Annotated in this window: 188 protein-coding genes and 1 pseudogene; 88 read left to right on the top strand and 101 right to left on the bottom strand. The window is 70.3% G+C overall.

The genetic code is table 11. From position 1 onward, the window contains the following. Nucleotides 1–24: 24 nt before the first annotated feature. The 6 genes from M4D53_RS03440 to M4D53_RS03410 all read right to left on the bottom strand — a co-directional run bounded on the left by M4D53_RS03440 (nt 25) and on the right by M4D53_RS03410 (nt 6,481). Nucleotides 25–1,050 carry an iron-siderophore ABC transporter substrate-binding protein gene (locus tag M4D53_RS03440; protein ID WP_259951930.1) on the bottom strand — a complete coding sequence of 342 codons (1,026 nt, stop codon included), beginning with the start codon at nt 1,048–1,050 and terminating at the stop codon, nt 25–27. Nucleotides 1,051–1,284: 234 nt separating this feature from the next. Next, the gene (locus M4D53_RS03435; RefSeq protein ID WP_025104028.1) at nt 1,285–1,488 is read right to left on the bottom strand and encodes a cold-shock protein; all 204 of its coding nucleotides are present in this window, start codon (nt 1,486–1,488) and stop codon (nt 1,285–1,287) included. A gap of 73 nt (nt 1,489–1,561) precedes the next feature. After that, nucleotides 1,562–4,426, bottom strand: coding sequence for a helix-turn-helix transcriptional regulator (locus M4D53_RS17490; protein WP_311198655.1), 2,865 nt, complete (start codon nt 4,424–4,426; stop codon nt 1,562–1,564). A 65-nt stretch (nt 4,427–4,491) separates the two neighbouring features. Then, nucleotides 4,492–4,710, bottom strand: coding sequence for a hypothetical protein (locus M4D53_RS03420; protein ID WP_187663032.1), 219 nt, complete (start codon nt 4,708–4,710; stop codon nt 4,492–4,494). 132 nt (nt 4,711–4,842) lie between these two features. Next, nucleotides 4,843–5,931 carry a hypothetical protein gene (locus tag M4D53_RS03415; protein WP_259951920.1) on the bottom strand — a complete coding sequence of 363 codons (1,089 nt, stop codon included), beginning with the start codon at nt 5,929–5,931 and terminating at the stop codon, nt 4,843–4,845. A 94-nt stretch (nt 5,932–6,025) separates the two neighbouring features. Further along, nucleotides 6,026–6,481, bottom strand: a complete 456-nt coding sequence (locus M4D53_RS03410; RefSeq protein WP_187663031.1) for an SRPBCC family protein — start codon at nt 6,479–6,481, stop codon at nt 6,026–6,028. 101 nt (nt 6,482–6,582) lie between these two features. Here M4D53_RS03410 and M4D53_RS03405 point away from each other — a divergent pair, with 101 nt between their 5' ends. The 7 genes from M4D53_RS03405 (at nt 6,583) to M4D53_RS03375 (ending at nt 13,422) form a co-directional block, all read left to right on the top strand. Further along, nucleotides 6,583–7,620: an FUSC family protein gene (locus M4D53_RS03405; protein ID WP_259951919.1), complete on the top strand. Its 1,038-nt coding sequence runs from the start codon at nt 6,583–6,585 to the stop codon at nt 7,618–7,620. A 101-nt stretch (nt 7,621–7,721) separates the two neighbouring features. After that, on the top strand, nt 7,722–8,381 hold the full coding sequence (locus tag M4D53_RS03400; protein WP_259951917.1) for a DNA alkylation repair protein: 660 nt from the start codon (nt 7,722–7,724) through the stop codon (nt 8,379–8,381). A 13-nt stretch (nt 8,382–8,394) separates the two neighbouring features. Then, nucleotides 8,395–9,108, top strand: a complete 714-nt coding sequence (gene deoD / locus M4D53_RS03395) for a purine-nucleoside phosphorylase (protein WP_187663028.1) — start codon at nt 8,395–8,397, stop codon at nt 9,106–9,108. 110 nt (nt 9,109–9,218) lie between these two features. After that, on the top strand, nt 9,219–9,590 hold the full coding sequence (locus tag M4D53_RS03390; RefSeq protein WP_187663027.1) for a roadblock/LC7 domain-containing protein: 372 nt from the start codon (nt 9,219–9,221) through the stop codon (nt 9,588–9,590). 68 nt (nt 9,591–9,658) lie between these two features. Then, nucleotides 9,659–10,222 (top strand): GTP-binding protein, encoded by a 564-nt coding sequence (locus M4D53_RS03385; protein WP_187663026.1) that lies wholly within the window; start codon nt 9,659–9,661, stop codon nt 10,220–10,222. Then, entirely contained in the window at nt 10,219–10,719 is a 501-nt protein-coding gene (locus tag M4D53_RS03380; RefSeq protein ID WP_187663025.1) for a roadblock/LC7 domain-containing protein, read from the top strand. The genes M4D53_RS03385 and M4D53_RS03380 overlap by 4 nt, the downstream gene beginning before the upstream one ends. 24 nt (nt 10,720–10,743) lie before the next feature. After that, nucleotides 10,744–13,422 carry a DEAD/DEAH box helicase gene (locus M4D53_RS03375; RefSeq protein WP_259951914.1) on the top strand — a complete coding sequence of 893 codons (2,679 nt, stop codon included), beginning with the start codon at nt 10,744–10,746 and terminating at the stop codon, nt 13,420–13,422. Here M4D53_RS03375 and M4D53_RS03370 read toward each other — a convergent pair. Genes M4D53_RS03370 through M4D53_RS03355 form a run of 4 tightly spaced genes read right to left on the bottom strand, consistent with a single transcriptional unit; the run spans nt 13,409 to nt 16,589 of the window. Beyond that, nucleotides 13,409–13,798, bottom strand: coding sequence for a VOC family protein (locus M4D53_RS03370; protein WP_101847682.1), 390 nt, complete (start codon nt 13,796–13,798; stop codon nt 13,409–13,411). The genes M4D53_RS03375 and M4D53_RS03370 overlap by 14 nt on opposite strands. 42 nt (nt 13,799–13,840) lie before the next feature. Continuing rightward, nucleotides 13,841–14,791, bottom strand: coding sequence for a D-alanine--D-alanine ligase family protein (locus M4D53_RS03365; RefSeq protein WP_259951911.1), 951 nt, complete (start codon nt 14,789–14,791; stop codon nt 13,841–13,843). Next, a complete protein-coding gene (gene alr / locus M4D53_RS03360; RefSeq protein ID WP_259951909.1) occupies nt 14,788–15,909 on the bottom strand; it encodes an alanine racemase in 1,122 nt (373 codons plus the stop codon). Before alr ends, M4D53_RS03365 begins: the two co-directional genes overlap by 4 nt. Beyond that, the gene (locus M4D53_RS03355; protein ID WP_259951900.1) at nt 15,906–16,589 is read right to left on the bottom strand and encodes a M15 family metallopeptidase; all 684 of its coding nucleotides are present in this window, start codon (nt 16,587–16,589) and stop codon (nt 15,906–15,908) included. The genes alr and M4D53_RS03355 overlap by 4 nt, the downstream gene beginning before the upstream one ends. Before the next feature lie 87 nt (nt 16,590–16,676). On the opposite strand from M4D53_RS03355, the gene M4D53_RS03350 reads away from it, so the two are divergent. Next, nucleotides 16,677–17,348, top strand: a complete 672-nt coding sequence (locus tag M4D53_RS03350) for a response regulator transcription factor (RefSeq protein ID WP_259951898.1) — start codon at nt 16,677–16,679, stop codon at nt 17,346–17,348. A gap of 10 nt (nt 17,349–17,358) precedes the next feature. Next, complete coding sequence (locus M4D53_RS03345) at nt 17,359–18,432, top strand: sensor histidine kinase (protein ID WP_311198654.1); 1,074 nt, start codon at nt 17,359–17,361, stop codon at nt 18,430–18,432. Between the two features lie 82 nt (nt 18,433–18,514). On the opposite strand, the gene M4D53_RS03340 is transcribed toward M4D53_RS03345, so the two are convergent. Beyond that, nucleotides 18,515–20,032 (bottom strand): SDR family NAD(P)-dependent oxidoreductase, encoded by a 1,518-nt coding sequence (locus M4D53_RS03340; protein WP_187663018.1) that lies wholly within the window; start codon nt 20,030–20,032, stop codon nt 18,515–18,517. A gap of 93 nt (nt 20,033–20,125) precedes the next feature. Here M4D53_RS03340 and M4D53_RS03335 point away from each other — a divergent pair, with 93 nt between their 5' ends. From M4D53_RS03335 to M4D53_RS03305, 7 genes are all read left to right on the top strand, one after another. Beyond that, a complete protein-coding gene (locus M4D53_RS03335) occupies nt 20,126–20,341 on the top strand; it encodes a hypothetical protein (protein WP_259951893.1) in 216 nt (71 codons plus the stop codon). Between the two features lie 94 nt (nt 20,342–20,435). Further along, nucleotides 20,436–21,506: a M4 family metallopeptidase gene (locus tag M4D53_RS03330; RefSeq protein ID WP_259951891.1), complete on the top strand. Its 1,071-nt coding sequence runs from the start codon at nt 20,436–20,438 to the stop codon at nt 21,504–21,506. Then, nucleotides 21,481–21,792 (top strand): protealysin inhibitor emfourin, encoded by a 312-nt coding sequence (locus M4D53_RS03325; RefSeq protein WP_187663015.1) that lies wholly within the window; start codon nt 21,481–21,483, stop codon nt 21,790–21,792. The genes M4D53_RS03330 and M4D53_RS03325 overlap by 26 nt, the downstream gene beginning before the upstream one ends. A gap of 104 nt (nt 21,793–21,896) precedes the next feature. Continuing rightward, complete coding sequence (locus tag M4D53_RS03320; RefSeq protein ID WP_259951888.1) at nt 21,897–22,118, top strand: hypothetical protein; 222 nt, start codon at nt 21,897–21,899, stop codon at nt 22,116–22,118. 102 nt (nt 22,119–22,220) lie between these two features. Beyond that, the gene (locus M4D53_RS03315; RefSeq protein ID WP_259951886.1) at nt 22,221–22,973 is read left to right on the top strand and encodes a ribonuclease H family protein; all 753 of its coding nucleotides are present in this window, start codon (nt 22,221–22,223) and stop codon (nt 22,971–22,973) included. 28 nt (nt 22,974–23,001) lie between these two features. Beyond that, the gene (locus tag M4D53_RS03310; protein ID WP_259951884.1) at nt 23,002–23,388 is read left to right on the top strand and encodes a DoxX family protein; all 387 of its coding nucleotides are present in this window, start codon (nt 23,002–23,004) and stop codon (nt 23,386–23,388) included. A 139-nt stretch (nt 23,389–23,527) separates the two neighbouring features. Further along, nucleotides 23,528–24,226 carry a Pr6Pr family membrane protein gene (locus tag M4D53_RS03305; protein WP_259951882.1) on the top strand — a complete coding sequence of 233 codons (699 nt, stop codon included), beginning with the start codon at nt 23,528–23,530 and terminating at the stop codon, nt 24,224–24,226. Here M4D53_RS03305 and M4D53_RS03300 read toward each other — a convergent pair. From M4D53_RS03300 to M4D53_RS17535, 5 genes and pseudogenes are all read right to left on the bottom strand, one after another. Then, nucleotides 24,217–25,569 carry a flavin monoamine oxidase family protein gene (locus M4D53_RS03300; RefSeq protein ID WP_259951881.1) on the bottom strand — a complete coding sequence of 451 codons (1,353 nt, stop codon included), beginning with the start codon at nt 25,567–25,569 and terminating at the stop codon, nt 24,217–24,219. The genes M4D53_RS03305 and M4D53_RS03300 overlap by 10 nt on opposite strands. Before the next feature lie 95 nt (nt 25,570–25,664). Then, nucleotides 25,665–26,642 carry an SRPBCC family protein gene (locus M4D53_RS03295; RefSeq protein WP_259951878.1) on the bottom strand — a complete coding sequence of 326 codons (978 nt, stop codon included), beginning with the start codon at nt 26,640–26,642 and terminating at the stop codon, nt 25,665–25,667. 1 nt (nt 26,643) lies between these two features. Further along, on the bottom strand, nt 26,644–27,048 hold the full coding sequence (locus M4D53_RS03290) for an ArsR/SmtB family transcription factor (protein ID WP_259951877.1): 405 nt from the start codon (nt 27,046–27,048) through the stop codon (nt 26,644–26,646). A gap of 53 nt (nt 27,049–27,101) precedes the next feature. Beyond that, on the bottom strand, nt 27,102–27,659 hold the full coding sequence (locus M4D53_RS03285; RefSeq protein WP_259951875.1) for a GrpB family protein: 558 nt from the start codon (nt 27,657–27,659) through the stop codon (nt 27,102–27,104). Then, nucleotides 27,547–28,122: pseudogene (locus M4D53_RS17535) on the bottom strand (GrpB family protein); the annotation flags it as partial. The gene M4D53_RS03285 and the pseudogene M4D53_RS17535, both read right to left, overlap by 113 nt. Nucleotides 28,123–28,230: 108 nt before the next feature. Here M4D53_RS17535 and M4D53_RS03280 point away from each other — a divergent pair. Further along, entirely contained in the window at nt 28,231–28,983 is a 753-nt protein-coding gene (locus M4D53_RS03280) for an SDR family NAD(P)-dependent oxidoreductase (RefSeq protein ID WP_187663008.1), read from the top strand. Between the two features lie 169 nt (nt 28,984–29,152). Here the strand turns inward: M4D53_RS03280 and M4D53_RS03275 are convergent, their stop codons facing one another. Both M4D53_RS03275 and M4D53_RS03270 read right to left on the bottom strand, forming a co-directional pair. Further along, nucleotides 29,153–29,479 carry a DUF7882 family protein gene (locus M4D53_RS03275; RefSeq protein WP_187663007.1) on the bottom strand — a complete coding sequence of 109 codons (327 nt, stop codon included), beginning with the start codon at nt 29,477–29,479 and terminating at the stop codon, nt 29,153–29,155. Nucleotides 29,480–29,548: 69 nt separating this feature from the next. Next, on the bottom strand, nt 29,549–29,995 hold the full coding sequence (locus tag M4D53_RS03270; RefSeq protein WP_187663006.1) for a MarR family winged helix-turn-helix transcriptional regulator: 447 nt from the start codon (nt 29,993–29,995) through the stop codon (nt 29,549–29,551). Between the two features lie 128 nt (nt 29,996–30,123). On the opposite strand from M4D53_RS03270, the gene M4D53_RS03265 reads away from it, so the two are divergent. Continuing rightward, nucleotides 30,124–30,360, top strand: coding sequence for a hypothetical protein (locus M4D53_RS03265; protein ID WP_187663005.1), 237 nt, complete (start codon nt 30,124–30,126; stop codon nt 30,358–30,360). Beyond that, nucleotides 30,357–30,902 carry a MarR family winged helix-turn-helix transcriptional regulator gene (locus tag M4D53_RS03260; RefSeq protein WP_232089158.1) on the top strand — a complete coding sequence of 182 codons (546 nt, stop codon included), beginning with the start codon at nt 30,357–30,359 and terminating at the stop codon, nt 30,900–30,902. The genes M4D53_RS03265 and M4D53_RS03260 overlap by 4 nt, the downstream gene beginning before the upstream one ends. Here M4D53_RS03260 and M4D53_RS03255 read toward each other — a convergent pair. Further along, nucleotides 30,899–32,122: an MFS transporter gene (locus M4D53_RS03255; protein WP_232089260.1), complete on the bottom strand. Its 1,224-nt coding sequence runs from the start codon at nt 32,120–32,122 to the stop codon at nt 30,899–30,901. The two genes, M4D53_RS03260 and M4D53_RS03255, sit on opposite strands and share 4 nt — an antisense overlap. 118 nt (nt 32,123–32,240) lie before the next feature. Between M4D53_RS03255 and M4D53_RS03250 the strand changes: the two genes are divergently transcribed. Next, nucleotides 32,241–33,824 carry an SDR family oxidoreductase gene (locus tag M4D53_RS03250; protein WP_259951871.1) on the top strand — a complete coding sequence of 528 codons (1,584 nt, stop codon included), beginning with the start codon at nt 32,241–32,243 and terminating at the stop codon, nt 33,822–33,824. An 18-nt stretch (nt 33,825–33,842) separates the two neighbouring features. On the opposite strand, the gene M4D53_RS03245 is transcribed toward M4D53_RS03250, so the two are convergent. The 8 genes from M4D53_RS03245 to M4D53_RS03210 form a co-directional block, all read right to left on the bottom strand. Continuing rightward, nucleotides 33,843–35,801 carry a BCCT family transporter gene (locus tag M4D53_RS03245; protein WP_259951870.1) on the bottom strand — a complete coding sequence of 653 codons (1,959 nt, stop codon included), beginning with the start codon at nt 35,799–35,801 and terminating at the stop codon, nt 33,843–33,845. A 136-nt stretch (nt 35,802–35,937) separates the two neighbouring features. Beyond that, nucleotides 35,938–37,707 (bottom strand): ABC1 kinase family protein, encoded by a 1,770-nt coding sequence (locus M4D53_RS03240; protein WP_259951869.1) that lies wholly within the window; start codon nt 37,705–37,707, stop codon nt 35,938–35,940. Nucleotides 37,708–37,752: 45 nt separating this feature from the next. Then, nucleotides 37,753–38,376 (bottom strand): PadR family transcriptional regulator, encoded by a 624-nt coding sequence (locus M4D53_RS03235; RefSeq protein ID WP_259951868.1) that lies wholly within the window; start codon nt 38,374–38,376, stop codon nt 37,753–37,755. A 71-nt stretch (nt 38,377–38,447) separates the two neighbouring features. Continuing rightward, nucleotides 38,448–39,359 carry an ROK family protein gene (locus tag M4D53_RS03230; protein ID WP_259951866.1) on the bottom strand — a complete coding sequence of 304 codons (912 nt, stop codon included), beginning with the start codon at nt 39,357–39,359 and terminating at the stop codon, nt 38,448–38,450. Further along, nucleotides 39,356–40,039 (bottom strand): N-acetylmannosamine-6-phosphate 2-epimerase, encoded by a 684-nt coding sequence (locus tag M4D53_RS03225; protein ID WP_259951864.1) that lies wholly within the window; start codon nt 40,037–40,039, stop codon nt 39,356–39,358. Before M4D53_RS03225 ends, M4D53_RS03230 begins: the two co-directional genes overlap by 4 nt. Next, the gene (locus tag M4D53_RS03220; protein ID WP_085604539.1) at nt 40,036–40,902 is read right to left on the bottom strand and encodes a carbohydrate ABC transporter permease; all 867 of its coding nucleotides are present in this window, start codon (nt 40,900–40,902) and stop codon (nt 40,036–40,038) included. Before M4D53_RS03220 ends, M4D53_RS03225 begins: the two co-directional genes overlap by 4 nt. Further along, on the bottom strand, nt 40,889–41,857 hold the full coding sequence (locus M4D53_RS03215) for a carbohydrate ABC transporter permease (protein ID WP_259951860.1): 969 nt from the start codon (nt 41,855–41,857) through the stop codon (nt 40,889–40,891). Before M4D53_RS03215 ends, M4D53_RS03220 begins: the two co-directional genes overlap by 14 nt. A 10-nt stretch (nt 41,858–41,867) precedes the next feature. Beyond that, complete coding sequence (locus tag M4D53_RS03210; protein WP_259951858.1) at nt 41,868–43,157, bottom strand: ABC transporter substrate-binding protein; 1,290 nt, start codon at nt 43,155–43,157, stop codon at nt 41,868–41,870. A 127-nt stretch (nt 43,158–43,284) separates the two neighbouring features. Here M4D53_RS03210 and M4D53_RS03205 point away from each other — a divergent pair, with 127 nt between their 5' ends. The 3 genes from M4D53_RS03205 (at nt 43,285) to M4D53_RS03195 (ending at nt 47,285) form a co-directional block, all read left to right on the top strand. Then, entirely contained in the window at nt 43,285–44,001 is a 717-nt protein-coding gene (locus M4D53_RS03205) for a GntR family transcriptional regulator (protein ID WP_259951856.1), read from the top strand. Nucleotides 44,002–44,051: 50 nt separating this feature from the next. Next, nucleotides 44,052–45,554, top strand: a complete 1,503-nt coding sequence (locus tag M4D53_RS03200) for a DUF4127 family protein (RefSeq protein WP_259951854.1) — start codon at nt 44,052–44,054, stop codon at nt 45,552–45,554. Nucleotides 45,555–45,683: 129 nt separating this feature from the next. Then, complete coding sequence (locus M4D53_RS03195; protein ID WP_259951851.1) at nt 45,684–47,285, top strand: glycosyltransferase family 2 protein; 1,602 nt, start codon at nt 45,684–45,686, stop codon at nt 47,283–47,285. Between the two features lie 67 nt (nt 47,286–47,352). On the opposite strand, the gene M4D53_RS03190 is transcribed toward M4D53_RS03195, so the two are convergent. Further along, on the bottom strand, nt 47,353–48,696 hold the full coding sequence (locus tag M4D53_RS03190) for an HNH endonuclease signature motif containing protein (protein WP_259951849.1): 1,344 nt from the start codon (nt 48,694–48,696) through the stop codon (nt 47,353–47,355). 287 nt (nt 48,697–48,983) lie between these two features. Then, nucleotides 48,984–49,637, bottom strand: coding sequence for a hypothetical protein (locus M4D53_RS03185; protein WP_259951848.1), 654 nt, complete (start codon nt 49,635–49,637; stop codon nt 48,984–48,986). A gap of 216 nt (nt 49,638–49,853) precedes the next feature. Between M4D53_RS03185 and M4D53_RS03180 the strand changes: the two genes are divergently transcribed. The 11 genes from M4D53_RS03180 to M4D53_RS03130 all read left to right on the top strand — a co-directional run bounded on the left by M4D53_RS03180 (nt 49,854) and on the right by M4D53_RS03130 (nt 64,952). Further along, complete coding sequence (locus M4D53_RS03180) at nt 49,854–50,936, top strand: extracellular solute-binding protein (RefSeq protein ID WP_259951846.1); 1,083 nt, start codon at nt 49,854–49,856, stop codon at nt 50,934–50,936. Between the two features lie 38 nt (nt 50,937–50,974). After that, nucleotides 50,975–51,994, top strand: a complete 1,020-nt coding sequence (locus tag M4D53_RS03175; protein ID WP_259951844.1) for an ABC transporter ATP-binding protein — start codon at nt 50,975–50,977, stop codon at nt 51,992–51,994. A gap of 151 nt (nt 51,995–52,145) precedes the next feature. Then, a complete protein-coding gene (locus tag M4D53_RS03170) occupies nt 52,146–53,855 on the top strand; it encodes an ABC transporter permease (RefSeq protein WP_187664073.1) in 1,710 nt (569 codons plus the stop codon). Beyond that, entirely contained in the window at nt 53,852–54,874 is a 1,023-nt protein-coding gene (locus M4D53_RS03165; RefSeq protein ID WP_187662990.1) for a LacI family DNA-binding transcriptional regulator, read from the top strand. Before M4D53_RS03170 ends, M4D53_RS03165 begins: the two co-directional genes overlap by 4 nt. A gap of 42 nt (nt 54,875–54,916) precedes the next feature. Beyond that, nucleotides 54,917–55,795 (top strand): metallophosphoesterase, encoded by an 879-nt coding sequence (locus M4D53_RS03160; RefSeq protein WP_259951838.1) that lies wholly within the window; start codon nt 54,917–54,919, stop codon nt 55,793–55,795. 353 nt (nt 55,796–56,148) lie between these two features. Next, the gene (locus tag M4D53_RS03155; protein ID WP_259951831.1) at nt 56,149–57,651 is read left to right on the top strand and encodes a SulP family inorganic anion transporter; all 1,503 of its coding nucleotides are present in this window, start codon (nt 56,149–56,151) and stop codon (nt 57,649–57,651) included. Nucleotides 57,652–57,766: 115 nt separating this feature from the next. After that, nucleotides 57,767–59,134, top strand: a complete 1,368-nt coding sequence (locus M4D53_RS03150) for a DNA cytosine methyltransferase (protein ID WP_259951830.1) — start codon at nt 57,767–57,769, stop codon at nt 59,132–59,134. A gap of 49 nt (nt 59,135–59,183) precedes the next feature. After that, nucleotides 59,184–60,200 (top strand): DUF262 domain-containing protein, encoded by a 1,017-nt coding sequence (locus M4D53_RS03145; protein ID WP_259951828.1) that lies wholly within the window; start codon nt 59,184–59,186, stop codon nt 60,198–60,200. A gap of 17 nt (nt 60,201–60,217) precedes the next feature. After that, entirely contained in the window at nt 60,218–61,084 is an 867-nt protein-coding gene (locus M4D53_RS03140; protein WP_259951826.1) for a hypothetical protein, read from the top strand. Nucleotides 61,085–61,091: 7 nt separating this feature from the next. Continuing rightward, nucleotides 61,092–63,896 (top strand): Z1 domain-containing protein, encoded by a 2,805-nt coding sequence (locus tag M4D53_RS03135; RefSeq protein WP_259951824.1) that lies wholly within the window; start codon nt 61,092–61,094, stop codon nt 63,894–63,896. Nucleotides 63,897–63,911: 15 nt separating this feature from the next. Then, nucleotides 63,912–64,952 carry a PD-(D/E)XK motif protein gene (locus tag M4D53_RS03130; protein WP_259951821.1) on the top strand — a complete coding sequence of 347 codons (1,041 nt, stop codon included), beginning with the start codon at nt 63,912–63,914 and terminating at the stop codon, nt 64,950–64,952. 1,234 nt (nt 64,953–66,186) lie between these two features. Here M4D53_RS03130 and M4D53_RS03125 read toward each other — a convergent pair. Both M4D53_RS03125 and M4D53_RS03120 read right to left on the bottom strand, forming a co-directional pair. Beyond that, on the bottom strand, nt 66,187–67,248 hold the full coding sequence (locus M4D53_RS03125; protein ID WP_259951819.1) for a ParB/RepB/Spo0J family partition protein: 1,062 nt from the start codon (nt 67,246–67,248) through the stop codon (nt 66,187–66,189). Between the two features lie 135 nt (nt 67,249–67,383). After that, on the bottom strand, nt 67,384–67,989 hold the full coding sequence (locus M4D53_RS03120) for a MerR family transcriptional regulator (protein ID WP_259951818.1): 606 nt from the start codon (nt 67,987–67,989) through the stop codon (nt 67,384–67,386). Between the two features lie 70 nt (nt 67,990–68,059). Here M4D53_RS03120 and M4D53_RS03115 point away from each other — a divergent pair, with 70 nt between their 5' ends. Continuing rightward, entirely contained in the window at nt 68,060–68,578 is a 519-nt protein-coding gene (locus M4D53_RS03115; protein WP_259951813.1) for a DUF4188 domain-containing protein, read from the top strand. A gap of 12 nt (nt 68,579–68,590) precedes the next feature. Here M4D53_RS03115 and M4D53_RS03110 read toward each other — a convergent pair whose 3' ends face one another. Continuing rightward, nucleotides 68,591–68,764: a hypothetical protein gene (locus M4D53_RS03110; protein ID WP_259951812.1), complete on the bottom strand. Its 174-nt coding sequence runs from the start codon at nt 68,762–68,764 to the stop codon at nt 68,591–68,593. 116 nt (nt 68,765–68,880) lie between these two features. Between M4D53_RS03110 and M4D53_RS03105 the strand changes: the two genes are divergently transcribed. From M4D53_RS03105 to M4D53_RS03075, 8 genes are all read left to right on the top strand, one after another. Beyond that, the gene (locus M4D53_RS03105; protein WP_259951810.1) at nt 68,881–69,879 is read left to right on the top strand and encodes a hypothetical protein; all 999 of its coding nucleotides are present in this window, start codon (nt 68,881–68,883) and stop codon (nt 69,877–69,879) included. A 10-nt stretch (nt 69,880–69,889) separates the two neighbouring features. Then, nucleotides 69,890–70,120 (top strand): hypothetical protein, encoded by a 231-nt coding sequence (locus M4D53_RS03100; protein WP_060921304.1) that lies wholly within the window; start codon nt 69,890–69,892, stop codon nt 70,118–70,120. Between the two features lie 154 nt (nt 70,121–70,274). Then, nucleotides 70,275–70,442 (top strand): hypothetical protein, encoded by a 168-nt coding sequence (locus tag M4D53_RS03095; protein WP_259951809.1) that lies wholly within the window; start codon nt 70,275–70,277, stop codon nt 70,440–70,442. Beyond that, the gene (locus M4D53_RS03090; protein ID WP_259951808.1) at nt 70,420–71,253 is read left to right on the top strand and encodes a hypothetical protein; all 834 of its coding nucleotides are present in this window, start codon (nt 70,420–70,422) and stop codon (nt 71,251–71,253) included. The genes M4D53_RS03095 and M4D53_RS03090 overlap by 23 nt, the downstream gene beginning before the upstream one ends. Before the next feature lie 156 nt (nt 71,254–71,409). Then, the gene (locus tag M4D53_RS03085; protein ID WP_259951807.1) at nt 71,410–71,751 is read left to right on the top strand and encodes a YciI family protein; all 342 of its coding nucleotides are present in this window, start codon (nt 71,410–71,412) and stop codon (nt 71,749–71,751) included. Beyond that, nucleotides 71,748–73,049, top strand: a complete 1,302-nt coding sequence (locus tag M4D53_RS03080) for an RNA polymerase sigma factor (RefSeq protein ID WP_259951806.1) — start codon at nt 71,748–71,750, stop codon at nt 73,047–73,049. The genes M4D53_RS03085 and M4D53_RS03080 overlap by 4 nt, the downstream gene beginning before the upstream one ends. Further along, on the top strand, nt 73,046–73,201 hold the full coding sequence (locus M4D53_RS17530; RefSeq protein ID WP_366237258.1) for a DUF2599 domain-containing protein: 156 nt from the start codon (nt 73,046–73,048) through the stop codon (nt 73,199–73,201). The genes M4D53_RS03080 and M4D53_RS17530 overlap by 4 nt, the downstream gene beginning before the upstream one ends. A gap of 32 nt (nt 73,202–73,233) precedes the next feature. Continuing rightward, nucleotides 73,234–73,419: a hypothetical protein gene (locus M4D53_RS03075; RefSeq protein WP_259951805.1), complete on the top strand. Its 186-nt coding sequence runs from the start codon at nt 73,234–73,236 to the stop codon at nt 73,417–73,419. A 20-nt stretch (nt 73,420–73,439) separates the two neighbouring features. On the opposite strand, the gene M4D53_RS03070 is transcribed toward M4D53_RS03075, so the two are convergent. The 3 genes from M4D53_RS03070 to M4D53_RS03060 form a co-directional block, all read right to left on the bottom strand. Beyond that, on the bottom strand, nt 73,440–73,727 hold the full coding sequence (locus M4D53_RS03070) for a hypothetical protein (RefSeq protein WP_259951804.1): 288 nt from the start codon (nt 73,725–73,727) through the stop codon (nt 73,440–73,442). Continuing rightward, nucleotides 73,709–74,575: a hypothetical protein gene (locus M4D53_RS03065; protein WP_259951803.1), complete on the bottom strand. Its 867-nt coding sequence runs from the start codon at nt 74,573–74,575 to the stop codon at nt 73,709–73,711. The genes M4D53_RS03070 and M4D53_RS03065 overlap by 19 nt, the downstream gene beginning before the upstream one ends. A gap of 116 nt (nt 74,576–74,691) precedes the next feature. After that, complete coding sequence (locus M4D53_RS03060) at nt 74,692–75,264, bottom strand: TetR/AcrR family transcriptional regulator (protein WP_259951802.1); 573 nt, start codon at nt 75,262–75,264, stop codon at nt 74,692–74,694. Between the two features lie 75 nt (nt 75,265–75,339). Here M4D53_RS03060 and M4D53_RS03055 point away from each other — a divergent pair, with 75 nt between their 5' ends. Beyond that, nucleotides 75,340–76,341, top strand: a complete 1,002-nt coding sequence (locus M4D53_RS03055) for an SDR family NAD(P)-dependent oxidoreductase (RefSeq protein ID WP_259951801.1) — start codon at nt 75,340–75,342, stop codon at nt 76,339–76,341. Nucleotides 76,342–76,403: 62 nt separating this feature from the next. Here M4D53_RS03055 and M4D53_RS03050 read toward each other — a convergent pair whose 3' ends face one another. After that, a complete protein-coding gene (locus M4D53_RS03050) occupies nt 76,404–76,736 on the bottom strand; it encodes a hypothetical protein (protein WP_259951800.1) in 333 nt (110 codons plus the stop codon). A gap of 43 nt (nt 76,737–76,779) precedes the next feature. Further along, on the bottom strand, nt 76,780–77,649 hold the full coding sequence (locus tag M4D53_RS03045) for an NmrA family NAD(P)-binding protein (RefSeq protein ID WP_259951798.1): 870 nt from the start codon (nt 77,647–77,649) through the stop codon (nt 76,780–76,782). Between the two features lie 82 nt (nt 77,650–77,731). Between M4D53_RS03045 and M4D53_RS03040 the strand changes: the two genes are divergently transcribed. Continuing rightward, a complete protein-coding gene (locus M4D53_RS03040; RefSeq protein ID WP_259951797.1) occupies nt 77,732–78,436 on the top strand; it encodes a helix-turn-helix transcriptional regulator in 705 nt (234 codons plus the stop codon). Between the two features lie 58 nt (nt 78,437–78,494). Further along, a complete protein-coding gene (locus M4D53_RS03035; protein ID WP_259951796.1) occupies nt 78,495–78,872 on the top strand; it encodes a VOC family protein in 378 nt (125 codons plus the stop codon). A 324-nt stretch (nt 78,873–79,196) separates the two neighbouring features. On the opposite strand, the gene M4D53_RS03030 is transcribed toward M4D53_RS03035, so the two are convergent. From M4D53_RS03030 to M4D53_RS03015, 4 genes are all read right to left on the bottom strand, one after another. Continuing rightward, a complete protein-coding gene (locus M4D53_RS03030; protein ID WP_187662967.1) occupies nt 79,197–79,361 on the bottom strand; it encodes a hypothetical protein in 165 nt (54 codons plus the stop codon). A 148-nt stretch (nt 79,362–79,509) separates the two neighbouring features. Next, nucleotides 79,510–80,232 carry a 3-keto-5-aminohexanoate cleavage protein gene (locus tag M4D53_RS03025; RefSeq protein WP_259951795.1) on the bottom strand — a complete coding sequence of 241 codons (723 nt, stop codon included), beginning with the start codon at nt 80,230–80,232 and terminating at the stop codon, nt 79,510–79,512. A gap of 7 nt (nt 80,233–80,239) precedes the next feature. Further along, entirely contained in the window at nt 80,240–80,467 is a 228-nt protein-coding gene (locus tag M4D53_RS03020) for a hypothetical protein (protein WP_187662965.1), read from the bottom strand. Nucleotides 80,468–80,737: 270 nt separating this feature from the next. Next, nucleotides 80,738–81,178 carry a VOC family protein gene (locus tag M4D53_RS03015; protein ID WP_187662964.1) on the bottom strand — a complete coding sequence of 147 codons (441 nt, stop codon included), beginning with the start codon at nt 81,176–81,178 and terminating at the stop codon, nt 80,738–80,740. Between the two features lie 99 nt (nt 81,179–81,277). Here M4D53_RS03015 and M4D53_RS03010 point away from each other — a divergent pair, with 99 nt between their 5' ends. The 5 genes from M4D53_RS03010 to M4D53_RS02990 all read left to right on the top strand — a co-directional run bounded on the left by M4D53_RS03010 (nt 81,278) and on the right by M4D53_RS02990 (nt 85,587). Next, entirely contained in the window at nt 81,278–82,228 is a 951-nt protein-coding gene (locus M4D53_RS03010; protein ID WP_259951793.1) for a helix-turn-helix transcriptional regulator, read from the top strand. Between the two features lie 138 nt (nt 82,229–82,366). Continuing rightward, nucleotides 82,367–82,630 carry a type II toxin-antitoxin system Phd/YefM family antitoxin gene (locus tag M4D53_RS03005; protein WP_259951792.1) on the top strand — a complete coding sequence of 88 codons (264 nt, stop codon included), beginning with the start codon at nt 82,367–82,369 and terminating at the stop codon, nt 82,628–82,630. Next, nucleotides 82,627–83,007 carry a PIN domain-containing protein gene (locus M4D53_RS03000; RefSeq protein ID WP_259951791.1) on the top strand — a complete coding sequence of 127 codons (381 nt, stop codon included), beginning with the start codon at nt 82,627–82,629 and terminating at the stop codon, nt 83,005–83,007. Before M4D53_RS03005 ends, M4D53_RS03000 begins: the two co-directional genes overlap by 4 nt. A 109-nt stretch (nt 83,008–83,116) precedes the next feature. Beyond that, nucleotides 83,117–85,444, top strand: a complete 2,328-nt coding sequence (gene purL / locus M4D53_RS02995; protein ID WP_259951790.1) for a phosphoribosylformylglycinamidine synthase subunit PurL — start codon at nt 83,117–83,119, stop codon at nt 85,442–85,444. After that, nucleotides 85,444–85,587 carry a hypothetical protein gene (locus M4D53_RS02990; protein ID WP_187662960.1) on the top strand — a complete coding sequence of 48 codons (144 nt, stop codon included), beginning with the start codon at nt 85,444–85,446 and terminating at the stop codon, nt 85,585–85,587. Before purL ends, M4D53_RS02990 begins: the two co-directional genes overlap by 1 nt. Before the next feature lie 79 nt (nt 85,588–85,666). Here M4D53_RS02990 and M4D53_RS02985 read toward each other — a convergent pair whose 3' ends face one another. Next, on the bottom strand, nt 85,667–86,239 hold the full coding sequence (locus tag M4D53_RS02985) for a TetR/AcrR family transcriptional regulator (RefSeq protein ID WP_025104106.1): 573 nt from the start codon (nt 86,237–86,239) through the stop codon (nt 85,667–85,669). Nucleotides 86,240–86,307: 68 nt separating this feature from the next. Here M4D53_RS02985 and M4D53_RS02980 point away from each other — a divergent pair, with 68 nt between their 5' ends. From M4D53_RS02980 to M4D53_RS02970, 3 genes are all read left to right on the top strand, one after another. After that, on the top strand, nt 86,308–88,842 hold the full coding sequence (locus tag M4D53_RS02980; RefSeq protein ID WP_259951789.1) for an MMPL family transporter: 2,535 nt from the start codon (nt 86,308–86,310) through the stop codon (nt 88,840–88,842). Between the two features lie 228 nt (nt 88,843–89,070). Further along, nucleotides 89,071–89,415: a TraR/DksA family transcriptional regulator gene (locus M4D53_RS02975; protein WP_259951788.1), complete on the top strand. Its 345-nt coding sequence runs from the start codon at nt 89,071–89,073 to the stop codon at nt 89,413–89,415. Between the two features lie 21 nt (nt 89,416–89,436). Further along, on the top strand, nt 89,437–89,874 hold the full coding sequence (locus tag M4D53_RS02970; RefSeq protein ID WP_187662957.1) for a VOC family protein: 438 nt from the start codon (nt 89,437–89,439) through the stop codon (nt 89,872–89,874). Nucleotides 89,875–89,997: 123 nt separating this feature from the next. Here M4D53_RS02970 and M4D53_RS02965 read toward each other — a convergent pair whose 3' ends face one another. The 6 genes from M4D53_RS02965 to M4D53_RS02940 form a co-directional block, all read right to left on the bottom strand. After that, on the bottom strand, nt 89,998–90,618 hold the full coding sequence (locus tag M4D53_RS02965) for a TetR/AcrR family transcriptional regulator (protein ID WP_259951787.1): 621 nt from the start codon (nt 90,616–90,618) through the stop codon (nt 89,998–90,000). Further along, nucleotides 90,615–91,382 (bottom strand): tyrosine-protein phosphatase, encoded by a 768-nt coding sequence (locus tag M4D53_RS02960; protein ID WP_259951786.1) that lies wholly within the window; start codon nt 91,380–91,382, stop codon nt 90,615–90,617. The genes M4D53_RS02965 and M4D53_RS02960 overlap by 4 nt, the downstream gene beginning before the upstream one ends. After that, entirely contained in the window at nt 91,379–92,218 is an 840-nt protein-coding gene (gene phnE / locus M4D53_RS02955) for a phosphonate ABC transporter, permease protein PhnE (RefSeq protein WP_187662954.1), read from the bottom strand. Before phnE ends, M4D53_RS02960 begins: the two co-directional genes overlap by 4 nt. Next, the gene (locus M4D53_RS02950) at nt 92,202–93,032 is read right to left on the bottom strand and encodes a phosphonate ABC transporter ATP-binding protein (RefSeq protein WP_259951785.1); all 831 of its coding nucleotides are present in this window, start codon (nt 93,030–93,032) and stop codon (nt 92,202–92,204) included. Before M4D53_RS02950 ends, phnE begins: the two co-directional genes overlap by 17 nt. A 5-nt stretch (nt 93,033–93,037) precedes the next feature. Next, nucleotides 93,038–93,982, bottom strand: a complete 945-nt coding sequence (locus M4D53_RS02945) for a phosphate/phosphite/phosphonate ABC transporter substrate-binding protein (protein ID WP_232089150.1) — start codon at nt 93,980–93,982, stop codon at nt 93,038–93,040. Nucleotides 93,983–94,073: 91 nt separating this feature from the next. Beyond that, nucleotides 94,074–94,922, bottom strand: coding sequence for a Gfo/Idh/MocA family oxidoreductase (locus M4D53_RS02940; RefSeq protein ID WP_259951784.1), 849 nt, complete (start codon nt 94,920–94,922; stop codon nt 94,074–94,076). A gap of 65 nt (nt 94,923–94,987) precedes the next feature. Between M4D53_RS02940 and M4D53_RS02935 the strand changes: the two genes are divergently transcribed. Together M4D53_RS02935 and M4D53_RS02930 are read left to right on the top strand one after the other, a co-directional pair. Then, nucleotides 94,988–95,809, top strand: coding sequence for a hypothetical protein (locus M4D53_RS02935; RefSeq protein WP_187662951.1), 822 nt, complete (start codon nt 94,988–94,990; stop codon nt 95,807–95,809). After that, nucleotides 95,806–96,654 (top strand): SMP-30/gluconolactonase/LRE family protein, encoded by an 849-nt coding sequence (locus tag M4D53_RS02930; RefSeq protein ID WP_259951783.1) that lies wholly within the window; start codon nt 95,806–95,808, stop codon nt 96,652–96,654. The genes M4D53_RS02935 and M4D53_RS02930 overlap by 4 nt, the downstream gene beginning before the upstream one ends. Before the next feature lie 261 nt (nt 96,655–96,915). On the opposite strand, the gene M4D53_RS02925 is transcribed toward M4D53_RS02930, so the two are convergent. Next, entirely contained in the window at nt 96,916–97,773 is an 858-nt protein-coding gene (locus M4D53_RS02925; protein WP_259951782.1) for a fumarylacetoacetate hydrolase family protein, read from the bottom strand. Nucleotides 97,774–97,783: 10 nt separating this feature from the next. After that, the gene (locus M4D53_RS02920; RefSeq protein ID WP_259951781.1) at nt 97,784–98,758 is read right to left on the bottom strand and encodes a C-terminal binding protein; all 975 of its coding nucleotides are present in this window, start codon (nt 98,756–98,758) and stop codon (nt 97,784–97,786) included. Nucleotides 98,759–98,835: 77 nt separating this feature from the next. Here M4D53_RS02920 and M4D53_RS02915 point away from each other — a divergent pair, with 77 nt between their 5' ends. Both M4D53_RS02915 and M4D53_RS02910 read left to right on the top strand, forming a co-directional pair. Further along, entirely contained in the window at nt 98,836–99,585 is a 750-nt protein-coding gene (locus tag M4D53_RS02915) for an SDR family NAD(P)-dependent oxidoreductase (RefSeq protein WP_259951780.1), read from the top strand. Next, entirely contained in the window at nt 99,578–99,928 is a 351-nt protein-coding gene (locus M4D53_RS02910; RefSeq protein WP_187662946.1) for a nuclear transport factor 2 family protein, read from the top strand. The genes M4D53_RS02915 and M4D53_RS02910 overlap by 8 nt, the downstream gene beginning before the upstream one ends. Before the next feature lie 69 nt (nt 99,929–99,997). Here M4D53_RS02910 and dinB read toward each other — a convergent pair whose 3' ends face one another. The 11 genes from dinB to M4D53_RS02855 all read right to left on the bottom strand — a co-directional run bounded on the left by dinB (nt 99,998) and on the right by M4D53_RS02855 (nt 114,230). Continuing rightward, nucleotides 99,998–101,194 (bottom strand): DNA polymerase IV, encoded by a 1,197-nt coding sequence (gene dinB, locus M4D53_RS02905; RefSeq protein ID WP_259951779.1) that lies wholly within the window; start codon nt 101,192–101,194, stop codon nt 99,998–100,000. 60 nt (nt 101,195–101,254) lie between these two features. Then, entirely contained in the window at nt 101,255–102,058 is an 804-nt protein-coding gene (locus tag M4D53_RS02900) for an SDR family NAD(P)-dependent oxidoreductase (RefSeq protein WP_259951778.1), read from the bottom strand. A gap of 1 nt (nt 102,059) precedes the next feature. Continuing rightward, nucleotides 102,060–103,136: an enolase C-terminal domain-like protein gene (locus M4D53_RS02895; protein ID WP_187662943.1), complete on the bottom strand. Its 1,077-nt coding sequence runs from the start codon at nt 103,134–103,136 to the stop codon at nt 102,060–102,062. Continuing rightward, on the bottom strand, nt 103,133–103,891 hold the full coding sequence (locus M4D53_RS02890; protein ID WP_259951777.1) for an SDR family NAD(P)-dependent oxidoreductase: 759 nt from the start codon (nt 103,889–103,891) through the stop codon (nt 103,133–103,135). The genes M4D53_RS02895 and M4D53_RS02890 overlap by 4 nt, the downstream gene beginning before the upstream one ends. A gap of 108 nt (nt 103,892–103,999) precedes the next feature. Further along, nucleotides 104,000–105,388 (bottom strand): hypothetical protein, encoded by a 1,389-nt coding sequence (locus tag M4D53_RS02885; RefSeq protein WP_259951776.1) that lies wholly within the window; start codon nt 105,386–105,388, stop codon nt 104,000–104,002. A gap of 34 nt (nt 105,389–105,422) precedes the next feature. Continuing rightward, nucleotides 105,423–107,639 carry a hydrogenase maturation protease gene (locus M4D53_RS02880; RefSeq protein WP_259951775.1) on the bottom strand — a complete coding sequence of 739 codons (2,217 nt, stop codon included), beginning with the start codon at nt 107,637–107,639 and terminating at the stop codon, nt 105,423–105,425. Continuing rightward, nucleotides 107,636–109,399: a dipeptide ABC transporter ATP-binding protein gene (locus M4D53_RS02875; RefSeq protein ID WP_259951774.1), complete on the bottom strand. Its 1,764-nt coding sequence runs from the start codon at nt 109,397–109,399 to the stop codon at nt 107,636–107,638. Before M4D53_RS02875 ends, M4D53_RS02880 begins: the two co-directional genes overlap by 4 nt. After that, the gene (locus M4D53_RS02870; RefSeq protein WP_216353864.1) at nt 109,396–110,244 is read right to left on the bottom strand and encodes an ABC transporter permease; all 849 of its coding nucleotides are present in this window, start codon (nt 110,242–110,244) and stop codon (nt 109,396–109,398) included. The genes M4D53_RS02875 and M4D53_RS02870 overlap by 4 nt, the downstream gene beginning before the upstream one ends. After that, the gene (locus M4D53_RS02865; protein ID WP_259951773.1) at nt 110,237–111,199 is read right to left on the bottom strand and encodes an ABC transporter permease; all 963 of its coding nucleotides are present in this window, start codon (nt 111,197–111,199) and stop codon (nt 110,237–110,239) included. Before M4D53_RS02865 ends, M4D53_RS02870 begins: the two co-directional genes overlap by 8 nt. A 1-nt stretch (nt 111,200) precedes the next feature. Then, nucleotides 111,201–112,736, bottom strand: coding sequence for an ABC transporter substrate-binding protein (locus M4D53_RS02860; protein WP_187662938.1), 1,536 nt, complete (start codon nt 112,734–112,736; stop codon nt 111,201–111,203). 132 nt (nt 112,737–112,868) lie between these two features. After that, nucleotides 112,869–114,230 (bottom strand): MFS transporter, encoded by a 1,362-nt coding sequence (locus tag M4D53_RS02855; protein ID WP_259951772.1) that lies wholly within the window; start codon nt 114,228–114,230, stop codon nt 112,869–112,871. A 151-nt stretch (nt 114,231–114,381) separates the two neighbouring features. On the opposite strand from M4D53_RS02855, the gene M4D53_RS02850 reads away from it, so the two are divergent. After that, entirely contained in the window at nt 114,382–115,032 is a 651-nt protein-coding gene (locus M4D53_RS02850) for a GntR family transcriptional regulator (protein ID WP_060922906.1), read from the top strand. An 8-nt stretch (nt 115,033–115,040) separates the two neighbouring features. Continuing rightward, the gene (locus M4D53_RS02845; protein ID WP_259951771.1) at nt 115,041–115,883 is read left to right on the top strand and encodes an SDR family NAD(P)-dependent oxidoreductase; all 843 of its coding nucleotides are present in this window, start codon (nt 115,041–115,043) and stop codon (nt 115,881–115,883) included. Nucleotides 115,884–116,017: 134 nt separating this feature from the next. On the opposite strand, the gene M4D53_RS02840 is transcribed toward M4D53_RS02845, so the two are convergent. The 8 genes from M4D53_RS02840 to M4D53_RS02805 all read right to left on the bottom strand — a co-directional run bounded on the left by M4D53_RS02840 (nt 116,018) and on the right by M4D53_RS02805 (nt 125,466). Beyond that, entirely contained in the window at nt 116,018–118,171 is a 2,154-nt protein-coding gene (locus tag M4D53_RS02840) for a peptidase C14 (RefSeq protein ID WP_259951770.1), read from the bottom strand. Between the two features lie 104 nt (nt 118,172–118,275). Continuing rightward, nucleotides 118,276–119,202: a GNAT family N-acetyltransferase gene (locus M4D53_RS02835; protein WP_259951769.1), complete on the bottom strand. Its 927-nt coding sequence runs from the start codon at nt 119,200–119,202 to the stop codon at nt 118,276–118,278. Further along, nucleotides 119,199–120,212 carry a hydroxyacid dehydrogenase gene (locus M4D53_RS02830; RefSeq protein ID WP_259951768.1) on the bottom strand — a complete coding sequence of 338 codons (1,014 nt, stop codon included), beginning with the start codon at nt 120,210–120,212 and terminating at the stop codon, nt 119,199–119,201. The genes M4D53_RS02835 and M4D53_RS02830 overlap by 4 nt, the downstream gene beginning before the upstream one ends. After that, nucleotides 120,209–121,294: a dihydrodipicolinate synthase family protein gene (locus M4D53_RS02825; RefSeq protein ID WP_187662932.1), complete on the bottom strand. Its 1,086-nt coding sequence runs from the start codon at nt 121,292–121,294 to the stop codon at nt 120,209–120,211. Before M4D53_RS02825 ends, M4D53_RS02830 begins: the two co-directional genes overlap by 4 nt. Continuing rightward, on the bottom strand, nt 121,294–122,328 hold the full coding sequence (locus tag M4D53_RS02820) for an NAD-dependent epimerase/dehydratase family protein (protein WP_259951767.1): 1,035 nt from the start codon (nt 122,326–122,328) through the stop codon (nt 121,294–121,296). Before M4D53_RS02820 ends, M4D53_RS02825 begins: the two co-directional genes overlap by 1 nt. Nucleotides 122,329–122,349: 21 nt before the next feature. Beyond that, nucleotides 122,350–123,255 carry a carbohydrate ABC transporter permease gene (locus M4D53_RS02815; protein ID WP_187662930.1) on the bottom strand — a complete coding sequence of 302 codons (906 nt, stop codon included), beginning with the start codon at nt 123,253–123,255 and terminating at the stop codon, nt 122,350–122,352. After that, the gene (locus M4D53_RS02810; RefSeq protein ID WP_187662929.1) at nt 123,252–124,157 is read right to left on the bottom strand and encodes a carbohydrate ABC transporter permease; all 906 of its coding nucleotides are present in this window, start codon (nt 124,155–124,157) and stop codon (nt 123,252–123,254) included. Before M4D53_RS02810 ends, M4D53_RS02815 begins: the two co-directional genes overlap by 4 nt. Before the next feature lie 67 nt (nt 124,158–124,224). Then, on the bottom strand, nt 124,225–125,466 hold the full coding sequence (locus M4D53_RS02805; protein WP_259951766.1) for an ABC transporter substrate-binding protein: 1,242 nt from the start codon (nt 125,464–125,466) through the stop codon (nt 124,225–124,227). Between the two features lie 186 nt (nt 125,467–125,652). Here M4D53_RS02805 and M4D53_RS02800 point away from each other — a divergent pair, with 186 nt between their 5' ends. The 5 genes from M4D53_RS02800 (at nt 125,653) to corA (ending at nt 131,252) form a co-directional block, all read left to right on the top strand. Then, entirely contained in the window at nt 125,653–126,822 is a 1,170-nt protein-coding gene (locus M4D53_RS02800; RefSeq protein ID WP_259951765.1) for an ROK family transcriptional regulator, read from the top strand. Next, entirely contained in the window at nt 126,819–127,838 is a 1,020-nt protein-coding gene (locus tag M4D53_RS02795; RefSeq protein ID WP_259951764.1) for a Gfo/Idh/MocA family protein, read from the top strand. The genes M4D53_RS02800 and M4D53_RS02795 overlap by 4 nt, the downstream gene beginning before the upstream one ends. Further along, a complete protein-coding gene (locus M4D53_RS02790) occupies nt 127,835–128,857 on the top strand; it encodes a Gfo/Idh/MocA family protein (RefSeq protein WP_187662925.1) in 1,023 nt (340 codons plus the stop codon). The genes M4D53_RS02795 and M4D53_RS02790 overlap by 4 nt, the downstream gene beginning before the upstream one ends. A 307-nt stretch (nt 128,858–129,164) precedes the next feature. Beyond that, nucleotides 129,165–129,959: an SDR family NAD(P)-dependent oxidoreductase gene (locus M4D53_RS02785; protein WP_259951763.1), complete on the top strand. Its 795-nt coding sequence runs from the start codon at nt 129,165–129,167 to the stop codon at nt 129,957–129,959. Between the two features lie 291 nt (nt 129,960–130,250). Next, nucleotides 130,251–131,252 (top strand): magnesium/cobalt transporter CorA, encoded by a 1,002-nt coding sequence (gene corA / locus M4D53_RS02780; RefSeq protein ID WP_187662923.1) that lies wholly within the window; start codon nt 130,251–130,253, stop codon nt 131,250–131,252. 69 nt (nt 131,253–131,321) lie between these two features. Here corA and M4D53_RS02775 read toward each other — a convergent pair whose 3' ends face one another. Beyond that, nucleotides 131,322–133,502 carry a S8 family serine peptidase gene (locus tag M4D53_RS02775; RefSeq protein WP_259951762.1) on the bottom strand — a complete coding sequence of 727 codons (2,181 nt, stop codon included), beginning with the start codon at nt 133,500–133,502 and terminating at the stop codon, nt 131,322–131,324. 153 nt (nt 133,503–133,655) lie between these two features. Here M4D53_RS02775 and M4D53_RS02770 point away from each other — a divergent pair, with 153 nt between their 5' ends. After that, nucleotides 133,656–134,183 carry a cytochrome C5 gene (locus M4D53_RS02770; protein ID WP_259951761.1) on the top strand — a complete coding sequence of 176 codons (528 nt, stop codon included), beginning with the start codon at nt 133,656–133,658 and terminating at the stop codon, nt 134,181–134,183. A gap of 89 nt (nt 134,184–134,272) precedes the next feature. Here the strand turns inward: M4D53_RS02770 and M4D53_RS02765 are convergent, their stop codons facing one another. The 9 genes from M4D53_RS02765 to M4D53_RS02725 form a co-directional block, all read right to left on the bottom strand. Next, the gene (locus tag M4D53_RS02765; RefSeq protein WP_259951760.1) at nt 134,273–136,015 is read right to left on the bottom strand and encodes a DUF7927 domain-containing protein; all 1,743 of its coding nucleotides are present in this window, start codon (nt 136,013–136,015) and stop codon (nt 134,273–134,275) included. A gap of 34 nt (nt 136,016–136,049) precedes the next feature. Then, nucleotides 136,050–136,721: a hypothetical protein gene (locus M4D53_RS02760; protein ID WP_187662919.1), complete on the bottom strand. Its 672-nt coding sequence runs from the start codon at nt 136,719–136,721 to the stop codon at nt 136,050–136,052. Between the two features lie 76 nt (nt 136,722–136,797). Continuing rightward, nucleotides 136,798–137,391 (bottom strand): exosortase/archaeosortase family protein, encoded by a 594-nt coding sequence (locus M4D53_RS02755; protein WP_259951758.1) that lies wholly within the window; start codon nt 137,389–137,391, stop codon nt 136,798–136,800. Further along, nucleotides 137,391–138,749, bottom strand: a complete 1,359-nt coding sequence (locus tag M4D53_RS02750; RefSeq protein ID WP_259951757.1) for an XrtP-associated glycosyltransferase — start codon at nt 138,747–138,749, stop codon at nt 137,391–137,393. Before M4D53_RS02750 ends, M4D53_RS02755 begins: the two co-directional genes overlap by 1 nt. Then, nucleotides 138,749–138,973, bottom strand: a complete 225-nt coding sequence (locus tag M4D53_RS02745; RefSeq protein WP_187662916.1) for an LPXTG cell wall anchor domain-containing protein — start codon at nt 138,971–138,973, stop codon at nt 138,749–138,751. Before M4D53_RS02745 ends, M4D53_RS02750 begins: the two co-directional genes overlap by 1 nt. After that, on the bottom strand, nt 138,973–140,070 hold the full coding sequence (gene wecB / locus M4D53_RS02740; RefSeq protein WP_232089148.1) for a non-hydrolyzing UDP-N-acetylglucosamine 2-epimerase: 1,098 nt from the start codon (nt 140,068–140,070) through the stop codon (nt 138,973–138,975). Before wecB ends, M4D53_RS02745 begins: the two co-directional genes overlap by 1 nt. 110 nt (nt 140,071–140,180) lie before the next feature. Beyond that, the gene (locus M4D53_RS02735) at nt 140,181–142,277 is read right to left on the bottom strand and encodes a DUF11 domain-containing protein (protein ID WP_259951756.1); all 2,097 of its coding nucleotides are present in this window, start codon (nt 142,275–142,277) and stop codon (nt 140,181–140,183) included. Nucleotides 142,278–142,380: 103 nt separating this feature from the next. Further along, nucleotides 142,381–143,802 (bottom strand): sigma-70 family RNA polymerase sigma factor, encoded by a 1,422-nt coding sequence (locus tag M4D53_RS02730; protein WP_187662913.1) that lies wholly within the window; start codon nt 143,800–143,802, stop codon nt 142,381–142,383. Nucleotides 143,803–143,921: 119 nt separating this feature from the next. Beyond that, on the bottom strand, nt 143,922–145,493 hold the full coding sequence (locus M4D53_RS02725) for a DUF5979 domain-containing protein (RefSeq protein ID WP_187662912.1): 1,572 nt from the start codon (nt 145,491–145,493) through the stop codon (nt 143,922–143,924). Between the two features lie 498 nt (nt 145,494–145,991). On the opposite strand from M4D53_RS02725, the gene M4D53_RS02720 reads away from it, so the two are divergent. The 4 genes from M4D53_RS02720 to M4D53_RS02705 all read left to right on the top strand — a co-directional run bounded on the left by M4D53_RS02720 (nt 145,992) and on the right by M4D53_RS02705 (nt 150,255). Further along, the gene (locus M4D53_RS02720) at nt 145,992–146,729 is read left to right on the top strand and encodes an SGNH/GDSL hydrolase family protein (protein ID WP_187662911.1); all 738 of its coding nucleotides are present in this window, start codon (nt 145,992–145,994) and stop codon (nt 146,727–146,729) included. Nucleotides 146,730–146,826: 97 nt separating this feature from the next. Beyond that, nucleotides 146,827–147,567, top strand: coding sequence for a Type 1 glutamine amidotransferase-like domain-containing protein (locus M4D53_RS02715; protein ID WP_187662910.1), 741 nt, complete (start codon nt 146,827–146,829; stop codon nt 147,565–147,567). Continuing rightward, nucleotides 147,564–148,919 (top strand): anaerobic C4-dicarboxylate transporter family protein, encoded by a 1,356-nt coding sequence (locus tag M4D53_RS02710; RefSeq protein WP_187662909.1) that lies wholly within the window; start codon nt 147,564–147,566, stop codon nt 148,917–148,919. The genes M4D53_RS02715 and M4D53_RS02710 overlap by 4 nt, the downstream gene beginning before the upstream one ends. Nucleotide 148,920: 1 nt before the next feature. Next, nucleotides 148,921–150,255, top strand: coding sequence for a threonine/serine exporter family protein (locus M4D53_RS02705; RefSeq protein ID WP_259951755.1), 1,335 nt, complete (start codon nt 148,921–148,923; stop codon nt 150,253–150,255). On the opposite strand, the gene M4D53_RS02700 is transcribed toward M4D53_RS02705, so the two are convergent. From M4D53_RS02700 to M4D53_RS02685, 4 genes are all read right to left on the bottom strand, one after another. Beyond that, on the bottom strand, nt 150,252–150,431 hold the full coding sequence (locus tag M4D53_RS02700) for a type II toxin-antitoxin system RelE family toxin (RefSeq protein ID WP_311198664.1): 180 nt from the start codon (nt 150,429–150,431) through the stop codon (nt 150,252–150,254). The two genes, M4D53_RS02705 and M4D53_RS02700, sit on opposite strands and share 4 nt — an antisense overlap. Nucleotides 150,432–150,451: 20 nt before the next feature. Continuing rightward, nucleotides 150,452–151,045 carry a DUF305 domain-containing protein gene (locus M4D53_RS02695; protein WP_259951754.1) on the bottom strand — a complete coding sequence of 198 codons (594 nt, stop codon included), beginning with the start codon at nt 151,043–151,045 and terminating at the stop codon, nt 150,452–150,454. A 68-nt stretch (nt 151,046–151,113) separates the two neighbouring features. After that, the gene (locus M4D53_RS02690) at nt 151,114–151,509 is read right to left on the bottom strand and encodes a DUF6153 family protein (protein ID WP_259951753.1); all 396 of its coding nucleotides are present in this window, start codon (nt 151,507–151,509) and stop codon (nt 151,114–151,116) included. Nucleotides 151,510–151,547: 38 nt separating this feature from the next. Further along, on the bottom strand, nt 151,548–152,078 hold the full coding sequence (locus M4D53_RS02685; protein ID WP_259951752.1) for an ECF transporter S component: 531 nt from the start codon (nt 152,076–152,078) through the stop codon (nt 151,548–151,550). Between the two features lie 101 nt (nt 152,079–152,179). Between M4D53_RS02685 and M4D53_RS02680 the strand changes: the two genes are divergently transcribed. Further along, nucleotides 152,180–154,741 (top strand): LuxR C-terminal-related transcriptional regulator, encoded by a 2,562-nt coding sequence (locus M4D53_RS02680; protein WP_259951751.1) that lies wholly within the window; start codon nt 152,180–152,182, stop codon nt 154,739–154,741. A 50-nt stretch (nt 154,742–154,791) separates the two neighbouring features. Here M4D53_RS02680 and M4D53_RS02675 read toward each other — a convergent pair whose 3' ends face one another. From M4D53_RS02675 to M4D53_RS02665, 3 genes are all read right to left on the bottom strand, one after another. Then, entirely contained in the window at nt 154,792–159,990 is a 5,199-nt protein-coding gene (locus tag M4D53_RS02675; RefSeq protein WP_259951750.1) for a beta strand repeat-containing protein, read from the bottom strand. Nucleotides 159,991–160,229: 239 nt separating this feature from the next. Next, entirely contained in the window at nt 160,230–162,734 is a 2,505-nt protein-coding gene (locus tag M4D53_RS02670) for an FtsX-like permease family protein (RefSeq protein WP_259951749.1), read from the bottom strand. Then, on the bottom strand, nt 162,734–163,501 hold the full coding sequence (locus M4D53_RS02665; protein WP_187662901.1) for an ABC transporter ATP-binding protein: 768 nt from the start codon (nt 163,499–163,501) through the stop codon (nt 162,734–162,736). Before M4D53_RS02665 ends, M4D53_RS02670 begins: the two co-directional genes overlap by 1 nt. A gap of 108 nt (nt 163,502–163,609) precedes the next feature. Between M4D53_RS02665 and M4D53_RS02660 the strand changes: the two genes are divergently transcribed. The 7 genes from M4D53_RS02660 to M4D53_RS02630 all read left to right on the top strand — a co-directional run bounded on the left by M4D53_RS02660 (nt 163,610) and on the right by M4D53_RS02630 (nt 168,842). After that, a complete protein-coding gene (locus tag M4D53_RS02660) occupies nt 163,610–164,854 on the top strand; it encodes a sensor histidine kinase (protein WP_259951748.1) in 1,245 nt (414 codons plus the stop codon). Then, on the top strand, nt 164,842–165,480 hold the full coding sequence (locus M4D53_RS02655) for a response regulator transcription factor (RefSeq protein WP_259951747.1): 639 nt from the start codon (nt 164,842–164,844) through the stop codon (nt 165,478–165,480). Before M4D53_RS02660 ends, M4D53_RS02655 begins: the two co-directional genes overlap by 13 nt. Nucleotides 165,481–165,527: 47 nt before the next feature. Beyond that, nucleotides 165,528–166,298 (top strand): LysM peptidoglycan-binding domain-containing protein, encoded by a 771-nt coding sequence (locus tag M4D53_RS02650; RefSeq protein WP_259951746.1) that lies wholly within the window; start codon nt 165,528–165,530, stop codon nt 166,296–166,298. 249 nt (nt 166,299–166,547) lie between these two features. After that, nucleotides 166,548–166,892, top strand: coding sequence for a PadR family transcriptional regulator (locus tag M4D53_RS02645; RefSeq protein ID WP_187662898.1), 345 nt, complete (start codon nt 166,548–166,550; stop codon nt 166,890–166,892). A gap of 2 nt (nt 166,893–166,894) precedes the next feature. Then, the gene (locus M4D53_RS02640; RefSeq protein WP_187662897.1) at nt 166,895–167,266 is read left to right on the top strand and encodes a DUF1048 domain-containing protein; all 372 of its coding nucleotides are present in this window, start codon (nt 166,895–166,897) and stop codon (nt 167,264–167,266) included. Then, nucleotides 167,263–168,078, top strand: a complete 816-nt coding sequence (locus M4D53_RS02635; RefSeq protein ID WP_259951745.1) for an ABC transporter ATP-binding protein — start codon at nt 167,263–167,265, stop codon at nt 168,076–168,078. The genes M4D53_RS02640 and M4D53_RS02635 overlap by 4 nt, the downstream gene beginning before the upstream one ends. Continuing rightward, complete coding sequence (locus M4D53_RS02630; RefSeq protein ID WP_101847789.1) at nt 168,075–168,842, top strand: ABC transporter permease; 768 nt, start codon at nt 168,075–168,077, stop codon at nt 168,840–168,842. The genes M4D53_RS02635 and M4D53_RS02630 overlap by 4 nt, the downstream gene beginning before the upstream one ends. Before the next feature lie 180 nt (nt 168,843–169,022). Here the strand turns inward: M4D53_RS02630 and M4D53_RS02625 are convergent, their stop codons facing one another. From M4D53_RS02625 to M4D53_RS02590, 8 genes are all read right to left on the bottom strand, one after another. Further along, nucleotides 169,023–170,525 carry a lipase maturation factor family protein gene (locus M4D53_RS02625; RefSeq protein ID WP_259951744.1) on the bottom strand — a complete coding sequence of 501 codons (1,503 nt, stop codon included), beginning with the start codon at nt 170,523–170,525 and terminating at the stop codon, nt 169,023–169,025. Between the two features lie 56 nt (nt 170,526–170,581). Continuing rightward, nucleotides 170,582–171,559 (bottom strand): choloylglycine hydrolase, encoded by a 978-nt coding sequence (gene bsh / locus M4D53_RS02620; RefSeq protein WP_259951741.1) that lies wholly within the window; start codon nt 171,557–171,559, stop codon nt 170,582–170,584. A 147-nt stretch (nt 171,560–171,706) separates the two neighbouring features. Then, nucleotides 171,707–171,985, bottom strand: coding sequence for a hypothetical protein (locus M4D53_RS02615; RefSeq protein ID WP_259951740.1), 279 nt, complete (start codon nt 171,983–171,985; stop codon nt 171,707–171,709). Nucleotides 171,986–172,167: 182 nt separating this feature from the next. Beyond that, the gene (locus M4D53_RS02610; RefSeq protein ID WP_259951738.1) at nt 172,168–172,863 is read right to left on the bottom strand and encodes a hypothetical protein; all 696 of its coding nucleotides are present in this window, start codon (nt 172,861–172,863) and stop codon (nt 172,168–172,170) included. A gap of 221 nt (nt 172,864–173,084) precedes the next feature. Then, entirely contained in the window at nt 173,085–173,993 is a 909-nt protein-coding gene (locus M4D53_RS02605) for a glycine betaine ABC transporter substrate-binding protein (protein ID WP_259951737.1), read from the bottom strand. A 170-nt stretch (nt 173,994–174,163) separates the two neighbouring features. Then, nucleotides 174,164–175,123 carry an ABC transporter permease gene (locus M4D53_RS02600; protein WP_259951736.1) on the bottom strand — a complete coding sequence of 320 codons (960 nt, stop codon included), beginning with the start codon at nt 175,121–175,123 and terminating at the stop codon, nt 174,164–174,166. After that, the gene (locus M4D53_RS02595) at nt 175,123–176,466 is read right to left on the bottom strand and encodes a quaternary amine ABC transporter ATP-binding protein (protein ID WP_232089145.1); all 1,344 of its coding nucleotides are present in this window, start codon (nt 176,464–176,466) and stop codon (nt 175,123–175,125) included. The genes M4D53_RS02600 and M4D53_RS02595 overlap by 1 nt, the downstream gene beginning before the upstream one ends. 331 nt (nt 176,467–176,797) lie before the next feature. Next, the gene (locus tag M4D53_RS02590; RefSeq protein WP_259951735.1) at nt 176,798–177,991 is read right to left on the bottom strand and encodes a class I SAM-dependent methyltransferase; all 1,194 of its coding nucleotides are present in this window, start codon (nt 177,989–177,991) and stop codon (nt 176,798–176,800) included. 203 nt (nt 177,992–178,194) lie between these two features. Between M4D53_RS02590 and M4D53_RS02585 the strand changes: the two genes are divergently transcribed. The 4 genes from M4D53_RS02585 (at nt 178,195) to M4D53_RS02570 (ending at nt 181,476) form a co-directional block, all read left to right on the top strand. Beyond that, entirely contained in the window at nt 178,195–178,584 is a 390-nt protein-coding gene (locus M4D53_RS02585; RefSeq protein ID WP_025104181.1) for a GntR family transcriptional regulator, read from the top strand. Beyond that, nucleotides 178,581–179,498 carry an ABC transporter ATP-binding protein gene (locus tag M4D53_RS02580; protein ID WP_259951731.1) on the top strand — a complete coding sequence of 306 codons (918 nt, stop codon included), beginning with the start codon at nt 178,581–178,583 and terminating at the stop codon, nt 179,496–179,498. Before M4D53_RS02585 ends, M4D53_RS02580 begins: the two co-directional genes overlap by 4 nt. After that, entirely contained in the window at nt 179,498–180,184 is a 687-nt protein-coding gene (locus M4D53_RS02575) for a hypothetical protein (RefSeq protein WP_187662887.1), read from the top strand. The genes M4D53_RS02580 and M4D53_RS02575 overlap by 1 nt, the downstream gene beginning before the upstream one ends. Nucleotides 180,185–180,357: 173 nt before the next feature. Further along, nucleotides 180,358–181,476, top strand: coding sequence for an FUSC family protein (locus M4D53_RS02570; RefSeq protein WP_259951730.1), 1,119 nt, complete (start codon nt 180,358–180,360; stop codon nt 181,474–181,476). Nucleotide 181,477: 1 nt separating this feature from the next. On the opposite strand, the gene M4D53_RS02565 is transcribed toward M4D53_RS02570, so the two are convergent. Continuing rightward, nucleotides 181,478–182,068 (bottom strand): ArsR/SmtB family transcription factor, encoded by a 591-nt coding sequence (locus tag M4D53_RS02565; protein WP_187662885.1) that lies wholly within the window; start codon nt 182,066–182,068, stop codon nt 181,478–181,480. 70 nt (nt 182,069–182,138) lie between these two features. Between M4D53_RS02565 and M4D53_RS02560 the strand changes: the two genes are divergently transcribed. After that, nucleotides 182,139–183,437, top strand: coding sequence for an MFS transporter (locus M4D53_RS02560; protein WP_259951728.1), 1,299 nt, complete (start codon nt 182,139–182,141; stop codon nt 183,435–183,437). Between the two features lie 9 nt (nt 183,438–183,446). On the opposite strand, the gene M4D53_RS02555 is transcribed toward M4D53_RS02560, so the two are convergent. Further along, entirely contained in the window at nt 183,447–183,665 is a 219-nt protein-coding gene (locus tag M4D53_RS02555) for an SCO4848 family membrane protein (RefSeq protein WP_259951727.1), read from the bottom strand. A gap of 119 nt (nt 183,666–183,784) precedes the next feature. Here M4D53_RS02555 and M4D53_RS02550 point away from each other — a divergent pair, with 119 nt between their 5' ends. The 4 genes from M4D53_RS02550 to M4D53_RS02535 are packed head-to-tail and all read left to right on the top strand — an operon-like array spanning nt 183,785 to nt 188,975. Then, complete coding sequence (locus M4D53_RS02550) at nt 183,785–184,408, top strand: RNA polymerase sigma factor (RefSeq protein WP_232089144.1); 624 nt, start codon at nt 183,785–183,787, stop codon at nt 184,406–184,408. Then, nucleotides 184,405–184,860: a hypothetical protein gene (locus tag M4D53_RS02545; RefSeq protein ID WP_259951726.1), complete on the top strand. Its 456-nt coding sequence runs from the start codon at nt 184,405–184,407 to the stop codon at nt 184,858–184,860. Before M4D53_RS02550 ends, M4D53_RS02545 begins: the two co-directional genes overlap by 4 nt. A gap of 50 nt (nt 184,861–184,910) precedes the next feature. Then, nucleotides 184,911–186,482, top strand: coding sequence for a S8 family peptidase (locus M4D53_RS02540; RefSeq protein WP_259951725.1), 1,572 nt, complete (start codon nt 184,911–184,913; stop codon nt 186,480–186,482). A gap of 48 nt (nt 186,483–186,530) precedes the next feature. Further along, complete coding sequence (locus tag M4D53_RS02535; RefSeq protein WP_259951724.1) at nt 186,531–188,975, top strand: CHAT domain-containing protein; 2,445 nt, start codon at nt 186,531–186,533, stop codon at nt 188,973–188,975. Between the two features lie 256 nt (nt 188,976–189,231). Here M4D53_RS02535 and M4D53_RS02530 read toward each other — a convergent pair whose 3' ends face one another. Genes M4D53_RS02530 through M4D53_RS02510 form a run of 5 tightly spaced genes read right to left on the bottom strand, consistent with a single transcriptional unit; the run spans nt 189,232 to nt 193,792 of the window. Continuing rightward, nucleotides 189,232–190,008: a DeoR/GlpR family DNA-binding transcription regulator gene (locus M4D53_RS02530; protein WP_259951723.1), complete on the bottom strand. Its 777-nt coding sequence runs from the start codon at nt 190,006–190,008 to the stop codon at nt 189,232–189,234. Then, on the bottom strand, nt 190,005–190,937 hold the full coding sequence (locus M4D53_RS02525) for a class II fructose-bisphosphate aldolase (RefSeq protein ID WP_259951722.1): 933 nt from the start codon (nt 190,935–190,937) through the stop codon (nt 190,005–190,007). The genes M4D53_RS02530 and M4D53_RS02525 overlap by 4 nt, the downstream gene beginning before the upstream one ends. Continuing rightward, nucleotides 190,934–191,878 (bottom strand): 1-phosphofructokinase family hexose kinase, encoded by a 945-nt coding sequence (locus tag M4D53_RS02520; protein WP_259951721.1) that lies wholly within the window; start codon nt 191,876–191,878, stop codon nt 190,934–190,936. The genes M4D53_RS02525 and M4D53_RS02520 overlap by 4 nt, the downstream gene beginning before the upstream one ends. Next, entirely contained in the window at nt 191,875–192,867 is a 993-nt protein-coding gene (locus M4D53_RS02515; RefSeq protein ID WP_259951720.1) for an ROK family protein, read from the bottom strand. The genes M4D53_RS02520 and M4D53_RS02515 overlap by 4 nt, the downstream gene beginning before the upstream one ends. A 25-nt stretch (nt 192,868–192,892) precedes the next feature. Beyond that, the gene (locus M4D53_RS02510; RefSeq protein ID WP_259951719.1) at nt 192,893–193,792 is read right to left on the bottom strand and encodes an SIS domain-containing protein; all 900 of its coding nucleotides are present in this window, start codon (nt 193,790–193,792) and stop codon (nt 192,893–192,895) included. Between the two features lie 276 nt (nt 193,793–194,068). On the opposite strand from M4D53_RS02510, the gene M4D53_RS02505 reads away from it, so the two are divergent. Then, nucleotides 194,069–195,319 (top strand): extracellular solute-binding protein, encoded by a 1,251-nt coding sequence (locus tag M4D53_RS02505; protein ID WP_259951718.1) that lies wholly within the window; start codon nt 194,069–194,071, stop codon nt 195,317–195,319. The last annotated feature ends 137 nt before the right edge of the window (nt 195,320–195,456 follow it).

Here is a 195,456-nt window from a genome sequence, read left to right as displayed (position 1 = left end):
TCCGCTGGGGGGCGGACGCGGAGCTTACTTCGCGAGCGGCGCGGCGAGGATGGCCAGGTAGTCCTCGAGACCCCACGGGATCGACAGCGCCGACGGGTTCGCCGATGCGGCGATGGGGGTGGCGTCCGGGAGGATCGCGACGCGGCCCTCCGCGATGGCCGGGATCTTCGACAGCAGCGGGTCGGCCTGCAGCGTGGCGAGGGTGGAGTCGTCGCCGTAGGTCACGAGCACGTCGACGTCGTCGAACTTCTGCGCCTCCTCGGCGCTCACCTGCAGGTAGAACTGGTCGCTGTCCTCGTTCTCCTCCACGATCGCGGGGAGCGGCAGGCCGAGGTCGTGCAGGTAGCCGGGGCGCGTGTCGGCCGCGGTGTAGTAGCCGATCTGGCTCAGGTCGCTCGGGTCGAAGTAGGCGAACAGCACCTTCTTGCCCTCGAGCGCGCTGTTGGCCGCGAGGGCCGCGTCGGCGTCGGCGTGCAGGTCCTCGATCAGGGCCTCGCCCTCAGCCTCGAGCCCCAGGGCCTTGGAGTTCATCTCGACCATGTCGTCGACGGACGTGCCCCACGCGACGTCGGGGTAGGCGACGACCGGGGCGATCTTGGAGAGCGTGTCGTACTCCTCCTGCGTGAGGCCGGAGTAGGCGGCGAGGATGACGTCGGGCTCGGTGTCGGCCACGGCCTCGTAGTCGATGCCGTCGGTCTCGTCGAAGAGCACCGGGGTCTCGCCACCGAGCTCGTCGAGCTTCTCCTCGACCCAGGGGAGGATGCCGTTGTCGTCGTCGTCGCCCCAGGTGGCCTTGCTCATGCCGACCGGGACGATGCCGAGGGCCAGCGGCACCTCGTGGTTCGCCCACGCGATGGTGGCCACGCGCTCGGGCTTCTCGTCGATGGTCGTCTCGCCGTAGACGTGCTCGATGGTGACGGGGAACGCGTCGTCAGAGGCCGGGTTGCTCCCGGCGGACGCGGTCGACTCCGGCGCGGAGGACGAGCAGGCGGAGAGCGCCACGGCGAGCGCGGCGGCCGCGCCGAGGGCGAGAAGTCGAGAGGTGCGCACAGGCGTTCCCTTCGGGATGGGAGATGGGGTGTCGACGCGAGAGCGTCCGGCCTTTGGTAAGCCTCGCCTAATCTAACACGGAGGTTAGGACTGCCTCACTCCCGTTTCGAATCGCTCACCTTGTCCCATCCGGCGCCCGGATGCCGCAAAGTGGGCGATTCGAAGGTGTCGGGGCAACGAAAAAGCCGGCCGGACCCGTACGGATCCGGCCGGCTTCAGGAAGTCAGCGCACGCTCAGAGAGCGCGGATGTTCGCCGCCTGCATGCCCTTGGGGCCACGCTCAGCGTCGAATTCGACCTTCTGGTTCTCGCGGAGCTCCTTGAAACCGGAGCCGGCGATAGCCGAGTAGTGGGCGAAGAGGTCTTCGGTGCCGTCATCGGGAGCGATGAAGCCGAAGCCCTTCTCTGCGTTGAACCATTTCACAGTGCCAGTGGCCATGTGTTTTCTACTTTCTGTTGACCGGCCGCTCGCGCGGCCTGCATCATGCCGATGATCCGACATGCATGCTCGGTCACGCTACCACGGCCGACTGACCGGATGCCGCCTCTTCGGCCGTGCGATGGGCGAGTGCCGCCTCGGTGCGCGTGCTGACACCGAGTTTGCGCAGCACCGCCGAGACGTGCACGCTGACGGTCTTCACACTGATGAACAGGCGCTCCCCGATCTGGCGGTTGCTCAGGCCCTCAGCGATCAGGGCGAGTACCTGCCGCTCCCTGGCCGTCAGCTGCTCCGCGTCAGCCTCGCGGGGTGCGGTCGGACGCACCCCGGACGCATCGCCGAACCGTGTCAGTGCCTTCTGCAGCGGCACGTGGCCGAGTCGCTCGGCGATCGCCGTCGCCGTGGCCAGCACGGCAGCCGCCTCGGCGCGCTCCCCGGCGGCGACGTGCAGCCGGGCCCGCTCGAGCCGGAGCACCACCCGGAACGTCACCGGAACGTCGTCCCCGTCCGCACACACCAGCGCCTCGTCGACCACCGCCGGCTCCGGTTCGAGAAGGGCGTGCAGCACCGTCGACCACGCGTCGTCCTGGAGTTCCGGCGGCTGCGCCTCCCAGGCCGTCCGCACCGCCGCGACCGCCGCATCGACGTCCGCCCCGCCCGCACGCAGCGCCGTCACGAGGGCCCCCGCCTCCAGGAGCAGCCGCCGCTGATGCAGCAACGCCGGACGCTCGTCCTCCAGCATCGCCAAGATCACGTCGAGCGCTCCGCGGAGGTCGCCCTGACTCTCGGCGACGGCGACCTGCATCGTGATCCGGTCGTACCAGATCTGCCGCTCCGAGACCCCCGTCTCCTCGAACGCCGGCAGCCACTCCCGCAGGGTCTCCGCGGCTTCCGCGGCCCGGCCCCGCCAGGCGAGCACCCGCACCCGGGTCATGCTCACGTACATCCGGAACACCCGCAGCGTGCCCTGCAGGAAATCGCGGGCCAGCATGTCCTCGACCTGGTCGATCTCCCCGAGCTCGAGCAACGGCACGATCATGTTCTGCGCCATGATCGAGCCCGAGGTGCGCTCGACGCGGAGCTCACGGGCTCGCCGCAGACCCTCCTCGGCGACGGCGACGGCCTCCCGGTAGCGGCCCAGCAGCGTCAGCAGGTCGGAGTAGTTGACGCGGTAACGCATCTCGGCCGTCGATCCGGCGGCGAGGTCGCGTGCCCGTCGGTACTCGCGCACCCCCTCCGCGACCCGTCCGAGGTGCGCCAGCGACCCGCCACGGACGTTCGCGGCGATCGAGAGCTGGTCCGTCGTCGGGGCGCCCGCCGCCCGGCGCTCCGCCTCGTCGGCGAGGCGGATGGCCTCCTCCCGGTCACCCGCGATCATGCGACGACTCGCGAGCTGATTCAGCAGTTCCGCACGGAACACGTCGTCGTCGACCCGCTCGGCGAGCGCCAGCGCCTCCTGAAGCAACGGGACGGCTCCGAGACGCCCGAGGTTGACGAGGTACAGCGCCTTGTTGCGCAGCAGCCGGGCGTGCAGTCGCGGGTCGACCGTCGCCGCGTCGACCTCGCTCAGCGCGACGTTGGCGACCGCGAGCGCGCGCTCCCCGTCGCCGGCGTTGCGCAGGACCGACCCGAGCACGTGGAGGAGGTCGAGACGCGCGAAGCCCGTCGCCTCCGCCGCGTCAGGCACGAGCGGCCAGAGCTCGAGGACGAGCTCCCCGAACCGCGCCGCGCTGGCGAAGGCGTACTGGGCCTTCGCCTGCCGCATGGCGTCGGCGGCGGCCGCGATCGCACGACGATCGTCCTGCGCGAGCTGCCAGTGGTAGGCCGACGCCGCCGCGTCGTCGCCCCTGCCCTCCTCCAACGCCTCGGCGTAGGCCCGGTGCAGCCGCGCCCTCTCGCCGGGGAGCAGGTCGCCGTGCACGGCCTCCCGCAGCAGAGCGTGGCGGAACCGGTAGTCGTCCTCGCCGACGACGATGATGCCGCTGCGCACGGCCTCACGGACGGCGTCTTCGACACGATCCTCCGGAAGGTCGACGAGGCGCAGCAGCAGCGGATCCGTGAGCGGCCGCTCGGCGCCGGACATCACCTGCACCACCCGGCGCGCGTCGTCGCCGAGGCGGTCGAAGCGGGCGAGCAGCAGGTCGCGCAGGCTCTCCGGCAGGGGGCCCTGGGCGCACCCGGCGATCTCCTCGACGAAGAAGGGGACGCCCTCCGCGCGCACCTGCAGCCGCTCCAGCGCCGTCGCGGTCGGCGCGCGTCCCGTGATCTGTGCGACCAGCTCGCCGACCGCATGGTCGTCGAGGCGCGGCACGGTCATCCGTTCGAGCAGTCGCGCCCTCGTGGCCTCGCCGATGAACCGGCTCACCGCGTCGCCTCGGCGCACATCGTCGGTGCGGCAGGTGATGAGCAGCAGGAGGCGGCCGCGGTCGAGCGTGCGCAGCAGGAAGGAGAGGATCGCGAGGGTCGAGTCGTCGGCCCAGTGCAGGTCTTCGACGACGATGACCTGCGGCGCCAGCTCCGTGGCGGCCTCGATGAGGGAGGCGATCGCGTCGCGCAGGCGTTCGGGGCTGGTGCGGTCGCGAGCGGCGGGGGCGTCGACGAGCTCGGGCAGCAGCATGCCGAGCGCCTCGACGCCCACGCCGACCGCCTCGCGCACACGCTCCGCGCCCAGCCGCTCCACGAGCGAGCGGAGGATGCCGGCGAGCGGGCCGAACGGGGCGCGCGAGGTGCCGAGGTCGAGACACCAGCCCCCGTGCACGTCGGCCGCGGTCGCGATCTCGGCGCTGAACTCCCGCACCAGCCGGGACTTGCCGATACCCGCCTCGCCCTCCACGAGCAGCGCGGCGGGCACACCCTGGCGCACGCCGTCGAACAGGCGGCGCATCCCGGCGAGCTCGGCATCACGCCCGACCATCGCGGCGGTGGGGGCTGGGGCCATGGACCCATCGTGCCACTGCCCGCGGACATCCGGAGGGCCGGGGAAGGACAGGACGACGCCGTCCGTCATCGGGCGACGGCCGGATCGCACGCCGCTGTGCGCGGAGCCTGCGGCGCCGACGCTCGCCCGCGTCCGAGGCGCAGCAGCCGGCGCAGCGGACCCGCAGGACGCGGCACGATCTGGTCCGCGTGCTCGATGAGCATCCGGCGCCGGGCGACCGCGCGCTCGATCTGCTCCTGCTCGAAGACGGTGACCTGATGGATGAGGGAGGGGTGCTCGAACATGATGTCTCCTCGACGGTTCGGTGTATCCCTACACTCCGCTCTGAGGTGCCCCCTCGACATCGGACGGATGCCCTATCTTCCGCGCCCTCTCCCCGCCGACCTCCCTACGCCGACGCAGGCTCCCGCGCCGCATCAGGCTCCTGGTCCACCCACCCGCCTGAGCCCGCGCGAACGCCCGCCCTCCCAGAGCGAGGGCCGCGCGGACGGACGGGTCCCCTCCGGCACGACGATCGCGAGCACCCGCACGAGCGTCGTCATCCACAGCAGTCCGAGCCCGACGACGACCGCCTCCACCGCGGTCACCGGGAAGAAGCCGAGCGGCCACCACAGCAGCACGGCCCCGACCACGAGCACCCCGACGGCGACGGAGGTCACCACGAGGGCCAGGGGCCGACCGGGGACGATCAAAGTCGTCGCCGCGGCAGCCCCGAGGAAGAGGAGCAGCGCCGCGACGGCTGCGATGTCGTGCGGCACGGGGGCTCGATACAGCGGCAGGAGCCCGACCGCGGCGAGAGCGAGTCCGGCCGCCGCCCACAGCACGACCACGGTCGCGATCCGGGACAGCGCGTGGTCCCCGAGCAGCCGATGCAGATCGCGACCGATGTACGAGCCGACGGTGGCGACCAGCAGCCCGGCGACGACGAGGGTGCCGTTGAACGCCCACCCCACCCCGAGCTGCGAGAAGTTCTCCTCCCACCACCGGGGGTCGACGGCGGTCACCATCGCGAACAGCGTGCCGATCACGAGGAACCCGAACAGGAGCCCGGCGAGGTCCGCGGTCCGGAGCCCGATTCCCGCACCGAAGGCGAGTCGTCCGCCGACCGCGGACGCGACCCCCGTGAGCAGCCCGCCGCCGATGGCTCCCAGCGCGAGGCCGCGCAGGCCCGCCGCGAGCACCTCGGCCGTGAGCAGCACACCCATCGCCGTCACCGCCCCGAACGCGACGGTGAGGGCGGCGGCCGAGAGGCGCGACACGACCCGTTGCCAGCGCGGCATCGCGGCTGCCTCATCGCGACGATGCAGGAGAGTGCTGACGACGAAGGCCAGGGCCGCGACACCGCCGGCGACCCCCGCAGCGGGCAGCGCCAGTCCTCCCTCACCCGTCAGCGGCCGCGGCGGGCCGGCGAGGAGCAGCGCCCCAGCGAGAGCTCCCCCGACGAAGCAGACCACGGTCGCGAGCACGGCACGCCCCTCGCCGCGCAGACGCTCCCTCGTGTCCATGCGCCCATGCAAGCACGCCCCTCCGACGCCCGCAGCCCTCACACGCGACGAGGCCCGGGCCGCGCGCAGCGATCCGGGCCTCGAAGAGGATGCGTCAGGCGTCCACGTCACCGCGCCAGGCGCCGGTCTCGACGCCACGGCCCTCGATGAACTCCTTGAAGTTCTTCAGGTCCTTCTTCACCGCGTGGGATCCGGCGCCGACCAGGGCACCGACCTTCTCCAGGAGTCCCTCCGGCGCCCAGTCGAGCTGGACGGTCACACGCGTGGTGTTCTCGTCGATCTTGTGGAACGTCACGACGCCCGCGTGCTCGGTCTCGCCGCCGACGCTGTTCCACGCGACGCGCTCATCCGGGTGCTGCTCGGTGATCTCGGCGTCGAACTCACGCTCCGCGCCCCCCACGTTCACCTTCCAGTGCGTGTGGGTCGCGTCGATCTGCGTGATGGAGACGACCTCGTCGAGGAACTTCGGGAAGCTCTCGAACTGCGTCCACTGGTTGTACGCCGTGCGGACGGGAACGTCGACGTCGATGGTCTCGATGATCTGCACCATGGGGATGCTCCTCACTTGTTCGTCGTTCGTGTGCTTCCATTCAGCCCGCTGCGGGCGAGATCGGCGATGGGGTTGACATCGGCGCGACTACCGTGGAGGTCATGCGCATCCCCGCCGCGATCCGCGCCTCCCAGCGCTCCCCCCTGCTGCAGGTGGTGAAGTCGGCCGCGGCGACCATCGCCGCGTGGCTGATCGCGGGCTTGGTCTTCCCCGGGCAGCTGCCGGTGTTCGCCGCGATCGCCGCGCTGCTGGTCGTGCAGCCCAGCGTCAACCAGTCGCTGTCGAAGGCGCTGGAGCGCAGCATCGGCGTGATCGTCGGCGTGGTGATCGCTGTCGGCCTCGGCCTGCTCCTCGGCTCGCCGAGCTGGATCGTGCTGCTCGCGATCGTCGTCGCGATGCTCGTGGCATGGATCTTCCGGGCGTCCCCCGGCACCGGCAACCAGGTCGCGATCTCGGCGATGCTCGTGCTGGCGCTCGGGTCGTCGAGTCCGGAGTACGCGATCGCCCGGATCGGGGAGACCCTCATCGGGGTGGTGATCGGCATCGTCGTGAATGCGCTGATCGTGCCACCGGTGCTCGTCGAGCCGGCGCGGCGGGATGTGGGGCTGCTCGGACGGGAGCTCGCCGCGAGCCTCGACCGCCTCGCGGACGCCCTGCCCGCCCCGCAGACTCCGGCGCGGCTGCAGGAGCTCATGCTCGAGGTGCGGCTGCTGCGACCCATGAAGGACGCCGCCGAAGCCGCGATCGCCGCCGGGGAGGAGTCGCTCACGCTGAACCCCCGGCGCTCGACCCACCGCGCCGACCTGCAGGAGCTGAGGGCGCTGCTCGACCGGCTCTCGCCCATCGTCACGCAGACCATCGGCATGACGCGGGCCTACTTCGACCACTACGACGACCGGCTCGGCGAAGAGCCCGCGGTGGCCGCGATCGCCGAGCAGCTCCGCCGGGCCGGGCACGACGTGCGTCTCGCGGTGCAGACCACGGCTCCCGCCGCAGAGCCCGAACCGCTGACCTCCGCCATCCCCGCGCTGACCGCTCCGCTCGTGATCCGTCCGCCGTCCTCGCAGCACTGGATCCTCATCGGCTCCCTCATGGAAGACCTCCGTCGCATCCGCGGCGAGCTCCTTGACGAAGACTGAGTACCGACCCACCCCCTTTCGCACCTCCCGGCCCCCTCTGTGCGTTCGCAACGGGCCGGGGCGCACCGAAAGGGGTGGGTCGGCGGGGTTACCCTGGCGGGATGACAGTCGAGGAGGCGCTGGCGGAGCTCGCGGCGCTGGAGGACCCGAAGCAGCGCGCGGCGAACGAGAAGCGCGGCGACGACCACGGCATCAACCTGAGCCGCATGCGCGCCCTCGCGAAGCGCATCAAGACGGACCAGGCCCTGGCGCGGGAGCTGTGGGCGACCAGCGAGACGTCCGCCCGGCTCCTGGCCCTGCTCGTGTGCCGTCCGGCCGACTTCACCGCCGACGAGCTCGACACGATGCTGCGCGAGACGCGGCCGCCCAAGGTGAACGACTGGTTCGTGAACTACGTGCTCAAGAAGTCGCCCCTCGCCGAGGAGCTGCGCCGGCGCTGGTTCGACGACGCGGATCCCACCGTCGCGGCCGCCGCGTGGTCGCTGACGACGGTCCGGGTGACGAAGGACGCCGACGGTCTCGACCTGCCGCACCTGCTCGACCTGATCGACCGCGACCTGCAGCAGGCCCCGCCGCGCCTGCAGTGGGCCATGAACGAGACCCTCGCGAACATCGGCATCTTCCATCCGGACCTGCGGGGACGGGCGGTGGAGATCGGAGAACGGCTCCAGGTGCTGGCCGACTACCCCACCGCCCCCGGCTGCACCTCGCCCTTCGCGCCCCTCTGGATCGGGGAGATCGTCCGGCGTCGCGAGGGCTGAGTACGCTGAGCGGATGAGCACCCACATCGCCGCGGAACCCGGTCAGATCGCCCCCGTCGTGCTGTTCCCCGGCGATCCGCTGCGGGCGAAGTGGATCGCCGAGACCTTCCTCGACGACGCCGAGCTGTACTCGGAGACGCGCGGCATGCTGGGCTTCACCGGCACCTGGGAGGGGCATCGGGTCTCCGTCCAGGGCTCGGGGATGGGGCAGCCGTCGATGGCGATCTACGCGACGGAACTGTTCACGGAGTACGACGTGCAGACGATCGTCCGGGTCGGATCCTGCGGCGCGCTGACCGAGAAGCTCGCGGTCCGCGACATCATCATCGCCAACGGCGCGAGCACCGACTCCGGGATCAACCGCGTGCGCTTCCACGGCCTCGACTACGCCCCGCTCGCCGACTTCGCCCTGCTGCGCGCGGCGGTGGAGGCGAGCGAGTCGGAGCCGGTGTCGTCCACGGTGCACGTGGGGCCGCTGTTCTCGAGCGACCAGTTCTACAGCACCCGGCCGGAGCTCACGGAGCCCTTCGTGCGGCACGGCATCCTCGGCGTCGAGATGGAGGCGGCAGGGCTCTACACGCTCGCCGCGTTCCACGGGCGCCGCGCCCTCGCGATCTGCACGGTCAGCGACCACATCGTCACCGGCGAGGAGACCACGGCCCAGGAGCGCGAGCAGACGTTCGGCGACATGGTCCGCATCGCCCTCCGCGCAGCGACCTCGGTCTGAGACTGGCCCCCTCGTCGAGTAACGTTATACACTTCACAGGTCGCGCGGCGCCGGGGACGACCGCACAGGGCGGTCGCTGCTGCGCGCGATGAAGACGACTGGGGAGAACCATGGCCACGCAAGATCAGCTCAACACGCTTCTGGCGGACATCGAGCGCGACATCAACGGATTCATCGGGGCGTCGATCGTCGACCTCGAATCAGGACTGCCGCTCGCCTCGAGCTCCGTCCGTCCGGACTTCGACCTCGAGGTCGCGAGCGCGTTCAACAGCGAGATCGTGAAGAACAAGAAGCGCACGATCGATGCCCTCGGCATCGATGGCGAGCTCGAGGACATGCTGCTGACGCTGAACACGCAGCTGCACCTGCTCAAGATGCTCGACGACGATCTGTTCATCTACCTGGCCGCCGATCGGCAGGCCACGAACCTCGCCCTGCTGCGCTCCTCGGTGAACCGCCGGGTCGCCGCCCTCGGCGCGTGATCCATGAGGCCGTGGGGAGCGGCCTCGGGAGAGGGCGACAGCGAAAGACCGGTCCCGGGGAGCGGACGATGAGGCGCCCCCGGCGCCGACGGACCGACCTGCCTCAGCGGTACCGGGTGATCTTCGCCGGTCCGGTGGGCGCGGGCAAGACGACCGCGGTCCGCGCTCTGAGCGACGTCGCGCCGGTGGACACCGACGTGCCGATGTCGTTCGCGAGCGGTGACGGCAAGACCACCACGACGGTCGGGCTCGACTACGGGACCTGGCGGCCGACGCCCGAGGTCTCCATCGCGCTCATCGGCATCCCGGGGCAGCAGCGCTTCGCGTCGGCACGGCAGCGCGTCTCGATCCCGGGCACCCGGGTGCTGCTCTGGCTGCGCGGCGACCGCGACACCCTCGTCGCCGACGCCGACGAGTGGCTGGACGTTCTCGCGGGCGAGGAGCATCGCGTCGTGATCGCCGTCAGCCACACCGCCGGACGAGCGATCGGCGATATCCGGCGCGCGCTCGCCGCCCCCCTCGCGCGACACGGCATCCCCGCCTCGCGCGTCCTCGCGGCCGACGCGCGCGACCGCGACAGCGTGATGCGTGTCGCCGGCGCCGCTCTCGATCTTCCGGAGGAGAAGCCATGACCGGACCCGCCCGGCGGCACGACGCCGCCGCGACGCCCGATCCGTCCCGCATGCACCCCGACGTCGCCGGCAACTGGGCCCTGTGGTCGCGCATCGTCGGCCCGTCGGCGCAGACCCGTCTGCAGCAGTTGGAGGAGCGCTTCCCGGAGCTGACGACCGCGGTCCTCGGCACGGCCGACGGCCTCCACATCGCCTCGCTCGGCGTCGACCAGGACGGCGGCGAGCAGCTCGCGGCGATGAACGGCTCCCTGTTCGGGGTCGCGCGAGCCGAAGCCGAGATCATCGCCGGCGGGACGGAGCCGACCCTGTCGGCCATCGTGTCGCTGTCCATCGGAGAGAACCAGATGGCCCTGCTGAGCTTCATCCTCGCGCCGTATGGCCAGCTCCTGCTCTCGGTGTCGGCCTCGTCGTCGCAGCTCGGGACCGTGATCGTGCACGCGCGCTCCACGGCGTACGAGCTGCTCACCGCGCTCGGGGTCACGGGATCGGCGACATGACGCAGATGGGATGATCGAAGCACCATGAATCCCACGCCGCGGCTCGAACCCTCTCTCGTTCCCGACGCGGCGGACCCCGACGCGGTCTACCTGACGTTCGTGGAATGGGCGGAGTCGACCGGCATCCGCCTCTACCCCGCGCAGGACGAGGCGCTCATCGAGATCGTCTCCGGCGCGAACGTCGTCCTGTCCACGCCGACGGGCACCGGAAAGTCGCTCGTCGCGGTCGGAGCCCACTTCGCGGCGATGGTCGGCGGCCGCCGCAGCTACTACACGGCGCCGATCAAGGCCCTCGTCAGCGAGAAGTTCTTCGCGCTGGCAGAGGTGTTCGGCGCCGAGAACGTGGGGATGGTGACGGGAGACTCCGCCGTGAACGCGGACGCCCCCATCATCTGCTGCACCGCCGAGATCCTCGCGAACCTGGCCCTGCGGCAGGGTGATGCCGCCGACGTGGGCCTCGTCGTCATGGACGAGTTCCACTTCTACGGCGACCCGGACCGCGGGTGGGCCTGGCAGGTGCCGCTCCTCGAGCTCCCACAGGCCCAGTTCGTGCTGATGTCCGCCACCCTCGGCGACGTCACCACCCTCGCCGCCGACCTGACGCGTCGCACAGGACGGGAGACCGCCTCGGTCACCGGAGTGGAGCGCCCGGTCCCGCTGCACTTCTTCTACGAGACGACGCCCATCCACGAGACCATCGACGACCTGCTGAACACGGGACAGGCCCCGGTCTACATCGTGCACTTCTCGCAGGCGGCCGCCATGGAGCGGGCCCAGGCCCTGTCGAGCACGAAGGTCGCGACGCGTGAGCAGCGGGACGAGATCGCCGCCCTCATCGGCGGCTTCCGCTTCACGACGGCGTTCGGCAAGACGCTCTCCCGCTTCCTCCGGGCCGGCATCGGCGTGCACCACGCCGGCATGCTGCCGAAGTACCGCCGGCTCGTCGAACAGCTGGCCCAGCGCGGTCTCCTGCGGGTGATCTGCGGCACCGACACGCTCGGCGTGGGCATCAACGTCCCCATCCGGACCGTACTGCTCACCGCGCTGACGAAGTTCGACGGCACCCGGATGCGCCAGCTCAACGCCCGGGAGTTCCATCAGATCGCGGGGCGGGCCGGACGCGCCGGCTACGACACCGCGGGCACCGTCGTCGCCCAGGCGCCCGAGCACGAGACGGAGAACCTCGCCGCGATCCGCAAGGCCGGCGCCGACCCGAAGAAGAAGCGGAAGATCATCCGCAAGAAGGCCCCGGACGGGTTCGTGTCGTGGGGAGAGCCGTCGTTCCGGAAGCTCATCGATGCGACGCCCGAGACCCTGACCTCGCACATGCAGATCACCAGCGCGATGCTGCTCAACGTCATCGCCCGGGGCGGCGATGTGTTCGGGAACGTCCGCCGGCTCGTCTTCGACAACCATGAGCCGCGCGCCCGGCAGCGTGCGCTCGCCCTCCGCGCCCTCGCGATCTTCCGGACGCTCCGGGAATCGGGCGTCGTGGAGACGTTCGACACGGGCGTGCCCGGAGCACCGAAGGGGGTCAGGCTCACGGTCGACCTGCAGCCCAACTTCGCGCTCAACCAGCCGCTGTCCCCCTTCGCCCTCGCGGCGTTCGATCTGCTGGACCCTTCGACAGGCTCAGGGACCCAGGAAGGCTCAGGGACCCACCCTTCGACGGGCTCAGGGACCCAGGAAGGCTCAGGGACCCACCCCTCGACAGGCTCAGGGGCCCAGGAAGGCTCAGGGACCCAGGTGGGGACGGGGTCGTACGCCCTGGACATGATCTCGATCGTCGAGGCGACGCTGGACGATCCGCGCGCCGTACTCAGCCAGCAGGAGTTCCTCGCGCGGGGCGAGGCGGTCGCCGCGATGAAGCGCGAGGGCATCGAGTACGACGAGCGCATGGAGCTCCTCGAAGGGATCACGTACCCGAAGCCCCTGGAGGAGCTCCTCGACGCCGCCTTCGAGACGTTCAGCGCTGCGCAACCGTGGATCCGGGACTTCGCCCTGCACCCGAAGTCCGTCGTCCGTGACATGTACGAGCGGGCCATGTCGTTCGGCGAGTACGTCGCGTTCTACAAGATCGCCCGCTCCGAGGGCGTCGTCCTGCGGTACCTGTCGGACGCGTACCGCGCCGCCTCCCAGACGATTCCCGAGGAGCGGAAGGACGAGGACCTCCACGACCTCATCGCCTGGCTCGGCGAACTCGTGCGCCAGATCGACTCCAGCCTGCTCGACGAGTGGAGCGAGCTGACCGCCGGGACCGCCGCCCGCGGCGAGACCGACGAGCCGATCGTCCCGCCCGCACCGAAGCGCCTCACGAGCAACACCCGCGCCTTCCGCACGCTCGTCCGCAACGAACTCTTCCGGCGCGTGCAGCTCGCCGCGCGTGAGGACGTGGATGCGCTGGCCGAGCTCGACCCGTCGTTCGGCGCCGCCGCCTGGTCGGATGCGCTGGATGCGTACTTCGCCGAGCACGACGACATCGGCACCGGACCGGACGCCCGCAGCTCCCGCATGCTGCTGCTCACCGAGGGTCCGACCGCCTGGACGGTGCGGCAGATCATCGACGACCCGGTCGGCGACCACGACTGGGGCATCAGCGCCACCGTCGACCTCGCCCGCGTCGGACGAAGCGGGCGAGGCGGTCGTCACAGTGACGGCGGTCGACCGGCTGTGAGCGATGCGGGCCCCGTCAGGCCTGCATGACAGCGAGCACGTTCCCCGCCGGGTCGCGGAACCACGCGATGTCCGGCCCCTGCCCGTTCCCGCGGACGATGCCGCGGGAGTCCGACGGGAACTCGTCGTCGCCGTAGATCTTCGTCTGCACGCCGCGCTCGTTGAGCTCCTCGACCGCGGCGTCGACGTCCGCCACCGGGAAGTTCAGGATCGTGAAGCTCGCCGGGGTGTGGTTCGGTTTCGCGTAGACGAGGATCGACCCGCCGCGGGGCAGGCGCAGATCGAGGAACCCCATCGCGTTGACCTCGACGTCGAGCCCGAGGGTCGTGCCGTAGAACTCTTTCGCCGCGTCGATGTCGTCGACGCTGAAACCGCTGAACGCGTTCTCCGCTGTGAAGGCTGCCATGCCCCCAGCATCCGCCTCCGCACGCGCCGTGTCGAGCCCCTCTCACACGGCCGCTCGGACGAGCCTGCCCACGAGGTCGACGTAGTCCACCCCGGCCGCCGCGAACATCCGCGGCACCTGGGAGGCGGCGGTCAGCCCCGGCATCGTGTTCACCTCGTTGAGCACAGGGCCCTCGTCCGTGAGGAAGAAGTCCATCCGGGCGACGCCGTCGCACCCCAGGGCATCGAACATCGCGATCGCCGCACGCTTGAGCGCCGACGTGGCGGCCGCATCGAGCTGCGCGGGAACCGTGAAGCGGGCCGTGCCGTCGTACTTCGTCGCGGTGTCGAAGAGCCCGGGCGCGTGGATCTCCAGGGGCGGGGCGGCCCACCGCACCCCGCCCTTCTCCCGCAGCACGGCGACGTCGATCTCCCGTGCATGCACGACCTCCTCGACCAGGATCCGCCGGTCGAACCGCGCTGCCCCCCGCAGCGCCGTGAGCAGGTCGCCCTCCTCCGTCACCAGGCTCACGCCGTGGCTCGAGCCGGCCGTGACCGGCTTGACCACCACCGCGCCGTCGAACTCCACATCGCCGATGTCCTCCGCGGCGACCAGTCGCCCCCTGGCGGTCCGCAGCCCCACGGCCTGGGCCACCAGCTTCGTGGCCCATTTGTCCATGCCGATCGCCCCCGCCCCCAGCGCGGATCCGACCACGGGGACCCCGGCGAGCGCGCACAGCGCCGCGAGGGCGCCGTCCTCCCCGAGCGCCCCGTGCACGGCCGGGAACACGACGTCGCTCGCCGCGAGCAGCGGCAGGGCCTGCTGCAACGATGCCGCCGGACTCACGCCGGGCGGGATGCCGTCCGCGCGCCACACGCCGTCGCGGTCGATCGTCACGGTCGTGACGGCGTGTCCCCCCAACCGCAGCGCCGCGGCGACCGCCGCCGCCGACGCGAGCGATACCTCGTGCTCCGGGTTCTGTCCCCCTCCGATGACCAGGACCTTCATCGTCATGCCACGCTCCTTCTCACTCGCGGGCCGATGCCCGTGACGATGGTGTGCGGGATCGTGCCCGCCCACCGCGCCCACTCCTGCACCGACGGCACTGCGCCGCCGTCCGGCCCGAACACCGTCGCGACCGCTCCCCGCGGGAACGCCCTCCCCCCGGTGTCGACGACGATCTGATCCATCGACACCCTCCCGACGATCAGGTGCCGTTCCCCTCCGATCTCCACCCCCGCACCCGGCCCGACCTCCCGCGGGATGCCGTCCGCGTACCCGACGCCCACGACGCTCAGGTGCGTGGCCGTCGCCGTCGTGTGCGTGCCCCCGTAGCCCACGACGGTTCCGGCCGGCACGGCGGCGCTGTGCACCACGGGCGCGGTGAACCGGGAGGCCCCGACCAACGACACCGTCTCGGACGGGTCGATCCCCACGAGGGCGGCCCCCACCCGCACCATGTCGAAGTGCGTGGCGGGGTCCGTGAGAGCCCCCGACGTCGCCGCGAGGTGCACGAGCAGCGGTCCGAACCCGGCGCGCAGGACCGCGTCCCTCCCCTGGCGCATCCGCAGCACCGCGGCCGCGTTCGCCCGCGGATCCGCGGCGTCCGCGCAGGGGAGGTGCCCCATCACCCCGACGACGTCGATCCGTCCACGGGCCGCCCTCGCCGTGCGCAGCAGAGTGTCCCAGTCCTCCACGGGGCACCCTCCGCGCGCCATCCCGGTGTCGAGGTGCAGGTGCACCCGCACGGAAGCTGTGGCATCGGCCGCGAGCTGGCGCAGCTCCGCGACGGAGCCCACGGCCACGTCGACCCCCGCAGCGGCCGCGAGCGGCGCGTCGATGCCCGCCGGATGCAGCCAGGCGAGGATCGGCACGCGCAGGCCGGCCTCGCGCAGCGCGACCCCCTCGGCGACGTCGGTGACCCCGAGCCACTCGGCTCCCGCGGCCACGGCGGCGGTCGCCACCGCCACCATGCCGTGACCGTAGGCGTCGGCCTTGACCACGGCCATGACGGGAACCGCAGCGGCGGCCCGCACGCGGCGGAGGTTCTCGGCGACGGCACCCGGAAGGGTGGACAGGGTCGGTGCGTGCAGGCGGGACAGGGTCGCCCCCTCCGGGAGCACCGCGGTCATCGCTGCATCCTCGGGTCTTCGGTGGCATCGGCGTACTGTGCGGGGCAGCCGTCCTCGACAGCCTCCGGTCGCAGCTCGTAGTGCCAGGACTCGTTGGCGTAGGTCTGGCAGAGCCCGTAGCGCCAGCCGCGCTGGGCGAGCCAGTCGAGGGTGGGGAGCGGACCGAGGTCGACCGCGTCGCCGGAGACGTGCGCCGAGGTCTCGGCGGTCGCCACCCAACGGCGCGCCTCCTCCTCCGAGCCGTAGTCGTCGATGGCGTCGCGGAGCAGCTGCTCCTGCAGCGTGGCCGACCGCCATCCGCTGTTCACGACGAAGGTGACCCCGTCGGCCTCGGCATCGGAGGCGGCACGCTGGAGGGCGTCGAGCAGCGCGGGGTCGAGGTTGCCGACGGCGATCCTGTCGACGTCGAAGACCGTCGGCTGATCGCCGTCGCGGATCACGCCGTCCGCCTCGCTCGGGGCGAGCACCGATCCGGTGGTCGGCGGATGCGGATCGGTGTCGGAGCCGGAGGAGCCGGTGGTGGCGGGCGTGACGATCGGGGCGGTCTCGGCGAACGCGGCCGAGAGCGACTGCTGCACGGCGACGGCGGCGACCACGGCGAGTGCCAGCACGGAGGCCGTGGTGGCGATCCGCCGACGGCGCCGTGCCCGGACGGCTCGGGGGGTGTGGAGGTCGTTCATGCTTCCAGTGAAGAGAGGACGCGGTTGCCAGGGCGTATGGCGTTTTCCATACACCGCCGATATGCCGCACTGCGTAGGATCGCTGCCATGCGTGTGCTGATCGTCGAGGACGAGCCCTACCTCGCCGAGGCGGTCCGCGACGGGCTGCGGCTCGAGGCGATCGCGGCCGACATCGCCGGCGACGGCGACACCGCGCTCGAGCTCCTGAGCATCAACGCGTACGACATCGCGATCCTCGACCGCGACGTGCCGGGGCCGTCCGGCGATGACATCGCGCGCTGGATCGTCGCCTCGGGCAGCGGCATCCCCATCCTCATGCTCACGGCCGCCGACCGGCTGGACGACAAGGCCTCCGGGTTCGAGCTCGGCGCCGACGACTACCTCACCAAGCCGTTCGAGCTGCGGGAGCTGGTGCTGCGGCTGCGCGCCCTCGATCGCCGCCGCCAGCGCGCGCGACCGCCGGTGCTGGAGATCGCCGGTCTTCGTCTCGACCCGTTCCGCCGCGAGGTCTACCGCGACGGCCGGTACGTCGCCCTCACCCGCAAGCAGTTCGCCGTGCTGGAGGTGCTCGTCGACGCCGAGGGCGGTGTGGTCAGCGCCGAGGAGCTGCTGGAACGGGCGTGGGACGAGAACGCCGACCCGTTCACGAACGCCGTCCGCATCACCGTCTCCTCGCTGCGCAAGCGCCTCGGCGAGCCGTGGCTGATCCTCACGGTGCCCGGCGTCGGCTACCGGATCGGGGCCGACCCGGATGCGTAGGCGGCGCGGGATGAGCGTCCGCCTCAAGCTGACGCTGAGTTACGCGGGCATCGTCGTCGTCTCCGGCCTCCTGCTGCTCGGCGCCGTGGCGCTCTACCTCCTGCGGTACGTCCCGGATGTGCAGATCCCCGTCGTCGAGTTCTTCGTCCCCAACCGCTCGGACCTGATCCGGGCGTTCGTACCCGTCGCCGCGATGGTGATGGTCGCCCTGCTCGCGATCGGTCTCGGCGGCGGGTGGCTGCTCGCCGGCCGGATGCTGGCCCCGCTCGACCGCATCGGCGACGCGGCCCGGCTCGCGGCCCAGGGCTCGCTGTCGCACCGGATCCGCATGGAGGGCCCGAGCGACGAGTTCCGCGACCTCGCCGACGTCTTCGACACCATGCTGGAGCAGCTGGAGGCGCACGTCTCCGAGCAGCAGCGCTTCGCCGCGAACGCCTCGCACGAGCTGCGGACCCCCTTGGCCATCTCGCAGACGCTCCTCGACGTGGCCCGCACCGATCCCGACCGGGACGTCGACGCCCTCATCGACCGGCTCCGCGAGGTGAACACGCGGGCGATCGACCTCACCGAGGCGCTGCTGCTGCTGAGCAGGGCGGATCAGCGCACCTTCTCGCGGACGCTCGTCGACCTGTCGCTCCTGGCCGAGGAGTCCGTCGAGGCCCTCCTCCCGCTCGCCGACCGCCGCGGGGTCGAGGTTGAGGTCTCCGGCGTCCCGGCGACCGTGCTCGGCTCCTCCGCCCTGCTGCCGCAACTCGTCATGAACCTCGTCGCCAACGCGATCGTCCACAACCGGGGCGACGGCGGCGGCTCCGTCGCGGTGCGCACGCACTCCCTCCCGGACGCGGTGGCCCTCGTCGTGGAGAACACCGGTGCGGAGCTCCCCGCCTCCCAGGTCGCCACGCTCGTCGAACCCTTCCAGCGCGGCACCGAGCGCACGCGGGGAGCGGAGCACGCCGGGGTGGGCCTCGGCCTCGCGATCGTCCAGCGCATCACCCAGACACACGGCGGCACCCTCGTGCTGACCCCCCGCACCGGCGGCGGCCTCATCGTGACCGTCTGGTTCCCGCACCCCTATCCCGGCTGACCCGGCTTTCGAATCGCGCGATTCGCCCTGTTTCGGCTCCGGATAGAACCATTCAGGCGATTCGAACGGAGTCGAACGGGCGTCACCAGGGGCTGGGCTCGTAGTCCTTGAGGAAGACGCCGTGGATGTCCTCGCCGGCCTCGCCGCGCACGATCGGGTCGTACACGCGGGCGGCGCCGTCGACCAGGTCGAGCGGGGCGTGGAAGCCCTCCTCCGCGAGCCGGACCTTCGTGTAGTGCGGGCGCTCGTCGGTGATCCAGCCGGTGTCGACGGCGGTCATGAGGATGCCGTCCGTCTCCAGCATCTCCCCCGCGCTCGTACGGGTCAGCATGTTCAGCGCGGCCTTCGCCATGTTCGTGTGCGGGTGGCCTGGACCCTTGTAACGCCGGGAGAACTGCCCCTCCATCGCGGAGACGTTCACGACGTACTTCCGGCGCGACGGCGACGCGGCCATCGACGCCCGCAGCCGGCTGATGAGCAGGAACGGCGCGGTCGTGTTGGCGAGCTGCACCTCGAGCATCTCCAGCGGATCGACCTGATCCACGGACTGCACCCAGCTGTTGACGCGGTTCACGTCCGGCACGAGTCCGCCCGCGTCGATCGCCGTGCCGTCCGCGTGCTTCTCCAGCGAGGACGAGCCCGGTGCCATCGCGAGCCGTGCGAGGTCTTCCGCGGTGAGCGCCTGTCCCCCCTGCTCTGCGACCGTGCCCCCGAGCGCGGCCACCGACAGCAGCGGGTGCGAATCGACCGAGGCCTGCAGCGCCTGCGGGTGCGGGTCGACGGTGTGCCCGAAGGTCTCCATCTCCGGCAGCGGCCCGTCCGGCAGCGGCTGGAGCTCCGCGTCGGCGAGCAGCGAATAGGCTCCCGGCGAGCGGCGGACCGTCTGGGCGGCGTTGTTGATGAGGATGTCGAGGGGCCCCTGCGCGGCGACCGAGTCGGCGAGCCCGATCACCTGGGCCGGGTCGCGGAGGTCGATGCCGACCACGCGCAGCCGGTGCAGCCAGTCGCCCGCATCCGGCAGGGCCGAGAACCGGCGCACCGCGTCGCGCGGGAACCGGGTGGTGATCGTGGTGTGCGCGCCGTCGCGGAGGAGGCGCAGCGCGATGTGCATGCCGATCTTCGCGCGGCCGCCGGTGAGCAGAGCGCGCTTGCCGGTGAGGTCCGTGCGGGCGGTGCGCTTGCCGTGACTGAAGCGCGCGCAGTCAGGGCAGAGCTGGTGGTAGAACGCGTCGACGAGCGTGTACGGCTGCTTGCAGATGTAGCAGTTGCGGGGTTTGAGGAGCTCGCCGGCGATGGGCGCGTCCACCACGCTCGTGGCGAGATCGTTGCCGCGCGTCTCGTCGTCGATGCGGTCGGGAGCGCCGGTGGCGGTGCGAGCGACGACGGCCTTGTCCGCCTCGGCGATCGCGTCCCGGATCTCCTTGCGCCGCACGCGCTTGACCGCCTTGAACATCGCCGCGGTCGCGTGGCGCACGGCCACGAAGTCGGGGTGCTCGTTGTCGATCGTGTGCAGCTCGGCGAGGACGCGCAGCGTGGTGGCGAGGTCGTCGGGGTCGATGCCGGGGCCCAGGTCGGGAGTGGCGTCGGGCGCGTCGGTCATTAGGCCGATTTTACGCGACAGTCCTGGGGGTCTCCTGCCGTGTGGGGTGCCGGGCGCCGCGCGGCTACGCTGGGTCCGGACGGAAGGGATGAGATGAGGAAGGCCGGCACGCTGAGGATCGTCGCTTTCGTGTGCCTCGCTCTCGCCGTCATCGGGACGGTCGCATCCTTCTCGGTCGTCCGGGCGGGCGGCGCCGACGGCGCCGTGTACCTCGGCGTGAACATCCTGCTGGCGGTGCTGGGAATCGTGCTACTCCTCATCGGGGCACGTCGAGGACCCGGTGCGCCTCGTGGGGAATCCGGCGACTAGCACTCGCGCGACCACCGCTGCCATGGCTCCCGCCGTCCTCGCGGAACGGCAGCGGGTCTCCTGCTCTGTCCGATCCCCGGCGTAGGGTCGACGCATGAGCAGCGCAGAATCCTTCCCGCACCCCGGCGTCGTCCCCTCCTACCTGCTCGCGCGCCTGGCCGAGTCGGGTCGTTTCCCCAAGGCCGCCGCCGCCGCCCGGCAGACGCTCACCGCCGGGCGCCCGCCCTTCCGCGCCCGCATCGACCTCTCCATCGACGAGAACGGCGACCTCGTCGCGCAGCTCTCCGATGCGCCGAACCGCACGATCAGCGACGCCGGCAACACGCAGCAGCTCCCGGGGGCCGTGGTCCGCACGGAAGACGATGAGCCCGTCGTCGACACCGCGGTCAACGAGGCCTTCGACGGCCTGGGCGCGACGTTCGAGATGCTGCTCTCCGCGTTCGGCCGCAACTCGCTCGACGACGCCGGCGCTCCTCTCGACGCGACCGTCCACTACGGCGTCGACTACGACAACGCCTTCTGGGACGGCGAGCGCATGGTGTTCGGCGACGGCGACGGCGAGGTGTTCCAGCACTTCACGGGCTCGCTCACCGTGATCGGACATGAGCTCGCCCACGGTGTCGTGCAGCACACGGCGAACCTGGAGTATCAGGGGCAGCCGGGCGCACTCAACGAGTCCGTGGCCGACGTGTTCGGCGCCCTCACCGAGCAATACGCCCTGGGGCAGTCCGCCGACCAGGCGAGCTGGCTCATCGGAGCGGAGATCTTCACCGATGCGGTGGAAGGGTCAGCCCTGCGCTCCATGATCGCGCCGGGCACGGCCTACGACGACGATGAACTCGGGAAAGACCCGCAGCCCGACCACATGAGCGGATTCGTGCGCACCACCGAGGACAACGGGGGCGTGCACATCAACTCCGGCATCCCGAACCGCGCCTTCGCCCTCTTCGCCCTCGACCTCGGCGGCAACGCCTGGGAGCGCGCCGGGACAGTCTGGTACCGGGCACTCACCGGCGGGCTGTCGAGCACCGCGAACTTCACCGAGTTCGCCGACGCCACGGTCGCCGCAGCGGCCACGGTCGATCAGGAGACGGTCGCCGCCGCTCGACGCGCGTGGACGACCGTGGGAGTCTATGAGGATGACCGAGGACCCGACTCCGCCTGACGCCCCCGTCGTCATCGCCGTCGTGCGCTCGGGAGGTCTCGCCGGCATCCGTCGCCAGTGGCGTGTGGAGGCCGAGCCGCCGGACGCCGAGGAATGGATCGGCCTCATCGACAGCTGCCCCTGGGATGACGACGTCGACACGGAACCCGGGGCGGACCGCTTCGTGTGGAGCATCCGCGCCCGCACCCCGTCCGAGCGCCGGGAGCGGGAGCTGCCCGACTCCGCCGTGGACGGTCCGTGGCGCGCCCTCGTCGATGCCGTGCGGGAGGCCGCTCGCGACGCGTGAGCCCGCGGTCGCAGATTCGCACTCCCGTCGCAGGAGCCCGCCGGATCCCTGCGACCTCGGTGGGAAACGGCGACCTCGGGCCGACCGGGGGTCACAATGGACGCATGGGACTCTTCCAGCAGCGACCTGAGGAAGAAGAGAAGCAGTGGGGACTCCCCTCTGAGCCTCTCGAGACCTCGGCCGCAGACACGCTCGACACCGCGCCGGCGCTCGACCCGCTGACCCTCGGCCTCGACACCCCCTCCTCGGTGAGCTCCATCGTGTTCCCCGTCGCCCCACCCGCTCCCGAGGCCGAGAGCACCGAGAACGCCGACCCCGAGGACTGACCCCGCACGGCGTCGCACTCTCCCACTCCCGTCGCAGGTTCCCGGAGGTTCCGTGCGACCTCGGCGCGAAAGTCCGTCCGCGGCCAGCGATACGGTGGACGGATGACCATCACCGCCGCCGCAGACGGCTCCGCCCTGGGCAACCCCGGCCCGAACGGCTGGGCCTGGTACATCGACGACGCGAACTGGGCCGCCGGCGGCTCCCCGCACGGCACGAACAACCAGGGCGAGCTCCGTGCTGTCCTCGAGCTGCTCCAGGCGACGGCCGGCACCGACGAGAAGCTGCTCATCGAGTGCGACAGCCGCTACGTGATCGACTCCGTGACGAAGTGGATGCCCGGCTGGAAGCGTCGCGGCTGGCGGAAGTCCGATGGCGGGCCCGTGCTGAACCGCGACCTCCTCGAGGGGATCGACGAGGCCATGCGCGGTCGCGACGTCGAGTTCTCCTGGGTCAAGGGCCACGCCGGTCACCCCCTGAACGAGGCCGCCGACGAGCGCGCGAACGCCGCCGCCAAGGCCTATCAGCAGAAGCAGGAGCCGCGGCGAGGCCCCGGGTTCACCCGCGCGACCGACGCCGGAGCCGCCGTCGCGGCCTCCGCCCCGGTCGCCGCTGCAGCCGCTGCACCGTCGCCCACTTCCGCGGCCCCGTCCCGCACCTCGGCGCCCGTCGCGGAGGCGGACTTCGCCCAGCCGCTGTGGGCCGAGACCTCCGACCTCCTCGACGGACTCGACCTCGCGCAGGACGACCCCATCGTGCTCCAGCTACCGCTGTCCCCCGACGAGCACGCGCGCCTCCGGGACCGCGCCGAAGCGCAGGGCATCACCCTCGAAGAAGCACTTCGCCGCCTGATCTGACGGAGACCCCGAGGCGTACACTCGCACCATGTCGACTCCCCGCACCATCGGCCGGATCTTCCTCGGCGCCTCGCTCGTGTTCGCCGGCGTCTCCCACCTCACGTTCGCCCGCGAGGAATTCCAGGCGCAGGTGCCGGAATCGCTGCCGCTCGATCCCGACACCACGGTGCTCGCGTCCGGCGTCGCCGAGGTCGCACTCGGCTCCGCTCTCCTTCTCGCCCGTCGCCGCCGTCGCTCGGTCGGCACCGTCGCCGCTCTCTTCTTCGCCGCGGTGTTCCCCGGCAACGTGGCCCAGTGGATGCATCATCGCGACGGCTTCGGCCTCGACACCGATATGAAGCGCTTCGTGCGTCTGTTCTTCCAGCCGGCCCTCATCGCGCTGACTCTGTGGTCCACGCGCGCCCCGCGGCGCTGACCGACCCCGCGAGAACAGGCATTCCCGCGAGAACAGGCCCCCACGCCCGCCCGCGCCTGAACCCGCGCGACGGCCTGATGCGGCGTCACCCCGGGTCGGCTCCGTAGACTCGGCGGATGGCGGAAAGGACGAGGCGACGGTGAACAAGCGCACCGTCTTCGGCCTGCTCCGGCTCACCGCCGCCGCCGTCTGCCTCATCGCGCTGATCCACCGCCTCGCGTGGGGACTCGCGTCGAACACCATCGCGAGCCAGAACTTCTTCGCGTATCTGACCAATCAGTCGAACATCGCCTTCGTCGTCCTCCTGACCATCGCCGGAGTCCTCGCGCTGCGGAGAGCCCGCGATCCGCGGTGGCTCACCGTGGCGCTCGCGCTCGTGCTCACCTGGACCATCACCGCCGGACTCGTGTTCGCGATCCTGGTCTGGCAGGCCGGAGTCCGGGGGATCCGCATCGACGTGCCGTGGTCGGATCAGGTGCTGCACTTCTGGCTGCCCGCGGTGACCGTCGCGGCCTGGGCCCTGGCCCCCGGGCATCGGGCGGTGCCGTGGCGGGTGATCCCGGTGACCCTGGCGTACCCGGTGCTGTGGGGCGTCGCGACACTCATCCGCGGACCGCTGATCGGCTGGTATCCGTACTACTTCCTCGACCCGCGGCAGGTCAGCGGTCCGGTCGAGTTCACGCTCTCCTGCGCGATCGCGCTGGCCGTCTTCGCCACGGTGGCGACCGCGCTCGTGCTCATCAGCCGCCTGCCGGACCCGTGGGACCGCGCTCGTACGGAGCCGCCGCCCGAGGACAGCGCCCCGGCCGAGGCCGCACGTGAGACGGTTCAGGCGTAGAGCGCCAGCGACCCGAGCGCCGCCTCGACGGCCTCGGCCTCCCCGAGCTCCGCGAACTCCCGCGCCGCCGCGCCTCCAACGATCCCGACGAGCACGTTCTCGCCGGTCGAGGGGCGGAGGTTGATCCACGTGGGGATCGCGATGTCCTCGCCGACCGCGTGCCAGATCGCCTCGTCGCCGTCCCAGAACGGCTCGTCCCACCGCAGCCACACCGTCTCGATCGCGCCCATGCCGAGCGCGGACACGGCGCCGCGGTTGTCGAACGGCAGCGGCGGATCGAACTCGATGCCCTGCTCCTGCAGCACCCCGAGCGGCACCGTCAGCAGCACCCGGTCGAAGGAGAGGGCCTCGCCGGTGCCGAGGCGCACGCTCACGCCGGTGTCGTCCCACGCGAGACGGGTGACCGGGGAGCTCAGCCCGACCTTCACCCCGTCCAAGGTGCTCTCGATGAACGGGGTCAGATCGTCGCCGACGCCCTGCAGCGCTGCGTCGGGGAGCGGCGGGGCGAACCAGCTCGACAGGTCGGCGGCGTCGGCGCCCGTGCGTGCGGCGAGGAGCGCGAGGAGGGCGGCGGTCGCGGGATCCTCCGGGTCGATGCCGGCCGCCACCAGGGCGTCCGCCACCGAGGAGTCCTGCGGGGCGGCCTGTGCCGTGGTCACCGCGGTCTCCACCGGCTGCGGATCCACGGGGTCGACATCGCCCTCGGCCGAGCGCCACCGCGCCCCGTCGAGGTCGACGAGGTCCATGTCCCCCTCGTCGATCGCATCGAGAAGCTCCGCGTCGGCGTCGCCGAACAGCCACGCGCCGAGCTGCACCGGAACCGGCCAGTCGTCGCCCGTGCGGGAGAGGATCCGGCCGCCGACGCGGTCGCGCGCTTCGAACACCGTCACCTGCAGGCCGTCCTCCGCGAGCTGCGCGGCGGCGGTCGCCCCGGCGATCCCGGCGCCGATCACGGCCACCCGCTCGCCGTCCTCCGCAGCGACGGTGAGCTCCCGAGCGGCACGGCGGCCCGACCGCAGGGCGCCGCGGACGGTACCCGGCGCCTCGTCGTCGGTCGCCTCGCCCGCGAAGAAGAGCCGGTCGTCGACGGGCTGCGCGAGCGCCGTGCGGGTCGCGACGAGCACCCCCACGGGAGTGAAGCTCGCGGCACCCCGGGCGAAGGGGTCGGTGGTCCAGGTGCTGCGGATACTGCCGCTCGGGGCGGGGACACCGGGCGGCGGCTCCGGTTCGCGCGTGCGAGTGGGGGTCGGCGTCGGTTCCGGCTCCGGGGTGCAGGAGGCGAGAAGCACCGAGACGGCACCGGCTCCGGCGCCGAGGAGCAGGGTACGGCGCGTGATCCTCATCGTGCCGCCACTTTATCCCGCTTTCGCACAGGCAGAAGCGCCGGAACAGGCGGCTCTCCATGAGAACCGCCTGTTCCGGCGCGAGTGCCGGGGCGTCAGACGGACAGCAGCTCCCGCTCCAGCCGCGCGAACGAGGCCTCCATGCCGTCGGCCATGCCGGTGGCGAGGATCATGTCCCGCGTCTCCTTGTCGGGGTACTCGATGAGCACCGTCACGAGGGTCGCGCCGTCCTCCTCGTAGAGGTTGAGGTCGTTGAGCGTCTCGGTCGGCATGCCCTGCATCCGCTCGGTGGTGACGGCGCGCTTCGGGGCGTCGATCAGCAGCGCCTCCCCCTCGAATCCGAACGGCTCACCCTCCGTGTCGCCCACGGGCGCCCAGGAGTTCCGGTACGACTGGCCGACCTCGGTCGCCGACACGCACTCGGTCATCTCCCACCCGTCCGGGCCGAGCATCCACTGCCGGATGAGCTCGGGCTCGAAGTGGGCGCGCCACACCAGCTCGCGCGGACCCTCGACGAGGCGGGTGATGCGCACGTGCGTGTCGTCCAGCAGCTCCACCCGCGTGCCCTTGCCCTGGGCGTAGTCGCGGAGGTCCTGCAACACGGCGTCGAGCTGGGCCATGGCCATCCGGGTGCCCTCCACGGCGCCCATCGCGACGACCTGCTCGAGCGCCTCGGCGGACGTGAAGTGGCTCGTGTTGACCATGCGCGTGCCCTCGGCCGTCGGCTCGAACGTGAACGTCATGCGCATGGAGGGGAGGTTCGCGTCCGGCGTGCCGTCCTCGTCGGCGAACGAGTCGAGCACCGTGAAGCTGCGCGGCGCGTCGATCTCCAGGAACTCCCACGTGCCGGAGGCCTTCTCCCCGCGGGGACCGTTCATCGTGTAGACGGCTCGGCCTCCGACGGTGTGGTCCCACCGGGTGAAGGTGGCCGGCCAGCCGGGAGGACCCCAGAACCGCTCGAGCTGCTGCGGGTCGGTGTAGGCGGCCCAGACGCGCTCGACGGGCGCGGCGAGGTCGGCGACGACGGTCATGGTGAGGTTCTCGGCATCCGTGATGATGTCCGTGACAGGCATGTCAGTCTCCTTGCGATTCGGTGCGTTGACTGCTGGTGGGGTCGTTGGGGGCCGGCTTCCCCGCGGGCGGGGACGGCTCGGCCAGGAGATCGTCGAGCCGGGCGATGCGCGACCGCCACAGCTCTTCGTATCGGGCGAGGAGCGCCCTGGCGCGGGCGATCATCTCGGGGTTCGCGCGGACGAGCCGCTCGCGTCCCTCGGCGCGCTTGACGATGAGGTTCGCCGCCTCGAGCACGGCCACATGCTTCTGGACCGCGGCGAACGACATCTCGTACTCGGAGGCGAGGGTCGAGACGGACTGCTCCCGCTCGATCGTCCGGCGCAGGATGTCCCGCCGGGTCGACGTCGCCAGTGCGTGGAACACACGGTCGACCTCCGCTTCGCTCAACTCCGTTTGTGCAACCATTTGGTTGTACGTTAGACCCGCGTCGCGAGCGTGTCAAGAGTGCTTCGCGGCACTCACGCCCCACGGCCGCCCGGCACCCACCCGGTCACCCGCGCCCAGGCCTCCATCTCCCCCTGCGCCCGGTCGAACCAGTGGTCCTTCGCCCGCGCGTAGCCGTCGAAGTCACAGTCGCCCCGGTGCGCGGAGGCCAGAGCGGTCTTGAGCGCCGCGTACTCGTCGCGCGCCTCCGGGTCCGCCCGCAGCCAGTCTCGGAACAGGAGGGCGTATCGCCAGTTCGACGCCCCGACGCGTCGCACGTGCACGATCGCCCGGGCCCTGGCGTCCACGCTCGCGAACAGGCGTTTCGACCACTCGTCCGGATCGCCGCCCGTCCGCGCGTTGTCCCGGGAGACGCCCGGCGCGTCCGGCACGATGCGCTGCACGTTCACGAAGCCGGCGTCCCCGAGGCGCTGCTCCGCGGCATCCGCGTCCGCGAGGTCGCGCCCCCCCCACCTGGAGGTCGATGATCGGCTTGGCGCGCAGCCCGGGCACGGCCGTCGAGCCGATGTGATCGACGCGCACCAGGACACCGTCGAATGCCGCGGCGATCCGAGCGCCGAGGCGGGCCGCATCCGCCGCCCAGCGCGGCGACCAGGACTCGAGGATCGGCGGCGTGTCCGGAGGGAGTCGCCGAGCCCTCCGGCGCTCCTCGACCTCCGCCGCTCGGGCGAAGAAGCGGGACAGGCCGTCCTCGTCGCCCTCCGCGATAACCGCGTCGCACCACGCGCCGGCGGACACTTCGCCGATGCCGAGCACGAGATGCGCCGTCGCGGAGGCGTGCGCCACGGTGGCCGCATCGACGGGCCCGAGACCCGTCACGACCGCATCCGGCCGCGCCGCACGCAGACGGCGCACGACCACGCCGTCATCCTCCCCGACGACGACCAGGGCGAGGGGCGAGAACGCGTCCGCCCGCGGAGAGCCTTCGGACTCATCTGCGAGCGGATCCACTGGTCGCCTCCTCCGGATTCGTCCCGCCGGAGTCGGCACTCCCGCGGCAGACGGTCCCCACAGCGTAGCCAGGCGGCCGAGCATTTCCATTCACATGAATCCACACCGGTATTCCGGGCGTAGGCTGGAGGGAAGGACGGACCGTCCGAGAAGATCTCCCGGCACCGCGCCCGCCCGGGAAGGAGCCCGAAAGTGGCTCAGTACGACGTCTCGAACCGCTCGGCGATCGTGACAGGAGCGGGCAGCGGCATCGGCCGCTCGGTCGCCCTGCTGCTGGCGCAGAACGGCGCGGCGGTGGTCGTGAACGATCTGAACGCGGAGAACGCGAACGCGGTCGTCGAGGAGATCCGCGCCGCCGGAGGCACCGCGGAGGCGTCGGTCGGCGACGCGACGGACCCGGCCTGGATCGCCTCGTCGGTCGAGCTCGCCAACTCGCTCGCCCCGCTCCGCATCGGCGTCAACAACGCCGGCATCGGCGGCGCCACCGCGCCCACCGCGGACTATGAGGAAGACGCGTGGGACAAGGTGATCGCCATCAACCTCAACGCGGTCTTCCGCAACATGAAGGCGCAGATCCCGTCGATCCTCGCCAACGGCGGCGGCTCGGTCGTGAACATCGCCTCGATCCTCGGCAGCGTCGGCTTCGCAGGCTCCCCCGCCTACGTCACCGCCAAGCACGGCGTCGTCGGAATGACGAAGACCGCCGCTCTGGAGTACTCGGCGCAGGGCGTCCGCGTGAACTCGGTCGGCCCCGGCTTCATCGACACCCCGCTCCTGGCGAACATGGGCGACGAGGCGAAGGACTTCCTCGTGTCGAAGCACCCGATCGGTCGCCTCGGCCAGGCGGACGAGGTGGCGAACCTCGTGGTGTTCCTCGCGAGCGACGCGGCCAGCTTCATCACCGGCAGCTACCACCTGGTCGACGGCGGCTACACCGCCCTCTGACGAAGAAACGGCATCCGGCTGCCGGGAACCCGAATCCCGGCGGCCGGATGCCGCGGTCGGCGATCCAGAGCCCCCGCTCCGTTCTCGCCGTAGCCGTCACCGTCCGGGAATCCGAGAGCCCTTGAAGAGGATCCCGAGGCGATGAGGCAGGTTGTGCACCCCTCCGTTATCAGGCGGACATCGCGTGCAGTTCGCGCGACATCGCATCGAGCGAGAGCTCGGGGTCGGTGAGGTCGAGTCCGCCGGTCGAGCCCGCGGCCTGCATGAGGCGGGCCAACAGCGGCCGCTGGAGCGTGACCGACGTCTCGACGACGAAGCGGATCGGAATGGACGCGTGGATCCACAGCGTCTCGGTGCGGTCGGCGCCGGTCTGCACCGTGAGCGCGAACGGCTCGTTGCGCCGCAGCTTGGTCACGGTGGCGGCGCGAAGGTGGGCGAGCAGCTCGTCGTCGATCTCGATCGGGTCGGCGAGGTTCGCGTAGGTGAGGGTTCCCATGTTCTTCTCCTCGTGGCAGAAAACCTGGACGAGGATAGTTTACTAGTTTAACTAGTTAAATCAAATCCATCAGGGAAGGTCGCCGAGCTCGTCGGTGAGTCGACGCAGGAAGCGGGAGATCACCGCGGCCTCCTCCGGGGAGAACTCCTCCTCCAGGGCGGCGACCCGCTGGGTGAGCTCATCCCCGTGACCGTGCAGATCACGGAGCGAAGGACGGAGAACTTTGGACCGGGCATCCAGGGGGTGCGGGGCGACGACGATCTGCCCCCGCTCGGACATCCGTCGCACGACACTCGTGACGGCGGCGGTGCTGATGCCGAGGTACGTGGCGAGATCGCGGGGAGTGACCGGCTTCTCGACGGGCGCCGTGCTGATGAAGTGCATCGCCGCGCGGTCGGTATCGTTGGGCTCGCGGCGGGCGGCGAGACGGCGGTTCAACTGCGCGTCGGCGCGACGGAAATCGTCGACATCGCGCGCGAGCGCCGAGGTCGTGACGTCGGTACTGATGTTCCCCATGCAGAGATCCTCCTTCCCCGCTTCCCATGGTACCTCGACTGACTGACAGTAAGGCTGACTAGCGATATTCGGGGGCGACCAGGACTTCCGGAGATGCGAAGATGGAAGTCTGCCCCCGAAAGGATGCCATGCCGGAGCGACTGAGTCTCGAGGAGGCGTCGTACATCCGCTACGCCGATCTGCTCGCCCGTCTGGAGGAACTCTTCCCCTCCGTCTCGCGACGCCGGATCGAGCAGATCATCAGCGCCGAGACCGACGCGATCACGGGCGGGCTCCTGCGCATCGTCCCCGCAGAGGTCGAGACCGGCGCGATGGAGATGCTCGAGCGGGAGGCCGGTTCCAGCGACGAAGGAGAGGTCGCGTGACCGACAGCACCGGCGAGTTCCACGCCTCCGGGTACTGGTACCCCGACAGCGAGCGCGCCACCACGGTCGATGTGCTCAACATGCTGCGGCGCTACCGCAGCGCCGAGACGGCGATGCGCGCCCGCACGCGCGCGTCCATGGGGATGAACGAGACCGACCTCGTCGCCCTCCGGTTCCTGCTGCGCGAGCAGAAGGCGGGACGCATCGTGCGCCCGATCGACCTGGCCCGCACGCTGGACATCTCCACGGCGTCGACGACCACACTCATCGACCGGCTGGAGAAGGGCGGGCACGCGCGCCGCGAACCCCACCCCACCGACCGTCGCGCCGGCATCGTCGTGCCGACCGTGAGCAGCGACGACGAGGTGCGGGCGACGCTCGGGGCGATGCACCGCCGGATGCTCTCCCTCGTGGACGACCTCTCCGACGACGAGCGCGTGGTCGTGATGCGGTTCCTCGTCGGGATGACCGCCGCGATCCAGGAGGCCGCCGAGGCGGACGCCGTGCACAGCGGCGCCGACCTCGTGGACGAGCCGGCCTAGTCCGACGCGTTCCGCGGGCGCCGCTTGTCCAGGAAGCCTGCGAGCAGCACCGCCACGAGCGCCGCGACCGGCGCCACCACGAGCCCTGCGCGAAGGCTCTGCGTCTCCGCCAGCCATCCGACGAACGGCGGCGACAGCAGGAAGCCGAGCCGGAGCAGCCAGGACACCACGGTGAGCCCGACACCGGGCCGCAGCCCCGGGAGCTCATCGGCGGCATGCATCGCGGCGGGGATGAGGGTGGCGATGCCGAAGCCGACAGCCGCGAACCCGAGGATCGTGCCGGGCACGCTCGGGAACAGCAGAGCGAGGGTCATCCCGAGGGCGGCGATGAGGCCGCCGACCCGCGCCACCCAGCGCTGTCCGAAGCGGTCGGTCATCGGATCGCCGAGCAGACGCCCGACGAACTGCGCGCCGACGAGAGCGATGAACCCGAGCGGCGCGACCGCGGCTGCCGCCCCCAGGGAGTCGCCGAGGTAGAGCGTGGCCCACGAGTTGCCGGCGTCTTCGGCGATGGCGCCGGCCATCGCGATGAGGGTCAGGGCGATCACGGCCACCACCGTCCGCGCCGGGATGCCGCGACGGACAGCGCCGGAGATCTCCACCGGTTCCGCCACGGCGTCCTCCTCCGTCTCGTCGTCGCGGCCCGGAAGGCAGAAGCGGAGGGCGACGAGGGCGACCGTGGCGAACACCGCGGTCGAGATCCCCAGGTGGACGGCGAGCGGGAGCTGCAGCGCGATCGCGCCCGCCGCCATCACTCCGCCGAGCACCGCGCCGATGGACCAGATGGCGTGGAAGGAGTTGATGATGGAGCGCCCGTACCGCCGTTGCACGCGCAGGCCGTGGGCGTTCTGCGCGACATCGGTGATGGCGTCGGAGGCTCCGCCGACGAAGAGCGCGATCGCGAAGAGGACGCCGGTCGGAGACAGCGCCGCCGACAGCAGACCGAGGCTCGTGAGGACGGTGCCGATGACCGCGATGCGCGCCGACCCGAAGCGACGGATCAGCGTGGCCGCCAGAAGTCCGGCCGCGATCGCGCCGGCGGGGAAGGCGGCGAGCGCGAGACCGTAGCCGAGGTTGTCGAGGCCGAGGGCGGCCTTGATCTCGGGGTACCGCGGCAGGATGTTCGCGAACAGGGCGCCGTTCGTGAGGAACAGCGCCGAGACGGCGATGCGCGCCCGACGGGTGGCGACGTCCGCGGGTGCTCGTCGAATCGATTCGATTGAAGTCACGGATACGACCGTACCGTGTCTCCGGGGTGCTCGCGAGCATGTCGTGACGGCGCGATGCTGGGGGCGCAAGCCCGTTCCGCGTGTCGGCCCCGGGATCTACGCTCGGAGCATGAGCGAGCTCACCCAGCCCACCGGTCGCGAGGACGCCCTGCGGGCGATCCCGCGCGGCGACGGCTCCGCGCCGCGCGCGCTCGTGCTCGGCGCCACCGGCTACATCGGCGGCCGCCTGACACCGCGCCTGCTGAACGCCGGCTACCGGGTCCGGGTCCTCGCGCGAGATGCCGCTCGTGCGGCCTCCTTCGGCTGGGGCGAGGAGTGCGAGATCTTCGAGGGGTCCGCCGACGACGAGCACGCCGTGGCCTCCGCGATGGACGACGTCGACGTCGTGTACTACCTCATCCACTCCATGTCGGCCGGCACGGGCTTCGAGGAGAGCGACGAGCGCGCGGCGACCACCGTCGCCACGGCGGCTGCCCGAGCCGGGGTCCGGCGGATCGTCTACCTCGGCGGCCTGCACCCGGACGACGTGAAGCTCTCCCCGCACCTCCGCTCCCGGGTCCACGTCGGGGAGATCTTCCTGGAGTCCGGGGTGCCCACCCTCGTCCTGCAGGCGGGCGTGGTGATCGGCTCCGGCTCGGCGTCCTTCGAGATGATCCGGCACCTCACCGACGTGCTGCCGTACATGCCGGCGCCGAAGTGGGTGCGCAACCGGATCCAGCCGATCGCCGTCCGCGACGTGCTGCACTATCTGCTCGGCGCGGCGCGGGTCGACGCGGGTGTCAATCGCGCCGTCGACATCGGCGGACCGGATGTGCTGCGCTACGGCCAGATGATGAACGGGTACGCGGTGGAGGCCGGACTGCGGCAGCGCGCCATCGCGGCCCTTCCTGTGCTGACGCCGGAGCTCGCGTCGCACTGGGTGAACCTCGTCACGCCGGTGCCGCGCTCCATCGCCCGGCCCCTGGTGGCCTCGCTGCAGAACGAGTGCATCATGAAGGATCATGCCGTCGACGCACTCATCCCGCGGCCCGAGGGCGGCCTCACGCCGTATCGCCGGTCTGTGGCGCTGGCCCTCGGTCGGGTGGACGCGGACGCCGTGGAGACGAGCTGGCAGGACGCCGAGGTGTCCGGAGCGCCGAGCGACCCGCTGCCGAGCGACCCCGACTGGGCGGGACGGACCGTCTTCACGGATAAGCGGTCGGTCGCGACGCGCGCATCCGTCGCGGAGCTGTGGCGCGTCATCCTCGGGATCGGCGGGGAGAACGGTTGGTACTCGTCGCCACTGCTCTGGGCGGTGCGGGGGCTCATGGACCGCGTGGTCGGCGGCGTGGGCCTCAGCCGCGGACGCCGCAGCCGTACCGCCGCCCGGGTCGGGGATGCGATCGACTTCTGGCGCGTGGAGGCGGTGGAGCAGACCGAGGAAGGCCATCTGCTGCGGCTCCGCGCGGAGATGAAGGTGCCGGGCGAGGCCTGGCTCGAACTGCGCGCGGTGCCCGACGGCGAGGGCGCCCGCTACGAACAGCGCGCCGTGTTCTTCCCCCGCGGCCTCCTCGGCCGGCTGTACTGGCTCGCCGTGCTGCCCTTCCACGGACTCATCTTCTCCGGCATGGCCGCACGGATCACCGCGGCCGCCGAGTCAGGCGATCACGCCGGTTCAGGCGCCTTCCGCGCGGAAGTGCCTGACCCGGCGTGAGCGCCTGAGCTCTCGCGCTCAGTCCTTGTCGGCGGGGGCGTCCATCGCGGCCTCGACGGCGGCGTCCACCTCGGCCGGCGGGATGATGTCGATCGCCTCGGTCGCCGCTTCGTAGACCTCGGCGAGCGTGTCGTCGACGGTGTCCTCGTCGATCCAGGCGAGGTCGTCCTCCGAGTGGTCGTACTCGACGGGCACGAGGGCGAAGTCGTCGCCGTACTCCTCGAGCCCGGCCATGACGCTGTGCCGGACGGCGGCGCGAGCATACCGGTCGCGCAGGATCAGCGGATCGCGCCGGAGATCCTTCATGAACGCGATCATCATGAACGCCATGATGATCGCGAACGGCAGCGCCGCGATGATCGTCGCGTTCTGCAGCGACTGCAGTCCGCTGCCCTCGGCCCCGCTGACGAGCAGCACCGCCGCGATGACGCCCACGAGCACACCCCAGACGACGGCGACCCAGCGCGACGGCTCCGGGCGGCCCTGCTGCGACAGCGTGCCCATGACGAGCGAGGCGGAGTCGGCGCCGGTGATGAAGAAGATCGCGATGAGGATGATCAGGACGATGCTGGTCACGAGCGGGAACGGGAGGTTCTCCAGTACCCCGAACAGCACTTCCTCCGGCGGGTCGACCACGAGGCCCGCGCCGTCCATCTGCTGCTGGATGGCCGTGGTGCCGAAGATCGCGAACCACACGAGCGAGATCGCGGAGGGCACCACGATGACGACCGACACGAACTGACGGAGCGTGCGGCCGCGCGAGATCTTCGCGATGAACATCCCGACGAAGGGCGACCACGAGATCCACCACGCCCAGTAGAAGATCGTCCAGCTCGACAGGAAGGCCTGCGCGGCCTCACCCTGCGAGGCGGAGCGGCCGATCATGGTCGGCAGGTCACCGAGGAACTGGACCGCGACCGACGGGATGACATTGAGGATCAGCAGCGTCGGACCGACGAAGAAGACGAAGAACGCCAGCAGGATGGCGACGACGGCGTTGATGTTCGACAGCGCGCGGATGCCCTTGGAGACGCCCGACACGGCGGAGGCGATGAAGCACGCCGTGAGCACGGCGATGACCGCGATGAGGATGCCGTTGCCGAGGGGTCCGGCTCCGCTGATGATCTCGACGCCGTGGCCGATCTGCAGCGCCCCGAGGCCGAGCGAGGCGGCCGTGCCGAACAGCGTCACGATGATGGAGAAGATGTCGATCGTGCGGCCGACCGGACCCGTCGTGCGGTTCTCGCCCAGCAGCGGGGCGAAGATCGACGAGATCAGCGGCGTACGACCGCGGCGGTAGGCGCCGTAGGCGATGGCTCCACCGACGAGCGCGTAGAACGCCCAGGCCTGCGGGCCCCAGTGGTACAGCACCTGGGTCTGCGCGGTGTGCATGGCCTCGAGGGTGTTCGCCTCGACGGTGCCGGGCGGCGGGTTCTCGAAGAACGTCAGCGGCTCGGCGGCGCCCCAGAACACCAGGCCGATGCCCATGCCCGCCGCGAAGAGCATCGAGATCCACGAGAACATCGAGAACTCGGGCTCCTCGTCGTCGCGGCCGAGGGGGATGCGCCCGTACTTGCTGAACCCGACGAACAGCATGAAGACGAGGATGATCGTGGCGATCGTCGTGAAGAAGAAGCCGAAGTACTCGACCACCCAGGCCAGCACCGTGCTGGTCGTGCCGGCGAGGTTGTCCCCCGCGAACACGCCCCAGGCGATGAAGGCGAGGGCGAACGCGGCGGCGACGCCGAAGACCAGCGGGTCCGTGCGGTAGGTGCGCCCCGTCTCCTCGACCGAGACCCCGGGGACGAGCGCCGGGTGCACGCTGCGCGGCGGGACCGTCGTGATGTCGCGGACGATCTTGCGCGCGGTCTCGGAGGCCTTCGCGGCCTGGCGGTGCGTCCCGGTCACGACGGCGTCGGTGCGCGGACGGGTCGATCCTGCGGAGCGTTCGGCGGGCTTCTCGTCAGGCATGTCCATGAGAGACCATCTTTCCACCTGCGCGGGCTCAGGCGAACGCGGGAGATCAGGCGCTCCCGCACGAGAGCGCCTGATCCCGCGCGAGCGCCTGTTCTCGCGGGGCCGTCGGGCGGGTCAGCGCGGGGTCAGCGCGGGGTCAGCGGGGGCGGCGGCGACCCAGGAAGAGGGCGCCGAGCAGCGGCAGCACCGACACCCACAGCAGCGTGATGCCCAACGGTGGGAGCGGATCGACGAGCAGCGCCCCGCCCACGAGCATCGCCGCGAACAGGACCCCGGAGGCGATCCGTCGCGCGATGCCCTCCAGCCGGTCGAGCCGCCGCTCCAGGCGGGAGGTGTCGAAGGACACATTGCCGTCGTCGACGCGGGTGATGATGTCGTCGATGCGCTTCGGGAGCCGCCAGGTCGTGGCCGCGTTCGCCATCGCCTGTTCCGCCATGTCCTGCATGAGGGTGCCGGACTCGTCCCGGAGCAGCCGCGCGGCATACGGCTCGGCCGCGTCCCACACGTTGAACGCCGGGTTCAGGGCGCTGCACATGCCGGAGGTGAGGGACACGGCCCGGATGAGGAGCAGCATGTCCTCGGGGAGCTGCAGCGGGAGCCGGCGCACCATGTCGCCGAACTCCTCGGCGAAGTCGGTGAACTCCCGCGGGTCCACGCGGCTCAGTTCCGCGAAGCCCATCCCCCCGAAGCGCGCGAAGAGGGCCGTCAGCGCCCGCTCCAGCTCGCCGGTGTCGGCGGTCGGCAGGAGCACGCCGATCTCCTTCGCGGCGCGGACCAGGCCCCGGCTGTCCCGCGCGGTCACCGCGATGAGCAGCGTCCGCAGTCCCTGCCGGAGGTTGTCGGAGACCTCGGCCATCATGCCGAAGTCGATGAACGTGAGCCGGAAGCCCCCCTGAGCTCCTGAGCCGCCCTGGGCCCCTGAGCCGCCCTGGGCTCCTGAGCCGCTCTGGGCTCCTGAGCCGCCCTGGGTCCCTGAGCTCGTCGAAGGGACCGGCGTGACGAAGATGTTGCCGGGGTGCGGGTCGGCATGCACGAACCGGTGCGTGAAGACCTGGTCGAACATGACCTCGGCGAAGGCATCCGCGACCGCGGAGGGGTCGATGCCTGCCGCTCGGAGAGCCGCGGTGTCGTTGATCTTGATCGCGGTCACGTCGGACAGCGTGAGCACCCGGCGGGTCGTACGCTCCCAGACGATCTCGGGGGCGGCCACACGCGGGTCGTCGGCGAAGTTCTCGCGGAACCGCTCGGCGCTGCGGGCCTCGTGGAGGTAGTCGATCTCCTCGAGGCTCGTCACGGCGAACTCCTCGACGAGGGCGGGGGTGTCCACCCGGTCGGCGACGATCCGGACCCGGGTCAACCACCGCGCGACCCGGCGGAGGGCGGCGAGGTCGACGGCGACGATCTCGTCGATGCCAGGGCGCTGCACCTTGACCACGACCTCGTCGAGCCCGGTGTCCTCGGCATCGAGCGACGAGAGGCGGGCGCGGTGCACCTGGCCGAGGGATGCGGCCGCAACCGGGGTGTCGTCGAACCAGGTGTACACACGCTCGAGCGGCATGCCCAGCTCGGCCTCCGCGAGCGCCCGGATCTGCGGCGTGGGCACGGCCGGGACCTCGTCCTGCAGCCCCTCCAGCTCCGCCGTGATCTCGGGCGGCAGCACGTCGAGGCGCGAGGACATGAACTGCCCGACCTTGATCATGAGGCCGCCGAGATCGACGGCGAGCGCATGGAACCGCCGCGCGAACCGCTGCATGCGGCGGGCGCGGGTACGCTCGGCGACACCACGCAGCCCGAACCGCGGAAGGACGAGCTCGAACCACCAGATCGCCACGAACTCACGGCTCGCGAAGGACAGGATGCGGCGGTACCGGGCTCGGTGAGGACCCTGTGCCGCCGCTGCCGTCATCGCGTCATCCTTCCGCCGTTCCGCGCCGGACGCCGCACGACGCGGTCAGTCCTGGGCGAGGATCGTGTACAGCCTACGGCGGGCCTCGTCGAGCACCTCGATGGCCTGCTGCACCTGCTCCGGCGAGCCGCTGCGCCCGACCTGCGCGGCCGCGGCGGCGAGGTCGACCCCGGCCTTGGGCAGGGCGCTGTAGCGGGCGTCGCGGCTGCGGTCCTTGTCGGAGGACGGCACCCACGGCGGGGTCTCGGTGCTCTCCGCGGCGACGGCACGGCCGGCCTCGGTGAGAGCGTAGGTCTTGCGGCCGTTCTGCTCCTCGGCCTCGATCAGGCCCTCGTCGGCGAGGAGCTGGAGCGTCGGGTAGACGGAACCGGCGCTCGGCTTCCAGGTGCCGTCGCTGCGCTCGGCGATCTCGTTGATGATCTGGTAGCCGTGCATCGGTCGCTCGACGAGAAGCGAGAGGACGGCGGCGCGCACGTCACCGCGGGCCATGCGGGATCCGCCGGAGGGGCGCGACTCGAACGACTTGCGCAGCTGGTCCATCGCCTCGAACAGCGCTCCGGCCGGACCCTGCGAGCCGCCGAAGAGATTGCCGAGGCCGCCGACGAAATGGCCGCTGTTGCTGCCGTTGCTGTTCCCGCCGAACGGGGTGGAGGGGAATGCGTTGTTCATGATGACCTCCCAGTCGTGAACGATACTCAACGATATATCGTTAACGCTGAGCGCGGGGTGGGAATCCGGACTCAGACCGGCGCGAGCAGCGCAGCCCCGGTGACGGTCGCATCGATCCCGAGCTCCGCGGGTCGCACGCGGGCTGCCGTCGGCCCCGGCATCGCCGCCGCCCGGTACGCGCGGGCGACCTCGGCGAGATAGCGCTCCCCGATGGCCGCCACACCGCCGCCGACCGCGATCACCTCGACGTCGAGAAGCGCCTGCGCCCCGGCCAGCGCGCGACCGAGGAACCGCGCCCCCTCCGCGATCACCTCCTCGGCGACCGCGTCACCGGCGCGAGCGGCCGCGTCCACCTCCCGCAGCGTGAGCGCCGTGCCCGTGCGCTCCCGGTACGTCTGCTCCAGCCCGGGGCCGGAGGCGACGGCTTCGACGTGTCCGACTCCTCCGCAGCCGCAGCGACGCCCGGCCAGCTCCGGAGGGAGGACCAGTTCGGTGTGCCCGACCGACCCCGCCGTGCCGGTCACGCCCGCGCGGAGACCGTCCGGGAGCACGACGGCTCCGCCGATGCCGGTGCCGACGGTGACCATCAACAGCCCGCACGCTCCCCGACCCGCCCCTGCCGCGGCCTCCGCGACCGCCGCCGCGTGCACGTCGTTCACGACCGCCACCGGCACATCGAGGGCGTGGATGAGCGCCGCGCGCAGCGGGAAGCCCGCCCAGCCGCTGATCGCATCGGTCGCCGAGGTGATGCCGCCGTCCTGATCGACGACCCCGGCGGTGCCCACACCGACCGCCGCGACCCGCTCCGCACCGCGGACCATGTCGATCGCATCGACGACCGCCCGCACGATGGCCTCGCCGCCCTCCCTGGCCGGAGTGGACAGGGTGCGCACGGCGGTGACGCGACGGCGCCCGCCGTCCGGCTCCTGCCGGAACCCGGCGACGGCGATCTTCGTGCCGCCGATGTCGACCCCGACGATCACGCCCGCTCCGTGGCGGCCGGCGTCGCGGCGACGAAGCGGCGGGTGAGGGCGATGGGATCGGTGATCGCCCCACCCACGACGACGGCGAAGGCTCCGGCATCGAAGGCCGCTCGTACCTGCGCAGGGGTCTGGTAGCGCCCCTCGGCGATGGCCGGGATCCCCGCGGCGGCGAGCGCGGCCACGAGGTCGAGGTCCGGTTCGTCCTGGCGCGGCGAGTGCGGGGTGTAGCCGGACAGGGTCGTGCCGACGACCGCTGCCCCCGCCGCCCATGCGCGCTCGCCCTCCGCGACCGTCGACACGTCGGCCATCACCGGTCGCCCCGTCGCCGCGGCGATCTCCCCGATGAGCCGGAAGTCCGTGCCGAGCTGCTCCGTCGTGGCGTCCACCGCGATGATGTCGGCTCCAGCTTCTGCGAGTCCCGTGGCGAGCGCGAGCTCCGGGGTGATGACGTTGCGGACGCCGTTCCAGATCTTGTGGAGTCCGATGATCGGCACGTCGGTGACCGGACGCACCCGGCGGATGTCGTCCGGCCCGTTGAGCCGCAGACCGCTCGCGCCGCCGAGGAGCGCAGACTCGGCGAGCGCACCGATGACGTGGGTGTCCCTGGCGGGGGCGCCCGTGGACGCCTGGACCGAGGCTACGAGCCGGCCGCGGAGGAGATCGAGGGAATCGTGGGTCACTTGAGGGCTCCTGCACTGGCGCCGCCGATGAAGAACTTCTGACCGAGGAGGAAGATCGCCACGGCCGGGAGCGTGAACATCACGCACGCGGCCATGAGCGGCCCCCAGGCCACGTCGTTCTCCCCGAAGAAGGCGTACAGACCGATCGACAGCGTGTACGTCGACTGGTCGTTGAGGTAGATGAGGGGATTGAGGAAGTCGGTCCACGCCCAGACGAACTGGAAGATCGCGGCGGTCACGATGGCCGGACGCGCCAGGGGAAGGACGATCGTCGCGTAGGTGCGGAACTCCGAGGCGCCGTCGAGACGGGCGGCCTCGATGAGCTCGTCCGGTACCGCGAGGAGGAACTGCCGGATCATGAAGATGAAGAACGGCGTGCCCAGGAACGCGGGGACGATGAGCGGGAGGTAAGTGTTCGTCGCCTCCAGCCCGTTCCACACGAGGAACAGCGGGATCAGCGTGACCTGCGGCGGCAGCATCATCGTGGCGAGCACGAGGATCAGGAGCGGCCGGGCACCGCGCCACTTCACCTTCGCGAGGGCGTAGGCGACGAGCGGACACGAGATGACCGTGCCGAGGATGCTCATGCCCGAGACGAAGAGCGTGTTGGCGAGGTAGCGCCACACCGGGATCTGCGCGAACGCCTCGGCGAAGTTGGCCGTGGTCCACTCGGCGGGCAGCAGGGTGGGCGGCGAGGAGAACACGTCGCCTGGTGTCTTGAACGCGGTCGACAGCATCACCAGCAACGGGAACAGGAACAGCAGCGCGAGCAGCGTTACCGCGATCTGCTGCCGGACGCGGCGGAGCGTGCGGCGGGTGCGACGGGGGCGGCGCACCGGAGCGGAGATGTCAGCGTGCGCCATCGTGGACCCACTTCCTCGAGGTCGCGAGCACGATGAGGCTCACGACGAGCGTGACGATGAACAGCGTCCACGCCATGGCGGAGGCGTAGCCCATCTTCAGGAACACGAAGGCGTTCTGGTACAGGTACATCGCGTACGAGAGCATCGACTGCCCCGGGCCCGACCCCGCCTGATTCAGGCGCTCCTGCGACAGGATGTAGGGCTGCGTGAAGATCTGCAGGAACCCGATGATGCTCACGATCACCTGGAACAGGGTGACCGGGGAGACCGTGGGCCAGGTGACGTTGGTGAAGCGGCGCCAGGCGCCTGCGCCGTCGAGCTCGGCCGCCTCGTACAGCTCCTTCGGCACCTCCTGCAGGGCGGCGAGGTAGATGATCATGGTCCCGCCCACGGTCCACAGCGACATGAGGATGATGGCGGGCTTCGTCCACTCCGGCTGCTGCAGCCAGGCCGGTCCCTCGATGCCGAACCACGAGAGGAAGTGGTTGATGAAGCCGTACTGGGCGTTCAGGAGCCAGCGCCACAGGTAGCCGCCGACGACGACCGGCACGATCGACGGGAGATACACGAGCGCGCGATACAGCGGCTGGCCCCGCACCGGGGTGTTCAGCAGGTGCGCACCGGCCAGGGCGGTGCCGATCGCGAGCGGTACGCCGAACGCCGTGAGCACGGCCGTGTTGGCGAGGGACTTCCAGAACACCCCGTCGGCGAACATCTGGGTGTAGTTGTCCAGCCCCACCCACTCGGGCGCCTGGAACAGGTTGAAGTCGGTGAAGCTGTAGTACGCCGACGCCGCGATCGGATAGGCGAACAGGAACAGGAAGCCGACGATGAACGGCGACGCGAAAGCCAGGCCGATCAGCGTGGTCCGGCGGCTGCGGCGCCGCCGGACGGGAGCGCCGGGTCCGGCAGGAGCGTTCTCCTGCCGGACCCGGGGTGCTGTTGCCGTGGTCACGAGGACCGGCTCACTTCGAGGTGTAGGAGGCCATGCGCTCCTCGACGGTCGCGATCGCCTCCTCCGGGGTGGCGGTCAGCCGCACGACCTCGTCGAACGCGGTCGCGAGGTCCGTCGCGTACTCGGCGCTGTACGGACGGCTGGCCAGGGACTTCGCGTTCGGGGAGGACGCGGCCTCCGCCCAGACACCGAAGTCCTGCAGCTCGTCGAACGCGGCGCTGCCGGCGAGGGAGGAGCGGCCCGGGAGGTTGCCGAGGGCGACGGCGAACTTCTCCATGGGCTCGTCGCTCACGAGGTAGGCGAGGAAGGTGGCCGCCTCCTCCTTGTGCTTCGAGTTCGCGGGGATGAACAGGGTGCTCGCGGTGACCTGCGTGCTGTTCTCCAGGTCCGGCGAGGCGGCGGGGATCGCGGTCACGCCCCACTCGAAGTCGGGGGCGATCTTGGCGGCGCTGGCCGACCGCCACTCGCCGTCGATGATCATGGCGACCTGGCCGCTGAAGAACGGGTCCTGTGCGGAGAGGTACTCGCCCTGTCCGGACACGAAGGTGGCCATGGCATCGGCGCCGACCGGCTCGATCACGTTGTCCTGGTACCACTGCAGGGCCTCGAGGTTGCCGTCTTCCGCGGGGGTCGGGCCGTCCTCGCCGTCCCAGCTGCCGCCGAACGCGTAGCCGAGGGTCGTGAGGGTGGTGCTGTCGTTCGCCGAGCCGAGACCGAGCTGCGTGATCTTGCCCGAGGCGTCCTTCTTGGTGAGCTTCGGGATGGCGGCGGCGAGCTCGTCCATCGTCGTCGGCGGGGTGACCCCGGCCTCCTCCAGCAGCTGCGGGTTGTAGAGGAGCTGGAAGCTGTGGATCGCGATCGGCAGCGAGTAGATCGTGCCGTCGTAGGTCATCTGCTCCATGGCGCTCGGGACGAAGTCGTCGACGTCGATGTCCTCGGCGGCGATCGCGTCGTCGAGCGGCGCGAGGATGCCCTTCGAGGCCCAGGCCCCGACGGTGTTGCCGAAGTTGTCGGAGATGTCGAAGGAGCCGTTCGACGACGACATCGACGTGAGCTGCTTCTGGGTGTCGGGGCTGGAGACGCCCTTGACGACGATGTCGTCCTGGCTGGCGTTGAAGTCGGCGATGATCGCCTCCAGCGCCTTCGCCTCCTCCCCGCCCCACAGGTACGAGAACGTGATCTCGGTGGGGCCGTCCGCGTCGCCGCCGCCGCCGGCGCAGCCGCTCAGGGCGACGATCGTCGCCGTGCCCAGCGCCCCGGCGACCAGGACGCGTCGGCGCATGTTGTGCTTCACGTGCATGGGGATTCTCCGCTCATCGTTGACCGTGCAAAGGATTGGAATAGACCAATTAAGAACCGCTGAGAGGAGACATTGACACAAACCGGGGTGATCGTCAAGATTGGGTTAGTCCAAACGAGGGGGAATCATGTCGGCGATCGAGGGCGTCACGAAGCACGAACGCGTGCGGCGGCATCTGGAGCAGGTCATCGATCAGGGCCTCGCACCCCACGAGAAGCTGCCCACGGAGCGCGAGCTCGCGGAGTCGCTCGAGGTGAACCGGCAGACCGTGCGTCGCGCCCTCGACGAGCTCGAACGGGACGGACTGGTGTATCGGCTGCAGGGGGCGGGCACGTTCGTGAGCGCCTCGCGGATCAGCAAGGCCTTCGAGCTGACCTCGTTCTCGGAGGACATGCTCGCCCGGAACATGCGACCGGGCTCCCTCTCCGTCGACGTCGGCACCGCGGCGGCCGGGCAGACCGCAGGGTACGCCCTGAACCTCAGCCCGCAGTCCCCCGTCGTGCGGATCCGCCGCGTCCGGACCGCCGACGACATCCCGATCTGCCTGGAGGTGTGCTCGATCGCAGCCGACGCCGTGCCGGGCCTGGAGGACGGCATCGTGGGCGACTCGCTCTACGACGACCTGCGCACCCGGTTCGGCATCACCGCCGTGCGCGCCGACCAGGAGATCCACGCGGTCGTGCTCGACGAGGAGCAGGCCGCCGCGCTGCAGACGCCGCCGTTCTCCCCCGCCTTCCTCGTGAAGCGCACGACCTATGACGCCCGCAGCCGCCCGATCGAGTATGCCGAGTCGGTGTACCGCGGCGACCGCTACTCGTACCTCGTCTCCATCGCCCGCCCCTGATCCCCGACGACTCCCGACCTGCGATCCCCTTCACCGACGAAAGGCTCCTCGTGTCCGACCCGACCCTCCGCCCGCGCATCGCGTTGCTCCCCCTCGACGATCGGCCGGTGAACGTCAAGCTCCCGGGCGACGTCGCGGCCGTCGCCGGAGTGATCCTCGACGTCCCGCCCGCCGAGATCCTCCCCTCGTACCGGACCGCGGGCGACGCCGACGGGCTGGGGGCCTGGCTGCGCGAGCGTGCCGCGGACCCGGCCACGGTGCACCTCGTGGTGTCGGTGGACATGCTGCTCTACGGGGGCCTCATCTCGAGCCGCACGAGTCACGACACCACCCGCGACGTGCTGGCGCGTCTGGACGTGCTGCGCGAGGTGCGGCGGATGCGGCCCGACCTGCCGATCTCGGCGGTGTCGCTCGTGACCAGGGCGAGCAACTCCTACTCCGCGGCCGAGGAGCCGACCTACTGGACGGAGCACGGCAAGGAGATCCACGCGCTCGGCGGCGACGCGCACCGACTGCTCGGCGAGACCGAGGTGCTGCCGCTGGACGACCTGACTCCGGTGCCCGCCGAGGTCGTCTCCGACTACTCGTCTCGACGGCTGCGCAACCATATCGTGAACCTCTCCACGCTGGGACTCATGGAGGACGAGACCCTCGACTTCCTGGCGATCACCGCCGACGACACCGCCCCCTTCGCGGCGGGCAGCGCAGAGCAGGTGTGGCTCCGGCACTGGATGCGGATGCTGCCGTCGGGCCGTCGCGTGCTGATGTACCCCGGTGCCGACGAGGTGGGCGCCGCGCTCGTCGCCCGGGCCCTGGCGGCGAACGCCGGGGTGACCGCCTCGTTCTCGGTGACGTGCGCGGACGCCGACGGCATGGAGCGCGTCCCGCCGTACGAGAACATGTCGCTCGCGGCGTCGGCGAGCCGGCAGATCCGCGCGGCCGGCGCCGAGGAGGTCGCCGCCGGAGGCGACGTCACCCTCGTGCTGCACGCCCCCGACCCCGACCGGCACGACATGTTCCGCGGGCGGCCCGAGGTCGTCGATGCGGACGCCGTCGCAGGGACGGTCGCTCTCGTGCGGGAGCGTCTGGACGCCGGGGAGCACGTCGCCCTGGCGGATGTGCGGTACCCGAACGGCGCGGACGAGGCGCTCGTACGCGCGCTCGCCGAAGCCGGACTGCTCGGCCGCCTGGAGGCTTTCGGCGGGTGGAACACCGCCGGGAACACGCTCGGCAGCGTCGTCGCGGTGGCCGCCGCCGGCGTCGTCGGTCGGGCCTCGGGCTCCTTCGACGACCGCGCCGCGCGGATCGCCCTGCTGACCCGCCTGCTCGACGACTTCGCCTACCAGGCCGTGGTGCGCACGGATGCGGGGCCGTCCCTCTTCCCCGACATCTATCCGATGGCCGACGACGCGCAGGTCGCGACGGCGGAGCGCGTCATCCGCGCCGAGCTGACGGGCTTGCTGGAGTCGATGCTGCCCGCCGACGACGTGCGGATCGAGGAGCTGACCCTCCCTTGGCGGCGGTCCTTCGAGATCGGTCTCACCCTGCGCTGACTCCTCCGCGGCACCGGCATACACCCGCGACCGCCGCGAGCCTGGCGCGCTCCACAGGAAGGGATGGTTGGCTGGAACCTCCGGCGGGGGAGATTCGAGCCGGGTACGACCACAGGGGGGACGGCGTCCATGAGCAGTACGACCGGGCACGAGGCGGCGGGCAGCCGAGTGCGGGTGAGTGTGGTGGTGCCGGTGTTCCGGCCGAAGGCGTCGTTCGACGACCTCATCGCCTCGCTCGACGCCCAGACGCTGGACCGGGAGGCCTTCGAGGTCCTGCTCTGCGACGACGGCTCCGGGGAGGAGACGGCCGCGCGGCTGGAGAGCATCGCGAAGGATCGCCCTCATGTACGCGTGCTGTCGCTGCCGCACTCCGGCTGGCCCGGTACTCCGCGCAACCGCGGCGTCGAGGAGGCCAGAGGGACGTACGTGCAGTTCGTGGACCAGGACGACTGGCTGTACCCGCGCGCACTCGAGCGGCTGTGCGACTACGCCGATGAGCACGGGTCGGACGTCGTGGTCGGCAAGGAGGTGGGCATCGGACGGAAGCTGCCCGCCAAGATCTTCCAGCGCGGCATCCCGCACGCGGTGCTCGGCGAGGACCCGATCCTGGAGATGCTGACGCCGCACAAGATGTTCCGGACGGCGTTCCTCCGCGAGCACGGCATCCGCTTCCCTGATGGCAAGGTGCGACTCGAGGACCACCTGTTCGTGATGCAGGCGTACTTCGCCGCCGACACGATCTCGGTGCTCGCCAGCGAGCCCTGCTACGCGTGGGTGAAGGAGCCCGGGAGTGCGAGCTCGTCGCGCATCGACCCCGAGTCGTACTTCCCGCACCTGGAGACCGTGCTCGATGTCGTCGAGGCGAACACGGAGCCCGGGAAGGTGCGCGACCGGCTGCTGCGGCACTGGTTCCGCGGCAAGATCCTCAACCGGATCGCCGGACGACGGATGGTGAAGTACCCGACGGAGTACCGCGACCGCCTGCTGGACGTGGTGGTGCCGCTCGCGCAGCGTCGATTCGGCCCCGGCGTGGATGCGGGGCTGTCGTTCCCGCAGCGCATCCGGGCGGCTCTGCTGCGCGCCGACCGCCGGGATGACCTGCTCGCCTTCGCCGCGTTCGAGGCGGACACGACCTGCACGGCCACCGTGACCGCGGCGCGCTGGTCGCGCGGCGGGTTGCAGCTCACCGTGCGCGTCCGTCTGCTCCGGGACGGCGAGGAGGCGTTCGTGTTCGAGACCGTCGGTTCCGCCGACCGGCTGGTCTCCCTGCCCCCGTCGGCGACCGAAGACCTCCCCTCCGGGCTGCTCAACGCTCGCAAGGAGCGTCGCGCTGACCGCGTCGACCTCGTCGCGCGGGATACGCCGACCCCCGGACAGGCGCCGGAGTCGACGGCAGGCTCGGAGCGCAAGATCGGCGGCCGACGCCCGAAGCGCCTCGACGCGGTGCCCATCGCCCTGGACCCGATGAAGGCGTTCCGCGAGGACGGCGCTCGCGACGCCGACCTCACCGTCGCCGTCCGCTACGCCGGGTGGATGTTCACCGCCCCGCTGACAGCGGCGCCGGACGTGACGGCACACCTCGGCAGGTCGCCGCTTCTCGCGGGCCGTCGGGTCGAGCTCGTACGGAACGAGGACGGCAGCCTGCGGCTGCGCCGCGAGTGGCCGGGCGGCGCCTGGCGCGACGCCCTCGCACGAGCCGCCCGCCGCGTCCGCTCCCGACTTCGCCGCTGATCCCCCACCGACAGATCCGTCCACGCAGCAGATCCCTCCACACGCGCTGACGCCCGCGCGATCCCAGTCACGCTGCGACATCGAAGCGCGCTCGTCCGCCCAGCCGTGGAGTGCGCTGCGGGTCGACCCACCGCGGCGGAAGGAACCACGGTCGGCCGGTCACGCCGGAACCCTCGATCACGATCTCCCACCCGTTGTCGTGGATGCGGTGGTGGCAGGTCTCGCAGAGCAGGATCCCGTTCGAGAGATCGGTCGGACCTCGATCTCGCTGCCACCAGCGGAGGTGGTGAGCCTTCGTCATCCCGGGCGGGAGCCCGCACATGGCGCACCCGCCATCCCGCTCGGCGAGGGCCAGTCGTTGGGCTCGGGTGAAGAGGCGCTTCTCGCGGCCCCAGTCCAGAACCTCGCTCGCACCGCCGAGGACGCAGGGGATGACGCCCCCGCTGGCCGCCATCCGCCGCGCGGCACCGATGTCGATCACCTGGTCGAGCCCGTCGACCGTCGCCGACCCGGTTCCCGCCTGCAGATCGTCCAGCGATACCCGAACGATCACCGTCGCCCCGGCGAGCGGCACCCGATCGCCCTCGCACCCGAGCACGTGCGCGCAGAAGAGGGACAGCGCATCGGCCTGGATCATCGCGACGGAGCGCCGATCCGCGTCGGGCGACTCCGCATCGGGGGCTTCGAGGCGGGAGGCGAACACGGCAGACACGTGCCCGCGGATCGCGGTGACGACCGGCGCAGCGGACTCGGCATCGAGCTGCGCGTGCAGATGCACCATGCCGTCACGTTCGAAGATGCGCAGTCCGCGCCGACCGCGCTGTTCCTCCGCCCGCGGCGCTACGCCGTCGGGGTCGAGCCACGCTTCGGCGCGGAGGACGAGCTTGCGCACTGCATCGAGCTCGAGCCCTTCGGCTGCGGCGGTCAGCACGCTTTCCGCCTCGGCGATGCGCTCCACACCGGCGGCCACGCGGCAGCGATCGAGGAGAGCGACGAGGAGACCGATCGCCGGCGCTCCGAGCACACCCGACGCGAGTGCTTCCCGGAGGAGCGGATACCGCGCGGGCAGCGGCGCGCCGAGCAGATCGCTCCGCGGCGCGGTCGCCTCTCCGACCTTCACCAGGCGCTGCGCCTCCGCCGTCGAGATGCCCGTCGTCGCGGCGACGAGCTTCGCCGCCGTGCGGTACCCGCGTTGCTTCGCCAAGCTGTCGGCTCCGAGCTCCGCGCGCGACTCCCGAGCGATGCCGGCGGCCACGTCGACGTGGATCGCATCGAGCCGGCGCTGCAGAAGTCCGATCGCGTCGGCCACCTCGACGAGCTGCACGCGGGAGAGTTCGGCGACATCGCCCGCGGCGCCCCACGCCTCGTCGAGGCAATCCATCGCCTCGCGCAGTCCGGACGTTTTCGACATGCTTCATTCTATCTCGGCAGGCCTCAACTTTCGAAGTTATGTTCGAATGCATGCCGGCATTCTGCCGCGGTCTGCCGCTCCTCCTGCCCGCCCCTACACGTCGAAGAGCGGGGCCGGGCGGCAGTCGCGGCGGTAAAGATTGCCTGGGCCGTGTCGATCGGTGCGACGATCGCGCGTGGGCATCAGCACGCGACGAGCACCACACGTCCCGAGCAGGACAGCGGCGGCGGGATCGAATCACAGCAACCCGCCCTGTCTGGAGGGTGAGACGCCCGGGTGGAACGAGTCTAGAACGGCAGGTCGCGAGACCCCGGTGGGGCGATGAGGATGCCCGTGATCTTGCCGAAGCCGTTGTAGGCAACGCGGCCGATCCACTCTCCGGCCTCGTGGCGCAGGGTCACCTGCACGATCGCTCCGTTACTCAGGTGCCGGTTGGCGAGCGTGCTCAGCGGCGTGCTGCCGTCCGCCGTCTGTACCGTCGAATCGACGCAGGCTTCGAGGCGGCCGGTGTCACTCCGGATCTGGTCCCACACGCTCATCAGTTTGCGCTTGGTCAGCGCGCGACCGCAGGCGTACGTCATGTGTGCTCGCACAGCCTCGTAGTCGCCGGCATCCAGGTGTGCGAATACCGCGCTCGTGCGATCCGAAAGGTCTGTCACCGGCGCTGCCAGCATCCCTGCCTCACCCTTGGTGCCGAATCGCTTGAACGCTGCTTGTCGGCTTACGCCGAGCGTGGCGCCGATCTCTTGCCACGAGACGCCATGCGAGCGCGCGGTGGAGACCGACTCCTGCAATCGCTCACGCGAACGCCGGACCAACTCGTCGGCCTGACGGATCATCAGGACCTCATCGCCCGAGCGAGACGGCGCTTCTCCTCCGCCAGCGTCGACGAGGGAGGCGAGGGCGGCAAGCGACAAGCCGCTGGTCGATGATCCGTCCATGAAGCGAGCCTATGGACCTGACTCGCGAGCGTCAACTAAAGGATGACATTCACGAGTCCCACTCGTTCACCTCGTCGCATCCTCGCGTTCACGCCGCGCGCCTATCTTGAGTGCGGACGCGCGACCGCGCTCACGAAACCAGACAATCTTTGTGCCTTCACCACAAGAACCGGTAGTGTCGCATCGACACACCTCGAAGGCGAGAAAGGGACGAACATGGCCGACAGGCAGCAGAGGCGCTGGGCGCTCATCGGATTGACGGCCGCGGCGGCGATCGCGCTCACCGGATGCACGGCGGGCGGCGACGGAGACGCGGGCGACGGCGGCGGCAGCGACGGCGGCTCCGGCGACACCCTCATCGTCTACACGAACTCGAACAGCGACGGCCGCGGTGAGTGGATCATCGAGAAGGCGGCGGACGCGGGCATCGACATCGAGATCGTGGGCCTCGGCGGCGCCGACCTGACGAACCGCATCATCGCGGAGAAGAACAACCCGGTCGGCGACGTGGTCTTCGGCCTGAACAACATGTTCTTCGAGCAGCTCAAGACGGAAGAGGCCATCACGGCCTACGAACCGAGCTGGAGCGACGAGGTCCCCGCGGACGCCGGCGACCCGAAGGACGGCGCGTTCTGGCCGCTCGTGGAGCAGGCGATCGTCACGGTCTACGACGAGAACCGCATCAGCGACGCTCCGGCGGACCCGGACGACCTGTACACCGATGAGGAGTACGCCGGCCGCTACGAGGTCAACCCCGCGCTCGGCCAGGCCACCCCGCAGCTCGTGCTCGCCAGCATGCTCTCCCGTCACCTCGACGAGGACGGCGACCTCGGCGTGAGCGACGAGGGCTGGGACCTGGTGAAGTCGTACTACGCCAACGGCTCGCCCGCTGTGGAGGGCACCGACCTCTACGCCCGCATTACGCGCGACGAGGTCGACTACGGCGTGCTGCCGTCCAGTGGCATCGCGTCCCGCGACGAGGAGTACAGCACCGCCACCGGAATGATCGTTCCCGAGTACGGCGTCCCCTACGTGACCGAGCAGATCGCGCAGATCAACGGCACGGACAACGAGGAGAAGGCCCAGGAATTTATCGACTGGTTCGGCAGCGCCGAGGTGCAGGGCGAGTTCGCCGCGGAGTTCAATGCCATGCCGGTGAACGAGGGCGCGGTCGAGAAGGCCAACCCCGAGGTCGTCGAGCTCATGGGCACGCTCGACCGTCAGGACATCGACTTCGGCTTCGTGAGCGAGAACCTCGGCGCCTGGGTCGAGAAGGTCACGCTCGAGTACATCGGCTGAGCCGAGCCGTCCCGCCGCTCCGGCAGAGAGAGAAGACGATGATCCGTTTCGACGACGTCGAGGTCGTGTTCGGCGACCACCGTGCGGTCTCGCACCTCGATCTGGAGATCCAGGAGGGTGAGTTCTTCACCCTCCTGGGTCCGTCCGGATGCGGCAAGACCACCGCCCTGCGCACGCTCGCGGGGTTCATCGAGCCCACCGGCGGCCGCATCCACATCGCCGGTCGCGACGTGACCCGGGTGCCGAGCGAGAAGCGCGGCGTGGGCATGGTGTTCCAGAACTACGCCCTGTTCCCGAGCATGAACGTGCGGGAGAACATCGCGTTCGGCCTCTCGGTGCAGAAGGTGTCGAAAGCCGAGCAGCGACGGCGCGTGGACGAGGTCGCCGACCGCACCGGGCTCGCCGCGTCGCAGCTCGAGAAGAACGTGGCGGAGCTGTCCGGCGGCCAGCAGCAGCGCGTCGCCATCGCCCGGGCGCTCGCGCTCACCCCCAGCATCCTGCTCCTGGACGAGCCGCTGTCGAACCTCGACGCCAAGCTCCGCGTGCAGCTGCGCGAACAGCTCAAGGAGCTGCAGCACGAGGTCGGCGTGACCACCGTGTACGTCACGCATGATCAGGAGGAGGCGCTCACTCTCAGCGACCGGATCGCCGTGCTCGACGCCGGGACGCTGCAGCAGGTGGGCACGCCGGAGGAGATCTACGACCGCAGCGCGACGCCGTTCGTCTGCCGGTTCATCGGCGAGAACAACCGCCTCACGCCCGCGCAGCTCATCGCGATCGGCGCCGGCCTCGATGCCACGGCCGAGAGCTACGTGCGGCCGGAGAAGCTGCACCTGGCGTCGCCGTCCGAGGCCACCGCCGGCGGCACGGCGTCGCTCGACGGCACCGTCGCCGAGCGCACGTACCACGGCAGCCACAGCGTCTACACGGTCTCCGCTGCCGACGCGTCGCTCCGGGTGAGCGTGCCGGCCGCGGCGAGCGCGCACCGCTGGGACGTCGGCGACGCCGTGCGCATCGACGTCGCCCCGCGGTGGATCCTGCAGTACCCGGCGGCGTGACATGAGCGACCCGCAGAACGACTCCCGTCCGGTGCCGCCGCCGTCCGCGGCGATGACCGACACCCCCGGCGCGCTGACGACCGAGGCGGCCGAGGCGGGCACCGCGACGAAGCCCCGCCTCCGCCGCGGACGGCCGGGCAGCGTGCGCGCGATGCTCCGCTCGCCGCTCGCCTGGGTGACCGGCATCGTCGTGATCTGGTTCGCCGCCGCCTTCCTCGTGCTGCCGAACGCCGAGCTGCTCGCCGCGACGTTCTTCCCGGACGGGCAGTTCAGCATCCGTGCCGTCGAGAAGCTGCTCGGCAGCGAGCGCGCGCTGAAGACGCTCGGCAACAGCTTCCTCCTCGCGATCACGCTGTCGGTCACGGTGAACGTCGTCGGGGTGTTCATCGTGCTGGTGACGCAGTACTTCCAGGTGCGCGGCGCGAAACTCCTCTGGCTCGGCTACGCCACCACCCTGATCTACGGCGGCATCGTGCTCGCGGCCGGCTACAACTTCATCTACGGCAAGTTCGGCTTCATCACGAATCTGATGGTGAACATCTGGCCGGACATGAACCGGGACTGGTTCTCCGGCTACTTCGCGGTCGTGTTCGTGATGACGTTCGCGACGACGACGAACCACATGCTGTTCCTGTCCTCGTCGCTCGGCAAGGTGGACTACGCGTCGATCGAGGCCGCGAAGCTCATGGGCGCCTCGACCTGGACGATCCTGCGCCGCATCGTGCTGCCGGTCATGAAGCCGATGCTCTTCGCGGTCACGGTGCTGACGTTCCTCATCGGTCTCGGGGCCCTGACCGCGCCGCTCGTGCTCGGCGGTCCGGACTTCCAGACCGTCGCACCCCTCATCATCGACCTGTCGCGCAGCCCGATCACCCGTGACATCGCGGCGCTGCTGGCGATCGTGCTCGGTGTCGCGACGATCATCCTGCTCGCGATCATGAACCGCGCCGAGAAGTCGGGGGTGTACTTCTCGGTGGCGAAGGTGGCGACGCCGATCCAGAAGCAGCGGATCCGCAACCCGTTCGCGAACGCCGTCGTGCACGTGGTCGCCTACCTGCTCTGGGTGATCTACCTCATCCCGGTCGTGCTCATCGTGATCTTCTCGTTCGTCGACGCGCGGAGCATCCTCGCCGGGTCGATCACCCTCGACAGCTTCACGCTCGACAACTACATCACCGTGTTCTCCAGCGCGGCGGCCCTCCGGCCGTTCATCGTCAGCGTCGTGTACAGCGCCCTCGCCGCGGTCATCGTCGTGGGCGGGCTGCTGTTCGTGGCGCGGATGATGCAGAAGCACCGCAATCTGCTGACCACAGCCATCGAGTACGTCCTGCACATCCCGTGGATCCTGCCGATCGTGCTGATCGCGCTGGCCTTCGTGATGGCGTTCGACGCGCCGCAGCCTCTCGTCGGGAACATCGTGCTCACGGGGACGCCGGTGCTGCTGCTCGTCGCGTACATCTGCGTGAAGATCCCGTTCACGCTGCGGCTGCTCAAGGCGGGCTTCGCGTCCGTGCCGGACTCCCTGGAAGACGCCTCGCGCATCCTCGGAGCGCGCTCGCTGACCACGTTCCGGCGCGTGCTCATCCCGCTCGTGCTGCCGACCGCTGCCGCGATCACGGCGCTGAACTTCAACAGCCTGCTCGACGACTACGACGCCGCGATCTTCCTCTACCACCCGCTGTACAAGCCGCTCGGCGTCGCGATCCAGGAGAGCACGCGCGGGGAGAACAACCTCGACGCGATGCCCATCACGTTCGTCTACACCGTGCTGCTCATGATCATCATGGGTGTCACCATGTATCTCGTGTATGGACGAGGTTCACGCGCCGGAGCGCCCCGCCGACGGAAGCGGCGCGCATGAGCGGGGCGGATGCCGGGACGCCCGCCCTGCGGGTCACGATCAGCGACGTCGCCGCGGCGGCCGGGGTGTCCCGCGCGACGGCGACCAGGGCGCTGAAGGGCGAGGGCCGTTTCGCACCGGAGACGCAGGAGCGCATCCTGGAAGCCGCCGAGCGGCTCGGGTACGTGCGCAACACCATGGCCGCGGAGCTCGCCGCCGGACGCACCGGCACCGTCGGCCTCATGCTGCGCGACGCCAGCAACCCCGCATACGGCCTCCTCTTCTCCCGGTTGCAGGAGGAGGCGCATCAGCGCGGCCTCGACCTCGTGACCGTCACGATCGGCGCCGACGAGCAGGGCGCCAAGCAGGTGAATGCGCTGCACCGGCTGCTCGGCATGCGGGTCGCGGGACTCATCGTCGCCACCGGCGGCATCTCCGCAGCGCAGCTCGAGCCGTTCGCCGACCAGGTGCCGATCCTCCGTGCCGGGCGCGTGGAGTCAGCGGGCCGCATCCACACCGCCCACTACGACGACGAGGGCCACGGACGTCTGCTCGCGGAGCACATCGTCGCGCTCGGGCATCGGAGCGTCGTCGTGCTCGCCGGAAGCCCCGACGCGTCGTACCCCGAGCACCTGCGCGCGCTCGCGATGCAGGAGGTCCTGACCACGGCGGGCGTCGCCGTGACGATGATCTCCGCCGGCGCGCGTCCCGACGACGGCGTCGATGAAGCTCTCGCCGCCGTGCGCGCCGGGGCGACCGCCGTCATGTGCGCCTCGGACTACCGGCAGCTCGCCGTCATGCGCGGCGCCCGCGCGGCAGCCCTCCGCGTGCCGGAGGACGTGAGCGTGACCGGGTGCGACGGCATCCTGCCCGGCGCCGACCTGCTCGGGCTCACGACGCTGCGGATCCCCGTGGAGGCGGTGGCCGCGGCATCCGTCGAGACCATGCAGCAGCTGCTCACCGCGGACGAGCCGGAGACGCTCGTGCGCCGCTCGTTCACGGGAACGCTCGTCCCCGGATCCACGGCCGCCGCCGTCTGACATCTGCCCCGACCTGCCTCCGTCCGCCGACCAGGAAGAGACATGATCCTCACCGAACACCCCCGCCCGTCGCACACCTTCGTGCACATCTCCGACACGCACCTGCCGGGTGAACGGTCGCCGCTGTACGGCAGCGGGGCCGACGCCGACGCGAACCTGGCGGAGATGCTCGACCGGCTCGTGGCCTCGGGGCTCCGTCCCGACGCGCTGCTGTTCACCGGAGACCTGACGGACCGGGGCGATGCCGCCGCCTACAAGCGACTGCGCGAGCTCGTGGCGCCCGCTGCCGCGGCGCTCGGGTGCGAGGTCGTGTGGGCGGCCGGCAACCATGACGACCGCCGTGCCATGCGATCGGAGCTCGGACTCGCGGGGGCGGGTGACGAGCCGATCGTCGAGGTGCGGTGGTTCGGGGGGATGCGCGTCATCGTCGTCGATTCGACGGTGCCCGGCGCGCATTGGGGGGAGGTGCCGTCGTCGCAGCTGGTTCGGCTGGAGGGAGAGCTGTCGACGGCGGCACCGCAGGGCACGCTGCTGCTCATCCACCATCCGCCCCTGCCGACGGTGCTCGACCTCGCCGTGACGGTCGAGCTGCGGGATCAGGACGCGCTGGCCGCGGTGCTGCGGGGGTCGGACGTGCGGGGCATCCTGTCGGGACACGTGCACCATCCGTCGTTCGGCACCTTCGCCGGAATCCCGGTCGCCGTCGCCTCGTCGAGCGCGTACGGACAGGACCTCGCGCAACCCGTCGGCGCCACGCGCGGCCAGGACGCCGCGCAGGGCTACAACCTCGTGCACGTCTACGCCGACACCATCGTGCACTCCGCCGTCTCGCTCGAGCGCGGGGCGGACGTCGGGGAGCCAGTCGCCGCCGATGAGGCCGGGCGACGGATCGCCGGCGTGGGGATCGACTGGCGGGACTAGGCCGTCACGAGGTCGTCATCGGCGTCACGTCGACGTCGATCGAGCCGAACGGGAACGGGCTGACGACGCTCCAGGAGTCGCCGGTGAACTGCTCGATCGGGATCCTTTCGGGGCGGTCGTGTTCATCCTGGCGGATGCGAGGTCGGGCGGGAGGGGCGCCAGGTGACGACGTCTACGCCGTGAGCACTGTCGTCTTAGAGGTACTTGCGCTCGGAATCGATCTCGACCACCGCACAATCCGCAAGTCGAGCGGATCGACTACTCAAGACGAGCCTTGCGGAGGCGGCATGCTTCACGTCAGTCATAGGCTGGACCGTCTGCCTCCTCTCGGAGGCGCCTTCCCCTGGAGCTCCATGTCTGCAACGACGGTCGACGACCGCGCCCGCTATCGCGCCCACCCCTCGGTGCTCGATGCGCTGAAGAACCCGCGACTGCTGACGCGGGAGGTGCTGGCCGGGCTCGTCGTCGGGCTCGCGCTCATCCCGGAGGCCATCGCGTTCTCGGTGATCGCGGGGGTGGACCCGAAGGTGGGGCTGTTCTCGTCGTTCATCATGGCGGTGTCGATCGCGTTCCTCGGCGGGCGGCCGGCGATGGTGACGGCGGCGACCGGAGCCGTGGCGCTCGTGATCGCTCCCGTCGCGCCGACGTACGGGCTCGACTACTTCATCGCGACGGTCATCCTCGCCGGGGTTTTCCAGGTGGTGCTCGGAGTACTCGGCGTCGCGAAGCTCATGCGCTTCATCCCCCGCAGCGTCATGGTCGGCTTCGTGAACGCGCTCGCGATCTTCGTGTTCAGCTCGCAGTTCCCGCAGCTCATCGACGTGCCGTGGCTGGTGTATCCGCTGGTGGCGCTGGGCATCGTCGTGATGCTCGTGATGCCGAAGATCACCAAGGTCGTGCCGGCGCCGCTGGTGTCGGTGATCATCGTGACCGGCCTCGTGCTCACGTTCGGGATCACTGTGCCGACGGTCGGCGATCAGGGTGAGCTGCCGCGGAGTCTGCCGTCGCTGTTCATCCCGAACGTTCCGCTGACGTGGGAGACGTTCACGATCATCGCGCCGTTCGCGCTCGGGGTCGCGCTCGTCGGGCTCATGGAGTCGCTGCTCACCGCGAAGCTCGTCGACGAGATCACCGACACCCACTCGAACAAGACCCGCGAGTCGTGGGGGCAGGGCGTCGCGAACGTCTTGTCCGGGATGTTCGGCGGTATGGGCGGGTGCGCGGTGATCGGTCAGACCATGATCAACGTGAAGGCATCGGGCGCGCGGACCCGCATCTCGACGTTCTGCGCCGGTCTGTTTTTGTTCGTGTTGGTCGTGGTGTTCGGTGACTTCGTCGGGACGATCCCGATGGCGGCGCTCGTGGCCGTGATGATCATGGTCGCGATCGGGGCGTTCGACTGGCACAGTGTGCGGCCGTCGACGCTGAAGCGGATGCCGAAGAGCGAGACGTTCGTGATGGTGTCTACCGTTTTGTTGGTCTTGGTGACGCACAACCTGGCGGTCGGGGTTGTCGGTGGGGTGCTCGTTGCATCGGTGCTGTTCGTGCGGCGGGTGGCGCACTTCGTTTCGGTTCGTCGGGTTCTGGGTGAGGCGGGGGACGTGGTGACGTACGTCGTGGAGGGGGAGCTGTTCTTCGCGTCGAGCAATGACCTGACGACGTTGTTCTCTTATACGGAGGATCCCGGTCGCGTTGTCGTCGATCTGTCGGGGTCGCATGTGTGGGATGCGTCGACTGTTGCCGCGTTGGATGCGATCGAGATGAAGTACGCGGGCCTGGGGAAGACGGTGGAGATCGTCGGGATGAATGAGAGTAGTTCGCGGATGCGCGGGCGGTTGACGGGCGGGTTCGAGTAGCAGCTCCGGCAACATGGAGACGGCCAGCATGTGCGGACGCCTCGTGTCGGTTGTGAGCGGTACCTTTGACTCTGGGAGCGGCGGGTGCCGTCGCTGACGCCGATCAGGAGATCAGATGACCGACCCGAAGCCCCAGTTTCGCTTCATCGATCTTTTCGCCGGTTTGGGTGGCTTCCATGTGGCACTCGACGAACTCGGTGGCAAAGGGGTCTTCGCAGCGGAGTGGGAGCCCGGGCTGAATGCTCTCTACGAGCACAACTTCGGCGTCTTACCGTGGTTCGATGTTGCCGAACTCACCGATGAGTTGATTCTGGAGAGCGTGCCCGAACACGACGTCCTCACGGCAGGCTTCCCCTGCCAACCCTTCTCGAAATCCGGCAAGCAGCAAGGCTTCGAACACACTGAGCAAGGACGACTGTTCTTCAAGGTCCACGACATCCTGCGAATGAAGCGACCCCGCAGATTCATCTTGGAAAACGTCCCAAACATCCTCAGCCATGACGGCGGCAAGACCGCGCAGACGATTCGCACGAAGCTCGAGGACCTCGGGTACGCAGTCGATGTCCATCGACTCTCGCCGCATCAGTTCGGCATCCCGCAAGTCCGAGAGCGAGCGTATTTCGTCGGATCGCTCGACGGCTTGGAGGAGTTCCAGTGGCCGACTGCTCTCGGAGCAACCACAACGATCGAGTCGGCGCTTCACCCACACTCCGGCGACGGTCGCGCGATCCCGACCCAGACCGGTCGTGCGATCGACATGTGGAGCGACTTCCTGCGTCGCTCCCCGGAAGGAGTCAAGTTGCCCTCCTTCCCCATTTGGGCGATGGAGTTCCGGGCAACCTATCCGTACGAGACCACAACGCCACCTGACGCTTGGGCTCGCAATCGTCCACGAGACCTCGACGGTTACGACGGATCCTTCGGCTTTCCGCTCGCCGGATTGACTAGTAGCGAGCAACAAGCCCTCATCCCCAGCCATTCTCGGCGGGATGGAGACTTCGAGTTTCCCGCCTGGAAGCGAACGTTCATCCGCCAGAATCGCGAGTTCTACCGAGCGAATCGCGTGTGGATTGAGCCGTGGATCAACGAATGGCAACCATGGGAGTTCCACTCAAGCTTCCAGAAGTTCGAGTGGAACGCGCAGGGCGGAAACCGTGACATCGACGACTACATCCTTCAGGTGCGCGCCTCAGGGATCCGTGTCAAGCGACCCACTACGGCGCCAAGCCTGATCGCGATGACGCAGACCCAGGTCCCTATCCTTGGCGCCAAGATCTCAGGCACAAACTCGCGACGGTACATGACCCCGCGGGAATGCGCTGAACTCCAAAGCCTTGGTGGCATCACCCTTCCTTCGAGCGACTTGGCGGCGTACAAGGCCCTTGGGAACGCGGTGAACGCTCGCGTCGTGCACGCAATCGCCGGAGCTTTGCTCGCCGACTTGACTACCAATCTGCAACAAACTCAGGACACAGCCGCATAGCCCTGCAGGCCTTCTTTCACGCTTAGAAAACCGAGAGACGAGGATTACGATGACGGATCGGAACCCGGTAGAGCAGGTGGGGACTGACGTGGAAACGGCAAGCGAAGACTCGCGCGGCCAGTTGCAGGACCGAATCGCAGAATTGCTGGCCGAGCTCTCTGAGGCTGCTGACCTTCCTGAGAGCGTCCCCGCTACTTCGCAGTTCACTGCCGGCGATGTCAGCTTCACCTCCGACGCGTGGATTTCTCGCCTCGCGGACGTTCAGGGGTGGCTTCGATTCAGTGATGATCTCTCAGCCAAAGACCCTGCTGCTTTTCACTCAAGCCTGGCGAGCGCCCTCGGATTCGAGACAGAGGCAGAAGGGGTCGAAGTCGTCGATGGCTCGCCTCGGTTGACTGAGGTTGCACTGGAACGGCTAAGTGAGCGGGCTGAACTAGGCGCTCGGCTGCAACAAGCCTTCCTCGCTGACCTCGACGCCGATGGCGGCACCCGGTCATCAGCGACGACACGTTGGGCCGAGGCGTGGGAGGCGGAGGAAGACGTTGCCGAAGCAGTGACCCCCGAACCCGTGACTGCGAGAGCCGACGTGTGGCCAATTTCGCAGTTGACCGGACGGAAGCTGAATCTCGTGCCTTCCTATCAGCGTGGCGACGTCTGGCGCACCGGTGACCGGCAAGCTCTCATTGAGTCCATCCTCCGGGGCATTCCGCTTCCATCGGTGATTCTGCTCCGTACCGGCGCGGCCACTCCACATGAGGTCGTCGATGGGAAGCAGCGCCTAACCGCGATCCTCCGGTTCGTCGGCAAGCACCCAATCGCGCTCGCCAAGGTTGCCGAAGCCGACGGGTTGCACCCGGGTTTGGAACTCGCAACGCTTTTTACGAGCGACTATCCGAAGTTTCGAACAGCATGGCGCAACGCAATGGGATACCCGTTGTCAGCGAAGCTAGAAGACGAGTACTACTTTCCGTTTAAGCTGCGGAACGATGCCAAGGGCGGACTGGTTGGCCCTGACCTGGAGCCGCTCCGAGCAAGTATTTTACCCAGATCAGAGACAAGATCATAAATGTTGCCGACGAGAGCGTGACTATAAAGGATCTTTTCGAAGCCGTCGTAGCGTATAAAGTTCCAGTACTTGAGTACACCAAGGCGACTCAGCGTCAGATCCATGAGGTCTTTAAGCTATACAACAAGCAGGGGATGCACCTCAACGCTGAAGAGATCCGCAATGCGGTGTACCACGACGTAGAGCTCACCCGCGCGATCCTCGTTGCTGCTGGAGACGCTAGCTCCCGCAGCAACGTTGAAGACGTCGCCCCATCGCTCGTCGGCGTGCCTGGCGTTGATGCCCTGGGTCAGACCCTCGCGGAGTACGGGTTCGGCGAAGCACGTTACCGCCGGACAAAGGTGCTCGGCTGGATATTGTCAGCGCTGCTCAACGACACGCGCGGTAAGTTGCTGCCCTCGACAGCACGTCACACGGACTTGTTGCTCGGCCAGGTGCAGGAGCAGGAGCACCATCCGTTGCGCGAGCCCGGTCGCATCGCGGACCTGTTTGAGTGGGTTGCGCGGGCGGGGGATCTGCACGCGGGGCACGAGGAACTGTGGCCAGACAACTTCCGTGGCGACGGCAAGACCTCCAAATGGCAGGACCTGCAGTTGGTCGGTTCTTTCGTTGGCATCGCGATCGCGGTAGCGGGATCCCCAGAGGATATCGAGGACCGTATCGAATCTCACGCCGACGAAATCCGCAAGGCAGCTCTGCAGCAATGGTCAAGGCCCAAGAAGACCCAGACCCGGACTCAGTGGGATTACATTGCCCGGATCGCGCGGGGAATCGTAGAAACCTTGGAGGTGGACATCACGGCCGCGTCTGACGCAATTCGTGCTCGATTCGGCTCCTCGGGTGTCGACTCCCTGATCGGCTCGATTCTTCCGAAGGCTGAGTGACGGTGGCATGATCAACGACGCAACGGAGCGCGTCTACCTTGAGGCGCCGTCACCTGGAGGCGACTCCTGGTGGAACCAGTACTTGGCGGAACTCAGTGGGTTGACGGAAACTGCTCGCTCAGCGCTTGAGGCGGATTCGGGCTACATCCTAAAGCGAGGGATCCTCGGCGCGGGACGCCCGGATGCGGGCTTCTGGCCCGGACAGGTGCGCACAGGGCTGGTCATGGGTGCCGTTCAGTCTGGCAAGACCGCATCCATGTTTGGCGTGACCGCCATGGCTCTCGACCAAGGAGTGGACATCGTCGTGGTACTTGCCGGAACGCGACTGTCACTGTGGCGCCAGACCTATGACCGGCTGATCACGCAATTAGACGCAGGAGAAGATGGCGCTGCCAAAGCGAACAAGCGCCTGCTCTGCCCGCCCCCGGTCGTAGCACTTTCGGAATCCACCAATGCGCTCACCGATACCTACCGAATACCATCCGCGCAAGTCAGGAGGAAACTCGGTCGGGGCAAACCAATCATTGTCGTCGCGATGAAGCAGACCGATCACCTGTACGCGCTTGGCAATAGCATGCGAACCAGCGTCTACCCTGCGGTGCGGGACTTGGGTCGACCGGTGCACATGCTCGTACTTGACGACGAGGCGGATGACGGCTCAATCCTTGATGCCGCAGTGGAGGCTGGCCACGACCACGCATGGTCAGGGTTCAAGCAGATTCCTCGCGCCATCGCGGACCTTTGGGATCCCCGCTCGGAGGATGCCCCCTCAAATCTCTTCACGACATACGTCGGTTACACCGCAACACCGCAAGCCAATTTACTTCAAGAGGATCACAACCCCCTCGCGCCGCGCGACTTCGTCGTCTCTCTACGGACACCGCTCGACATCGGGCACCCCGTCGACCTTGCAACCGAAGACCCCCCGCGGTCATCGAACTACCCAGAACCGAGCGGACTCGACCATTACTACACGGGAGGAGAAGTCTTCTACAATCGCGCAAGGTCCGCCGGCCTCTGCGTAGGCCTGACCGGACAAGCCGAAGAGGATCTCGGAGAATCCATCAGGGCGTTCCTCGTGGCTGGGGCGATCAGACTGGCATGGAGCACCGGGAAGGCTGGACCGCATTCACTCCGTGACGAGCGGTTTGATAGTGAGATGGCTGCCAAGGCTGCCTCGCCTGCTCCTCACTCAATGTTGCTCCACCCGGCAGCGGACATCGAAGAACATTTCAGGGGTGCCGAGGACGTGCTGATGTGGGCGGGTCTGGATGATCGCGATGCTGCGCGTCGACTCCTCGACTCGGGCTTAGGGTTCCTACCCTTGACTCTCCTTGAAAGGATGCGAGGCGAGGAACAACTTTGGGAGGCCTGGATCGAACGCTACCGGTCCTCGTCCGCCACGCTCGCTGCCGAGTTCAATGTGCTCTCCCCGCGTCTGGTGCCCGACTGGCCTGTGGTCAAGCAACTGTTGGAGACTGAGATCATCCCGGGCACAAGAGTCTCCGTGGTTAACAGCGATCCGCGTGCGGATGATCGTCCCGCGTATCGTCCGTCTTACGACGAAGAGACAGAGAATTGGCGCGCGGCACGAGACCTATCCACCATCTTCGTTTCTGGGAACGTCATGGCCCGTGGGTTGACGCTTGAGGGAATGTCGACCGCATTATTCTTGCGTGGCGCAAGCATGCCTTTCGCCGACACTCAAATGCAAATGCAACGCTGGTTCGGTTACCGAGGTAGTCACATCGAACTGTGTCGACTATTCGCAAACCAGCAACAACTTGATCTATTCCGCAGCTACCACGACATAGATGAAGCCATCAGGGTGGCAATCTCGAACTCGATGCAAGGGGATGCACCCTCACCGATCATGCTACATGGCCTTCAGTTCCTTGCCACCGGCAAGATCGCCAACCTCGGACGCACGCCTTTGTGCCCAAGTTCGAAGCCATTTGTGACCATAGCTAATAGCGGCCATGCTCCTGATCCGAATGTTCAGGTCGTAGCGGACCTCTTCGCTTCCGGGGCATCGGCAGATGTGACCGCTGGGGGACGGAAGCGAGGGCGAGCGCTCAACAGAATGCTGTCACTCGCGGAGACGGCTGAGCTACTTCAGCGCCTCACATACGACGCGTATAAACCAGGAAATCTAAGCGGACTCGCCCAACTCTGGTCTCAGGTGAGTTCACGCGTTTCTGCTGTGCAGCCGCTCGCGGATGATGCAATGCTCTATCGGGCACCAGAACCACTCCCGGGAGACGAACCGGCCGCCGCAAGATCCGAGTGCCCGTACGCGATCGCGGCGTATCTGCGCCTCTGGGACGCCTGCCTGACGAGGCCCGTCCGTGGTCTCTTTGTCACGGGGGCACCCTCTGACCTTTGGTCGATGTCGGACCTGCGCGAAAAACAGGCGCATCAGCCCACCTTCTCTGTGGGGATCCGCTTCGGCGGCGGCTCGCCGATCGCTAGCGGGCCACTGCGTGGCCTCGGGTTCGATATTCCCGCAACAGCTAAGCGGGTCGGGCCGGGCGGCGAACTCGAGACTGAGTGGGGATCGAATGACCCGACGGCGGGACCTCTGGACTATAGAGGGGACGAGTTCTTTGACTTCTACCACCGCCGAGAGCGAGCACCGGTGTTGACCAACAGTAGCCCCTGGCGCCCAGCCGGCTCCCACGGGCAGGTGCTGTTCTACGTCAACCAGCTCCCGGAGCAACCGCATCCTGTCATCGCCGTAGGGATCTGCATCCCCGGCGGAGGCCCCGAGCAATTCGCCGCCACCCGCGCTTCGAATCTCGTAGCCGGGTGAGACTGGAGTTATCCCTTGGCAAGCTATGAAGATGCGTTGCAGGTAATCGCAGGCACACCCCGCGCGTTAATCTCAGATGTCCGCGATGTGAACTGGTTGACGGACGAGAATGTGGTCGGCGTGGCGCGCGACACCAACGGCCGCGTCGAGATGTTCCTCAGGGGTCCGCGACTGCAGCCCTCAACCAGCGTGGTCCGGGATGCACTTGAGTTTCGGGTTGTGCATCGTGACAACCATTCATCCTTCGACGCGAACCGCTTGCTCCTGCCGGCGTTTGGGCACTTCGACCAAGTAGCAGCGTTCATTTGTACTGAACTTCTCCGGAACGGTGCTGACGCATCGCTCGCGCTCGCATTCAGGCTCACAGAGCCCCTCATCGAACTCGCCATCGAGCGGCTTCGTCTATCGAGGCAGGCGATTGTTGGGCTAGCGGGTGAACTCCTACTGATCGATGCCCTTTGTCGCCGCGCTAGTGGCGCGCACGTGTCCGACGTCATCGCGGGGTGGAACGGCTGGAGGCGATCATCCCGTGATCTCACGTTTGGGTCAACAGGCATTGAGGTGAAGACGACGACTGGACCTGCCTCCTCCCACCTCGTCGAAGGCGTTCACCAGGTGGAGACAGACACCAGCTTCGGCGCTGAGGACCGCCTTATCCTCGTCAGCATCGGCCTCCAACCGAGCCCTGATAACGGCAACGCTTTCACCATCCCGCAGTTGGTTGACCGCACGCTGGCGCACATGGAGGCTGCTGGACTCTCGGAGCGTGCGATACAAGAGTTCCTGCATCATCTTTCAGAATATGGCGAAGGTCCGGGGTATGACCATCTCTCTCAGGAATCAGACCCGGCGTACTCGACTGGCTTCCTCATCTCCTTCTTCCGCGGCTACGACATGACCGATGATCTCGTCCAGGTGCTTCGACGGCATGATGTAGCCGAGCGCGTCCACGTCGACGTTGGGTCAGTGAACTATCGGGTGGACCTTCCTGCGACCTTGAGCGCAAGCAATCCCGTGGCCGGCGCGAATCAGGTCGCCGACTGGATCTTCCGGTGAGGCACTTTAAAGAACACTAGACTTAGGACTGCGTCGGGGTGCGCAGGCCAATGGCGGCTGTTGAAAAACACCGACCTGCTTTGGCGCATGTCGCGCCGAAATGACCTCTTGCCGGCGGGAACCAAGATCGTGCAACTTGAGTTCTGAACGAAGCGAACAATTCCGCGCAGTTATGCTTCACTGTTCTTTCGCGAAGGGCGCCTCGTTCCGAACAGCAAACCCGCGGTCTCTCGACAATATCGCTAATAGCACGTCATTCACAGTGATTAGTCACCATCACCGTTCTCAGGCTACGCGTTAGCCTGTTCATATAAGGCCGAGCGCGAAGGCTTGCGTGGGCGAACAATCGTGGCTTCTAACTGCAATGCGAGATCACGCGCAGATTCCTCAGCGACGAATTCGGTGAAATCAGACCACGTAGGCCACGATTTCGGTTGCTCGTCCTGCAACTGGGACATTAGTCGACCTCGATCCATCATTGTGTCGACATCCGTGCTGGCGTGCTCCCACCATGGGTCGTCTTTGGGCAAGGCGAAAGGCACCGCGAAACCAATCCGCGGATTGGCACTGATCTCAAGCCAACCTCGCCATTGAGAGGGCAGGACGTCCCGTGGCTTCTGCCGAAAATCGAACTGGACTGTATTCTGCACAAGCGTTAGGGGAAAGGCACTTCGTCCGTCGTCAAATGACTTCCACGAGATTATGTCGACACCGGCATCCCTATAAATATCCGGGATTCTTACGTTCTTAACGTCGACCCCGATACTCTCGGCCACCCATGCTACAGCCAAAGAAAAGACGCTTGGCCTCGCCCCGCGAGGCGGCCATCCGAATACAACGGATTCCGCACCTTGTCCCGCGTGGTTCCGGAACGCGACTCGTACGATCTCATCAAAAACAACGTCTGACCGCTCGTATTGACCCGAAGCGCGCAATGGCGTACCTCGGAGAGAAAGAAGAAGCAGACACTCGTAAAGCGCGCTCTCTTCTTTCCGATTTATGCGAATTCCTCGGTCGTGCACGTCGAATGGATAAAGCGCACCAAAGTCGCGAGAACGCCTCTCGATCTCCATCAGAGTCTCCTCAAGTTGCAGATCTGTCGGCTTGCTCCCACTGACGAAGAGGCCCCTTAGTTCGGCAACACTGAGAAAGTCATCGTCGCACCCAAACAAGAACGCCTCAGCAAACTCGCTCAATGAGTGACTATCGAAGTCTTCCGGGGGCTCGACTCTCCTCACGATCGCGGCGCTCCCTTCGCTTCAAGAGTTGTAAGTAGGTCGCGGACTCCGTTGATAAAGCCGGCGACATCGTGCGTCGAGACCTCGAACGTGGAAACGCTCATTTTCTGAAGTTCGCGCAGCACGCGTGTCGCTGAGCGCTGGAACTGTTCTTCAGGATCAGCCAATGCTTCATGAGCCTCGACCAGATTCCCTGATTCTCTCAGAACACGAGTGGCCTCCGGGTTTTGGAGTACCCGAGCGAGTTCACCCAGTTGTCGGCTGTCATTGATGACCCTACCGTCGCCGCGCGCGCCGCCAAATATCCAATTGAGGAGTTCACGTAGTTGAGGCTCTTTGTCGGTCGGAATCGGCCATTCTTCAGTCTTGACGAAACGTGGCTGCGGCGCAGATATGTACGACTGAACTCCGCGGCGGGCCATCGCGTTGGCAAAAACACCGAATGCCGCCCGAGCACGCGTCACATCTACCTTAAACATGGACTCAGCCTGCGCGAGAATCTCGTGGTCCCGGTACATCGCTCGAACCTCTGAGACGTCCCGACCCACCAGTTCTGCAACGCGCCCTATGCCCTCGACCTCTTCGACGAGCTTCGCGATGTACCGCGCCTGCGCATACGGCTCCCACGGCTCAATCCCTGATATGTGGCGGTAGCCGAGAAGTGGAGCCACCGATCTTTCATCCTCGACAATCAGTACGGGTACGGATGCGGGGTATGAGGGGGGCAGGTTTTTCCAACCCTTGTTTTCCTTGCTGAAGAGATTTCGAAGGCCCTCATCGGCGAGCCCCCTGAGCGCTGTTAGCCTGCGGTTTCCCTCAATGACCCGAAAGTGCTCGCCGTCCCGAACTGCGATCAACGGCTCGCTCTGGAAGAATTCATGTGTGGCGATGCTTTCGGCGATCCGCAGCGGGTCGTAGTGCTTGTTTATGTATGCCGCCAGGTCCCTCTGGGAAATTTCTGGAGTTTGCATCGACGGCGGGAGACGGGGGTTCCCCCAGTCCAAGCGCAGGCTGTCGAGAGGTAGTTGCTGGAGTTGACCAGTGACTGTTTCGCTCACGTGTTCAGGCTAGTGGCATGCCTTGCCTCGCCCAGCAAGATCACCTCAGACCGAGAGGTTTCTTCGGTGACGTGCTTTTCGGCTCAAGAGCATCCCTGCGCGCGAGGCTCAACTGCGTGCAACACTTCTGACGCCTCACCCATCAAACCTCTCCCCCGAGCTCACCTGCTGCGCCACCCGGCGCAGCGCCAACAACAACGGCTCCACCAACACCGACCCCAACACCACGTACCGCACGGCAGCCTCCGCAGACTCCCCCGGCACCCCCGCGATCTCCGCATCCGCTATCCGCCGCGCACTCGCGAGGTACTCCGCCATCACCGCCTCCGGCACCGTGAAGCCGACGCGCTCCAGCCCCTGTAACGCTCGCGCGACCGCATGCAGCACCGCGGGGTCGCACATCCCGGGCTTCCACCCGAGCCGGGCAGCGAGCGCCTCGGCGCCGGCGAGGTCCAACGCGTCATCGGCCGGCGGGGTGATCGCGGCATGCGCGGTCCCCAGCAGCTCGTGCGGGTTCGCGGGCGGATCATCCAGCGCCGCGACCACCCGTCGCGTCTCGGCGATGCTCACGCCCGCATCGAGCAGCGCCCGGATGACGCGCAGCCGCTCGACGTGCTTCTCGCCGTACGCGGCCTGCGTCGCGGAGGTGCGCTCGCCCTCGGGCAGCAGCCCCTCGCGCAGGTAGTACTTGATCGTCGGCACGGTCACGCCGGTCTGCGCTGACAGTTCGGAAATCCTCATGGCCACCTCTTGACTTCGATAGTAGCGCTATCCATTATGGATAGCATCGCTATCCAGTTGAGGAGTCGCCATGTCAAAAGTCATCACGGGCCGCATGACCCATCGCCACGAGGGCGAGCTCGTCGTGTTCCACATCGGGATGCAGATCAACCGGTGGTGGCGCCCCGACCTGTGGCTCCCCGCGTTCGTCGCCATGCCACGCATGCTCCGCGAGCTCAGCGCCGAGCCCGACTCCGGGCTGCTCGGCTACCAGCTCCTCCTCGGATCGGGCGGGCCCTACGTCGTGCAGTTCTGGTCGTCCGTCGACAAGCTCTACGCCTATGCCTCGAACCCGGACCAGCAGCACCGTCCGGCGTGGACCGCCTTCAACCGCGCCGCCCGCAAGGCTCCGGGAGCGGTCGGCGTGTGGCACGAGACGCTCCTCGTCGACACCGCCGAGAGCGTGTACGTCTCGACGAAGCGCATGGGCCTCGCAGCCGCGACAGAGCACGCGCCCGTACCGCGACGCCATGACCGCGCGCAGGCGCGCTTCACGGACGGAAAGACAGTGGCCCCCACGGCAGCGCCCGCGAACGAACCAACGGCGTGAGGCAGGTCGCGCTCAGCTCCCGGATGGGTGTCGAGGTGCGGATGGCACGCGCCCCCGGGCACGGCTCCGGCGTCGCGCGATCACTCGCGATACCGCGCGCACGAGCAGGAACGCGAGCACGAGGATCACGACCGCGACCGCTGCGGTGATGGCGAAGCCGGTCCAGCTGAAGAGCGACGCATCCATGCCTGGATCCTAGCGCTCTGCATGCTCCCGAGCGGGTCCCTCGAATATATTGCATACGCCGTCGTATGAGGTCTTCAATTGGTCACAGGCGGGCAATTGATCTGATCGGAGAGAACGTGCGCAAACACCTCATGCTCGCCAGCCTGCTCACCACTGCGATCGTCGGCTCATCATCCCTCGCAGCCGTCCCGGCGGCCTCCGCGGATACCGGTGCGGACGCAACTGACCTCACGACCGAGGAGATCGTCGCGCTGGTCACGGAGGTCGCGCCCGTGCCCATCGCCGCTGCCCAAACGACCGAGAGTTCCGGGCAAATCGTGGCCACCCTCGACGGCGGCGGAAAGGCCACGATTGCCGCGGTACCGGACGACGGGATCTCCGTCCGCTCGTCCGACGGCGAGGAAACGATGTCCGTGTCGCTTCCCGGCGCTGTCCACCTTGACGACGCGACCGTCGGAAAGGACGGGTCAGTGACCTATCTCGGCGACGCGAACACGCCATCGATCAACGTCATCGCCAGCGAGGAGAAGATTCGCGCGAGCGCGATCATCAGCGATGCCTCGCAGACCGAGCGCTTCGAGTACGACTTCGGCGGAGGGGTGACGGTCGAGATCCGGCAGGACGGGAGTGCGATCGCGTATACGGCGGAAGAGAGCACCGACCCGGACACGGGCGTGACCGCCCCGGTCGAGGAGATCGTCGCCGACGTCGCGCCGCCCTGGGCACGGGATGCGGACGGTATCGACGTGCCGACACGGTACAAGGCCTCCGGATCGACGCTGGTTCAGGTCGTCGAGCACCGCAGCGGCAACTATACGTATCCGATCGTCGCGGACCCGACGTTCGACCGCCCCAACTTCTTCCAATACCGCATGCGATTCAACCGAGCGGAGACGGCCATCCTCTATGACAAAGGCCTTGGCGCACTCGGAGGGCTCGCGTGCGGGACCATGGCACCCGTCTGCCTCCTCGCCGCGGGATCACTGGTGTGGAACGCCGGCATCGCTGAGAAGTCCCGACCGAAGAAGTGTGTGCAGGTGACGGCGACCCAGCCCTATGTCGTCCCCGGTCTCGTCTGGTGGGTCGATACCTACCGCGGCGGACCTTGCCGGTGAGGAACAGACGATGAAGCCCACGTGGTTCTCAACGATCACACGCCCTCGAAGCCATCTCATCGCGACCCTGTGCGTATGGGGCTGGTTCCTTGCGGTGCTCGTGGGAGCGAACTCCGTGCCCCAGCTCGCTCCCGCGCTCGAAGCGACTGCGGCGACGGGCGCCGCGGTGTGGTTCGGCGCGATGATGAAGCGATACCACGACGCGCGCCAGGATGGCACGCCGCCCGGCCCCGCGCCGTGAGCCACGGCCGGGCTGCTGTACGAGAGCGCGACGCTGCCGCCGCACCGCCAACTTGGCCTGGGCAGCCACAAAGGGATCTACCGGGATCCGCGTAAGTGGCACATCCGTCTCCACCTATCGAGCGCCGCCAGCGCTGCGGCACGAAGGAACCCCAATGTTCGGAAACGTCTTCGCGGTCACCGTCATCCTTCTCTGGTTCGTCGTCGTCGGCGGCGTGGGGTACGCCATGTACTTCATGGGAAGAGCGGCCTACCGCCAACTTCGGCACAACTCTCGTCACGATGTCGAGCAGGAGCGACGTGGGCGCCCGGATCTTCGTTGATGAGCCGCTCGGAGTCGACCGCTTGAGGTTCTCGGCGGTCTCGCAACGCCGTCAGAACCTCGTCGCCACGCTCAGCCTGTGGAGCATCTTCACACTGAGCCTCGTCGCGATCCTGACATCCTGCTCTCCCGAGGAAACGCCACGTTCGACCGCCTCGTTCGCACGGACATCCGCGACGATCGTCCAGCCGACCAACGCGACCTATCCGATCAACCTGATCTTCGTCGCCAAGCCCGACGACGCGATCTGGACCGACCTCACCGGCATCGTGCTCTCGGACGAGTTGTCGATCGCGCCGGGCGGCTTCACCGTCATCCGCGGAGACGGTGCCAACGGGGACACACTCGGGAACGTCACCTTCACTGTCGACGTTCCCGCCGCCGGGCTGTCGTTCCGTACGGTCGGCCTCGTCTTCGCGGGCTCGTCGACGATCACTCAGGTTCCCGTTGGCAGCTGGGCGCTGAGGGGCGCGCCGCCCGACGATTTCGCTTCCGAAGATGCCGGTGCGGACGTGGTCGGGATGCCGAGGTGCACCGCGGCCGACTTCCCCGTTCCTGATGCGGTGGCGTCGGTCCAGCGCTTCGACCCGGGCTCACCAGACGTCCACACAGACGAGGTCGCATTGGACACCCGGTCACGCACCGTCACAGCGGAACTTGCGTGTGAAGGGGACTTCGACTTCCGCGTCATGAGCCCGTCCATCGACTACACGGACGACAGTGGCAAGGCACGCACCACTCGCCTCGCGCCCGTGTCGATCGGCTTTCAGGATGTCACCGATGCGGACCTGCAGCGCATTCGGAGTCGTTGACGCATCACGAGGAGGGAACCAGGCTGTTCAGCCCCGCCCCGGAGCCGGACTTCAGTGCCTTGGGCGCGATCCGCCATTTTCCGGACCGGTGTCCTGCGGGCTGGTGGTCATCCGTCGTCTGGGTAAGTAGATGTAGAAAGACCTTGAGGAGAACACATGCGCTATGTACTTTTCATCTGCACAGACCCGACCGCTGAGCCCTATGTCGAGGCCGAGGACAACGCCGGGGAGTGGGTGGCGTCGCTGCAGGACAGCGGCTCCTACGTCTTGGGCGACCGTCTGCGGCCTGTCGAAGACGCCACGTCCGTGCGCGTGCGAGCCGGCGAGCGGATCGTGGCCGACGGACCGTTCACCGAGAGCCGCGAATGGATCGCCGGGTTCGACGTGATCGACGCCGACGACCTCGACGCCGCGATCGAGATCGCCGCCGCACACCCGATGGCCCGGTTCGGCCTGGTGGAAGTGCGTCCCGTCTGGCCGCTCGGGTCGACGATGTGACCACACCGGAGGAGCCGCCGGGCGCGCTTCCGGATGCCATGGCCGCCGTGCGGCACGTGGCATCGATCGAGTACGGCCGCGTGGTCGCGAGCGTGATCGGCACCGTCCACGACTGGACTCTCGCCGAAGACGCCGTGCAGGACGCTCTGGCTCGAGCGGTCGAGCGGTGGCCAGGCGACGGGGTTCCGGCGAACCCCGCCGCCTGGGTCACGACCGTCGCGCGCCGACGCGCGATCGACCTCGTCCGGCACGCGGACGCCGAGCTCCGGGCGGTGGCTCGACTGGAGCACGAGCCGCACGGTGGCGTCGACAACACCCCGGAAACCGACGACCACGAGGACGCGTTCCCGCACGGGGACGAGCGGCTGAAGCTGATCTTCACCGCCTGCCACCCCGCGTTGACCTTGGAAGCCCGCGCGGCGCTGACACTCCGCACTGTCCTGAACGTGTCGATCGAACAGCTCGCCGGGATCTTCGCGGTCGCACCCGCGACGATGGAGAAGAGACTCGTGCGGGCGCGGGCCAAGATCGCGCACGCGAACATCCCGTACCGCGTTCCGGATGCCGCGCAGCTCGACAGTCGAAGCGCGAGCGTCTGCGAGGTCCTGTCCGCCCTGTTCACCATCGGCTACTCCGATCCGACGCTCCAGACTGATCCGAGCGCCGAGGCCATCCGCCTTGCTCGGCTCTGCCGGCAGCTGCTCCCCGCGGACTCCCCGGCTCGACTCGAGTTCACGGGGCTTCTCGCCCTCCTTCTTCTTCAGCACTCCCGCCGCGCAGCACGCACGACGCCCGACGGCCTGTCCGTGCCGTTCGACGAACAGGATCGCGAACTGTGGGATGTCTCCGAGATCGAGGAGGGGCTGCGGCTTCTCGATGACGCCGTCGAGGAGGCAGCACGGGCGGGCATCCACGGCGGACGGCACCTCATCCGCGCCACCGTCGCGGCCGAGTACGTCCGCCCCGACCCGGGCATGGAGATCGACCACGCCCGCATCGCCGACATGTACGGGGTGCTGGAGCAGGTGGATGCATCACCGTTCGTCCGCCTGAACCGTGCGGTCGCCGTCGCGAACGCGGGACGACCGGCCGAAGCCCTCGCGCTGACGGAGGCGCTCGAGAGCTCGCTGGGAGGACACCACCTCTACTCAGCGGTTCGGGGAGACCTCCTGCAACGCCTCAAGCGCGTCGAAGAAGCGAGCTCCGCGTTTCGCGCTGCCGCGCGTGCCGCTCCGACGGAACGCGAGCGACGGTCTTACTCCCAGCACGCGGACGACATCGCCTCGGCGTCGACGTGACCCGCGCCCCTTCCTGGTACGAGGGCAACGAGTTCCATACCCAGCTTCGGTCCCACGTCGGCATCGCCCCGTTCAAGTCGCCATGGAACCTCGACGCGTGGCGGCCTGACGTAAGGTACAGCGACGTCTTGGCCGCAGGATGCAACCCGTAGGAGCGATTGTGAAGCAACGAACGAGACGAGCAATGGTCAGCGTTGGATGCGTCGGTGCCGGCGTCATCGCCCTCGCCATCGTCATGGCGATTGCTGAGGGCTACATCTCAGACGCGGAGCACACGACCGGCAACCTCGCACCTGCTGCTCTGACCGGCCTGCTCGGCGCATGCCCCATGCTCCTCGGCTTCGGAAGCACCCTCCTCCGAAAAGAGTGACCAAGGGTCTACAGCTCTGCTCACTCGGCCCCGCTACCGGACACGGAGCGATCGGTGAGGTTGACGCCGACCGTAAAGGCAAGGAGCCCGATCACGAGGTACACCGGTAGCGCATCTCCGGCCGGGCTGTCGAGGTTGCCCGACGAGCCGAACCACGCAAGGACCCCGAACCACACCAGAACGGGAACGATGGCGAGAAGAGTGCCGAGCTTCCTGCCGACCCGCCCCACCAACGTCCCCCAGAGGAGAAGAGCTACGCCCACCGCGACAAAAAGCATGATGTCCACCTCTAGCAGTTCCTCACCCACGGCCACCACACACCCGCCGGCCCACCGACACCGACGACGTAGTGGATCGAGATGCATCGATTGCCCACCAGCTGCGACGCCCCGATCGCGGCGACTGTCGTACAGGAGACCTGGAGGAGCTTTGCGAACGGCACAGGAGACTTGCTCAACACTCCGGCACACGCTGCGTAGCCGCCGATCGCTGTGCGACTCTCAGCTTTGTTCAGGTGGACCTGAATGTACGGTCCGAAGAACTGCACCGTCGGATCCGCGACGACGGGGAAGCTCGCTCCAGTGGTGTCGACGATCTGCATGAGGGTTGAACCTGAGATCTCATAGTGCGTAGGTAGCGACCGACCCGCTGCATCGATGGCCCAAGGAGCTTCGATACCGCCCAAGAAGCCATCAGCATCCGAAACCGACACCGATCCGTCGTCGAGGAGCAGCAGCTGAGTGCCACTCTCGAAGGTCCACTCCGGAGACTTCGCCGGCGGAGCAGACAGGATTGCGGAGAATCTCGTTGCCCCTTCCTCAGGGAAGCTGACTGCGTAGGTGACGGAGTCGCCTTCGGCGATGGCGTATTGGTCCGCTACGGATATCTCTGCCCGCTCAGAGCCACCCAAAGTGACTTCCGAGTCGATTCCATTCAGAATGACCGATGCTTCAGCGCCATCCGCCTGCAGCATCGGCAACTCGACGTCCGACGGCGTCGGAGTTCCTACCGCAGCCGTCTCAGCGTCCTCGAGAACATCCGCCACGTCGCTCGACTCACCCGGGACGGCCGCCTGCGCAGTCGCCGGAAGAAGAGCGAGAAGAAGACTGAGTCCAGCCGCGAGGAGAATGCCACTGGATCGGATTTGCTGTGTCATGCGACACATGAAAGCATACATATGAGGTCACAACTGATATTCTCGACTTAGGGCATCCGACGAGTGCAGCATCGAGAACCGCGACCGTCGCGCCGCACAACAATCCAGCGAGAGACTCAGCTCGCCGCGATCCCCCGCAGCAACCGCACCACCGTCTCCTCCACCCGCTCCGCACTCAACGGCTGCCCGATCAGGGCGGAGTACGAGGCGATCGCGATGAACTCGTCCGCGACCGCGGCGGCATCCACGTCGGCCCGCACGTCGCCGTCCGCGCGCCCGCGAGAGACCCGCTCCGAGACCCATTCCCGAATCGGCGCCGCCAGCCGCTCGTTCAAGACGAGACCCAGCTCCGGGTCGGCCGCCGTCACCTCGATGAGCGCCCGCGCCAGCGACACACCCTCAGGCCGGGCGAGCCCCGCGGACACCGCCGTGAACCACGCGCGCAGGTCCGCACCGAGGTCATCCGTCATCGGCACGACCGCGTCGGACCCGGGAACCGAGCCTTCGAGCAGCGCCTCGCCGAGGATCGCGGCCTTCGACGGCCACCAGCGGTAGATGGTCTGCTTCGACACCTCCGCCTCAGCCGCGAGACCCTCGATCGTCACGGCCTCGTACCCGTCTGCGGCGAGCGCACGACGCATCGCCTCCAGCACGGACTGGCGGGCCTTCTCACTGCGAGGACGGGGCACCATTCGAGCCTAGTCAGGCGTACACTGGAACATAAGTAGACGCACCGTTGCGAAACCCGAGCAAGGAGAAAGAGCATGGCCCTCACCGCACACTCCACCATCGGCGACTGGATGAACGACCCCACCGGCGGCCCGCTCATCCGGGGCCTCTTCGAGCAGACGGGCGCCGACCCCGAGCTCCTCACCCCCGTGCTCGGACTCCCCCTGCAGCAGCTCGTCGCCATGAGCCAGGGCCAGCTCCCGCAGTCGGTCGTCGACGACCTCGTGCGCGCCGCGAACAACGGCGAGATCCCGGAGGACGACGCCTCCGAGGGCTGGACCGAGAAGGTCACCTCCGGCCGCTTCGCCGGCAAGACCGTCATCGTCACCGGCGCCGCGTCCGGCATCGGCAAGGCCACCGCTTCCCGCATCGCCCGGGAAGGCGGTCGCGTGATCGCCAGCGACATCGCCGCCGAGAAGCTCGACGCCCTCAAGGCCGAGCTGCCGGACGCCGACATCGTCACGGTCGCGGGCGACCTCACCAAGCAGGACGCGATCGACGCCGTCCTCGCCGCGGCGGGCGACCGCATCCACGGGCTCGCGAACGTCGCCGGTATCAACGACGACTTCTCCCCTGCGGGCGAGACCCCGGATGCCGTGTGGGACCGCGTCATCGCGATCAACCTCACCGCGCCGTTCAAGCTCATGCGCGCGGTCATCCCCGTCATGGAGAAGGCCGGTCGCGGCGCGATCCTCAACGTGTCGAGCGAGGCGGGTCTGCGCGGCAACGCCTCGGGCAACGCCTACACGGCCAGCAAGCACGGCATCATCGGGGTCACCAAGTCCGCCGCCTTCATGTACGGGCCGAAGGGTATCCGCGTGAACTCCGTCGCCCCCGGCGGCGTCGCCACCGGCATCCCGATGCCGCCGAACATGTCCGAGTACGGCTCCGGCCGCCTCGCCCCGTTCCAGCAGGCCATCCCGACCGTCGCGACCGCCGAGCACCTGGCCGCGTCGATCACCTTCCTGCTCTCGGATGACGCCGTGAACATCAACGGCGCCATCCTCGCCTCCGACGGAGGCTGGTCCGTGCAGTAAGGCGACTCCATGGAACCGACGCCCCCGCCGACCCGAACGGCGGGGGCGTTCTCCGTCCGGGGTCAGCGCCTCTGCGTGAGGACCGTGGTGGCGAGGGCGGTGGCGATGATGCCGAGCGCGCCCACGCCGAGGAGCACGAGACCCGCGGGCCAGACCTCTCGCGTGAAGACGTCGTAGCTGTCGTCGTACTCGACGATGTGCTCGACCGTCCCGACTCCCGTGAGACTGATGCCGACGATCAGGGCCACGACCGACACACCCCACGCGGCGATCCATCCGAAGCTGTTCACGGCCAGCCGTCGCCGCTCCGCGAGGTCGACCTCATCGGTCTCGGGCGCGGTCCCCGACCGCGCGTCGTCATCGGTCTCGTGCGTCACCTCGGATGTAGTCTCCATGGCCGCACCATATCGGATGGGACCGGTTCCGGCAGGATGCCGGTCACACCACTCCGATGAGCTCCTCGCGCACCCATGCTTCGAGAGTCGTCGGCGTCGTCGAGAGGACGGACCGCGGCTGCTCCGCCACGAAGCCGTCGCGGAGCCCGGTCGACATCCCCAGCACGGCCTCGGCCATCGCCTCCGGCATCCCCGCAGCGCGGAGCCCCTGACGCATCTCCTCGTCATCGACGCGCTGCACGGTCACCTCTCGCCCGAGCTCGCGCGTCAGGATCGCGGCCACCTCGGCCCAGCTCAGATCCGCGGGTCCGTGCACGGCCTGCACCCGCCGCCCCCTCCACTCCCCGTTCAGCAGCGTGAGGGCGGCGACCTCCGCGATGTCGCGCGGCGCCACCCACGGCATCCGGAAGTCCAGCGGCAGCACGGTGGCGAGCGTCCCTCCCCGCAGTGACTCGACGTCGAGCAACAGGTTGGTGAAGAAGTAGCCGCAGCGCAGATGCGTCACGTCGATGTCGAGGGCGTCGAGCGCGACCTCCGTGCCGGCCAGGCCGTCGATCTCGCCGACGCCGTGCCGCTTCTCCGCCCCGACGCTGCTCTGGAACACCACCCGCCGGACGCCGTTCGCCCGGACGGCCTGCACCAGGGCCTCGGTCGCACGCGCGTAGTCGGCGAGCGGGTCGTCGGAGAACGCCGACGGATCCACCCAGTACAGGGCATCGACGGCTCGTGTCGCGGCGACGATCGCCTCGGGATCCTGCGAGTCGGCCTGCGCGATGTCGACGTACGGGCGGAGGTCGGCGGCGATGCGATCGGGGTCCCTGGTGAGCAGGAGGGGACGGACACCGGCGCGGATCAGCATCCGGGTGAGGTGGTGCCCGACGTGGCCGTTCGGGGTGGTGACAGCGATGCGCATGAGGGTCCTCTCGGTCGGTGTCGCTCCACGCTACGGACGGATACGGCCTGATTCCGGCCGCATCTCGCGCGATGATGGAGCCGTGGACGCCCCCTCGCACCGCACCCTCCATCTGCTGTCTCTGCTGCAGACCGGCGGCGAGTGGAGCGTGCCCGACCTCGCCGCCCGCCTCGCGGTGAGCCCGCGGACGGTCCGCCGGGATGCGCAGCGCCTGCGCGACCTCGGCTACGACGTGCGCTCCCGCCCCGGTCCCGGCGCGGCCTACCGCCTGCGACCGGGGACGCGCATCCCGCCGCTGCTCCTGGACGCCGACGACGTCACCACGATCATCACCGGGTTGCTCGTCCTCGAAGCGTGGAGCCCGGAGGACCCGGCCGCCGCCGTCGCCCGCGGGAAGATCGAACAGGTCCTCCCGCCGGGCCTCCGGCGACGGGCCGCGGCGACGGCGCTGTCCACGCAGATCCTGCGGGCCGAGCCGGCGCCCGCGGAGTGGGCTGCGGTCGGGACGCTGGCCGACGCGGTCGCTCAGGATGCTCGCGTCGCCTTCGCCTATACCGACCAGCACGATCGCGCTTCGGAGCGGGTGATCGCGCCGCATCACCATATCTTCCGCGGAGGGCGGTGGTACGTGGTCGGCTTCGACATCGACCGCGACGACTGGCGGCTGTTCCGGCTCGACCGGATGCGGGAGGTGCGGGCGCTGCCGGGGGTGTTCGCGCCCCGGGAGTTCCCGTTCGCTTCGGTCGAGGAGTGGCTCACGAGCGACTTCGGCCGTTCCGGAAGCTGATCGCACGCGGCGGCGCAAGCCCCTCCGCGGATGCCTTCGCTCGCCGTACCCTCGCCGCATGTTGAAGATCGTGTCGATCGTGATCCGCGTGGACGACCTCCCGGCCCAGACCGCGTTCTGGAAGGCCGCCCTCGACTACGTCGAACGAGACCCCGCGGAGGACGACTGGGTCGTGCTCAGACCCCGCGACGCCGACGCACCCTGCATCGCCCTCGACGCACACCACTCGGAACGTGTGCTTCCGCCGCGCATCCACCTCGACATCTACGCGGAGGACCAGTCCGCGGAAGTGGAGCGCCTCGCCGGACTCGGAGCGCGGGAGGTGCACTGGGACGGCCGCCCCGATGACGCGGACTACATCATCATGGAAGACCCCGAGGGGAACCGCTTCTGCGTCGTCGACCGTCCCGACTGGCGTGGGTGGAGCACCGCGTGAGTCCGGGGTGTTCGTGCGGCCCGTTCGTCCGGTCTCCCGCGGGTGCAGAGTGCGAAAACGTTCCGGGGCGGGCGGTGTCGAGGCCGTTTCTGATCCCGTATCGGCGCCCAACGGGGCGCACCCGGTGGGGAGTGCGAAACCGTTCCGGTCGAGGCGAGATCAGGATCAGGGATGTTTCTGCGCTCGCACCGGGGTCCCGGACGGGAACCCGTGCAGAGAAGGGCAGAAACGTGCCCGAGCCGGCGACGGGAGGAACGGTTCTGCGCCTGCACCGGGACTTCAGCGACGACGCATGAGGCCGTCGAGGTCGCTGGAGGCGAAGGGTCAGAGAGTATCCGGCGCGGTGGTGCGCTCGGCGGCAAGCGCGCGGCGATGCGCGGTCAGCGCCGCCCGGACCGCCGAGTAGATGATCAGCCACAGGAGCAGCAGCGCGAGAAGCGGGACGACCAGGTAGACGAGGAGGAAGAGGACGGAGGTACCGGCGAACATCGCTCCAGCGTAGGGGCGGTCGTGCTCCAGCGACGGTATGTAGCAGAGGATCGCCACCTCGCTGCGGTCAGAAGTGCAAGAACGCCCCGAATCCGGTGGCCGAAGGGACGTTCCTGCACTCTCACGCGAAAGGAGGGACGCGGCGTGGCTAGGGGCGCGGGAGGCGGGCGCGGGCGGCGCGGACGAGGGCGGCATTGCTCGGAGCCTCGGAGCCGTCTGGGAGGAGGAGTGTGTCCTCCAGGCCGATCCGCGTGTCGAGGCCGAACTCCGCGGCCAGGTCGAGGGCGGGCCAGGTCGACAGCTCCTCCCCGTGCAGCAGGATCGGCAGGTCGGGCTCCTCGCGAGCCACGTGCGCGATCAGACCTTCAGCGTGCGAACGGACGACGTCGGCCGCCTCCGCCGGAAGCTCCACGAGCACGCGCAGGCAGTCGCCGCGGACCGGGGAGACCCGCCACGCCTCGAGTCCCGCCGCGTCCCAGATACCCGCCTGCACGCCGATGCCCCGTCGACCCAGCGCCACGGCCACATCGTCGGCCCCGTCTTCGTGCCAGTTCACGGAGGCATAGTCGGGGAGCTCCGTCCAGCCTCCGATGGCCTCGAGCCTTCGCGACACGTCGGGCTCGGCCCAGGCCCCGGTCGTCACGCCCACGGGCACTCCCGGCGCCGCGGCGCGGACGGCCCCGAGCCACCGCTGCACATCCTCGGGCGCGAGGGAGTCGCGGCCGGCGGCGTCCTTCGGGTGCACGTGGATCTCCGCAGCCCCGGCATCGACGGCCGCCGCGGCGTCTTGAGCGACCACAGTCTCGTCGGCGCTCAGCCACGGGTGCTCCGCGACGTCTCTGGCACCGTTCGCACAGGCCTGCAGGATCATCCGCGCCTCACCACATGAGGTCGCGCGGGTGCGCTTCGTTCGGGGCCACGTCCTCCGACGGCCCCTCCTCCGTGCGGACGAAGTGCTGCACCTGGCGCGCGGTCGCCGCCCCGCGGCCGACCTTCACCGCCTCCTCCATCGACTCGAAGCTGCTGCCCAGCGTGTGCGACTCGCCCTGGATCCGGTTGAACCAGATGCCGTTGCGCGAGAACGTCTCGATGTCTCCTGCGGCCATGCCCTGCCTTTCGTCTCCCTCCTTTCTACGTGAGGCGACCGACAGCGAAGAGGCCCTTGACATGTCGCGTCGCGCGCCCGCGCCGACCCACCCCCTTCCGCGCAACCCGGCCCCCTGCGGACGGTCGCAAGGGGCCGGGTCGACCGCAAGAGGCTGGGTCGACCACGCTCGTTGACCCACCCCGTTCGGTGCGCTCCGGCCCCTTGCGGACGACCGCAAGGGGCCGAGTCGACCGCAAGGGGGTGGGCCGGGTCGAGTGTCCGACGGCGATCAGGCGACGTCGAGGACCCAGGTCACGCCGAAGCGGTCCGTGAGCATGCCGAAGCCGGCCGACCACGCGGAGGCGGCGAGGGGCTCGACCACCGTCGCGCCGTCGGCGAGGGCATCCCACACGGGCTGAAGCTCCGCGAGGGAATCCGCCCGCAGCGACTGGAAGAAGGAGCGGTCGGTGATCGTCATCCCGTTCTCGCGGCGGGTGGCTCCCGAGGGCGCAGCGGTGTCGTCCGCACCCGGGATGTCGTACGCCATCAGCCGCACGGGTCCGTCGAGCTGCCCGAACACGACCTTGTCGAACCCGGGAACCCGCTCCGGCATCCCGAACTGCCCGTAGGTCGCCGCGGTTACCTCGCCGCCGAAGACCGACCCGTAGAAGTCGAGCGCCTCCCGAGCCGTGCCGCGGAAGTTGAGGTGGGTGGTGGTCGTGAGAGTCATGGTGTCCTCCGTGTCCCGGCCCGCCGATCGGGCCGTGTGACCCCACCCTCACAGCAGTAGAGGTCTGTTTCTGTCCGCTTCCCCACACAGAATGGAGCCATGACCGGAAGCTCCTCGCGCATGCTCGCATTGCTGTCCCTGCTGCAGGCGACACGGGACTGGCCGGGCGGGGAACTCGCCGACCGTCTCGGCGTCACACCCAGGACGGTGCGCCGCGACGTCGATCGACTGCGCGCGCTCGGCTACCGCATCGGATCCAGCAAGGGCCCGTACGGCGGCTACCGCCTCGAAGCGGGATCGGATATGCCGCCGCTGCTGTTCGACGACGATCAGGCCGTGGCGATCGCCGTGGCCCTGCAGAGTGCGAGCGCGACCGGGGTCGAAGTCACCGAGGCCGCACAGCGTGCACTCGCGACCGTGCGCCAGGTGATGCCCTCACGCCTGCGCCACCGGATCGACGGCATCCGCTTCACCGGCGCACCGGCCGAGATGCGCGTGGACCCGGCCGTGCTGGAGGCGGCGAGCGCGGCCGTGCGCGACCGACAGGTGCTCCGATTCGACTACGGCTCCGCACGGGACCGCCCGCCCCGGCGCACGGAGCCCCATGCCGTCGTGGCGCGGGAAGGCCGCTGGTACCTGCTGGCCTGGGACCTCGACGCGGCCGACTGGCGCACGTACCGCCTCGATCGACTGCGGCCCCGCACGCCGACCGGGCCCTCCTTCACGCCGCGGCCTCTCCCCGCCGCGGACGCGCAGACCTTCCTCGCCGCGCGCGCCAAGGGCTCGACGACCGAGGACCGCTGGCCGTGCACGGGCGAGGTGGACCTCGACCTGCCCGCGCGGGAGGTGATGCCGTGGGTCGGCGACGGCGAGGTGGTGCCCCTGTCGGACGGCTCGTGCCGCCTTATGGTCGGCTCCTGGTCGTGGACGGGTGTGCTCGCCGCGGTGGCCCGGTTCGACGCACCGTTCACGGTGGTCGGGCCCGAGGCGCTGCGCGAGGCTGCGGGGATGCTGGCGCAGCGGTTCGCGGCAGCGCACTCCTCCTCCTGACGCTGCCCTGTGGGGGAGTTATCCAGAACGTTCGGGGAGCTCCGTCCGCCCGGCCTCGCAATGTCGCCGAGCGATGGTTCACTGGACCCACGAATCCAAGAACTAGTAGTTCTACTACTTTGGATCTACCCTGAGGAGATGGGCACCGTGTCGAAGACCGAACTGAATCAGCAGACCGCGCGGGTGCTGGCGCGCGTCACCGCCGGAGAGCACCTGACGGTGACAGACCGCGGGCGCCCGATCGCCGAGTTGTCGCCGCCCGCCGAGACGGCCTGGACGCGCATGATCGCCAACGGGCGGGTGACGCTGCCCCGCGCGAACGGTCCGCTCCGCCACGCCCCCGTGCCGGACTCGCTGTCCGTGACGGAGATCCTCGGCGAGCTTCGGGCCGACCGGTCGTGATCTACCTCGACACCTCAGCGGCCGCGAAGGCACTCATCGAGGAAGAGGGGTCGGAAGCGGTCGTCCGCGCCTTCGCGAACGGCAGCGAGTTCGTCTCTTCGAGCCTCCTCGCCGTGGAACTGCACGCGATCGCCGACCGCCGTTCCCTCGACCGCGCAGCCGTCGTCGACCTCCTCGACCGCGTCGCGCTCGTCTCCCTCGACGACGAAACGCTGACCGCGGCCATCCAGGCAGGCTCAGGGCTCCGCACTCTGGATGCTCTCCACCTCGCCGCCGCGCTCGAACTCGGCGACGTGGTCACTGCGCTCCTCACCTTCGACCGTGAGCTGGCGGCCGCCGCACGCGCACAGGGCCTGAGCCTCGCCGAGCTGCCATGACGCCGCCGCCTTCCCACCCCGACGCCGTGCGACTGCGCGCACGAGAGAACGGCCCCGACCGCGCCGGTAGACTGAACACGCCCCGCCGGCCCCTTCCTTTGGAGTGCGCGTGACCACCGCCCCTGCACCTTCCCCCCAGCACGTCCCCGACTCCGTCGAGAACGCGATCGCGACGCCCGAGAAGGAGCAGCCGTACGGCGCCCTCGGGCTCAAGGACGACGAGTACGCGCGCATCAAGGAGATCCTCGGCCGCCGCCCCACCTCGGGCGAGCTGGCGATGTACTCGGTGATGTGGTCGGAGCACTGCTCCTACAAGTCGAGCAAGAACTACCTGCGCCGCTTCGGCCAGAAGGTCTCCGACGAGATGAAGGAACGTCTCATGGTGGGCATGGGCCAGAACGCGGGCGTCGTCGACGTCGGCGAGGGCTGGGCCGTCACCTTCAAGGCCGAGTCGCACAACCACCCCTCCTTCATCGAGCCGTTCCAGGGCGCGGCCACCGGCGTCGGCGGCATCGTCCGCGACATCATCTCGATGGGCGCACGCCCGGTCGCGGTCATGGACGCCCTGCGCTTCGGCGCGATCGACCACCCGGACACCGCCCGCGTCGTGCACGGCGTGACCAGCGGCATCAGCTTCTACGGCAACTGCCTGGGCCTTCCGAACATCGGCGGCGAGACCGTCTTCGACAGCGTCTACCAGGCCAACCCGCTCGTGAACGCGCTCGCGGTGGGCGTGCTGCGCCACGAAGACCTCAAGCTCGCGAACGCCACCGGCGTCGGCAACAAGGTCGTCCTGTTCGGTGCCCGCACCGGCGGCGACGGCATCGGCGGCGCGAGCATCCTGGCCTCCGACACGTTCGCCGACGGCGGCCCCACGAAGCGCCCCGCGGTGCAGGTGGGAGACCCGTTCGCCGAGAAGGTGCTCATCGAGTGCTGCCTGGAGCTGTACCGCGGCGAGCTCGTCGAGGCGATCCAGGACCTCGGCGCCGCCGGCATCTCGTGCGCGACGAGCGAGCTCGCTGCCAACGGCAACAGCGGCATGAAGGTCTCCCTCGACAACGTGCTGCTGCGCGACCCCACGCTCACGGCCGAGGAGATCCTCATGTCGGAGTCGCAGGAGCGCATGATGGCGATCGTCGCCCCCGAGAAGCTCGACGCCTTCCTGGCCGTCGTGAACAAGTGGGAGGTCGAGACCTCCGTGCTCGGCGAGGTCACCGGCGACGGACGCCTCATCATCGACTGGCAGGGCGAGCGCATCGTCGACGTCGACCCCTCGACCGTCGCGGTCGACGGCCCCGTCTACGACCGTCCCGTCGCCTACCCGACGTGGATCGACGCCCTGCAGGCGGACGCCGCCGAGAACCTGCCGCGGGCGAACGACCCGGAGACGCTCCGCGAACAGTTCCTCGCCCTCGTCGCCTCCCCGAACCTCGCGGACACGAGCTGGATCACGAACCAGTACGACTACTACGTGCTCGGCAACACGGCCCTGAGCTTCCCCGACGACGCCGGCATGATCCGCGTGGACGAGGAATCCGGCCTGGGCTTCGCGGTCTCGACGGACGCCAACGGCCGCTACTGCCAGCTCGACCCCTATGCGGGCGCGCAGCTCGCGCTCGCCGAGGCCTACCGGAACGTCGCCGTCACCGGCGCCGTGCCGACCGCGATCACCGACTGCCTGAACTTCGGCTCCCCCGAGAACCCCGAGGTCATGTGGCAGTTCGGGCAGACCGTCGACGGCCTCGCGGACGGCTGCTACGAGCTGGGCACCCCGGTCACGGGCGGTAACGTCTCGTTCTACAACCAGACCGGTGACGTGCCGATCCACCCGACCCCGCTCGTCGGCGTGCTGGGCATCATCGACGACGTCTCCCGCCGCATCCCGTCCGGCTGGCAGGACGAGGGGCAGAACATCTACCTGCTCGGCACGACTTCGACCGAGCTGTCCGGCTCCGCGTGGGCCGAGGTCGTGCACCAGCACCTCGGCGGCCGCCCGCCGAAGGTCGACCTCGCGGGCGAGAAGCGCCTTGCCGGACTGCTCGCCGCGGCCCGTGACGAGTGGCTCATCTCCTCGGCGCACGACCTCTCGGAGGGTGGTCTCGCGCAGGCCCTGGCCGAGGGTGTCATGCGCTTCGGCGTCGGTGCCCGCGTCTGGCTGAACGAGATCATCGAACGCGATGGCGTGGACGCCGCGACCGCCCTGTTCTCCGAGTCGACCGGCCGCGTGCTCGTGACCGTCCCCCGCGAGGACGACGTGAAGTTCCGCGGGCTCTGCGAGGGCCGCGGCTACCCGGTCGCCCGCATCGGCGTCACGGACAGCGAGCCACAGCTCGAGGTGCAGGACGTCTTCACCGTCTCGGCCGCCGAGCTCCGCGAGCGCTCGCAGGCCACGCTGCCGTCGTACTTCGGTCCGACCGTCACGGAGCCGGTGGCCTGATGAGCGGCGACGGCCTCAGCGAGGACTACGGCGACCTCGGCGAGAAGCGCAACCGGCGCATCCGCATCATCGCGTGGACCGTCATCGTGGCACTGATCCTCGGTGGCGGCGGCGCGACCGTGCTCACCATCCTCCTCGGCTGATCCGGGCGTTACGTCGCAGATTCGCACCCGGGTCGCAGGGATTCCAGGAACCCATGCGACCTCGTGCGGATCCGCGACCTCAGCGGGCGAAGAGGTAGCGGGTCAGGGCGACGACGGAACCCGGATCGTGGGCCTCGCGGCCGAGGGACTCCACGATGATAGCCCCGAGGATGGCGCGACCGAGCTGCTCGACCGGGGCGTCCTCCGGCAGCTGACCGTCGCGGATGCCCCCGCGGAGGCGCTCCGACAGGTACTTCTCCACCCCGAGGCTCTCCCCGAGGTGCGCGCCGACCGAGGCGTCCTCGGTCGCCGCGGCCACGAGTGATCGCAGCAGCACCCCGCCCTGGGGTTTCTCGAGGATGGAGAGCACGCTGCGCAGCCAGGTCTCCACGTCGGCGGAGAGGTCTCCGGTGTCGGGCACGACGAAGTCCACGGGGATGAGTCGCCCCTCGGCCAGGCACTCCCCGATGAGCGCACCCCGCGATGGCCACCAGCGGTAGATGGTCTGCTTGCCGACCTTGGCCTCCTTGGCGATGCCCTCGATCGTGAGGCGGTCGTACCCCTGATTGTGGAAGAGCCGGGCCGTCGCGTCGAGGATCGCCTCGCGAGCCGCGGTGCTGCGCACGGGGCCGCTGCGATGCTCGTTCACCATGCGTTCAGGATAGCCACAGATCCCTAGACGAGACGTGCCGTATGCTCTTTTCGTCTGAAGGAGATCACGTGGCTTCACTGCTGTTCCGTCTGGGTTCTTTCGCTGCGCGCAAAGCATGGACGGTGATCGTCTCCTGGGTGCTCATCCTCGGGCTCGGCGTCGGCGCCTTCCTCACGTTCGGCGGCACGCTGAGCAACAGCTTCGACATCCCGGGCACCGCGTCCGGCGAGGTCACCGATCAGCTCGCCGACAAGCTGCCGGACACCGCCGGCGGCACCGGGACGGTCGTCTACCGGACGGACGACGGCGAGCCGTTCACCGACGAGCAGAAGCAGGCGATCTCCGACCTCGCCGCGAGCGCGGAGGACCTCGACGGCGTCGCCTCCGTCGTCGACCCGTTCGACGCCCAGCGGCAGCAGGACGAGCAGGCGAAGGAGCTGACAGACGGCCAGGCCCAGCTCGACGCCGGCCGCGCCCAGCTCGACGCCGGCCAGGCCCAGCTCGACGACGGCCGCGCCCAGCTCGAGACCGGGATCACCCAGCTCGAGGGAGCGCGGGCTCAGGCCGACGCCGCCGGTGCACCGCCCGAGCAGACCGCCGCGCTCGACGCGCAGCTCGCGGAGCTGAACGCCCAGCTCGCGCAGCTCGAGGCCCAGCAGGCCACCATCGACGCGAACCGCGACGAGCTCGCCGACAGTGCGGCGCAGCTGGAGCTCGGAACGACCCTCCTCGACCTCTCGGACGGCATCGGCGTCGTCTCGGAGGACGGCTCCACGGCGATCGTCAACGTCTCCTTCGTCGACCCGCGCCTGGAACTCGCCGAAGAGACCAAGCAGAGCACCATCGCCCACTTCCAGGACGAGGAGATCGACGGCGTCACGGTCGACTTCGGCACCGACATCGCCCAGGGCGTGCCGGAGATCTTCGGCGTCGGCGAAGCCATCGGTCTCGCGTTCGCCGCGGTCGTGCTCATCGTCATGCTCGGCTCGCTGATCGGTGCGGCCCTGCCCATCGTCACGGCCGTGGTCGGCGTCGGCGTGGGCGTCACGGCGTCCCTCGCGTTCTCCGGCGTCGTCGACATGGCCTCGGTCACTCCCGTCCTCGGCGTGATGCTGGGGCTCGCGGTCGGCATCGACTACTCCCTCTTCATCGTGAACCGGCACCGCAAGCAGCTGCTGGCCGGATCGCCCGTGCGCGAGTCCATCGGTCTGGCCACCGGCACCTCCGGGACCGCGGTGGTGTTCGCGGGGACCACGGTCATCGTCGCACTCCTCGCCCTCAACGTGACGGGCGTGCCGTTCCTCGGCCTCATGGGCACGGTGGGAGCGGTCTGCGTCGCCGTCGCCGTGCTCGTGGCCGTGACCCTCGCCCCGGCGATCCTCGGCCTCGTCGGCACCCGCCTGCTCGGCCGCAAGGCACGGGCGACCATCGGCCAGGAGCACGCGGCCGGAAAGCCCGTGCGCCGGATGTCGACGCTGCGCGCCGTCGTCACCGCGCTCGTCAGCGTCGTCGCGCTGCTCGTGATCGCGATCCCCGCGATGTCGATGCGCCTCGGCCTCCCGGACGGGTCGAGCGAACCCGCCGACTCCACCAGCTACCGCGCGTTCCAGACCGTCGACGAGCAGTTCGGCGAGGGCGCGAACGGGCCGCTGCTGGTGACCGCGACCCTCGACGACGCCGTGAGCGACGACGACCTGCTGGCCACCCAGGTGACCGTGGCCGAGAAGATCGCGGAGCAGGACGACGTGGTGGCGGTCGCCCCCATCGCCACCTCCGACGACAACACGCTCCTCGCCTTCCAGGTGCTTCCTGCCGAGGGCCCGAACAGCGCCTCCACCGAGAAACTGGTGCAGGATCTGCGAGGTCTCCCCGAGATCGACGGCGGCATCACCCTCGGCGTCGCCGGGCAGGCTGCCACGAACATCGACATCTCCGAGGCCCTGGCGAGCGTGCTCCCGCTGTACCTCGTGGTCGTCGTGGGACTGTCGCTGCTCATCATGATCGTCGTGTTCCGCTCACTGCTCGTGCCGCTCATCGCCACGGGAGGGTTCGTGCTGTCGCTGTTCGCGACGTACGGGCTCATCGTCGCGGTGTTCCAGTGGGGGTGGGGCGCCGACCTCATCGGGTTGCACAGCACCGGTCCGATCCTGAGCTTCCTGCCGGTGATCCTCGTCGGCATCCTGTTCGGGTTGGCGATGGACTACCAGCTCTTCCTCGCGTCGGGGATGCGCGAGGCCTATGTGCACGGTGCCTCCGCGCGCGATGCCGTGGCGCAGGGGTTCCGGGCCGGGCGCTCGGTGGTCATCGCGGCCGCGCTCATCATGGTGTCGGTGTTCGGCGGGTTCGTGTTCTCGGAGTCGACCATCATCCGGTCCATCGGGTTCGGCCTCGCGTTCGGCGTGCTGCTCGACGCGTTTGTCGTGCGGATGCTGCTGATGCCCGCGCTCATGCACCTGCTCGGACGCTCGGCCTGGTGGCTGCCGAAGTGGCTCGACCGCATCATCCCGAACGTCGACATGGAGGGCGCGGCGCTGGAGCGGGATCACCCCAGCGTGCGCACCGACTCCGTGCCCACCGTGGAGGCTCCGCGCACCCGCGGCTGAATCGCGGTCACGCGCGGGTTCAGGCGTTCGCGCGGATTCAGGCACCTGCTGTTGGTGTCGCCTGATGCCGCGCGGATGCCTGACCCTGCGCGCGCCGTCGCGGGCGCAGGCGTTCAGGAGAGGACAGGCAGGCGCGGGAGTTCAGGCGCCTGCTGCCGGTGGCGCCTGAATCGGCGCGGACGCCTGGACCCGCGACGACGCGAGCGTCGCCGGGCCTAGAGTGGGCGGATGGATCTGCGAGCGCTGTTGGAAGAGCGTCGCGCCGAGGCCGCGGCTCGCGTCACGGCGACGGCGGCCACCCTCGCGGAGCTCATGCACGATCGCGAGGGCTCGAACGACGACGACGAGCACGACCCGGAGGGGGTGACGCTCTCGTCGGAGTGGTCCCGGCTGTCGGGGCTCGCCGAGGCGGCGCAGGCGGAGCTCCGCCAGGTGGACGAGGCGCTGATGCGGATGGACGCCGGGACCTACGGCATCTGCGCGCACTGCGGCAAGCCCATCCCGCCGGAGCGCCTGGAGGTACGGCCGTTCGCGGAATACTGCGTGGCCTGCGCCGAGAAGCTCGGTCGCTGACGCCGGAGTAGCATCGCGGGCATGGCCATCGCCCTCGAGAACATCGGGATCGCCGTGCGCGACCTCGACGCCACCATCGCCTTCTTCACCGACCTGGGGCTGTCCGTGGTCGGACGGGACGAGGTCAGCGGCGAGTGGGCGTCCACCGCGGTCGGACTCGACGGGAACCACGCGCGGATCGCCGTGCTGCAGACCCCGGACGGGCGCGGGCAGATCGAGCTCTTCGAGTACATCCATCCGGACGCGATCGAGACGGAGCCGACGAGGCCGAACGAGATCGGCATGCACCGGATCGCCTTCTCCGTCGACGACATCGACGCCTCCCTCGCCATCGCCGCGCGGCACGGGTTCCATCCCCTGCGCGGCGTCGCGAACTACCGGGACATCTACCGACTGACCTACCTCCGCGGCCCCAGCGGCATCATCCTCATGCTCGCGCAGGACCTCACGCAGGCCTGAACCCGCGTCGGCCGGGCACAGCTTCGGAGACCGCAGGCGACACGCCGTCGAACGGAACCTGTCGACGGCGTGTCGGCCCGGATCTCCGAAGCTGTGCCTCTCGGGACCGCGCGTGGGTCGCCGTCAGGCCACCATGCCGCGCCAGATCACCTCGATGGCGGCGCGCAGGCGAGCCACGACGGCCGGGTCGCTGATGCGGTCGCCGCGGACGACCAGCTGGTAGTACGCGACACCGGCCACCGCGTCGAAGCAGGCCTCGACGTCGAGATCCGCCCGGAGCTCGCCGCGCACAACACCGGCGCGCAGCGCGTTCTGCAGCGGAACCCGACGGCGGGAGACGTGCGACTCCCAGTAGGCCTTCTGCAGACCCCGATCGGACATGACGAGACGGATGCGCTGACGGAACCGCTCCTCGGAATAGCCGGGCGCGGACGGGGCCACGCCCTCCGCGCCGAGCCCGAGGCCGGTGAGGAGGATCTCGCGCAGGTCGGCATCGATCGGGTACTCCGGCGGAACCTCCCGGCCCACGTCGAGCGCCGCAGCGATCAGCGTCGTGAGTGACGGCCAGCGCCGGTACAGCGCCGCCCGGCTCACGCCGCTCCGGGCGACGACCCGCGCGACCGTCACATCCTCGCCCGCATCGATGATGTCCAGCGTGGCAGCGACGATCTGTGCATCGATGTCCTCGTCGCGCGGACGTCCGGGGCGGCGGCGCCCCACGCCCGAAGGCGTCACGACGGTCATGCCCCGAGCGCCCGCTCGCGCAACCGGACGATGGTCGCGTCGGACAGCCCGGCCGCGCGGAGCGGGGCCAGCGGGTCGCCGTGCTGAGCCCGGAGCGTGTCGAGGAGGCTGCGCATGGACACGTCCATCGATCCCTCCAGCAGCGCCGACGACGCGTCCCGCGCGTCGAGGTCGAAGCCGAGCGCTTTCCACATCGCCCCCATGACCGGAGCGGTGCGGGCCATGATCGCGACCATGTTGTCGCCGGTGCGCGCGTAGTCGGCCACGATGTCGTCGTCCCCAGCCCCGAGGGCGAGCAGCAGCATCGCTGCGAGGACTCCCGTGCGGTCGCGCCCCGCCGCACAGTGGAACGCCGTCGCTCCCGGGGTGTGCGCGATGACGTTGAGCGCGGTCACGAGCTGCGGCGCGGCGCCCTCCACCATGCGCAGGTACATCAGCCCCATGGCCTCGTGCGTCAGCGCGGGCTGCTCCCGGTCCATCGATGCGCCGACATCGGCGATCAGCGGGAGGTGGTGGTACGCGACCGGGTGCTCGCCGAGCGGACCGCGGCCGGTGACCGCGACCTCGAGCGGCGAGCGCAGGTCGATGATGGCCGTCAGCCCGCCTGCGAGGAGCTCGTCCGCGACCTCCGCGGTCACATAGGCGAGGTCGTCGGTACGGATGGCCAGACCCGGACGGAGCACCCCGCCGTCGATGGCGATGCCGCCGAGGTCGCGCAGGTTGACCGGCGCGCTGAGGATGAGACCGGTGTCGATCGTGGTCATGTGATTCTCCTTCGGATGAGGGCACTGCCCTGGTCGATCAGCGTGACGAGCACGATGATGCAGAGGATGATGGCGCTGAGGTGGCCGTAGTCGTACATGCGCATGGCGGTCGTCAGCTCCAGGCCGATGCCGCCGGCGCCGACGAGACCGAGGATCGTCGCGCCGCGGACGTTCCCCTCGAACAGCAGCAGCGTGTACGAGGTGAGCAGGGGTGCGGCCTGGGGGAGCACCGCGTATTGGATCACCTGACGCTTCGAGGCGCCGACCGCCTCCATCGCGACGACGGGACCGCGGTCGACCTGTTCCATGGCCTCCGCGAAGATCTTGCCGATCGACCCGATGGAGCCGAGCGTCATGGCGAGGATGCCGGCGAAGGGCCCCAGTCCGACCGCCGAGACGAACATCAGGGCGAAGACGAGGTCGGGCACGGAGCGGATGATGTTCATGATCCAGCGCGTCGGGTAGTACAGCCACCGTGGTGCGAGGGTGGACGTCGCCCCGAACGCGACGATCAGGGACAGCACCGCACCGAGGACCGTGCCGACGACGGCCATCTGGAACGTCTCCAGCAGCAGCGCGAGGATGGTGCCGATCTTCGAGAAGTCTGGCGGGAACAGCCGGGACAGGAACTCCCCCATGTTGACGGCCCCGTCGCCGAGCTTCACGAAGTCGAAACCCGCCCCGGCGAAGGACCAGATCAGCAGAAGGGCCGCGACCGGGATGCCGAGAAGGAAGCGGGCGCGGGGGACGCGGAAGGCGCTCTCGAGCCGGGCGCGCTCCGCCGGTTCGAGCTGGGGGCGTACGGTCCGGTCCTGGCGCTCAACGGTCGTGGTCATCGGCGTGCTCCTCGTCGTCGTACAGGGCCTCCAGTGCGGCCACGTCCAGCTGCGACGTGACGCCGGAGACGAGCATCTCTCCGTGCCGCAGACCGACGATGCGGTCGCTGTGCGCGAGGGCGAGCGGCAGCACGTGCAGGCTCACGAGCACCGGGATCCCGTCCTGCACCGCGATCTCGCGGAGCAGTCCGAGCACGGAGTCGGCGAGCTTCGGGTCGAGCGAGGCGACCGGCTCGTCGGCGAGGATCAGCTTCGGGCGCTGCATGAGCGCGCGGGCGATCGCCACGCGCTGCTGCTGGCCGCCGGACAGCGACCGCGCCGGCGCCGCCGCCTTGTGCGCGATCCCGACACGGTCGAGCAGGTCGAGGGCCCGGCGGCGATCCGCGCTCGTGAATCCGCCGACGAGATTGAGCGGTCCCGCGGTGTGCAGCGCCCCGGTCAGCACGTTGGTGAGGACGCTGAGGCGCGGGATGAGGTTGAACTGCTGGAAGACCTGCCCCACCTCGGACCGCAGCGTGCGCAGCTCGCCGCGCGCCAGATTCGTGACGTCGTGTCCGGCGACCCGCGCGGAGGCCGCGGCGATGGGCGCGAATCCGGTGAGGCTCCTCATCAGCGTCGACTTCCCTGAGCCCGACGCTCCCAGCAGCGCGACCATCTCGCCGGGGAAGAGGTCGAGATCGACGCGGTCGAGCACCGTCGTGGTGTCGTAGGCGACGCGCAGACCGCGGACGCTGACGAGCGGCAGCGCCTGGCGCACCTCGGCCGTCGGCGTGCGCCCGTCGTCCTGGTGCCGGGCAGCCACGGCGACGCTCATGCCCGTCACTGGAGGTCCTTCAGCTCGACGCCCGCGACGGCCGCGATCTCGGCGAAGGACTCGAACGCGCTGTCGTCCGGGTCGACCGTCTGCGGGGCGGCTGCGAACGACCCGAAGGCGCCCAGCTTCTCAGCGTTCTCGGGGGTGAACACGGCGGCGATACCGTCCTGGATGGCCTTGCGTGTCGCGGCGTCGAGCGAGGGACGACCGAGGACGGCGCCAGCGACGTCCATGGCCGGGCTCTCGCCGACCGCGCGCCACTCGCCGTCCGCGAAGGGGAACATCGGCGCGCCGAGCTCGGTGAGCATGACGGCGGTGCACGCGGCATCCACCTGCCCCTGCTCCAGGGCCGCGAAGCTGCCCTCATGGCCGCCCGCGAAGATGGCCTCGTAGTCGTCGCCCTGCTCCAACCCGGCCTCGTGCAGCATGTAGACCGGCATGAAGTATCCGGAGCTGGAGGCCTGATCCGCGAACGCGACGGTCTTCCCCGCGAGGTCCTCGAGCGTCTGCACGGGCGAGTCCGCGAGCACGACGCAGGTGGATACGGGCTTGCCGTCGCCCTCGAACGCGACGAGGGCATCGACCTCGCCGGTGTTCACGGCGAGCGCGGACGGGAATCCACTCATGATCCCGATGTCGACGTGGTCGGCGCGGATGGCCTCCACCACGCTGAGGTAGTCGGGCACGTCGGTGATCTCGACCTCGCGGCCCGTGGCCTCCTCCAGCAGCGCGCCAAACACCTCGATGGGGTTCTCGGCCGTAGGGTCGTCGCCGACGGGGATGGTCGCGATCGTGATCGGGGCGTCCGGGTCGGCGGGGGCCGCATCGGCGGTGGGGGTCTGGCATCCGGTGAGGGCGAGGGCGGCCACGCCCAGGAGGCCGACGGCGGGCAGGGTGAAGCGGCGCATGATGACCTTTCGGGAGGTGAGGCCCCGGGATTCCGAGACCATCGGTATTCCAACTCCCGAAGGTGACGGGGAATTACGAGACCGCCGTACCCGTATCCGAACGCTTCGTGAACGGATGGTGTCGCCGCCCGGGTCAGCGGGAGGCGAGGACCTCGGCGATCTGGTCGAGCACGGCGATCGGAGCGCGCATCTCGGACGCGGGAACCGGCGGCTCACCGGTCTCGAGCATCCGGGCGAAGGCACGGACGCCGGGCTGCACGTACCCGGGACCGATCGGGATCTCCCGGCTGGCGATGCCCCGTCGGCCGACGACGGTCGCCCGGAACGGCACCTGGCGATCGCCGTCCGGCCGCACGAACTCCAGCGTGACGGGCACCCCGTCGACCCGGTAGCGGGCGACGACACCCGCGGGCAGGAACTGCACCTCGACGTCCTCCGCGATGCCGCGCCGCAGAACCTGGGCGAGATCGGCGATGTGGATGCCGTAGAAGAAGATGCCGCTGTACGGGCTGTCCGGATCGGCAGGCCCTGTGACGGTGACCGCCTGGACCTCCCCGATGCGGCCGGCCTCCGCCACGAGCTCCGCGGTGTCGGCGAGCCAGCGGAGCGTGGACGATGAGGTGACGGGCGCCTGCCCACCCTGCGCGGCGGCGAGGATCGCGTCGGCATCGGCGACCGCTGCTGCGAGGGGCTTGTCGACCCAGACCGGCACCCCGGCTTCCAGGAAGGGGACGGCGATGGCGCGATGATCGACACCGTCGCGGGCGGTCACGATGAGCGCATCCACCGTGCCGAGGAGCGCGCCCGCCTCGTCGACGACGCGTTCGATGCCGCCGAGCGCGGCCAGTTCCCGCGTGCGCTCCGGCTCCCCGGCCACGAGGGCCGTGATCCGCACGGGCACGTCCGGGGCCTCGACGTTGAGGAAGCGGACGATCTCCGCGGCGTGGCTGTTCTCGATCCCGACGATGCCGACGCTCTTCATGCGGCCGCCCTCCCTCTCGTGCGGGCCCCCGGCGACCCGCCGTCGCGCAGTAGGCTGAACCCATCATGGACGAGTTCATCCGGGGCTTCTGGAACTTCGCGGGTGACTACTGGTGGCTCATCTTCCCGATCATGGGCATGGCCGGCGGCGCCGCCAAGGCCTGGGAGCGCAGCTCCAAGCGTCGGCACGAGCGCCGGCTGGAGACGCTGCGTATGAAGGCGCAGCTGAAGACGGCCGAGATCGAGGCGCGCGCGGCCGGACGGCAGGCGAAGCGCCAGGGTCCTACCGTGGTCGACACGACCGCGTCGGTGGCGCCCGACGACCTGCTCGCCCGCCTCTTCGCCGAGCATGACGAGATCACCGCGCGCTGGCTCGACTACGAGCTCGACGTCGCCAAGTTGATCGCCTTCCCCGCGATGAGCGACGGCCGCCAGCCGCTGACGGCCGCCTTCCTCCGCGCGAAGAAGACCGCGGACGCGCTGCGTCCGGCCTCCGCCGACGCGACGCTCTCGGAGCAGCAGATCGCGGAGTACCTGCAGGCCGTCGGCGACTACGCCGTCGCGTTCGAGATCGCGGAGAAGGACGCCCGTCGGCTGCGCGACTCGACGTTCACCGAGGCCGAGCGCAAGCGCCTCGACCGTGCGCAGCAGCTCCTCAAGGTCGCCGTGGACGAGTCGGCGACGCAGTCCGAGCGGAACATCGCGTACAAGCGGGTGCGCGAGGAGCTCGACGGCCTCATCCTGCTCTCCGACGAGGCCGTGACCGTGCTCGAGAAGCAGGTCGCGAAGGAGCTTCCGTCCGCCCGTGCCGCAGCGGCAGATCATGACGGCCCCGTTCCGGAGCCGCTGCCCGTGACCGACCCGCGGCGGACGGCGGAGGGCGCATGACTCCCGAGAACGTGACCGGCCCGGTCGCCGTCCACGCGGAAGCCCCGGTCTGGTGGCCCGGGTGGGGCGGGCTGCGCTGGGTCGACGGAGACGCGGGCGACCTGCTCACCCTCCGCGGCGACGACATCGTCCGCCAGCACGTCGACGACGAGTACCTCGCGTTCTTCCGTCCGCGGACGTCCGGCGGCTTCGTGGCGGTGGGCGCGCGTACCCTGTACCTCGCCGACGGCCCCGACGCGGAGGCCCGTCCCGCCGCGACCCTCCTCGACGACGGCGCGGTGCGCATGAACGACGGCTGCTGCGACCCGCGAGGACGACTCCTGGCCGGATCGATGTCCACGGACTCCACCGAAGGTGCAGGGACCGTGCTGCGCATCGACGCCGCGCTCGACGTGACCACGGTGCTCCCCCGCGTGACCTCGTCCAACGGGGTCAGCTACTCCCCGGACGGCCGCCGCGTCTACTACGTGGACACCGACACCGGCCGGATCGACGTGTTCGACGTGGCCGAGGGCGACCTCCGCGGACGCCGGGTGTTCGCGCACATCCCCGAAGACGACGGCGTGCCCGACGGCCTCACGGTCGCCGCGGACGGCAGTGTCTGGGTCGCGCTGTGGGGCGGGAGCCGTGTGCGCGGGTTCGAGCCGTCCGGGGCCGTGCGCGAGGACATCGTGCTGCCGGTGCCCCAGGTCAGTGCCTGCACGTTCGGCGGCGACGACCTCGGCACGCTCTTCATCACGACCTCCGCGCAGGGCCTGCTGCCCGATCACGGCACTGCCGCGGGGTCGGTCTTCGCGGTGCGTCCCGGGGTGCACGGCCTCCCGGTCCTCCCCTTCGCCGGCTGACCCGCTCGCGGCAACAGGCGCTCGCGCGACATCAGGCACCTTTCCCCTCCACCCGCCTGAGCCGGCGCGGATGCCTGAGCCCACGCGTACGCCTGAGCCCGCGGGCGCTCGCGGCAACAGGCGCTCGCGCGAGATCAGGCGCCTTTCCCCTCCACCCGCCTGAGCCGGCGCGGATGCCTGTGGCCGCGGGGTGCCCGGGAGAGGCCTCTACCCGGGACACGGTTGCACTCAGCGAAAGGAACCGTGCCCCGGGCACAGGCCTCACCCGAGCCGGACCCGCTCCGTGCGCTGGTGCTGACGGCCGAGCCGCTCGATCTCGATGGTCATCTCGTCGCCGTCCTGCAGATAGGGGAAGCGCCCGGACAGCGCGACGCCCTGCGGGGTGCCGGTGTTGATGACGTCTCCTGGTTCGAGCACGAGGTAGTGGCTGAGCTCGTGCACGAGCTGCAGCACGGGGAAGATCATGTCGGCGGTGGAGGAGTCCTGCCGCGGCTCGCCGTTCACGAAGGACCGCAGGCGCAGCGCCTGGGGGTCGACCTCGTCGGTGGGCACCAGCGCGGGGCCGAGGGGGTTGAACGTCTCGGAGCACTTCCCCTTCGACCACTGTCCGCCGGAGACCTCGAGCTGATACGCGCGCTCGGACACGTCGTTCGAGATGGTGTAGCCGGCGATCACGTCGCGCGCGGCCTCGACGGAGGGCAGATACCGCGCCGTGCGGCCGATGACGACCGCGAGCTCGACCTCCCAGTCGACCTTCTCGGCGCCCGGCGGCAGGAGCACGACGTCGTCCGGCCCCACGACCGTGTTCGGGTGCTTGAAGAACACCACCGGGTGCGCGGGCGGCTCGGCGCCGGACTCCGCCGCGTGCGCCGCGTAGTTCTGTCCGATGCAGATCACGGCGGTCGGCCGCGCCACGGGGGCGCCGACGCGCAGTCCCGTCGTCTCCGCTTGCGGCAGCGAGCCGTCCGCGAGCGCCGCCCGCACGCGGGCGATGCCGTCCGCGGCGAGGAAGGCGCCGTCGATGTCGCGGGTCAGGGATCCGAGATCGCGCACCACGCCCTCGTCATCGCGGACGTAGGGGCGCTCGTGGCCGATCTCGCCGAGTCGCAGCAGTTCCATGGGAGTCCTCTCAGCGCGCGGCGGCGAAGGCCGGGTTGACGATGGGCACGGCCTCGCCGGCGAGCGAGCGGATCACGTTCTCGGCGGCGTGCACGGGAAGATCCGCCAGGGCCTCCGGGGAGTACCAGGCGGCGTGCGGCGTGAGGAGCACGGTGTCGAGCGCCCGCAGCGGGGAGGTCGCGGGGAGGGGCTCCTCCGCGAAGACGTCGAGGGCGGCACCGGCGAGCCGCCCGTCGCGGAGCGCCGCGGCCAGGGCGTCCTCGTCGATGAGCGGGCCGCGGCAGGTGTTCACGATCACGGCGTCGCGCTTCATCGTCGCCAGGGCCGCGGCGTCGATCAGGTGGCGGGTCTCGTCCGTCAGCGGCACGTGCAGCGTGAGGATGTCGGCGCGGGCGATCGCCGAGGGGATGTCGACGGGCTCGCAGCCAGCGTCGCGCACGGCGTCGTCGGGAGCGTACGGGTCGGCGACGAGCACGCGGAAGCCGAGCGCCCGGCATCCGCGGGCGACGATCGATCCGATGCGCCCGAACCCGAGCACCGACACAGTGGTGGAGGACGGCCTCACGGCGAGCGGCCGGGCGTCGACGGCCTTCCAGACGCCGTCGCGCACGGCCCGGTCGTAGGCGGAGAGGCCGCGGGCCTGGGTCATGATCATCGCGACGGTGTGCGCGGCGACCTCTTCGATGCAGTAGCTCGGCGTGTTCGCGACGGCGATGCCGCGGGCCGTGGCGGCCTCGACGTCGATCATGTCGTAGCCGATGCCGACCCGGCTGATGAAACGGAGGTTCGGCAGGCGGTCCATGAGGGGGCCGTCGATGCGCGCCCACTGCACGACCAGCGCCTCGGCGTCGGCTCCGGCGGCGGCGATGTCGTCCGGGCTCCCGGAGGCGGCCCGTTCGGCACGGAGGCCAGCGGCGCGGAGGGTGTCTTCGATGACGATTCCCGGGAGGTCGCAGTCGGTGACGAGGATGAGCGGCGCGGTCATGGATGCGATGCTATAGCATCTAGCAAGCTCGCGTACAGCCGCTGTCGCGAGACCGCTTCTTGCTATAGCGTTTAGGCATGACTGTTCGCCGCGCACTCGTCACGGGCGCCAGTTCCGGCATCGGAACCGCCGCCGCCCTCGAACTCGCCCGCGAGGGCGTCGCCCTCTGGATCACCTACGCCGGACGCGAGGCCGAAGCCGTCCGCGTGGCGGAGGAGTGCCGCGCGGCGGGCTCCCCGGACGTCCACGTGTCGCGCCTCGACCTCCGCGAACCGGACTCCATCGCCGCGCTCATCGCCGAGATCACGGACGCCTGGGGCGACCTGCACGTCCTCGTCAACAACGGCGGCGTGTGCCCGTACACGCCGTATCCCGAGATCGACATCGAGGAGTGGGACTTCGTCCTGGAGACGAACGCCCGCGGGACCTTCCTGCTCACCCGCGCGGCGCTCCCCCTGCTCCGGGCTGCCGACGGCGACCGCTCGGTCATCAACATCGCCTCGATCGCCGGGCAGGTCGGCGCACTCCAGACGGGCATCCACTACGCGGCCAGCAAGGGGGCGATCCTCGCGATCACCCGCAGCTTCGCCCGGCACCTCGCCGCCGAGGGCATCCGCGTCAACGCCGTCACCCCCGGACCGGTCGCCAGCGCGATCACCGATCAGCTCCAGGGTGAAGGCCGCGCGAAGCTCGAGTCGGGCATCCCCCTCGGCGCCTTCGGTCAGCCGGAGGACGTCGCCTGGATCATCGCCTCGCTCGCCTCGGAGCGCGCCCGCTTCATCACCGGAGCCACCTACGACGTCAACGGAGGAGTTCGCATTGACTGACCGCACCACCCTCGACCGTTCCGCTCTCGACACCGTGCAGGCGCAGCTGGACGCCTTCAACGCGCACGACCTCGACGCCTTCGTCGCGACATATGCCGACGATGCCGTGGTCACCGGGGTGGCGCCGGAGCCTCTCGTCGGATCGGCCGCCATCCGCGCCTTCTATGAGCCGCGGCTGCAGAACCCGGAGCTCTCCTGCGTGATCGACACGAGCGTCCTGTTCGGCTCCCGCTGGGTCGTCGCGCAGGAGCAGGTCATCAACGCCGGCGTCGCCACGGAGACCATCGCGACCTTCGACGTGGTCGACGGCGTGATCTCGCGGGCGTCGATGCTCAAGGCCTGACCCGCTTCGAATCGCCCGATCGGCTGTATCTCCGGCCGAAATGGGACCATTCAGGCGATTCGAAAGGGGTCAGTGGTGCTCCGGGAGCACCGGGGACGACCAACCGGGGTCGCGGCCGAGGTGGGCGGCGCGGGAGACCGAGGCGGAGCCGTAGCGGTCACGGAGCGTGTCGAGCACGGTGTCCAGACGGGACTCGTCGCCCCAGTCGATCGGCAGCTCGGGCGGGACGCTGTCCGCGGCATCGAGCTGGGTGAACGAGAGGCCGAGCAGGGTGAGCCCGCGACCGCTGATCTCGGGCTGCGCCGCGGCGAGGAGCGTGCGGGCGACGGCGAGCAGCAGGGCGGTGCGGTCGGTCGGCGCCCGAAGCGACCGCGAGCGGGTGGCCTTCGTGAAGTCGCCGAAGCGCAGCCGCAGCACGACCGTCCGGCACACGCGGCCGCCGTCGCGGAGACGCCGCGCGAGCCGGTCGACGATCTGGGTGAGGATGACGTCGAGCTCGTCGGCCGACCGGGGACGGGTCCCGAGCGCGCGCTGCGACCCGATCGACCCGCGGCGCCGCGTCGTGTCCACGGGGCGCGGATCCCGCAGGCGGGCGAGAGCATGGACGTGCGCTCCGGTCGCCTTCCCGAGCATCCGCTCCGCCGTCGCCGCCTCGAGCTCCGCGAGCTGGCCGACCGTGCGGATGCCGTACCGGTGCAGCTTCTCCGCCGTCACGGCGCCGACGCCCCACAGCCGCTCGACGGGAAGCGGCAGCAGGAACTCCTCCTCCCGGTCGGGCTCGACGATGAGGAGTCCGTCGGGCTTGCTGACCGCACTCGCGACCTTGGCGAGGAACTTCGTGCGGGCGACGCCGACCGAGATGGCCAGGCCCGCCTCGGCGCGCACCCGCTCCCGCAGCCGGACGGCGATGGCCTCGGGAGTGCCGGCGATGCGACGCAGACCGCCGACCTCGAGGAACGCCTCGTCGATCGAGAGACCCTCCACGAGCGGGGTGGTGTCGCGGAAGATGCGGAAGACGTCCTTGCTGGCGGCGGAGTAGGCCTCCATCCGCGGCGGCACGACGACGGCGTCGGGGCACAGCTCTCGTGCCTGCCGTCCGCCCATCGCCGTGCGGACGCCGCGTGCCTTCGCCTCATAGCTCGCGGCCAGCACGACCCCGCCGCCGACGATCACCGGGCGCCCGCGGAGCTCCGGCGCATCACGCTGCTCGACCGAGGCGTAGAACGCATCGAGATCGGCGTGCAGAACCGTCGCTTCCCCGCGCATCCCGTTCTCCCGTCGACGAGCGGATCGTCGCACGGACCGGGGACATCGGCGTGGGCGCGCTCAGGAAGCCGGCGGCGCCTTGAACCGCTCCCGCAGCGCGGGGTCGAGCGCGATGTCCCCGAACGACGCGGTCCAGGCTCCGTCGACGGCGATGGACTGGCCGGAGAGGTAGGGGGCCTCGTCGGAGAGGAGGAACGCCGTCACCGCGGCGACCTCCTCCGCGCGGGCGATGCGTCCCATCGGCGGGCCCTCCGCGAGCAGCCGCTCCTCCGCCTCGGGGTCGGCGGCCCTGGCGATCTGTGCCTCCAGATGCGGAGTGCGCACGCCGCCCGGCGCGACGGTGTTCGCCCGTATGCCCAATCCGCCATATGTCACCGCGACGCTGCGGCTCAGGGCGTCGATGCCACCCTTCGTGAACTCGTAGGCCGCGTGGTCCACGAAGCTCGATCGACCGTGGATCGACCCGATGTTCACGATCGCGCCCGCCACGCCCTGATCGAGGAACGCGGACACGGCCGTCGAGCAGCCCCAGAGGTAGCCGAAGCCGTTGATGTCGACGATCTCGCGCACGACCGTCTCGTCGAGCTCGTGCAGCGGCGTGCGCTTCGTGATGCCGGCGTTGTTGACCCAGCCGGCCAGCGGAGCCCTGGCGCGCGCCGCGGCGGCCGCCTGCTGATGAGCCGTGCGGTCGGAGGCGTCGCCGAGCACCACCTCGGCGACGATGCCGTCCTCGACGGTGCCGGAGCCGGGCGAGCGTTCGAGCCCGACCACGATCCAGCCGTCGGCGGTGAGCCGCTCGGCGACCGCGCGCCCGATGCCCTTGCCGCTGCCGGTCACCACGACGCTACGCGGGGAAGGTGTCATGTCAGTCCCTCTCGAATCGGAAGACGGCAGGATCGAGGCCGAAGCCGAGCCCGGGAGCTGCAGGCGGCGTCACGGTCCCGGCGAACTCCGGACCGCCCGTCACGAACGAGGGCGCGGGGTCGTAGGGGTTCACCCCGCGGGCGAAGGTCTCCACCTGGATGCCGAGGTGCGCCGTGACCTCGGGGTATACGTGTCCGGACACCGGGACGCCGCGCTCTGCCGCCCAGGAGATGAGTTCCCTGGCGGGCGTGATGCCGCCGATCGCGACGACGTCGAGGCGGAGGGCATCGACCTCGCCGACCTCCACGAGAGCCCGGAGCACGGCGGGGTCCGTCACCTCGTCGCCCACCGCCACCGGCAATCCGGTCTCCCGGCGGATCCGGGCCACGCCGGCCGCGTCCTCGGGGAGCAGCGGGTCCTCCAGCCAGGCCAGGCGCGGGTCGCCCCACTGCGCGACCTCCGCCACGGCAGCCTCCGCATCGGGCCAGCCGAAGCCCACGTCCACGACGAGACCGGTCGCGGACGGCAGCTCGGCGCCGAGGATCGCGAGCAGTTCGCGCATGTATGCCGGATCGGGAATGCGGGAGATCTTCACCTGCGCCCAGCCGTCCGCCTGCGCGAGCACCTCATCGGCGACCTCCCGCGGCGTCCGCTGCGGAGAGGGATACGCGGCGACGAGCATCCCCTCCCGCGGGGCGTCACCGGTGCCGAGCAGGGTCCACAGCGGCACGCCGGCACGACGGGCCGCGATGTCCCACAGGGCGATGTCGACGAGACCGATCGCCCGCCGCACGAGCCCCACCCGTCCGACGATCGCACTGCCGCGGAGCATCCGGTCCCACGCGGCCGCCGGGTCGTCGGCGTCGAGCCCCACTGCGTGCGGAGCCACCAGGCGCTCGAGGATCTCCGCCATCGGGGCCTCGCGCGATAGGCAGTAGGAGACCCCGGTGGTGCCGTCGTCCGCCGTCACCTGCACCGCGGAATACTCCCGTCGCGTGACCGTCATCGCACCGAGCTGCAGCGGTGCCGGAAGGGGGAGGACCGCCGTGGCCGTGTCGATCCGGGCGACGGTGGTCATTCGGGCTTCTTCGCGAGGGGCACGCCGTAGTCCACCATGAAGCCGCCGTCGACGTACAGCGTCTGACCGTTCATGTAGCGCGACTGGTCCGACACGAGGAAGCTCACGGCCGCGGCGATCTCACTCGCGTCGGCCAGGCGCTTCGCGGGGATGCGGGACAGGATCGTGTCGAGGCTCAGCGTCCCCTGTTCGACGCCCTGCCGGAACACCCCGGTGTCGACATAGCCCGGGGCCACCGCGTTGACGCGCACACCCCGCGACGCCCACTCCGCTCCGGCCGTGGAGGTGAGGCCGATGACGGCGGCCTTGGTCGTGGCATACGGCGCCCGCCCCGCGGAGCCCCGCGAGGAGATGGAGGAGATGTTGACGATGCGGCCTTCACCCCGGTCGAGCATCCGCTTCCCTGCAGCTTGGAGCGCGGAGAACACCCCGTGCAGGTTCACGTCCACGACCGCGGACCACTCATCCCACGTGAGGTCTTCGATCCCGCGATGACGCTGGATCCCGGCGTTGTTCACGAGCACCTCGATGGGCCCGAGCTCCGCCTCGATCTCGCCGAAGACCCGGTCGACGGCGGCGTGGTCGGTGACGTCGAGCTCCCGCCACAGGATCTCGGCGGGGTTCTCACCCGCGGTGAGCCCGGGGACGCGGTCGGTCGCGACGACGAGGTAGCCGTCCGCGGAGAGTCGCTGTCCGATCTCCCAGCCGATGCCGGCCGAGCCTCCGGTGACGATGGCGACGGGGCGCGCGGTCATGTCTCTCCTCTACCTCGGGGATTTGCTATAGCAACTCTATCCGGTTCGAATCGCGCAACTGGTTCGATTTCGGCCGGAAATGGAGCAAAGTGGGCGATTCGAAAGGGGCTACCCCCGCAGTCCGGCCACCAACGACACGGCGTGGGACTCCAGGAGCTCCAGGGCACCGGGGGCCAGGGGCGTCTGCCACGACTGATAGGCACCGCGGTCGTAGGCCTCGCGGGTCGGGAGGTACACGAAGCCCGGACCGTTCGTGAGGTTCATGACCACGATCGGCGTCTCCGGGAACCGCTCCCGCAGTGTCGTCTGCAGCCGGGAATACGCCTCGCCCGGATGCCCCAGGATCACGGCGTCACCGAGCCGCCAGGCCCACACCGGATGCGACACCGTCGGCCCCTCGATGTAGCCGTCGCGGAGGTTCCGGGCCCGTCCGAGACGCTCCTCCCGCGACCGGGGGTCGATGTCCTTCCACTCCTCGGCGAGCTCGTCCAGGGTGGGCAGGTCGCGCAGCGGCAGCTCGACCGCCGAGACGACTCCCGCCGCCTCCTCGCCGCCGTCCGCCGGAGTCCCGGTCCAGATCGCGAGCGGAGCACCCGACTCCACGACCCCGTCCAGCGTCAGCTCCTCACCGGGCACAGGCAAGCCGTCCAGCGCCGCGAGCACCGCGTGCCCGAGCGAACGTCCGTGCCGGTCGGCCACCGCGGCGTCGCCGGTGTACTGCTCCCGCGGGGCCAGCTCGCCCGAGGCTCCCTGCACGAACAGGCACGGTGCACCGGTGGCCGCCTCCACGACCTCGCGCATCGCGCCGACGTAGTCCGGCGACACCTCGCGGTTCTGCCAGGCCAGGGTCGTCGGATGGCAGGCGTAGTTCACCAGCGTCGCCCGCACCTCCCCGTCGATGCTGATCCGGCCGATCGTCACGGTGTCGTCGGCGGTGCCCTGAGGGTTGTAGCCGACGAGAGCGCGGCCGTCGAGGTCGAGCTCCCGCTCCGCCGCGAGGGTGCAGGTGCCCGTGGTCCACTCGATCAGTCCCGGTCGCGCGGTCTCCAGCGCTTCCCGCCCTGCCGCGATTCCCGCGGCGGACAGCGCCTCCAGGTACCCGGGGATGAGCTCGCCGCCCGGCAGATGCGCGTCCGCGGCGCACAGCACGGCCCCCGCGTGGGTGTGCGAGAGGGAGAGCATCAGCTGATCGGGCTCGAGGCCCAGACCGTCGAGGATCGCCCCGCGCACGCCCTGCTCATCGGCGACCCGGCGCCACCACGTGCCGTCCACCGCGAGCAGCACCCGCGGCCGCTCGTCCGAGGCGACCACGGCGAGCGCGGTCAGCTCGAACGGCCGGTGCGCCCCCTCGGAGCGCTCCCAGTCGGCCGGTCCCCAGTTCTTGGCGCGGATGCCGACGGGCGGCGTGATGTCGCGCCGGGCGACGCCGATGCGCGCCTGCGTGCGGGGGATGCGGATGCGGTCTCCGAGGTGCGTCGCCGCTGCCGTGTCGTTCACGCGTGGTCCTCCCTGATGTCCATGATGCCGTCCGTCACGCGCTCGTCAGCACGTCGGCGATGACGACGCGCGGTCCGGCCTCCGGCAGTGCGGTCTCGACGCCGCGCTCGACGGTGTCGCTGTAGAGCAGCGTCGACGGCTCGGCGAAACCGTTCGCCAGCCGCAGTCGTCCGCCGACGAACTGGCTGCCGGTGACGCGGGCGTGATTGACGCCCGCGCCGATGTCGAGGTGGGCAGCGCCCTTCGGCACCGTCGAGGTCACCCCGCTCACCCGCCAGGTGACGACGCCGGCGCCTGCGGCCCTGCTGAGCAGAGCGCCGTCCGCGCGCTCCGTGGACAGCTCTACCCCGTCCAGAGCGATGAGCTGATCCCGCACCGCTGTCGCGGTCAGGCGCACGTCGCGCACGGATCCGCCGCGGATCGTCACCTTCGATGCGCCGACCTCGAACGGGGCGCCGGCCGCCGGGCCGCTGAGACGACAGTCCACGAACTCGACCGGCCCAGACCCGCGCGCCTTGACCCCGTCGATCCCGGTGATCGTGCAGTCCACGAAGCGGACGGGAGCCGTGACCGGGGTCTGCACGAGCACCTGATCCTTGGGCAGCGCAAAGGTGGAGTCCTGGATGACGGTCGGCCGCGATGAGCGCTGCGACCGCTGTCCGATCGCCAGAAGTCCCGCGGTGCACCCGCGCACCTGCGCACCGTCGGCGTTGATGGTCATGGTCGCCTGCGGATCGAAGGTCGAGCGGCCGATGACGCGCACGTTCTCCAGCGTCAGATCGCTGATCTTCGTCCCGGCGACGAACCAGGAGCAGACGTGATCGCGCACCGTGACGCGCTTGGCGGCCGTGCCCCACTGCGCGCCGGAGTTGGCGATGTCCATCAGCCCCGAGTTGCCGATGAAGGTGAGGTCGTGCTCGTACTGGCCGTGCGTGGTGAAGGGATTGCCGCCCTGGTCGTCGCCGTCGCCATGACAGTTCTCGACGAGGCAGTAGGCGCTGGCGGTGAGGTCGTTCAGGTGCCGGGCGTTCGACGACGTGCAGTCGCTCACCCGGCCGTAGAGGCTGTAGATCTGCTGCGTCAGGTACCCCGCACCGCCGTAGAACACGGTCGGCGGGTTCTCGACCGAGCAGCGCTCCGTCGTGAAGTGCGTGTTCCAGCGCCGCATGATCACGGGCCACCAGGTGCGGCTCGCGTGCACGTCGGCGACGTCGCAGTGGATCGCGTACTCGAAGGCGATCGGGTGGGAGCCGGTGAGCTCGCGAGAGTCGGGGAAGGAGCCGTCGGTGGGACCGTCGAAGGGACCGGCACCGAGGAACCGCATGTTCGCGATCCGCACGCCCGCGACCGGTGCCATCTGCCGCCAGATGAGCTTCCGCCCCGTGTCGAGCGGCCAGCCGTTGAGGTAATCGATGCGGATGTGGGTGCCGTCGATCTGCTGCGTCACCTGCACGAACCGCTGCAGCTCGCGCTCATCAGCCCCTCCTCCGGCGACGGGGTCGCACTGCACCGCCCACCACGAGTCCACGGGGAACCGGGACGCGTCCGGCACGGCGACCGCGTCGGTCAACTCCGGCCAGGCCTCGGCCAGCGCGTGCTCGACCGTGACGTCCTTCGGCACTCCGGTGAAGAACATCACGGCACCGAACGGGTTGTCGTGGGTGTTCTTCTCGATGCCGTCCGTCGTGATGACGTGTCCGCCGAAGTCGATCTCGACGTACGACCGGGTGAAGCGATGCCGACGCCGGAACAGGAGGTCGGTGCTCGCCTCGATCCGGCGGATGCGGGGATCGTTCACCATCGCCGCGAGCGCATCGTCGGCCGGCTTCTCCGGTCCTGTAATACCGAAGACCCGGAAGTCGACGGTGCCGTCGTGCTGCAGCACCCACCGGGTGTCGTGCTTCCCCGCGATCACGGTGCCGCCGTTGACCTTGGTCTTCGCGTTCTCGCTGCCCACGTACACGAGCAGTCCGGCGTCGCCGGGCTTCCGGAACCCGGCGACGACCGCCACCTCGCCGTCGCGGGCGCGGAGACGGGCCAGGTCGGCGACGGACTCCGCTCGCGTGACGTCCTTGGCGCCGGCGGCGACCGGCGCGGCCTGCGCCGGTGCGGTGCTCGCGAGAACGCCCGCCGTGCCGAGCGCGACCGCGCCGAGCCCGGCCATGAGCGCGCGGCGGCCGGTCGACCGCACCGCCGCGCCGGCGCCCGCGGCGTCCGTCGAGGGCCCCGTCTCCTGATCCATGGTGATCATCGTCGTCCTCCTCGTCCTGCGAGCGCGGCAGGGACCGCGCCCGTCTGCCCGCCCTGGGCCTGCCAGAGCGCCGCGGCCTCCGCGCGCCGTCGGCGCTCGAGGACCGGATCGGCGATGGGGATCGCCGCCATGAGCCCGCGCGTGTACTCGTGCTGCGGGTTCGCGAAGAGCGCGTCGCGCGCCCCGATCTCGACGATGCGGCCCTGCTGCATCACGGCGACCGTCGAGGACATGTACCGGATCACCGCCAGGTCGTGGCTGATGAAGAGGTAGGTGAGGCCGAGCTCCGTCTGCAGCTCCCGGAGCAGGTTGAGCACCTGCGCCTGGATCGACACGTCGAGCGCCGACACCGATTCGTCGAGCACGAGGAACTCCGGCTCCAGCACGAGCGACCGGGCGATGGACACGCGCTGGCACTGCCCGCCGGACATCGAGCGCGGCAGCCGGTGCGCGAACTCCTCGTCCAGACGCACGCGGTGCATGGTCCCGCGCACCTTCTCGGCGCGGGAGGCCCGGGTGCCGATGCCGTGGGCGCGCAGTGGCGCCTCGATGATCTGCGCGACGGTCTGCCGCCGGTTCAGGGCCGAGAACGGGTCCTGGAACACCATCTGCATGCGCTTGCGCAGCCGCCGCAGCTCCTCGCCGCGGAGGTCGTGCGGGCGCTGCCCGTCGAAGACGACCGTGCCTCCGTCGATGCCGCCGAGCGCGAGCACGGCCTTCGACACGGTCGACTTGCCGGAGCCCGACTCGCCGACGAGCCCGACCGTCTCGCCGCGCCGGATCTGGAACGACACGTCGTCGACCGCGGTCACCCGACGCCCGGAGCCGAGCGTGAACACCTTCGAGACGCCCTGCACGTCCACCAGCACGTCGCTGGACTCCCGCGCCCGATCCACGGCGCTGATCGACCCGGCCTCGGCGAGCGGCTCCGTCCCGCGTTCGAGCACCTCCGCGGCGGTGCGGATGGGCTGCTGCACGTCCACCGTGAGGTCGACGACCGCGCCGAGCAGCGCCTGCGTGTACGGATGCTCCGGGGCCGTGTAGATGCGGTCGACCGGCCCCTCCTCGACCACGCGCCCGTGCCGCATCACGTGGATGCGCTCGCAGAACCCAGCGGCGACGCCGAGGTCGTGCGTGATGAGCACGACCGCGGTCCCGTGGTCCTCCGCGAGCCGATCGAGGAGGTCGATGATCCGGGACTGCGTCGTCACGTCGAGGGCCGTGGTCGGCTCGTCCGCGATGAGCACGGCGGGCCGGGAGGACATGGCCATCGCGATCATGACGCGCTGCCGCATCCCGCCGGAGAACTCGTGCGGGTACTGGCCCAGACGCTCCTCGGGCAGCGGCACCCCGACCTCGGTCAGCAGCTCGACGGCCCGCGCGCGGGCGGCCGCCGCCGAGACCCGGTCGTGCAGCCGGATCGCTTCCACGAGCTGGTGCCCGATCGTGCGGACCGGGTTCAGCGACGACATCGGGTCCTGATAGACCATCGCGATCTCGCCTCCGCGCACGCGGGTCATCTCCCGCGGGCTCAGCGTGAGCAGTTCGCGGTCGCGCAGCCGGATGCTGCCGCCGAGGGTCGCCCCGTCGTTCAGCCGCATGATCGACAGCGCCGTGAGCGACTTGCCGGAGCCGGATTCGCCGACGAGGCCGATGCGCTCACCGGGCCGCACCGCGAACGTGATGCCCTGGACGGGCATGACGTCGCCGTAGGAGACGGTGAGATCCTGCACCTGCAGGACGGGCGTGAGGTCGGTCATCGGCCCCTCCCCTTCCGATCGCCGCCGAACTGGTCGGCGAGCACGTTGAGCAGCCAGATGGTGACGAAGATGAACAGGGCGGGGAACAGCACGTACCCGATGGACTGGTACATCTTCTGGTAGCCCTGCTGCACGAGCGTGCCCCAGGTGGCCTCGGGCGGCGCGATGCCGAGCCCGACGAAGCTCATCGACGCCTCCAGGAGGATCGCGTTGGCGGCGTTGATGGCCGCCTGCACGACGATCGGCCCCTTGGCGTTCGGCAGCACCTCGGCGAAGAGCAGACGGCGCCGGGTCGAGCCGAACGCCACAGCGGCCGTGAAGTAGTCCTCCTGCAGTTCGCTGAGCACCGACGACCGCACGAGCCGCGCGGTGGTCGGCGTGAGGAGCACCCCGATGATGACGGCGAGCTTGACGGGGTCGGCGCCGAACGCGGAGATGAAGACGAGCGCGAACAGGATCTGCGGGATCGCCATGACCGTGTCGGCGAGACGCATGAGGATCTCATCGACCCAGCCGCGTCCGAACGCCGCCGCCATACCCCAGGCGATCCCGAGGACCATGGCCACGAGCGTCGCGCCCCCGGCGATGAACACGGTGAGCTGGCCGCCGTAGAGCACGCGGCTGAAGAGGTCGCGGCCCAGCTCGTCGGTCCCGAAGAGGTGCGCGGCCGAGGGACCGGCGAACCGGTCGGACGACTGGGCCGCGGGGTCGTACGGGGCCAGGAGCGGGGCGAGCACGCAGGCGAGGACGATGATCGCCAGCAGCCCCAGCGGGATCCAGGAGGCGACGGCGACCCGTCGGCGGGGACGCGCGGAGCGCAGCGCGAGGGTGAGGGTGTCAGCCACGGCTGCTCCTTGCACGAAGACGCGGATCGAGCACCCCGTAGAGGAGGTCGACGATGAGCGTGGTGAGGATGAACATCGCGGAGATCAGCAGCACGACCGACTGCAGCACCGCGTAGTCCCGCTTGAAGACCGCGTCGATCGCGAGCGAGCCGAGTCCGGGGACGCCGAACACGTACTCCACGATCACCACGCCGCCCAGGGTGTAGCCGACGATCAGGCCGAGCATGGTGAGTCCGGGGATCAGGGCGTTGCGGAGCGCGTGGCCGAGCACCACGCCACTCGCCGACTGTCCCTTGCCCTTCGCGGTGCGGATGTAGGGGGCGTCCAGCACCTCGACCATCGAGGCCCGGAGGAACCGCATGAGCAGCGGCGCCGCCGCGAAGGCGAGGGTGAAGCCGGGGAGGATCATGCGCACGAGGTTCTCGGCTGGGTCCTCCGCGAACGGCGTGTAGCCGCGGGCCGGCAGCACCTTGAGCTGCACGGCGAACACGACGATGAGCACGATGCCGATGAGGAACTGCGGAAGGGCCATGCCCGCGGTCGAGATCGCGGTGAGCACCCTGTCGACCAGGCCGAGCGGACGCAGTGAGGCGAACACGGCAGCCGGGGTGGCGATGAGCACGGCCAGCAGCACCCCGATGAGCGTGAGCTCCAGCGTCGCGGGCAGGCGCTGCGCGATGAGCTCCGTCACCGAGTACTGGTTGAAGTAGGACTGGCCGAAGTCGCCCGTGAAGACGCCGCCGATCCACCGCAGGTACTGCTCGATGACGGGGGCGTCGAGGCCGGCCTCCTCCCGGAGCCGGGCGATGGTCTCGGCATCCACGCCCGGCGTCGAGCCGAGGCGGGTGATGACGGGGTCGCCCGGCAGCAGCCGGAGCACGACGAAGACGAGGAGCGAGGTGGCGATCAGCATCGCGATGCTGATCGCCACCCGCCGGAGGACGGAGAGGACCATGTCAGCCCTTCAGCTGCGCGCCCTCGAGGTGCAGCTGTCCGCCGCCCTCGACCCACACACCGTCGACCGCCGTGCTGGTGGCGGTGACGACCGTCGACTGCAGCGGCACGATGAGCGGCACCTGCTCGTTGATGATGGTCTGCACCGTGCCCCACTTCTCGGCCCGCGCGGTCTCGTCCGGCTCGGCGACGGCGTCGGCGAACGCCGTCTGGAAGTCGGGGTCGACCCAGTTGCACTCGCACCGCCCCTCCAGGTAGAAGTTCAGCGAGTAGGCCGGCTCGGGCGGGGTGGACTGGAAGTTCGGCACGATGTACCCGGGATAGCTCTTGCCCGCGGGGTAGAACGCGTCGACCCAGGTGCCGATGTCGTTGTTGTCGATCTTCAGCGTGATGCCGATCTCCTTCAGGCTCGCCTGCAGGATCTCGCCGCTCGTGTTCCACTCCGGGTACTGTCCGGCCACGCCCCACCAGGTGAGCGTGCTGCCCTCGGTCACCCCGGCCTCGGCGAACAGCTCCTTCGCCTTGTCCAGGTCATAGGAGTAGTCGGTCAGCTCGCCGCCGAACCAGGGGTTGACCTCGCCGAGCGCGTTGTTCGTCGGCGAGACCGTGCCCTGGCCGTAGTAGGCGGCGTCGAGGATGGCCTCGCGGTCGATCGCGTAGGCGAGGGCCTGCCGGGCGCGCACGTCGTCGAACGGCGGCGACGTCGTGTCGATCTCCCACGAGGGCCATTGGCTGGGGTTCTCGGGCTTCACCAGGGCGATGTCGCCGCCCTCCAGCCCCGCCACATCCCCCTGCGGCACCGACCACAGCACGTCGATGTCGCCGGAGCGGAGGCCGGTGACGGCGGCGGTGGACTCGGCGGCCTTCACGATCGTGATCTCGTCGAGCGCCGGCGCCTCGCCGAAGTACTCCGGGTTGGGGACGAGGGTGAGGCTGTCGTCGGGCGTGAAGGCGTCCACGACGTACGGCCCGGTGCCGATGGGCTCCTTGTCGATCGTGTCGAGCGCGTCGACGTCGATCATCTTCACCCAGACGATGCCCGCGGGGAAGGTCGCGATGGGCTCGGACAGCGTCACCACGACGGTCTTCTCGTCCGGCGCGGCGACGTCGGTGACCATCGAGATCTTGTTCTTCTCCTGCGTCGCCGTCTCCGGGTCGAGGTAGTAGTCGAAGGCGGCCACGGCGTCGTCGGCGGTGAAGTCCTCACCGTTCGAGAACGTCACGCCGTCGCGGAGGGTGAACGTCCAGGTCTTCTGGTCATCGGAGGCCTCCCAGCTCTCGGCGAGATCGCCGACGACCTCGCCGGACTCGTCGGTCGTGGTGAGGCCGTTCCACAGCAGCGGGAACAGCACCTCCTCCCACGCGAACGTGCGGATGGCGGGATTGAGCTGCGGGATGCCCTGCGCGGCGGCGACGGTGAGCGTGCCGCCCTCCTGCGCCTGGCCGTCGGGAGTGGATGAGGTGCTGCAACCAGCGGTGATGAGCGCGGCGGTCAGCAGCACTGCTGCTCCGCCGAGCCGAACACGACGACGCGACATGGGTGCCTCCAAGGTCGGGTGGTGCTTCGGGTAAGGGTGTTGCGCTATAGCATGTAGCAAAAGGCAAACGGCGTCTAGAGCGAACAGGGCCGGCGGGGTCACGTTCTCGTCACGACCGCCGACCCGGCCCGGTCATCGCCGGGCCGTGGACGCCTCGACGGCGAGGTCGGGCGCCGTCGTGAAGTCCGTGCGGCGGCTGAGCACGAAGGCGATCGTCGCCCCGAGCAGCGTGAGCCCCGAGATGAGGAGCAGGCCCCACACCGCCGACCCCGTGGTCTCGCTGATCCAGCCGATCGCGTAGGGTCCCGCGAAGCCGGCGAGGTTGCCGACCGAGTTGATGAAGGCGAGGCCGGCCGCGGCCGCCGTGCCGGTGAGCACCATGGGCGGCAGGCTCCAGAACAGCGGGGTGGTCGAGAAGAGCGCCGACATCCCGACGCACAGCGCTGCGAGCGCGAGCACCGGCGTGCCCTGCGCCGCGACCGCTGCGATGAGCGAGAGGGCGGTGATGCTGAGCGTGATGCCGATCTGCAGCGGGATGTTGCCCTGCTTCCGGGCGGCGCGCTCCCACGGCAGCATCACGAGGGCCGCGCACAGGTTCGGCAGCGCCACGAGCCACCCCGTGGTGGAGTTCGAGAAGTCGCCCATGCTCTTCACGATGGTCGGCAGCCACATCCCCAGCCCGTACGCACCGAACACGACACCGAAGAAGAGCACGATGAGCGTCCAGAGGCGCCCGTTGCGGAAGACCTCGCCGAGACGAAGACGTCCGTGCCGCTGCTCGGTCGCCTGGGTCTCGGCGGCGAGCGTGTCGGTGATCCAGCGCTGCTCGGCGGGGTTCAGCCAGCGCGCGTCCTGGGGGCGGTCGGGGAGCCAGAAGAACACGACGAACGCGAGGAGCACGGCCGGGACGCCCTGCAGTAGGAAGACGAGCTGCCAGCCCTCGAGCCCCCACAGCCCGTGCAGCTCCAGCATCCAGCCGGACAGCGGCGCGGCGACCGCGTTGGCGATCGGGTTCGAGAGCACGAAGACGGCGAGCACCTGCGTGCGGTACTGCCGCGGGAACCACAGCGTGAGGTAGAGCAGCACGCCGGGGAAGAATCCGGCCTCCGCGATCCCGAGGATGAAGCGCGCGATCGCGAACTGCGTCGCGTCCTGCACGAAGGCGGTCAGCGCGGCGACGATGCCCCACGAGATCATGATGCGCGCGATCCACTTGCGGGCGCCGAACTTCTCCAGCAGCAGGTTGCTCGGCACCTCGAACAGCAGGTAGCCGATGAAGAAGATGCCCGCCGCGAAGCCGAAGGCAGCCTCAGTGATCTGGAGGGCGGCGGTCATCTCCAGCTTCGCGAAGCCCGCGTTGTTCCGGTCGATGTAGGCGACGAGGTAGAGCAGTCCGAGGAACGGACCCAGCCTCCAGATCGCCTTCTTCATGGCGGCGGCTCCCACCGCGTCCTCCGCGGCGCGCGCCTGCGCGAGCGTCTCTCTGCCGGACATGACAACTCCTTCGTCATCGGTTTCGGGTTTTGCTATAGCATCTAGCACCGCGCGGTTCCTGTCCAGTCCCGGCCTCATGCCATAGCATCGACCGAGCGAAGGAGCCCCGCTCGACGAGCACCGGGCCGCGCGAGATCGAGAAGGGCCCCGGATGCGCAGCGTGTCGGATCAGAACATCGCCGAGCAGGTCACGGACGAGCTCCGGGCGGCGATCCACTCCGGAGAACTCGCCCCCGGCGAGCGCCTCGTGGAGCGCAAGCTCGCCGACCGTCTCGGTGTCAGCCACATCCCCGTGCGCGAAGCCCTGACCCGGCTCGCCGAGGAGCGCCTCATCACCCGCGAGCCCCGCCGCGGCGCCCGCGTCGCCCAGCTCAGCGCGCAGGACCTGGAGGAGATCTCGAGCCTGCGGATCGTGCTGGAGCAGTTCATGGCGATCCGGGTGCAGGAGCGGTGGAACGACGAGTCGGCGGCGCGGCTGGAAGCCATCATCCAGGCGATGGCGGCTGCGGCTCCGGGCGATGTGGCCGAGGTCCTGCGCCAGGACCGCCTCTTCCACGAGACCCTCGCCGACCTCGCCGAGCACCGGTTCCTCGACGAGCTCAGCGCCCAGCTCCGCGGCCGCATCGCCGGGTTCATCCAGGCGGCCAACTCCGCCCTCGACCCCGCCGAGCAGGAGGAGCACGTGCGCAGCCACCAGCAGATCGTCGACGCCATCGCGACCGGCGATCCGGAGCAGGCCCGCGCGGTGATCGCCGAGCACGTGACCAGGGCCGTCCGCCGCATCACGCCGTCGGCCGAGTGAGCGCCGCCGTGGCCGCACGCACCATCGTGCTGACCGGAGCGTCGGACGGGATCGGCGCCGCCGCCGCCCGCCAGCTCGCCGGGTCCCCGCACCGCCTGCTCCTCGTGGGCCGCTCGCCCGACAAGATGCGGGCCGTGGCGGAGGAGACCGGCGCGGAGTGGTTCACCGCCGACTTCGCGCGCCTCGACGACGTGCGTGCGCTCGCCGCGCAGCTCGCGGAGGCCGTGGGAGCGGCGGGCATCGATGTGCTGGCCAACAACGCCGGCGGCATCTTCGGCGACCGCACCCCCACGGTCGACGGGCACGAGAAGACCATGCAGGTGAACCACCTCGCCCCGTTCCTGCTGACGAACCTCCTGCTCCCGCAGCTCCTCGCCGCCCGCGGCGCGGTCGTGAACACCTCCAGCGTCGCCCATCGCCTCTTCGGGCACCTCGACGTCGACGATCTCGACAACACCCGCCGGTTCTCCCCGAACAAGGCCTACGGCGACGCCAAGCTCGCCAACGTCCTGATGGCGAAGAGCCTGCACGAGAAGTTCCATGCGCAGGGGCTCAGCGCGGTGGCCTTCCACCCCGGCACCGTGGCGACGAACTTCGCCGCCGAGTCGTCGAGCATCATGCGCCTCGTCTACCGCACCCCGCTGCGCCGCCTCGTCCTCATCGGCAGCGACCGCGGTGGCGCGACACTGCGCTGGTTCCTGGAGGGCACGCCGGGCGAGACCTGGATCTCCGGCGGCTACTACGACGAGCGCGTCCTCAGCACCCGCGTGAACCCGCAGGTGAACAATCCCGCTCTCGCCGAGGCCCTCTGGCAGCGCAGCGCCGAGCTCGTGGGTGTGTCCGAGGCCTGAGGAGGTCAGTCCCGCTGAACCCGGACAGCCCCCGGCACCGCCCGGGCACGACTTCGGAGATCCCCGACGACACGCCGTAGGCGGGGCCGGGGAGGCGGCGGGTCGCGCCGCAGCTCCGAAGTCGTGCCCGGGGATCAGCCGACGACGAGGTTGGCGGTGTCGACGACGCGGTCGCCCTCGGCGGGGAACGCCGACCGGGTGACACCGGCTTCGACGTTGCCGGTGTGCAGCAGCGTCGAGCCGGCCCCGAAGGCGTCGTCGCGGAGCTCCAGGGCGCCGCCCTCGAACCGGTTGCCGACCGCGCGGTAGTGGGTCGCGCCGCTCGTCACGGCGACGTGCGTGGTCGCCCCCTCCGCCCGGAACGTGCTGTCGGCGAGCGTCAGGTGCAGCTCGCCCGCGCCCGACCGCGACACCGTCGTCCCACCCTTCGCCGAGACCTCGGAACCCGCGATCTCGACGACCTGACGGTCCTTCGATGCCGCCGCGATGCGGGCGTTCCGGAGCGTGGAGCCTTCGACGCGCAGCTTCGCCGTCGCCGAGGCGATGGGGGCGGCATCGTCCGCCGCGGTGAGGGTCGAGCCGCGGAAGGTGACCGCACCCGGCCCGTTGATCTTCATGCCGCCGACGCGGTCGAGCACCGTGTCGACGAAGGTCACCGGCGTCTTCACCGTCGCATTGGTGAGCTCGCCGGGAGCGACGAACGTGAAGTGCGAGTCGGCGATCACGGTCGGGCGTGCGGAGTTGTCGGAGGCCTGGGTGATGACGAGCGTGTCCGACGCGGTGCAGCCCCGCAGCTGCGCACCGTCCGCGTTGATCCACAGCATCCCGGAGCCCGAGAGCGAGGGCTTGCCGATCACCTGTACGTCCTCGAGCGTCAGGTCGGTGATGCGCACCCGCGCGACGAACCACGAGCACACGTGCTTGCGGACGGTGATGCGCTTGGCCGCCGATCCCCACGCGGCGCCGGAGTTCGCGAACGTCATGAGTCCGGAGTTGCCCGTGTAGGTGAGGTCGTGCTCGTACTGGCCGTGCGTGACGAAGGGTCCCTGGTCGTCGCCGTCGCCGTGGCAGTTCTCCACGAGGCAGTAGGCGCTGGCGGTGAAGTCGTTGAGGTGCCGGGCGTTGGCGGTGTGGCAGTTGGCGACGTACCCGTACAGGCAGTAGATCTGCTGCGTCAGGTAGCCGGCGCCACCCCACGTGACGGAGGTCGGGTTCTTCAGCGTGCAGCTCTCCGTGGTGAAGTACGTGTTCCACCGGCGCTGGATCAGCGGCCAGAAGGTCGCCGTGCCGTCAATGTGGTCCACGTCGCAGCGCACCGCGTACTCGAAGGCCAGCGGGTGCGACCCGGTGTACTCGTCCGTCCCCTTGCCGAGGAACTTGAGGTTCGACACCGTCACGTCCTGCACCGGCTTCACATGCCGCCACGTCATCGTGCGGTCCTTGCCGAGCGGCCAGCCGTTCTTGTAGTTCACGCGGATGTGCCGACCGTCGACGATCTGGGTCACCTGCACCAGCCGCTGCAGCTCGCGCTCCCAGCGACCAGACAGCGCGTTGACCTCGGCGGCGTACCACTCCCCGACCGCGAAGAACGAGGAGTCGGCGACGGGGAAGATGTCGGCAAGGTCGGGCACGTCCTCCCCGAGCTTCGCCTCCTGCACTGCGTCGGTCACCTCGCCGCGGAAGAACATGACGGCCGCGAAGGGGTCGTCCTTCCCGGCGTTCTCGATACCCTCGGTCGTCATCAGGTGGTGCCCGAAGTCGAAGGCGATGTTCGACCGGGAGAACTTATGACGACGGACGAAGTTGAGGTCGGTGTGCGCCTCCACGCGCCGCACGCGGGCGTCGCCCACCATCGTGTCGAGCGCGTCGTCGGCGGGCGCGGAGGCGTCCATGATGCCGAACTTCCGGAAGTCGACCGTGCCGTCGTGCACGAGCACCCAGGCGCCGCCCTTCGGCCCCGCGAGCACCGTGCCGCCGTTGGCCGCGGGGGCGTCCTTCTTCACGAACCGGTAGAGCCCGTCGCCGCCGTCGCCCGGGGCGGCGTAGCCGCTCGTGCGCACGAGGTCGCCGTCCTTGCCCTTGCGCGTCGCGAGAGCGGTGGCGACGCCTCCGTGCGCGACGCTCTTGGAGCCCGACGACTCCTGCGGCACGGTGGGCCCTGCGGCCTGGGCGACGGCAGGGGTGCCGATCGCCGCGACCCCGCCGAGGGCGGCGGCGCCGAAACCGGCGAGCAGCATGCGTCGACTGCGCAGCGCGGCGGTCTCCGTGGTGGTGTCCAGCTGGGTCATGCTCATCCTCCTTGCGGCGTCCTCGCCGCGGTCAGGCGTCCGGCCCTCGGCCGGATCGCGGTCACCGATCAGTCCCCGATCCCCAGCGCTCTCCGAGCGGATGCTCAGAAGTAGTCGCCCGCCGTGAAGTGGCGGATGCCGTCCACCCGGGCCTCGCGGCGCAGCGGCCGGATCATCCCGGTGCGGTCGTCCTGCCGCACGGCCGCCGGAGCGAACGCGCGGACGGCGCGTTCGTCCGCGGCGAGCGCGGGGACGGCCAGCTCGCAGGTGCGGACGCCCGCCGCGGCCCAGTCCGCGGCCACGGCGTCCAGCAGGGTGCGACGCACCGCGGCAGGATCGGCCAGGGTGGGATCGGTCGCGCTCTCGTGCAGCAGCCCGACGCCGTCGCGCACCTCCGCCACCGCGTAGCCGACCGTCGTCTCCGCCTCGGCGAACCGGTACAGCGTCGCGCCCCGTAGCCGCACCTCCGCCATCGTCCAGTCGCGGTCGCTGCGCACCGGAGCGAGCACGACCGCACCGGTGCGGGAGCGCTCGTAGACCTCGCGCACCGGGCCGAGGACACCGAGTCCCACGGACTCACGGCGGACCGAGGCGTGCTCTGCGGCCGTCGCCGACGCCGTCCACGGCCCGGCCATCGTGCGGGGCATCGAGATGGTCGCGAAGCCGCTCGACCGGTACACCTCGGGAGTCCCGGTGAACAGCAGGGCCCAGTCGGCGTCACCGGCCGCGTCCAGGGTGGCCGCCACGAGCCGGCGGGCCAGTCCCCGACCGCGAGCCCGCTCGGCGACCGCGACGCTGCCGATCGCGTGCACCTGCGCCACGCCGCCGTCCGACTCCCGCAGGCGCTTCGGCAACCCGTAGATCGACCCGCACAGGCCGTCGTCGTCGGCGGCGACGATCGTGTGATCCAGCCGCTCGTCGTCCACCAGCCACTGGTCCGGCGCGAGGGGCGGCGTGAAGGCGGCCGCCCACAGTGCAGCGAGGGCGGACTGATCCTCCGCGCGCGCCGACCGCACGAGCACGGCGCTCATGCCATCGAGGAGAGCTGGTCGCGGTGGACGGCGTGTCCGAGGGGCTGCCCCGCGGCGAAGGCGTCGAGCTCGTCCGCCACGATCCGCCCCTGTCGCAGCCGCCCCTCCCTGGTCCCGGCCGCGCGGTGCGGGGTGAGCAGCACCCGCGGGGCCGAGCGGAAGGGACTCTCCACGGGCAACGGCTCCTCGTCGAACACGTCGATCGCGGCGCTCAACCGACCGCGCTGGAGTTCGGCGAGCAGGGCGGCCTCGTCGACCAGCCACGAGCGCGCCGTGTTCACCAGGCCCGCGCCATCCGGCATCAGGGCGAGTTCGCGCGCACCGATCAGGTGGTGCGTCTCCGGCAACGTCGGGGCGTGCACCGCGACGATCTGCGCGCGGCGAAGCGCGGCGTCGAGCCCCACGAGCTCCGCCCCGAGGGACGACGCCTCGGCCGCGTCGAGCGTGGGGTCGACGAGCAGCGGCTGCGCGCCGAGCGCCCGGATCAGCTCGAGGTACGCCCGCCCGGTCCGGGAGGCGCCGATGACCGCGATGGGCGCCCCGAGGATCTCGTGCTGCACCCCGACGGCCTCCGCGTCCCACCAGCCGTCGCCGACGCGCAGGGCGTCATGCATCTCCGGCACCCGGTGCAGCAGGGCGAGCGTGAACGTCAGCGACACCTCCGCCACCGACCGGGCCATCCCCGCCCCGGCCTGCGTCACCCGCACGCCACGGTCGAACAGCGCGTCGGTGGCGAAGGGCTTGATCGTGGCGCCGGTGTGCGCGATGAGCTCGAGCTTCGGGAGGGTGGCGAGCACGGTGTCGTCGAAAGGACCCACGCCCCAGCTCGTCACCACGACGCGCGCCTCGTCGAGCACTGCCTCCGCGAGGCGGTCCACCCGCACGAACGACCCACCGAGCCGCGCCGCGATGGTCTCCAGGCGGGCCGCATCGTCCGTCGAGAAGAACTCCGCGAACAGCTCGGCGGAGACGACCGCGACCACGGTCGGTGCGCCCGTCCCCGCGGTCATCGCAGCCAGGCCTCGAGGTTCTCGGCGATGAACGCGTCGTCGTTGAGCTCCGGGTACGCCTGCCGGACACGGGCGATCTCCTCCGCCTGCCCCGGGGAGAGGCCCTCGGCCGGGTCGAGGCACCAGATGCCTTCGAGGAGGCCCTGCTGGCGGAGCATCTCGTGCACCCCGGCGATGACCCCGTGGAAGTCGTTGCCCGGATCGAAAACTGCCTGATTCACGTCCACCATGTCCGAGGCACGGCGTCCCACCTCCCGGTAGGCCTCCGCGTCTCCCGCGAGGGCTCGGTGCACACGCTCCAGCAGCGCGACGGCCGCATGCGTGCCGACGGCCCACTGGCCCAGCAGCCCGCCGACGAACCGGAGGGTGCGCCGCCCGGACGGGGAGTCGACATGGAACTCGGAGAGCAGGTCGGCGACGATCGCGTCGTCGTTGCCGGTGTACAGCGCGATCTCGTCGGCGCGTCCCGAGGCGGCCACGCCGCGCACGAGCTCCAGCGTGCGATAACGGTCGAAGGGCGCCGCCTTCACGGCGACGACGGACGGGATCGCGGCGAACTCCCGCCAGAACTCGCGGTCGAGCACGGGCCCGCCGATCGCGGTCTGCAGATAGAAGCCGACCAGCGGCAGCACCTCGCCGACGGCGCGGGCGCGGTCGAGCAGGGCACGCTCGTCCGCACCCGCGACGCGGGGACTCACCAGCACGGCGTCGTAGCCGAGGGAGCGGGCGAGCTCCGCCTCGGCGACCGCTTGCGCGGTGTCGCCCGCCACTCCGGCGATGCGCACGAGGGTCGCGTCGCCGCGGGCGTCCATCTCCTCCGCGGCCAGCGCGAGCACCGGCTCGAAGAGCGCGTGCTCCGGGTCGCGGATCTCGAACTGCGTCGTGTGCACGCCGACGGCGAGGCCGCCGGCCCCGGCGTCGAGGTAGTAGCGGGAGAGCGCCCGCTGCCGCCGCTCGTCGAGCGTGCGCTCTGCGGTGAGGGCGAGCGGATGGGCCGGGATCACGGCGCCGCGGGCCAGGGTCGCAGCGGCCTCAGGGCGCAGCGACGGCACGGTCGCCGTGTGCGCAGCGGCGTCGGTCATCAGAACTTCCCGTCCCGCACGGCCCACTTGGTGGGCTTGGCGATCATCGGCAGTCCGTCGCGGATCCAGCCGGCCTGCATGCGGATGAGCTCCTCGGCGGAGACGGACGGGTAGCCGAACAGGGCCATGCAGCGCCGGGCGTCGCTGAGCAGCGCGGTCGGCATCGGCTCGTCGACGATCTCGACCTCCCGCTCGAACAGGGCGCCGAAACGGTGGGCGATCGAGGAGACGCTGAGCAGCTCCGGTCCCGTGAGGTTGATCACGAAGGGGTCGGTGGAGGCGTGCACGAGGCTCCGCAGCACGACCTCGTTCGCGTAGCCCTGCCAGATCACGTTGACGTTGGCGGTGGCGACCGAAACCGGCTCCCCCGCGTGCACGGCGCTGCCGATGTCGGCGAGCACCCCGTAGCGGAGGTCGACGGCGTAGTTCAGGCGGATGATCGCGACCTTGGTGCCGCGCTCCTGCGCCCCGAACTCGAACACGCGCTCCCGTCCGAGGCAGGACTGCGCGTACTCGCCGATCGGCGCGGGCGTGGTCTCCTCGTCGGCGCCGCCGGAGGAGGCGGGGACGAACGGGTACACGTTCCCGGTGGAGAGCACCGCGATCGCGCTGTCGCGGTAGCGGCGGGCGATGCGGTCGGGCAGAGCCGCGTTGACCTCCCAGGCCCAGGAGGCGTTGGTCGCGGCGCCGAACTTCGCGCCCACCATGAACACCACGTTCGGGGCATCGGGGAGACCGGAGAGGTCGTCGTTCTCGATGAGGTCGAACGGCACGACGCGCACCCCCGCGGCCTCCAGGCGCTCGCGGATGGCGGCGTCGCCGAAGCGGGAGACCGCGTACACCGCGTCGTCGGTGCGGCCGGCGGCGTCCAGGCCGCGCCGGGCGAGCATCGCCAGGGTCGGGCCCATCTTGCCGCCGGCGCCGAGGATCACGAGGTCTCCGGAGCCCTGAGCGAGGTCGGCCACGAGCCCCTCGCTCGGGGTGGCGAGCGCCTCCTCGAGCTCGGCCTCGGAGGCGAATGCGTACTGCGTCATGGTGGTGCGGTTCCCTTCTTCTCAGCCCTTGATCCCGGTGCCGGTGACGCCCTCCTGCACGTACCGCTGAGCGATGAGGTACGCGAGGAAGATCGGCAGCAGCGCCACGACGGAGCCGGCGAGCATGGTGCTGAGCGGCACATCCTGCTGCTGCAGCGACGAGATGCCCACGGTGAGCGTGAACATCGAGTTGGACTTGGCGATGATGAGCGGCCAGAGGAAGTCGTTCCAGTGCCAGAGGAAGACGAAGATCCCGAGCGTCGCGAGGATCGGCTTGCACAGCGGCAGCACGATCCGCAGGAAGATGCGGAACTCGCCGGCGCCGTCGATGCGGGCGGCCTCGAACAGCTCGTCGGGAAGGCCCTGGATGAACTGGCGCATCAAAAACACGGCCTGCGCGTTCGCGAGCGTCGGCAGGATGAGGCCCCAGTAGGTGTCGATGCCGCCCAGGTTCGCCATGAGGATGAACGTCGGGATCAGCGTCACGTGGAACGGCACCATGACCATCGCCAGGAACGACCAGAACATGACCTCCTTGCCACGGAAGCGCTTCTTGGCGAAGGCGTATCCGGCGAGCGCGGAGAGGAACAGCACCGCCACGACCGACACGAGCGAGTAGACGAGCGTGTTGAAGAGCCAGACGAGGATGTTCTGTCCGCCGAGCACCTGCTCGTACGCCTCGAAGGAGATGTCGTTCCAGGGGATCAGCGAGCCGGGCAGCTCGACGACCATGCCCGGCTTCAGGCTCAGCACGACCATCGCATAGAAGGGGAAGAAGCTGAGGATGCCGGCGAGACTTAGCCAGATCCAGCGGACGGCGATGCCCCAGCCGGTCGGCTCGAGCGCGCGGAACGAGCGGCGCTTGCGCGCGGCGGGACGCGTCGCGGGTGGCGTCGTCTGCGTCGGCGGCTGCAGGAGGGCGGTCATTTCTGCTTTCCGATCACGAGGCGCTGGATGAGGGCGACCACGAGGGTCATGATGAACAGGGCCACGCCCACCGCGGCCGCGTAGCCGTAGTCGAAGTAGCGGAAGCCCTGGTCGTAGAGCATGTAGACGAGCGAGTAGCTGGCGTTCGCCGGGCCGCCCTGGGTCATCACGTAGATGACGTCGAAGACCTGGAAGGCGGCCGTCGTCTCGATCACCGCGAGGAAGAAGAACGTCGGGCGCAGGTGCGGGAGGATGATCCACCGGAAGCGCTGCCAGGCGTTCGCGCCGTCGACCAGCGCCGCCTCCTCCAGCTCGCGCGGTACGTCCTGCAGGGCGGCGATGAGGATCATCATCCCGTAGCCGAACCGGGACCAGACGCCGACGACGACGATCGCGGGGATCACGAGCACCGTGCTGCCGAGCCAGGAGCCGCCGAGGCCGAGCGGGGTCATCAGGGCGGACCACGGACCGTTCGCGGAGAAGATCCAGACGAAGATCGAGCCGGCCAGCACGAGCGAGGTGATGACGGGGAGGAAGAAGATCGAGCGGAAGAACCGGGCCCCGCGGAAGGCCCGTCTCACGCCGAGGGCCATGATCGTCGACAGCACGAGCGCGATCGGCACCGCGAAGACCGTGTAGACGAGGGTGGTCCCCAGCGCCCGCCAGAACAGCGGGTCGGCGACGAGGCGCTGGAAGTGGTCGAGGCCGCGCCAGGCGATCTCGCCGGAGATGTCGTAGTCGAAGAAGCTCAGCGCCACACCCGCGATGCTCGGGCCGAAGCGGAAGGCGATGAACAGCAGGAAGGCGGGGAGCACGAACAGGAACGCGACGCGCGCTTCCCGTCGGGCGAGCACCCGGGCGACCCGTCCTGCGGGCTTCGGCGCCGTGGTGGCCGTCGTCATTGTCGATTCCTCACGTGGGGGGCGGAGAGAGGGGGCGTGCGGCGGGTACCCGCACGCCCCCGGGGTGTCACTTCTGCAGCAGCGGGGCTGCGGCGGCCGCGGCGTCCTTCAGGGCGTCGGCCGGGGACTTCTGGCCGAGCAGGGCGGCCTGGATCTCCGGCGAGAGCACGCCCATGAGCGCACGGGAGCTGGCGTCGAGCTCGCCCACCGTGGTGTCGGGGACGTACTTCTCGACCTCGCCGAGGAGCGGGTCGCCGGCGTACAGCGGCTCGGTCGTGCTGAGGGCCGAGAAGAACCCGGCGGCCTTGAGGTACGGCTCGACGACGTCGGCGCCGGTCGCGAACTCGGCGAACGCGGCTGCGGCCTCGGGGGCCTTCGAGCCCTTGAGCACGGACAGCGAGCCGACGGTGCCGTAGGCGACGGACTCCTCATCGGTCAGCGGCGCGAGGACCTTGACGTTCTCCTCGCCCCAGAACGGCGCGACCTCGGTCACGGCGTTGTTCCAGGTGCAGGCGACCTTGCCCTGGGCGATGGCGGTCTGCTCCAGCGGGACGTTGGTCGTGAGTGCCTCCGGGTCGAGCGCGCCCTCCTCGGCCAGGTCGGTCAGGAAGGTGAGCGCCTCTTCGCCGGCCTTGCTGTCGAAGCCGACCTCGCCGTCCTCGGTGTAGACCTCCCCGCCGGCCTGCCAGAGCAGCGGGTAGTAGGTGAGGTTGAGGGTGTTCTCGGCCGACGCCGGGTAGTTGAGGGCGTACATGCCCTTGTCGACGAAGGCCGGGGCCATCTCGGCGATGTCGTCCCAGGTCTCCGGGTACTCGGTCACGCCGGCGGCCTCGAACGCGGCCGCGTTGCAGATGAGGGGCTGCGCGCTGGTGAGGATCGGGGCGCCGAGGATGTCGCCGCCGAGCGTGACCGACTCCTTGACGTTGGGGAGCAGGTCGCCCTGGCGCTCCTCGCTGAGCAGGTCGTTCAGCGGCGCGATCGACTTCTGGTACGCCGCGAGCTGGTCGGGGATGAGGTAGACGACGTCCGGTCCCTTGCCGGCGGCGATCGCCGTCTGCAGGGCCTCGTCGCGGTTCGCCCACGGGAAGATCTCGTACTTCACGTTGACGTTCTCGTTCTCCTTCTCGAACGCCTCGATGGTCGAGTCCCAGAAGTCCTTGTGCATCGCCTCGTCGGCGATGACGGGGTAGAGCCAGACCGTGATGTCCTGCTCGCCCTCTGCGGTGTTGCCTCCGCCGGCCGAACATCCGGCCAACAGGGTGGCGGCCGCGACTCCCGCGACGACGCCGGTGATCTTGCTGACGCGCATGGTGCTCCTTTGCGTAAACCGTGCTGAGTACGGTTCATTATGACATTGGCTTTGGATAATTCGTCAAGCACAAGTTCTCAGAGGCTTGTTTCGGCCGTGTTTCTCGGCCGTGAACAACAATCCCCGATCTGAGAATCGGGTGTGCTAATTTGATCGCACCAACGGCGGAGACGAAGGAGGGACCCGATGGGCGCGACCAGTCCGCTCTCGATCGTGGCGCGGTCCGCACTCCGGCTGCGGGACGCGGGGCCGGCGACCGTCAGCGACCTCTCCCGCTCGCTCGATGTCTCTCGCACCTCGGTGGAGAACGCCGTGGCGGTGCTCTCCGACTCCGGACTCCTCGTCGACGCTCCCGCGCAGAACGGCGGCGGCGCGGGGCGCCCGGCCCGCCGCTACTCCTTCCACGCCACGGCCGGTGTGGTGGTGGGCGTGGACATCGGGGTCGCGAGCGTGCGGGTCGTCGTCGCGGATCTCGCGGGCGTGGTCATCGCCCAGCGGGCGTTCCCCGGCGTCGCGGAGCAGCCGGACGGCCCGGCCAAGCTCGCCGCGGTGATCGACGACGTCCGCGGCACTCTCGCCCCGCTCTCGCTGCCGCGGACCGGTCTGCGGGCGATCGGCGTCTCCCTGCCCGGCATCGTCGACGACGACGGACGGGTCACCACCTCGGTCGTCATCCCGGAGTGGTCCGGCATCGACATCGGCTCGCAGCTGCGTCAGGCGTTCGGCTGCCCCGTGGCCGTCGACAACGGCGTGCGACTCGCGGCCGTCGCGGAGCACCACCTCGGCGTCGCGCAGCTCGTCGACGACGTCATCTACCTGTCCGTCGGCAACCGCATCGCCATGGGCCTCATCCTCGGGGGCCGTCCCCGACGCGGCATCCACAACGCGGCGGGAGACATCGGTCGCCTGGCGTTCCGTGGCCTGAACACCGAGACCGGGCAGATCTCGTGGCGCACCGCCCCGACGGCCGCCGAGGTGTTCGCCCTGGCGCGCACCGGAGAGCAGGCCGCCCAGCAGGAGCTCGACGGCTTCATCGATGAACTCGCCCACGGGATCGCGACCCTGATCATGACGGTCGACCCCGCCATGGTCGTGATCGGCGGCGGACTCTCGGCCGCGCACGAACAGCTGCTCGACCCCCTGCGCGCCGCTCTGCCCGGCCACCTCGGACTGCCGTTCCAGGTGCCCGTCGCGGAGGCACGGCTGGGAGCGGAAGCCGCCGCCCACGGCGCCGTCGTGCACGCGTTCCAGCGGCATCCGGGCGACATCTACGGCATCGAGGACATGCCCGCCCCACCGATCACCCCCCTGCCGCACGACCCCGCGGCCGGCGACGACCCCGAGGAGAAGCAGTGAGCACGTTGAAGGTCGGACTCATCGGCGCGGGCGGGATCTCCCGCGTGCACGCCGACGCCTGGCGGGCGCTCGGCGTGCAGGGCTTCGTCACCTCGAAGGAGGGCGCCGAGGAGATCGCCGCCGAGTACGGCTTCGAGGTCGTGGCCGACGTCGACGCGCTCCTCGAGAAGGTCGACGTCGTCGACATCGTCACCCCCAGCAGCACCCACGCCGACTTCGCCCTGCGCGCGATCGCCCGCAAGCTCGACGTGATCTGCGAGAAGCCGCTCGCCGCGACCGCGGAGGCCGCCGCCGAGGTGACCGCCGCCGCAGCCGCCGCGGGAGTGCGGCTGTTCCCCGCCCACGTCGTGCGCTACATGGGGGAGTACGCCCGGATCAAGGCCGGCATCGACGCCGGGCAGATCGGCACCCCTGCCGTGCAGCGCTTCCGTCGCCTCGGCGCCGCGCCCCAGGCCCCGTGGTTCTTCTCGGAGCGCGCCGGGGGCGGCGTCATCCGCGACCTCATGATCCACGACATCGATCAGGCGCTGTGGTTCGCCGGCCCGGTCGACAGCGTCTACGCCGTGCAGAACCCGCCGACGGTCGACGACCGTGTGCCGGCCCCCGTCACGGCGCACGTCGTGCTGACCCATCGCAACGGGGTCATCAGCCACGTGCACGCGAGCTGGGTGCAGCCCGGCATGCCCTTCCGCACGAGCGTCGAGGTCGCCGGATCCGAGGGGCGCCTGCGCTACGACAGCGCCGAGGACCACACGCTGCGCACCGACGCCGTGCTCGTCGAGGGTGCGACCGACTACCTGCCGCCGATGTCACCGGAGGAGAGCCCGTATTACGCGGAGATCGCCGACTTCGTGGCCGCCATCGCGGAGGGCCGCGAGGCCGCCGTGACCCCGGAGGACGGCATCCGGGCGGTCGCGGTCGCCGAGGCCGCCTACGCCTCGATCGCCTCCGGAGCCCCGGTCGCCCTCCCCGCTTCGTCCCCCGCCGTCGCCGTCGCCGAGGAGGCCACCCGATGACCGCTCCCCGCCCGCTGCGGATCGCCGTGCTGTCCTTCGCGCACACGCACGCCCTCAGCTACGTGCACGCGCTGCAGCAGATGCCCGACGTCGAGCTGATCGCCGCCGACCCCGACGGCGCCTCCGCCCCGGACGACGCTCCGCGCGGCGCCGCTCTGGCCGCGGAGCTCGGGGTCGCCTACGTCGAGACCTACGAGGACGCCTTCGCGTGGGGCCCCGACGCGGTCGTCGTGGCCGCCGAGAACTCCCGTCACCGCGCCCTCGTCGAGCAGGCCGCCGCGGCCGGCGTGCACGTGCTGTGCGAGAAGCCGCTCGCGACGACCGTCGAGGACGCGATCGCGATGCGCGACGCCTGCGACCGGGCGGGCGTGCTGCTCATGGTGGCGTACCCGGTGCGCTTCTCCCCCGCGGTGCGTGATGCGGTCGCCGAGCTGCGCAGCGGACGCCTCGGGGCGATCCTCGGCGTCACCGGCATCAACAACGGCAAGCTGCCGCAGGACCGGGCCTGGTTCACCGACCCCGAGCTCGCCGGCGGCGGTGCCCTGGTCGACCACGTCGTGCACTGCGCCGACCTCCTCGACGAGCTCTTGGGAGAGCGCGCGCAGACCGTCCGCGCGGTGTCGAACAGCATCCTGCACGGGGAGCGCGACCTCGCGGTCGAGACGGGGGGCCTCGTGACGATCCAGTATCCGAGCGGCGTGGTCGCCACGATCGACTGCTCGTGGAGCTGGCCGATGAGCTCGGCGACCTGGGGCGGCCTCACCCTCGAGGTCGTGGCAGAGCGCGGGACCGTGACCGTGAGCCCCTTCGCGAAGGGCGTGGCCGGGCACGATGCCCACGGAGAGACCTGGACCCCGGTCGGGGCCGACCTCGACGCCCTGCTGCTCGAGGAGTTCGTGCAGGCCGTCCGCGCGGGCCGTCAGCCTCAGCCCGACGCGGGTGTCGGCATCCGCACCGTCGAGATCGTGAAGGCCGCCCAGGAGTCCGCGTCCCGCGCCGGCACCCCCATCCCCCTCTAGCCCCGGGGCGTGCGCACGTGCGGGATCGAAAACGCCCCTCCCGCACGCGCCCCCGGCACGTTTCCCATCCCGCACCCACGGCGTCCCCCCGTGCGAGATCAAACCCGCGCCTTCCGCTCTCGTCCCCCGCCCGTTTCCCGTCCCGCACCTGACTCGGGACCCGCGGGTGCGCTTCTCGTCCCGCACGGAGACGGTGCGCGCATGGTCGAGTACCGCCGCCTCTCCCGGACGGGGGTGCCGGCGGAGGGGCATGAAACCGGCGCGACGGGCGTTGTACCCGGGGCCGCAGCGACACGGAGGAGACATCATGCGCATCGACCTCGCCGGGAGAACCGCCCTCGTCACGGGTTCCACTCAGGGCATCGGACTCGCCATCGCCACGACCCTCGCCGACGCGGGAGCGCGGGTCGCGGTCAACGGCCGGAACCCCGAGACCGTGTCGTCGGTCATCGCCACGCTGCAGGAGGAGGATCCGGACCGGAACCTCGTCCCAGCGCCGGGCGACGTCACCACGGAGGACGGGGCCGCTGCGGTCCTCGCCGCCACCGGAGACGTGGACATCCTCGTCAACAACCTCGGCATCTTCGGAGCGACCCCCGCGCTCGACATCTCCGACGACGAGTGGCGGCGGTACTTCGAGGTGAACGTGCTCGCCGCCGTCCGGCTCATCCGCGCGACCCTGCGCGGCATGAGCGAGCGCGGCTGGGGTCGGGTGCTCGACATCGCCAGCGACTCCGCGGTCGTGATCCCCGCCGAGATGATCCACTACGGGATGTCGAAGACCGCGCTGCTCGCGGTGTCCCGGGGTTTCGCGAAGGAGGCGGCCGGCACGGGCGTGACGGTGAACTCAGTGCTCGCGGGCCCGACCCACACCGGCGGCGTGGAGGACTTCGTGTACTCGCTCGTGGATCCGCAGCTGCCGTGGGAGGAGGCGCAGCGAGAGTTCATGCGCGTGCACCGCCCCCAGTCCCTGCTGCAGCGGCTCATCGAGCCGGAGGAGATCGCGAACATGGTCGCGTACCTCGCGTCCCCGCTCGCCTCGGCGACGACGGGCGCCGCGGTCCGCGTCGACGGCGGTTACATCGACGCCATCATCCCCTGATCCTTCGAATCGCGCACGTGGCGGCATCTCCGGTCGGAATGGGGCCATTCGGGCGATTCGAAACGGAGGGGTAAGCTGGCCCCCGGAGAAGCACGGAGAGGCGGTGATGGCGATGTCCGACGATAGTAACGACGCCGCCCTCGCTGCGTCGCGCTTCCCTGCATCTGCGCGTTGAGCTCCCGCTCCGCGTCCGTGCCTCTCGCCTCGCAGTCATCGGCGGCGTCTCCTGCCCCCTGACGAATCCGCACGCAGACCCTGGTCTGCGTGCACCCGCGAGAACGGAGCCGCATCATGGCGCTCATCGACAACGGCGTGTACGTCCACGGACGTCGCGTGGAGACCCCGAAGAACCTGGACGAGACCTACCGGATGCTGGATGCCGCCGGCGGGATCGCGTGGATCGGGCTGTACCGACCGAGTCCCGAGGAGGTCGCCTCGGTCGCCAGGGAGTTCGATCTGCATCCGCTCGCCGTCGAGGACGCGCTCTCGGGGCATCAGCGCTCGAAGGTGGAGCGCTACGGCGACACCCTCTTCGCCGTGCTGCGCCCCGCCCGGTACCGCGACAAGGAGGAGTCGATCGAGTTCGGGGAGCTGCACCTGTTCATCGGCCCCGACTTCGTGGTGACGATCCGCCACGCCGAGTCGCCGAACCTCGCCGCGGTCCGCCGCCGGATGGAGGCGAACCCGGAGCTGCTCGCGATGGGACCGGAGGCGGTGTTCTACGCGATCCTCGACGAGGTCGTGGACGAGTACGAGCCCGTCGTCGCCGGCCTCGAGAACGACATCGACGAGATCGAGGACCAGCTCTTCGGCGACAGCGACGACGACGCCCTCTCCCGCCGCATCTACGAGCTCTCCCGGGAGGTCATCAACTTCCAGCGCGCCGTGCACCCCCTGAGCGGCATGCTGGAGTGGCTGCGCCGCGGGTCGGAGAAGTACCGGATCGACGAGGAGCTGCAGCGCTCGCTCCGCGACGTGCTCGACCACACGATCCGCGTCAACGAGCGCGTGGACTCGTTCCGGGCGATCCTGGAGAACGCCCTCACGGTGCAGTCGGCCCTCGTCGCCCGGCGGCATTCGGAGGCGGGTTTGGCCCAGAACGATGAGATCAAGAAGATCTCCTCGTGGGCGGCCATCATCTTCGCGCCCACCCTCGTCGGCACCGTCTACGGCATGAACTTCGACGTGATGCCCGAGCTGCACTGGGCGTTCGGCTATCCGATGGCGATCGGGGCGATGCTTGCCTTCGCCGTCGGCCTGTTCGGGGTGTTCAAGTACAAGAAGTGGTTGTGACGCGCAGGCTGTCACGCCGATTCAGGCCATCGCTTCCGGAAAGCGCCTGAACCGGCGTGCACGTCTGTCTCATCGAACAGCGACCACGGGGAACGCCGGGTCGTCGCCGGAGGTCGCCGGGATCTGCAGCTGGGCCTTCTGCGCCGAGTCCAGCGTGAGGGTCCACCGCAGCCCCCGAGCCGTCCGCTCGACCTCGCCCACCGGCGGCACGGGGACCTCGACATCCGCGAACGCCGTCAGATCGATGTCCACGACAGCCCGTCCTCCCACCGCCCCGGCGTTGGCGAGGTCCAGGACGGTCAGCGTGTCCTGCGCGGCTCCCGGCTGCGGGGACAGCTCGACCGAGTAGCCGATCGCCGACTTCGTGTGCACCGAGAACCGGATCGGCGCGGTGGTGGCCGAGGTGTCGGTGCCCATGACCGTCCGGGCCACGACCTCGTAGGTCCCCTGCGTCAGCGGCGCGTCCACCGTCCAGGTGCCGTCGTCGCGCACGGTCACGAACCGCAGGAACGGCGTGAGCTCCCCGTCGCGCACGTGCACGCGGACGCGCGAGCCCGGGACGCCGGTACCCGAGATCGTCGTGGTGGTCGCCGCGACCGTGGCTCCGGCCTTCGGGGTGAGGATGGTCGGCGCAGCCGGAGAAGTGCGGATGACGATGGGCGCACGGGCCGCGCCGGCGGTCAGAGTGCTCACGCCCGCAGGGGCATCCGCCGGGATGGGGAACACGGTCGCGAACCGTCCCTGCCCGTCGGTCCGCACCGGCATGGTGGCCGTGCCCACGCGAAGCTCCACACGGCTCCGCGGCGGATACCCGCTGCCCGTCACCCGGAACGGCTGACCGGTGAGGGCGACACGGGAGTAGACGCCGACAGCGGGGACGGAGGCGCCGATGTCGGCGTCCGTGAGGCCTGCGCCCATCCGGTCCGGCCCTTCGTCCGCGACCCCGTCGGCCGTTTCCGTGATACGGCGCGTGACCTCGTCCGGGGTGAGCGTCGGGTCGGCCGCGAGCAGCCGCGCAGCGAGCCCCGCGACGTGCGGAGAGGCCATGGAGGTGCCGGGGAACAGCGCGTAGATCGAGCCGTCGTCCTGACGGGTCACCGCAGACCAGACGACGCCGGGCGCGGTGACGGTGACCGTGCCCGCTCCGTAGTTGGAGAATCGGGCCATGACGACGGCGCCGCTGGTCTCGTCCTGGTCGGCGGCGGCGACCGAGATCACGTCGGGCAGCCCGGCCGGGGCCTTCAGGCAGGAGGCGTCGACCGGCCGCGGCTCGGGTGCACCGTCATTGGGGCTGACGACGTCGGTGGTCATGGTGGCGAGGTCCTGCGCCTCGTTGCCCACGGCGGCGACGCTGACGACGCCCTGCTCATGCGCGTACGCATACGTGCGCCGAAGGGCTTCGAGCGCGGCGGACTGCGTCTCGTCGCCGGCGCACCAGACGTACCAGGGGTCGACGTAGTAGCTGTGGTTCACGACCGGGATGTCGTGCCGGACCGCCCACATCGTGGCGCAGATGCTGGCCTCCGGGTAGATGTGCCCTGTCTGGTTGTCGACCTTGATGGCCGCGACGCGCGCGTCCGGGGCGATCCCCCGGATGCCGGCGCCGTCGGCAGCGCCCGCGATGCTGCCTGCCACGTGGGTTCCGTGGGCCCCGGAGAGTCCCGCTTCCGGAGCCCACGCCGCCGGTCGGGTGTCCGGGACGCCGTTGATGCCACAGCCGACCGAGAGAGCGGGGTCGATGCGGTCGGCGAGGTCGGGGTGCCCCGCATCGATGCCGTTGTCCGCGACCCCGACGACCACACCTGCGCCGCCCGGGGTCGTCGCGCCGACGGCGACCGTGTCCCACGCGGTGCCCTCGGCAGGCATCGCCTCGGGTTCCTCCGTGACGCCTGCCGCGGACTCGGCGGGGTCGGGGAGGCGGTCGGGCGTGGTCGACGTGCGGGTGGGACCGACGGACTGCACCCACGGGAGGTCGCGGAGCTGCGCGGCGAACCCGCCCTCGGGCGCCCGGACGACGGTGACCCCGATCTCCGGGTACGAGATCAGGAACGTCCCTCCCGCGTCGGCGATGGCCGCACGCAGCGTCTCCTCGCTCGGACCGCCGGGGGCGGTGTTCACGACCCAGTTCAGGGCGGGGGTGTCGGGGGCGACCTCCGCAGCCGCCGGGAGCGGGGATGACGGGATCGCGAGGGCGAGAACGGCACCGACGGCGAGCGCCACGCCGATGCCACGGGAGAGGGGACGGATCACAGCAGCCTGCCTTTCGAACGCGGCCCTGGGCCGTCGAGTCGGGATGGTCCGGTGAACAAGAGGCGCGAAGGGGTGTTCGATTACGCGCGACCCTGGGCCGAGGTCGCGGAAGAACCAGGGGCCACGGAAGGCAGGATGCGCGAGACTGGAAGCATGGCGCTCGAAATCCTCCTGTCCCGCATCGTCGAGAGCGGTCTGCTCGAAGACCCCGTCTCCGAGAACGGTCTCGTCTACGGACGGGCGAGCCTGGACGCCGCCGGCACCGTCGTGAACGTGAACGTGGACCCCGAGCTCGACGGCGACGAGAGCGCGGAGGACATGGATCCGGACGAGCTCGTGGCGGCCATCGCGCGCGTGCTCTCGATGAGCGAGAAGCGGTGGCGGGCGATCGTCGAGGAGGTCGCGCTGGACATCGAGGATGCGGTGGACGAGGAGCCGGTGGTCGAGCAGGTCGACCTGCGGGACGACCTCGAGGCCACGTCGGTCGTGGTGTTCGCGGACGCCGTGCTGCTCGCGTTCGTCGCCCCCCGGCAGTTCCCGGAGTCGCGCATCCTCGTGCAGCTCGATGAGGAGCTGGAGGTCGACGGCATCGAGGTGCGCGAGCCCGACGGCACCGAGGTCATCGACGTCGACACGCTCGACGAGCTGATGGACCTCATCAGCCGCGCCGACCGTGACTGACTCCGCAGACGCGCGGAAACAGGCGAACGCGCGAGCACAGGTCACCCCAGAGGAATGGGCCTGCACCCGCGCGTTCGCCTGAGTTCCGGCTAGCGCGCGCTGCCGTAGTAGGTGACGTTGGGGAAGGCGAAACCGTCGCCGTTCCCGTTCCAGACACCGGTGAAGGTGATCACGACCGTCTCACCCGAGGCGAGGGGTCCCTTCCAGTCGATGCTGTCGCCGCTCACGGTGACGGTGCCGCGGTTGGCCGTCACGCTCGACGGGTTCCAGCTGGAATCGTCGAGGATGCCCGCCAGCGTGTATGCGATCTCCGCGTTCGCCGAGTCGACGTTGCCGTTGTTGCCGAACTCCATCCGGTACGTCACGGCCTGGCCCGGCGTCGGGTCGGTCGGGTTCGAGTTGAACGTGTACTGGAAGAACTCACGCTTGACGGTGTCGGTGTCGGTCGCGCAGACGTTCGCCGCGTTACCGGCGACCGCGCAGGCCTGGTTGGTCAGCGCCCCGGGAGGAGCCGACTGGTTGACCTTGGCGTTCACCTTCAGCGTGACCGACTGCCCTGCCTCGAGCGTGCCGAGATTGGCGGTCACGGTGCGCCCGGAGGCGCTCACCGTCACACCCGACGGGCCACTGCCCGAGACGAAGTCGAGACCGGCCGGGAGCGGGTCGCTGACCACGACGTTCGTGGCCGCACCGTCGCCGGTGTTCCGCACGACGATGTCGTACGTCAGGTCCTGTCCGAGCTTCACATCACCCTGACCGTCGTCCTTGCTGATCGTCAGCACGGGCGTGGTCTTCTTGGTGATGGTGGTGTCGTCCCAGTCACAGGCCTGGTTCGTGGCGGTTCCCACGGCGCAGGCGTTGTTGCGCAGGTTCCCGATCGGCGTGGATGCCCCGACGGTCGCCTTCACGGTGATCGTCGAGGACGCGCCAGGAGCGAGCGATGGGATCGTGCCCTGGACGCGCTGCCCGGTGACCGACACCTGACCGGTCGTGCCAGCGGTGTACGAGGCGGTGATACCGGTGAGCCCGGCCGGCAGGTCGTCGCTGACGACGACGTTGCTCGCCGCAGCGGTGCCGGTGTTGCGCACCACGATGTCGTACGAGAGCTGGTCGCCGATCACGGCGCTGTCGCGGTGATCGTTCTTGTCCACCGTCAGCGCGGGCGCCGTCGGCTTGTCCACGTCGATGTCGATGCTGTGCAGGTCGCTCGGCACCTTCGTCCAGGTCGGCACGAGCCCGAGGAACGCGCCCTTCGAGCGCATGCTGAGCTGGAACTCCACCTTCGAGACGGTGCCGTTGACCTGCACCGTGCCGGTCTTGGCGGCGAAGGAGGTCGAGGTGATCGTGTTCGACGTCACGTCCAGGTTGCCGCTCACGGCGCTGAGGCTCACCCCGGAGGTCTTCAGCGTGTACTTCGCCGAGGACTGCACGACGCCGCCGATGGAGTACACGTCACCGCCGAGGTTGGCGAGGGTGATCTTCGGGTTCGTCACCTGCTGGCCGAAGTCGACCACGACGTTCCCGCGGACGCACTCGATGCCGTTCTTGCAGGGGTAGCCCTCGTTGAGGCCGATCACGTTGAGCCCGAGCTCCCCGCCGTCGCGCACGGTGGCGAGGTTGACGACGTCACCGGAGCTCTTGATCTGCACCTTGTCGGTGGTGGTGATGCGGGCCGTCGCTCCGGCGGCCGACGCGGTGCGGGTGTCTCCCGATCCGCTCCAGCCGTTGACGTCGGCCGCCGAGGCGGCGGGGGCGCCCGCGCGGGCGCCCGCCGCCAGAGCGGTGAGCACCCCCACGGTCAGCGCACCCCGAAGAAAGGATGTCTTCTTCACAGGTCTCTGTTCCTCCGTGTCTGTCCGGCGCCCGTCACCGGGTCGCCGAGGGACGACGACGCAGCGCGAACGCGCCGGCAGCTCCGACGGCGATCACACCGGCACCCGCGAGTCCGACGGCAGGATCGGCCACCGGCACCGGCGGACGCTCGGCGAAGGTGTGGCTGTAGTTGTAGGTGAAGCGGTGGTCGTCGGTGAAGACGCCGCCGGTGTAGAGCACCTTGGCGCTGTTGGTGATCTGCGGACCCCAGTAGTCGGCGTCGACGGTGAACGTCGCCATCGGGGTGACGATGCTGGTGCCGCCGTCGTGCGTGACGTTGAACGTCCAGACGACGTTCCCACCGACGAGCTGACCGCCGCTGGTCGCCGACGCGAAGGTCGTGTGCGCCGGCACGGGCAGGATCACCTTGTAGACGCCGTCGATCTGCTCGTCGTTGACGAGCTGCACGATCGCGCCCTCCTTGATCTCCGACCCCGGCGTCACGCCCGTCGCGGCCGTCTGGGTGGCTCGACCCAGGTAGCCGCGGGTCGAGGCCTGACCGTCGACGTCTTCCGTGCTGCGGACCGAGGAGATGCCGCCGCTCGATGCGCCGTCGGTGGAGTCGGGCTGGTCGGCGGCCATGGCCCCCTGCGCGCCGAGGAGCGAGCCCCCGACGATCAGCAGGCCGACACCGGCGCTGCACGCGGTCTTGAGGATGCTCTTCATGATGAGCCTCTTTCTTGATGTGGACACGACGAGCAGAGTGCTTCGCCGCGAATGAGACGGTGGGGACGGGGGTCGATTACGCCCACGGACGGCGAGTATTCCGGCGCTGCGGGGCACGGACGCCGATGATCAGGAGCATGACGACGAGTCCGACGACGTACCCCAGGACGCCGACGAGGGAACCCACGAACACGTGGCTCACCTTGTAGCCCGGATCGAGACCCCAGGTCTGGGTGGCCCAGCCGATCAGGACGAGCCGCAGCATGTTGACCGCGAAGACGATGCCCCACATGGCTGCGAGCCCGCCGAACAGCCGGCTCCACCGCACGCGGGTGAAGGCGAGGATCACCGCGGCGACCACGGTGAGCGGGAGCCCGATCAGGAGTGCTGTGCACTCGACCGTGATCTGCAGAGCGATCAGGTCTCCGGTCGGGGTCCAGACGAGGTAGTGCTCGCCGATCGCCGTGCGCTGGCCCTCGACGAACGGCGAGAGCAGCCACGTCGCGACGACCGCCTCGACGGCGCGGAAGGAGGTGTTGACCGCCAGGAGCGCTCCGCCCGCGGCGAGCATCAGCAGGGCCACGACCACCCGCGCGGCACGGTTCGGCGGCGACACCCGATCCAGTCGACGGGCGCGGAGGGCGGGCAGGGTTTCGGTGACGGTGGTCATCAGGCCTCCACGGCGACGGATCCGTTGACGACGACGTGGGCCTCCGCATTGCGGCGTGTCTTGGCCCATCCGTTCTTGCCCCGGACGATGCGCAGGAACGCCCGCGCGATGCAGATGTACATGTAATAGACGTAGAGCCACACCCCGAGCCCCCACCCCAGCGCCGTCAGCCAGCTCGCCTGGGGTTCGCAGCGGATCTTGTAGACGAACCCCCAGACGGCGAACGGGGCGACGGAGAAGGCGAACAGCAGCCCGAGGACGCCGAGGGTGTCGCCGAGCGCGACCTGGAAGAGCTCCGGCTGCTGCACCCAGTACCCGACCTGGGCGCTGAACAGGATGAGGAACGAGAGCCCTCCGAGCATCTGGAGGAAGGGCAGCACGAGGTAGTACACGGTCTCGATGACCCCGGCGTTGTCGACGTACGGCGACTTCACCACTTCGCGGATGTACTTGACGCACTGGATGTTCCCCTGCGCCCACCGGGTGCGCTGCGTGAGCAGACGGCGGATCGAGGGCAGCGCCTCCTGGTTCACGTGCGTGTCGTAGACGTGGCGGACCTGGTAGCCCGCCAGCACGACATGGACGCCCAGCTCGTAGTCCTCGAGCAGGGCGCCGTGCCACGGTTCGCCGAAGGTGTCGCCGATCGCATCGAGCACGGAGAGCCGGGTGAACTGGCCGTTGCCGCCCAGCCCCACGGTCCCGGTCTTCGCCCGGAGCGACTGCATCGCGGCGATGGTGGTGCGGAACTCGAGATCCTGCATCCGCAGCAGGAACCGCGCGAACGTGTTGGCGAACCGCCCGCCGTGCGGGTAGGGCTTCGGGTCGTCGCGGTTCTTCATCCAGACCGCGATCTGCGCCGCCCCCACGCTCTCGTCGCCGAAGATGTCGTCGGCGGCGCAGATCTCGAGGGCGTTGGGCTCCATCTCGCCGTCCGCGTCGATGACGACGACGACGATCCGATCGTGGTCGGCGTCTGCGGGGAGCCAGGCCAGGAGCTGATGATAGGCGGCGTTGAGTGCGTCGCCCTTGCCAGTCCGCGCCTCGGGGCGACGGCGCTGAACGAGATGCACGTGCTCGTCGGCCTCGGCCCATCGGGTGACGATCGACGCCGTGGCGTCCTCGCTGTCGTCGTCGATCACCCAGACGTGGGCGCCGGGGAAGTCCCGCCGCGCCCGCGACACGGTCGTATCGATCACCGCCTCCTCGTCCCGGCACGGGATGAAGAAGTGCCATTCGAAGCTCGCCGGATCGCCCGGGGTGGTCTTCGGATAACGGAGATAGGGGATGAGGATGAACAGGACGTACGTGACGAACGCGACGCCGAGCAGGACCGTGAACGCGTTGAGCACCGGGAACATCAGGGTGTCCTCCCCGGCGCCGGGTCCTCTTCCGGCGCGACGGACCGACGGATCGGGCGGGGAGCCGGCGCCGACCGCCGCAGCAGGCGGGTGCGCAGGAGCAGCCCCGCCCCCACGGTCACCGCGATCCCCGCCGCCATGACCCAGGTGGTCATCGATTCCGGACCTGTGACGGCGAGGGCGCCGACCGTGGCGAGCGGGGTGGTCAGGGCGTTGCTGTACATCAGGACTCCTCAGTGCGGGTCGAGGCGACGGTGCTGCGGATGTGCGCCGCGATGCGCGCGGTGGCCTGCCCGTCGCCGAAGGGGGACGGCAGGGTGGCGAGTCGGGCGAGGGTCGGCTCCACCGCGCCGAGCAGGGCGGAGGCGGCCGGAGCGAGCTCCTGCGGGGTGACGAGCCGGGTGAAGGCGCCCAGCGCCTCGGGGCGCTCGGTCGAGTCCCGCACGACGAGGACGGGGCGGCCGATCACCGTCGCCTCCTCCTGGATGCCGCCGGAGTCGGAGACCAGCAGAGCGGCGTGGGCGGCGAGCGCCAGGAACCGCTCGTAGGGGAGCGGCTCCTCGGCGATCAGTGCGTCCAGGAGGTGCGTGGCGTCCAGCGAGGTGAGCATCGCCCTGGTGCGTGGGTGCACGGGGAACACGACGGGCCACCCCGACGCCGCGATCGCGTTGAACGCGCGGAGGGTGGCCAGGAGGTTCTCCGGAGTGTCCACGTTCTCCTGACGGTGCAGGGTGGCGAGGACGAAGCCGGCAGGCGTCAATCCGAGCCGCGCGAGCTCGTCCGCATCGCCGGCCGCGCCCGCGCGCTGGGCGCGCACCGCCTCCACCACCGGATTGCCGGTGACGAGGATGCGCTCCTCGTCGATGCCCTCGGCGAGGAGGTTGGCACGGTTCGCCGCCGTCGCCGCGAACAGGTCGTCAGCGATGTGGTCGACCATCACCCGGTTGTGCTCCTCGGGCATCCGGCGATCGTGCGCCCGCAGTCCCGCCTCGACGTGCCCGAGGCGCACCCCTGCGGCATTCGCGGCGAGAGCGGCGGCGAACGTCGCGTTCGTGTCGCCCTGGACCACGACGTACCGCGGCTCGAAGCGGGTGATGGCCTCGGCGATCTGCTCGGCGGCGCGCCCGATCTGCGCCGCGCGCGGGAGACCGCCGACATGCAGCTGGAGATCGACGCGCTCGATCCCGCAGGACCGGAGGAACACCCGGGACATCCCCGGGTCGTAGTGCTGCCCGGTATGGACGACGAAGGCGGCATCTCCCAGTTCGCGGACGAGCGGGGCGAGCTTGATGATCTCGGGACGGGTCCCAAAGACGATCATGACGGAGCCTTTCGGCAGCGGAACGGACGAAGTGGACTGTGAGAAGTGCATTTCTGGGTACCTCGATCAGCCCCCGGAGGGAGGTCCCCCGTGGCTGACGCGATCAGTGGTTATCGGTGGGTCGCGCGACGCGCGGAGACGATGAGGAGCAGAGCTCCACCCGCCAGCAGCGCGATCGCGGGGAGGACGGAGAGCGGCGTGCCGCCCGTCTGCGCGAGCCCTGCAGCGGCAGGGGCACGGACGACGGTCGCCGCGCACGACCACTGCGCGTCGTCCGCGCAGGCGTGCGTCGCCGACAGCGGCGGCGGCGCGGGGAGGCCGGACAGGTCGTCCGGAACGACGATCCCGGCCTGGACAGCCGCTGCCCGCAGGCCGGCGATCATCGACTCGTCATAGGCGACGGTGGCGCGGTTGACGACGGTGCCCTCGGCGTCCCGCGGCAGCTGCGCGCGGAGGGTCATCGTGGCCGACTCCCCGGGGCCGAGCTCCGGCACAACCCAGCCCACCCTGTCCTGCACGGCGACGCCCCCGGTCGAGGCGGCGATGAACCGCGCACCGTCGGGCAGGTCGTCGACGACGGGGATCTGCGTCGCAGCACCGGGGCCGACGTTCGACACGGTGATCGTGTAGTCGAGGATGGACCCCGCCGGCGCGGCGGACTGCGCCACGGTCTTGTCGATCTCCAACGAGGCGAGCGGGGCCACCGCGGTCAGGGCGCATGCCTGCTGGGGGTCGTCAGGACACGGGGTGGTCACCGTCGGCGCGGGCGTCCCGTTCGGCGCAGCGGCGGAGTTCTGCACGGTGGCGCGGTTCACGAGCTGGGCCTCGTCGAGACCTCCCGGCGTCGTGCCGGTCACGTGCAGCACGACCTCGCCGCCGGCCGGGACCTCGGGGAGCGTCCAGTGGACGGCGCCGTCGGCGACCACGCCGCCCTGATCGGCCGCGACCGCGGTCAAGGCGGGCGGAAGGACATCGGTCACGGGGACATCGGTCGCCGGGGCCGTCCCGGCGTTGCCGACGACCAGGGTGTACGACAGCGCTTCGTCATGGCCGGCGACCTGCTTGTCGACGGTCTTCGCGAGGGACAACGCCGGCAGGGCGGCGACGACCGTGGAGGCGCAGGCGACACTCGCGTCGTCCGCACACGGCGTGGAGGACGTGGGCGCCGGCGTCTCGGCCGGGACACCGGCGGGGTTCTCCACCACGGCGCGGTTGACGAGGGTGGCGCCCGCGCCTGCGCGGTCGACGGTCCCGGAGACGTGCAGGGTGCTCGTGCCGCCGGCGGGAAGGGCGTCGATCGTCCAGGCGACCGCGCCGTCGGCGACCACGCCGCCTTGATCGGCCGTCGCATCGCGCAGCCCGGCGGGAAGCGTGTCGGTCACGGGCACCTGACGGGCCTCCGCCTCGCCGGTGTTCCGGACGGTGATGGTGTAGTCGAGGACGTCGCCCGGTGCGGCCGCGGCCTTGTCGACGACCTTGGCGATCGAGAGTCCGGCGACCTTCGGGTCCGGCGTGGCGGTGGCGGTCACCCCGAGGGCGTAGCCGTCCAGCGCTGCGGTCTGCGTGCCGCCGAGGGCGAAGCGGGCGACATCGAAGACGATCCGGGTGATCTTGGTGCCCGGGACGGTGAAGCTTCCGCAGCCCCCGGGGCGCGAGGCCGCGGTGCAGGAGATCCTCATGTCGCCGCGGGAGTAGCCGTCGCCTCCGTCCACGAAAGTGGCGCCGTCGGAGACGACCGCACGGGTGGCGCCGCCGTCGGAGGAGGCGAAGCGGATGCCGTCCGCGACCGAGATCCCGCCGAGTCCGGTACCGCCGGTCCCGGCGCCGAACTCGGCGATGTGGATCGCGGGATCGTCGACCGGGCGATCGAACGTGATCGTGAGCTGTCCCTCGCCGCAGCGCGACGACGTCCCGCAGTTCGCGTTCGAGTGGACGTCGAGCGTCGCGAGGTCCTTCGCCGAGACACCGGCCGCGTACATGGCGTCCGTGCCGCTCCAGGAGCTCAGCGTCTTACCCTCGCCGCCGAAGATGCGGGAGCCGCCGGCGAGTGTGTCGGTGGCGATCGTGCCGTCCGGCAGCGTGAACCGGCCGGTGTTCGCGTCGACGATGGTCGCGGCTCCCGTCGCGGCGTCAGCGGGTGCCGCGGCAGCGACGGTACCCAGGGCGAGCAGCAATCCGAGCACGAAGGCGCCCGATCGTTTCCTCATGGCGATGTGGTTCCAATCTCGATCTCTTCATCCGCTGGTATCCGGAGATGGCGGACTCCTACAGGACAGCGATCCGCGGGGGTGATTACGCGCGGTTCCGAAATCAATCCACGATGACCACCTCCGCGCTCGCCGCGCCGGAGATCCCGGCGATGTTGGACTGCGCGAAACTCAGGGTCACCGCGGTCCCGGCGGGCACCGGATAGGCGTCGACGCGGAAGCTCGCCTGCCATCGCTCGTTCGCCGCGCACGTCCCCGCCGCCAGGGTGGCGCCGTAGGCGGACACCGTGAGGTCGGCACCGACCTCGCACGCCACGGTCACGGACAGCAGCTCGGTGCGTGAGACCTGTCCTGGCACGTCGATGAGGACAGGAGCGCTCGGCACGCTCGCCTCGGGGGCGGGTTCCGGCTCCGGCTCCGGCGGCGGCGCTGCAGGAGCGGAGGGCTCCGGCGCGGCCGACGGCGGAGGGCTCGCGACCGGCGTCGCCGCCGGGGCGGATGTCGCCTCCGGGGATGGGACCGGGGTGGGTACGCTCCACGTCACGACCTCCGTGGCGGCGGGCGCCGCGACCACGGCGGTGCCCCCGACCACCGTGGCGGCGACGGTCGCCGCGAGCGTCGTCGCGGTGACCGCGGCCACGATACCGATGGTGGCCTTCGCCGCAGCGATACCTGCGACCGGAGCGGCGATCGCGGGCGGCAGCGGGGCGGCGCTGGCGGACAGTCCGGCAGATGTCAGCGACTGCCAGATCTGCGCACCGGCCCCCACCGTGATGCCGGCGGGGAAGAGGACGGACAGCATGCGCGAGCTGGCGTGACGCGCCTCCTCGGCCTTGGCGCGGCAGTCGGCGCACTCGTCGAGGTGGGCGTGCACACGGGCCGTGTCCCGGGGCGTGAGGCGCTGGCGGGCGTGCGCGCCCAGCTTCCCCATCGTCCACTGACACTCCCGGGAGGCCGGCGGGCGGGCCGCGACGTGCGCGGTGATCCAGGCCTGCCGGAGCCCCTCCCTGGCACGGAAGGCGAGGACCGCGGCCGCGCGCTCGCTGATGTCGAGGCGCTTGCCGATCTCGTGCATGGAGAGGTGCTCGACCTCGCCGAACCACAGCACGTCCTGCCAGCGCTCCGGCAGGGCCAGGATGGCCTGCGAGACGAGCGAGGCGTCGAAATCGGCGTCGGCCGCGGCATCCGTGCTGTTCGGGTCCTCCACCGCCTCGATGTACTCGATGGGCACCTCGCGACGGGCGCGGCCCCAGCTGATGGCGAGGTTGCGCATCGTGGCGAACAGGTACGGCTTGAACGCGGCCGTCGGCCCCTTCCCGGCCTGGATCGCCTGATAGATGCGGGTGAAGGACTCTGCGACGAGGTCGTCGGCATCGGCTGACCACCAGTAGCTGCGGGCCACGGCCGCCGCCGCGGGTGCGTAGCGCTCCCACAGCTCCGCATAGGCCTGCTCGTCACCCCCGCGGACCCGGTCCAGCAGGTCCGCGTCGCGTTCCCTCTCCTCGTCTCTGCGTTCGTCGCTCATGGTGTTCCCTTCCCCCGAGGGCCTGTGTCGGTGAGGTGACAAACCTCACCCGTGCGTTCTCGCGCCGACGCGGGGTGCGGTCCGACGGATGTCGGCCGCACCCCGCCCGGCGCGTGCGATCAGCGGTTCCCGCGGCGTGCGCGTCGCGCGGCCGCCAGCGCACCTCCTATCCCCAGAAGCAGCACCCCGGCGAGCAGACCCGCTGTCGCGATCTCCCCGCCGGTTGTGGCCAGCGAGCCCCCGGGAGTGCCCGCCGGCGTCGCCGGCGTGCTCGGCGTCGCCGGCGTGCTCGGCGTGGCCGGGGTGGCCGGCGTGCTCGGCGTGGCCGGAACGGGCGGCGGGGGCACGACGGCCACCGGGTTCTGCACGCCCACGGTGACGGTCTGGTCCCCCACCGTGAACCGCTCCGGGCTGATCACCGGCGTGCCCCAGGCGGTGCCGGCCACGGGCTCCGGCGCCCGCTCGCGGACCGTGACCTCCGCGCCGGCAGGCAGCGCCGGGCTCGTCACCGGCGATCCGGCTTCGAGATCGAGCACCCCCGAGCCCGCCGGGAAGCCCGGCCCCGCCGGGTACGTGTACTCCAGCACGTACCGGGTCCCGGCGGGGATCCGCTCGGTCGCGGCCGCCGGACCGCTGAGGGTCTTCAGCGCCGTGAAGCGCCCGACGCGCGTACCGTTCCCCGTCCCCGAGCCGCCGTGGCGGGTGACCTCCGACGTGACCGTCGACGATGTCTCGGTGCCGACCCGGATCTCGGCGGCGTTGCGGTAGGTGTCGGCCGCACCGTCGTCGGTCACCCGCGAGAGGTAGTGCACGTTGTAGAAGCCGCCCTCGACGGCGGTGAAGGTGACGGTGGTCCCGTCGGCGGAGACGGTGTAGTCGGCGGCAGCGACCTCGGTGACCGGCCCCGGGACGACGAGACCGCTGGGGAGGGTCTGCAGACCGGTGGCGACCCACAGCGACGGGTAGCGTTCCCCGGCGGCGGATTCGCGCAGGAGCTCCTGGTCGGAGCCGATGACGTCGGTGACGACGACTTCCTGACCCGCGGCCATGCCCTTCGCTCCCGCCCCGACGGCGACGTCCCACGCGATGGTGTCCGAGGTGTTCTGGTACTCCCCGCTCTTGAAGTCCGCGCGGCCTCGGAAGTCACAGTCGGTCGTGCAGATGAAGGGGTCCGGCTTCACATCGACGGAAGCGGTGACGTCACCGAAGTCGTAGGTGACCGTGGTGGTCTCGCTCACCTCGGTGGTCACCGTCGCCCAGAAGGAGAAGCCTCCGGAGAGACCGACGGGGTGCTCCTCGAGGTAAGCGCTGTCGATGTCGCAGACGAGCTGCGCGGCGGTCGTCACGCAGCGTCCCGCCTCAGCTCCCGCCGCGTCGAGCAACGGGAAGGTGTCCGGCAGCCCACGGAGGCCCTCGGGGAGCTCGACGACGAAGCCGGCAGGTGCGACCGGGTTGTCCGGCAGGGACCAGGTGCCGGTCAGCTCGGCCTTCGTGCCGCTGGCGACGGCCGTCTCCGTGAAGGCCAGGGACTCGACCGTCGCGCCGGTCGTGTACGGCGGGGCCGCGGTCGCCGCGACGGGGACGAGCAGGGCTCCGACGAATCCGCCGACGATCATGGCGACGGCGGCGACGCGGCGGGCGATGCGGCTCCGTCCCGAGCGGGGTCGGACGGGTGGCGAATGGGTCAGCATGTGTTCCTCCGGTGACAGCCGCGCACACGCGACGTGGGCACGGTCGAAGATGAGACACGGCGGGGCCCGACGTACTACGCGCGTTCCGCAGGATTGCGGAACGCGACGATGCACGCCGCACGTGTCTCCACGCCGCGCGGCGTCGCACTCTCTCCGCCCGCGGCGATGCCGCGGAGCTCTCCCCCGGCCCGCAAGGTTCCCCTCCCTCGCACAGGCCGCCAACGACGGTACCCCTCATGCGGCGCATCGCAGGTGTTCGCAGCCGCGCGTATATCGGCGTTCCGGAATGGGCCGACGGAACGCCCCGAGACCGGGGCTGTGCGGCGGGCCGGGGGAGCAGCCCGCCGCACGAGGGACTCGATTTCTCCACGTCGTCGGGTTGGGGATTCGACGACGTCCTGGGCCACGGATCCCGTCCGCGCTCACATGCCCAGCCTCGCCCCTCGGCAAACAGGACGGGAACGGCCCCTGAGCATTACGCCGGATAAGCTCGGAAACGTGCCGATCGCCCCCTCCGCCTCCCCTGCCACCGCCGACGACGACCTCCGCCGCCTCGCCGACGCGCTCCGCGACCCGGCACCGCTGAACTGGGTCATCACCGGCGACTCGATCACCCACGGCCTGGTGCACACCCAGGGCGGGCGCAGCTACCAGGAGCACCTCCACGAGCTGATCAGGGGCGAGCTCGAGCGCGTCCGCGACATCGTGCTCAACACCGCGATCAGCGGCAACCGGATCGTCGACATCCTCGACGACTGGGAGCGTCGGGTCGCGGGCTGGCAGCCGGATGTCGTCACCCTCATGGTCGGCACCAACGACGCCTCGGACGGCGGGCCCCGACCGGTGATCTCGCCGGACGACTACGCCGCCTCCCTGCATGACTTCGTGAGCCGGGTGCGCGAAATCGGCGCCATCCCGGTGCTCCAGACGCCGCCCGCCATCGACGTCCGCAACGCGCCGGAGCGGGCGCGGATCGCCGACTTCGCCGAGGCCGTCCGTCGGGTCGCGTCCGCGGAGGACGTGATCCTCGTCGACCAGTACGCGCACTTCGCAGAGCTGGGCGGTGGCGGGATGCCGTGGGGCCTCATGAACGACCCCTTCCACCCCAGCGCCGCCGGACACGCCGCTCTCGCCCTGGAGCTCGCCCGCGTCCTCGGCATCGCGCCGGAGGGACCGCGCGCCCGCACAGCCGCCCTCCTGGAAGGCATGGTCGGCACGGCTCGCGTCTTCGGCTGAGAGGCGCGGATTCACCCGGCCAGGGTGACCGCTCTGGACGGCGGTGACGGCGCGACGCTAGGTTGAGCGCATTCACACTCGACAGTGAGGTGGGGGCATGTCGCACGTCGTCGCAACCGGGGCCGGCAAGGCCATGATGGAACGTCGGAACGATCCGACGCACGAGTACATCCTGAAGCTCACCGGCAAGGAGCGGCCTCGGGTCCTCTTCGTCGGCACCGCGACCGGCGATGACACCGCCTACATCGTGAGCTTCTACTCCACGTACGACTCCGACAGATGCGCGCCGCACCACCTGCCGCTGTTCCATCGCGCCGTCGACGACCTGGCCGGGTTCGTGAAGGGCTTCGACGTCATCCACGTCGGCGGCGGGAACACCGCCAACATGCTCGACGTCTGGAAGCGTCAGGGCCTCGACGAGATCATGCGCGAGATGTGGGAGGACCCCTCGTCGAACGTCGTGTTCACGGGAGGCAGCGCGGGCGGCATCTGCTGGTTCGAGGGCGGCACGACCGACAGCTACGGGCCCACGCTGCAGGTGCTCCCCGAGGGTCTCGGGTTCCTGCACGGCAGCTTCTGTCCGCACTACGACGCCGAGGACCAGCGACGGCCGCTCTTCCACGCCTCCCTGCTCAGCGGCGAGCTCTCCACCGGGTATGCGGTGGGCAACCTGCAGTCGTTGCACTTCGAGAACAGCGAGTTCGTCACGGCGGTCAGCCCGGTCGAGAACGCGTTGGCGCTGAAGGTCGAGGCGGCCGACGGGAATATCGTCGAGACCGAGCTGCCGGTGCAGGTCCTCACCGGGGCGGCGCCGATCGTGAAGGGGCCGTCGTCGTGAACGACAGCGTCTGGATCCTCGTCGCCGAGCTCATCGTCGTCGTCCTGGCGATCTTCATGGGCACCCGCACGAGCGGGATCGGCCTGGGCGTGTGGGGCCTCGTCGGCGTCGCGGTGCTCGTGTTCGTGTTCGGGGAGGCCCCCGGCAACGCCCCCGTCGACGCGGTGTTCATCGTCATCACGGTCATCACCGCGGCCTCGACCATGCAGGCCGCCGGTGGCATCGACTGGATGGTGTCGGTGGCCGCGAAGGTCATCCGCAAACGCCCGAAGTCCGTCGTCTTCCTCGCGCCGGCGATGTCGTTCCTCTTCACGGTCGGCGCGGGGACCGGCAACATCTTCTACCCGCTGCTGCCCGTGATCTACGACGTCTCCTACCAGCAGAAGATCCGGCCGGAGCGGGCGCTGTCGGTCTCGGCCGTCGCCTCGCAGGTCGGCATCCTGTGCTCGCCGGTCTCCGCGGCCACCGCATCGATGGTCGTGCTGCTCGCGCCGCAGGGCGTCGACCTCGGCGGCCTGCTCCTCATCATGTGGCCGGCCTCGATCGCGGGCCTGCTCGTCGCCGCCCTGGTCATGATGCGTCACGGCAAGGACCTCGAGGACGACCCGGAGTACCAGAAGCGCCTGGCGGAGGGGCAGATCAAGCCGCCCACCGTCGACGCGCACGAGAACAAGCTCCCGCCGACCGCCGTGCTCTCGGCCTCGCTGTTCCTCGCCGGCGTCGCGGTGATCGTCTTCTTCGGCCTGTTCGAGAACCTCCGTCCGGTCATCGGCACCGATGACGACGGCGACCCGCTCCGCCTGAGCGTCACGGTGATCATCGAGGTCGTCATGGGCATCATCGCCGCGCTGATCTTCGTGTTCTGCAAGGTCAAGGCCGCCGACGTGCCGAAGCAGTCCACGTTCCCCGCGGGCATCGTCGGGGCCATCGCCCTGTTCGGCATCGCCTGGCTCGCCAACACGTTCGTCGCCGCGAACCAGACCCTCATCGTCGACGGGCTGGGCTCGGTCGTCTCCGGATCGTCCGCCTTCCTCGGCGCTCTGCTGTTCGCGCTGGCGCTCTTCGCGGTCGCCATGCTCACGACCAGCCAGTCGAGCGCCACGAACGCGATCGTCCCGATCGGCATCACGATCGGTCTGCCCGCCTCCCTGCTGGTGGGGCTGTGGCCGGCGGCGATGGGCATCTACACGCTGCCCGCCAACGGCAGCCAGGTGGCGACGGTCGCGTTCGACCAGACCGGGACGACGAAGATGGGCAAGTTCGTCATCGACCACTCGTTCCAGCTGCCGAACCTCGTCTACGTCGGCACGGCGATCGTCGTCGGGGTGGCGCTGTCGTTCCTGTTCACGTGACATGACCGACGTCGTCGACCGGTCGGCGCTGCGGCAGTTCCTCCTGGGACTGGCTCAGGGCATGAATGCATCGGCGGAGTCCGTCGACCGCATCCGGGACACGATCGCCGAGGTGGCCACGGCATCGGGGGGAGACGGCGCCGACTTCGTCGTCCTGCCGACGATCATCATCGTGGAGACGGGGGACGCGGGGGAGCAGCGGGTCGCGTTCCGGTCGGCCACGAACGCCTCGTTCCGCTTCGACCAGATCGCCGCGCTGTACGACCTCATCGCGCAGGCGAAGACCGGCGCCGTGGACCCGCTGGACGGCATCCGGCGGCTCAACGAGATCGGCGCGATGCGCCCGCGGCTCGGCTGGTTCACCCGTACGCTCGGGCATGCCATCCTCACGACCGGCCTCGCGCTCCTGCTCGCGCCGACCTGGCAGGGCGCGCTCGTCGCCTTCGTGCTCGGGTTCGGGATCGGCCTGCTCAAGCTCGTGCGCTCCCCCACACTGCAGCTGGTCATGCCCATCGCCGCGGCCTTCGTGTGCGCCGCCGCGGTGTTCCTGCTCGCGGAGGTGATCGAGATCGGCGACCCGATCCGGCTGCTGATCGCGCCGCTGGTGACCTTCCTCCCCGGCGGCGTGCTCACCACGGCGACGGTCGAGCTCGCAGCCGGACAGATGATCTCCGGTGCGTCCCGCCTCATCTACGGGTTCGTGCAGCTCGCCCTCCTCGCCTTCGGCATCCTCGCCGCGGGCGCGGTGGTGGGCGTCTCGAGCGACTCGTACGAGGCGCTCGACGCCTCCTCGTCCTACCTGCCCTGGTGGGTGCCGCTGCTGGGCATCCTCGTGTTCGCACTCGGCAACTACCTGCACTTCTCCTCCCCGCCGTCCACATTCGGGTGGGTGCTGCTCGCCCTGGTCGTCGCCTACCTCGGCCAATGGGCGGGAACGGAGTTCATCGACCCGGCGGTCGGCGGCTTCGTCGGCGCGGTCGCCGTCACGCCGGTCGTGTTCTGGATCGCCGGGCTGCGCCACGGGGCCCCGTCGCAGCTCACGTTCCTCCCCGCGTTCTGGCTGCTGGTGCCGGGAGCGGCGGGGCTGGTGGGACTCACCGAGGCGGTGGCGACCGACAACGGTCTCGCCGACTTCACCGCCGCCCTCGTCTCCGTCATGTCGATCGCCTTGGGTGTGCTCATCGGCACGGCGCTCTACCGCGTCGTGCACCACGGCGCGGAGGAGTTCGTCCAGTTCGCCGTCGCCCCGCCGCCCGCGGAGGACGAAGAGCCCGCGCCGACGCTCTGGCACCGCCTGTCTGCCCCGCTGCGCCGCCTGCGCCGCCGCGATCGCTAGCGGTACACCTCGCGACGGTGGCCGGCGTGCACGACGACGACCGTCAGGATCCCGTCCTCGATCCGGTAGAGCACCCCGTAGTCCCCCGTCCGCACCCGCCACTCCGGTCGGCCGGTGAGCTTGCGTGCCGCGGGGGGCCGTGGGTCTTCGGAGAGGAGCTCGATGACGGCCTGGATACGTCGGGACCCGGTGCCGATCAGAGCGTGGCGAGGATCTCCTTCATCTCCGCGATCTCCGCGGTCTGCGCGTCGACGATGTCCTGCGCGAGGGCGACCCCGTCGGCGTTCTCGCCGTCCGCGACCTCCGTCTCGGCCATCTCGACCGCGCCCTCATGGTGGGCGATCATCTGCTCCAGGAACAGCCGGGACGCCTCCGGGCCCGCGGCGGCTTCGAGCGCGGCGAGGTCGTCGTCGCTCATCATGCCGTCACCGCGGTCCATTTCCGCGGGGTCACCCGCCTCGGCACCCCAGTCGTCGAGCCACCCCTGCAGCTGCTCGATCTCCGGGCCCTGAGCGGCCTTGATGCGTTCGGCGAGGTCGGTCACCCGTGGGTCGACGTCATCCTTCGCGAGCACGATGTCCGACATCTCGACGGCCTGCTCGTGATGGACGATCATCATGGACGCGAACATCGCATCGGCCTCGTTCGCTCCGGCCAGCGGGGCGTCCGAGGTGGAGTGATCCATACCGGAGTGGTCAGCCGGTCCCGCGGGTGCGGCCGAGGCGCATCCCGCGAGGGCGAGGGTTCCGACCAGCACGAGGGCGGCGGCGGCAGCGGTTCGATTCTTCATTTCTCTCTCATCTCTGTCTGTCGGAAGGGCGTCCGCGGTCGCGGAGCCCGGGCGCTCACCAGCGCCGATCAGGTCCGACTGATGCAGAGGACGTGGAGTGAGGGGGGACGGAGAGGGGCGGCGGCGGTTCCCGCGCGCACGCGGAGGGCGCGCAGCAGGGGAGCGATCACGGCCGCGCGGGTGGGGCGCAGCACCAGGAGCAGTCCGCCGAGGAGCGCGAGGACGCAGGCCGCGCCGCCATCCCCCGCGGAGTCGTCGGGGGCGACGGCCGCCTCGGCGACGGACACCGCATGCGCCGCCGACGCCGAGGGGTGCCCGGGCACCGGTGCCGCGTGGCCCGCCATCGCGTGCGCTCCGGGGGTGCCGTGCGTGTCGAGCGCGTGCATGCCGAGGAGCCCGAACACGACGCCGCCCACGAGGAGGACGACGAGCAGCGCCCTCTGGAGCACGCGACGACCGGCCATGGGTTCACTATACCCAGTGGGGGTATAGTGAACCGCAGTCAGCGGGCGACGCCCGCGCGACGCAGCAGCCGGCGGACGGCGAGAACGACTCCCGCCACCGCGAGCTCCCCGAGCACCCGGCCGAGCAGCGTGGCGATGAGCACCGGCAGGACGAGGTGCTCCGGGGAGAACACCGGGAGGGCCACGAGGAAGAGCACCACCCCGGTCACGGCGCCGGCGAGCAGGACACGACCCGGGCGGACCGCGGCGTCGCGCCGGAACGGCAGCGCGAGGTCGAGGACCGCGCCGCCGAGGACGAGCGGCACCACCCCGAGCAGCCCGATGGGGGACACCGCGAGCGTCAGCACCCCGGTCACGAAGGCGGCCAGCGTCGCCATGCCAGGGACCCGGGTGACGACGCGGGCGAGGAAGGGCAGTGCGGTGTGCACGGCCGCGACCAGGGCATACGCGGGAGGGGAGGCGGCGGCCAGCACGCTCGTGACCGGGACGACAGCCAGGAAGACGAGGGCCTGAACCGCGCCGAGGGCTGCGCTCACGAGCAGGGCGCTGGTCGGCACACGGCGGGACACGGGCGATATCGGACCACTCACTCCTCCGAGCCTAGAACTCCCGGCGCCCCTCGCTCCGCAGCGTCCTGCACCGTGCGGGTTTGGATATCGTAGGGGTGGGGATGCGTACCTGGGGAGGGACGATGCCGACTTTCGGCGCGCAAGGGGACACGAGGTTTCCGCGGGTTTCCGCGCACGTGATCGGGCGTCCGCGGCTGAACGCGGTGCTGGATGCCGGGGCTCCGCTCACGCTGCTGCGCGGCGCCGCGGGCTCCGGGAAGACCACCGCCCTGGTCGGCTGGGCCTTCACCTGCTCCGCCCGGGTCGTGTGGCTCACGGTCACACCGGCCCTGGCGACGAGCCCGGCACTGGCATCTGCGCTGCTGCGGGTGCTGCGCGGCACGGACACGGACACGGGCGCAGGCAGCACCGATCCGGCCACCGGGGACGGCTGGCCCGCCGTCGGGCACTACCTGTGCGATCACGAGGAGCCTGTCGTCATCGTCCTGGACGACGCCGCCGCGCTCGACCGGGATGCGGTCTTCGACCTCTGCCGCACGGTCGCCGTCCCGTCGCACGTCCGCCTGATCGTCGCCACGAATCGCCCCAGTCCCTTCGACAGCGACGGCATCGGCCTCGTGATCGACACCGCGCTGATCTCTCCGGAAGACCTCGCGTTCGACACCGACGAGATCCGCCGCGCTCTCGACGTGGACGAGGACACCGCCGTCGCCGTGCGGGCGGCCACCGAGGGATTCGCGGCGGTCGTGCGTGCCGTCGCTCTCCGCGGCCGTGCCCCCGACGGCACGACGATCGTGGAGGTCGCGACGGCGGCGGTCGACGACTACCTCCGCAGCCGCATGGAGGAGGGCACGTTCGGCGCCGGCGTCCTGGAGGGTCTTATCCGGATCAGCATCACGGACACGGTCGACCTGCCGTTGGCGCAGGCCCTCAGCAGCGATCCGGACATCGGCACGGCCCTCGACGAGGCCGAGGCGTTCGGCTTCGGCCGATGGTCGACGGACTCCGGGCGCCGGACCTTCACGATCGCCGCGCCGGCCCGCACCCTGCTGCGTCACGACCTCCTGCGGCGGTTCCCCGCCGAGATCCGCGTGCTCCGACGCCTCGCGATCGAGGGCGCCCTGCGCCGCGGCGCCCCCTTCGAAGGACTGCGCCTCGCGATGGAGGAGGACGACCTCCACCTCGCGGCCCACGTCATCATGTCCGGGTGGAGCCACCTCCTGGACCACGACGGTCGCCGGGTCGTGGCGCTGCTGGGCGACCTGCCTCTCGCCCGGCTGAAGCAGGAGCCGCTGGTGGCCATGCTCCTGGGCATCTGCCTCAATGCCAACCGGCTCCGGCGGGTGCGCGGACTGCAGCTGCTGCGGATGGCGATCTCCGCCGCGAACGCCCGTCGGAACACGCTCTCGCCGACGGAGCGCCTGTTCATCTGGACTGCCGAGAGTGCGGCGCTGCGCGTGATCGGGATGCCCGACAGGGCGGGGCAGGTGGCCGCCCGCGCGCTGGCTCTGTTCACCGAGACACCCGAGTCCCAGTGGGAGCAGTACGCGATGGAGATGCCGCTGCTGTGCACGCACCTCGGCATCTCGCTCTACTACGGCGGCCGTCGGGAACAGGCCGTGCGCCTCTTCGACGAGGCCGCCGCCCTCGCGGCGTCGCAGGGCAGCGGGAAGGCGTTCCACGCCGTCAGCCTCCTCGGCGGGATCCACGCCCTCAACGGCGATCTGCCGGAGGCCCGGCACTATGTCGAGATCATCCGCGACGGCTCGTGGGATCCCGCGCAGCTGGACGGCTACCGCGGCACGTTCTACCGCGTCGCCGAGGCGATGCTGGCGGTCGAGGACGGCGACCTCGCCGCAGCCAAGCACCACGCGCGCGCCTTCCTCCCGCACCGGGCGACGAGCGAGCACTGGACGACGATGGCGACGGTCGAAGCCTGGATCGCGCTGCACGAGGGCGATGCCGCCGGTGGGCTGGAGCGACTGGAGTCGTTCGCCCGGCTGCGCGGACGCGAGGCCGGCTCTCCGCCGGCCCGCCAGGCGCTGAGCCGCCCGCGGATCCTGCTCCACCTCGCCCTCGGCGACATCCGCGCCGCGCGCGGCATCAAGCAGCGCGACGCCGGGGCGGACCGCTTCGGCACCCTTCTGGAACGAGCCAGGGTCGCCCTGATCGACGGTCGCGCGCCCGAGGCGGCGCGGCTCCTCTCTCACACGCGCCTCGAGCCGACGACCTCGCGCGAGCGCGCGGAGGCCGCGGCGGTGCAGAGTGCAGCCCTCCACCGGGTCAGTCCCGCCGCCGCGCAGGCCGTGACCGAGGCGCTGAACGCCCAGCTCGCCGACCGCGGACTGCGCACCCCGCTGGCGCTGCTCAGCGCCGAGGATCTCGCCGCCGTCCGCGCCGACCTCGCTCCGATCGGCGGCGCGCCGCTGCCCGGCCGATCCGCGTTGCCATCGTTCGCCGCCCGCCCGAGGCTGTCCTCGCGGGAGCAGGTGGTGCTGCACGCGCTCACCACCGGGGCGCCGCTGCCCGAGATCGCCGCGGAGCTCCAGGTCTCGCCGAACACCCTGAAGACGCAGCTCCGCAGCATCTACCGCAAGCTCGACGCGGCCAACCGTACGGAGGCACTCGAACAGGCCGCCCGGCACGGCCTCCTCCGCGGATGACGAGAGCCCCGCCCGTCGCAGACGACGGGCGGGGCTCTCCGGCGGAACCGCTAGCTCTGCAGGCGGCGTCGGCGCACCAGCAGCAGCACGGCACCGCCGATCAGCAGGGCGATCGCGAGCCCGAGGACCCACGGGGCCAGCTGTCCACCCGTGAGAGCGAGCGGCGTCAGCACCGGGTTCTCGGTCGTGCTCGTCGGCGGCGTGATCGTCTCCCCGCCGGGAGGCGTGGCCGACGCCGTGGCCGCGTTCCGCAGCGTCGCTCCCGCCGCGTCGGCGTGCACGGTCACCGCATAGGTGATCACGACGCGCTCCCCTTCGGCGAGGCTGCCGGTCCAGCGCAGCGTCGTGCCGTCGATCGTCGGCGCGGCCACCGCACGGTCACCCACCGTGGCGGTCGCCGAGCCGCGGAGGTCGGCGTGCCGCAGCACTCCGGCCAGGTCATCCGTGACGACGACCTCGTCCAGACCCGTCTCGCCGGTGTTGGTGCCGGTGAGGGTGTAGGTCACGACGCTGCCCGTCGCGACGGCGGAGCCGGATGCGGGGTCGGACGTCTTGACGAACGCGAAGCCCGGGGTGCCGACGGGGTTGTCCGTCGTCACCGGCGGCGGGGTCAGCTCGGCGCCACCCGGAGGCGTCGCCGTGCCCTCGACGGTGTTCGCGATGATCACGCCGCCGGCGTCGCCGTGCACGGTCACCGAGTAGGTGATCGTGACGCGCTCGCCGACCGCGAGGTCACCGGTCCAGGTGAGCTCATCTCCCGCGACGACGGGTGTCGCGGCGGTGCCGTCGCTCAGGGTCGCCGTCGCGTCGCCGTTGTAGGCGGCGTGGGCGAGCACACCCGAGAGGTCGTCGACGATGCGGACCGGAGCCAGCGCCGTCTCCCCCGTGTTCACGCCGGTCACCGTGTAGGTGACGACGCTGCCCGGGTCGACACGCGTGCCGGAGGCGGGGTCGGCGAACTTGCGCAGCTCGAAGCCCGGCTCGTTCACGGGGTTCTCGGTCGTCGCCGGCGGCGTCTCGATGGGCGGCACGCCACCCGGCGGGGTCGCCGAGCCGGAGGCCGAGTTCTCGATCACGGACCCGCCGGCATCCGCCCGCACGGTCACCGAGTAGGTGATCGTGACGGTCTCGCCGACCTGCAGCGCACCCGTCCACGACAGCCCCTCCTCGGCCACCGTCGGCGCGGTGGTCACCGTGCCGCCGATCGTCGCGGTCGCATCGTCGTTGTACTCGGCGTGCGCCAGGACACCGGAGAGGTCATCGGTGACGGTGACAGGGTCGAGAGCCGTCTCCCCCGTGTTCACGCCGGTCACCGTGTAGGTGAGGACACTGCCCGGGTCGACCGCCGTGCCCGCAGCCGGGTCGACGCTCTTCGAGACCGAGAATCCGGGCTCGTTGACCGGGTTGGTCGTGACACCGGGCGGCGGCGTGATCGTGGATCCTCCGGGCGGGGTCGCCGTCGCGGACGCCGCGTTCTCGATCACGGTGCCGACGCCGTCGGCGCTCACGGTCACGGAGTAGGTGACGGTCACGGTCTGGCCGACCGCGAGCGCCCCCGTCCACGACAGCTCGGTGCCGTCCAGGGTCGCGGGAGCCGCAGCGGCACCCGCGATGCTCGCCACGGCGTCCGCGTTGAACGTCGCGTACGGCAGCACGCCGGACAGGTCGTCGGTGATCGTCACCGGGTCGAGCGCCGTCTGGCCCGTGTTGACCGCGGTCAGCGTGTAGGTGAGCACGTCACCGGGGTCGACAGCGGTACCGGCGGCGGGGTCGACGGTCTTGGCGAACGCGAAGCCGGGCTCGTTCACGGGGTGCTCCGTGCTCGACGGCGGCGGCGTGATCGGCGTGCCGGGAGTCGTGGGGCTCTCGGGGTCGCTCGGGTCGGCGGGGATGAGCGGGGTCGCCTCTCCCGTCGCCGTGTTCGCGATGGTCTCGCCGCCGGCGGTGGCGTCGACGGTCACCGAGTAGGTGATCACGACGTCCTGGCCGGGGCGCAGCACGCCGTTCCACGACAGGGCGCCGTCGGCCACGCGGACATCGCCGCGGGTGGCGGACACGTCGTCGTTGTACGCCGCGTGGGCCAGCGCCGCGCGCAGGTCGTCGCCGATCTCGACGGGGTCGAGGACGGTGTCGCCCGTGTTGCGGCCGGTCACGGTGTAGGTGATCACGGTGCCGGGGTCGACGCGCGTGCCCGTCGCCGGGTCGGCCGTCTTGGTGACGGTGAACCCGGGGGTCGCGACGGGGTGCTCCGTCGTCGCCGGCGGGGTCTCGACCGGGGTGCCCGGCGTCGTCGGACTCTCCGGGTCGGTCGGGTCGGTCGGGATCAGCGGGGTGCCCTCACCGGACACCGTGTTGCGGAGCAGCACGCCCGTCGCCTCCTCGTCCACCGTCACCGTGTAGGTGATGTCGACGCGGTCGCCGGGAGCGAGCGTCCCGGTCCAGGTGAGGGTGGTGCCGGAGAGCGTGACGGATCCGGACGAGGCCTTCGCGTCGCCGCCGTACTCCGCGTTCGCGAGGACGGCCGAGAGGTCGTCGACGATCGTCGCGGGGTCGAGGACCGTGTTGCCGGTGTTGACGCCCGAGACCGTGTAGGTGATCGTGTCACCCGCGCGGACGGCGGTGCCGGAGGCCGGGTCGGCCGACTTCGTGACCTCGAAGCCCGTGTCGACGACGGGGTGCTCCGTCTCCGCCGCCGGCGGGACGATCGGGGTCCCCGGCGTCTTCGCCCCGGAGGGGTCGGCGGGGTCGGTCGGGATCTGCGGCGTGGCCGATCCGGTGACGACGTTGTGCAGCAGGGCCTTCTCGACACCCGCGTCCACCGTCACGGTGTAGCGGATCGTGACCGATTCCCCGCGCGGGATAGCGCCGGTCCAGGTGAGGGTGGCGTCGGCGACCCGCACGGAGCCGCGGTCGGCCGTGACGTCGTCGTTGTAGCCGGCGGAGCCGAGCACGCCCGACAGGTCGTCGACGATCTCCGCGGGATCGAGGTCGGTGTCGCCCGTATTGGTGCCGGTGATCGTGTAGGTGATCGTGTCACCGGCGGACACGGCCGTGCCGGAGGCGGGGTCGGCCGACTTCGAGATCGTGAAGCCGGAGCCGATCACGGGGTGCTCGGTGGTGACCGTCGGCGGGACGATGGGGTCACCCGGAACCTGCGGCCCGGTCGGGTCGCCCGGGTTCGGGGTGGTGGGAGTGCCCGATCCGGTCACGCTGTTGCGCAGGATCTCGCCGGAGGTGTCGTCGCCCACGGTCACCGAGTACGTGATCGTCACGGTCTGTCCGGGCTGAAGCGTTCCGGTCCAGGCGAGGGCGTTCCCGGTCAGGGTCGCGCCGCCCGTGGTGACGGTGGTGCCGCCGACCGTGGTCGTGATGTCGTCGTTGAAGGCGGCGCTCGCGAGCACGCCGGAGAGATCGTCGGTGACGGTCGCCGGGTTCAGGACGGTCGCCCCGGTGTTCGTGCCCGTGACGGTGTACTCGATGGTCTGGCCCGGCTCCACCACGGTGCCCGCGGCGGGATCGGAGGTCTTCGCGACCTCGAAGCCGGCGACGGGGTGCTCGGTGGTGACGGCTGGAGGGGTGATCGGAGGCAGACCGCCGGGCGGGGTGCCGGATGCGGTGACGCCGTTGGCGATGCGCTCGCCCTCCACGCCCTCGTCGACGACGACGGAGTACGTGATCGTGAGCACCTGCCCGGGCTCGAGGGCACCGGTCCAGGCGAGGTCGTCGCCCGTGACGGTGGCGGCACCGGACGACACCGGGTCGCCGTCGATCGCCGTCGCCACGTCGCCCTGGTACTCGGCGTTGGCGAGCACACCCGACAGGTCGTCGGTCACGGTGACCGGGTCGAGGCGGGTGTTGCCGGTGTTCTCGGCCTGCACCGTGTAGGTCAGTCGCTGGCCGGGCTGCACGGCGGTGCCGTCGGCGGGGTCGGAGGTCTTGCGGAGAGCGAGGTCCGGCGCGAGGCGGACGTTCGTGTAGGTGCACGTGACGTCGGTGCCGAGCGGGCCGGACGGCTGGGTGACCTGTCCGTCGGCGGTGACGGCCACCGGGGTGGTCGAGCCGTCGGCGTTCACCTGCAGGCAGACGAGGGAGGCGTCGTACTTCGTGAGGTCGGTCGAGCCCGCCGCCGATTCGGACAGCCGGAAGGTGTCCCCCTGGTTGGTGAACACGGGGCCGACGTAGTCCGGCTGCAGACCGGAGCGGTCGCCACGGGTGACGGCGTCGGTCTGCGCGACCTGGTAGCCGACCGGCGACTGCACGCGGAGCCCGAACTGGTCGGTCCCGGCGTGACGGCCTTCGGGGAGATCCTTCTTCAGCGTCAGCGTGTTCGGGAACGTGCAGCTCGCCATGTCGGTGGGCGAGAAGGACCCGAGCGAGGTGGTGTTGACGGTCTGTCCGCGGGGCAGATCGACCTCGACGATGTACGGGTTGGTCCCCCCAACCGAGACGAAGATGTGGCCGAGGTTCCCGAACGCGATGCCGTTGCCCTGCACGCCCGCGCCCATGTCGTGCACCTGCTTGGCATCGATCGTGGCCGTGCTGGGCTGGAGCGTTGCGGGCAGGTCGGCGGAGTAGATGTATCGGTCGGCGACCAGCACGAGCTGACCGGAGGCACTGAAGGCCATGTCGCCGTTGGCCCCGAAGGCGCTGCTGCCGGTAGTCGGGCGCAGCTTGCCTACCTGCACGTAGGTCTGCGGCGTGACGCTCTCGTTCCACGCATAAAGGTTGATGGCGCCATCGAGCGTGCCGCTGGCGAAGTAGTACACGCCCGTGACGGGATGCACGGCCCCTCGGAGGACAGAGGAGTCTGTGCGGCTGGTTCCCAGCGTGAACGGCGTTCGGGTCGTCGTTCCCTCGCCCCGACGGTCGTGCTTGGCCAGCACCTTGTCCGTGCCGACGTTGGTCACCGTGTACGCGTACGTTCCGTCCGCCGACAGGCCGAGCCCGTTGTCGGAGTGGCCGAGGCCGATGCTCGTGGCGCCGAGGGTGCCGCCCTGCTCGTTCACGGCGAACTCGCGCACCTCGGTGGCGCTCTGCACGTACACCGCTCCCGGCGTGCAGAGGAACGGCTCTGCCGCGGCGGCAGGCGCGGCGGTCAGCGTCCCGCCGACGACGATCATCGACGACGCGACGAGCGCCGTGCTCACGGCACCGCCGATCAGCCTCTTCGTCCGGCCCCGCCAGCGGCTGCGCCGCTCCGGCGGAAGGCCATCGGACGTGCGGTCCTTGCGGGCAACACGGAATCCCATGACTGCTCTCCCCATTCATCGCGTTCCGGCACGCGTCCGCGCACACGGAAGCCCCCGCCCCCTCAGGCGACCGCCGAGCACCCTTTCGGGCAGGGTGGACTCGGTCCGGGCCTCCGCCAGCCTGCCCGGCTGCCGCGGAGGCCCCCGTCCGAACCGGGGGAATTCACCCCTCCTTTTCACCCCGGGCGCACGCCGGAGGGCGCACCGGGGTCCCGATGCGCCCTCCGGTGGTCGCGGGCCTACTCGCGAGAGCCGATCTCCTCGATCGGGCGGCGGCGCAGCGCGGCCCCTGTCGCGACCCGCAGCGCGACGAGGGCGAGCGCGCCCATGCCGCCGACGATCGCGAGGGAGCCGAGCACGGGCATCGCCGGGAGCGGCTGCCCGGAGATGCCGTAGCTCATCCCCATCAGAGGTGGGATCGCCACCAGCACGCCGAAGACCATCGCGAGGGCGGCGATCAGGATCGCCTCGGTGCGCATCGTGGCGCGCACCTGTCCCCGGGAGCCGCCGATGAGCTGCAGCAGGGCGAACTCACGGGACCGCTCCCCCGTCGCCATGACGAGCGTGTTCACGACGGCGATCGCGATGTACCCGAGGATGACCAGCAGACCGATGAGGCTCACCCATCCCTGCTGCGACACGGCCCCGGTCATGCTGGGCTTCTGACCCGAGCCGGGGGCCACCTGCAGACCGTCGGCGGCGAAGGCGTCGGCCGGCGCGTCACCGTCCACCGACACGAGGGCGAACGAGTCGAGCGCTGCGGAGGTGTGCGCGCGGACGTGGTCGACCGCCATGGTGAGATCGCCGAACCCGAGACCGCGCTCGTAGATGCCGACCACGGTCGCCTCCAGCGGCGCCCCGTCGCCGAGGACGCCCGTCACCGGGTCGCCGACGTCGAGGCCGAGCGTGTGCGCCGCATCGGCGCTGACCGCGACGGTCGCACCGCCGTCGAGGGCGGTGAGGGACCCCTCCTGCACCCGCAGGTCGAGCAGGCCGTCCGCGGTCGTCGGGTCCACGCCCTGGAGCACGTACTCCGTGCGCTCGATCTGACCTTCGATGTCGAGCGAGTCGAGCACCGCGGTGCTGACGACCACGCCGGTCGCTGCCGTCACCCCCGGCTCGTCGCGCAGCGCGCCGACGGCGTCGGGGGAGAGCCCGGCCGGGGCGGCCACACGCAGGTCGGCGGTGACCCCGGCCCGGGCCTGGGTCGCGGCCTCGTCCGCGACGATCGCCGGCCCGCCGATCTGCACGAGACCCAACCCGATGCCGAGGGCGATCGGGAGGATCGCGGCCGCCATCCGCCGACTGCCCGCGGTGGTGTGGGCGGCGGCGAGGAAGCCCGCGGCCGACGAACGACGCAGCACCGGCCCGACGAGGCGCACGCACAGGGCGACGAGCCACGGTCCCAGGAGCGCGAGCGCCACGATGAGCATGATCGCGGCACCGGCGGAGGCGCCGACCGCTGCGTCGCCGCGGAGCATCAGCGGGACGGTCGAGACCGAGACGCCGGCGGCGGCGAACACGATGCCGGTGATGATGCGGGGCAGGCCGATCGGGCCCTGGCCCGTCGAGGACTCGCGCAGCGCCTCGATCGGATCGAGGCGGGCGGGCCGCCGGGCCGCGATGCGCGCCGCTCCCCAGGCCGCACCGAGCACCAGCACCGCGGCGGCCAGTGCCGGGAACGGGCTCAGCGCGAGGGCGAAGTCGCCGGGGATGACCCCACCGGCCACGAACGCCGACTGCAGCACGGAGGACAGCATGTACCCCGGAGCGATCCCGAGCAGCGCGGCGACGACGGCGACCGCGAGCGTCTCCCGCGCGATGAGGGCGTGCACCTGCGACGGCGTCGCCCCCACCGCGCGGAGCAGGGCATACTCGCGGCGACGCGGCTGGACCGACAGCGACAGCGTGCCGGCGACGATGAAGAGGGCGACGAGGATGCAGGTGCCCACGAACGCGCTGCCGATCGCGATGAGCAGGGTGCGCGCCGCCGCCGAGTCGAGGAACTCCACGTCGCCGCGGGCGTCACCGGTCCGGGCGACCAGATCGGGGAACGCGTCCCGGATCGCGGTCGCGGTGCGCTCGGGGTCGCCGTCGACGAACACGCCCAGCGCCTGCGGGGCGCCGCCGTGCGGGTCGAGGTCGCGGACGCGCTCGTCCGTCAGGAACACCGGCACCGCGCGCTCCGGCATGCTCTCCGCAGACACCAGACCGACGACCGTGTACGTCGCCGCGATGCCGCCGTGGGCGCGCGCAAGGGTCTCGCCCACGGCGTGCCCGGCTCCGGAGACCACCACGACCTCGTCTTCGGCGGCGGGCTCCCGCCCCTCCGCGGGCGTGAAGCCGGTGAGTGCCGTCGCGGACCAGGGGTGCGCCTCGACCACGGCAGGGGTCGTCCCGCCGGGCACCGACAGAGGCACGGTCACGTCGGCGACCACGGCCTCGACGCCCGGAAGCGCAGCGATCTCGCGCGCGGCGTCGGCGGGGACGGAAGCGCGCTCACGCAGCGGCACCGGCAGGTCCTCCGGCACGTCGACCTGCTGCACCGCCCCGACGACCACCTCGGCCGCCGTGTAGCGCTGCGGGGCGAGGCCGCCGCGGATGCCGGACTCGACGAGCACGCCGAGTCCGGTGACGAGTGCACTCGCGACGAAGATGGCGACGAAGACCCCGGCGAGACTGCGCCGATGATGACGGAGGTCGGCGCGGATGATCCGTCCGAGCCCGAGCGGCGCGGCCGACATCACCACTCCCCCAGCGTGCTCATGCGATCCGTGATCTGCTGCGGGGTGCCGCCGTCGAGATGTCCGGCGAACGCCCCGTCGGCGAGGAAGATCACCCGGTCGGCGTGGGACGCCACCACGGGATCGTGGGTGACGACGACCACGGTCTGATGCAGCTCCTTCGCGGTGTGCGCGAGGAGGTCGAGCACCTGCTTCCCGGTGCGGGAGTCCAGGGCCCCGGTGGGCTCGTCGCCGAACACGACGTGCGGGCGGGTGATGAGGGCTCGGGCGATTGCGACGCGCTGCTGCTGTCCGCCGGAGAGCTCTGCAGGGCGACGGTGGCGACGGTCGGTGAGCCCCACCGCGTCGAGCAGCGTCTCGAGCCGGCCGTGATCGAGGGGGCGGCGGCCGAGGCGCAGCGGGAGGGTGATGTTGTCCTCCACGCTCAGCGCCGGCAGCAGGTTGTAGGCCTGGAAGACGAAGCCCACATGGTCGCGGCGGAAGGCCGTGAGCTGCCGGGGCGTGAGCGCGGAGATCTCGGTGCCGCCCAGGTGCACCGTGCCACTGGTCGGGCGGTCGAGACCTGCGGCACTGTGCAGCAGTGTGCTCTTGCCGGAGCCGGACGGCCCCATGATCGCGGTGAACGAGCCCCGCGCGATGGCGAGGTCGATGCCTCGGAGTGCGGTCACCCGGGTGCTGCCGGAACCGTAGGTCTTGACGAGGCCGCTGAGGCGCAGGGCCTCGGCGGGGGCCGCTTCGACGAGCGGCGCAGAGGAGAGGGAGGTCATGCTTCGACGGTAGGAAAGCCGCGCGACGGCTCCCATCCCGCACGGTGCCGCATCGATGGTGGAGCTGGCTCTACCGCGGGCCGCGGGGCGCTCGGGCAGACTTGCAGGGTGAACGAGGGATGGATGCGCCGCTGGCTGCGTGGATGGCTGCCCGATGCGCGGTTCCTCGCCGTCGAACTCGGGGCCTCCGTCGTGTCCCTCGCGCTGTTCTGCGTCATCCTCGTGCTGCTGCCGCTCATGCTCATCACGGGCGGGGTGCTGCTGCTCCCGCAGGTCGTGCAGGTGCTGCATGCCTGGAGCGACCGGGCGCGCCGCCGGATCGGACGCCGGCGCGGGGAGGACCTCCCCCCGCTCACGCGCACGCTGCCGCGCGGCGCGACGATCGACGAACGGCTCCGCTACGCCTTCTCCCGCGCCACCGCCCGAGACGCGCTGTGGCTCACGGTGCACGCCTTCCCGGTGATGTGGCTGTCGCTGCTGACGCTCGCGCTGCCCCTGTCCGCCGTCAACAGCCTCGCCGTCACCTGGTACTGGCAGTTCGCCCCGGCCGACGACCCGGTGGGCTCACCGTACCCGGTCACGTCGTGGGAGCTGGCGTGGACCATGCCGCTCGTCGCCCTCGCCTATGCGGTGGCCGCGCTGTTCCTCGTGCCGGTGGTCGCCCGGCTGGTGGCGTTCGTCTCGGCGAAGCTCCTCGCGACGCCGCAGAAGTCGCGCCTCGCCGCCCGCGTCGACGCGCTGACTCTCAGCCGCGCGGCCGCCCTCGACGCCCATGCCGCCGAGCTCCGTCGCATCGAGCGCGACCTGCACGACGGCGCCCAGAACCGCCTGGTGAACGTCGTGATGATGCTGGGGATCGCGGAGCGCGCCCAGGAGACGGGCGGCGACGTGCTCGAGCCGTTGCGGCGCGCGCAGGACGCGGCGACCGATGCCCTCGCCGGCCTCCGCCGCACGGTGCACGACATCTATCCGCCGATCCTCGACGAACTGGGTCTCGAGGGGGCGCTCGCCTCGCTCGCCGGGCGCAGCGTCGTCCCGTGCACGCTCGACGCCGCGGACGTCGGTCGGGTGCCGGCAGCGGTCGAGTCGGCCTCGTACTTCGTGGTCGCGGAGGCGCTGACCAACGTGAACAAGTACAGCGCCGCGACCCGCGCCACGGTGCGGGTCGAGCGAGAGGGCGAGCTGCTCCTCATCGCGGTGGAGGACGACGGGGTCGGCGGCGCGGTCGAGCGTCCGGGCGGGGGTCTCGCGGGGATCCGACGCCGGGTCGAGGCGTTCGAGGGCACGATGGACCTGTCGAGTCCCGCCGGGGGACCCACCATCCTGCGGACGGAGCTGCCATGCGGATCGTGATCGCGGAGGACGACACCCTGCTGCGGGAGGGCCTCGCGCTCCTGTTGCGCACTGAGGGCTTCGACGTGATCGGCGCCGTGCCGGACGCGGACGGGTTCCTCGCCCTGCTCGACGAGGCCGATGCGGCGGTGGTCGACGTGCGGATGCCGCCGACCTTCACCAGCGAGGGGCTCAAGGCCGCGGCCGAGGCGAGAGCCCGCCGCCCCGGCTTCCCGGTGCTCGTGCTCTCGGCGTATGTGGAGGACCGTTACGCGGGGGAGCTCCTCGCGGCGGGGGCGGACGGCCTCGGCTACCTGTTGAAGGAGCGCGTGGGCAAGGTCGCCGCGTTCGTCGACGCCCTGCGCCGGGTGGCCGCCGGGGGGACCGTGATGGATGCCGAGGTCATCTCGCAGCTCATGAGCCGGCGTCGCGCCGACGACCCCGTGCAGACCCTCACTCCGCGGGAGCGTGAGGTGCTCGGGCTCATGGCCGAGGGCCTGGACAACACCACCATCGCCGCACGCCTGTTCGTGACGGAGACCGCGGTGAGCAAGCACATCGGCAACATCTTCGCCAAGCTCGGGCTGGCCGCCAGTGACAGCGGCCACCGCCGCGTCCTCGCCGTCCTCGCCTATCTCCGCGGCTGACGCTTCCGCCCTGGTGCTCGGCGCGCTTCGATGCCATGCTGACCGGGATGAAGCGCTCCACCACGATCACCGCCGCCGTCGTCGCCGTCGCCGTCGCCGGCTTGATCGTCGCGGCCGCTCCTGTCGTGGTCAGCGCCGCGTCCGCCGTGTTCGACGTCACCTCGTGGGCGTCGGAGCGCTTCGCCGTCGAACCGTCGCCGACCCCCAGCCCGGCGGCCCTGAAAGCCGAGGACACGGCCGAGGACGAACTCGTCGACCTGGGTGACGGCATCAGCGTTCCCGCCGGCGGACCGGGGGACTGCACCACCAACGCGTTCATCACCATCGGCAGCGACGACGGCTCCCCGATGCACGCGAAGCTCCTCGGCGAGCTCGTGGACATGGGCGCGTCGGAGCTCGCGGGCGGACCCGTCACCCTGGATGCGGACGGGCGGATCTTCTCGTACGAGGTGCAGTCCGGCGACAGTCTGATCGCGATCGGCGAGCGCTTCTGCGTCGACTACGTCACTGTCGGCAGCTTCAACCATGTGCGCGGCTTCGAGCCGATCGCACCCGGCGACGTCCTCTACCTCCGTCCGGACCCGACTCTTCCGTTCGTCGACATCTACGGGCCGTACAACGCCGCGCCCGGCTCCTCCACGATCGCGTACTACGACGGAGTGGCGGCGTTCTCGACCGCCGTCGCCACCGCCGACCTGGGCGCCGCGAGGTGGCTGTGGCAGCGCCTGGAGAAGGACATGCCTCCCGAGACGGCCGCCGTGATCTCGCAAGCGCTCCACGACGACGACCTCCCCCTCCTCCGCCGCCTCTTCCCCTAGCCCCCTCCCCCCGTCCCCCTCCCCGTCCCGCTCCCCCCGTCCCGCTGAGACCCCGGGTTGTCGTCGAGACCCCGGGGTCTTCGCGTCGCCACGCGGGGGTCTCGCCGCGTACCCGGGGTCTCGGCGAAAAGAGGGAGGAGAAAGTTCAGTATTCGGTGATGCTAAGTACCAGTACTCAGTGTTACTTTGTACCGGTACCCAGCAACACTGAGTACCGAACGGAAGACAAACAACGAGAGGAGGGTACCGATGGGCAAGCAGATGACCGAGATGCTCAAGGGAACCCTGGAGGGCATCGTGCTGGCCCTCCTCGCCGAGCAGCCGGCCTACGGGTACGAGATCACGGCACGAATCCGAGACCACGGGTTCACCGACATCGCCGAGGGCACGATCTACGCACTCCTGGTGCGCATCGAGCAGAAGAACCTCGTCGACGTCGAGAAGGTGCCGAGCGAGAAGGGCCCACCCCGGAAGGTGTACACCCTGAACGCCCAGGGCCGACAGGAGCTCGAGGAGTTCTGGACCACCTGGAGCTTCCTCAAGACGCACATCGAACAGCTGGAAAAGCGCGACACCGAGAACAAGGAGAACTGAGCATGGCCGCGAAGTGGATCGAAGCGATCACCGGATCACTCGAAGAGAAGAAGCAGTACAAGCAGGCGCAGGCCCGCATCAACGCCCTCCCCGAACCGTACCGGGAGATGGCGAAGGCCCAGCAGCGCTACAACCTCTACTACGGGGGCCTCACCGACGGCGACACCATCGTGAAGATGTTCCTCGACATCGCCGATATGTGGGAGCGCGCCGCGATCGACGGCACCCCGGTCAGCGCGATCGTGGGCGACGACCCGGTCGAGTTCGCCGAGAACTACGCCGCGGCGTACGGCGGTCGCCAGTGGATCGACAAGGAGCGCGCACGCCTCATCAAGGCGTTCGACGACGCGAAGAAGAAGGAGGAGGAATCATGACGACGCCTGCGATCTCCGTCCGCGGCATCGAGAAGTCGTACAAGGACCTGCACGTGCTGCGCGGCGTCGACTTCGAGGTGGAGCGGGGATCGATCTTCGCCCTCCTCGGGTCGAACGGCGCGGGCAAGACCACGATGGTCCGGATCCTCTCCACGCTGCTGAAGGCGGATGCCGGCACCGCGTCGGTGCAGGGCATCGACGTCGCGGCGGACCCGCTCGGCGTGCGGGAGAGGATCAGCCTCACCGGGCAGTTCGCCGCGGTCGACGAGATCCTCACCGGACGCGAGAACCTCGTGCTCGTCGCGAAGCTGCGGCACCTGCCCGACCCGGGTGCGGTGGCCGACCGGCTCCTCGCACGCTTCCGGCTCACCGAGGCCGGGGGCCGCAAGGTCGGCACCTACTCCGGCGGGATGCGACGCCGGCTCGACATCGCGATGAGCCTGGTCGGCGACCCCGAGGTCATCTACCTCGACGAGCCGACCACGGGCCTCGACCCCGAGTCGCGCATCGAGGTGTGGGACGTCGTGAAGGAACTCGCGAGCGGCGGCACGACCGTGCTGCTCACCACGCAGTACCTCGATGAGGCGGAGCAGCTCGCCGACCGCATCGCGATCCTGCACGAGGGCCGCATCATCGCGAACGACACCCTCGCCGGACTGAAGCGGCTCCTTCCGCCCGCGAAGGTCGAGTACGTCGAGAAGCAGCCCACCCTCGAGGAGATCTTCCTCAGCCTCATCGGCCCTTCGACGGGCTCAGGGACCCACCCTTCGACGGGCTCAGGGACCCAGGTGAAGAGAGGAGATGCAGCATGACCACGCACTTCGCCGCCGACACGGCGACGCTCACCGGCCGCTCGATGCGGCACATCTTCCGCAGCCCCGACACGATCATCACCACCGCGGTCACCCCGATCGCCCTGATGCTCCTGTTCGTGTACGTCTTCGGCGGCGCGCTCCAGCAGAGCACCGGCGCCGAGAACTACGTGAACTACCTGCTGCCGGGCATCCTGCTCATCGCGATCGCGTCGGGCATCGCCTACACGGCGTTCCGGCTGTTCACCGATATGCAGAGCGGCATCTTCGAGCGGTTCCACTCCATGCCGATCGCCCGGTCGAGCGTCTTGTGGGCCCACGTGCTCACGTCCCTCACGGCGAACGCGATCACCCTCGCGATCATCTTCGGGGTCGGGTTCCTGATGGGCTTCCGCACCGGGGCGAGCGTCTGGGCCTGGCTCGGAGTGATCGGCATCCTGATGCTGTTCACCCTGGCGCTCACCTGGCTGGCGATCATCGCGGGCCTGAACGCCAAGACCGTCGACGGGGCCAGCGCCTTCTCGTATCCGCTGATCTTCCTGCCGTTCATCAGCTCGGCGTTCGTGCCGACCGACACCATGCCGGCTCCGGTGCAGTGGTTCGCGGAGAACCAGCCGGTGACCTCGATCGTCAACTCCATCCAGGCGTTGTTCGCGGGGGAGCCGGTCGGGTCCGACATCTGGGTCGCGCTCGCCTGGTGCGTCGGGATCCTCGTGGTCGCCTACGTCTTCGCGATCATCTCCTACCGGAAGAAGGTCAGCTGATCGACGTCCAGCGAGACGGAACGCTCCGACCGGGGACTCTCCCCGGCCGGGGCGTTTCGCCGCGCTCGGCGCGTGTTCTCCCGGCCGCGTTCCGTCGCGTCGGGTTGCGTCAGGTCGCAGATTCTCGCTGAGGTCGCAGCTTCGCCCGGAATCCGTGCGACCTCGTGCGGATCTGCGACCTCAGCGGAGCCCGACCGGACCGAGCACCACCCGGCGACCCGTCCGGACCCAGACCGCGCCGTCGGCACGGTGCTCGGCGCGGGTCGTGAAGCGGTAGCGGTAGGACACGGCTCGCACCCACCGCGGCCGCTCGCCGTGGAAGGGGTCCACGCGCAGCATCCGCAGCGTCGGGGCATCAGCCTCCAGCAGCCGCACGAGGAACACGGAGAACCAGTCGTCCAGCGAGTGCCCGAGCGGCAGGAACCACATCAGCCAGTCCAGCCGCAGATGATACGGAGCGAACTGCCGCGGGATCCGCCGCACGTCCCCCGGCTTCCCCCGGAACTCGTACTCGCGCCAGTGCCGGCCCTCCTCGTCGTCCGACCCCTCGACGACGATCTCGACCCGCTCCCGCGTGACCGTGCCGAAGGCTCCGTAGGCGTTGGCGAGCTGCCAGCGGTTGAAGCTCGCGTTCATGAGCTGCCGTCGCGCGAAGAGGTTGCGCACCGCGGGCACGCTCAGCACGACGAAGAGCACACCGACCGCCGAGGTCGCCACGACCCACCACAGCGGCATGCCCGACACCGTCCACGGCAGCGAGGTCTCCGGCGTCCGCTCCGGAGTCCCGATGCCGGGGAGGCCGATCGCGGAGAACCCGAGCACGATCGTGGCCCAGTTCAGCCACGCGAAGTTCCCGGTGAGCACGAGCCACAGCTGCGTCGCGATCACGATCCCCCCGGCGACGGCACCGACCCACGCGGCCCCTTCGACAGGCTCAGAGACCCAGCCAGCACTGTCGGGGAGCCAGAGGGTGAGGATCGGCGCGAAGAGGAAGAACGGCACGACGAGCTGCGCGATGTGGTTGCCGACCACCTCGAGCTTGTGGAACCACCGCGGCAGCAGATGCGCCTGGCGGCTCAGCGGCCCGGGCATCGGCTGGGTCTCGTGGTGGAAGGTCATCGCGGTGAGGTCGCGCCACTCGCGTCCGCCGCGGATCTTGATCATCCCGGCGCCGAACTCCAGCCGGAACAGCAGCCACCAGAACAGCACGATCACCACAGTCGGCGGCGGCTGGTCGTTCGAGCCGAGGAAGGCCGCGAGGAACCCCGCCTCCAGCAGCAGCATCTCCCACCCGAACGAGTAGAACGTCTGCCCCACGCTCACCACCGACATGTAGCCGAACCACAGGGCGAGGAACGCGAGCATCGGCACCCACGGCGGTCCGAGCTGCGGCACCCCGACGACGAGCAGCGCGGCGACGACGATCCCCGCCCAGGACAGGGCCACCAGGCGCCGGTCGGTGTAGCGGACGCGGGTGAAGAGCGTGGGGTGCAGCAGCTTCCGGCGCTCGCGCTTCTGCGTCACCCAGTCGAGCAGCACGGGCGCGGGCAGGAGCCCATGCTCGCCGAGGAGCGGACGGAACTGGTTCAGCGTCGAGACGAACGCGACGAGGTACAGCGCCGCGATGCCCCGCTGCAGGACCTCGCGGGCGAACCCGAAGTCGACCGCCGCGAACCCGTCCACGGCCACAGGCTACGCCGCGACCCGCCGGCCGATGAGGGGGTTGCGCGTTCCGGAGATCAGTTCTGCATCGCGATCTGCTGGCCCTTCACGAGCGGATACGCCGCGAGCTCGGAGCCGTCGAGATCCTCCTTGTGCATGTCCACACCCGTGATCTGGCTGTTCTCGTAGGTCGTGTAGTAGTACACGCCGGTCGCGGTGTTGGCGCACGACGAGTAGATCGTGATCTCGTACTTGTCCTCATCGCCGACCTGCACGCACCCGCGCTGCTGGGCGACCGAGCCGAGGATCTGGAAGAACTGGCTGATCGACTCCGACTCCGACGTCCCGCACACCGAGTTCATGCGTGTGAACACCGCCTTCACAAACCGCGACGACGACGACAGGTCGCCCGGCAGGCCGATCCCGCCCATGCCCCGGCTGTAGAGGTCCATCGGGACGTCCGAGGCGAAGGTGTTCTCCGGCTGCCGCTTCGAGAGGTGCTGATAGTCGTTGAGCCGGAAGCTCTGGATGTCGAACGTGGGATTGTTCGTGAGCACGCCCCACGGGTTGTCATACACCTTGAGGCCGCCGCGCACGCTCTCGACCGTGATCGACGCGCTCTTGTCGGCGATGATCCAGTGCAGCGGCGACAGCGGGAACTCCGGGCTGAAGTCGATGTCCACGAGACTCACCGACCGCAGGGCCTCTTTCACCTCGGCCACGGTCTCGAACTGTCCGAGAACCCAGGGGATGAACTCGAACGGCGTGACCTCGGTGTCCCCCGACCCCGGTGCCGGATAGTGCGCGTTGTCCGGGAAGTTGAGCCCGGCCATGCCGAGCCCCTTCTCGTTGACGGCGTCGTAGTAGAGCGGGTAGCCGTCGGCGATCGTGGCGATCCCGATGATCGCGTGATGCGTCGGCAACGACGGCAGCCGGTGGAACGGGAACGGGAAGTTCCGCGGCGTGACGGTCACCGTCTCGTTGTAGGAGAACTCCAGATCGAGGTTCCTCCCGAAGTAGTGGTCGGCGGTCGTGAAGCTCAGTCCTGTGCACATCGGTCTCTTCCCCCCTCCGCGACCCGGGCGGGTCGGCGAGTGCGGGCCATGCTTCCACCTTCCGGGGGTGAGCATAAGGGGGGCTCACCCACGACGAAGGAGGGCCTCCCGCTGCGGGAGACCCTCCTTCGAGACGTGCGACGGGTGTCAGATCTCGCTACCGGCTCCTCCCGACGACCGGACGATAGCTCCGATCCACAATGCGACGTTCACTCCCGCGACGATGCAGAGGATCAGCGGCACCCACCCCGCAGCACTCGCTCCATCGACGAAGACCAGCAGAGCGAGGAGGGCGACTTCTGAGAGCATGAGCCCCCACAGCGTTACGTGCACCACTCGTATACGGCGAAGGTCGGTCGACATCAAGGCGCCCGTGGACAAAACCATCAGCGCCGCTAACGACATATTGGTCATGGTTTTCTCCACCGCAGGAGACCCTTTCACGCTAATTGGGCACGCAGAAGTAGCCGGACCGCATCACCGTAGGGGCGAAGGGCAGAACTCCAGTCACCCAGGTGTGCCCTACCCAAACACCACGGCTCTTGATGTTGCAGACATTAAGGAGTGCCGCACCGAAGCCAAGGAGCGCGCCTGCCAAGGATGTGACGTTAACCGCCGCCCTGATGGTGATCGACGACCTGGACGAGCTTGCTGCCGGAGACTTCGTAGTGCGTCGCGATGCGCTGGCCTCTCGCATCCGTAGCCCACGGTGTGCCAATCCTTCCGATCATTGCGGTGAGTACCTCAGTGCCGTCGTCCACGGCAGTTCTGCTCAATGAAGCCGAGCCGTCCTCGTTGATCGCGATATCCACATCGTCGGGCAGCGCATACGACAAGCGTCCGGGCGCATCCGGGCCGGTGATGACCGTGCTAATGCGCAAACCACCCTCAAGTGCCTGAATCACCCCGGTCACCTCTGACCCCTCGCCCACCGCGCTCCCGTCCTGTGCAACGGACACCTCAGCGCTTTGAACCTGCTCAGGCAGACCGATCGTGAGGCCCGTCAGCTCCCCTCCCCACGTACCGGCCGGCGAGATTTCAATCGGGTCCGAGAAGGCGCGAGGCACGGATACGGTTGCGTCCTCCCCGGCTGAGACGAGCGCTCCGTTCAGAGGCTGCAACGGCACCTGCGTCACTTCATCTGCCTGCGGATGGATCTCCGCGGCGGACGAGACGACATCCACGGCTTCCTCCGTACCGTCGATTTCAAACGCGTTCGCTGCCACACCCCCGGAGGAAGCGAGCATGGCGACTATCACGACGCTCGCGATACCGACGCGCGGGAATCGGTTCTGTCGATTCATCAGATACCTCTTCTTGTATCGAGTTCAACATCCCGCCTGTACAGGACAGTACCCGGGCTGTCGTAGGCGCGCTGTCCCCCCTTCGGGGGACAGCGCGATCAGACCGGACGATCGGAATAGCTGAGCGCGACCATGACCGTGACCGCGAGCGAAAAGGGTCACCCACGACGAAGGAGGGCCTCCCGCTGCGGGAGACCCTCCTTCGAGACGTGCGACGGGTGTCAGCTGGTGACGGTCCAGTCGAACTGGTCGCCGTACTCCTCGAGCCACGCGTCGACCGCGTCGGCTTCCTTGCCCTCGCCGTACTCGTTGACCACGAGGTCTTCGAGCGCGCCGTACTGCTCGTCGTCCAGCTTGATCTTCTTGATCAGCTCGGCCGCCTCGGGGAACTCGTCCGCGAAGCCCGTGGTGCCCAGGAAGTGCAGGCCCTCGGCCTCGCCCATGGCACCCTTCGGGTCCTCGAGGTCCTTCACGGGGAAGGCGTCGTTCGCCCAGAACGGACGCCACAGCGTGACGACGATGTCCTCCTTCTTGTCGGTCGCGGTCTTCAGCTCGGTGAGCATCGCCGCGGTCGACGAGGTGACGAGCTCGTACTCTCCGTCGAGGCCGTACTCGGGCATCATCTTCTGGGTCTGGGCGGTCAGGCCCGCACCCGGCTCGATGCCGTAGATCTTGCCGTCGAAGTCGGCGCCCTTGCCCGCGAGGTCCTCGATCGAGGTGAGCTCGGAGTACTCCGGCACCGCGAGGGTCAGCTTCGCGTTCTTGTAGTACGTGCCGAGGTCTTCGATGTCGTCGCCGTAGGTGTCCATGTAGGAGGCGTGGGTGAGTTCCGGCCACGCCGACGGGTACATGTCGACGTCGCCCTGCGCGAGTCCGGTGTAGAGCGGGCCGGCCTCGGTGAGCGTCTTCATCTCGACCGTGTAGCCGATCTTCTCGAGCTGGTCCTGCAGGAGGTAGGCGGTGCTGAGGCCGTCGGTCCAGGAGGGCAGGAACCCGAGGGTGATGGTGCCCTTGTCCTCGGCACCGTCGCCGCCGCCGCTCGTGCCACCGGCGCCGTCGCCGCTGCATCCGGCGAGGGTGAGCGCTGCGGCTGCACCGAGGGCGGTGATGGTCAGGATCTTCTTCTTCATGTGACTCTCTCTCTTGCGTTCCGTATGTGATTCAGGAGGTGCGGACGAGGCCGCGGGACAGCTGTGCCGGGATCGAAACCGTGCCGGGAGCCGCGCCCCGGCGCCCGTTTTCCATCCCGCACCGGACGAAAGGGGTGGGGGACGGAAACGGGGGCGCGGGACAGGGGCGCTCAGGCGCGGGCGAGCTCGGACTCGGTCGGGGCGGAGTCGGCGGGCGCGGAGGCAGCGGGCTCCGACGCCACGGGAGCGGAAGGCCGGGACGAACCGCGACGCTTCAGCATGCCGAGGAGCGAGGAGCGGTTCTCGCCGGGCGCGCCCAGAGCGGCGGTCACCCGGTCGAGGAACACGGCGATGAGCACGACGCCCAGTCCCGCCTCGACACCCTTGGGGATGTTGATCGTCGAGATCGCCTCGACGACCATCTTCCCGAGCCCGTCGGCTCCGGCCATACCGGCGATGACCGCCATCGACAGCGCGAGCATGATGACCTGGTTCACGCCGGCCATGATGGTCGGCATCGCGAGCGGCAGCTGGATCCCGCGGAGGATCTGACTCGGCGTCGCTCCGAAGGCGTGTCCGGCCTCGACGGTCTCGGCGTCGACACCGCGGATGCCCAGCTCGGTCAGGCGCACGCCGGGAGGCAGCGCGAAGATCACGGTGGCGACGAGTCCGGGCACCACACCGATGCCGAAGAACACGATCGCCGGGATCAGGTACACGAAGGCCGGCATGGTCTGCATGAAGTCGAGCACCGGCTTCAACGTCGCGCGCACCGTCGCATTGCGCGCCGACCAGATGCCCAGTGGCACCGCGATCAGCACGGCCACGACGGCGGCGACGAGGACCAGCGCGAGCGTCTGCATCGCCGGGACCCAGAGGTCCATGGCGACGATGAGCCCGAACGACAGGATCGTGCCGATCGCGAGCTGCCACGACCGCACGACCCAGGCGATCAGCGCGGCGATCACGATGATGACCGCGAAGTGCGGGGTGAGGAGCAGGCGGGTCAGGCCGTCGACCAGGAAGCTCACCACGAACGAGACCGCGTCGAGCAGGCCGTCGAGGTTGGCGGTGATCCAGTCGACGCCGGCGGCGACCCAGTCGCCCACAGGAATGCGGAAACCGTCCATCAGCGCACCTCCTCCGTGTCGACCTGGGCCTCTGAGCCGAACCCACCCTGGGTCCCTGAGCTCGTCGAAGGGCCGGGCTCGGCCGTCCATCCGTCGTCGAGCACGGCGTCGATCTCAGCCTGGGGCATGGGGGTCATCGGCAGCAGGATCTCCTCGGTCGCTCCGGGCCCGGGACCGAGCGCCGCGAGCAGGGTGACGCGCGGGATCACGCCCGCGAGGCGGCCGTCGGCATCCGTCACCGCGAGGGGCAGCGGCGACTCGACGGCGGGGACGAACAGGTTCATGAGGACGTCGTCCTCGCGGACGCTCTGCAGCACCGGCTTGATGATCGAGTCGAGGCGCGTGGCGCCCTGACGGACGAGCTTCACGGCATCGCGGTCGGTGACGACGCCGACCAGCTGGCGATCCTTGCCGACCACGTAGGTCGCCGACATGTAGGCGTCCCGCATCTGGCGGAGCGCGGTGCGGGGACCGGCCGACTCGGCGACGACGGGGCGCGGACGCTCCATGACGTTCGCGGCGGTGAGCACGCGCGCGCGGTCGACGTCCTGCACGAACTGCTCGACGTAGTCGTTCGCCGGGTCCATGAGGATGTCCTCCGGCGTGCCGATCTGCACGATGCGCCCGTCGCGCATGACGGCGATGCGGTCGCCGAGGAACATGGCCTCGTTGAGGTCGTGCGTGATGAAGACGATGGTCTTCTGGAGCTTCTGCTGCAGCTCCAGAAGCTGCTCCTGCATCTCGCGGCGGATCAGCGGGTCGAGCGCGCTGAAGGCCTCGTCCATGAGCAGGATGTCGCTGTCGGCGGCGAGGGCGCGGGCGATGCCGACGCGCTGCTGCATACCGCCGGACAGCTCGGAGGGCAGCTTGTCGCCCTGGCCCTCGAGCCCGACGAGGGCGAGGATCTCCTCCGCCTTGGCCTGGCGCTCGGCCTTGCCGACCCCCTTGAGCTCGAGCGGGTAGGCGACGTTCGCGGCGACCGTGCGGTGCGGCAGCAGCGCGAAGTGCTGGAACACCATCGAGATGCGGTCGCGGCGGATCTCGCGCAGGCGCGCGGCCGGGATCCCCGTGATCGGGTCGCCGCCCACGGTGACGGTGCCGGCGGTGATGTCGTGCAGGCCGTTCAGCATGCGGATGATGGTCGATTTGCCCGATCCGGACAGGCCCATGATGACGAAGATCTCACCGCGGTTGACGGTGAAGCTGGCGTCGATGACCGCGGCGGTCCCCGCATCGGCGACGGCCGTGCGGCTCTCCCCGGCCTTCAGTCGGCGGACGGCGGCGCTCGGATTCCTCCCGAACACCTTGTACAGATGGCGCGCTTCGAGTGCTGTTTCGGACACGTTTCCCCTGCGGCTCGGCCTTCGGGTGGCTGAGCCTGCTTCGGTTACGCCCGGGTGATCCTCACGAGGCCGTTCGACGTCTTCGCTGTGGCGGCACAGGCGGCGGATTTCGGATCCGCCGCAGAGGGGATCGACCGTACGCCCACGCCTCTTCGCCGCACAGCTCATCGAAGGAAGGACGTGACCGCGGACTGGTCTATGGGCCGTCAGGCCCGCAGACCAACGTAACGAAATGGCCGGTCAGCGGCAAATCCTGCTCCACGGACGTACCCGGGTTTCCGCCGCTGACCGGGGGATAGTACGAGCGTCTAGCAATCTCGGTGCGGCGTACTCACGGGCGCCGGACGGTGCGCGTCACGGTGAACTTCGGGGTGCGCCGGAGCTGGTCGGTGGGGCCGATCAGACGGCTCATCTCGGCCCGGTGGCCGAGGCTCGAGTTGTACACCGTGAACAGCTCCCCGTCCGGTCGGAGCAGACGCGCGGCGGCCTCGAACAGGCGGGTCGCGGCGCCGGTGTGCACGCTGGCGCCGAGGTGGAACGGCGGATTCAAGAGCACCGTGTCGAAGCTCCCCGGGGCGAGCGCCGAACCCGCGTCGTCGTGCGTGACCTCGACCCGGTCGGCCACGCCGTTCGCCGACGCGGTAGCACGGGCGGAGGCGACGGCGGCGGCCGAGCGGTCTGTGGCGACGACGCGGTCCTGCGGGTGGGCGAGCGCCCAGGACACGGCGAGCGCTCCGGTCCCGCAGCCGAGGTCGAGCACGCGGCGTCCGCCGTTCACAACTCCGGAAGAACGGCTGCTCTCGCCGCCGTTCCGCTCGTTCTCGGCGCGTGTCACCTCTGTTCTCCTGAGTTGTGAACCGTCGAGGTCGAGCACCTCGAGCAGGACCCGGGTGCCGATATCGAGGCGGGACCCGGCGAAGGCGCCGCCGTGGGCCACGAGGACGAGGTCGCCGTGCCGCGCGGTGACCGGGAACGACGGCGACTCGGGCACCGGGAGCGGCTCGGAGGCGACGAGCAGCCGCGACTTCCGCTCGGCGCGCTGCGCCTGTACCCGGGCGAAGCTCCGCCCCAGCACCTCGTTCTGCGCCAGAGTCATGTGCTTCACCCGACCGCCTGCGACGAGCACCACGTCAGGCGCAGCCCACCGGGCGACCGCATCCGCGATCTCCTCCAGTTCGGCGAGGGCCTTCGGGAGCTGCAGCAGCACCAGTTGCGCACCGGCGAGCAGGCTCTCGTCGAGTTCGTGCGGGGTGAACCCACCGATCCCGAGCTCCTCCGCATTGCGGGCGAGCGCGCGGCGTCCGGTCGCGAGATCCTGGTGCACACGGATCCCGCGCCGCCCGGCCGCCGTGAGAGCGAGCGAGATCGCGCCGTACTCGTCTCCGATCACGACCGTCCCGGACCCTGGCACGTCGAGGGCGAGCGCTCGTTCCACAAGCAGCAGATCGGTCGCATCGTAGGCCTGGAGGTTGTCCGCCTCGACGTCGGGCCAGCGACGCAGACGACTGTAGGGGAACTCCGGCACCAGCCCACTGTACGCGGCCGCCTCACCCTCTCCCCGTGCACAGCTTCGGAGCTGACGGCCGACACGCCGCCCGGACCGCCCGTCAGGCGGCGTGTCGACAGAGATCTCCGAAGCTGTGCCTGCCCGCGAAGGAGAGGGTTGACACGGAACCGGGTCCCATGGTTACTTAGTCAAGTAAGTAACCCAGCAACCACGGAGGACTCGTGATCGAAGAAGGCAAGCCGCTCTTCCTCCAGATCGCCGAGCAGATCGAGGACTCCATCCTCGACGGCTCGCTGGCCGAGGAGGCGCAGGCCCCTTCGACGAACGAGCTCGCCGCGTTCTACCGCATCAACCCCGCCACCGCTGCGAAGGGAGTCGCCATGCTCACCGACAAGGGAGTGCTCCACAAGCGCCGAGGCATCGGCATGTTCGTCTCGGAAGGCGCCAGGGAACTGCTCCTCGGCGAGCGCCGCGCGGCCTTCGCCGACCGCTACATCGACCCGCTCCTCGCGGAGGCCCGCACGCTGGGTCTCGGCGCGGAAGACCTCGCGGACCTGCTCCGGCAGCGCGCCGCATCCGCCCCCACCCCAGAAGGGAAGAACCCCGCATGACCGCCGTCATCGAGGTGCAGAACCTCACCAAGCGCTACAAGGAGAAGAGGGCGCTCGACAACGTGTCGCTCTCGCTCGAGGGAGGCTCGATCTACGGGCTCCTCGGCCGCAACGGTGCCGGGAAGACGACACTCATGTCGATCCTCACGGCGCAGAACTTCGAGTCCTCCGGCACTGTGAAGGTGTTCGGCGAGCACCCGTACGAGAACGCCCACGTGCTCGGCCGGATCTGCTTCGTCCGGGAGAGCCAGAAGTACCCGGACGACGCGACCCCGCGGCACGCGTTCGCCGCCGCGCGCCTGTTCTTCCCGCACTGGGACCAGGACCTCGCGGACGAGCTCATCGCGGAGTTCCAGCTGCCGATGAAGCAGACCATCAAGAAGCTCTCCCGCGGGCAGCTCTCCGCGGTCGGCGTCATCATCGGCCTGGCCTCCCGCGCCGAGATCACGTTCTTCGACGAGCCCTACCTGGGGCTCGACGCCGTCGCCCGGCAGATCTTCTACGACCGGCTCGTGGAGGACTACGCGGAGCACCCGCGCACGATCATCCTCTCCTCGCACCTGATCGACGAGGTCGCGAACCTCATCGAGAAGGTCATCGTGATCGACAACGGCCAGATCCTCCTGAACGAGGACACCGATGCCGTCCGCGACCGCGCCGTGACCGTCGTCGGCGACGCCACCAAGGTCGACGCCTGGACCGCCGGCCGCGAGGTGCTGCACCGGGATGAGCTCGGCCGCGTCGCCTCGGTCACCGTGCTCGGCACCCTCACCGCCGACGACCGCGCCGACGTGCGGGCCGCGGGTCTCGACCTCGCCCCCGTCTCGCTGCAGCAGCTCATCGTCCGCCTCACCCAGAAGGCCGAGAGCCGCGGCGCCACGAGAGCCGATGCCACCACGGAAGGAGTCCGCTGATGCGACGCACACTCAACGTCATCCGACTGCAGCTCATCAACCGGCAGACCTTCGTCTGGGTCCCGCTGATCATCCTCGGCTCCGCCGTCGTGATCTCGGTCCTCATCTACGCGATGATCCCGGGCGATGCCCCCAAGTACGGCGGAGGCGGCCAGGCGCCGCTGTGGTACTTCTTCGCGATCGGCCTGTCGGCCATGACGCTGACCTTCCCGTTCTCGCAGGCCATGAGCGTCACCCGGCGCGAGTTCTTCATCGGGACGCTGCTGACCGCGATCCTCGGGAGCGCACTGCTCGGGGTGCTGTTCCTCCTGGGCGGTGCGATCGAGCTCGCCACCAACGGCTACGGCGTGAACGGCTGGGTGTTCCACCTGCCGTGGCTGTGGGAGGCCGGCCCGCTCGGCGCCTTCGTCGTCTACTTCACCCTCGCCCTGTTCTTCTTCGTGGTCGGGTTCACCGGCGCGACCATCTACAAGAGCTGGGGTCCGATGGTCCTCACCATCGTCGGCGTCGCCCTGGCGCTCCTCCTCGTGGGGGTCGTGTACCTGGTGACACGGCTCGAGCTGTGGGGCGACGTGTGGCTCGGCATCCTCGACCTCGGCGCCGTGGGCCTCGCGCTCTGGGGGCTCGTGGTCGTGGCCGTCCTCAGCGTCATCTCGTTCCTCGCGTTCCGTCGGGCCACGCCCTGACGCAAGGATCCGAATCCGCGGATGCCGCGGCTGCGCACCCCGCGCGGTCGCGGCATCCGCGTCCTACCGCCTCTACCCGGCGGCCCGAGCCGGGGCAACCCGGTGGCCGCAGGCGGCCCTCGGCCCTATCCTCGCCAGAGAGGACCACCCGACCGCCGCGAGGAGAGGATGACGTGACGCCTGACCTTTCCCGCCTGCGCGTCCGCGAGCGCCGCTCGTACCTCGCCCGCACCATTCGCGAGGCGGTCCGACCCGCCCGCCTGCTCCTCGTCGTCAAGACGGCGCTCGCCGTGGGGCTCGCGTGGACCATCGCGCCGCACATGCCGGGAGTCACCGACGAGTACCCGTACTACGCACCCCTCGGCGCGCTCGTGAGCATGTATCCGACGCTCATGGGGTCCATGCGGTCGAGCCTGCAGACCCTGTTCGGCCTGGCCACCGGTATCGGTCTGGCCGCGGTGATCGTGCTCACCGTCGGACCGACGTGGTGGACGATCCCCCTCGTCGTCGGGCTCGGCGTCCTCGTGTCCGGCACCGGCTGGTTCGGCGTCGGCAAGGAGTACGTCCCGATGGCGGCGCTGTTCGTGCTCATCATCGGCGGTCAGAACGCGGACGACTACTCCGTCGGCTACCTGGCCCAGATGGGGGTCGGAGTCGTGATCGGCCTGGTGGTGAACCTTCTCTTCGCGCCCGCACCGCTCATCGGGTCGGCAGAGGCGCGGGTGGACGAGTTCCGCCGACAGCTCGCGGGACACCTGCACGACATCGGCTCCGCGGTCTCCGAATCCTGGCCGCCGGAGACCGCGCAGTGGGCGGACGATGCCGCCGCGCTCGCCGAGACCACTGCCGACCTCCGTGCGGCCCTGGCCGAAGCCGACGAGAGCGTGCGCTACAACCCCCGAGCGCGCCGTCGGCACGCGGGAACCGCCCACATCCACGAGCAGCTCTCCACCCTGGACCGGATCGCGCACCTCATCCGCGACATCGCCGACGCGACGGCCGACACGATCTGGGAGCGCCCCGCCGGCATGCCCCTCGACCCCGCGCTGCCCGAGCCGTTGTCCGCGGCCTGCCACGCCGTCGCCGACGTCATCGCCGAGGACGACCCCGCCTCGAGCGCGGCGCACCGCCGTCGCGGCGAGGCGGCGCGGGCGATCCGGCTCCTGCTGGAGCGCGTCGACGACCGCACGTTCGACGTCCGCAGTTCGATGGGACCGGGCGTGCTGACGGCGATGCACCTCCGCCGCATCCTCATCCTCAGCGGCGAGCGCCCCGACGACGACGACGAGTGACTCAGATGGTGTCGTCGGCGACGACGATGTCCATCTGCCAGTAACGGCCGGTCGGGTCGGTGTCGTCGTGCGCGGCGTCGGCGGCGGAGAGCACGTCGTTGATGTTGTGCATCACGTCGTCGAACTCGGCCTCCGTGAGGCGGATGGTGCGCTGCACGAATGACGCGTGCACCTCGGCCGTGCGCCCGGAGACGTACTCCGGCGTCCAGGCCATCACCCGCCGCACGAGGTCCTGGTGGTCTTCCGCGAGCGCCGCCACGACGGCCCCGCCGAGCGCCTCGTCGGGCACGGGGTTCTCCGGACCGCCGACGTTGAGGGCCCCTTTGCGGCCCGTCCACACGCGGTCGCGGCGGTCCCTGGCCTGCTCCGGCGCCTCCTCGATGAGCCCCGCCTCGGCGAGCACTCGCAGGTGGAAGCTGGCGCTGTTGGCGGGCACATCGAGCTCGCCCGCGATGTCCGCCGCGCGCAGGAATCCCCGCCGGGCGATCAGGCGGAGGATCTGTCGGCGCAACGGGTGCGAGTAGGCCTTGAGCATGGCCGACGTCATGAAGGCGGCGTCCTCCCGGGAGGTCGTTTCCGCGTCGTCGGCCATTCCCCGATCCTAGTCACGCAATTCCGCACGAATAGTTGCGCAATTAGTCTTGCGCAACTATCGTCGAGCCATGACGATGACGCCCACCCCCCACCGCCTGTCGCGGAACACGCGTTACCTCACCTGGCTCATCAGCGACACGAGCAAAGGCCTGGCGTCTGCCCTGTTCGGATTCGCCGTGCCGCTGCTCGCGCTGATCATCACGAACGACCCCGCGCAGGCCGGCGTCATCGCAGGTGCGGGCATGGTGGCCCGCCTGCTGCTCACGCTGGTCGGCGGCATCCTGGCGGACCGGCACCGGCGCATCGTGCTCATGCTCGTCGGCTCGATCCTGGGGATCGTGCTGGCCGGAGCCTTCACGCTCCTCGCTCTCGGCGGCGCTCTCACCTTCGCGACCCTCCTCGTGATCGACGTGCTGTTGGCCGCACGGAGCGGCCTCTTCGACGTCGCCGGCGAGAGCGCATTGAAGGAGATCGTCCCGGATGACGCGATGGGGCGGGCGCAGGCCGCGAACCAGGGGCGCGACGCCGCCCTCCAGCTGGCGGGCGGGCCTCTGGGCGGGCTGTTGCTCGGCGTGGGCGGCTGGCTCGTCGGTGCCGTCATGACCCTCTGCCACCTCGTCGCGGCCGTGACCGCCGGGTTGCTCGGCCGTCAGACCAGGCGAGCGGGCATCGCCGACACCGGTGCCGAGGAGGACGCGGACCTCGACGCGCCCACCACCCGCCCGAACGCCTGGCGGGAGTTCCGGGAGGGATTCGGCTGGCTGCTGTCCCGCCCCGACCTCGGCGGCGTCATGCTCATCATGACGGTCATCAACCTCGGCTTCAACGCCGCGATCACCACCGTCGTCTACGCCCTGCAGCAGGCGGGGCACTCCGAACTGCTCATCGGCACGGTCAGCGCGGCGATCGGCGCCGTGATGCTCGTCGGCGCGGTCGTCGCCCCGTTCCTCGTGCCCCGGATCCCGGCGGGGGTGCTGACGATCGGCGGACTCACGGTCGTCGCCCTCTGCGCCGTGGTGCTGTCGTTCGTGTCCGCGCCGTGGGCCGTCGCGGTCGTCCTCGGTGCCTCGGTGCTCCTTCTCCCCGCCCTGAACGCGGGGATGATGGGCTACTTCATGGTGGCCACGCCCTCCCGACTGCTGGGGCGCGCGAACAGCGCCATCGGCGTGCTTGCGATGGGAGCCATGCCGCTCGCCCCCCTCATCGCCGGCTTCGGCCTCGCGTGGGCGGGACGCCAGGGCACCATCCTGATCTGCGCAGCCCTGTGCGTGCTGGCCGCCGCCCTCGCGATCGGGAATCGCGCCCTCCGCAGCCTCCCCGTCGAGTCTCGGTGGGCCGCGCACGCCGCCCAGTACGAGGCGGACTGAGGCTCCGCGCTAGGGCGCGACCGCCAGCACAGTGATACCCGCCGCCGCGGAGGCCACGGCGAGCACCAGCGCGATCGCGATGAGGATGACGTGCACGCGGAGGAACGGGGTGGCCTTGCCGTTCTCGTCCCTGGCGCGCGGATCGTTCGCGACCCGCTTGTAGAACCGCGGCCAGACGAGCACGTTGAAGCCGGCATTGAGGAACAGCACGACGACGAGAGCGATCACCCCTCCACGCTATCGAGGGTGTCGTCGCCCCACGGATTCGGGCGTCGGAATTCTTGGACCGCGACATGTATCACCGAGCCCTTGCCGTGCTCCTGGTAGGTGTGATCACAATGGGCTTCATGATCGACGGTGCCCCCGGCGCCGCCTTCGATCCGGCATCCGACGACGGGCGCGCACGCTGGGAACGTGCCGCGGACCTGTTCGATGCGTGGCGCGATGGCGACGGCCGCTCGATGGACGACCTGGTGCGGCTGATGACGCCGGTGCTGTGGCACGTCGTGCGCGCCTACGGCCTCGAACGCACCCTCGCGGAAGACGTCGTGCAGACGACCTGGCTCCAGCTCGTGCGCGGCCACGGTGCCATCGCCGACCCGCGGGCCGTCTCCGCGTGGCTCACGACCACCGCCCGCCGCGAGGCCTGGAAGGTCGGCAAGGCGAACGGTCGCGTCGACACCGCGGAATCCGACGACCTGGACGCCCTCCTTCCGGAGCAGGCGTCCGCCGAGGAGCACGCCACGCTGGACGACGAGAACCGACGGCTCTGGGCCGCGGTCCGCCGCCTCGCCGAGCGCTGCCAGCGTCTCCTCCGGGTGATCGCCTTCGAGGACCGCCCTGACTACGCGCGCCTCGCCCGCGACCTGTCCATGCCGGTCGGCAGCATCGGGCCGACCCGCAGCCGCTGCCTCGCGAAGCTCCGCGACCTCCTCGACGCCCCGGCCCGTCGGACGGAGGGACGATCATGAGCGATGAGGACGACGCCCGGCTCTTCGCCCGCCTGCGCAGCCTCTGGGGAGAGGTCGATCCGGTCCCTGCCGGGCTGATCGACCGGATGGTCGCCGCGGTCGCGGCGGATGGCCTCAACCGCGAGTACGCGCTGCTCACCCTCGTGGAGGGCCAGCTCGGCACGGTCCGCGGCGAGACCGACGCCCTCACCCTCCAGTTCAGCGACGGCAGCACGAGCATCCTCCTCCACGTCACGACGACCGCGTCCGGACGACGAAGGATCGACGGCTGGGTGGACACCGCCGCTGCGGAGATCGTGTTGCTGCAGGGCGAGCGCGGGCGCCGCACGACCCCGGCGGAGACCGGCCGATTCGTGTTCGACGAGGTGCCGTCGGGGCTCAGCCGCGTGCGCCTGACCGCGACGGTCGGCGACGAGACCCGCACCCTGGAGACCCCGCAGTTCGAGTTGTGACCCCGCATCGCCGGCGCCGTCGCCGTCGATGCCCACGGAGAGGATGACCGATGGAGCAGCCCCAGGGATGGACCTGGCAGGACCGCGCGGAGGGATCGATCCGCCGCGGGACCGCCCTCGACCCCAGCACCGAACCGGTGGACGGGATCCGAGCGTTCCCCACCGCGTACCTGCCGGAGCGCCTGCTGATCACGCGTGCCCTCGACGAGCAGGAGGCGTACGACCGCGAGCTGCGCGCCCTGAGGGATGCCGCCGACTCCTTCGGCTGGCGGCTGGAGCTGGAGTCGCCGGAGCGGGAGATCGGGAACGGCGAGCTCGTGCCGGGTGTCGCGGGGTTCCTGCGGGCGCGCTTGACCACGCCGGATGAGCCGACCAGGGGCGAGTCCCCCGTGGCACCCGATGCCTGGCGGGTGCTGCAACGCGCGCGTCGTCTGTCGCGCTCGACGATGCCGCGGACCAGCCTCGAGCACGTGCTCTCGATCGATCCGGTCGGGCTCAACCCGTTCACCCGCACGAACCCGTTCACGCGGACGAACCCGTTCACCCGGACGAACCCCGTCCGCGGTGCGGCACCCGGCGGAGGCGGTAGCGACGACTACCTGGAGCCCGGACGCGGGGCGCGGCAGCCGGTCACCTGGCTCGGTCCCGCCCCGGCCCGCGCCGCCGCTCCGAAGCGCGGACGACGGCCGGTCGTGGCGATCCTCGACACCGGGTGCGGGGAGCACGCCTGGCTGCCGTCCGACATCGTCACCCGGCACGTGGAGCTCGACGGCGTCCCCGTGGGCTTCACGGACGACGCCGACCCGGAGCGCTACCCCGACCTCTACGGGCAGCTCGACGGCGAGATCGACGCGGTGGCCGGGCACGGCACCTTCATCGCGGGCCTCGTGCGTCAGGCCGCTCCGGACGCCGACATCCTGTCGATCCGTGTCGCCGGCGCGCTCGGGGTGGTGGACGAGAGCACGCTCCTCGAGACCGTGGCGCAGGTCGTGGAGCTGCTCCGGCGGCATCGGGAGGATCCGACGACGGGCTTCCCGATCGACGTGCTGAACCTCTCCCTCAGCTACTACCACGAGACCCCGACCGACGGGCTCTTCAGCACGACGCTGTACGAGCTGCTCGCGAAGGCCAGGGAACTCGGCTGCGTGGTCGTCTGCTCGGCCGGCAACGACGCGATCGACCGCCCCTCCTTCCCCGCGTCGCTGTGGCCGTGGCCCGGCGCCGACAACGGGCTGCGGTCCGACCACGGGGCTCCGCACGTCTCCGTCGGCGCCCTGAACCCATCGGCGCACTCCGTGGCCCTGTTCTCGAACGTCGGCCCGTGGGTGCAGGTGTACGCCCCGGGCGCCGCGGTGGTCAGCACCTCGCCGGCCTTCGTCGGCGGCGCGCAGGCCGCGACCCGCGCAGACGTCGACGGGCTGCCGCGCGAGACGCTCGACCCGGACGACTACCGAGGCGGCTTCGCGGTGTGGAGCGGCACCTCCTTCGCGGCTCCGTACATCGCCGGACGGGTCGCCGCCCAGCTCGGCGCCGTCCCCGCCCAGGGCGTGAAGCCCGCCGTCGCCGCGAAGGCCGTCGCCGCCGTCCTGACCTCGCTGCCGACGCCGCACGAGAGGTCCTGACGCCTCTCACCCTTCCGCACGACCACCCCGGCACGGCATCCTGGACGGATGCCCCTGTCCGCGAGCGCGCTGCACCGACGCGGCGTCGAGGCGGCCAACGCCCGGCAGTTCACCCGTGCCCGGCGGGAGCTGGAGAAAGCCGCCGCCCGCACGGACGACGTCGACCTCCGCGCGCGGATCGACGGCACGACGGCGTATGTGCTCGCGCAGACCGGTGAGCCCGCGGCGGCGGAGGCGCTGTGCCGGGAGGCCCTGGCCAGGGACGGACTGCAGGCCGAGACGGTCGCCCTCCTCGGCGGGCAGCTCGGCGCCCTCCTCATGCACGGCGGACGGATGGAGGAGGCCGAGGCGAGCCTGACCGCCGCGATCGACGCACTCAACGCTGCCGGTGCCGAGACGCCGGCCCTCGCGAACTGTCTGATGAACCGGTCGGTGGTGCGGATGCAACGCCATCAGCTGGACACCTGCATGGCCGACCTCCGACGTGCGATCGGGATCTACGAGGCGCACGACGAACGGGACTCCCTCGCCGAGGCCACGCACAACCTCGGCTATGCCGCGCTGCTCGGCGGTGACCTCGTGTCGGCGCTGCGCCTGATGGCCGCGTCCCGGCCGACGTTCGCGGCCACCAGCGCCCTGGCCACCGCCATCAGCGACCTCGACCGCGCCGAGGTGCTCCGCGACGCGGGCCTGACGACCGAGGCGGAGGCGCTGCTCGGCCGCGTGGCCGTGCAGTTCGGTGCGCAGCGGATGCGGCAGGCCCGTGGTGAGGCCGAGTTCCACCTCGCCCGCTCGCTCGTCCGGCACGACCCTCGGGCGGCCGAGCGCGCCGCCCGCACCGCCGCCCGACGCTTCACCGCCCTCGGCAGCAGCGGCTGGGCGGCCAGAGCCGCCGCGGTGCAGCTGGAGGCGCGGCAGCGGATCCGGCCCGACCGCCCCCTCGATGCCGACGCGTGGGAACGCGTGGCGCAGGAGCTCGACCGGAGCGGCTTCCGCACCGAAGCCACGGCCCTGCGGCTGAGCGCCCGCCGCGACGGCACCGGCCGCCTCCCCCGCGTCCCCGCTTCGGCCCCGACGCCGCTGCGGCTCCGTGCGCAGGAGGTCCGCGCGGCCCGCGCCGCCGGACGCGGCCGTGACGGGGAGGCGCTGCGCGCCGCGGCCGCCGGGCTCGACCTGCTGTCGGCGTGGCAGCGGTCGTTCGGCGCCCTCGACCTGCAGGCCTCCGTCGCCATGCACGCCAGCGACCTCGTGTTCACCGGGCTCGCCGCCGCCGTCCGCCGCCGCGACCCTGCGACGCTCTTCGAGTGGTCCGAGCGCGCCCGGCACCTCAGCCAACAGGTCGCCCCCGTCCGCCCCCCGCACGACGACGCCCTCGCCGCCGACCTCGCAGAACTGCGGATGCTGCGCGCCGACCTCGCGGGGGCGGACTGGACGACCGACCCCACCGTCCGCGCGCTCCGCGACCGGGTGCGGGAGCGGCAGTGGTCCGCCACCGGCTCGGGAGCGACGAGGGAGCGCCGGACGCTCGCCGAGACCTCCGCGCTCCTGCCGTCCGATACGGCGGTGCTGGCCTACGTCTACACCGGCACCGGCCTGCACGGGGTGGTGGTGCGGCCGGCCGGCGCGACCGTCGTCGACCTGTCGTGGTCGCGGGTACGGACCGCTCTCGACGGCCTGCGCGCCGACCTCGACATGGCCGCGCTCACGCGGGGCGGCGCGATGGGGCCGGTGACCGCGCGCGCTCTGACGGCACGCCTCGCAGTCCTGGACGACGAGCTGCTCGGGCCGATGCGCCGGGCCGCCGCGGGCGCCGAGCGGTTCGTCGTCACCGTTCCCGGAATCCTCGGCGGGGTGCCGTGGGCCATGCTCCCCGGCATGCACGGCGTGCCGTTCACCCTCGCGACCTCGGTCTCGCGCTGGTTTCACGGCACGACGGCCGCCGCCTCGACCCCGAGCGTGGGCTTCGCGGCGGGACCACGGGTACCGCGGGCGGCGGAAGAGGTCCGGCGCGCGGCGGATTCATGGACGACGCGGGGGGCGACCCGCCTGCTGCAGGGCACCGAGGCGACCGTGACCGCCGCCACGGCACTGGCCGGTTCCGTCGATGTGCTCCACATCGCCGCGCACGGACGCCATGCGGTCGACAATCCTCTGTTCTCCGGCTTCGAGCTCGCCGACGGGGTGCTCTTCGGCTACGACGTCGACCTCATCCCCCGGGTGCCGCGGACCGTGATCCTCTCGGCGTGCGAGCTGGGGCGCTCCTCCGTGCGCTGGGGAGAGGAGGCCCTGGGCATGACGCGGGTCTGGCTGCACGCGGGCGCGGACTCGGTCATCGCGGCCCCGGTCACGGTGCCGGACGACGACGCCTGCGAGCTCCTCACCGCGGTCCACGACGGCCTCTCGACCGGTGCTTCTCCCGCCGACGCCCTGGCGAGCGCCGCGCTGACGACGGGGGTTTCCGCCCCATTCCAGTGTCACGGCAACGGATTCTGACTTTTTTGCCGGACCGAGGTATCAGAATCGCACCCACCCTCTCCTGTTCTTCGGAAGGTGTCGAGCGACAGGCCTCGAAGGGAGAGGCCCGAGGGAGGCGCCGTCGGTTCTGGGGAAACGCCGCTGGGGAGCGGGAAGACGAGACGGACACCATCTGCTCGGGAGCGTCGCGGTATGCAGCCGCGACGCTCTCGCAGGGCCTCGGCGATCTGGGGACGCCGAGGCCCTCGGGGTGTCCGCGGGCGGCCGGAGCGCCTCAGGCGAGGAGGACGCTGTACCCCGCGGCGCGCAGCGCATCGACCGCGGCGCCGTCGGCTCCTCGATCCGTGATGACGGTGGCGAAGAGCTCCGGCCCGCCGACCGTGGAGAACGCCTCGACCCCGAGCTTGCTGCCGTCGGTCACGACGACGGCGCGCCGCGCACGCTCCGCCATCATCCGGTTCACCGCCGCCTCGCGCTCGTCCTGCGTGGTCGCCCCGGCTGCCGCGTCCATCCCGTTCACACCGATGAAGGCGAGGTCCAGCCGCACCCCGCGGAGCAGCTGCTCGACGAACGGGCCCACGAGCTCGTACGTGCGCGAGTGGATGACACCGCCCGTGACGACCACCTTGATCTCCGGCCGGGTGGCGAGCTGAGCGGCGATGTTCACGGCGTTCGTGACCACCGTGATCCCGCCCTCCGCTGCCAGGTCCTCGCGGGCGGCGAGCGCGGCCGCGATGGCCGTGGTCGTCGTGCCGCCGGAGAGGCCGACCACCATACCGGGGGTGACGAGCGCCGCCGCGGTCTGTGCGATGCTCTCCTTCTCGTGCGTGCGGAGATGGCTCTTGTAGCGGAGGGGCAGTTCGTAGGCGACGGTCTGGGCGACAGCCCCGCCGTGCGTGCGGGTGAGCAGCCGCTGCTCGGCGAGGGAGTCGAGGTCGCGGCGGGTGGTGGCCGGAGAGGCTCCGAACCGCTCCACCAGCTCCTCCACCGTCACCTCCCCGTCCGCCGCGAGGAGGTCGAGGATCGCGTGCAGTCGGGCCGCCCGCTTCACCGGTCGTCGTTTCGCGTCGAGGTCGCAGCGCTGCCGGGAACCTCTGCGACCGGAGCGGGATTCTGCGACGGCAGCAGGGCGAACAGTCGCAGCATCCGGGCGGCTTCGTCCGCGAGGGCGGCGCGGGCGGGAGCGAGGTACTTGCGGGAGTCGACGAGACGCTCGTCGGCGGCGAGCACCTCGCGGACCGCGCGCGTGAAGAAGCCGTTGAGGTGGGTGGAGACGTTGACCTTCGTCATCCCGGCGCGCACGGCGTCGGCGATCACGGCGTCGGCAACCCCGGAGGAGCCGTGCAGCACGAGAGGCACGTCGGTCCCGTCGGAGGCGGCACCGCGGAGGGCCGCCCGCAGGCGGGCGATGAGGTCGAGGTCGAGGGAGGCGGTGCGGTCGGTCATGGCGTGCGACGACCCCACGGCCACGGCGAGCGCGTCCACCCCGGTCGCGGCGACGAACGCCCGCGCCTCGACCGGATCGGTGCGCACGCCGGGGGCATGGGCGCCGTCCTTCCCGCCCACCTCGCCGAGCTCGCCCTCCACGTAGACCCCTGCCGCGCGCGCCCGGGCGGCGACCTCGGCGGTCACCGCCACGTTCTCGTCGTAGGGCAGCGCGCCGCCGTCGAACATGACCGAGCCGAAGCCGAGGGCCACCGCCTCGTCGACGAGCTCCGGTCGCTCCGCGTGGTCGAGGTGCACCGCCACCGGGGTCTCCGCGCGTCCTGCCGCGGCGAGCGTCGCGAGGGCGATCGGCTCCAGACCGCCGTGATAGTCGGCGCAGTTCTGCGAGATCTGCAGGATCACGGGGAGCTGTGCGAGTGCGGAGGCCCGCACGAGGCCCTCCGCGGTCTCCAGGTGGATGACGTTGAAGGCACCGATGCCGGTGCCGGCGGTGGCAGCTGCGGAGACGAGCTCCCGGGCGGAGACGAGGGTCACGAAGGGTCCTTCCGGAAGGAGGCGGGGTCGGGGCGGGACACGCGGAGCTGCTCCTCGAGCGCGCGCCAGCGGGGAGAGATGTCGCCGGCGAGCGGCATGAGCACGGCGGCCGCCGACCACGCGGTCGCGCGGCGGAGGATGACCTCGGGATCACGCTCGCCCTCCGCGGAGAGCACGGCGCAGGCCGCGACCGCGGCGTCTCCCGCACCGGTCGGGTTGCCGGAGAGCGGCTCGTCGAGTCGGGCGTGCAGGAGATCGGTCGCGGTCACCGCGAGCATGCCGTCGGCCCCGAGCGACAGGAGCACGAGCTCGGCGCCCCGGGCCAGCAGCGACCGGGCCCCCTCGACGGGGTCGTCGATGCCGGTGGCTTCGGCGAGCTCCGCGGCATTGGGTTTGAGCACGGTGGCTCCGGCGTCGGCGGCGCGCAGGAGGGCCGGGCCCGAGATGTCCACGATCACCGGGACCCGGGCGTCGGCGCCCACCGCGACGAGCATCGGCACGAGCGATTCCGGCGCTCCCGGGGGGAGGCTCCCGGAGACGACGAGGACCCCGGCGCCGGGAAGCCGGTCGACGATCTCCGCGAGAAGCCCGCCCCACTCGGCATCGGTGGGGTTCACCCCTCGTTCGTTGACGATCGTGGTGTCGCCCGCGGCCTCGTCGACGAGGGCGATGCTGCGACGGGTGTCGGCCGCGACGGGCACGAGCACATGGGGCACGCCGCTGGCCGTGAGCTCCGCGGCGAACTCCGCGCCGACCGGACCGCCGGCCGTGGTCAGCGCGAGGACGGACGCCCCCTCGGCGTGCGCGACCCTGGCGACGTTGAGGCCCTTGCCGCCGGCGCGGGACGCCCCGGTCTCGGCACGGTGCGTCCCGCCTGCGACGAGGCGATCGACCCGCCAGGTGAGGTCCAGGGCCGGGTTCGGGGTGACGGTGAGGATCATGCGAGCTCCCTGGCACGGAGGGCGGCGCCGATCAGTCCCGCGTTGCCGGACAGCTCGGCGGGGACGAGCGCGGGGAGGCGGTGGAAGCTGAGGCGGGCGGCGAGACGGGTCCGCAGCTCGTCGAAGAGCGCGCCGCCCGCCCGCGACAGTCCGCCGCCGATCACCACGGCCTCGGGGGCGACCACGGCGGTCAGCTGCGCGAGCGACAGGGTGAGTGCGTCCAGCGCCGAGTCCCAGATTTCCGCGGCGACCCGATCCCCGGCGGCCGCGCGGGCGATGACGTCCTTGGCACCGTCCGGGGTCGTCCCCGTGGCCTCCCGGTAGCGGCGCGCGATGGCGCCCGCCGAGGCCACGGCCTCCAGACAGCCACGGGCACCGCACGGGCACACCGGTCCGTCGGCGATCGGGGAGTGACCGATCTCGCCGGCGTAGCCTCCGGCCGTGTAGGGGTGGCCGCCGACGAGCAGGGCCCCCGCGATCCCGGTGCCGATCACGAGGATCACCGCGTCGTCGTAGGCCCGCGCGCCGCCCAGCTCGTGCTCGGCCCAACTCGCGGCGCGCACGTCGTGGTCGAACGCGACGGGGAGGCCGAGACGCTCGGCGGCGAGCGCGCGCAGCGGTGCGTCCCGCCAGCCCATGTTGCTCGCGAACACTCCGATCCCGGCGGCCGCGTCGACGATCCCCGGCACCACGAGCCCGGCGGCGCGCGGCGTCACGTCGGGATGCTCATCGCGGAGCTGCGCGGCGAGCACCTGCAGCCGGTCGAGCAGCGCGGGGGTGCGGTCGCCGTCGGCCGTGGGGGTGGGCGTGCGGCGGAGACCGAGCGCCCGCCCGTCCGCATCGAACAGCGCCGACTTGATGTCCGTCCCTCCGACGTCGAAGGCCAGGACGGGCGACCCGGCGCCGAGCGTGCGCACCGCGGCGAGCTTCTCGCCGGCCTCGTCCCTCGCGACGTCGGGGATCGCGTCCGCGGCGTCGTTCGGGGTCATCGCTCGGCTCCGGGGATCGCTGGCGTCATGCATCCAGGATGACGGATCGCGTGAGGTTGCGCGGCTGGTCGGGGTCGAGCCCGCGGGCCACGGCACGGTCGAGGGCTGTCCGGTGCAGGCGCACGAGATCGGCGAGCGGGTCGATCGCGCGGTGCTCGAAACGGGCGCCCGTGGCGCGCACCTCCGCGGCCAGTCCTTCCGGTGCCTCTCCGAACTGCCACGTCACCCGGCCCGGGGCGGCGATGGCGATCGGACCGTGACGGTAGTCCATCGACGGATACGCCTCGGTCCACGACTGCGACGACTCGCGCAGCTTCAGGGCGGCCTCGTGGGCCAGGCCGATCGTCCAGCCCCGACCGAGGAACGTGTACTGCTCGGCATCGCGCAGCTCGATGTCGTCCCCGTCTTCGGCGAGCACGGCCGACGCGTCGGCGATGGCTCCGGAGAGGTCCTCACCCAGCGACGCCCGGAAGAGGGCGAGCGCGGTCGTGGCGAAGCGCGTTTGCACCACCGACTGTTCGTCGGCGAACGGCAGCAGCACGGCATCGTCGACGAGGGAGACGAGCGGGGAGTCGGGGTCGCCGATCACGCCGATCGTGCGGGTGCGCCCCTTGATGCGGTCGACGAGCTCCAGCACCTCGGTGGTGGTGCCGGAGCGGGTGAGGGCGACGACGGCGTCGTAGCCGCGGTCGACGAAGGCCTCGGAGGCCGCGAACGCGTCGGTCTCGCCGTGGCCGGACGACTCGCGCAGCGCGGCGTAGGACTGCGCCATGAACCACGACGTGCCGCAGCCGACGACCGCGACCCGTGCACCCCGGGCCGGCAGCAGAGCCTGCTCGGCGGTGAGTTCGGCGGCGGTGGCCCACATCTCCGGCTGGGAGCGGAGCTCTGCGCGCATGTGTGCGCCGGGCAGCGAAGCGGTCATGAAGAGGCCTTTCGGACGAGATGTTGCGTACTTGTGATTGTTTCGGGCGTTATCCGATCATAGTATTTCGTCCCAGGAGAGCAACATCTTGATTTGTTTGTTTGCCTGACAAATAATCAGGACGAGTTCCCCCGAGCCCCCGCTCGGACGATCACGACCGCGCAGGCGGCGCGATCATCACGCACCGTCGCGTGGAGTGTTCTGCGACTGTGCACCACCCCCCTCTCCGGAGAGCGGATCCCGCCCGCTGGAGCAGCACCCACAGTGAGGAATGCAATGCCCATGAACAAGTCACGGCGATACGGGGCCGCAGCGGTCGCGGCCGTCGCCACGCTGTCGCTCGCATCCTGCGGTTTCGGTGGATCGGGAGGAGACAGCGGTGGCGGCGACGACGCCAGTACGCTCGACCTGCTCGTCCCCAGCTACTCCGACGCCACGAAGGGACTCTGGGAAGACGTCATCGACGGGTTCACCGAGAAGAACCCCGACATCAAGGTCAACCTCGAGGTGCAGTCGTGGGACAACCTCGAGAAGGTCATCTCCACGAAGGTCCAGGCCGGCGAGGCGCCCGACATCTACAACGGCGGTCCCTTCGCGGGTTTCGTCGAGGACGAGCTGCTCTACCCCGTCGAGGAGGTCGTGTCCGACGACGTCTACTCCGACTTCCAGAACTCCTTCCTCGCCAACGCCGAGGTCGACGGCACCGCCTACGCCCTGCCGATGATCGCCTCCGCGCGCGCCCTGTTCGTCAACAACGACCTCCTCTCCCAGGCGGGCGTCGAGGCGCCGACCGACTGGGACTCCCTGCTCGACGCGGCGACCAAGGTGTCCGGGCTCGGCGGCGGTGTCGCGGGCTACGGCATGCCGCTCGGCTCGGAGGAGGCACAGGCCGAGGCCGCCGTGTGGCTCTGGGGCGGCGGCGGATCCTTCGGCGACGCGTCGGAAATCACCATCGACACCCCGGAGAACCTGGTCGGCGCCGAGCAGATCAAGAAGATGATCGACGCCGGGGCGACCCAGGCCGACCCCGGCTCCACGCAGCGCTCCCCGCTGATGGACATCTTCATCCAGGGCAAGATCGGCATGCAGGTCGGCCTGCCGCCGACGGTCGGTCAGATCGCCGAGAACAACCCGGAGCTCGACTACTCCATCGTCCCGATCCCGACGAAGGACGGCTCGCCGTTCACCCTCGGCGTCATGGACCAGCTGATGGCGTTCGAGAACGACGGCGACAAGCAGGAGGCGATCACGAAGTTCCTCGACTACTTCTACTCGCCCGAGGTCTACGTGCCGTGGGTGCAGGCGGAGGGCTTCCTCCCCGTCACGAAGTCCGGCGCCGAGGAGCTGTCCGGCGAGGAGGCCCTCAAGCCGTTCCTCGACGTGCTGCCCGACGCGCAGTTCTACCCGTCGACCAACCCGAAGTGGTCGGCCGCGGACGGCGCCTTCAAGTCGCTGTTCGGACAGATCCAGGACCAGCCGGCGGCCGATGTGCTGAAGCAGATCCAGGACCAGGTGGACGCGGGCTGACCCGCGGAACGGAGAGGTTCGGGAATCCCCCATGAGCCAGACGACAGAATCCTCGAACCTCGCGGGGGGGGGCCCCCCCCCCCCCCCCCCCCCCCCCCCCCCCCCGCGGCGGGGGGGGGGGCCCCCCCCCCCCCCCC

This window comes from Microbacterium meiriae (genome assembly GCF_025143875.1).
GTDB classification, from domain to species: domain Bacteria; phylum Actinomycetota; class Actinomycetes; order Actinomycetales; family Microbacteriaceae; genus Microbacterium; species Microbacterium meiriae.
Note: the sequence above shows the minus strand (reverse complement) of the source record. Positions and strands in the feature narration are given on the sequence as shown.

Bases quoted from the DNA above. Each gene is read 5' to 3' on its own strand.
- M4D53_RS03025 (WP_259951795.1), bottom strand. From the start codon at position 80,232: ATGATCCTGCAGGCCTGTGCGAACGGTGCCAGAGACGTCGCGGAGCAC.
- M4D53_RS03180 (WP_259951846.1), top strand. From the start codon at position 49,854: ATGGCCGACAGGCAGCAGAGGCGCTGGGCGCTCATCGGATTGACGGCC.
- M4D53_RS02990 (WP_187662960.1), top strand. From the start codon at position 85,444: ATGAGCGGCGACGGCCTCAGCGAGGACTACGGCGACCTCGGCGAGAAG.
- M4D53_RS02950 (WP_259951785.1), bottom strand. From the start codon at position 93,032: ATGAGCGTCGCCGTGGCTGCCCGGCACCAGGACGACGGGCGCACGCCG.
- M4D53_RS02735 (WP_259951756.1), bottom strand. From the start codon at position 142,277: ATGAGGAAACGATCGGGCGCCTTCGTGCTCGGATTGCTGCTCGCCCTG.
- M4D53_RS03035 (WP_259951796.1), top strand. From the start codon at position 78,495: ATGTTGAAGATCGTGTCGATCGTGATCCGCGTGGACGACCTCCCGGCC.
- M4D53_RS03300 (WP_259951881.1), bottom strand. From the start codon at position 25,569: ATGAGGATCACGCGCCGTACCCTGCTCCTCGGCGCCGGAGCCGGTGCC.
- M4D53_RS03290 (WP_259951877.1), bottom strand. From the start codon at position 27,048: ATGGTTGCACAAACGGAGTTGAGCGAAGCGGAGGTCGACCGTGTGTTC.
- alr (WP_259951909.1), bottom strand. From the start codon at position 15,909: ATGACCGCGGTGCTCCCGGAGGGGGCGACCCTGTCCCGCCTGCACGCA.
- M4D53_RS02600 (WP_259951736.1), bottom strand. From the start codon at position 175,123: ATGGACGGTTTCCGCATTCCTGTGGGCGACTGGGTCGCCGCCGGCGTC.
- M4D53_RS02505 (WP_259951718.1), top strand. From the start codon at position 194,069: ATGCCCATGAACAAGTCACGGCGATACGGGGCCGCAGCGGTCGCGGCC.
- M4D53_RS03265 (WP_187663005.1), top strand. From the start codon at position 30,124: ATGCCGGAGCGACTGAGTCTCGAGGAGGCGTCGTACATCCGCTACGCC.
- M4D53_RS02945 (WP_232089150.1), bottom strand. From the start codon at position 93,982: ATGGTCTCGGAATCCCGGGGCCTCACCTCCCGAAAGGTCATCATGCGC.
- M4D53_RS03410 (WP_187663031.1), bottom strand. From the start codon at position 6,481: ATGGTGCAGATCATCGAGACCATCGACGTCGACGTTCCCGTCCGCACG.
- M4D53_RS03295 (WP_259951878.1), bottom strand. From the start codon at position 26,642: ATGCCTGTCACGGACATCATCACGGATGCCGAGAACCTCACCATGACC.
- M4D53_RS03365 (WP_259951911.1), bottom strand. From the start codon at position 14,791: ATGACGATGAAGGTCCTGGTCATCGGAGGGGGACAGAACCCGGAGCAC.
- M4D53_RS03185 (WP_259951848.1), bottom strand. From the start codon at position 49,637: ATGGACGGATCATCGACCAGCGGCTTGTCGCTTGCCGCCCTCGCCTCC.
- M4D53_RS03135 (WP_259951824.1), top strand. From the start codon at position 61,092: ATGATCAACGACGCAACGGAGCGCGTCTACCTTGAGGCGCCGTCACCT.
- M4D53_RS02940 (WP_259951784.1), bottom strand. From the start codon at position 94,922: ATGAAGAGCGTCGGCATCGTCGGGATCGAGAACAGCCACGCCGCGGAG.
- M4D53_RS02640 (WP_187662897.1), top strand. From the start codon at position 166,895: ATGGCCGCGAAGTGGATCGAAGCGATCACCGGATCACTCGAAGAGAAG.
- M4D53_RS02635 (WP_259951745.1), top strand. From the start codon at position 167,263: ATGACGACGCCTGCGATCTCCGTCCGCGGCATCGAGAAGTCGTACAAG.
- M4D53_RS03375 (WP_259951914.1), top strand. From the start codon at position 10,744: ATGAATCCCACGCCGCGGCTCGAACCCTCTCTCGTTCCCGACGCGGCG.
- M4D53_RS02855 (WP_259951772.1), bottom strand. From the start codon at position 114,230: ATGTCCGGCAGAGAGACGCTCGCGCAGGCGCGCGCCGCGGAGGACGCG.
- M4D53_RS03380 (WP_187663025.1), top strand. From the start codon at position 10,219: ATGACCGGACCCGCCCGGCGGCACGACGCCGCCGCGACGCCCGATCCG.
- M4D53_RS02610 (WP_259951738.1), bottom strand. From the start codon at position 172,863: ATGAATCGACAGAACCGATTCCCGCGCGTCGGTATCGCGAGCGTCGTG.
- M4D53_RS02690 (WP_259951753.1), bottom strand. From the start codon at position 151,509: ATGGCCGGTCGTCGCGTGCTCCAGAGGGCGCTGCTCGTCGTCCTCCTC.
- M4D53_RS02515 (WP_259951720.1), bottom strand. From the start codon at position 192,867: ATGACCCCGAACGACGCCGCGGACGCGATCCCCGACGTCGCGAGGGAC.
- M4D53_RS02970 (WP_187662957.1), top strand. From the start codon at position 89,437: ATGGCCATCGCCCTCGAGAACATCGGGATCGCCGTGCGCGACCTCGAC.
- M4D53_RS03160 (WP_259951838.1), top strand. From the start codon at position 54,917: ATGATCCTCACCGAACACCCCCGCCCGTCGCACACCTTCGTGCACATC.
- M4D53_RS03310 (WP_259951884.1), top strand. From the start codon at position 23,002: ATGTCGACTCCCCGCACCATCGGCCGGATCTTCCTCGGCGCCTCGCTC.
- M4D53_RS03245 (WP_259951870.1), bottom strand. From the start codon at position 35,801: ATGGACATGCCTGACGAGAAGCCCGCCGAACGCTCCGCAGGATCGACC.
- M4D53_RS02890 (WP_259951777.1), bottom strand. From the start codon at position 103,891: ATGACCGCGCGCCCCGTCGCCATCGTCACCGGAGGCTCGGCCGGCATC.
- M4D53_RS02745 (WP_187662916.1), bottom strand. From the start codon at position 138,973: ATGTACAGCAACGCCCTGACCACCCCGCTCGCCACGGTCGGCGCCCTC.
- M4D53_RS02755 (WP_259951758.1), bottom strand. From the start codon at position 137,391: ATGACCACCGTCACCGAAACCCTGCCCGCCCTCCGCGCCCGTCGACTG.
- M4D53_RS02605 (WP_259951737.1), bottom strand. From the start codon at position 173,993: ATGAAGAAGAAGATCCTGACCATCACCGCCCTCGGTGCAGCCGCAGCG.
- M4D53_RS03145 (WP_259951828.1), top strand. From the start codon at position 59,184: ATGACGGATCGGAACCCGGTAGAGCAGGTGGGGACTGACGTGGAAACG.
- M4D53_RS03435 (WP_025104028.1), bottom strand. From the start codon at position 1,488: ATGGCCACTGGCACTGTGAAATGGTTCAACGCAGAGAAGGGCTTCGGC.
- phnE (WP_187662954.1), bottom strand. From the start codon at position 92,218: ATGACCACGACCGTTGAGCGCCAGGACCGGACCGTACGCCCCCAGCTC.
- wecB (WP_232089148.1), bottom strand. From the start codon at position 140,070: ATGATCGTCTTTGGGACCCGTCCCGAGATCATCAAGCTCGCCCCGCTC.
- M4D53_RS17490 (WP_311198655.1), bottom strand. From the start codon at position 4,426: ATGGCCCCAGCCCCCACCGCCGCGATGGTCGGGCGTGATGCCGAGCTC.
- M4D53_RS02785 (WP_259951763.1), top strand. From the start codon at position 129,165: ATGCGCATCGACCTCGCCGGGAGAACCGCCCTCGTCACGGGTTCCACT.
- M4D53_RS03175 (WP_259951844.1), top strand. From the start codon at position 50,975: ATGATCCGTTTCGACGACGTCGAGGTCGTGTTCGGCGACCACCGTGCG.
- M4D53_RS03075 (WP_259951805.1), top strand. From the start codon at position 73,234: ATGGTCAGCGTTGGATGCGTCGGTGCCGGCGTCATCGCCCTCGCCATC.
- M4D53_RS03315 (WP_259951886.1), top strand. From the start codon at position 22,221: ATGACCATCACCGCCGCCGCAGACGGCTCCGCCCTGGGCAACCCCGGC.
- M4D53_RS02825 (WP_187662932.1), bottom strand. From the start codon at position 121,294: ATGACCGACGCCGCTGCGCACACGGCGACCGTGCCGTCGCTGCGCCCT.
- M4D53_RS02760 (WP_187662919.1), bottom strand. From the start codon at position 136,721: ATGAAGAGCATCCTCAAGACCGCGTGCAGCGCCGGTGTCGGCCTGCTG.
- deoD (WP_187663028.1), top strand. From the start codon at position 8,395: ATGAGCACCCACATCGCCGCGGAACCCGGTCAGATCGCCCCCGTCGTG.
- M4D53_RS02975 (WP_259951788.1), top strand. From the start codon at position 89,071: ATGGATCTGCGAGCGCTGTTGGAAGAGCGTCGCGCCGAGGCCGCGGCT.
- M4D53_RS02770 (WP_259951761.1), top strand. From the start codon at position 133,656: ATGGCGCTCGAAATCCTCCTGTCCCGCATCGTCGAGAGCGGTCTGCTC.
- M4D53_RS02935 (WP_187662951.1), top strand. From the start codon at position 94,988: ATGGACGAGTTCATCCGGGGCTTCTGGAACTTCGCGGGTGACTACTGG.
- M4D53_RS02730 (WP_187662913.1), bottom strand. From the start codon at position 143,802: ATGAGCGACGAACGCAGAGACGAGGAGAGGGAACGCGACGCGGACCTG.
- M4D53_RS02925 (WP_259951782.1), bottom strand. From the start codon at position 97,773: ATGGAACTGCTGCGACTCGGCGAGATCGGCCACGAGCGCCCCTACGTC.
- M4D53_RS03195 (WP_259951851.1), top strand. From the start codon at position 45,684: ATGAGCAGTACGACCGGGCACGAGGCGGCGGGCAGCCGAGTGCGGGTG.
- M4D53_RS03045 (WP_259951798.1), bottom strand. From the start codon at position 77,649: ATGCGCATCGCTGTCACCACCCCGAACGGCCACGTCGGGCACCACCTC.
- M4D53_RS03010 (WP_259951793.1), top strand. From the start codon at position 81,278: ATGACCGGAAGCTCCTCGCGCATGCTCGCATTGCTGTCCCTGCTGCAG.
- M4D53_RS03210 (WP_259951858.1), bottom strand. From the start codon at position 43,157: ATGCACGTGAAGCACAACATGCGCCGACGCGTCCTGGTCGCCGGGGCG.
- M4D53_RS02545 (WP_259951726.1), top strand. From the start codon at position 184,405: ATGAGCGATGAGGACGACGCCCGGCTCTTCGCCCGCCTGCGCAGCCTC.
- M4D53_RS03050 (WP_259951800.1), bottom strand. From the start codon at position 76,736: ATGGAGACTACATCCGAGGTGACGCACGAGACCGATGACGACGCGCGG.
- M4D53_RS02850 (WP_060922906.1), top strand. From the start codon at position 114,382: ATGCGCAGCGTGTCGGATCAGAACATCGCCGAGCAGGTCACGGACGAG.
- M4D53_RS03015 (WP_187662964.1), bottom strand. From the start codon at position 81,178: ATGACTCTCACGACCACCACCCACCTCAACTTCCGCGGCACGGCTCGG.
- M4D53_RS03385 (WP_187663026.1), top strand. From the start codon at position 9,659: ATGAGGCGCCCCCGGCGCCGACGGACCGACCTGCCTCAGCGGTACCGG.
- M4D53_RS03155 (WP_259951831.1), top strand. From the start codon at position 56,149: ATGTCTGCAACGACGGTCGACGACCGCGCCCGCTATCGCGCCCACCCC.
- M4D53_RS02895 (WP_187662943.1), bottom strand. From the start codon at position 103,136: ATGACCACCGTCGCCCGGATCGACACGGCCACGGCGGTCCTCCCCCTT.
- M4D53_RS03420 (WP_187663032.1), bottom strand. From the start codon at position 4,710: ATGTTCGAGCACCCCTCCCTCATCCATCAGGTCACCGTCTTCGAGCAG.
- M4D53_RS02725 (WP_187662912.1), bottom strand. From the start codon at position 145,493: ATGCTGACCCATTCGCCACCCGTCCGACCCCGCTCGGGACGGAGCCGC.
- M4D53_RS03285 (WP_259951875.1), bottom strand. From the start codon at position 27,659: ATGCGGCCCGCCTCGGCGCTCGGATCGCCGCGGCATTCGACGGTGTCC.
- M4D53_RS02965 (WP_259951787.1), bottom strand. From the start codon at position 90,618: ATGACCGTCGTGACGCCTTCGGGCGTGGGGCGCCGCCGCCCCGGACGT.
- M4D53_RS02805 (WP_259951766.1), bottom strand. From the start codon at position 125,466: ATGCGCGTCAGCAAGATCACCGGCGTCGTCGCGGGAGTCGCGGCCGCC.
- M4D53_RS02820 (WP_259951767.1), bottom strand. From the start codon at position 122,328: ATGACGCAGTACGCATTCGCCTCCGAGGCCGAGCTCGAGGAGGCGCTC.
- M4D53_RS03325 (WP_187663015.1), top strand. From the start codon at position 21,481: ATGACCGAGGACCCGACTCCGCCTGACGCCCCCGTCGTCATCGCCGTC.
- M4D53_RS03220 (WP_085604539.1), bottom strand. From the start codon at position 40,902: ATGGCGCACGCTGACATCTCCGCTCCGGTGCGCCGCCCCCGTCGCACC.
- M4D53_RS02915 (WP_259951780.1), top strand. From the start codon at position 98,836: ATGACTGTTCGCCGCGCACTCGTCACGGGCGCCAGTTCCGGCATCGGA.
- M4D53_RS02880 (WP_259951775.1), bottom strand. From the start codon at position 107,639: ATGATCACCATGGATCAGGAGACGGGGCCCTCGACGGACGCCGCGGGC.
- M4D53_RS03095 (WP_259951809.1), top strand. From the start codon at position 70,275: ATGTTCGGAAACGTCTTCGCGGTCACCGTCATCCTTCTCTGGTTCGTC.
- M4D53_RS02565 (WP_187662885.1), bottom strand. From the start codon at position 182,068: ATGGCCGACGACGCGGAAACGACCTCCCGGGAGGACGCCGCCTTCATG.
- M4D53_RS02670 (WP_259951749.1), bottom strand. From the start codon at position 162,734: ATGTCGGCCGCGCCGCTCGGGCTCGGACGGATCATCCGCGCCGACCTC.
- M4D53_RS02680 (WP_259951751.1), top strand. From the start codon at position 152,180: ATGCGTACCTGGGGAGGGACGATGCCGACTTTCGGCGCGCAAGGGGAC.
- M4D53_RS03390 (WP_187663027.1), top strand. From the start codon at position 9,219: ATGGCCACGCAAGATCAGCTCAACACGCTTCTGGCGGACATCGAGCGC.
- M4D53_RS02520 (WP_259951721.1), bottom strand. From the start codon at position 191,878: ATGATCCTCACCGTCACCCCGAACCCGGCCCTGGACCTCACCTGGCGG.
- M4D53_RS03400 (WP_259951917.1), top strand. From the start codon at position 7,722: ATGACAGTCGAGGAGGCGCTGGCGGAGCTCGCGGCGCTGGAGGACCCG.
- M4D53_RS03020 (WP_187662965.1), bottom strand. From the start codon at position 80,467: ATGGCCGCAGGAGACATCGAGACGTTCTCGCGCAACGGCATCTGGTTC.
- M4D53_RS03115 (WP_259951813.1), top strand. From the start codon at position 68,060: ATGTCAAAAGTCATCACGGGCCGCATGACCCATCGCCACGAGGGCGAG.
- M4D53_RS02865 (WP_259951773.1), bottom strand. From the start codon at position 111,199: ATGGTCCTCTCCGTCCTCCGGCGGGTGGCGATCAGCATCGCGATGCTG.
- M4D53_RS03205 (WP_259951856.1), top strand. From the start codon at position 43,285: ATGTCGGCGATCGAGGGCGTCACGAAGCACGAACGCGTGCGGCGGCAT.
- M4D53_RS03340 (WP_187663018.1), bottom strand. From the start codon at position 20,032: ATGACCGACGCGCCCGACGCCACTCCCGACCTGGGCCCCGGCATCGAC.
- M4D53_RS02790 (WP_187662925.1), top strand. From the start codon at position 127,835: ATGACCGCTCCCCGCCCGCTGCGGATCGCCGTGCTGTCCTTCGCGCAC.
- M4D53_RS03330 (WP_259951891.1), top strand. From the start codon at position 20,436: ATGAGCAGCGCAGAATCCTTCCCGCACCCCGGCGTCGTCCCCTCCTAC.
- M4D53_RS02705 (WP_259951755.1), top strand. From the start codon at position 148,921: ATGACCGACGTCGTCGACCGGTCGGCGCTGCGGCAGTTCCTCCTGGGA.
- M4D53_RS02575 (WP_187662887.1), top strand. From the start codon at position 179,498: ATGCGACGCACACTCAACGTCATCCGACTGCAGCTCATCAACCGGCAG.
- M4D53_RS03120 (WP_259951818.1), bottom strand. From the start codon at position 67,989: ATGAGGATTTCCGAACTGTCAGCGCAGACCGGCGTGACCGTGCCGACG.
- corA (WP_187662923.1), top strand. From the start codon at position 130,251: ATGGCGCTCATCGACAACGGCGTGTACGTCCACGGACGTCGCGTGGAG.
- M4D53_RS03355 (WP_259951900.1), bottom strand. From the start codon at position 16,589: ATGAACGACCTCCACACCCCCCGAGCCGTCCGGGCACGGCGCCGTCGG.
- M4D53_RS02810 (WP_187662929.1), bottom strand. From the start codon at position 124,157: ATGACGACGGCCACCACGGCGCCGAAGCCCGCAGGACGGGTCGCCCGG.
- M4D53_RS02650 (WP_259951746.1), top strand. From the start codon at position 165,528: ATGAAGCGCTCCACCACGATCACCGCCGCCGTCGTCGCCGTCGCCGTC.
- M4D53_RS02860 (WP_187662938.1), bottom strand. From the start codon at position 112,736: ATGTCGCGTCGTCGTGTTCGGCTCGGCGGAGCAGCAGTGCTGCTGACC.
- M4D53_RS02750 (WP_259951757.1), bottom strand. From the start codon at position 138,749: ATGTTCCCGGTGCTCAACGCGTTCACGGTCCTGCTCGGCGTCGCGTTC.
- M4D53_RS02835 (WP_259951769.1), bottom strand. From the start codon at position 119,202: ATGAGCGCCGTGCTCGTGCGGTCGGCGCGCGCGGAGGATCAGTCCGCC.
- M4D53_RS02840 (WP_259951770.1), bottom strand. From the start codon at position 118,171: ATGACCCAGCTGGACACCACCACGGAGACCGCCGCGCTGCGCAGTCGA.
- M4D53_RS02540 (WP_259951725.1), top strand. From the start codon at position 184,911: ATGGAGCAGCCCCAGGGATGGACCTGGCAGGACCGCGCGGAGGGATCG.
- M4D53_RS03275 (WP_187663007.1), bottom strand. From the start codon at position 29,479: ATGGGAACCCTCACCTACGCGAACCTCGCCGACCCGATCGAGATCGAC.
- M4D53_RS02535 (WP_259951724.1), top strand. From the start codon at position 186,531: ATGCCCCTGTCCGCGAGCGCGCTGCACCGACGCGGCGTCGAGGCGGCC.
- M4D53_RS02815 (WP_187662930.1), bottom strand. From the start codon at position 123,255: ATGACCGCCCTCCTGCAGCCGCCGACGCAGACGACGCCACCCGCGACG.
- M4D53_RS03150 (WP_259951830.1), top strand. From the start codon at position 57,767: ATGACCGACCCGAAGCCCCAGTTTCGCTTCATCGATCTTTTCGCCGGT.
- M4D53_RS03065 (WP_259951803.1), bottom strand. From the start codon at position 74,575: ATGACACAGCAAATCCGATCCAGTGGCATTCTCCTCGCGGCTGGACTC.
- M4D53_RS02830 (WP_259951768.1), bottom strand. From the start codon at position 120,212: ATGACCGCGGGGACGGGCGCACCGACCGTGGTCGCGGTCGTCTCCGCC.
- M4D53_RS02875 (WP_259951774.1), bottom strand. From the start codon at position 109,399: ATGACCGACCTCACGCCCGTCCTGCAGGTGCAGGATCTCACCGTCTCC.
- M4D53_RS03270 (WP_187663006.1), bottom strand. From the start codon at position 29,995: ATGGGGAACATCAGTACCGACGTCACGACCTCGGCGCTCGCGCGCGAT.
- M4D53_RS02675 (WP_259951750.1), bottom strand. From the start codon at position 159,990: ATGGGATTCCGTGTTGCCCGCAAGGACCGCACGTCCGATGGCCTTCCG.
- M4D53_RS02655 (WP_259951747.1), top strand. From the start codon at position 164,842: ATGCGGATCGTGATCGCGGAGGACGACACCCTGCTGCGGGAGGGCCTC.
- M4D53_RS03170 (WP_187664073.1), top strand. From the start codon at position 52,146: ATGCTCCGCTCGCCGCTCGCCTGGGTGACCGGCATCGTCGTGATCTGG.
- M4D53_RS03085 (WP_259951807.1), top strand. From the start codon at position 71,410: ATGCGCTATGTACTTTTCATCTGCACAGACCCGACCGCTGAGCCCTAT.
- M4D53_RS03240 (WP_259951869.1), bottom strand. From the start codon at position 37,707: ATGACGGCAGCGGCGGCACAGGGTCCTCACCGAGCCCGGTACCGCCGC.
- M4D53_RS02645 (WP_187662898.1), top strand. From the start codon at position 166,548: ATGGGCAAGCAGATGACCGAGATGCTCAAGGGAACCCTGGAGGGCATC.
- M4D53_RS03030 (WP_187662967.1), bottom strand. From the start codon at position 79,361: ATGTTCGCCGGTACCTCCGTCCTCTTCCTCCTCGTCTACCTGGTCGTC.
- M4D53_RS02665 (WP_187662901.1), bottom strand. From the start codon at position 163,501: ATGACCTCCCTCTCCTCTGCGCCGCTCGTCGAAGCGGCCCCCGCCGAG.
- M4D53_RS03005 (WP_259951792.1), top strand. From the start codon at position 82,367: ATGGGCACCGTGTCGAAGACCGAACTGAATCAGCAGACCGCGCGGGTG.
- M4D53_RS02580 (WP_259951731.1), top strand. From the start codon at position 178,581: ATGACCGCCGTCATCGAGGTGCAGAACCTCACCAAGCGCTACAAGGAG.
- M4D53_RS03320 (WP_259951888.1), top strand. From the start codon at position 21,897: ATGGGACTCTTCCAGCAGCGACCTGAGGAAGAAGAGAAGCAGTGGGGA.
- M4D53_RS02800 (WP_259951765.1), top strand. From the start codon at position 125,653: ATGGGCGCGACCAGTCCGCTCTCGATCGTGGCGCGGTCCGCACTCCGG.
- M4D53_RS02900 (WP_259951778.1), bottom strand. From the start codon at position 102,058: ATGACACCTTCCCCGCGTAGCGTCGTGGTGACCGGCAGCGGCAAGGGC.
- M4D53_RS02510 (WP_259951719.1), bottom strand. From the start codon at position 193,792: ATGACCGCTTCGCTGCCCGGCGCACACATGCGCGCAGAGCTCCGCTCC.
- dinB (WP_259951779.1), bottom strand. From the start codon at position 101,194: ATGCGCGGGGAAGCGACGGTTCTGCACGCCGATCTCGATGCGTTCTAC.
- M4D53_RS03250 (WP_259951871.1), top strand. From the start codon at position 32,241: ATGAGCGAGCTCACCCAGCCCACCGGTCGCGAGGACGCCCTGCGGGCG.
- M4D53_RS02920 (WP_259951781.1), bottom strand. From the start codon at position 98,758: ATGACCGCGCCGCTCATCCTCGTCACCGACTGCGACCTCCCGGGAATC.
- M4D53_RS02715 (WP_187662910.1), top strand. From the start codon at position 146,827: ATGTCGCACGTCGTCGCAACCGGGGCCGGCAAGGCCATGATGGAACGT.
- M4D53_RS02960 (WP_259951786.1), bottom strand. From the start codon at position 91,382: ATGACCACGATCGACACCGGTCTCATCCTCAGCGCGCCGGTCAACCTG.
- M4D53_RS02560 (WP_259951728.1), top strand. From the start codon at position 182,139: ATGACGATGACGCCCACCCCCCACCGCCTGTCGCGGAACACGCGTTAC.
- M4D53_RS03405 (WP_259951919.1), top strand. From the start codon at position 6,583: ATGCGCATCCCCGCCGCGATCCGCGCCTCCCAGCGCTCCCCCCTGCTG.
- M4D53_RS02930 (WP_259951783.1), top strand. From the start codon at position 95,806: ATGACTCCCGAGAACGTGACCGGCCCGGTCGCCGTCCACGCGGAAGCC.
- M4D53_RS02695 (WP_259951754.1), bottom strand. From the start codon at position 151,045: ATGAAGAATCGAACCGCTGCCGCCGCCGCCCTCGTGCTGGTCGGAACC.
- M4D53_RS03415 (WP_259951920.1), bottom strand. From the start codon at position 5,931: ATGGACACGAGGGAGCGTCTGCGCGGCGAGGGGCGTGCCGTGCTCGCG.
- M4D53_RS03165 (WP_187662990.1), top strand. From the start codon at position 53,852: ATGAGCGGGGCGGATGCCGGGACGCCCGCCCTGCGGGTCACGATCAGC.
- M4D53_RS03345 (WP_311198654.1), top strand. From the start codon at position 17,359: ATGAGCGTCCGCCTCAAGCTGACGCTGAGTTACGCGGGCATCGTCGTC.
- bsh (WP_259951741.1), bottom strand. From the start codon at position 171,559: ATGTGCACAGGACTGAGCTTCACGACCGCCGACCACTACTTCGGGAGG.
- M4D53_RS02985 (WP_025104106.1), bottom strand. From the start codon at position 86,239: ATGGTGAACGAGCATCGCAGCGGCCCCGTGCGCAGCACCGCGGCTCGC.
- M4D53_RS03110 (WP_259951812.1), bottom strand. From the start codon at position 68,764: ATGGATGCGTCGCTCTTCAGCTGGACCGGCTTCGCCATCACCGCAGCG.
- M4D53_RS02630 (WP_101847789.1), top strand. From the start codon at position 168,075: ATGACCACGCACTTCGCCGCCGACACGGCGACGCTCACCGGCCGCTCG.
- M4D53_RS03055 (WP_259951801.1), top strand. From the start codon at position 75,340: ATGGCCCTCACCGCACACTCCACCATCGGCGACTGGATGAACGACCCC.
- M4D53_RS03190 (WP_259951849.1), bottom strand. From the start codon at position 48,696: ATGTCGAAAACGTCCGGACTGCGCGAGGCGATGGATTGCCTCGACGAG.
- M4D53_RS03100 (WP_060921304.1), top strand. From the start codon at position 69,890: ATGAAGCCCACGTGGTTCTCAACGATCACACGCCCTCGAAGCCATCTC.
- M4D53_RS03350 (WP_259951898.1), top strand. From the start codon at position 16,677: ATGCGTGTGCTGATCGTCGAGGACGAGCCCTACCTCGCCGAGGCGGTC.
- M4D53_RS03235 (WP_259951868.1), bottom strand. From the start codon at position 38,376: ATGAACAACGCATTCCCCTCCACCCCGTTCGGCGGGAACAGCAACGGC.
- M4D53_RS03370 (WP_101847682.1), bottom strand. From the start codon at position 13,798: ATGGCAGCCTTCACAGCGGAGAACGCGTTCAGCGGTTTCAGCGTCGAC.
- M4D53_RS03335 (WP_259951893.1), top strand. From the start codon at position 20,126: ATGAGGAAGGCCGGCACGCTGAGGATCGTCGCTTTCGTGTGCCTCGCT.
- M4D53_RS02550 (WP_232089144.1), top strand. From the start codon at position 183,785: ATGATCGACGGTGCCCCCGGCGCCGCCTTCGATCCGGCATCCGACGAC.